The sequence below is a fragment of the Neobacillus sp. GCM10027624 genome, from assembly GCF_042675345.1.
GTDB lineage: Bacteria > Bacillota > Bacilli > Bacillales > Cytobacillaceae > Neobacillus > Neobacillus cucumis_D.
Window position 1 is genome coordinate 461,371 of the sequence record NZ_JBHTHD010000003.1, and the last position, 230,686, is coordinate 692,056.

Genomic DNA, 230,686 nt, shown 5'->3' on the forward strand with positions numbered 1-230,686 from the left:
TTCGTGAAATCGTGAAAGAGCAGATTCCAAGGCTCCAGGCTTTGGCTAAAGCTGTCAGCGAGCTCGATGTACTGCAGTGCTTTGCTCAGGTGAGTGAAGAACGCCGATATGTGAAACCGCAATTTTCGGATGAACGCCGTGTCGTGATTAAGGATGGCCGTCACCCGGTTGTCGAAAAAGTTCTTAACTCGCAGGAATATGTTCCGAATGACTGCTTCATGGATGGTGATCGCGATGTCTTACTTATCACTGGGCCAAACATGTCCGGTAAAAGTACGTACATGCGTCAGATTGCGTTAACGGCAATCCTTGCACAAATTGGCTGCTATGTACCTGCTGAAGCAGCTGTCCTACCGATTTTTGATCAGGTATTTACCCGCATCGGGGCAGCCGACGATTTAATTTCCGGACAGAGTACATTCATGGTCGAAATGCTTGAAGCGAGAAATGCGATTGTCAATGCAACACAAAACAGCTTGATCCTGTTTGATGAAATCGGCCGCGGAACTTCCACATATGATGGAATGGCGTTGGCCCAAGCGATTATTGAATACATTCATACACGAATTGGGGCGAAAACACTTTTTTCAACTCATTATCATGAATTAACAGTTTTAGAAGAAGAGCTATCGAAACTGAAGAACATCCACGTTAGTGCTATTGAGCATAATGGCAAGGTTGTTTTCCTTCATAAAATTAAAGAAGGACCTGCAGATAAAAGTTATGGGATTCATGTTGCCCAACTTGCGGAATTGCCGCCTGAATTGATTGATCGGGCAAATGAGATTTTGACGGCGTTAGAGCAGCCGGATATTCAGGCAATTCCAAGGAAAACTGAGGCTCCAGTAGTTCAGGCTGACCCGGTAAAAACTGAATCAGTGGTTGAACAACCCTCTCAGCTATCCTTTTTCGATGAACCTGCTGAGAAGAAGAAAACGGAACTATCTTCAAAAGAAAAACGTGTGTTAGATAAAATTAAAGAATTAGATTTATTGGATATAACACCGCTCCAGGCGATTAATTTGTTGTACGAGCTCCATAAAAAGTTGAAATAGGGGGTGACGTAAATGGGCAAGATTATTCAATTGGATGACATCCTGTCCAATAAAATTGCCGCGGGGGAAGTTGTTGAACGACCTGCATCTGTTGTAAAAGAGTTGGTGGAAAACGCGATTGATGCCGGCAGTACGGTAATTGAAATCGAGGTCGAAGAAGCAGGTCTTGCTAAGATCCGTATCACGGACAATGGCAACGGGATTGAAGAAGATGATGTGTTAATCGCATTTCAGCGCCATGCCACAAGTAAAATTAAGAGTGAAAGTGACCTTTTCCGTATCCGGACACTTGGATTCCGCGGTGAAGCCCTGCCAAGTATCGCATCTGTTTCAAGATTAGAGATGAAAACCTCAACAGGAGAAGGTGCTGGAAATCGAGTCATGATTGAAGGCGGAAAGGTCGAAGTGTTTGAAAAAGCATCAAGCCGCCGCGGTACCGATATCACGATTACGGATTTATTTTTCAACACGCCTGCCCGCTTGAAATATATGAAAACCATCCATACGGAGCTTGGGAATATTACAGACGTGGTGAATCGTTTGGCACTATCGCATCCAGAGGTGGCCTTTCGCTTAATTCATAATGAACGGAAATTGCTGCAAACGAACGGAAACGGTGATGTTCGTCAAGTTTTGGCGTCTATCTATGGTCTTGGGATTGCCAAACAACTGGTGCCAATCACGGGATCTTCTCTTGACTATAAGATTAGCGGGTTTGCTTCGATGCCGGAAGTAACGCGGGCATCACGAAACTATATTTCAACGATGATTAATGGTCGTTTTATTAAAAACTATCCATTGGCGAAAGCCATTCAGGAAGGCTATCATACATTGCTGCCGATTGGGCGCTTTCCGATTGTCCTTCTAAACATCGAGATGGATCCACTACTGGTTGATGTGAACGTGCACCCTTCGAAAATGGAGGTTAGGATTAGTAAGGAAGCGGAGTTAAATGAACTGGTGACATCGATCATCAAAGAGACATTTAAATCGAAGATTCTAATTCCTACTGCTTATACGGTTGCAAAAAAAGAAATGCCAAAGTCGGAGCAGACCTCATTGGTTTTGGATGAGGGAACAAGGGAAATACCAGCTGTGAAGGAAATTGAGCCACAGCCCGTTCCAGCCCCGGTGGTTCAAGAAACCCGACCTCGTCTGGAACCATCATTTTTTAATCCTCCGATTCAAAAAGAACCGGAAACCTGGGACTTTCCAGAATCGTTTAAAGAGTTTCATGAAGAACCTGTGGATCAGGAGATGGAAGAAGAGACGTTCACCGAACCGCCTGAGGCTGAAGAGCTAAACGAAAGCCGGGTACCGCGAATGTATCCAATTGGGCAAATGCATGGAACCTATATTTTTGCCCAAAATGAAAATGGCTTATATATTATTGATCAGCATGCGGCCCAGGAGCGGTTGAAGTATGAATACTTCCGAGAAAAGGTTGGACAGGTGGCTTCTGAATTGCAGGAAATGCTGGTTCCGTTAACCTTTGAATATTCCACAGATGACTTTTTAAAGATAAATGAAAACATCCATGAACTTGAAAATGTCGGTGTTTTTCTTGAAGAGTTTGGATTAAATAGTTTTATTGTCCGTTCTCACCCGCAATGGCTGCCAAAGGGTGAGGAAAAGGAAATCATTGAAGAGATGATTGAGCAGCTGCTTTCGATGAAAAAGGTGGATATAAAAAAATTGCGCGAGGAAGCGGCAATCATGATGAGCTGTAAGGCATCCATTAAAGCCAACCGGCATTTGCGCAATGATGAAATTCAGGCATTGCTTGATGATTTGAGGAAAGCATCGGACCCGTTTACGTGTCCGCATGGAAGACCGATCATTGTGCATTATTCCTCATATGATATGGAGAAGATGTTTAAACGGGTGATGTAAGAAGAGCCAGGCGTTTTCCTGGCTCTTTTTATATAAATGGGATTAAAAAATTTTAACTAGGAAGGTTATTGGAAAACGGATATCGAATATAATGAAAATTGGGCAAAAGAGAATTCAAGTTGGATATACGAGTTCGATTTGAGACGAATATAAACTACATAGATTGTCGGGGAAAGAGAAATGAAAACACAACTAAGAGCGGATTTAATGCTTCTTATGATTACATTTTTTTGGGGTGCATCTATTTTACTTACGAAGATTGCGCTCTATCATATGGAAGAATATAATTTAATCGCCTTGCGCTTTATGATTGCATTTCTTGTATCAGGGATTGTATTCTTTAAACACTTATTAAAAATAAACTTTCAAACGGTAAAATATGCATTTATATTAGCAGCTATTTTGTTTTTTGTTTATGTTTTTGCTACTTTCGGTACAAAGTATACATCCATTTCGAATGCAGGTTTTTTAATGAGTTTAACCGTCATTTTTATTCCGGTTATAATAACCCTATTTTTAAAACAAAAGCCTGAAAAAAAAGTTGTATGGGCGATCGCTTTATCACTATGTGGTATAGGGCTTTTAACATTAAATAATCAATTCAAAATAGCACACGGTGATTTATTATGTATCCTTTGTGCTTTATTTTATGCAGTGCATATTATTGTTACGGGAAAGATAGCAGGAAATGTTAATCCTATTTCTATAGGAGTCTTGCAGCTTGGTTTTGTTGGAGTTTTTAGTACCATTTTCTCCTTAATTATGGAAACGCCTAAATTGCCGGACAATCCGGAAGCATGGTTTTCCACTCTTGTCTTAAGTATTTTTTGTACAGGTATACCTTTTATTGTTCAAATCATTGCACAACAATATACTACCCCCACTCATGCTGGCCTTATTTTTACTTTAGAACCTGTTTTTTCTTCAGGATTTGCATTCATTTTTACTGGGGAAACTCTTTCAAACCAAGGTTACCTGGGTGCAATGCTATTATTAATCAGTGTGCTGATTGCCGAATTAGATTTTAAAAGTCTTTTAAAAGTAAATTATAGGAAAAATATTGAGTAAGTATGATGCAATAAGTCAGGCAGTTTACCTAGCTTTTTGCATGCGTTGAATATTTTACTCACTATTTGCAGTAAATTAAACAATCAGCGATACTTCATCTGAGGTATCGCTTTTTCAATCCATAATTCGGAAAAAATAAATGACACTTTTAATTCCTCTGATGTTAAAATATAGAAAAAAGTATTTTGGAGGTTTATATGTTTGCGGGGGATTTTATGTTTCAGTTTGGGCCTATTTTTATAGGAGTGATATTTGTCATCGTTATATCTACAATTTTGTTTACTATTGTAAAAGGAATAACACAGTGGAATAAAAATAATCATTCTCCAAAATTAAACGTAAATGCTCGAGTGGTTGCAAAAAGAACTGCAGTACGTGGGGGTGGAGAAACTAGGGCCCATAGTGATTATTTCGTAACATTTGAAGTTGAAAGTGGAGACCGAATGGAACTTGAGGTAAAAGATGATGACTTCGGAATGCTTGTTGAAGGAGATCAAGGCGAGTTAACGTTTCAGGGAACAAGATATCTTGGGTTTATTCGCTCTGCTAAAGTTAAAGAAGTACTGTAACAGACAAAGCTGCCTTGTGGTGGCTTTTCTTCTTGAAAAACAATTGAATTTTTGTTAACCATAATTTGGCATAAAAGAAAGGAAATCTTATAAAAAAAGGAGTGTATAATTTGGGATTCATTTTTGGATTAGGAATAGTATCGCTAATTTTTTTTGTAATAGTATCCATTTTATCGATAGAAAAACAGTTGCGGCAGCTTAATAGGACAAACGAAAGAATAGCTGATTTGTTAAAAGAAATCAAGAATGGCAAGGACACTGGAGTTCGAATATTACTATTGTACGGATTCGAAAATTTTTTCGTCGAACTAATAAGTATGTTGGCATAGGTGGGGAAATATGTTTAAATGAAGTTGAAATATTGAATTATTTTTAAGGGGGATGGAAATGCCACCAATTGTATCTGATGCCCACAAAGAGAACAGAAAGAAAGAAATCTTGAATAGTGCCTTCGTGTGTTTTGCCAAAAAAGGATTTCAAGAGGCAACCATTAATGATATTGTTGAACATTCAGGAATCAGTAAGGGAGCCATTTATAATTATTTTAAAAGCAAAGATGAAATTTATTTGGAATTGATGAGTAATCAAACTGTTCAAGTATATGAGAATAAGAAACTGGAATTATCGAAAAAAAAATCAGCGATTGAAAAATTAAATTTCTGGTTTGATGCTTACCTTGAAATGGATCCTTTTTTGGAAGAAAATAAAGCGTATTTCGCGATTCATATTGAGTTTAAGCTCCATGCATCAAGGAATCCGGAGTTAATGGAAGTTCTAAACGAGCGCCGCCATAAATATTTTGTTAGGGAAATTGCCGAGATTATTTCAGAGGGGCAGATGGCTGGTGAGATTAAGCAAAATGTTCAGCCTGAAGTATTTGCAGATTTATTTTGGTCCGTTATAGATGGAGTAGTTTCTCAAACGATTGTATACAAAGATTATCCATATCAACAGACAATAAACGAAGTGAAGGAAATGTATTTACAAAGAATCATGATTACATCATAAATTTCTTAAGGATCATAAGCCGTTGTCTTTATTGAGAAATAATGTTGAAATATTCCGAAGGTTTAATTAAAATAAACCTAACAGTCGGTTTTTATAAGGGAAGTTATTTTTTTTACAGTAAAATAAACCGTCTGGTCGTTTTAAATAATCTTTCCATTTTCTCTAAAAATCGTCTCTGACTAAAAGGGACTTAGGACCTGATGTCTTATGAAGGCTATTTTAGAAGTCCAGCAATAAGAAAAGGTGTTCATCGCCTTAATGAAGGCCGTTTTCAGAGGTTGATCAATGAGAAAAGGTGTTCATCGCCTTAATGAAGGCCGTTTTCAGAGGTTGATCAATGAGAAATGGTCTTCATCACCCTTATGAAACCCATTTTCCCCGTAACCCTTATGGATTTTGGTCTTCATGAGAAGTATAAGAAATATTCCTATCTATTATTGGAACCTTTTGTAAGTGAAATCATAAAATTAAAATAAACCGTCTGGTCGTTTTATTTTAAAACAAAGTAAATTTTCAAAGGAGGGAACTACAATGCCACCTTATGAATATCAGATTTTGCTTGAAACCAAGAAAAAGGAATTAGAAAGAAAAGCAGAGATTGCTTGGATCCATAGTAGTCATTATCCGCAAAACCAAAGAGGCATCATCCTAAAAGATAAAAACCTTGGAATCTTGATTAAAATGGTGAGGCTTCTAAAATGTTATATTTAATTGAAAAGAAGGCGTTTTGAACAACACTTGTTCAGAACACCTTCTTTTTTTAATCTCTAATCCTTGATAACCAAACCCATTAATGTTGCAAATTGAATCGCTTGGTGACTTGATACTTTACATCCTTTTAAATCGTTCATTGCCACTGTAAGTGTATTAAAATTAGAGGTACTGATATCGATTCCCTTAAGTGAAGTTTGATCAAAATTGGCTCCGTCAAGATTACATAATTTAAACTCGACACTTTTAAGTTTACAGTTAAAAAAGTCTGTGGTTTTTAAGGAAGAATCCTGAAAGCTTGCTTTTTCCAGCTTTGAATCTCCGAATGTTGTTAAGTTTAAGACGGAATTTTCAAATTGAACATTTCCAAAACGAGAGTCCGTAAAATCGATACCTAATAATTTACTATTTTTAAAGACGACTCTGTGAATAGAAGATTTGCTCAAATTGGCGTTCGATAAATCGCAGTTCTCGAAAACTACATCCGTTATATCGATATTTTGAAAATCGGTATGATTAAACCTGCTATTCTTAATCACCATATTAGAAAGACGCACCCTGCCAACCGTTTCATTTTCAAAAACGGAATCAACAATTTTACACATTTCTAATTCAGGGTCTTCTTCATAAAAAATATCCTGGAAATTCCTAGTAGGTAATTCATCTGAAATTTTTGGTAAATCAATCTTCATTTACAATGCCTCACTTATTCAATAATTTGTTAAATAAAAATATAAATTTTTCCAATAAAAAGTGGCATTGAACCGTCTACTCTATGAAAGGAGGCTTAAAATGGTTCATACGAATGTAAAACAATCGGAAATGCCCATTGATAACTTAGCAGAATTTAAACAATTATTCAATGCACATAAAAAGGTTGTTTTTGCAATGGCATTATCGATACTTAGAGACTTTGAAATGGCTGAAGATGTGCTTCAGGAAGTGTATATCAAACTTTTTCAGCATATGAAGCATCAAAGGATTTCAAATGTGAAAGCATGGCTGATTACAGTATCCAGGAATACAGCATTAGATCTGTATCGAAAGAAAAAACGTGAAATTACGGGATTTGATGGTGATTATTTCGAAAGGCTGCAATATATTTCGGACGATCCTATAGACAAAATGGTTTTATCGAAATACTTAGAATTGCTTAATCAAGAGGAGAGGCAAATTGTCATCCTAAAGGATATCTCGGGAATGAAGCATAGAGAAATTGCCAAAATCACAGAAATGCCGTTAGGAACAGTTCTTTGGAAATATAACGTGGCCATGAAAAAACTGCGAAAAGGAATAGAGTAGGGAGGAATGGTGTTGAAGAAGGAAAAAATGCTGAAGCACCTGGACAATGCAATAGAAAAGCAGGTACCGGATATTTGGGATGAAATACAGAATAAGGTACATAAGACAGAAAAACTAGGATATCAAGGAGATATTATAATGCAAAATAATGTCACGGCCAAAAACCAAAAAAGAAGTCTATATAAAAGAATATCTATTGCTGCTGCCATTTGCCTAATTACCGTCTCAACTTTAACTTTTACCCCCGCATTGGCAGCTATTCAACAGGCATTGGATAAAATATTTTCAAGTAAACATATTGATGATTCAGGTTTGAAAATGGCGATTAACGAGGGGCATGGACAAACGGTAAATCAAACATATTATGATAAAGAACATGATATAACTGTCCACTTTGAGAGTGTTTTAACAGATGATAAGGAGACAAAACTCTTATTGACTTATCAAAGTAAAAAAACAAATTTAAAGCATTATTATGTCGATATTTTTGAGGGGAAAAGTTCAATCAATTTGATTGTTGGAAATGCACCAAAGAAACGATTACATTCTGTTGGATGGGGCAGCAGGTATTATGATGCTAAGGAAAATAAAGTGGTTGAGGCCGAATCATTTGATTCAATAAAAGATTATGGAGGCCAAAACATTCGTTTGGAAATTGAAAATTTAACCATCTATGATGATCAAAAAACAGGGGAAGTAAAAACCACATGGCCGCTTGAGTTCAAGCTCAGCAAATCCGCTATTTCGACAAGGGAAACAGTAAATGTAGATAAAGAATTCATATTTGAAAACCAACATTACAGGATTAAGCAAGTTGAGTTTTCAGCGATGGAAACAAGAGTGGTTGTTACAGGTTCTGATACTAAACTTATCACGGAAAATGGAGAAAAATACCACGTAATGAGTAAATTGGAACATCAGTTCCTACATGCAAGGACATTTAATAAAAAATACGGCTATATCGTTGATAAGAAAAAATCGGGTGTGTTTTTAAGATCAGCTGGTAAAAGGGTGGATCCCATTTTTAGTAAGGGTGAGGTACAGGGAGCAGATGACGAATACATTATGTTTTTTGCTCCGGTTAAGGACCGCCAAAACTGTGTGCTTGAAGTTGGGGAGTATATTAAGATTCCATTGAATAAATAAGACCTTGGTTATAGTACAGGATTGGAAGAGCTTGGGATCACCAAGCTCTAGTTTTTTGCCGGCGGGGGTTCCTCCATCCAACCGTGTTTCATTAAAATTGTACCCCCATCTTTAGCAAAATCAAATGTATTGGCTATAATACTACCCATATTTAATAGTAAATCATTTCTAAAACTAAAAGCAGCTCCAATTGAATTACTGCCTAGTCCGAAAATCGATAGTAAATTAGTGTTATACATCATAAGTTTATCTGAAAAGGGAGATATGGTTGATTCAGTAGTTATACCGGCCCAAGTTGAAGGAGCAGGTATATCACTATCTAATAAAAGATTACTCATTTTCGAAATTACTTCTTTGGCTAGTTCCTTCCCACGTGTAAAGTATTTTTTCACATCCTGTTCTTTAGCTACTTGTTCAAATCCAATCATTAGCCGCATACCTGTAACATTCGTTTCCAATGATTGATAAACTAAACCAATTTCGACGGCATTAAGCGTCCGTTTTTTACGGAAAGGATTTAAGCCATTTGTATAATTGGTATCATTTACAAAGTCCACTTCTTTTGGCATCAGTACAATAGGGGGACGGGACAAAACACCTTTTTCTAATAGGTGTTTCGTTGTAACGGAATAAGTAAGTTGCATATCCGTTGTCAATTCCATATATAAATCACGAATATCTTCTCGATAGGACATCCCTTCGTGTAAGGTATAAAGTCCGGACAAAACTTTACTCAGCATTCGAACGTACATAATCATATAAGTATCATCAAATAATGGCGGAGCATTTAAATTTACATCGCTTTCGTTAAAGGCTGTTGGTATAACGGCTCCTTCGTTTTTAAAAATTTCTTTTATTTTTTGTTCATTTTTACTTTCTATTGCATATACCTTTTGCAAAATATCCTTTACTTCATTCTCATTCGTTTTTTCAATAAAATACTCGAGGACCCTCAGCATCATTGACTTTTCCCGATAAGCCTGCCATAAGTTCCCCAACTCTGAGGCGGTTATGGGTATACTACTATTCATCTTGCACCTCCAAATTTTTTTGCATAATCCTATTATTCCTTTAATTCCTTTTTTAAATTAATTATTATTATTTACAAAAACAGAGGGAATTTAAGAAGCGAAGGTAAAAAGGAAGGGTATAAAAGGGAGAGGGGTAAAAATTTATTAATGGTAAGAAATAGAGGTGATTCATATCCTAGCCATTATATTTTGGACAATAATAATTATCAGTTTTATCTTCAGCTATGTTGGGCTCGTATACCCGATTATTCCGTCCGTTTTACTGATTTGGGGAGGGGTCCTGCTGTATCAATTCGGGATTAATTCAAATGAACTTTCCTGGGTTTCGTGGACCATGCTTGTGCTCCTAACCATTTTGTTATTTTTAGCGGATTATTTGGCGAATCTTCACTTTGTGGACAAAGCGGGAGGCTCCAAATGGGGTATGCGGGCGGCAACAATCGGGTTAATTGTTGGCAGCTTTGTCGTCCCACCCTTTGGTGTCATTATAGTTCCTTTTGTGTTGGTATTGATTGCGGAACTGCTGCAAAAAAAAACGTTTCAAGGTTCGATAAAAGTGGCGTTTGCTACATTAATTGCTTTTTTAAGCGGAACCTTTGCAAAAGCTTTTATTCAGCTGATCATGATTGTAGTTTTTGTTTTGGATGCAATTTTTTAGGGGGTCTTTCCTTTGAAAACTGTCTTCTAATTTTCAAAGGAAAGTTCCATTACTTTTAAAAGCTAATGTTAAGCACTTAGAGGGAATTTCTCTTGCTTAGACTTTTGTGATAGCACTTTTTTTAAATAAGGGTAAATCCAACGGTCTAAACCAATCACACCTGCATTTAACCCAGCTACAAGAATGAACATACCGATTAGAGCCATCTGGGGATTTGTGCTAGTCGTGCCGGAAAACATATAAGCAAAATTCATTACAAGGCCCATAAGCATAGCAAAATTAGTAAATAATCCGAAGATTAAAGCGATACCCACTAAGAATTCTCCCCATGGAACTAAAACATTAAAAAGTTCAACATGTGGAATTGCAACATCTTGTAAAAAGTCCCCCCACCATGGTTGAACAGCTGGGTGCTCACCAGATGCCTGCTTTACTGCACCGTATAAAAAGCCACTTGCATCAAAATTGCCGCTGGATATTTTCCCCCAACCTGCATTTAGCCATTGCCATCCAAGGTATACTCGAAAAACGGTGAGAAGTAGCGAAGCATTGCGGTTTTTCCTTAAAAATTGGTTAACCATAATAAATCCTCCTTTGTATAACTGATAACAATTATCATTGATAACGATTATCATTATCAAATATTTTAAAACTTCAGTCAATAAAAAAGTGAAAAAAAAACCATAAATAGGTAGATTTGCTTAGTGGGTATAATAAAAAAGAATTATTTTCCTTTTTGGGCATTTACAATGTTAATGGTAACTTTTTTTGATATCTATATCGATGAAAAAAATCGTTGGTGGAATCTGTTTTATTCGGTAATATGTGATCCAAAATTGCTTGCTATTTTACTGACTTATTATAAATGGATATGTAAAATGGAAAATGATGCTATTAATGCGGTTCATCATTTAGTGAGTGTTCTCATGATAAATAGAGTAAAGTGAGATGATTATGTGATTAATGGAGTCATTTTTGATTTTGACGGACTAATAGTTGATACGGAGTCTGTCTGGTTCGAGGCATTCAAAGAGGTTCTTTTTGATAAGCATCATGTAGAGCTGGATTTATCAAAGTACTCATCTTCCATAGGAACAGGCAATGAGATATTATTTCAATATTTTCGTGAGTTAGTTGGGAAAGACGTAGATTGTGAGTTGCTTGATGAACTTGCACATGAATTGTACAACGAAAAAATGAAAAAACCAGCTCTTCGTGAGGGTGTAATCGAATATTTAAAGGAAGCTAAAAAGATGGGTTTGATCATTGGGTTAGCATCTAGCTCTTCTAGAGAGTGGGTTACCCAGTACCTCAAGCAATTAAAGATCATTGAGTATTTTGATATAATTAATACAAGAAACGAAGTAAAAAAAGTGAAGCCAGACCCGGAATTATATATCAATACCCTAAATGATTGCAGTTTAAACCCTTCAGAAACTATCGCATTTGAAGATTCATTAAATGGGTTAATCGCAGCAAAAGGAGCCGGCATCCACTGTGTAATTGTTCCGAATGATGTAACGAGGCATTTACCGTTTGAAAATCATGATTATATGCTCGATTCTATGAGCCAGGAAACGTTAAGTGGGATTACTAAAAAGTTTGTGTAAAAGGGTAGTTCAAACAACTTTTATTTTTATAATTAAATTGATATAACTCGTCAAATATATTGGAAAAAAGGAAAATAAAATGCTCAATGTGGAAAATATCACGATAATCCGGCAAATAAATCATCCAAACCGGCAAAAAAAATATGTACAAGTTAAAAAGGTCGAAACCGTCAACGATTTCGACCTTTTTAATTATTTATTTCGCTGCCGTTTGCAGCATTTTAATATATTTCAGTGATTTTCCAGTACCAATCGCAACAGATTCAAGTGGATTTGAAGCAAGTGAAACCGGAACAAAAATCTCCTTACTCAACCATTCTTCCATTCCATTCATTAAGGCGCCGCCACCTGTTAATATCACGCCTCGGTCAACGATATCACCGCTCAGCTCTGCAGGGCAGTCCTCAAGCGTTGCCCGAATTGCTTCTAAAATTTGTAATAATGACTCTTTCATGGCATTACGAATTTCATAGGATGACAGTTTCACTGTTTTTGGCAATCCAGTCACTAAATCGCGTCCGCGGACATCCATGAATTTTTCTTCATGATCAATCAGGGCATAGCCAATTTCCATTTTAATATTTTCAGCTGTTCTTTCCCCAATTAGAACATTATATACTTTTCGTACGTGTTGAATAATTTCTTCATCAAGACGGTCACCGCCAACTTTTATGGAGTGACAAGCCACAACGCCGCCAAAGGAGATAATAGCAACCTCGGTATTTCCACCGCCAATGTCTACGACAACATTTGCTACAGGTTCATCTACAGGTAGGCCTGCCCCAATTGCTGCCGCCACTGGTTCTTCGATTAGGCTTATTTTTTTAGCACCTGCATTGCGAACAGCATCATGAATCGCTCTTCGCTCAACACTGGTCGAACCAGAAGGGATGCAAACCACGACATTGGGTTTGCGGATGGAAAAACCGCCTATTTTAGCAGCTTTCTTCATAACTGCTTTTAGCATTTCGGTTGTCACATCATAGTCGGCAATGACTCCATCCTTTAACGGACGGATTGCAACAATTTTTTCTGGGGTTTTCCCAATCATTTGTTTTGCCTCGGTACCTACTGCCACGACTTGCTTCGTAGTGGTATCAATTGCCACCACTGAAGGTTCGTTTAGTGCAATTCCCTTGTTTTTCGTATATACCAATATATTAGCAGTTCCTAAATCAATTCCAATTTCTGAAGTAGATAACATGTTTTTTCACCTTTTTCTCTAGTATTCTTACAGAATAACCTACGAATAACCCTACCACGAATTTGGGGGTAATTTGTCGATTGTAAATGAAACGTTACTTATTTGTAATGTTAATGAACAGGCCAGCTTTTTTAGAAATAAATTTGTCATAAAAAATTCACTTTGAAATAATGCATAGAAAGGTTATTTTTTGATTATACTTATTTGATGTTCAACTGCTTTTTAAATATGTGTTACGATAGGAACGTGAAGGTGTGATCTTTCACTCAAAATGGAATAAGGGCAGTGTGAAAAGATTGGATTCAAAACAAAAGTTATTAGTCATTATTGGGCCGACGGCAGTTGGAAAAACGAAGCTTAGCATTGAAATGGCGAAAAGGTTTGACGGGGAAATCATCTCAGGTGACTCCATGCAGATTTATCGTGGAATGGATATTGGTACTGCAAAAATAAAGCCCGAAGAAATGGAAGGGATTCCACATCACCTTATTGACATTCGCGAGCCGGATGAAAGCTTTTCGGTTGCTGAATTTCAACAACTCGTTCGTGCCAAAATCAGTGAGATTGCAGAAAAAGGTAAGCTTCCCATCATTGTCGGGGGTACCGGACTTTACATACAGTCTGTTATTTATGATTACCAATTTTCCGATGCAGCTGCCGATGAGGAGTTCCGCCTGCAGCTGGAAGAAAGAGCGAAGAATGATGGTGTTGAGGTACTTCACCAGGAATTAACACGAATTGATCCGGAGAGTGCAGCGCAAATTCATCCGAACAATGTTAGGCGAGTTATTCGGGCACTCGAAATTTATCACTGTACCGGAAAAAAGATGAGTGATGTGCAAAGCGAACAACAGCCGGACCTCCTATATGAGACAGCGCTTATCGGATTATCAATGGACCGAGAGGAACTGTATAAGCGAATTAATATGCGTGTCGATTTAATGATAGAGGAAGGGCTTTTAACAGAAGTTATAAAACTCCATGACCAAGAACTAAGGGATTGCCAGTCCATCCAAGCCATTGGGTATAAGGAAATTTATGATTACCTTGATGAAAAAATCAGCCTCGAACAGGCGATTGAAAACCTCAAACAAAATTCACGCCGTTATGCAAAAAGACAGTTAACTTGGTTTCGGAACAAGATGAGTGTACAATGGTTTGATGTAACAGAAGTGCAGAATTTCCCGAAAAAATTAACGGAAATTTCACATTATGTTGAAGGAAAGCTACAAGTAAAATCGAATACATATTAGTAGAGATAAAAGAGGAGGATATACTAATGAAAACAACCATTAATATTCAGGATCAATTTTTAAACCAATGCCGGAAGGATAACACCCATGTAACCGTATTCCTATTGAACGGTTTCCAATTAAGGGGTCAAATCAAAGGCTTTGATAATTTTACAGTCCTGTTTGAGTCTGAAGGAAAGCAGCAATTGGTTTATAAGCATGCCATTTCAACCTTTGCTCCGCAAAGAAATGTTCAACTTGATTTGAATGCGGAATAAAATCCAATTATAAATTTGAGCCCAAATCTCTGGGCTCTTTTTTATTTTTCAAAATAAAATGTATAAAAACTGAATACACATAGATTGAGGGAATAGTGATTATTTTGAGAGCAGACTGTTTTTCAGATTGAGAGGTGAAAGCTTTGGATCAACAATTCCGAGAGAAAAGTAACGGTCAAATAAGAGTTGTCCTCAACACACAAAAGAAAAAAAACATTCCAAAAAAAATGCCTGACTTTCAAGTTGTTCCAAAGGAAATCCCCCCCGAGCATTCGGCTTTAATTGAAATAGAGGAAGAGCTTGGTGCTTTGGTTGGCATGGATGAAATGAAAAAAATGATAAAAGAAATCTATGCCTGGATTTATGTCAACAAAAAGCGGGAAGAAATGGGTTTAAAGGCAAAAAAACAAGCCCTTCATATGATGTTTAAAGGAAATCCCGGAACCGGTAAAACGACAGTGGCCAGATTGATTGGCAAACTTTTTCAAAAAATGAATGTTTTATCAAAGGGGCACTTAATTGAGGCAGAACGGGCTGACCTTGTCGGGGAATATATCGGTCATACTGCACAAAAAACACGCGACCTTGTGAAAAAAGCGCAGGGTGGTATTTTATTTATTGATGAAGCCTATTCCCTAGGGCGCGGCGGAGAAAAGGATTTTGGCAAAGAAGCGATTGACACGCTTGTTAAGCATATGGAGGATAAGCAGCATGAGTTTATTTTAATCCTTGCCGGCTATTCTCGGGAGATGGATTATTTTTTAACCTTAAACCCCGGTCTCCATTCGCGGTTTCCTCTTGTGATTGATTTTCCCGATTATAACATCGAGCAGTTGTTGGAAATTTCTAAACGAATGCTGGCTGAAAGAGAATATACTTTCAGTCATGAAGCCGAAAAAAAGGTAAAAGATCATTTAATTTGGGTTAAAGCGGTGTTGAGTCCGACTAGTTTTTCAAATGGCCGTTATGTGCGAAATATTATTGAAAAATCGATCCGGGCCCAAGCGATGAGGCTGCTAATGTTAAATTCATATGATCGGCATGAATTAATGACGTTGCGAAGCAATGATTTGATTTTTGAGGAAGATTAGAAAGAAAGACGGAGATTCAATCCCCGTCTTTTTCTTATGTACCGTTTAAATTATATAATCGAAATTTTTTTCTATATAAATAGAAAGAGTGATGACTTTTATAAATAAAAAAACCTTTCTCAAATATATGGGAAAGGTTTAATAATGTCCAATTCTTCGAATCGGCAGTTTCCAATCGAAGGTATAAGAACAGACTCGTAAAACGGTCACGATTGCAAATAAGGTATATAACTCCCATGGACTAGATGCAATCTTTAAGCCAATGATGATTCCAGCTAGAATCGCCCAAACGGCATATATCTCAGACCGTAGCACAATCGGTTTTCGTCCTGCTAATAAATCACGAATAATCCCACCACCGATTCCCGTTAAAACAGCAGCGACGATAATTGCACTTATGGGATGGTGCATGTTAGAAGCATAGATGGCTCCTTGAATGGCGAAAGCTGAAAGTCCAATCGCGTCAAATAAATTTCCCCATTTTTGCCATTGCTTCAGTAAATTTGCAGGAAACAAAAATACCGCTAATATAGCAATAATGGCTATTTGAAAAAGTAATCCCTGCTCCCATAAGGCCGATACAGGGACACCAATTAACAAGTTTCGAATCGCACCACCGCCAAAGGCTGTAACAATTCCTAAAATAAAAACTCCCAAAATATCATATTCTTCTTCCATTGCTACAATTGCTCCACTGACAGCAAAAGCAATTGTACCAATCATACTTAGCACTTCCCAAGTCATTTCTTCTCATTTCTCCCCAAAATTTCTTTTATCTAAAACATTATATAAAAATAATATATTAATATAAACAAATATGATTTTAACATTTAAAGGTGATAAATCAACTGATTTTTGGTGGAAATTAGAGAATTTTGGAATGATTTGATATGATGATGGAAGAACTTTTCGAAAGGAAGAATGCTGATGGAAAATACGGAGACAAAGGAAACCGTTGAAAAAGCAATTCTTGTTGGATGCCAAACACAAGAGATGGACGATTTGCGTTTTCAATATTCGATGGATGAATTGGCCTCCTTAACAGAGACAGCACAAGGTGAAGTCCTGATTTCGGTTGCTCAAAAACGTGAACGCATCCATCCAGCTACATACCTAGGCAAAGGGAAAGTCGAAGAATTAAAGGCATTAACGGAAGAACTTGATGCCGATCTAGTCATTTTTAATGATGAACTTTCCCCTAGCCAAAAGAGAAATTTAGCAGGGGAAATCAGTGCTCGGATTATTGATCGAACCCAGCTGATACTTGATATCTTTGCCCAAAGGGCACGTTCAAAGGAAGGAAAATTACAGGTAGAGCTCGCACAGCTCCAATATCTTTTACCGCGCCTAGCCGGACAGGGCACGGCTTTATCCCGTCTTGGTGCCGGAATTGGAACAAGAGGACCAGGGGAAACAAAGCTCGAGTCGGATCGGCGTCATATCCGCCGCAGGATTGATGATATTAAAGGACAGCTCTCTGTGATTGTCCAGCATCGAGACCGCTACAGAGAGAGACGAAAGAAAAATAAAACCTTTCAAGTCGCCATCGTCGGCTACACGAATGCTGGAAAATCAACTTTGTTTAATCGTCTATCCGAGGCAGAGTCCTATGAAGAAAATCAGTTGTTTGCAACCCTTGATCCGATGACTCGGAAGTTAATTTTACCAAGCGGGTTCCTTGCCTTAATTACCGATACAGTTGGTTTTATACAGGATCTTCCGACCACCCTGATTGCTGCCTTTCGCTCCACATTGGAAGAGGTGAAGGAAGCAGATCTGCTGCTTCATGTTGTCGATATGTCCAATCCTGATTATTTTCATCATGAAAAAACAGTTAATAAACTGCTTGAGGACTTAGAAGTTAAAGATATCCCGCAATTAACCGTCTATAATAAAAGGGATCAGAAGCACCCGGATTTTGTTCCGACTGCAAATACCCCATCTGTTTTTATTAGTGCATTTGACAAAGAGGATCGGAATGAGCTAAAAAGAAAAATGGAAAGTGTCGTTATTGAAGCGATGGTTCCATATCAAGTGGAAGTTCCATCGACTGAAGGAAAGCTGTTGTCTTTATTAAAAAATGAAACCGTATTGCGTGATCTCAGTTTTAATGAGGAAAGTCAGCTATATCAATGCCGGGGATATTCACTTAAGGACCACCAGATTACAGGACAATTAGAGAAATTTAAAGTGTAGAATAGGAGATACAAAATGTTTCAACAGTTGAAAAATGGGGAAAATCTTCAGCCGATTGTCAAGGAAGTAGAGAGACAAGTTGCTGAGGTACATAAAAGGATTGAAGAAAGAGCTGAGGTAAATCAGTTTCGAGTGTTGCAAAGTTATCAAAAACATAAGGTAAGTGATTCTCATTTCATCCCGACAACAGGGTACGGCTATGATGACATTGGCCGAGATACATTGGAATTAGTCTATGCAGATGTATTCGGGGGAGAGGCAGGTCTTGTCCGCCCGCAAATTATTTCCGGCACCCACGCGATTTCCATTGCATTATTTGGAGTACTCAGACCGGGTGATGAGCTTTTATATATGACCGGAAAACCATATGATACGCTTGAAGAAATTGTTGGGATTCGCGGGAACGGGGTCGGGTCGTTAAAGGAATTTGGGATTAGCTATGATAGTGTATCTTTAAGTAGCAGGGGTTCAATTGATTGGGATTCGGTTGCAGCTAAAATCAAGCCGAATACCAAGATGATTGGTATCCAACGTTCAAAGGGCTATGCAACCAGACCATCGTTTACGATTGCTGAAATCAAAGAAATGATTACATTTGTTAAAGAAATCAAAAGCGATGTTGTCGTGTTTGTGGACAATTGCTATGGTGAGTTTGTTGAAGAATTGGAGCCGTGTCATGTTGGGGCCGATCTAATGGCCGGGTCCCTGATCAAAAACCCTGGCGGCGGAATTGCCAAGACGGGCGGCTATATAGTTGGGAAAAAACAGTGGGTTGAGGCTTGTTCTTACCGGATGACTTCACCTGGTATTGGCGCAGAAGCCGGTGCTTCTCTTTACAGTCTTCAGGAAATGTATCAAGGGTTTTTCCTTGCTCCGCATGTGGTGGGGGAAGCTGTGAAGGGTGCTGTGTTTACTGCGGCTATGCTTGAAAAATTGGGGATGAATTCATCACCAAAATGGGATTCGGAGCGGACAGATCTGATTCAAGCGGTACAATTTGATGACCGCGATAAAATGGTGGCTTTCTGCCAGGCCATTCAATTTGCCTCGCCGATTAATTCACATGTCACTCCGTATCCTGCTTATATGCCTGGCTATGAGGACGATGTGATTATGGCGGCCGGAACCTTTGTTCAGGGAGCTAGCATTGAGCTGACGGCAGATGGTCCAATCCGGCCACCGTATGTGGCTTATGTTCAGGGCGGTCTCACCTATTCACATGTTAAAATAGCTGTTTGCCTGGCAGTGGATCGTTTGCTGGAAAAAGGATTAATTCAACTAAATTAGCTGAAACTATGAGGGTTGCTACTTGTGGCGGCCCTTTTTCGAGATTTTATAATCGGGCTAAGTGCCGGTGAAGGTGAAAACGTTGTTTGCGTGAGAACTTTGAGGTGTTCTAGGTGCCCGTGAAGGCGAAAAAACCGATTGAGCGGGAACTGACAAGGTAACATAGTGCCCGTGAAGGTGAAAAAATCGGTTGAGCGGGAACTATCAATGCCTTATAGTGCCCGTGAAGGCGAAAAAATCGGTTGAGCGGGAACTGACAAGGTAACATAGTGCCCGTGCAGGTGAAAAAATCAGTTGAGCGGGAACTAACAAGGTAACATAGTGCCCGTGAAGGCGAAAAAATCGGTTGAGCGGGAACTGACAGGGGCTTATAGTGCCCATGAAGGTGGAAAAATCGGTTGAGCGGGAACTGACAAGGTAACATAGTGCCCGTGAAGGCGAAAAAATCGGTTGAGCGGGACCTAACAAGGTAACATAGTGCCTGTGAAGGCGAAAAAATCGGTTGAGCGGGAACTAATAGATCACATAGTGCCCGTGAAGGCGAAAACACCGATTGAGCGGGAACTGACAAGGTAACATAGTGCCCGTGAAGGCGAAAAAATCGGTTGAGCGGGACCTAACAAGGTAACATAGTGCCTGTGAAGGCGAAAAAATCGGTTGAGCGGGAACTAATAGATCACATAGTGCCCGTGAAGGCGAAAACACCGATTGAGCGGGAACTGACAAGGTAACATAGTGCCCGTGAAGGCGAAAAAATCGGTTGAGCGGGAACTGATAAGATCGCATAGTGCCCGTGAAGGTGAAAAAATCGGTTGAGCGGGAACTGACAAGGTAACATAGTGCCCGTGAAGGTGAAAAAATCGGTTGAGCGGGAACTGACAAGGTAACATAGTGCCCGTGAAGGTGAAAAAATCGGTTGAGCGGGAACTAACAAGGTAACGTAGTGCCTGTGAAGGCGAAAAAACCGATTGAGTGGGAACAATCAGGGCCTCATAGTGCCTCCAAAGATGAAAAAATCCGTTGCCCGGGAACTAAAAAAACCTCTCAGAACATATGAACATAAAAAATTATATATAAATGGCACTATGTATATTTTAAAATAATACCGTTACATAATAATACCCATCATTGAAATCTAAAAATTTTCAAATAAAAAACCATGTTAGAAAATCTAACATATGATTGACATATTTTCTAACACCAAATATAATAACAATATGAATTACGAAAAGGGAGGCGAGGATAGGTGAGCGGAAAAGAAATTCGCCGTTCCATGCCACTGTTTCCCATCGGAACAGTCATGCAGCTAACGGAATTAACTGCAAGACAAATCCGATACTACGAAGAGCACGAATTAATTTCTCCAGCAAGAACGGATGGAAACAGGCGTTTATTTAGTTTAAATGACATTGACCGGCTTTTAGAAATCAAGGATTTAATTGATCAAGGGGTCAATATGGCTGGGATCAAACAGCTATTCCTTGTGAAAGAGCAACAAACCAATATTATTCAACAACAGGCTGAAAAATCCAAACGTGAGTTAACGGATGAACAGCTTAGAAAACTACTTCGCAATGAATTGTTGCACACGAACAAATTAAGCCGTCCAACTTTAAGACAGGGAGATATGTCACGCTTTTTCCATTAATCATTTAATTATTAATAGGGGGTAATAAAATGGCTAAGTATACTAAAGCAGATATTCAACGTTTGGCACAAGAAGAAAATGTTAAATTTATTCGTTTACAATTCACAGATATCCTTGGAACGATTAAAAACGTCGAGATTCCAATCAGCCAATTAGAAAAAGCATTAGATAACAAAATGATGTTTGATGGTTCTTCTATTGAAGGATTTGTACGGATTGAAGAATCTGATATGCGCCTTCATCCTGACCTTGATACTTGGGTTGTTTTCCCTTGGACTGCGGAAAAAGGTAAAGTTGCCCGCTTAATTTGTGATATCTATACTCCAGATGACAAACCTTTTGCCGGAGACCCACGTAATAACCTTAAACGTCTTCTAGCAGAGATGAAAGAACTTGGCTTCACAAACTTTAACCTAGGACCTGAGCCGGAATTCTTCCTATTTAAATTAGATCAAAAAGGTGAACCAACTCTTGAATTAAACGACCAAGGCGGCTACTTTGACTTAGCACCAACCGATTTAGGGGAAAACTGCCGTCGTGATATCGTTCTTGAGCTTGAAGAAATGGGATTTGAAATTGAAGCTTCTCACCATGAAGTAGCTCCTGGACAACACGAAATTGATTTTAAATATGCTGATGCTGTAACAGCTTGTGACCAAATTCAAACATTCAAACTTGTGGTAAAAACCATCGCACGCAAACATGGTTTACACGCAACATTTATGCCGAAACCATTATTCGGTGTGAATGGTTCAGGAATGCACTGCAACCTATCCCTATTTAAAGATGGCAAAAATGCATTCTTTGAGCCAACTGGTGATCTTGAACTAAGTGATACTGCACGTCAATTCATTGCTGGAATCTTGAAGCATGCTCCAAGCTTTACAGCTGTAACAAACCCAACAGTAAACTCTTATAAGCGTCTTGTACCTGGTTACGAAGCACCTTGTTATGTAGCATGGTCTGCACAAAACCGTTCACCATTAATTCGTATCCCGGCTTCACGTGGAATGAGCACACGTGTAGAAGTGCGCAGCGTTGACCCTGCAGCAAACCCATATCTTGCTTTAGCTGTTCTTTTGAAAGCAGGTTTAGATGGAATTAAAAATAATTTAACTCCTCCTGCGGCCGTGGACCGCAACATCTATGTAATGAGCAAAGAAGAAAGAATCGAAGAAGGCATCATCGATCTTCCTGCAACATTAGCACAAGCATTGGATCAGTTAAAAGCCAACGAAACTATGGTCGCTGCTCTTGGTGAACATATTTTCGAACATTTTGTTGAAGCGAAAGAAATCGAGTGGGATATGTTCCGTACAGTAGTTCACCCATGGGAAAGAGAACAATACATGTCTATGTATTAATACAAAATAACTCCTAAGCACATTGCTGCTTAGGAGTTTTATTATTATGCAAGTAAGCTTATGGGATTTAGGGGTTTGCATTTAATCTGAACCATTTTGCTTGAATTGCTTATAACCGGTCAGAACTAAATCACCACCAATCCCTGCGGTAATCGAGATGGTCATTTTCTCAACATAAGAATTAGGGGAAATATACAAAACAAGAAGCAGTGAAGCAAAGGCGCCAAGAAGCATTTCTTCTAAAAACCCAAGATAAATGAACTTTTTTGTCTTACGCGGCATGATGATTTTTCCATGCTTTCGAACATGTCCAAGAATTCCAACTACACCACCGATTATGAAAGAGAAAATAATGCCTTTTAACACAGTTTCTCAACCTCCTTAAGCCTAAATTTTTGACCTAAGGTAAATCTTGGTGTAATTCCATTATATTAAAATTGTAATCTATAAAAAATGGGTAAAAAATACTGAATTTTCAATATTTGTAAAATAAATATAGTGAAATCCCTATAAAAAAGAGTCAGCACATTATTTTGTACTGACTTTTTTTATTAATGTATATGTCGATAAACTCCAATCACTTTTCCCAAAATAGAGACATTCCTTAAAATGATTGGTTCCATTGCGGAATTTTCCGGCTGAAGGCGAATATAATCCTTTTCTTTAAAAAATCGTTTACAGGTTGCCTCATCTTCCTCGGTCATTGCGACAACAATATCACCGTTATTAGCGGTTGGCTGCTGTTTTACAATGACATAATCCCCATCAAGGATCCCTGCTTCAATCATACTTTCACCCATAATTTCCAACATAAATACGTGTTCATCAGATGGAGCAAGTCTTTCGGGAAGTGGAAAATATTCTTCAACATTTTCTATCGCTGTAATCGGAAGCCCGGCGGTTACCTTACCGACAACAGGAACATTGACAACGTTATTTCTTGGGATTTGAGCTGTTTCATCTACTTCTAAAATTTCGATTGCTCTTGGTTTAGTAGGGTCTCTTCTAATAAGCCCTTTACTTTCTAATCTAGCTAAATGACCGTGAACGGTAGAGCTGGAAGCAAGACCGACTGCTTCACCGATTTCCCGAACAGAGGGTGGATACCCTTTTTTCTTTACCTCGCCTTTAATGAAATCAAGAATATCCTGCTGCCGTTTAGAAATTTTAGCCATGGTAATTTCCACCTCGCCACTAGTAATTGTTACCTTAATTATAGCATGTTCGCCAGTTTTATACAAACATAAGTTCGAATATTATTGACAACAAACAGATGTTCGGATTATAATAAAATCAATTAAACGAACATATATTCTGTCGAGAGGTGTTTGTAATGAAAAAAATATGGACCAAATACTCATTTTCTATTATTCTAATTGGATTAAGCTGCCTATTTGCTTTTATACTTTCGATTGATTTTAGTTCATCCGCAAATGAACGCTATAAAAAAATAACTGTTTCCGAAGGAGATTCCCTTTGGAAAATTTCTAAGGAATACTCAAATGAGCATTCTCTTTCCAATAAGGAATTCGTAAATTGGGTTAAACTCCATAATAAAATAGAAGATGAAAACATTTATCCTGGTGAAGAGATTGTTATTCCCGTTAATAAGAAAACCTTATCTACTACAGAGTTAGCAAGTGCTGCTGAAGAATAGAAAGAGAGATTAAGTATGAAAGCAATTATTTATTGCCGAGTGAGTACAACAAAAGAGACACAGGAAACCTCACTTAAAAGGCAAGAGGAAGAACTCATCCAGCTCGCTAAACAGTATCAATTTGATGTTGTATCCATCATTAAAGAACAAGCAAGTGGTTATGAACTGGAAAGGGATGGGATTCTTCAACTGCTTCAAACAATTAAAGATGAACCGATCCAGGCCGTATTAATTCAGGATGAAACGAGATTGGGCAGAGGTAATGCAAAGATTGCTCTGTTGCATTGTATTTTAAAAGAAGATATAAAGCTTTTTTGTATATCACACAACGGAGAACTGCAGCTTTCTGAATCAGATTCAATGGTGTTACAAATTGTTGGGATGGTAGAGGAATACCAGCGCAAGCTCCATAACATCAAAATAAAGCGTGGTATGAAAAGGGCAGTCCAACAAGGATACAAACCTGAGAAAAACCTTAAGAATCTAGGAGAACACTCAGGCAGGGAAAAAATTGATGCACCTATTGAAGAGATTGTCAGGCTAAGAAAAAACAAATTGACCTTTGCTGAAATTGCCGCTACCTTAAGGGGATTTGGTTATAATATTTCAAAAGCAACCGTACATAGACGATATCAGGAATATATTCAAACAGAAGAAGATTAAACATTTACCTTGTCAGACGGAGCTTTTTCTAGTAAAATCAGTTGTCATGGATTTAGTATTTATGATAACTTGCTTCGAAAGGTGGGTTTAATTTGCTTTCAAAGGAAAAATTAGCGAGAATTAATGAATTAGCAAGAAAATCAAAATCAACTGGATTAACGGAGCTAGAAGCAAAAGAACAATCAAAATTAAGAAGTGAATATTTAGCTGCTTTCCGTTCTAATATGTTAGATACATTAACGAATACCAAAATTATCGATCCACTAGGTAATGATGTAACACCTGAAAAAATCAAAGCTAGAAAAAAGAATAACTTACATTAAAAAAGGGCAGGAATACATTTTTGTATTCCTCTTTTACATATTAAAGCGCTTTCTGTGGGAAAATAGAAAATGATAAGGCTTACAAAAACTAATTTTGATGCAATTAGTTGAATAAATCGGAACGGGACTATAATATTATTGGTGTACTTATAATCCTATTATTCAGGAAAGGATGTAATTTATGTTTGATATGATTGATGCTTTATCGGTAACGTCCATTCGCACACTTTCTATTGATGCGATTGAAAAAGCTAATTCAGGCCACCCTGGAATGCCAATGGGTGCTGCACCAATGACTTATACATTATGGACTCGCTTTATGAACCATAATCCCAAAAATCCTCAATGGTTTAATCGTGATCGTTTTGTATTATCTGCTGGACATGGTTCCGCGTTGTTATACAGCATGCTTCATTTGTCCGGTTACAATGTAACAATGGATGATTTAAAGCAATTTCGTCAATGGGGCAGTAAAACACCTGGCCACCCGGAATATGGTCACACTGAAGGGATAGAAGCAACGACAGGACCACTTGGCCAAGGTATTGCCATGGCAGTCGGAATGGCAATGGCAGAGCGCCATGTAGCAAGTGTTTATAACAAGGATAAATATGAACTTGTGAATCATTATACATACAGTATCTGTGGTGATGGTGATTTAATGGAGGGTGTGTCTGCAGAAGCTGCATCACTTGCAGGCCACTTAAAATTAGGCCGTTTAGTTGTTCTATATGATTCAAATGATATTTCTCTTGATGGAGATCTAGATAAATCATTCTCTGAGAGTGTTAAAGAACGTTTCCAAGCCTATGGATGGCAGTATATTCGTGTAGAAGATGGCAACAATCTTGAAGAAATTTCAAAAGCCCTAGAAGAAGCGAGAAGTGATTTAGATCGTCCAACCATGATTGAAGTGAAGACAGTCATTGGGTATGGTTCACCAAACCGCGCAGGAACTTCCGGTGTCCACGGTGCTCCATTAGGTGCGGCTGAATTAAAATTGACAAAAGAAGCTTATAAGTGGACCTTTGAAGAAGACTTCCATGTACCACAAGAAGTATATGAAAACTTCCAGAAGCTTATTGTTGAAAATGGAGAAAAGAAAGAAAAGGAATGGAATGACCTTTTTGAACAGTACAAAAAGGAATACCCTGAACTTGGTTCACAGCTTGAGAAAGCATTAAACCATGAGCTTCCAGAGGGTTGGGACAAAGATATTCCAGTTTACCAAGAGGGGAAAAGCCTTGCTAGCCGTGCATCTTCAAGTGAAGTGCTTAATGGTATTGCGAAAAATTTACCAATCTTAATTGGCGGCTCTGCAGACCTTGCTGGATCAAATAAAACTTTAATCAAAGGCTCTAATGACTTCATGCCTGATTCCTATGAAGGCCGTAATATCTGGTTTGGCGTTCGTGAATTTGCAATGGGAGCAGCAATGAACGGAATTGCGCTTCATGGCGGTGTTAAGGTATTCGGCGGAACATTCTTTGTTTTCTCGGACTACTTACGTCCATCCATTCGTCTAGCTGCTTTAATGGGATTACCAGTTACGTATGTATTTACCCATGACAGTATTGCGGTTGGGGAAGATGGTCCAACACATGAGCCAATTGAACAAATTGCCGCATTGCGAGCAATGCCGAATCTGTCCCTCATTCGCCCGGCAGATGGAAATGAAACAGCGGCTGCATGGAAGCTTGCTGTTGAGTCAACAAACAAGCCAACGGCTCTTGTATTGACTCGCCAAGATCTACCTACGATCAAAGGTACGGATGTAAATGCATATGAAGGTGTTTCAAAAGGGGCTTACGTTATTTCTGCTTCTGAAAAAGAAACTCCGGACGCATTGTTGCTAGCAACTGGTTCTGAAGTAGGACTAGCTGTGGAAGCGCAAAAAGCATTAGCAGGAGAAGGTGTGCAGGTTTCTGTAGTCAGCATGCCTTCTTGGGATCGCTTTGAAGCCCAATCAAAAGAATACAAAGATTCTGTTCTTCCTAAGAATGTGAAGAAACGTCTTGGAATTGAAGTGGGTGCTTCTTTAGGCTGGCATAAATATGTAGGAGACGAAGGAGATGTGCTAGCCATTGATAAATTTGGCGCCTCAGCTCCTGGTGAAAAAATTATGGAAGAATACGGCTTCACAGTAAATAATGTAGTAGCTCGTGTGAAAGCATTATTATAATAATATTTCCTTTGCAATGAGAGGACAGCTTATAATGGCTGTTCTCTTTTTTTATATTGATTAATCGCTTTTAAATCTTAGAATTTGTAGGGTTTTTATCATAAACATAAAAATCGACAAAAATAGTGAAAGTTTTTGCCGCCGAAAGACAAAAGTTTTGATTTTGTTTTTTTATAATAGAAAAAAGGGCTTTTGGCGAAGGAGAGATTGTGGTGAGAAACTATCGGCTATATTTAATAGAAGATGAATTTGCCGCCCATTACTTCGGAAGAGAGAGCATGTTTTTTCAGCTTTTTCGTGAACATGAAAGAGCATTCGGCGAGCTAAAATATATTACAGGAAAACAAATTACTTATATAACAAAAACGGTTGAGGTTTTAAAAATTCATAACCTTTTGCAGAAACAACTTGGAAAAATAAAGGGGTTTAAGGCGGAACATGGCACATATTCTATTGAAATGAATGGAAGACTAAGTATAGCAAAATTAGCCGTCTTCCAGGATTTCATATCAGTAGAGGCAACTGGCAGCTATGAGGCAGAAACAGTGTTTTTTGAAGTTCTTAGGAAATGTGAATCTTCGTTCTTAGCAATCGACTTGGAGCATGAGCGTTTTGGATGGTTAAAGCCGATTAAAGAAAGAAAATATGTATAATTAAAAACGGATATTGTATATTCCTAATAATTTTAGTACACTGTGTATGGTAGACAACATGAAGGAGGAAATTCAATGATGTACGTTCTAGTTGGTATACTGGCATTAGCTGCTGGTGTAGCACTAGGATTTTTCATTGCTCGTAAGTATATGATGAGCTATTTAAAGAAAAATCCGCCAATTAATGAACAAATGCTTAAAATGATGATGATGCAAATGGGTATGAAACCTTCACAAAAGAAGATCAACCAAATGATGAATGCTATGAATAAGCAGCAATCAAAATAAAGGACAAGCACTCGTGTAAATGGGTGCTTTTTTTCATAGGTAATTCCTTTATCACGATTTTACTTATATATTGTTCGGTAAAAAACAGATGTAAGTACGTTTAAAAAAACAAAAGGGAAATTTCTCTGGAATTAATATTGCAATTTTCAAAATCTTAACAATTCGCATAAATTACTTTTACAATTGTTTGGTAATCTTAAGGAAAGAACAATGTAGGAGTGATTATGATGGTTGCTAAATTGAAAAGAGAATGGCATAAATTCTGGTTCATCAGTTATAACACTCTTTTGGCTAAAAGTATCGAATTAGACAAAGTTGAAAAATATCTACAGAAATCAAAAAATCATGGTGACAAACTGATTCAACTCTTGTCACGATAAATTTTTAATCTTGTAGTCTAAAGAATGGAAAAAAGGTCAAAACATCACCTAAAGAAAAGGGTCGCAAAACTCAAAATAAAATTTGAATGAGCCCTAGTTGGCTCTTTTATTATAGGCAAGGTTAAAGCATTCAGGCTTATGGGTGCTTTTTTTCATGCTTTTCAAGTTAATTTCTAAATCTTTATTATTTTTCAAAAATTTGTTAAAATAATTATCCAACGAGTTAAACGTATAGATAGAGATTTCGGGGGAGTTTAGATGAAGGTCTTTTTGGATTTGGGCTGGTTTTTTAAACAGGAGAAAAAATCGTACGTAACAGGTACACTTCTCTTATTATTGGTGGCCTTGCTGCAATTGGTTCCGCCTAAGGTAATTGGGATTATTGCGGACCACATAAAGGAAGGAACAATGACAACTGGTATCTTGGTAGAGTGGATGGGTATTCTTGTTGTAGTTGCTCTGATGATGTATGTATTGCGATATTATTGGAGAATGATGATCTTTGGTTCATCCGTGAAGCTCTCTAAAATACTACGAAACAGGTTGTATCAGCATTTCACCAATATGTCCCCGGCATTTTATCAAAAGCGGCGGATTGGTGACCTGATGGCCCACGCGACCAATGACCTACAGGCCATCCAGCAAACAGCAGGTGCCGGTGTTCTTACCCTCGTCGATTCGCTGTCCACCGGCGGGTTCGTCATCTTAGCAATGGCATTTACAATCAGCTGGAAGCTTACGTTAATTTGCCTGATTCCAATGCCCTTTATGGCAATGTTAACCAGCTGGTTTGGCACGATGCTACACCGAACTTTTCACAAAGCACAGGAAGCATTTTCCTCCTTAAATGATAAAACACAGGAAAGCATTACCGGGATAAAGGTTATTAAGACCTTTGGTCAGGAAAAAGAAGATATTGAGGATTTTCGAAAACAATCCGAGGATGTTGTTCAAAAAAATATCATTGTTGCGAAAATAGATTCGCTTTATGATCCGACGATATCGATTATTGTGGGGATTTCCTTTTTCCTCTCGATTGTCTTCGGTGCAAAATATGTGATCAATGGGGAATTGACCATTGGGGAACTGATTTCATTTACCACCTATTTGGGACTCTTAATCTGGCCGATGCTCGCATTTGGCTGGTTGTTTAATATTGTTGAGCGTGGACGCGCTTCTTATGACCGTGTATCAGCACTTCTTGGTGAACCGATAGAAATCCGCGATTCTAAAGAAGCATTAGATGTAGTCCCAACAGGGGATATAAAATATGAAATTTTGGAGTTTACTTATCCAGATGAAATGGAAGCCAAGTTAAAGGGTATCTCTTTTGTATTAAATCAAGGGGAAACGCTGGGAATCGTTGGTAAAACAGGTGCAGGAAAAACGACGTTATTGAAACTGCTTATCCGTGAATTCGAAAATGATCGTGGGGGAATTTTATTTGGTGGAAAAAGTATTCAAACATACAAACTAGAAAAACTTCGCGAGGCAATCGGGTATGTTCCCCAGGATCATTTTCTCTTTTCAGCCACTGTGGCTGAAAATATTGCCTTTACCAATCCTGATGCTCCTCTCAACGAAATTGAAGCGGCTGCCGCATTAGCGAATATTCACGAGGATATTCTTCAATTTACGGATGGATATCAAACCGTTGTAGGGGAACGTGGCGTATCGCTTTCCGGCGGACAAAAACAACGGATTTCGATTGCCCGTGCGCTCCTGATGAATCCAGAAGTGTTGGTGCTGGATGATTCCTTGTCTGCTGTTGATGCAAAAACTGAGGAAGCAATACTGTCTTCCTTACGAGAGAACCGAGCAGGGAAAACCACCATCATTACTTCGCACCGGTTAAGCGCGATTCAACATGCCAATCTGATTCTTGTTTTAGATGAAGGAAAAATCATCGAAAGAGGAACACATGATGAGTTGATGGCGGGGAATGGATGGTATAAAGAAATGTATTTACACCAGCAGCTAGAGGAGTTGGTTGAGCATGGGGGACACTAAAATAGAAAAAGCGGCTCTTATGACTAAAACAACAGATAAAAATGTCTTGTCTCGGCTGCTCTCCTATACAAAACCACACAAAAAAGCACTGGGTTGGGCGTTCCTATTGCTTTTGCTCACCACGATAGGAGATATCGTCGGACCAATTCTCGTAAAAATATTTATCGATGATTATTTAACACCTGGGAAATTAACATTTAAGCCCTTACTGATATTAGGTTCGGTGTATATGGGAATCCAAATCATCAAAGCCATCTTGATGTTTTTTCAATTAGTTAAATTCCAAGAGATTGCCTTGAAAATCATCCAACAGTTGCGGATTGATGTGTTTTCTAAGGTTCAGGCCCTAGGGTTACGTTATTTTGATAAAACACCGGCGGGAAGTATTGTTTCAAGAGTGACCAATGATACCGAAGCGATAAAAGACATGTTTGTGACAGTACTGGCCACGTTTATTCAAAGTGGATTTTTGCTGATTGGAATTTTTATCGCGATGTTTATCTTAAATGTAAAGCTTGCTCTTCTTTGTGTGGTCATCATCCCAATTGTGTTGCTTGTCATGAACCTATACCGAAAATACAGCTCCCGTTTCTATACGGATATGCGCGAACGTTTAAGCCAATTGAATGCAAAGTTGAGTGAATCACTATCAGGAATGTCAATTATCCAAATGTTTCGTCAGGAAAAAAGACTCCGGAAAGAGTTTGCGGATATCAATGAACAGCATTATCTAGCAGGAATGAAAAACATCAAAGTTGATGGGCTTTTATTAAGACCGGCTATTGATCTGATTTATGTCTTTGGGTTAATCATCGTATTGAGTTATTTTGGAATTACTTCCTTCCAGCATACAGTTGAGATTGGTGTCCTATATGCGTTTATTAGTTACTTAGACCGTTTTTTTGAGCCAGTTAATCAAATGATGATGCGCCTGTCCTTGTACCAGCAGGCAATTGTTGCCGGGGGCCGTGTATTTAAATTGCTGGATGAAGAAGAGCTGGCACCTGCCCAGCAGGAAGAAAAGACACTAAACATTGAAGCTGGAAGAATTGAGTTTAAGCATTTAAGCTTTTCCTATGATGGAGAACGGGAAGTGTTAAAGGATATTTCCTTTACTGCAAACCCAGGGGAAACGGTTGCTCTTGTAGGGCATACCGGCAGCGGAAAAAGCTCGATTATTAATTTATTGATGCGTTTTTATGAATATGAGCGTGGTGATATTCTAATAGATGGCGTATCAATTCGTGAGTTTTCGAAAGAAGTATTAAGGGAAAAGCTGGGGCTTGTTTTGCAGGATCCGTTTTTGTTTTATGGGACCGTCAAGGATAATATCCGTTTGCATAATACGGAATTAACGGACGAACAAGTAGTGGAAGCTGCCAAGTTTGTTCAAGCTCATGGCTTTATTGAAAAACTGGATGATGGATATGAACATAAAGTTGTGGAGAGGGGTTCAACTTTTTCCAGTGGTCAAAGACAATTGATTGCATTCGCGCGAACGATTGCAGCGAACCCGAAAATACTTGTATTGGATGAAGCAACGGCTAATATTGATACGGAAACAGAAGAGGCGATTCAAACTACGCTAGCAAAAATGCGTAAAGGGAGGACAACGATTGCTATTGCACATCGCTTATCTACTATCCAGGATGCGGACCTTATCCTAGTCCTCCATCAAGGAGAAATTGTTGAGCGTGGAACCCATCAGGAGCTGCTATCTCAGGAAGGGCTGTATCATAAAATGTTCCTATTACAAAACGGATTGATGGAACGTTTTGAAAAAGCAGTTAATGAATAGGAAAAGCCCGGCAGCTTGCATGCCGGGCTCTCTTATTGACTCACCAATTGGTGAGATTTTTTTATAAAAGTTCGATTATATTCATTTAATAGATGATCAAGCTCCTGGCTGTAGCGTATAGCAACGGAGGAACTCAAGCCGTTGGTGATCGCGACTTGAATTAATTCAGCTCGCTTTTTTTCGATTAATGCGATTAGTTCTTGTTTGATCACGGCCGATGTCCTTTCCGGAAAACTCCTAAATTGTATGTTCGAAGAATGAATTATCTAAAACTATTAATTTGTTTTACTAGTATAACCTATTGTGGGAATAAATTCAAAGGGATTTGTAAAAAAATATCCATTATTGCAAGGGATATTATTGTAGCTATGGGAGTACTTTCTAATAGGGGAAAGAAATGAGCGATAGTCACAAAATATTCATGGTAATCATTATCTTTTAGGCAAAAGTTTTGTTAGAATGAAATAGGTATCGACTATATTGGGAGTGTTTATATGTCTGATGTAAATATTTTTCTAGCATTAGGTGCGGGATTTCTTAGCTTTATCTCACCTTGCTGTCTGCCTCTGTATCCGGCATTTTTATCGTATATTACTGGAATGTCAGTAGGGGAACTGAAAAGTGAAAATGCGATGCTTCAAAGGCGGAGTTTGCTACATACATTATTTTTCCTCATTGGTTTTTCGTGCATCTTTATTGCCATTGGATTCGGAACCTCCTATGTAGGAAGTTTTTTCCGGGAATATAAAGATCTTATTCGCCAGCTGGGCGGAATATTTATTATTTTCTTTGGTTTGATGATTGTGGGGATCTTAAGCCCAGAATTCTTGATGAAAGACCGTAAATTTGAATTTAAAAATCGTCCATCCGGTTATATTGGGTCCATATTAATTGGAATGGCCTTTGCAGCTGGCTGGACGCCATGTACCGGACCTATTCTTTCTTCTGTTATCCTTTTAGCAACATCAAACCCGGGTTCTGGTGTCTTATATATGACTGCGTATTCTCTTGGATTTGCGATTCCATTTTTCATTCTCTCCTTCTTTGTTGGACGGATGAAATGGATCAAGAAATATAGTCAAAAGATTGTAAAAATCGGAGGCTATCTCATGATTGTCATGGGGATTATTCTCTTCTTTGACTGGATGACAAAAATTATTACTGTTTTCCAAAGCTTATTTGGCGGCTTTAGTGGTTTTTAATGTAAAATGACTTGAAAATCCTGTAAATATTCTTTGTTTTCAAATATAATAGACTCATAAATGGATAATTTTTATTCGAGGATGCGCGTTTTGCATCCATAGTGGGGGAAGTGAATTGGCAAGAATATTGATAGTGGATGATAAAAGTTTAATGAGAAATACCTTAAAGGCGATTTTAAATAAAACAGACCACGTTGTTGTCGGGGAAGCAGAAAACGGAATGGAAGCGATCCAGCTTTTTAAAGAATTGAAACCTGATATGGTTACAATGGATATAACCATGCCGAAAATGAGCGGACTAGAAGCGATTAAAGTTATTCGCCGGGATTTTCCTGAGGCAAAGGTGATTATGTGTTCAGCAATGGGTCAGCAAAAAATTATTATGGAGGCCATTGAGGCAGGGGCAAAGGATTTTATTGTTAAACCATTCGACGATTGCCGCGTGATGGAAGCACTCAATCGGGCTTTAAAATAGACAACCATTTCAGGGGTTTTCCCGAAATGGTTTTTCATTTTCCAGTTTGTGGATGAATTACTTTGATTTTTTTAAAATGGGATTAAAATCTGATTAATAAGTTGCAAATATCTTTTTCTAACATAAATTTTTGATATATAATGAGTAAGAAAAATATGTAGATAAGGAATGAATATCCTATGAACACGGTTGTTATCTCTTCAATCGGTGCTGCATTTATGGCTATTATGGTCATGGTCGTCCGTCTTAAAGCGGCAAAAAAACCGACAAATGCAAGAAAAATTATATTACCGCCCTTTTTCATGGCGACAGGAGCTTTAATGTACGTGGTTCCTAAGTTTAGGCTGACTGGATGGGAAATCGTTGAGGCAGTCGTTGTAGGGGCTCTATTTTCCATTTTCCTAATTAAAACCTCGAAGTTCGAAATTCGAGATAACGATATTTATTTAAAACGTTCAAAAGCTTTTATTTTTATCTTAGTGGGCCTGTTGGTTATTAGGATTGCTTTAAAATCAGTACTAAGCTCAACTATTGATCCGTTCCAATTAAGCGGAATGTTCTTCCTGCTTGCATTTAGTATGCTTTTGCCATGGCGTATTGCCATGTATGTGGACTATAAGAAGCTTTATAGGGAGCTTCATTTGACTAAAAAGTAGTACGGTGAACACTGGTCCTTTTGGGGATCGGTGTTTTTTGTTTAAGGGATTCCTAAAAAGGGTGAGACAAAAACAAAAACCGTCCACGTTTCCGGACGGTTTAGAACAAATGCTCATAGGGAGCCACATCAATTCTATTTTCAAAAAGTTTTTTACGTAAAAATTTATGATCCCTTTTCGGAGTAGCCTGGATATAACCGCGAATTACTAATTCCTCGGTAATTTTTGGAGCATTTTCTTTTAAAGCAATTTCTCCAATTTTACCGGCAATTTTATGACGAGCCACATCACGGAACAATTCGGGAACTGGACTTACCAAATCTTCAAGAAGTACTTTCTCTTCGTCGCCCCAAAGGTGTCGGGATTCGTTTACATAGAATTCTTCCCAGTCCATTACGGACTTCCCGTCTTCTTTCGGCATCTTTTTCAAAAACTTACGGAACATAAAGAATCCGCCAATTCCAAACGAAGTAATCAGAAACACTACCCAAAATAATATAAACCATAAAAACCAACCATGAAGCATTTTCTTCACCTACAAAAAAACATTTTTTCATCTTATTATAGTCTGTTTGAAGGAAAGAAGACAAGTAAACCGGTAAAACTTTACGATTTGGTGAAAAGTATTGTAAGCAGGTTGGTTTTATTAGTATAATAATATTCGTCCTTACTTTACGGGGCTGAATGGGGTACTGGTGTCCTCCTCGGTCTTCAAAACCGCATGAGACCTGCGTGCCAGGTCTGGTGGGTTCGATTCCCACGCAGTCCCGCCAAAAGAGTTAATTGTTTCAAAGGTTTAAGCGTTTTTTGTGGGTGTTTTATCAACAGTTGAACCTTTTAAATAAGAGTGAAAAGTCAACAGTTTTTTTCTGGAAATTAAATAAATATCAAATCCACCAAACTCTCAATGGAAGGTGGATTTTCTTATGCAAACAGTTACGAAAATTCAAGGAAAAGGTTCAAAAGTAACCAGAATATAGATTCAAACAAACTGAACAATAGATGACTCTGATTGAAATGTTGAGCGATTTATGACCTTCTGACAAACTTAGGGTTTGTCAAAGCCTACAATTCAAGCCTGGTATGAACATTTTCATTATCTCAATGATTACCTGGGAGGGTGTCCTAATGAAGAAGTTTCGGCTGAATTGCTTCGAATTTATATTGTCTATATGCTTAATGACCAAGGTTTAAAACTAACTATTGTTAATGTGCGTCTTAGAACCAATCATGCTTTCTTATGACATTGTTATCAAGTAGGATGAAGATGAAATCCAATCCTTTACACCGGCTGAAATAAAAGTGTTACTAATCAAATTGATGATTCGGTTAATAGGATTTCTTGATAGAATAATGATTTAAATCAATATTCCTATATTCATATCGGGGCATAGATTACCTATCTTTTAACAAACGTGCTGTTTTGTGGAATAGTGCTTAATAAGGATATTTATGTTAAAGACAATAAGAAAGTGCACTCATCTAAAAAAATATATGACTGTTGGTATTATTATGAAATTTGTAACGGCTTTTCCTGCACCATACTAACCGATATGATATGATGAAGAAAATATACTCTTAATTACAATATAGGAGAAAGTCATGAAAACGAATGTAATCCAATTAATTCAAAATAAGGCACCAGAATTAACCGAATCACAACGTAAAGTAGCCGATTACATAATCAAAAATGCAATGGATGTTGCTTTTTTAACTGTTGATCAATTGGCTGGACTCGTAGGAACGAGTACTACTACGATTATGAGGATGGCTTTTAAATTAGGCTTTTCGGGTTATGCTGAATTTCAAAAGGAACTTCAAGAACTACTTAGAAATAGGGTAGACCCTCAAACAAGGTTGCAAGCAAATCTGAAGGAGATTAATGAAAGTGATTTATTAGTCCGTTGTGCAGAAAACCAAATAGAAAATATTCGTTCGACGATGGATCTCATCGATAGCCAAACTTTGAATAGGATGTTTGATATGATATGTTCTGCTAATCAGATTTATTGCTTAGGTGCCAGAACAAGTAAGCCAGTAGCTCAATTTTTAAATCATGGATTCAATCGATTGTTTGGTAACAGTCATTTGGCCAATGAAGATGAGTGGCCAGAAAAAGTAACTAATTTTTCATCATCAGATTTAGTGATAATTATTAGTTTTCCAAGATATTCTAGAAAAATGGTGAACATGGCGAGAATTGCAAAACAAAATAATGCGAAGGTTATTTCTATTACTGACGGATACTCATCTCCTTTAGTGAGTTTCACGGATTTATTACTTCCCTGCAGTTATCAAAGCGTTGCTTTTCACAATTCTATCATTGGACCAATGTTTATTGCTGATTATCTTATTAGTGCAATTGCAATAAATTACCCGGATAAAACAAAAGAACGCTTTAAGTCAATTGAACCAATCATTACCGATTTGGGCTATCACCATTTGGATTAAGGATGATTTTTTAACTAATCTATTGAAGATGATTGTGGTATCTTCGATTTTATTAATAAAAATACTTTGATGTTCAGGAGTAAGTTTAGGACGTTGTTATTTGTATAAGATTTTAGAAAAAAAACTAAAAGTAATTCTTAAATGAAAAGGCCGTACGTGTTTAGTTCACGTGTGGCTTTTTTTTATATTTTAAATTTAGCAAAGATGCTCCAAATATAAGAAAAAATGTTTACCATTTCTGAATTTTATTTTATTTAAAAAAATTTATTAACTGAAAAGGTTTACATAAAAATAAAACGATGATAATATTTAGGTGTAATAAATTTTACATTAAGTTTAGATGTAGTTATATTTACTACGTAAATCGATGTAATAGCAAATTACATTAGACAAGGTCTTTCACCATTTTAGTAATTGTCCTTACATTAGGTAGTGAAACTTTAATTAAAGTATAGAAAAAAAAACAGAAACTTCTGTAGTTAAATAGGGAGGATATTTCAAATGAGATTAGGATTTGTAGGTTTTGGAGAAGCTGCTTTCGAAATGGCAACTGGACTAAAAGTACATGGCTTGGAAAAAATTTCAGCATATGATCCGCTCTGGAATCACCCAGTGTATGGAAAACTTGTACATGAACGGGCTGAACAAGCACAAGTTAAACTCGAAAATTCGTTAGAATGTTTATTGAATTTGGAAGAAATAAATATCCTGATTGTCGCTGTTCCTGCAAATAAAGCGTATGAAGTAAGTGAGACCTTAAAGCCATATATAAAAAACAAACTTGTGTATATCGATGTATCTGCCTCAAGCCCAAATGTTAAGCGAAATATTAATGATAATATCAAGGAGAGAGGAGCATATTTCGTTGATGCAGCAATGATGGGTCCTTTGCCAGTTTATAAACATAAAGTACCTATTTTAGCGAGTGGTGAGGGAACGGACGCTTTTATTGATTTTATGTCCCCATATGGAATGAATATTACGAAAGTAAGTGAAAATCCGGGAGATGCATCTGCTGTAAAATTAATTCGAAGCATCTTTATGAAAGGCTTACCTGCTCTTTTGCTTGAAATGTTAGAAGCTGCGAGTGAGTTTAATGTGGAAGAACGAGTGATTAACTCTATAAGTGAAACCATGAATGCGAAAACATTTGAGGAAACTATGAATCGTTTGGTTACCGGAACTTCTATTCATGCATTAAGAAGATCGATTGAATTAGAAGGGACAATTGAGATGCTGGAATCCTCAAATTTGAGTTCCTTGGTGACTAGGGCAGCTAAAGATAAACTTAGATTGTTGGCGGAATTAAATTTAAAAGAAAAGTTCCAAGGAAAGACCCCAGAGAACTGGTTGGATGTAATCACTGCTTGTAAGGAGGAAGAAAGGATATCTTAAATAATAATAGTTTATAAATTTAATAGAATTTAAATTTGACTAGAGTGGATTTAAATTTTGAAGCGGTAGAACAATTAAACAAAATTTTGGTAAAAGATTTAAAAAGAGAGGAATGTAAAAGAATGAGTGTTGGAAATAGGGTATTTTTGAAGAGAGAGTTACCGGGGCAAAATATAATAGAAGGTTTTAAAACAATTCCAGCGGCGAATGTTGCAGATTGCATGGGAAGATTAAGTGCTTTAAGTTCAGAAATAAAACTAATGTCCAATCCTAACAATGGAATAATGGTTGGTGTAGCTCTGACAGTAAAAGCGCGTCCGGGAGACAACCTTTTATTGCACAAAGCTTTAAATATGGCTTCTGAAGGTGATGTTATTATTGTTTCGAATGAGGGTGACCGTACACAAGCTCTCATGGGAGAGATTATGGTTTCCTACGCAGAACACACGAAAAAAATTGCCGGATTAGTATTGGACGGACCGATTCGTGATATTAACGAGATTTCAAAAATGACTATACCAGTCTATGCAACGGGAACGACACCGGGAGGTCCTTATAAAGAAGGTCCGGGAGAAATTAATGTTCCGATTGCCTGTGGGGGTATTCATGTTAGTCCAGGCGATATTATACTAGGTGATTCTGACGGTGTTATTGTAATACCTAAAAATGATGCCAGTCAAATTTTAAAAGATGCACAGATTGTATCAGCCAATGACCATAAAAAATTGCAGGAAGCCATAGACGGATCTGCAAACCGGGACTGGGTAGATGAAACACTAATGAAGAAAAATTGTTCGATTATTGATGATCTATATAAATCTTAAGTAGTAAAGGAATTTTGTGTTTGAATATGTAGTGAAAATTACACTATTAATTTTAATTATCGTAAATATTACTATTAATACTAAAAGACCATAGCATAAAAGCGTTAAAAAGTTCTAACGCTTTTATGTTGTGAGGATTACAAATTTGAGACAGGATCGTGATTAGAACCAGAAATTTATTGAACTAGCCATTTCCCCCCTAGTCAATCAGTTCAAGAAACAGTGCAATTATCTAAAGTTCATTGGGAATCTACTAGAGGTGAGCACCGACGTTTTTTTACATTTTGAAACTTCTGAAAGATTTATGCATTGATCTATAAATTTATTGTAAAGTTAATGACGGGGGATCTAGTATTTACTGGAGATATATTTAAAACTGAAAGGCCAGTTGAAATCATGAAACGTATAAAATATTTAAAAGAATTTAAAATACAAGTTTGTAAAGAAGCTATTAACAAAGGTAATGCAGCAAATATTGCCCGTCACTATGAGCTTTGTCCAAAAATGGTGAACCGTTGGGTTAAAGAATATAAAGACGGAAACTATTATGCATAAACAAAAATGTTGAATACAGCCCTCTTTCAAGGAAAGAAGGAATACTGGGAAAATAAGCAGTTTCCGGTAAACTAAAAAAATCTACACTATAACTGACTTCTAATAAGTTCCCGGATAGATGTATTTTGAAATTGGTTGGATGTTATTGAAGCTTGTAAAGAAAAAAATATAGCAATCTAAATCTAATTGAGGGATTAAGGAATTAATCTTTTAACTAATATTAATTCCATCTTCTATCAAAAAAATTGGGCGTTTTTACCAAAGGGTTATGGAGAATAGAAGGGTACTTTTGTTACTAAGACTAATCAATAATTTAAATAAATGGAGATAGACGGATAGTATAAAATTGATAAAGTTTTTGCTTAAGGTGAAAATAACAATCATAATCGTTGTTTGCTTAAAAACTTTTACTCCTTTGACTGTGTTTATTAAATTTATTTTCTATATAGTAATAGAAGTCCGGCATGTAGTTTAGTTTTGCAAATGTAATAAAATTTCGGCTTGTTAGATTTTGTAAGCATTTACAAATTAGAGTGTGGTCATTTTTTCATTTCATGTCTTGAATGCTTCTTTGTGTTTACTATTGATATTCACCCTAGAAAGATTTTCTGCTGACAACTGAAATGTAATCTAATGAATTCAACGAAATATGGGGGAAATAAATAATGCTAGCAATTCTTGGATTTTTAATGATTGTAGTCTTCATGTATTTAATAATGAGTAAGCGTTTGTCAGCGTTCAATGCACTAACCATTGTTCCGGTCGTTTTTGCACTAATTGGCGGTTTTACCGATTTAGGACCAATGATGTTGTCGGGGCTCGAGAAAATTGCTCCAACTGCTATTATGATTATTTTTGCCATCCTTTACTTTGGTGTTTTGATAGATACAGGATTCTTTGATCCACTAGTATTGAAAATTTTAAAAATGGTGGGTGGTGACCCATTAAAAATTGTACTGGGTACGGCAGTTTTATCGCTGATCGTTGCTCTGGATGGTGACGGAACAATTACATATCTTATTGTAGTAACAGCATTTCTTCCTTTGTATGAACGATTAGGTATGAACAAACTTATTTTGGCCTGTATTCCCGCATTAGCAATGGGGATTATGAATTTGACACCGTGGGGGGGACCGGCTGTTCAAGCAACTGCTGCAGTAAATGTAGATATAATAGAAATGCTTATGCCAATCATTCCTTCTATGGTCGCAGGTGGGATATGGGTTCTGGGTGTTGCCTTTTTTCTCGGGCGGAGTGAGCGTAAGCGGATAGGGGTTGCTAATATTCACGGAGATTTTAACGAAGAAATTGCTGCTACCCTTGATATAGGGATGGATTCATCAATAAAGCGTCCTAAATTATTTTGGTTTAATCTAGTTTTAACAATCTTAATAATGTCAGCCTTAATTATGGGCCTCTTACCGCTACCAGCTTTATTCATGCTTGGATTTGCGATTGTTATGATTGTTAATTATCCAAACTTGCAAGACCAAAAGGACCGTTTGCACGCACATTCAGGTAACATATTAACTGTTGTCTCTATGATATTTGCAGCAGGTGTATTTTCCGGCATTATAGAAGGCACTGGAATCGTTAAGGCTATAGCAGATATTCTAATTGCAATTATTCCAGATTCTCTTGGACCTAGATTAACCGTGATTGTTGCACTTATAAGTATGCCATTTACATTTTTTATGGCGAATGCTCCCTTTTATTTCGGGATCATTCCAATCATGGCGGAAACAGCTGCTCACTTTGGAATTAAATCAATAGAAATAGGACAGGCTTCTCTATTGGGACAACCGTTACACTTGTTGAGCCCACTTCAAGGTTCTATTTATGTACTAGTAGGGCTTCTAGGTATTGATATAGGTGACCATATTCGTTTTTCGGCCAAGTTTGCGATAGGGACAGCATTAGTTATGACCATTGTCGGTGTTTTGTTCGGAGTGCTATCAATTTAATAATATAACACTATAAGCCGTGATCTCTCATATTTTTGAGTATCTATCCCTAATAATAGAAATTAGCAAAGAGAGGCATCTCTGATCCTTGTGTCATACAAATCAGCCAAAGTTTAGATGAGAAATTTACCATGATACAAAAAATGATTTTTGATTTTCGTTCTTTACAAAAAGGAGCATCCTCATATAAAGCTTTTAGAAGTAGTTGAATTTGTGAGCAGTACTTAGAATGCTGGAACAAAATTGATAATGTTTAACAAATTCAAAAAAGAGACACTAATATATCTATGAAATTTTTACTAGAAAATAGATTTTGTTTTACCTGAATCATCTATTAAGCTGCTATTCCAAAGAAGCGATGAATAGACATTGTCTAATTTTGGACAGACCTTACCTTCTTAGCAGGTTTGTCCTTTTTCATTATACGCATATATTATATGCCCTTAAAATCTAACGAGCCGTTGGAAAAGACTTGAATCCCAACATGGCATCAACACGATCATTTTTTAGGAGATCAAAGGCACTCGTTAAAATAACGTTTCTGTAGAATTACTCCTGGCCTGTCTTTTCTTGCATGGTAGATAAGCGATAAGGAGTAGATTGAGATGAAAAATAGGCATGATCGTTTTGCTGTATTTATTATTGTATGTTTGTTTATGATTACGATTGTAGGAAGTCGCCCCCTTATCCCGCTTTATGCAAGAGATTTAGGTGCCAGTCATGGAGAAATTGGGGTTATTGTTGCGCTGTTTTCTTTTTTACCTTTATTCTTTTCCATAAAAGCAGGGAAAATAATTGATGGTATCGGAGTCAGAAGCCCACTTATTCTAGGTATTCTATTTGGGAGTCTTTCAATGATTATTCTCGCGATATTCAACAATCTAATGGGTATTTACTTATCGCAAATCTTTTCTGGTCTTGCTCAGCTAATATTTGTTCTGGCGATACAGGCGTATGCGGGGCAATTTTCCAAAAGCAAGTTGAGAGAATACTTTATTTCTGTATTTAGTATTGCGGTTGCAGCTGGCAGCTTTGTTGGACCGCTGATTAGCGGAGGACTTTCAGAGGTTTTAAGCAATACTTACTCTTTCTTCATTTTGGGAATTATTGTTTTATTAGCTGTACCACTTTCCTTTCAATTAAAAAAATTGAAGAAGAAAAAAATAGAACCAGTTGAACAAGGGGAAAAAGAAGCGAATTCTTTTAAATTACTACGTATCGAAGATTTGCGCAAAGCAGTCATAGTTAGCTCACTTGTTTTACTGGCGAAAGATACCTATATCGCATTTTTCCCATTATTGGCAGTGGAAAAAGGGGTATCAACTCTTGTAATTAGTGTCATTATCTCATTGAATGCAGCTGCAGGTATTTTAATCCGAAGCATCTTACAATGGATGGTACGTCGTTTGAAGCGCAACGTTATAATTACAATATCAATCCTTGTAGCTGGGTTAATTTACATTTTAAATCCATTCGTTGATAGTGTGATAGGGCTTAGTATCCTTGCTTTTGTTCTTGGATTTTGTTCAGGTATAGGGCAGCCACTTTCCATTTTCACGACCATCAATTCATTGCCGCATGATCGTGTGGCGGAAGGTCTTGGCCTGCGTCTAATGTTTAATAAATTAACACAGATTCTTGCTCCGCTGTCGTTAGGGGCTGTTTCAAGTATTGCAGGAATGTCTGGTGTATTTTATGTGTGTGGTGCTATTATTCTGGCTGGTTCCCTCAATCCAAATAGCATTTTTTTTACTAAAAATAAATAGTAGTACTAGTTTCAGCTTTTAAACCAGACAATGAAATAAAAGAAGCTGTTAAACCCAAAAGTTTGCATTCAATAAAAGGCTCTAGGGAACATTCCTTTGGCCTTATTCAAATCTAGATATTAGGCCAAGGAGGCAGCCAAAGTTAAATTGGGTTTAGAATAATAAATTAATAATTATTTAAATTTTTCAAATTATTAAATTAAAAATCTTTTATTTCGAAAATTTATGTGCTACAATAAAAGAGTAATAATTATTACATTTTATGAATATTAAGTAAAAAATAATACGACTGGAGATGTTGCCTTGAGTTGAAGAAGATTATAATGCCTCTTATTGTGACCATATGATATTATGACTTTGAGGGAGTTACTTCAGCACCAGATAATCCAGTTTTTTTTGATGATATATTATCCTCAGGGCATCTTATAACATGATTACGGTACAAGGAGAAAGTTATGAAAACGAATGTAATCCAATTAATTCAAAATAAAGCACCGAAATTAACAGAAACTCAACGTAAAGTAGCGGATTATATCATCAAAAATGCAATGGATGTTGCTTTTTTAACTGTTGATCAATTGGCTGGACTTGTAGGAACAAGTACTACTACGATTATGAGGATGGCTTTTAAATTAGGCTTTTCGGGTTATGCTGAATTTCAAAAGGAACTTCAAGAACTACTAAGAAATAGGGTAGATCCTCAAACAAGGTTGCAAGCAAATCTGAAAGAAATTAATGAAAGCGATTTATTAGTCCATTGTGCAGAAAACCAAATAGAAAATATTCGTTCCACGATGGATCTCATCGATAGCCAAACTTTGAATAAGATGCTTGATATGATATGTTCTGCCAATCAGATTTATTGTTTAGGTGCCAGAACAAGTAAGCCAGTAGCTCAATTTTTAAATCACGGATTCAATCGATTGTTTGGTAACAGTCATTTGGCCATTGAAGATGATTGGCCAGAAAAAGTAACTAATTTTTCATCATCTGATTTAGTGATCATCATCAGTTTTCCAAGATATTCTAGCAGAATGATAAACATGGCGAGAATTGCAAAACAAAATAATGCGAAGATTATTTCTATTACTGACGGATACTCATCTCCTTTAGTGGGTTTCACTGATTTATTAATTTCTTGCAGCTACCAAAGCATTGCATTTCACAATTCTATCATTGGACCAATGTTTATTGCTGATTATCTTATTAGTGCAATAGCAATAAATTACCCGGATAAAACAAAAGAACGATTTAAGTCAATTGAACCAATTATTACCGATTTGGGCTATCACCATTTAGATTAAGGATGATATCTTTGAATCTATTAATAAACCAAATATTTAGATTGGAATCACAAAATATTCTAATTTTTGATTAATAGAAAAGGCCACACGCTGTTCAACTGGGGTTTATACACGGGCGGCCAATTCTGTATATTTTCAAATTAAAAAGAAAGCGCTTCATCACTAAGAGGGAGGTCGACAGCGACCTTTAAAACGTTGGTTGGGCCCAAGTATAAAAGTCGTTGCGCAACTTAGTTAGCCAGGCCTTTCCAATAAGAAAACCGATAGAAATTAATATTTTTTTGCCTATATATGTAATAAAAAATACGTTAAAAGTAAATATTGTAGTATTTATTACAACTATAAAACTAGTTAGATAAAAAATTTATAAAAGTAAAGAGGGGATGAAAGAGATGAAGAAAAAATGGTTAACAAGTCTTGCTGTAACCACCATGTTGGGTGCACTGATCACAGGTTGTGGACAACAGAGTACAGCTTCTAAGGCAGAAAGCAAGAATGGCATTGAAAACCAACTGGTTATTGCTGGTAATGGGGCGGAATTTGAAAATGTTATGAGAGACGATGTCTTCAAGCAGTTTCAAAAAAAATATCCGGAAGTAAAAATCAGTTATGTTTCTGGAGTTTCAGGGGACATTGTAGCCAAAGTGAGAGCACAAAAAGCTTCTCCTCAAATTGACTTTGCAATCGTAGATTCCAACTCCCAAGAGATTGGACGCAAAGAGGGGCTTTGGCAAAAAGTAGATAAAAAAGATGTACCTAATTTGGAAAAAGCTCAATTTGGTTCTAAAGCAAAAGATAACAGTGGAGTGCCTGTATTTTACTCGACTATGGGGATTTCTTATAACAAAGAGCTTGTGGATAGCAAAGGGTTACCAGTACCTACATCCTGGAATGACTTAACCAATCCAAAGGTAAAAGAAAATCTAGCACTTTCGGATATCAGCAATAATTTCGGACGAACCACCTTGCTCATGTTAGCTTACTCAAATGGGGGATCTGAGAAGAAAATTGAACCGGGTTTTGCAAAATACGCAGAGATTGCTTCTGGTTTACCTACATTTTTAAATAACACTGCACAAATTCAACAGGCGTTACAACAAAAAAGAGTGGCCTATACGGTATGGAATTCGAACCGAAGTTTAACCTTGGCTGATACTGGTGTTCCTATGGAATTTGTTATTCCAAAAGAAGGGACTATCCTTTCGACTCAATTTGCCAACTTGGTAAAAGGAGCACCTCATACTAAAGCGGCGAAAAAGTTTATTGATTTTCTTCTGACCGATGAAGTGCAGAAAACACTAGGAGAAAAATTATATCTGAACCCAGTAACAGATGTGAAATTATCGGCAGAAGCGTCCAAAAAAATTGACTACGATAAAAGTAAAGCGGTGAGTGTGGATACAGAATTGGTTAGTAACGAGTATGCCAAATGGGTAGAGAGATTCAACAAAGAGGTCGCAACCAAAGTCAATAAGTAAGGGGGACTACCAGTTGGAAAAAAAGTATGATGTTGAACTAAGACATATAAAGAAAAGCTTTAATGGAAACACGATTGTAAAGGATTTTAGTATACAGATCGAGAGGGGAGAATTTATCTCCTTTCTCGGGCCTTCGGGCTGTGGGAAAACCACCACACTCAATATGATTGCGGGCTTCTTGGAAGCGGATGAAGGGGAATTGTTGATCAAGGGAAGATTAATGAATGGAGTACCTACCTACAAAAGAGACTTGGGGATGGTCTTCCAAACCTACTCATTGTTCCCGCATATGACCGTGTTTGAAAATATAGCATATGGATTAAAATTGAGGAAACTTCCGAAAGATGAAATAGCCGTAAGAGTGAAAAAAGTTCTTGAACTGGTCAAACTACCTCAAGTGCAAACACGCTTTCCCAAACAGCTTTCAGGTGGTCAACGTCAACGTATCGCAATCGCCAGAGCGTTAGTAATGGAACCATCCATTCTGTTACTGGACGAACCGCTCAGTAACTTGGACGCGAAGCTTCGTGAGGAGTTAAGAGATGAATTGAAACGTCTACATAAGGAAATTGGGGTTACCACCATTTTTGTGACCCATGATCAGGAAGAGGCCTTGTCGCTATCCGACCGAATTGTTGTCTTGAGTCATGGAAACATTGAGCAAATCGGCTCCCCCTCTGATATCTATCACCGACCGGCTACGGAGTTTGTCCATACTTTTATTGGGAAAACGAACCGACTGGATGGTACTGTAAAGGCTTTGGATGGCAATGACCTTACCATTCAGACGGAGGATGGCCTGTCCATTAAGGCAAGGAGCAAGGAGAAGAAATTTGTCTCGGGCGAAAAGGTTTCAACGTATATGCGTCCAGAGACCATCCAATTGACAATGGATCCGGTCGGTAGCGTTGATGTAACTACTTTTAGTGGTATCGTCAAGCTTGTCACTTTTCTTGGCCCGATTACGGAATATCACATTTCTGTGGGAAAACACGAGCTGATTGTGCGAACGCAACAACCTCAGAGACATTTCGTTGAAGGGGCTCAAGTTTACGGCTTTTGTCATACAGAAGATATTATGGTTGTAGAGGAGAACTTCTAGTATGGCGAAAACTTCTTTACGAACAAGCTTAATTATTGGTCTCTTGTTGGCTCCTACAATGGTTGTTTTAATGGTATTTTTCTTAATTCCCATGTTGATGATGTTTTTTCATAGTTTTGAAGATAAAGACTTACACTTTACCTTGCAAAACTACTTCGTTTTCTTTAAGGATCTCTATTATTGGGATATCCTTTGGCGTTCAGTTAAAATCAGTGTTTGGACAGTTTTGGTAACGTTTGTTTTCGGCTATCCTGTAGCAATGTATATGGCGAAATCGGAAGGGAAAGTAAGAAGCCTCGTTACTTTGCTTGTACTTGTACCTCATTTGGTAAGTGTAGTCATCCGCAATTTTGGCTGGACAATCATATTAAATGAAAATGGTTTGATCAATAGTTTGCTAATGAATATGGGCATTATCCAAAAGCCTTTACGCCTGATGTATAACGAATTAGGTACTGTTATTGGTTTAGCAGACTCCTTTATTGTGTATATGATTTTAGCGATTGCGACTAGTCTTTATGCCATAGATCAATCCCTGTACAAAGCTGCTTCGATTATGGGTGCGAGACGTTTTACTTCTTTCTTTACGATTACATTTCCGTTAAGTTTGCCGGGGATTTTTTCTGGGATTGTCCTGGTATTTAGTTTATCCATGAGTGCATTTGTGACACCTGCTTTGTTGGGAGGAACTGCGGTAAAAGTGATGCCAACTCTGATCTATCAAGAAATTCTGATTACACAAAATTGGCCTTTTGGTACTGCTTTATCCTTTATTTTACTAGCCTTTACGCTTATCTTGGCGGGCACATTTACCAAACTTGTGGAAACACACCGTTATAAGGAGGTGTTCCAATCATGAGAACGATTCGCTTCTCTTGGCTTGGGGTTTTAACATTTATCGTTTTGTTTTTTGTAATCTCTCCTTTTATCGTTCTTATTCCTAGCTCGCTAACAGCAGCCCAATTCCTGTCGTTTCCTCCGCAGGGGGTGTCTTTTCAATGGTATGCGAAAATACTAGATCGCCCAGAATTTATAGATTCTTTTATATTCAGTGTAGAATTGGCTGTGGTAACTGCCATCGTGGCGACTATTATAGGTACATTGGCTGGCCTTTCCATAGCGAAGTATAAGTTTAGGGGAAAGAAGATTGTAAATACATTTTTACTTTCGCCATTAAGTGTTCCTTCATTAATCGTGGGAATTGCTGTATTGATTTATTTTACTAAGATTGGCATAGCGGGTTCTTTTCTAGGATTGCTTTTGGCGCATTTGCTGATTACTATTCCGTACGTCGTTCGTCTGGTTTTGACTGGAATGACAAGTTTTGATTATAGTCTTGAAAAAGCAGCAGCCATTGTAGGAGCAAAACCAATTAGAGTATTTTGGGATATTACCCTTCCGTTGATTAGACCTGCCGTTTTTTCTGGATTCATCTTTTCTTTTCTTAATTCGTTTGACAACGTTACACTGTCTTTGTTTTTAGTGTCACCGCAGCAGATGACACTTCCCCTGACGATATTCAGCTACATTCAGGAAAATGTAGATCCGTTAATATCGGCAATATCAACGGCAGTGATTCTATTAAGCTTAATTCCAGTTATTTTATTGGAAAAAGTATATGGCCTTCAGCGGTTGTTTGGGATGGAAACAAATTCACACTAGAGAAAGCAATAAGTATGAGTAGACCCAGCCAGTGCAGGTAACATTGATAATCACCAATCAGCATCAATTGTGGACATTACATTATATGACTTGGTCTTTGGTTTCCATATGACATAGCTTGGAACGAACACTTAATCAATTTTGCTAAAATCGAGCTAGCATAAGTCATAGTAATATATTTTACATTTAATTGTAATATTATTGGTTTTACTACGCATGGTTAATCAAGCCAGGAATGGATCGATTGAATGTGGAATCAGTTCTTGGGAAGTCGAACTCGCCAAACGGTTATATACATTTATGCTTGTAGTTGTGAAAACTTTGAAAAAACTCAATTAGTGAAACAATGAACGCGAAGACCTTTGAAGAAACTATGAATCTTTTGGTCAAGCTCCAAATGCGTTTGAAAAAGCTTATTACCAAAAAAATAGAGGTGCTTGATTTTACTAGATTACCTGTACAAATGGTGACGTATCGTGAGATAGGTCACCATTTGTACAGTCCACCGAGCGATAGCGCGGTAGTGTTTTTTTAAAAAAATAATCAATTTATATGTCCGTTTTCTTGACGTAGGTCCAATATTACACTCATTTGAAGTTGATTTGGCGGGGATTCTCCTGATTTTATAAACATCAACTAATTTGCAAATAGGGAGCTTGGTCTTCAAAACCGCATGAGACCTGCGTGCCAGGTCTGGTGGGTTCGATTCCCACGCAGTCCCGCCACTTTTGATGCTAATAATACATATTAAGCGCACGGTGATGAATTTTACTCGTGCGTTTTTTCTTTTGATATAAGAAACAAGACTTTTCAAGTAGTGACTAGGCACAAGTACATAAGTCAAATTTATAAACTACGGAACAATTTCAAAAACGGTCCCCTGATTAAAATCAGTCACCTTCATAGAGCCAAATACCCCTAAATATAGTCTGGTTTGATCTAAATTCGTTCCCAAACTAACATAATAAGCGGATTGAGGCCCAAAATTATAATCCGTTTCAATCACACTGAAATCATTTAGTTTGCCATCTGTTCTAACCCTGGTATAGGCTAAAACTCCTCTAACCGGTGGGCGAGATTCTTCATGCCTCGCAAGATCGGTAAACACAACGCTGCCCGTTAACCCGGGGATTTCATTCCCCATATAAGCTTGCACTCCTGTAAGCGAAGTTCCTCCAAACTTATCGGGCCTTTGGTCTTTATGATAATAACTAGTTAAAGGCGGAAGACGGCTCACTGAAGTGTTTACTGCTTCATGAAAATAAGCAATAGTTTTCTCATCCAAAGTAGGATTTTCGGAGCAGCCCCTTTTAATCGAAGTAGGAAAAGCACCTTCCCATCCTCGCCAGCCAAAGTTAATAAATCCTTCTTGGTTAGGTTCAGTGTTTCTTACAGAAGCTTGAACAAGCTGCGTAACGGGTATTGGTTTATAATGAACGAATGAAAAAATGGATTCTACTAAATCCTGTCCGACATTTCCCACAATTTTGATATACTGGTTATAAAACCTTTGGAATGAAATGCCTGTTATATTGCGAACTCCTTTGGCTATAACCGAAAGTGTTTCCTGAATAGGAACGGGAAGTTCATCAAAACGTGTGACTACAGGTGGATTATCGATAAAAGTATTCTTAACTACGTCAATTTCAATGATTTTTCCGGCTATTTCCAAAGTATCTTGGCTCAAATTAAACGGGTCATAGCCCGATCCGCCATCTCCGGTTGTTAAAACAAGTTTTCCTGTTTCAGGTGAAAAATTTAAGCTATTGACACCATTATGATTCATAAAGGGTCTTCTTAAGTTAAGCAATGTTCGTCGCTTTTGAGGGTAGCCATTCGACTGTAAAATCCATTCTTCCACTGTATCAATATGATCATATTGAGTTTCCCTATTTATCCATCTTTGGGTTAATGTTTTGGGATCACACGGGTCAGGACTAAAATGTTCAGAAAGAGCACCTGGACCTTGTGTCCCAGCTACTGAATAATGAAGATAAAATAAACCGTTCTTATAAAATTGGGAATGAAACGCCAGCCCCAGCAATCCACGTTCATCATAACCCCCGCCAGAGCCGCCTAGTTTTATGATTCGCGGGCGAATATCTAAATAAGTCCGTATAACTCCATTGTCTATGTAAAAGATCTCACCTACCTGGGTTGCAATAAATAATCTCTCAATTGAGTCACCGGGAAGTATTGTTGTTCTCAAAACAGTGGGTAAATTAATCTTACTAACAACGGGCCGTAAACGAACCTTAACTTTTATCACCTAACTTTCCACTCCTTCAATTGTTTTCTTTAATAAAAATATGAGCAGAACTGTTCTATTAGTACCAATTTGGGCCGGGACTGAAAAGGCATAATACCTGCTTAACCGCACGGGAATTTTTACCCGTGCGTTTTTTCATTTAATGAATAAATTCGCTCATTAGCGTGTGGAACTTTTATGTGGAACAAGATTTTTCGGGTGGTGCCAGGCACTGTTATTTTGTGGGTTCATTCATTATTTTTTAATTCATACTTTACAGATAGGAATTATAAGTTTATAATACAATTAATCTAATAAAAAAATTAAAACAGACCGAATTAAAGTTGTTGTATTCAAGAAAAGTTTTATGTAAAACTGAAGGAGTGTTTATGATGAGAAAAAACGATGATAAAAAGCGAAATAAACTTATCAATAAACTAATTTTTTTAAACGTATATAACAAAGAAGATCAACAGCTTTATAAGCTGCCACTAGCGAAATTAGAATATGAGTATAGGAAATTTAAATTACAAAACCATCCTCATGGTGAGTTTGGCTCAATTCAATGGGTTTAAAAATAGATCCGCTTGCAGACTGTATGGTGTTTCCGCACCTGCAGTCTTTTTTTATATACATTCAAGTTTACTAAGTTTAAATGACAAAATAATGTGGAATATTAAGTTATCGTAATCTAAAAAATTATCAACATATTTAGACAAATAGGAGAGAAGAATATATACTTATTATCAGGAAAAAGCATGAAAAGAGGAGAAATTATGGAAATAAAACGTCAGAATGTCGATTTTGGTAATTCGATCTTTCAAACCCTTGTGGATGGTTATTACTTTGAGATTCCTACCAATGTAGTAGAAATTACGAAGGAAAAGGCAGACGGCCACTACCCGACTACTTTTAATGATCCCCAATCCCTTCTTCAAAATATGCTCATTTCAACCACGATAGATGGTGTAGAGAAGTATTATCTGGTAGGCGATTCAGCGGAAAAACAGGTGTTAGGAAATATTCACATCAACAAGCTTCATGATAAAACAGAATCTGAGATTCCGTACGTAATGTTCCTGGCGTCAGTTGCCTATTACAATGTATTAAAAGGAAACGGCAAAGAAGATACTAGAGTAAACATTAATTATTTTTCAACCATGCTTCCAATTTGGTTACTTAAGAAAACGAACAAGTTCAGTGATATGCAAAATAAAATGGCAAGCCGATTTAAAGGGGAGCATCAGGTAGCGATTCTAACTCCAGGGTTAGACAGAGTTGTAACCATTCACGTTGAAACAAGCAAATGCCGGATTGAAAGTGAAGTTGCTCGTTGGGCCATTAAAAAAGACTTTGATTTACAGGATCGTGAGGAAGCAAATTCATTTAAAAACTATGAAACCCTAATTGTGGATCTAGGGGGAGGGACTGTTGATCTTGCTTTGCTCCAAGCAGGTCTTCAATCTCCTAAAAGCAGGGATTCATTGAACTGCTTCGCTGATATTTCATACTTAAAACACATCGAAAAATTGAGAAATGAAAAGTTACTAGAGTATTTTGAGGATGTTCGCTCGCTAGAAGAATTCATTATCAAAACAATAGAGAAAACAAAAATGGAGCAACGCGATGGTAATAGCGGGAAAAAAGTGGATCTTACAGAGCAAATCCATGAGTCATTAAGGGAGTACACGCAAATATTATTAACGAAAATTGAAAACACCTTCCCATCCCCTAAAGATAAGGTCTATAAATATGTTTATATAGGTGGAATAGCTGGAATCCTTAAACAATTCATTGAGGAATCAATTGATAAAAGGTATGGCGTCGAAATAAGAGAACAAAATCATCTATTCCTACCTGATCCAAGAAAACTTAATTTATATGGTCTAGAAATTTTAAGCAGGCATGAAACCAACGTAGTTTTCGCCTAAGAAGGGGAGAAGAACGTATGAGCAACAAAGATCATCTTCTGGCTGATAAGTCCGCATTCGGATTGTACAATATGGAGTCAAATCTAGGTGCACAGATGTTTGCACCATTTTACGCTCTATCAAACTTTTTTTTAACGGCTGCTAATCTCCAAACGGATGTGTTCAGATTAATGAATATAGAATCAGGAAGTAAAAACGAACCTGTAGAGTTGACTTTAAAAACATCGGAAATTTCTCCAAAGGTATATTCATTTCTTGAGCAAAAAGCACAGGCAAATGAATTGGAGGATTATATAACAAAGCTTGTTGAGCAGGATATGAAGAAAATTGAAAAAGAAGAGACAATCGATACTCTTCGTGAAGAGTTTTTAAGCAAGATCAACTCACTTAAACAAGAATTTGCCTCCCTTCTCGATGTTGATCATATTGGGGTGGGGTCCGTTCAAACAAACGAATTACGGGATTTTGTAACGAAACTCGGTGAGCAAAAATTAGATAAGGATCAATTCCAAACGTTGTTAAAATCCCTACGCAGCGAGTTATTAAGTGAGATTCACTTACTTAAAAATGAACTTAGTTCTCGTCCTGTCGATCCTGCTAATCCAAATACCACAAAGCCCGCTTTGGAACAGGCTAAAGAAGAGAATGATTTGAAAGAAGGTCAATTGGTCGAAAGTGATCAGGTTACAGGGACTATTGAAGAAGTAATAGATATGGATTTTTAAAAAATGAAGTAGCAGAGAGATGTTCTGCTACTTTTTTCGTTATTTTAAAAAGATTTCTTTCACAAATTCAAAAAACAATTATGAAATTAATTCACGTAGTTAGGCTAAATGAAAATAGAAAATATTTAGAAATATAGAAAAAATCCTTGTGAAAAAAATGAAGTCTTGCTAGAATAAAAAAAGTATCAGGAACAGGATTACTTTTTTTTGATTCAACTGGGACATTTTATGTCCTCTAGGGACATAAAATGTCCCGATGAATATTCATCTGGTTTTAAGTTCATTTACAATTTATTTTCAAGGAGGAATTTTTTTGGGGACAAACGTATTAAACTTATCATCTTACAAGTTTTATAGTAACGGAGAATGGAAAGAAAGCCTTTCGGGCGAAACCATTAACATCATGTCACCTTACCTTTCGGAAGTAATTGGAAAAGTGCAAGCAATCACAAAAGAAGAGGTGGATGAAGCGATTTATTCGGCTCATGAGGCTCAAAAATTATGGGCAGAGTTCTCACTTCAACAACGTGCAAGCTACTTATATAAATGGGCAGATGAATTAGTTAGCAGGCAAGAAGAAATCGCAGAAATGATTATGAAAGAAGTAGGCAAAAGCTTTAAAGATGCAAAAAGTGAAGTTACCCGCACAGCGGATTTTATCCGTTACACCATTGAAGAAGCCCTGCATATGCATGGAGAAAGCATGAGGGGCGAAAGTTTTCCAGGCGGGTCTAAAAATAAAATTGCCATTGTTGACCGCGTGCCATTAGGGGTAGTATTAGCGATTTCTCCCTTTAACTACCCGGTAAATCTAGCTGCAGCAAAAATAGCCCCGGCCTTAATGGCAGGAAACGCTGTTATTTTTAAACCTGCAACACAAGGTGCTATCAGCGGTACAAAAATGATTGAAGCCCTTGATGAAACAGGGTTACCAAATGGCCTTGTCAACCTTGTTACAGGCAAAGGTTCTGTGATTGGTGATTACTTAGTCGAACATAAGGGAATTAATATGATTTCATTTACGGGCGGGACCCAGACAGGTGTTAGATTAGCCAAGAAATCGGCGATGGTTCCCCTTGTCCTTGAGCTTGGTGGAAAAGATCCCGGCATCGTCTGTGAAGATGCCGATTTGAAAGAAGCAGCTAAACAAATTATCAGCGGTGCGTTCTCTTATTCCGGTCAACGCTGTACAGCGATTAAACGGGTGCTTGTAAATGAAAACGTAGCCGATGAGCTTGTGGGATTATTAAAAGAAGAAGTGGAAAGATTGACTGTGGGTTCTCCGGAAGATGGCTGTACCATTGTTCCTTTAATTGATAAGAAATCAGCCGATTTTATTCAAATTTTGATTGCTGATGCACTTGGTCATGGGGCTGAAGTAGTAATTGGAAACAAAAGGGAACGTAACTTGATTCATCCAACGCTACTTGATTATGTTACTGGAGAAATGCGTGTGGCATGGGAGGAACCGTTTGGACCTGTACTACCAATCATTCGCGTTTCATCTGATGAAGAGGCAATTAAACTTGCGAATGAATCTGAATATGGCCTCCAGGCAAGTATTTTTACAAAAGATGTGAACAAAGCGTTTGCGATTTCGAATAAAATGGAAGCCGGATCCGTCCAAATTAATGGCCGTACCGAGCGCGGCCCAGATCATTTTCCCTTTATCGGTATAAAAGGATCGGGAATAGGAGTTCAAGGAATTCGTAAGAGTATCGAATCGATGACACGGGAGAAAGTAACCGTTTTAAACCTTACAGAGTAGCCCAATTTTCATTTACCTTACATATTTTTTAAAGGAGTTAGATTTAACGATGGTAGAAAAACAATTTAAAATAATTGAAGCATCAGGAATTCATGCAAGACCGGCAACACTATTAGTTCAAACTGCAAGTAAATTTGATTCTGGAATTAATATGGAATACAAAGGAAAAAGTGTAAACTTAAAATCGATCATGGGTGTTATGTCTTTAGGCATAGGTCAAGGGGCAGAAATCAGCATTTCTGCAGATGGCAGTGATGAGGAAGAGGCATTAAGAAGCCTCGAAGAAATCTTAACAAAGAAAGGTTTGGCTGAATAATGAGCTTCTTACATGGAATTGCTGCCTCAAATGGGATTGCCATTGCAAAGGCCTACCGTCTCGTTGACCAAGATTTATCTTTTGAAAAGAAAACGATTGATCATACTGATGCAGAAGTAGAACGTTTCAATGCCGCAGTAAAGAAAGCAAATTCAGAGCTTGAAGCCATTCGCGATAGAGCCATAGTGGACCTTGGTGCAGATAAAGCAGCCATTTTTGAAGCGCATCTTCTTGTTTTGAATGATCCTGAATTAACGGGTCCGATTATAGATAAGATTCATACTGAGAAAGTAAATGCAGAGTCTGCCCTTAGCGAAACGGCAGATATGTTCATTATGATGTTTGAACAAATGGATAATGAATATATGAGAGAACGTGCTGCAGATATTCGTGACGTGACAAAACGTGTTCTCTCGCATTTATTAGGTGTTCAAATTGTTAATCCTGGTATGATTGCTGAAGAAGTGATCATTGTGGCGGAGGACTTAACGCCTTCTGATACAGCACAATTAAATCGACAATTTGTAAAAGGATTTACCACGAACATCGGGGGGCGTACATCGCATTCAGCGATTATGGCCCGTTCAATGGAAATCCCTGCTGTTGTTGGTACAAAAACAGCTACAGAGGAAATCAACCATGGCGATCTAGTGGTTGTGGATGGCTTAAAGGGTGAGGTTCACATTAACCCAACACCTGAAGTGGTGGAGCAGTTCCGTAAAATGGCTGAAGAATATGAAATTCAAAAAGCGGAATGGGCAAAGCTTGTCAACGAAAAAACAGTTTCTGCCGATGGCCATCACGTTGAATTAGCGGCTAACATTGGTACACCGAATGACTTAACAGGGGTTATGGCAAATGGCGGGGAAGGTGTCGGACTTTATCGGACTGAATTCCTATATATGGGCAGAGATCAACTTCCAACAGAAGAAGAACAGTTCGAAGCGTATAAGGCTGTATTAGAAGGAATGAGTGGAAAGCCAGTAGTGGTTCGGACACTTGATATCGGCGGAGATAAAGAACTTCCATATTTAGATCTACCCAAAGAAATGAATCCATTTTTAGGATTCCGTGCGATTCGTCTATGCCTGGAAGAACAAGATGTTTTTCGTACTCAGATTCGAGCCCTGCTCCGAGCCAGCATTTATGGAAACTTAAAGATCATGTTCCCGATGATTGCAACACTCGATGAATTCCGTTCTGCTAAAGCTATTTTGGAGGAAGAAAAGCAAAAGCTTGTTTCTCAAGGATTACAAATAGCTGGGCAGATTGAACTTGGTATTATGGTTGAAATTCCTTCAACTGCCATCTTAGCAGATCAATTCGCAAAAGAAGTGGATTTCTTTAGTATCGGAACGAATGATTTGATTCAATATACAATGGCAGCAGATAGGATGAACCAAAGGGTTGCCTATCTTTATCAGCCGTATAGCCCATCGATTTTACGATTAGTAAAAATGGTGATTGATGCAGCACATGCTGAAGGTAAATGGGCTGGAATGTGTGGAGAAATGGCAGGAGATGAAACGGCCATACCAGTACTTCTTGGCCTAGGCCTCGATGAATTTTCAATGAGCGCCACTTCTATTTTAAAAGCTCGTTCACTCATACGTAACTTGAAAAAATCGGAAATGGAAAAGCTTGCAGAAGAAGTTTTAACTATGCAAACAACCTCCCAGGTTATTGAAGCAGTAAAAAATATAACAAAATAAATACTTTTTTAGGGGGTGGTTTTCTTGAAATCAAATGAAGAAACCCTTAGGGATTTAAAAAAGGAATTGCTTCGGATCGGTTCAACGAGCCAAAGGGATTATGATTTGTTGAAGAAGAAAGGCCTGGTTTTAAGTACGACCATTTGTCGAAGATTAAAATTAAGCTGGCCTATGGTTGTTGAGAAAACAGGGGTTGTATCTTCAAAAAGGTAATTAAGATATACTTTTTACATTGAGTCGTTTTTTAATATTAAAAATATTGTTTAGCCTCCTTACTAAAGTGGAAATTCAATTAGTTAAGGAGGTTTTTTGTTTAATGATTTTTTTTAGTTCTATAAATGATTTCTAAACACATTTTGGTTAACTATGATTTTATTAAACTATCACGTTGACTGTATGGTTTTGATTGTGATATAGTTAACATAACGAAAAAGGGGTGAGTAAGTTGGGAAGTTGTATCGAATTGGTGAATTAGCACGTTTAATGGGTATTTCTAAAAGAACCATTGATTATTACACCCAAATAGGCTTACTGAACCCTGTGAGAACGGATTCGAATTACCGAATGTATGGAGAAGATTGTATTAAAATTTTGGAAATGGTTGAACATTATAAAACTCTTAATATGCCACTTGAGGAAATTAAATCTTCTATTAAAATGCTAAATTCCGATAATGGGATTGATAAAGTGAAAGTAGAAAAACATTGTGAACAAATTGCTATCCTTATGGGACATCTTAAAGAGGAAATAACAGTGATTGAGCCTATTCTTCAAAAATTAAATCAAACTGAAAAAGAAATGCTTGTAAATAAGCTTTCTTCACAGGGTGTTATACTGGCTCAAACATTGTTATTATTATTTGATTAAACGTTTTAGAATACTAGGAGGTGTATTCCTAACTTACTAGTAAGTTAGGAGATTATTGATAATTATTAATTTAATGATCATTGCAATTTTAATTGCATTTACGGCATTTTTCGTATCCTATGAATTTGCCATTGTGAAAGTCCGCAGTACACGAATTGATCAGCTTGTTGGCGAAGGAAACAAGAATGCAATTGCGGCCAAAAGAATTGTTTCGAATCTTGATGAATATTTATCCGCATGTCAGTTGGGTATTACCGTTACCGCATTAGGATTAGGTTGGTTAGGTGAACCTACAGTGGATCATATTCTACATCCTTTATTAGTAAACCTTAACTTGCCTGAATCCGTTTCAAGTATTGCATCCATTGTTATCGCATTTGCTGTAGTCACATTTATTCACGTCGTAGTAGGGGAACTTGCCCCTAAAACATTTGCGATACAAAAAGCAGAAACGGTTACATTACTTTTTGCGAGACCAATGATGCTTTTTTATAAAATTATGTATCCCTTTATAAAAGCATTAAATGGCTCAGCCCGTTTGATTACAGGCATCTTTGGATTGAAACCTGCTTCCGAACACGAAGCTGCTCACTCTGAGGAAGAGCTCCAAATCATTATTTCAGAAAGCTATAAAAGCGGGGAAATTAATCAGTCTGAATATAAATATGTGAATAATATTTTTGAATTTGATGATCGTATTGCAAAAGAAATAATGGTTCCCCGTACTGAAATTGTGGCGTTTGATAAATCACAATCATTAGAAGAATGTCTTAAAATTGTTACAGAGGAAAATTATACGAGATACCCAGTTATTGATGGAGAAAAGGATAACATCGTCGGAATGTTGAACATTAAAGAAGTCATGACTGAATTTATTAAAGGAAAGAGTTTAGGAACTACTGTTGAACATTATGTTCGTCCGGTCATCCAAGTAATTGAATCAATTCCAATCCACGATTTATTAGTTAAAATGCAAAAAGAACGTGTTCATATGGCAATTCTTTTAGACGAATATGGTGGTACCGCTGGTTTAGTGACGGTTGAGGATATTCTCGAAGAGATTGTTGGTGAGATACGGGATGAATTTGACGCAGATGAAGTACCGGAAATTAATAAAATTAATGAACATAAAACGATTGTGGATGGTAAAGTCCTTATTGAAGAAATAAATGATTTATTTGGTTTAGATATAGACGATGAGGATATTGATACCATTGGCGGATGGATTTTATCCCAAAAGATGGACGTGACTGAAGGTGAAATTATTTGTCATGGTCATCACGAATTTAAAGTCCTTGAAGTGGATGGTTACCATATCAAATCATTAGAAATAGTAAAGTCAGTAAAACAGGAAGTCCTTGTTTAATGCAGAATCCCTCTTATTTTAGAGGGATTTTTTTTGATTTAAATTTGTAAGATTAATTACATGGTAAAAAGGACATCGTTGACCTTTAACCCAGTTGATTGGAGCGGAAGGCACGAAGACTCCTGAGGGAGTACGGGGCAGGGGAGACCCCGCAGGAGCGTAAGCGACGAGGAGGCTCCCCGGAACGCCCGCGAACCGCTTGTGCCTGGAGCGGAAATCACCAGATAAATTTAACACATCAAAATAAAAAGAATTTATCTGAAAACTCGAATGTTAGTACAACTCCCTTAATATAGTTAAAATGAATAGCCATCTATTGTGTTTAATCGGTACAAGTTTTCTAAGTTTTTATAGGTGGTTCCACACCGTTCTCCCAATTCCAATCCAAAATACCGAAAAGCATATAGGCAGTTACTCAATTATTTTCTAAATGCCTTCCGCTTTTCTAATGATAAGGAGGAACTCAATGCTACATATAGTGGCCTGTATTAAGCAAGTACCTGACACGAAAATTATTAAAATGAATCCAAAAACCAACACCATGGACCGCAGGACGGCACCTGCCATCTTAAATCCTTATGACTCCCATGCGGTAGAAGAGGCAGTCCGACTAAAAGAGCGGTATGGTGGAACGGTATCTGTCCTAACGATGGGTCCGCCGCCAGCAGTGAAGGCGATTAAAAAATGTATTGAAATAGGGGCTGATGAAGGGTATTTGATCACGGACCGAAGATTTGCGGGAGCGGATACGTTAGCAACCAGTTATGCTCTTACGAAAGCCTTAGAAAAAATCTCAAAAACCAATCCTGTGGATCTCGTCATCTGTGGGAAAATGACCATTGATGGAGATACCGGTCAAGTCGGACCTGGAATTGCAAGGAGGCTCGATATTCCGCCGCTCACCTCAGTGAATAAAGTAGTGGAAATTAATAAAGACGAGGGGTATGCCGTTGTCCATCGTAAATTAGAGGACGGGTTTGAGGTAATTAAATCCACTTTACCTTGTTTGTTTTCTGTTGAAAAAACGATCAATGAAGTTCCGTATTCTTCGTTTCCAAACATGTTAAAAGCAGCGAAATATGAGCCAGTTATCTGGTCTGTTGATGATTTGGAGGGTGTGGATATTAAACAGCTTGGCTTGAAAGGATCTCCAACGATTGTATCAAAGGTATGGGCCCCGCCGCCGCCAGCAGGGGGAACGATGATTGAAGGCAATCCATTAGAACAAGTGGACCAATTGCTTTCCGTCATTCTTGAAAAGAAAGAATTGTTTACGGTCAAGGAGGGATAATGGATGGATTTTAAAGATTATTCAGGTGTTTGGGTATTTATCGAAGAAAAAGACGGGGCAATTGCTCCAGTTTCTCTTGAGCTACTAGGGGCAGGGAGGAAATTGGCCGATAAACGTGGATGTGAGCTGGCGGGTGTTATCATCGGGGAAAATATTAAATCTTTAACAAGGACGATTTTTGAATATGGAGCAGATACAGCCTATGTCTACGACCAGCCGATTTTTAAACATTACCGTACAGAATCCTTTATGAAGGCACTTCTTGCTTGTTCGAATAAATATAAACCTGAAATTATTCTATACGGCGCAACCTCAACCGGAAAAGACCTTGCGAGTGCAGTTGCTACCGACTTGCCAACCGGATTAACAGCGGATACGACCGAGTTGGATGTAGAAGAGGAATCCGGTTTACTCTTAGCCAGCCGCCCAGCCTTTGGGGGAAATATTATGGCGACGATTCTTTGTAAAAAATATCGCCCGCAAATGGCAACAGTCCGTGCCAAAGTCATGAAAGCGCTGGCGCCACAATTAGGCAGAACAGGTAAGATTATTGAAGAAACCATTTCCTTACAAGAAGAAGATATTCGGACAAAAGTATTAGAAATTGTGAAGGAAACCACAAAAAAGGTCCGAATCGACGAGGCCGATATTATCGTTGCCGGGGGAAAAGGGTTGGGAAGTGCAGAAGGGTTTCAGTTAGTTCACCATTTAGCCGAAACGCTTGGCGGAGCTGTCGGTGCCAGCCGGGATGTAGTGGAAGCGGGGTGGATTGCTCATCCTCACCAAGTTGGGCAGACCGGGGTAACGGTCACGCCAAAGATTTATTTTGCAATAGGAATCTCAGGAGCGATTCAACATGTCGTTGGGATGAAAAACTCCGGTTTGATCATTGCCATAAATAAAGATCCGGAAGCGCCTATTTTCCAATCTTGTCACTATGGAATTGTCGGTGATGCCTTTCAAATTGTACCAATATTAATTGAACAGTTTAAGAAAGCTTTATCAAGAGAGGAGGTAGAGAGCTATGCCGGAGAAGTTTGATTGTATAGTCGTCGGGGCAGGGCCCGCTGGGATCTCCTGTGCCCATGATTTAGCAAAAGGCGGTGCAAACGTCTTGCTTATTGAAAGAGGAGAGTACCCAGGTTCCAAAAATGTCATGGGGGGTGTCCTCTATCGAAAAATGATGGAGGATATTATCCCGGGGTTCTATAAGGAGGCTCCTATTGAACGACCAATCGTTGAGCAGCGATTTATGATGATGGATAAGGAGTCTGCTGTCACCTTTAGTTATAAAGGATTGGAGTGGGCCAAGGAACCCTACAATAACTTTACCGTATTACGAGCAAATTTTGATCAGTGGTTTGCCGAGAAGGCGGTCGAGCAAGGTGCAATTTTAGTATGCGAAACTGTCGTATTAGAATGTATTGTTGAAAATGGAAAGGTTGTCGGTGTCCGAACAGATCGTCCAGACGGAGATATTTATGCAGATGTCGTCGTTTTAGCAGACGGGGTGAACTCACTATTGGCTCAAAAGCTCGGGTTTCACAAGGAGCTTAAACCAGAAGAAACAGCCTTGGCCACGATGGAAATTTTGAAGCTTGATAAAAAGATCATTGAAGACCGTTTCAACCTAGAAGAAAATCAGGGTTGCACGATTGAATTATTTGGAGATGCCACAAAAGGAATTCTCGGCACAGGGTTTTTGTATACCAATAAAGATACATTAAGCATTGGTGTCGGGACACTTCTATCCGGGATGATTAAACATAAAATTAAACCATATGACTTACTTGAATATGTAAAAAACCATCCGATGATCCGCCCGTATATTCAAGGCAGCGAGCCGGCAGAGTATTTAGCTCACCTGATTCCAGAAGGCGGCTTTAATTCGATGGGGAAAATTGTCGGGAACGGCGTCATCGTCATCGGAGATGCTTCCCAGTTGGTCAATGCGATTCATCGGGAAGGATCGAATTTAGCGATGACCTCTGGCAGACTGGCAGCGGAAACGGTTCTTTTAGCAATGCAATCAGAAAACTTTTCTGAAGGTATGCTGAGCCACTATAAAGAAAAATTATTTGCAGGATTTGTCGGTCAGGACATGAAAAAATATAAAGATTCAACCCATCATTTTAATAAATTCCCGCAGTATTTTGAAGAGTATATTCCAATGATCAATAAAGCTGCAAGTCAAATGTTTACCGTTGATGGAACGTCCAAATGGGAGAAACAAAAGAAAGTCATAAGAGGGCTAGGATCTGCGAAAGAGAAGATGAAACTTGCACGCGATGTTTATAAAGCCTGGAAGGTGATGAAATAATGAGTGAACAGAAAAAATTTCAGTCTATCGAAGAAAAGCAATATCTCGTTCGCTTTAACGCTGATACTAAATCTCATCTTCATGTAAAAGATAATGATATTTGTTTAACGAAATGTCCCGATAAAATCTGTACGATTTTTTGTCCGGCAGAGGTTTATAAATGGGAAGATATCCGCATGCATGTTGGGTACGAAGGCTGTCATGAATGTGGCAGCTGCCGGATTGGCTGTCCTCATCAAAATATAAAATGGGAGTATCCGAAGGGCGGCCACGGTATAGTTTTCAGGTTAGGATAACACTAGATTCATATTTAAAGGGCTATCTATTTGGATAGTCCTTTCATTTGTTGAAGGATGAATAATTGGCTTGCCAGGTCAAATTTTGAATAGGTAGCACATTGTTAGCTATCACCTGTTTCAAAAATTGAGCATCCAAACCATTAAAATAGTTATTTTTAAATAGTTATATGGAGGGGTACAATGAATAAGAGTTATGACGTAATCATCACTGGAGCGAGGTGTGCAGGATCGACATTGGCCATCCAGCTTGCTGAATCGGGTTTTCAGGTACTGCTAGTGGACCGTGCCACCTTTCCAAGAGATACCTTGTCCACCAATACGTTCTTTAATAATACGACAGCGATTCTTAGAGAGATGGGGGTTTTGGATCAACTATTAGAAACAAATGTAACACCTGTCCAGACAATCAAATTTCAGTTCGAGGACACCGTGATTGAAGGTCCAATACCTGCTGTTGATGATGAGGATACTGCTTATTGTATTCGAAGAACCCATCTGGATCATATTCTGCTTAACCATGCAAAATCCAATAAAAATATTAAAGTGATCGAAGGATATCGAGTTACAGATGTAATCTATGATGGAGAAACAGTAATAGGTGTGAGAGGGGAAGATAGGTCTAAAATAGTACAAGAGTACCGAGCCCGTCTGGTGGTTGGTGCGGACGGAAGAAACTCTAAGATTCGAAAACTAGTAAAAAGTCAACTGAAAATTATCAGTCCATCCAGCATTGCTATTTATTTCGGATATTTCTCCGGGATTCATCATGATTCTGTTCCTAAATTTGAGGTATATAAAAGAAAAGATAAAATGGCGATTCTTTTTCCTACAAATGATCATTTATATGTAGTGGTTGCTAATTTTTCATTAGAAAATAAGACCTTACTTGAAAACTTTAAAGAGGATCCAGAAAGTAGTTTTCGTCAATTTATCGATAATCATTTTCCAAACACAACATTAAGTTATCGTCTAAAGGCTTCAAAATTGACAGAACCAATTAAAGGGTTGATTGGCTATGATAACTATTGGTACCAGGGAATGGGTGCTGGTTGGGCATTGGTTGGAGATTCCATTTGTTTTAAGGATCCGGCAATGGCTCAAGGTATCCATGATGCAATCCGTGGGGCACAAATCTTAGCAAATATCTTAATTAAAAATAATAATTGGCAAACAAATCAATGGGAAACAGTAGCGGGGGAGTACCAACAATCAATGGAAAAAGAATTTATGATTCGTTTTTATATGGGCTGTGAGCTTTCTAAGAATGAAATCATCACAGAACAACAAGATGCTATCAATAAAATTATTAGTACCCATCCATCCGCTATAGAGAAATTTTTAGGAATCTATAATTATGCCAACGAGCCTGTTGATTTTGAAAAAGAACTCCAAAGGATAATAGGAAATTTCTCTTAAATTTAACAGTATATAAAAATGTTGCCAGCAACTTTTCTTTTAATGCTTTAAATGTACAACTGTAATGGAAAAAAGCCTTTTAAATAAAGGAAATAGTGTTCCTAAAATAATGGCGGGGATATCAATAATTGACCATAGGACGTGATAAAGTTTGATATCCTTGCTCTTTCCAATGGTTGCCTGCCGTAAGCCGCTGTCAAAAATCCAAAACGCCCTGAGCACTGTGTAAAATGAGTATATTCCCAATAAAGCAATTTGCCACCATGTTAATTGAATAAATAGTGTGTTCATTTTCTCCATCTCCTTGACAAGTGAAGGTGTTTGTTAAAATTATAATCTACCTTTGTTTGTATTTGTGATTTTTACCAAAAAGTACATATATTGTTCAATAAGTTATGTCAACAAACAAAATAGGCTATTTGTATTTTGATTTTTACAGTTTTTACAAAAGCACTATTAAACTTGGGTGTTGATTTCCTCTCCAATCAACGTTTTTCAAAATCAACATTGTCCTTTAACATAGCCTTTACAAAAATAGCAGCATAGAAATAGGCATTGTTTAGTCTTTTTTATCCATTCACTTTTTTCATTTCCTTATATAGTATTAAGAAATAAATAGAATAAGAGGAAGGAGAATATTGTGAATACAGACCAAGCTTATGCCCTCTTAATGGATGCAGGCGTCAAAGAAGAAACCAGTATTGAAACGATTAGACGATGGTTACGGGAAAGAAGGATTTATTTCGAAGGAAAAGGAAATCGGAATAATGAATACATAATTGATAATATGGACCAAGCATTCTCCATGTTAACGGATGCTGGAGTTACTGAAAGCGACAGTGCACAAATTGTTGGGCGCTGGTTGAGTGAAGGAAAAATTAAAAACGTGAGGAATAGGAAGAAGGACACCGCTATTGAACCCAGTAAAGCAGTGACGAATCAATTTTTAAATAATCCTCAAGATCAATTGAAGATTATCCAGCAATTAAAAGAAAAAATTAATGCACAAAATGAACATATTAAAGGAATGGAGCAACTCCACAAAACTTCCATTTACACGTTAAAACAACAAAGAGATAAATTAAATAGAGAAGTTGCCATCCTCGAGAGTGAAAAAAGTGAACTGCAGAACGATAGCATGAATTTACTAAAAGAAAACAGGGATTTACGCAATGAAATTTTAAAATTAAAACAAGATCCCTCTTATGGAATGAAAAGAAACCCTGAGAGGAAACTAAGTACTCCACAACCGAGAACGAATCATTATCGCCAAAAATTAGGACTTGCCAAAACAGCAACCGAAAAAGAAATCGTAACTAGCTATAAAAATTTATTAAAAATAACCCATCCTGACCATGGAGGGAATGCTGCAACCTTTCATTATATTAAAACAGACTATGATCAATTTAGAAATAATAGTAAGGAATAATGTATCAGTATTTTATCGTACTCTGTGAGTGAATACTAAGGTGGTTGTGCCTTTTTTTGCTAAGTCGGGAATCCCGATTTAGCAAAAGAGGCTTTTTTAAAATTCATAATACCGGCGAAGCAAATAATAGATCCATTTACAATGCGGATGATTTCGAATATTTTCCACTAACCCCTTTACGATCGCTAAGCTGTATACTGGTTCTTGCAGCTCCTGTTTTAATAGCGTTAATGATTCTTTCTCAATCGATTCATCCATTTCACCGATTATCTGTTCAAGATTCTCGAGAATTTGTTCCTTTGTGACTTCCTCACTTAGAGGCTCAAGCATATGTAGAAATTCCCTAGAAACAAATGGAAGGGTCATATGATGAGCCAATAAGTTTGTTTTTTCCACTAATGATACCGAAAGTAACTGCAAATCTAATGGAACATTGTAAAAAACAAATAATTGTGAGTAGGTATTCATAAATCCTTTAATACAAAACATTAAATCATATTGTATTTCTTCCACTTCATCCCCATATAACCGTTCGATCATCGAAAGGATACTATTCCCCATTAATTTATCATAGTATTTCATTTTCATAATGAGTTCTTTATTAAGGGTTTGTGACTGCTCTTTCATAAAAACCTTTGCAAAATCCGAATGCTTCTGAAAATTATAGTAGATTGCATAATAAAAATCATATAATAGCTCTTCAACTTTCGAATTTATGACTAGGTAGTCAATATCAGAAATAATCTGCATCATAAATTGATCAATTAATGCGATAATTAATTCATCCTTTGATTTGAAAGAAAGGTAAAATGCCCCCTTGGATATGCCGCAATAATCAGTTATTTGTTGTACAGAAGTGGCCTCAAATCCTTGCTTTGCAAAAAGTTCTAAAGCCTTTTCCATAATTAGTTGTTTTTTAACCATTAAATCGCACTCCTATTACCTTTCGTTTGACAATTGACCGATTGGTCATTAGTATAAGGAATTGAGTTTGTTAAGTCAATTATGGGTAGGTGTAAAAGTGAAAGGGTTAGTTAATTTTGTTCTTCAAAATAAATTAGCGGTCTGGCTGCTCACGATTATCATTACGGTATCTGGTATTTATTCAGGCACAAGAATGAACATGGAGACCATTCCGAATATATCGATTCCTTACTTAATGGTGACGGATGTTTACCCGGGAGCGACTCCTAAGAATGTAATGGAAGATATATCGATGCCAATTGAAAAGGCAGTAGAAGGTCTTGATCACGTGAAGTCTGTGTATTCCAATTCCTATTCTAACATGGCTAGTATTCAGGTGGAGTACGAATATGGTATTGATATGGACGAAGCAAAACGGGAATTAAAATCTGCATTAGAGAATGTGAAATTGCCAGATGGGGCAAAAGAGCCGACAACATCTGCGATTAGCATGAATATGATGCCGGTTGTAGCCCTGAGTGTAAGTAGTTCCAAAGAGGATATTGTTGGATTGACGTCAACAGTTGAGGAAAGCTTACTTCCGAAAATCGAGAAAATCGAGGGTGTTGCGGATGCAACGATCACAGGTCAGCACATCGATGAAGTAGACTTAACATATAATAAATCCAAAATGGCTCAATTCGGTTTAACAGAAGATAAAGTCAAACAAATGATTCAGGCAAGTAATATGTCAGTTTCATTAGGACTTTATGAGTTTAAAGAAGGTGAACAAGCTGTTGCAATCGACGGTAAGTTCATGACGGTTAAAGAATTAAAGAATATGTTAATCCCAGTTACACCATCTGCCACCAATCGTTCGCCATTTGTGAAACTAAGTGACATAGCTTCAATTCATGTAGTGGGTAAAGTGCAGTCCATTTCACGTACAAATGGCAAAGAGGCAATTGCGATCCAAATTGTTAAAGGTCAACAAGCTAACACTGTAGATGTTGTGAACAAAGTGAAAAAGGTTATTAAAGATGAAAAAGCAAAAGTGGATGGACTTGCGATTGATGTGACCCTTGACCAAGGAAAACCTATCCAAGAGTCCATTACAACGATGATTGAAAAAGCAGTATTTGGTGGGTTGATTGCTGTATTAATCATCCTCCTCTTCTTGCGTGATTTTAAGTCAACGATTATTTCAATCGTATCGATTCCTGTTTCTATCTTTATGGCGTTAATGATTCTTCATTGGATGGATATTACGTTGAATATTATGACTCTTGGAGCGATTACCGTTGCGATCGGCCGTGTAATTGATGATTCCATCGTTGTAGTTGAAAACATTTACCGACGATTACATTTAAAAGAAGAGCAATTAAATGGACGGGCTCTGATTCGTGAGGCAACCATTGAAATGTTCAAACCAATCCTGTCATCAACCTTAGTAACGGTTGCAGTATTCGCACCGCTGATTTTCGTTGGTGGCATGGTCGGGGAGCTATTTGCACCATTTGCATTAACGATGGCGTTTTCGCTTGGGGCTTCATTACTTGTGGCCATTACAATCGTTCCTGCTTTATCTCACTTCTTATTTAAGAAAAAATTATATGGTGAAAAGACCGAAAAACACCATAAAGAAGTTGGTAACTTAGCAAAATGGTACAAAGGTTTTCTTAACAAGTCGCTTAATCATAAAGTGATTGCTTCTATCCTTGCGATCCTTTTATTAGCGGGAAGTTTGGCGTTAACCCCGCTAATCGGATTTAGCTTTATGGGGAGCCAAGAAGATAAAGTGATGTACTTAACGTATACTCCAAAAGCGGGCGAGCTTCGTGAAGATACCTTAGCAAACGTTAAAGCAGTTGAACAAAAAATGCAAAAACGTGATGATATTGATATCGTTCAAGTATCTGTTACAGAAGCTGGAGACACGTCAGCCGCAATGTTTGGCGGAGCAGGCGGCGGAGGTTTAATGTACCTCATCTTTGATCCGGATACGAAGAATTTCCCGAAAGTGAAAGAGGAAATTGAAAAGTATGTAGCGGGTATGAATCAATCAGGAAAATGGAAGAGTCAGAACTTCTCTTCGATGTCTGGTTCTAATGATGAGGTCAGCTATACCCTCTATAGTGAAGATTTAAATAAACTTTATAAGTCTGTTGATAAGGTAGAAAATGTTTTGAAAAAGAATAACGGCTTGAAAGATGTTACTTCAAGTGCGGAGGACCCTTTTGTTGAGTATACATTCCGTGTGGCGCAAGATGAATTGATAAAATACGGTTTAACCACCGGTCAGCTTGTTGGAATGCTAAGTCCGCAAAAAACGGAGAATGTATTAACAACGGTGGAGAAGGACGGTAACGCGTTAGATGTAATTGTTCAGCAGGAACAAAAGAAACAACCGAAATCAATTGAGGATATGTTAGATAAACAAATCCCAACAGCAATTGGTAAAAACGTTCCTCTTTCCGATCTTGTCAAAGTCAAAAAAGGAACAACCTTAAATACGCTTTCACGCAGTAAAGGTGAATACTACGCAACTGTTTCTGGAAAAGTGAAAGGCAAGGATATTTCTAAGGTAACCACTGAAGTCGGTAAAAAAGTGGATAAACTAGATTTACCAAAAGGGGTTACGGTTAGTGTTGCCGGTGTCCAGGCAGATATGTCTGATACATTTACGAAACTTGGTGCAGCTATGGCTGCTGCAATTGCCATCGTATATTTCATCCTTGTGGTAACCTTCCGTGAGGGTGTAGCACCATTTGCCATCCTGTTTTCGTTACCATTTGCCGTCATCGGTTCATTTGTAGGTTTATTCATCGCAGGAGAAACCATTTCTGTATCCGTTATGATGGGTCTGCTGATGTTAATCGGGATTGTTGTCACGAATGCGATCGTTTTGGTAGACCGGATTATCCATATGGAACGTGATGGATTGAGTATGCGTAATGCTGTTTTAGAAGCAGGAGCAACGCGTCTACGTCCAATCCTGATGACAGCTATTGCTACAGTTGGTGCGTTAATCCCATTAGCGCTTGGAGAAGGCGGCGGAGGTTTGATTTCCAAAGGACTTGCGATTACAGTAATTGGAGGTTTAACAAGTTCGACCTTATTAACCTTAGTGGTTGTACCAATTGTATATGAAGTCCTATCAAAATTATTTAAGAAAAACCGTAGAGAAATACAAGAAAATTAATGAAATCAGACTTATAAGGTGAAATCTTTAAAAGTAATTTATGGAGCTGCTCAAATAATTGGGCGGCTCCTTTTTTCATATTAGTCAATAAATAAAAAACTTATGGCTTTTCGTCAGATCCTATTTGATATACTAGAAATATAATACGCTTTCAACCATGGAGAACTGTATATGAAATTCCCCAACAGGAAAATGAAATTATTTACTCAGATGGTATTGCACATATCGATTGTTATCTGCGCTACTACGATATTAGCAGCTATTTTTTTTACGAAAATAATTAACGATCTTTCAACACAATATCTTGGTCACGAGGCAATGTCTGTAGCAAAATTAGCTGCACAAGATGATAGGATTATTCGTGCTTTTAAAAGCGAAAACCCGTCAAAGGAAATTCAACCGATTACGGAGAGGATGAGAAAGCAAACAGGAGCTAGTTATATCGTGATCGGAAACAAACAGGGAATCCGTTATTCCCACCCCAATCCAAAATATATCGGTAAATCAATGGGTACAAGCAATCAGCCTGTTTTTAAGCAGCACATTTCCGTTGTATATTTTGGTGAAGGAATCTCGGGTCCTGCAATCAAAGCTAAAACCCCTATTCTAAATGAAAAGGGGAAGATAATTGGTGTTTCCTCTGTCGGTTTCTTAATGGTGGATGTAAAAAAAAGAATTCTTACCTATAGAGAAGAAATTATTGTACTTGCTCTATTGCTACTCGTAATGGGAGTTGCAGCTTCTTTTTTTATTGCAAGGAGAATAAAACGGAAAATGTTTGGTCTCGAACCTGAGGAAATTTCTTATGTTTTTAAAGAAAAGGAAGCAATACTAGAGTCGATTCGGGATGGAATCATAGCGGTAGATAGTGATTTTCGTGTACTTTCTATGAATAAAAGAGCACGGGAATTGCTTACGGGAAATTTTCCGCTGCAGGATTCGATTATCCAAACCTCTCGTTTAAGAGAAATGATTCAAGAAGTTATTGAAACCAAAACAGGAAGATCTAATCAAAAGATCCTTTTGGGTGATCAAGTGTATGTTATCGATTTTTCAATCGTAACACAACTGAGCGAAATTGCAGGCGTCGTCCTAACAATTCGGACTGAAATTGAAATTGAGCAATTGTTTGATGAAGTTTCAAAAATTAAATCTTACTCCGAAAACATTAGGGCCCTCAATCACGAATTTCTCAACAAATTAAATACGATATATGGATTATTAAGTATTGAAGAATACGATAAGGCCAGGGATCTCATATCAAGTGAAGTGGAGGATCGCCAAGACACAATCGTATTTTTAATGACAGCTGTAAAGGATCCCTTCCTTGTAGCCTGTTTGCTAGGTAAAATAAATCGATCAAAAGAGTTAAAGGTAGACTTAAATATTGATCAAGAAAGTCTTCTTTCTGAGCTACCTGAATCAATGGATACGAAGCTGCTTGTATCCATTCTCGGTAATATTATTGATAATGCGATGGAAGCTGCAAAGGAAAAACACGAAATGGGGGCAACGGTAATAGTCTCTTTCACCGATATTGGCAGGGATCTTGTTTTTGATATTCAAGATAATGGATCCGGTATTCCAAACGAAAAGCAAAATACTATTTTTACAGAGGGGTATACCACCAAAGAAGGGAAAAATCGCGGCATTGGTCTAAGCATCGTTAAGAATTCCCTTGAGCAATTAAATGGTCAAGTATTTATCACGAACAGCCTTTTAGGAGGTTCTAAATTTACACTTGTGATTCCGAAAAGATAAAGGAGAATGTTCATGGCAGGAAACCCTATTCAGGTCTTGATTATTGAAGATGATCCAGTTGCTGCAAATATTTATAAAAAATTCACTGAAAAAATTGAGGGATTTGAGGTTTCTGCTATTGCAAATTCAGGGGAGGATGCGCTTGGCTATCTTCATACATTTAGACCCCATTTAATTTTGTTAGACATCTATCTGCCGGATATGAACGGTATCGACTTACTTCGAGTAATTAGAATGAAATTTAGGGGAATAGATATAATTCCCATCACCGCTGCAAATGACGCAGAAACCGTTACAGAGGCGATTCGTGGAGGTGTTTTTAGTTATTTAATTAAACCAATTGATATTAAGAAGTTCACGAATGAATTGACTAGATATAAGCTAACGATGGAGCAGCTTCAGATTAAAAAAACGATGGTTCAGAAAGAAATCGATGCCTTTTTCTCCTTAGCAGACCCTGCTACTCCTAAACTAAGGGAAGAAAAACAACTTCCTAAAGGCATCGATCGATTTACATTGTTGAGAGTCCGTGACAAGCTTCATTTTGAAAAAGGGAGTGTAAGTGCAGAGGAGTTAGCTGTCCTTCTTGGAATCACAGATTCCACTGCACGAAAATATTTAGAATATCTTTCATCTATTGATGAAATGAAAGTAGATATCCAGTATGGTTCGGTGGGTCGGCCAGAACGTAAATACAAATGGAAAAAGAAATGATGACCTGAGGATTGGTGAAAACCAATCTTTTTTTGTTTTCTTTTTGTATTTACATTAAATGTAAATTTTAAGTTTATTATTTTAATTCAACTAATTTAGATAATATTTTAATTTTTCTGCCTAAACTATACAGTTATCTTAATAGCTTCTTCAAACGACGGTTTGAAAGCGTTATCTAGCTTTATTTTAGGGAGATTTGAGAGCGCTCTCTTGCTCAAAGGTACAAATTATATATTTTACAATTTTAAAAGGGGTGCAGTTTATGACAGGTCATGATATTTCATTGCTCATTGTTGCAATATGTGGTATTTTGCTGCTGGTTTTCCTTATTGTTTCAAAATTACGGTTCCACCCTATGTTAGCATTATTGGTGGTTTCAATTGGTGTAGGGTTTGCATCAGGTCTTGATGCTGAAACCATTGTCACTTCAATTGAAGACGGTGCTGGTCATACATTGGGAGGGGTCGGACTGCAGGTCGCAATTGGTGCCATGATTGGAAAACTATTGGGGGATTCCGGTGCAACTGATCAAATCGCGTCCGTTATTTTAAAACGATCCACCAAGCGAACTTTACCATGGTTAATAGGTGCGGCAGCGTTTATTATTGGAATCCCCATGTTCTTCGAGGTAGGATTGATCATGATTTTACCACTTGTCTTCTCGGTCGCAGCCCAAGTGGAAAAGCAAGGGAATTTAAAAGGTTCAGCATTTATTTATATAGGCGTACCTGCTATAGCTGCTCTCGCAACCATGCATGGTATGGTACCACCGCATCCAGGTCCTCTTGTTGCGATTGAAGGGTTTAAATCAAATCTAGGGGTTACGATGATTTATGGGCTTATCTGTGCAATTCCAGCAGCGATCCTAGCGGGACCTGTATACGGTAAATTTATTGCACCACGGATGAACGTTCGTCCCGATCAACTTTTACTTGACCAATATACCGCAGCTTCCGTAGGGTCAGAGAAAACTTCAGTATCAAATGACGCCTCAAAATATATGGCAGCAACTGTAGAACACCGTCCGGTCTCAACTGTAACCTCATTTGTAGTTATTTTGTTGCCAATGGTTATCATGTTAAGTCGTACATTAGCTGAAACAGTGTTTAAGAATTCGGTTATGTTTAATAAAATCACTGAATTTATAGGAGAGCCCGTTATTGCTTTGCTTATTGGTTTAATCGTAGGGATCATTTTATTGGGATATAGACGCGGAGTAGATACAAAAAAACTTCGCGATTCATTTGGAGCGTGTCTTAAGCCTATTGCAAGCATCTTGTTAATTATCGCAGGGGGCGGTGCCTTTGCAAAGGTACTTGTTAATTCTCATGTAGGTGATGCAATTATCCATCTAACTTCGGGAATGAAACTCTCTGCCATTGCAATTGGCTGGCTTATTGCTGCTTTATTATCTGTCACAACAGGGTCTGCTACCGTGGGGATTGTTGGAGCTACAGGATTGTTGGCACCGCTAGTTGGGTCAGATCCTAGTATTAATAAGGAATTATTAGTAGTAGCCATTGGCGCAGGTTCCTTATTCTTTAACTACGCTAATCATGCAGGATTCTGGTTAGTAAAAGAATCTTTTGGAATGTCAATGGGAGAAACCTTTAAAACGATTACCATTATTCAATCAATCATAGGGCTGGTAGGATTGGTTATGGCACTGCTATTAAATTTACTGCCTCATTTCTAAGTAAAATATAACTCCTAGCTGAGATTAATTATCTGTATAAGAATTTTTCACTCTAGCAGCCAACTAAATTCTTCAAATATAAAGAAGCCTAGGTTTTCAAAGTTTAAAATCTAGGCTCTTTCAACTTTAAGGGCTTGTTAACACCAGCCACCATCATCACAATCCGTATACTTGGCATCTGGGCCTTCTGTTACGGTAACGTGCTGGTAAATTTTTTGCTGGTCCGCCTCAAAATGATGATCCAAATCGTATTGAAGATTTCCAGAAAGCTTTATTTTTCCAATACAAGTATTTTCTAAATATAATTCCATTTCACCGTTTTTAATTTTCCCAGTTACACTATCTGTCACATCTATTTTTTGTTGTTTCAAAGCCATCTTCTTTCAACTCCTACAGTATGATACAGCTAGTTTCCCCATTTTCTTCTAAAGTTTTATGGAATATAAAGGTAGAAATAAAAGCGAAATATTCAGGCATTTAATATTGACTTACGACCAGTTTTGAGTAACGATAGTAATACATTTAATATTAGCTTGGAGGATCACCTATGAACTTTGTTAGTACACGCGGAAATGTAAGTAAAATTGGTTTTATTGATACAGTCTTAATGGGGCTGGCAAATGACGGAGGGCTTTTAGTCCCAGAAAGAATCCCGCAAATTCCTGCTGAAAAACTGCAAGAAATGTCTAAGCTTACGTATCAGGAATTAGCTTATGAAATCTTTTCTTATTATGTAGAAGGGGAAATACCGGATAATGAGCTAAAGGAATTAATCGAGAAAAGCTATGCAACTTTTCGCCATCCGGAGGTAACACCTGTCCAAAAAGTGAAGGATCACATGTATGTGCTGGAATTGTTCCACGGTCCGACCTTTGCTTTCAAAGATATTGCGCTGCAATTCTTAGGAAATCTATATTCCTATGTCTCAAAGAAAACAGGTGAGACCATTCATATTCTAGGCGCTACATCGGGGGATACAGGTGCTTCCGCCATTGAAGGCGTAAGAGGAAAAGAAGGTATTCGCATTTGTATTTTGCATCCACATGGAAAAGTAAGTAAGGTACAAGAACTGCAAATGACGACCGTTCATGACGAAAGTGTTTTGAATCTTGCGATAAAAGGTACGTTCGATGATGGCCAAAGAATCATTAAGGAATTGTTTGCCGATGTTGAATTTAAAAATAAATATCATCTCCGTGCGATTAATTCGATTAACTTTGTCCGAATTCTAGCACAAACCGTTTATTATTTTTATGCATATTTCCAAGTGGCAAAAGAGACAAACGCAAAAAGTGTTAACTTCAGTGTTCCAACAGGGAACTTCGGAGATATATTTGCCGGGTATCTTGCAAAGAAAATGGGTCTTCCTGTTGGAAAGCTTATTGTTGCGACGAATGAGAATAATATTTTAGAAGGGTTTATCCATGAGGGAGTGTACAAGCCAGGTGAGTTCCAAAGCACTTTTAGCCCTTCTATGGATATCCAAGTTGCCAGTAATTTCGAACGTTATCTGTATTATTTGGTTGGTGAAAACCCAAGCAAAGTAATGGAGTTAATGGATCAATTTAAGACAGAAGGAAAAATTATTGTCGGTGGGGAACAACTCCAGCAGGTGCAAAAAGATTTTGCTGCACATGGAGTAGTAGGAGAAGAATGCTTGGATACGATTAAAAAGTATTTTGACGAAACCGATTATCTATTAGATCCACATACAGCTTGCGGGGTTGCTGCATTCGAAGTATGCAATGAACCAAATGAGGTTTGTGTCACTCTTGCAACTGCTCATCCAGCTAAATTTAATGAGTCAATCGAACGTTGTGGTATTAAGCAGACTTTCCCGGAACAAATAAGTCAATTGTTTAATAAACCGCAATATCTAGAGGTTATTGATGCGGACAATCAGATAATTGTTCGGGAGTTAGAGAAGCTATTTAGTTTTTCTACCAATTAGTAATAAATATCACTAATCAATGATGACGGGTTATCTGTCCAATATTTTTAAAAATTTTAATCTTGCCCCTTCCAATAAGGGGCTTTTTCATTATATATGCCTTTGTTTTCTTGACATATTCATGTCCATGTCGAAAATGCTGTTTGATTTGACAAAAAATTCTTAAAATTATATTGTCCTATACAAATAATAGTGTTAAAATCTGAATATTATAAATTTCTAGCGATAGAAAAATAGAAGACTACTTTATCAATTTTTCTAAAAGAAAGTACATATGTAGTCGAAGAAATTGGGGAGGAAGAAGATGAAGAAAAGTTTTGTCATCATCGTTTGTGGACTGCTATTATTGCTTTCCGCATGCGGAGCAGGAAGTAAGGAAACATCCGGGGAGAAAAAAGAAAAGGTTGTGAAAATTGGCATTACACAGCTTGTCGAGCATCCTTCTCTTGATGCTGCACGAGAAGGTTTTATCAAAGCACTAAAGGATGCCGGTTATGAAGAAGGAAAGAACTTGAAGCTTGATTACCAAAATGCCCAAGGGGACATGAATACCAATATGTCGATTGCTCAAAAATTGGTTGACGACAAGGATGATCTCATTTTGGCAATTGCTACTCCTAGTGCACAGGCGGTTGTAAAGTCAACGAAGAATATTCCAGTCTTATTTACCGCCATTACCGATCCGGTTGGGGCTCAACTGGTTCAAAGTCTTGATAAGCCGGGTGGTAACGTAACAGGAACCTCTGATACACACCCAGAAGCAATCAAGAATACGATTGATGCCATTAAAAAGTTTGTTCCAAATGCCAAGAAGGTGGGTATCATCTATAACAATGGTGAACCTAACTCAGTTGTCAATGTGAAAAATGCTAATGAAGCTATTAAGGCAGCAGGGCTTGAATCTGTTGAAGTGACGATTTCTACTAGTTCCGAAGTAAAGCAGGCAGCTGAATCCTTGGTGGGACGTGCAGATGTACTTTATATTCCAAAGGACAACACTGTCGTATCTGCTCTTGAATCTGTTATCAAGGTAGCGAATGCGAAAAAGATCCCAACCTTTGTAGGTGAAGGGGATTCCGTCAAACGAGGAACCTTTGCATCGTATGGTTTTGACTACCATGACCTTGGTTACACTACCGGGAAAATGGCTGTGGATATTCTAAAGGGTAAGAAACCAAGCGAAATTCCTGTTGGTTTCCCAGAAAACCTTCAGCTGATGATTAATAAAAAAGCGGCTGAGCAGGAAGGAATCAAATTAACAGATGATCTGTTAAAGGATGCTAAAATTGTAGGGGAATAGAAGCCTAAATTCTTAATCCTTTAATAAATAACAAAAAATACCACCTTAGCTCTTACAAGGTGGTATTTTTCGTTGCTGAGTTAACAGCTTGAAGTAATTTATTGATTAGGCTTCCTGCATCATCAGCCTCGATTGTTGTTAATTGAATGCGGCAAAACGGTCTCACTCTGCATTCTAAACACCTTCTAAAGCAGTCTACAATGCTCACATCTACATCATTTTGATAATAGGTGCGAAGATGGTCAATTACCTTGTCAATATCGGTTACTTTAATGTTTTGCTCACAAAACTTAGCAACTCTCATCCTGTTCTTTCCCCTTAACATATTGCTTCTAAATAAAAGGCCACCTTTCACATCAAATGAAATGTGGCCGTTTATTTAACTTTATTAACGTTAAACTCAGATTGAAGGAATGACTAATTTATGCAAAAACTGCTTTAGTCAGTAAAAATAGAACAGAAGGAGCAAGCAGACAGCCCAAACCAGTATAGAAAGTGGCAGTAACCGCACCATACGGTACTAGTTTTGGATCTGTGGCAGCCAAACCACCAGCAACTCCACTCGTTGTTCCCATGATCCCTCCATATACCATGGCTGTCCGCGGGTTGTTCAATCCAATATATTTCGCGATAAATGGAGTGCCAATCATCGTCAGGATGGATTTGACAAGACCTGCAGCAATACTTAAGGTAATCACGTCTGAGCTGGCACCAATTGCAGACCCTGTTACGGGTCCTACGATGTATGTAGCTGTACCTGCACCAATAGTGGTCAAACTAACGGCATCTCTGTATCCAAATGCGAGAGCGATGATTACGCCTACAACGAAAGACAGGATAACGCCAATAAAGAGGGATAAAACTCCATTGATACCAGCCTTTTTGATTTCACTAAAGTTGGCTCCGAAGGCAGTGGCAACAATCGCAAAGTCCCTAAGCATTCCGCCCCCCATCAGTCCGATTCCTGAGAAAAGACTAATATCTGCCAGTCCTTTTTCACCGCCTGAAACTACTCCGCCGATATAGGCGAGCACAAGTCCCAGTGTGATGGCAATGGCTGAACCATGGATGCGCCCCTTTGTTAATTTGTCAGAAATAAAATAAGATAGATACATCGTCAAACCGACAATGGCAAAAGCAACAATTAATCCATTATTTTGCAGAACATTACCTAATGTTTCGAACATGCTGCTCACCTCCGGCCATATCAGTTTCAAGTGTTGTATTTAGTGAGCCACCCCTGCTTAATAAAGGAACAATCGCCCAACTAATCAAAACGACGGAAACTCCAGCTACAATAGCCAAGACTCCACCATCTAGGGCCGCAACGACATTTTGCTGTGCTGACATGGCAATCACAATTGGAATATACATACCACTCCAAAAACCAAGTCCTTCTTGTGTCTGTTTGTTTAGCTTATCTTTCTTTTTCAGATACTCCACAAGTAGAATTAGCATCAGCATGGCGAAACCGACACCGCCTACATTTGCGTCAATTCCTAGGATTTGTCCTAGGAGATCTCCAAAAAACACTCCAGATAATAAGCAAATTGATAATAATGCGACCCCAAAAATAACCATGCAATTTCTCCTTTTCAATTTTTTCTTAAAATAAAAGGACAAGGTTGAAAATTGAATAGAAAATAAATTAATGTGTCTGAACTGGTAAGGATACGGAAATGAAGGGTAAGCGCTTGCAAAATAAGAATCAACAGTCGACTGTATTCTAAAACAAATAATAAAACGGGAGAAAAGGAAAAGTCAATTACTTTTTTAAATTTTCTAAAAATATTGAAATTTAAAAATAGAAGCGCTATAATAAAATCGACAGTCGACCAAATTAAATTTACAGAAGGAGACCTTGTCATGAAAACGAATAAATTCACTCAAAATGCATTATCCAATCATATTGCTGAACATATTACGGAACAGATTTTAAAGGGAGAATTAATTCCTGGGGAGAAACTGATCGAACATATTTATGCTGAAGAGTATGGAACGAGCCGTGCTCCCGTCAGAGAGGCAATCTACTTACTTTCCATAGAAGGTCTTGTGGAAAGAATCCCAAGAAAGGGTGCCGTCGTAAAGGAGTATACAGAGAATGAAATATACGACCTTCTTGAAATAAGGAATATGCTTGAAATGATGGCAATTGATCGTATCCAAAGAAATGGGGCCAGTTCAGCTGATTTGTTAAAAATGAATGATATTTTAGCAGATATGAAGGGTGTTACGGATGTTCATCAATACACACAATTAAATCACTCCTTCCATATGACACTTGTAGAGATGAGTAAGAGTGAGACGATTAAAACTATGTATTCACGTCTTGGATGGCCGCTTTTAAGGATACAGAGTATTTCTTTTACAAACGATGGTAGCATTGAAAAGTCAGTAAGAGAGCACGAAATGTTAATCAGTTTTTTAAGAGAAGGAAAAATTACGGATGCTGCCAATCTTCTGAAACGGCATAATGAGGATGTAATCTCCAATATGAAGAAAAAGCTAGGTTAAAAGAATCAGTGATTTAACTATAAAGGTGGTGAAAGTATGAGATTGTCATTTTTATTTCCCGGTCAAGGTTCGCAAAAGCCCGATATGCTGGATGAACTCCCTCGGCATCCAGCAGTTGAAGCGGCCTTGGTAGAGGCAAGTGAGATCCTTGATGAAAGTATTTACAATTTTGCCTCGAAGGAAGCTTTAGAATCGACTGTTTCTGTTCAAATTTGTCTGCTTGTTTCCTCTGTTGCCGTATTAAAAGCCTTTGAGTCGGAAGGAGTGTATCCAGATTTTGCGGCAGGTCATTCCGCGGGGGCTTTTAGTGCAGCTGTTGCATGTAAATCATTAGAATTTGCGGATGCATTAAGGTTAATTAAGCTGAGAGGGCAGCTAATGGAGAAGGCCTATCCTGAGGGATATGGAATGGGCGTCATTACAGGGTTTGATCAAATGAAAGTGAAAGAAATGGTTGAAATTTATTTTACAGAAAAGAATCCAATTTACACGGCAAATATTAATGCACCTGATCAAATCGCAATTTCAGGTTCAATTCTAGCTATCAACAAGGTTATCCACCACGCCAGGGATAGAGGGGCAAGAACTGCAGAACTTTTAAACGTCTCCATTCCTTCCCATTGCTCTTTAATGAACCCCGTCTCCCATGTATTATATGAGGAACTGTTAAAAGTTGAGTTTCGTCAACCCGTACTTCCATATTCATGTAACCGAACAGCGAGACTTTTAAGAACTTCTCATCAGATTAGAGAGGACCTTGCCTTTAACGTCTCCCATCCAGTCATGTGGCATAATATTTCTTCCATCCTTTGTGAAAATGGTTCAAGACTTTTTATTGAAATGCCTCCAGGAAATGTCTTAGCAGGTTTATCTAAAAAAGCGTTGCCGGGTGCCCGGTCTCTTTCCTTAGAGGAGAATGGATTTAGAAATTGTTTGTTTCTGGGTAAAAGGTTCTGTAATCAAAATAAGTAAGGTGAAAATCAAAATTGGAAAGGGGAAAGCAGGAATGCAGGCAATTAAAAAACGTTCTTGGAAAACTCGATTGGAAGCAAAGGAAAAAAGACTGGAGAAGATGAAAGCCATCACCTCAGGTAGGATTATTCCTACAAGTAAAATTGTTGAGGCGCTTGAAACCTTAATCCTGCCTGGTGACCGCGTAGTTTTGGAGGGCAATAACCAAAAGCAGGCATCCTTCCTATCTAAAGCCCTTGCTCAAGTAGACCCCAAGAAATTGTTTGATCTGCACATGATTATTTCAAGTATTTCCCGGCCGGAGCATCTAGAAATATTTGAATCCGGTATCGCAAAAAAAGTGGATTTTTCTTATGCTGGACCTCAAAGCCTTCGAATGGCACAAATGTTGGAAGACGGAAAGCTTACGATGGGCGAGATTCATACATATGTCGAGCTGTATGGAAGGCTGTTTATTGACTTGACCCCGTCAGTGGCACTAGTGGCAGCTGACAAAGCAGATGCAGCCGGTAATTTATACACAGGACCAAACACGGAGGAGACTCCGACATTAGTTGAGGCTGCGGCTTTTCGTGATGGAATTGTGATCGCCCAAGTGAATGAACTAGTGGATGAACTTCCACGGGTGGATATACCCGGGTCATGGATTGATTTTGTCGTAGTCGCTGATAATCCTTACCAGTTGGAGCCTCTTTTTACCCGGGACCCTCGTCATATTACAGATATTCAGGTTCTGCAAGCGATGATGATTCTCCGTGGCATCTATGAAAAGCATCAGGTGCAGTCATTAAATCATGGAGTAGGCTATAATACGGCAGCTGTTGAATTGCTGCTGCCTACTTATGGAGAAAAGCTTGGGCTTAAAGGGAAAATTTGCAAACATTGGGCTTTGAATCCGCATCCGACCTTAATCCCTGCGATTGAAAGCGGCTGGGTGGAAAGTGTTCATTGCTTCGGCGGCGAAGTTGGAATGGAAAAATATGTGGCCTCAAGACGGGATGTTTTTTTTACAGGCCGGGACGGCAGCTTGCGTTCAAACCGGACTTTATGCCAGCTGGCAGGACAATATGCTGTCGATCTGTTTATTGGTTCCAGTCTGCAAATTGATGCAGCTGGAAATTCCTCGACCGTTACCCGTGGAAGGCTTGCAGGCTTCGGCGGGGCGCCAAATATGGGGCATGATCCCGGGGGAAGAAGACATTCTTCCGATGCTTGGCTGGATATGAAGATAAGTGATGATCCGCTTGCACGTGGCAAAAAGCTGGTGGTACAGGTGGTGGAAACATTCCAAAATGGTAATAAACCTGTTTTTGTTGAATCCTTGGATGCTCTCGATGTGAAAAACGATGCTGGGCTCGCAACAGCACCTGTCATGATTTACGGTGAAGACGTCACCCATATTGTCACAGAAGAAGGGATTGCCTATTTATATAAGGCGAACAGCATGGAAGAACGCAGGCAAGCGATTGCAGCGATTGCAGGAGTTACCCCGATTGGGCTTGAAGCAGATGTCCGAAAAACAGATAAATTAAGAAGAGAAGGACTAATTGCCCTCCCTGAAGACCTTGGCATTAGAAGAACCGATGCAAAGCGCTCGCTGCTGGCAGCTAAAAATGTAGAAGAGCTGGTAGAATGGTCAGATGGATTATATGAACCTCCTGCTAAATTCCGAAGTTGGTAACTAGGTGTCTATAACAATGAAAACAATACAAACTTACACTAAGAATCTAGCGATTATGGCAGTACAAGCACTGATGGAGGAAGCAGAACTTACGCCAAAGCCGGGGCTCGTTGATCGAAATAACTCAGGTTCCCACCACGACATGACAATTGAATTAATGGTGAAATCAGCTAGGTCCTTAGAGCCGGCCTTTAGTGAGATTGCTCAAGTAAGTTGGGGAAGAACCCCTTCCCAGGAATTAAGGGAAGAAATCGCTGCTATCGGGCGCCAAGGGGAAATCGATATGTTTCACGCTACGGGAGGTATAAATACACACAAAGGGGCGATATGGGCATTAGGCCTGCTTGTTTCAAGTGCATCGTTGAACCCGGGAGAGTGCTCAATGGAACAGATTACTTTAAAGGCAGGGAAGCTAGCCCTCTTCCCGGACAGAAATCGGCCAAAACAAATGACAAATGGTACAAGAGTAATAGAAAAATATGGTGTGAAGGGAGCTCTTGGTGAAGCACAGCAAGGGTTCCCGCATATTAGAAATCTATCGTTGCCAATTCTTTATGATGCCCGGAGAAAAGGTATTAAAGAAGACCTGTGCAAGCTCAATGTATTAATTGCTCTAATGGCAAATCTTGATGACACTTGCATTTTACATCGGGGAGGGGAACAGGCATTGTCAAGAACAAAAAAACTTTCTGCTGCAATCCTTTTATCAGGTGGAGTTTGGACAAAGTCAGGGTGGAAATTTTTTCAAGAGCTTGATCAATTTCTGGTTGAGTGCAATGCTTCCCCGGGCGGAAGTGCCGATTTGCTTGCGGCTACATTATTCCTAGATGATCTTTATCGGAAAAATACGAGTTTATTTACAGCTCAAACCATTCTTGCTCATTAAAAAGGGAGGGTACCCATTTGGAAAAATTAATGTTTTGTTTTCCTGCGTCAAAAAATTTGGAATCATTCTCACATGTAGGTGTAGTTGGATCAGGGGATTTGGAAATTTTAATGGAACCTTCCGATGGAGGTTACGCAGAAATTCTTGTACGTACAGGAACTACGGGTTTTAGGGAAACATGGAGAGCTGTCTTGGAGAGGTTTTTTACGCAGCATGATGTTTCTGCAACGATTAAAATCAATGATTTCGGTGCAACCCCAGGCGTTGTTAGTTTAAGACTGTCACAGGCATTGGAGGTGGCGAGTTATGCAAAATAAGCTAAAAAATAGTTTTGTAGAATGCGGCGGACGTGAGCGGGCACGTGCTTTGCTAGGTGAAACTAGCTTCAGGGAAATACTGGGCCCATTTTCCGGCATTGAGTCACCCCATCTGGAACCTCAGGGGATTGTGCCACAAAGTGATGATGGGGTAGTGATCGCCAGGGGAGAACTTCGCGGCTTTTCGTTATTAGTTATTTCAATTGAAGGAAATTTTCAAGGAGGAGGAATTGGAGAGGTTTCTGGCGCGAAAATTGCCGGTTCATTAGAACTTGCTTTGGAGGATAATAAGGCGGGCAGAGCCGTGTACCCTGTAATGGTTTTTGATACGGGGGGAGTGCGGCTGCAGGAAGCAAACTACGGTCTTTTATCGATTGCAGAAATTGGGGCAGCCATCGTCGAGCTCAGAGAGTACGTACCAGTTATAGGAATTATCCCTGGGAAGATCGGGGCATTCGGGGGGATGTCCATTACTGCTGGATTATGCAGTACGATTATCATGACCCGTGAAGGAAGGCTCGGTCTAAACGGTCCAGAGGTAATTGAGCAAGAAGCAGGAGTTGAGGAATTTGATTCGATGGACCGCCAATTAATTTGGAGTACCATTGGCGGAATTCAAAGAGAAGCTTCTGGATTTGCTGATCTAGTTGTCGATGATGATATTGAAGCCTTTCAGCAGGCAATTCTTTCTGCTATGGCGAAAGGGACTCAAATGATGCCCAGAAGTGCACAGGTTGAAAGATATCTATCTTTTTTACAATCTGTTGATCCGGCAAATCCAATTAACCCGGAAGAAGCACGATTTCTATGGAAGCAATCCGAGCATGGTAAACCTTCTGAAATCAGCTATGGGAAAACCATTCAGGAAAATGGAAATTTAAGCAGGGGACATAAATGGTTTAATCTTTTAACAATGGGCACTTCAACTATCGGTAAAATTGATTCTGTTCTTTGCGCTGATTCCTATATTGGGGGCGCGCAGGCACGTTTTCTAGCAGTAGTCCCGGATCCATTCAGCCGTTTCCCGAGGGCGCGTAAGGGGGAAGTTGGACTTGAACAGGGATGGATGATAGCCAAACATATTCGTGATGCAATCGAGGAAGACCGCGGCCAGGAGAAGAGGGCAATTGTGGCAATTGTTGATGTACCAAGCCAGGCATATGGGTATCGGGAAGAATTGCTCGGAATCCATCAATCATGTGCTGCAGCGGTTGATGCTTATGCTTCTGCAAGGTTAGCGGGCCATCCGGTCATTGCCTTCATACCGGGAAAAGCGATTTCGGGAGCTTTTCTTTCCCACGGCATGCAAGCCAACCGATTGGTTGCTTTAGATGATGAAGGTGTAAATGTGCATGTCATGTCTAAACAATCAGCAGCTAGAATTACGCAGCGGACGATCGAAGAATTAGAGGATGCAACAAAAAAGGTACCGGCAATGGCATATGACATTTGTTCCTTCGAAAAACTAGGTGCCTTGTTTGCCCTTATGGATGGGATTAATGTGGATTCCCCAACAGATTCTGACCTTACTTCTGTCAAAGGAAAATTAGTTGAGGCCATTGAAGATATCAAAAAAAATCCAAGAAATCTAAGCAACAGACTTACCTCTTCGTTTGCTAAACATGGCGGTCGGTCAGCTTCCATACTTGTACGAAAAAGGCTGGCAGAGCAATGGTGATAGAAACACATGATTTACTGAAGATTTCGCATGACGATATTATCAGCCATTCTCCCATACCCCAATGGGCTGTTCAATCACTAAAGAAAGCCCCTTATGTTGTCGTTCGCAGAGTACATGCTCCGAAAGGGCAGGTGGCAATAGGTATTAGGGGGAAGGCAAGAAACGAGCGGTGTGGGGCATTTTTACCAGTGGATTGTGTGCTAAAACAGATAAAACCTGAACATCTAAAAGAAAGAAATCTGTGGAAAAAGAAACTATCCCCAGTTTTTTTGGCGATGGAGTTTGCGGAAGCCATTTTGGAGGGATACGGGCTTTCATGGGGACCTGGAGGAAGTGCCGGTTTTGAGCTTGCCAGCGGAGTAGAAACCGTTACTTCAAAAAGCGACTTAGACATAATCATTCGTGCACCGAAACCATTGCCTGTAAATAAAGCTTTAGAGATTGCAAAGGAATTTAAGAACTGCCCGGTAAGAGTGGACCTGCAAGTAGAAACCACTGAAGGGGGATTTTCGCTCTTGGAATATGCAAGAGATACCGGAACGGTTTTGTTAAAAACAATGTTTGGGCCCAAGCTGAGTAGCAACCCTTGGGCCGAAACTAAAATATTTTAGGTAAGGATAGGGGATCGCTGGGGTATAAACTTACAGGGACCCTCTTTTTGTTTATTAAAAAGGAAAAATCCTTTCCTTTAGAGTTAGTAATATCTTTATCATCAATGAAAAACATAAACCAGAAAGCTTTATTGATTTTCGCTTATTTAAAATAAACCTTATAATAGTGCAACGATTTTTAACTTCTTATTAAATGCAATTGCGGGCACACTAATTGTAGCTAATACATATGTGCAGGTGATTCACTGGATTTCTCCCGCACAGTCACTGAATAAACAAGTCGATAGTTTTCCATGGATAGGGCATCGATTCTGGGAGGTATTTAAATGAGAAAACAATTAATTGAAATGTTAGAAGGTCGTAAAGATGAAATCATTCAGATTCGACGATATTTACATGAAAACCCTGAGTTGTCTTTTAAAGAAGAAAAAACGGCTCAATATATTGCTGATTATTACAACGGCAAGGATGTTGAGGTACAAAGAAATGTAGGAAATGGATATGGAATCATCGTCACAATTAATGGTGGAAAGCCTGGAAAAACGATTGCGCTTCGTGCCGATTTTGATGCCCTTCCCATTTTGGAAGAAACAGAGCTTCCCTTTAAATCAAAGAATGAAGGGGTTATGCATGCCTGTGGTCATGATGGGCATACGGCCTATTTAATGATTCTTGCGGATTGCCTGATCCAATTAAAAGATCAAATACCTGGATCAATTAAAATCATCCATCAGCATGCAGAAGAAGTACCTCCTGGTGGAGCAAAAAGTATCGTAGACTCTGGTGTGCTGGATGATGTAGACAATATTTTTGGGATTCACTTACTTCCCATAGCTCCAGCGGGTCATATCGGCTATCACAGCGGTTTTTCGTTTGCCGGGAGATCTTATTTTAAACTTGGGATTCAAGGAGTCGGGGGGCACGGCTCTTCCCCGCATAGGGCAAACGATGCGATTGTTGCCGGCTCATATTTTGTTACAGCCGTACAAACGATTATAAGCCGGCGGTTAAATCCCTTTGACGCTGGTGTAATCACGATAGGTTCCTTTGATGGAAAGGGTACATTCAATGTCATTAAAGACCGTGTGGAACTTGAGGGGGATATCCGTTACATGACGGTGGAAACAAAGGGGATTATTGAAAAAGAAGTTCGCCGTATTGTTAGCGGAATTGAAGCGGAATTTGGTGTCCAATGTGAGTTAACCTACACTTCCGATTATCCGCCGCTTTATAATGATCCAGAGGTTACGGCAGCGGTAAAAGCAAGCCTGGAAAGTGCGAATGACCCGGATATAAAGGAAGTAGAAGAATATCCAATGATGTCACCATCTGATGACTTTGCTTATTATTTAGAAAAAATTCCTGGTTGTTATTTTTATATTGGTTGTACCCCAAAAGGAGTGGAAAAGCCATTTTTCAACCATCATCCAAAATTCGATATTGATGAGGATTCACTCATAGTAGCTGCGAAATCAGTAGGTTATGTTGTTTGTGGATACTATGGGTTAGAGTAACAAGACATACTCAATGTCGCGTTGGATATTTTTAAAAGGTAAAAAAGATAAGAAATATTTGAGAAAAATCTTATAATAATATAAAATCCAATTATATACAATATAATTGGAGACTCTAAAATGGAATATTTATCGCTAAAAGACCATGTGTATAACTATATCGTTGAGCAAATTAACAGTGGAAAATTGCTTCCCGGTAAAAAGGTAAATGAAAATCATATTTGCGAAATGCTGAAAGTCAGCAGGACACCGGTAAGAGAGGCCCTCATACAGCTTTCATCAGAGGGGTTGCTTGACAATGTTCCAAGAAAAGGGTTCGTCATAAAAAGCCTTACAAAACAAGAGGCGGAAGAAACATATTTCATCATCGGTGCATTGGATGGTCTGGCTGCTTCACTGGCGGTTCCGCTTTTAACGGAGAAGGACATAAAAGAGATGGAATTTTATATCCAAAGTATTGATCTTGCCATTAATACAGAGAATTACCGGATGTATGATAAGATGCAGCAAGCTTTTCATGGTGTTTATTTAAAAATCTGCCCCAACAAAAGCCTAGTAGATCTACTGCTACAATTAGAAAAGAAGTTTTTAATAAATTTAGGTGAAATTGGTCCAAAGGATCAACTAAAGGAAAGACTATCGCAAATAAATGATGAGCATAGGACGATGATGGAACTTTTTAAAAGCAAGGATTCTGCTGAATTAGCCAGATTCATGAAAGACGTACATTGGAATATTCATAAGGTCGAGAACCTGCAGCTATAGAATATGAACTGAGGTTAAGAAAACGATTTTGTCCAACAGCGACAAAATCGTTTTTTTATTGACTGTTAAATATAAAGTATATAATATAATATATACAGATAATAAAATATTCATTGAAAAAGACTGAATATTTTTGATTATATTTTAGCCTTTTTTAGTAATCCTTAGTTTGAACTTGAATAATGTAAAATCTTAGTTAAGGAACAACCATGGATTGCTAGACTTTTGCAAAAGTGAAAGCGTTTTAAGGAAAATAGCAAAAGATCATAAATCTAAGGGGAGAATGGAATATGGAAAAGAAAAATCTAGACTTGGCAATTCAACTTCGTCATGAACTTCATGCTCATCCGGAATTATCAAACCATGAAGTATGGACAAAGCAGCATTTAATTGATTTCCTCAAAGAAAACACGAAGCTTGAAATTGTAGACAGAGGCCGTTGGTTTTATGCCATCTATCATTCTAAGGTAGGGAGAAGAAACGTAGCTTTTCGCGCAGATTTTGATGCTCTTCCAATCGAGGAAACCATTGATCTCCCATATGGCTCTCAATTTCCAGGGATTTCACACAAATGTGGACATGACGGACACTCTGCAACTCTAGCAGGTTTTGCCCTTGAGATTGATCAATTGGGTTCCGATAATAACGTCTTCTTCCTGTTTCAGCATGCGGAGGAAACAGGGGACGGTGCTGCCGAGTGCGCTGTTTTCATCAAGGAAAATAACATTGATGAAATTTTTGCTTGGCATAATATGAGCGGCTTTAAACACAATACCGTTTTCGTTATTGATGGGACAGCACACTGTGCATCTAAAGGTATGACGATCCAAATGGAGGGTGTTCCATCTCATGCCAGCGAACCTGAAAAGGGAATCAATCCGTCCTTCGCTATTGCGAAGATAATTGATGCGATCCCTGGATTTGTTGACCCCGAAACCAATAAAGGAATTGTTCTCTGTACTGTTGTTCAGGTAGATATTGGTGCAAAAGCATTCGGTGTCAACGCCAGCAAGGGGGCGCTTCGAATGACGATTCGTGCACTCTATGAAGAAGAATTGGATAGATTACAGAAGAATTTGGAAGATATTGCGAAGGCCGAAGCAGAGAAGTATGGTCTGAAGGTACGCTTCGAATATCAGGATGAATTCCCGGAAACGGCAAACTACAAAGAAAGCTCTGACAAAATTCGTCAGGTCTGCAAAGAAAAAGGGATTCCAATGGAAGAGCTAACTGAGGCGTTCCGTGGTTCTGAAGATTTTGGCCATTATACAAAATTGACAAAAGGTTCTTACTGTTATATTGGAAATGGAGAGGATTATCCGAATCTGCACAGCTATGAGTATGACTTCAAAGATGATCTTATCGAAACCGGTGTAGAAGTATTTAAAGGATTAGCTGATCTGTAAAAACCTTATTTAATAGAAAACATGTTTTTACCTGTTTCAATATTTATTACGTATATATAATGGTTTATCGTCGAGCTGCCCATAAGGTGCAGCTTGTATTTGATTTATCAATCTAACCATTTTTAATTATTAGATATACAATAGATTAATAGGAGGAAATGAATTGGAAAAGAAAAATCTTGATTTAGCGGTTCGGCTCCGTCATGAACTTCATGCCCATCCGGAACTATCCAATCATGAAGTATGGACGAAACAGCATTTAATAGATTTCCTCAAAGCGAATACAAAACTTGAAATTGTGGACAGGGGCCGTTGGTTCTATGCCATTTATCATTCTAGTATAGGTAAAAGAAATATAGCGTTTCGTGCTGATTTCGATGCTCTTCCAATTGAGGAAACCATCGATCTTCCTTATGGATCCCAATTCCCAGGGGTATCACACAAATGCGGGCATGATGGTCACTCGGCAACTTTGGCGGGTTTCGCCCTTGAAATTGATCAGAAAGGCTCAGATAATAATATCTTCTTCTTATTCCAGCACGCAGAAGAAACAGGTGACGGTGCTGCTGAGTGTTCTGTATTTATCAAGGAAAACAATATTGATGAAATCTTTGGGTATCACAATATTAGCGGATTTAAACATAATATTGTCTATGTTATTGATGGAACAGCGCAGTATGCTTCAAAGGGTATGAACATCTATATGGAAGGAATACCTTCTCATGCAAGTGAACCGGAGAAAGGCATCAATCCTGCTTTCGCGATTGCGAAGATTATTGATGCAATTCCTAGATTCACAGATTCTAAGAATAATAAGGGTACTGTTCTATGTACGATTGTTCAGGTTGATATTGGCGCAAAAGCATTCGGTGTCAATGCCAGCAAGGGAGTATTGAGAATGACGATTCGTGCCTATTACGAGGAAGAGATGGACAGGCTTCAGAAGAATCTGGAAAATGTTGCGAAGAATGAGGCGGAAAAAGATGGCCTGAAGGTAAAATTTGAATATCAGGATGAATTCCCGGAAACTGTAAACAACAAAGAAAGTTCGGACAAGATTCGTCAGGTCTGCAAAGAAAAATGCATACCGATGGTTGAGTTGGAGAATGCAGTTCGTGCATCAGAGGATTTCGGCCATTACACGAAACTCATAAAAGGTTCCTATTGCTATATTGGAAACGGTGAAAACTATCCCAACCTGCACAGCTATGAGTATGACTTCAAAGATGATCTTATCGAAACAGGAGTGGAATTGTTCAAAGGACTTGCTGAACAGTAAAGGAAAGTTAAATTGGAAAGCTTGTAAAAATTAGGAAGTTAGCATGAAGAATGTTCATGCTAACTTTTTTAATGTCATAAAGAGAGAAGAATTCTTATCCTTAAATTCAGGTCTAAAAGTTTGTAATTTGAATATAAATCATATCATCGAATCTAGCAGACGATATAAAAAAAACTCGGACAACCTTTTACAATAAATGGAATGTGGATTCGGAGTTTTATACTCCTTTTAGATAGATAAAAAGAATAATAAAGTACATGGTAACCATATTGGGAGGGGATTCAATGAAAAAAGTGTTGAAAACGATTGCTGTTTGCGGTGCCATAACACTTGCGCTTGCAGGGTGTGGGAAAGCATCAACAACGACCAACAATTCAAGTGGTGATTCAAAAGAAAGAACACTAGTATTTGCGACAAGCGCGGACGGTGGGGCTTTTGCACACAAAGAGAATGGGAAATTTGCGGGCTTTGACATCGAAGTGGTAGAAGCGATTGCAAAAAAAGAAGGATATAAGATCCAGTGGAAGGATATGAAATTCGATGGAATCATTCCATCCTTAAAGACGAATCAGGTGGATGGGGCTGCTGCAGCCATTACGATTAAAGAAGAACGCAAGGCAGTTACTAATTTCACCGATCCTTATTTTGATAGTGGTCTGGTGCTAGTAGTTAAAGAGGGAAGTAATATAAACGGTCCAGCTGACTTAAAGGGAAAAAGCATTGTTGCTAAAAACGGAACCTCCGGATTGGAAAAGGCAAAAGAATTAGCGAAGCAATATGGTGCAAAGGTGAAGATTTTAGAGGATGAGCCGACACTCTACTTAGATGTTCAAAATGGACAATCCGATGCGTTAGTTAACGACTATCCATTTGTAACCGACAAAATGAAATCCGGTACAGCGAAAGGTCTAAAAATAGTTGGGGAGCGCTTAACAGGGGAACAATATGGGATCGCTATCGCAAAGGATGAGGAAAAGGTTTTAGAGGATTTTAATAAAGGATTGAAAGAAATAAAGGACGATGGAGAATACGATGCGTTGCATAAAAAGTACTTCGGAGAATAAGTGTTTTAGTGCTTCAGAAATACAACATAGAAATGAGAAGAACAAAAAGGCGCATGAGATGAATGCGCCTTTTTTCAAACATAGAAGAAAGAGGGGTTACGATGAGAGGAATTGAAATGGTCTGGCAGGACTTCCCTAACCTTTTAGTAGGGGCGGGGAAGACTCTTGAAATTGTCTGTATTTCATTACTTTTTGCGACAATCATCGGATTAATCTTTGGGATGTTTCGGATTAGTTCCAATCGGATTTTACAAAGCATCACCCGAGTGTATGTAAGTATTATTCGTGGTACACCCTTATATGTTCAAATTATTTTCGTCTATTTCGCCATCATGCCCATGATTGTCCCTGGAGGCCTATCTCCGATGGTTGTTGGAGCGATGACGATTTCTATCAATGCAGGTGCTTACCTTGCAGAAGTATTCCGTGCTGGCATTACATCAATTGATAAAGGACAAGAGGAAGCGAGCAGCGCCCTTGGGTTCACAAAACGTCAAACATTTTTTTATGTTATTTTACCGCAAGCAGTAAAACGAATGACTCCAGCCTTTATGAATCAGTTTAGTATAAGTTTAAAAGATACCTCTCTATTAGCCGTCATCGGAGTAGTTGAACTAACGTACAGTGCCCAAATTGGCTATGCGCAAAACTATGAAATATTTGCCTATCTTTTTACGATTGGATTAATGTACTGGGTATTGTACACCTCGATTAACTGGTTAACTGAGCTTGTGGAAAGGAAGGTGTCGAATTAATGCTGGAAATGAAAAAGATACATAAAACCTTTGGCTCCAATGATGTCTTAAAAGGAATTGATTTATTTATTCCGAAAGGACAAGTTGTTTGTTTAATCGGTGCGTCTGGTTCGGGAAAATCAACGCTGCTGCGTTGTATCAATCAGCTCGAACTTCCATCAAGTGGAGAGGTTTATTTTGAAGGAACCTGCGTAACAGAAAAAGGGCATGACATTACGGTTACGAGGCAGAAAATGGGGATGGTTTTTCAGCAGTTTAATTTATTTCCTCATAAAACGGTTTTAGAGAATATCACACTGGCACCTATTAAAATTAAAAAAATAACCAAAGATGAAGCAGAGAAGATTGCCATGAATTATCTAAAGAAAGTAGATTTGACTGAAAAAGCAAGTGAATATCCGAAAAGTTTATCAGGCGGACAACAGCAGCGGGTGGCCATCGCACGAGCCCTTGCGATGAATCCGAAGGTGATGTTGTTTGATGAACCAACCAGCGCTCTAGATCCGGAAACAGTTGGAGAAGTATTACAGGTTATGCGTACCTTGGCTAATGAGGGGATGACGATGATTATTGTCACGCATGAAATGGGGTTCGCAAGAGAAGTTGCTGATCGAATTTTATTTTTAGATAAAGGTGTGATTGTTGAAGATGGACCACCTAAAGAGATATTTGGCGGAGCAAAAAGTGAGCGACTTCGTTCATTTCTAGATAAGGTCCTTTAAGTAGGTATTGAATCTTCGCCCATCCTTATTCGAAATAAAGAAGAGAAAGAGTGAAAAAAATGAAAAAACCAATCATTGGCATTACGACATCCTATGTTAAGTATAATGACAACATGGAAGGTGTGTATATTCATCACGACTACCACCGGGCAGTGGAACGAGCCAGCGGGATCCCGATACTTCTTCCTGTTGTTAAAGATGAAGAAGCCATTAAACAATATGTTACGCTTTGCGACGGGATCATTTTTAGCGGCGGGGAAGATGTTGATCCACAATTTTATAGCAAGCCCCCACATGCAAAAATAGGTTTTTTTCGAACGGAGAGGGACGAATTCGAGATAAAGTTATTTGATTATTTTTCAAAAACAAAAAAGCCGATATTCGGGATTTGCAGGGGAATACAAATAATCAATGTTGCCTGTGGCGGAACACTTATACAAGATATTCCTTCTTTAATAGAAAAAGAAGTCCATCTTCATGAGCAGACCATCCCCCGACCGCTGCCATTCCACCATATAAAACTGGAAAAAAATAGCTTGATTTATGGAATTTGGGGATATCAAGATATACTTGTAAATTCACTTCATCATCAAGCGATAGAGGAATTAGGACAAGGCCTTGTCATTACAGCGCTAGCTAATGACGGAATGATTGAGGCGGTCGAAGGAAAGGATTATCCATATTTGGTCGCTGTTCAATGGCATCCCGAATCGATGTCAGAAAAACATCCGGAGATGCAGGAATTATTTAATCGATTAGTAGAAGTAAGCAAATACCATTTCAATAACGGTTTAGAAACCGTTGGGTAATTGGCTTGTCAGTATTAAATGATCATTTCAAGACATACAATCTTCTTAATTAAGGATTAGATTTTTAGATATTGAGGAGATGGTGAGATGAAATTCGAGATGCAAAAAGCGTTAATGTTGGCGGAAAATATCAATGATTTTATAAAATTCGTTCAAAAAAATTATGAAAATAAAGATAGAAGCCGTGTGGAGAAAGATAAAATCTATCAAATTAAACTGCTGATTGAGGATTTTAAGTTTCAAATCATTGCAGATGAGCTAATCAGAATCAATCAGTTTTCTTGGGATGAAAAGTATACGCTTTATCTGGTTGATGGATTTAATAAAGGAATCAGCATTATTGATGAATACGTAAAAAATAATTATCATGAGTTATTCATTTTTACGGCGAGACTTTATACATTAAAGAATCTTAGTCTGCCATTTAGTAATATAAAGGAGATGAGATAAATACTCATCTCCTTTATTCTTGACTTTGTAATACCGACCTCTTCAATTTGTTCTTTATTTTAGGGTATAATAAAATTTGTAATTAAAATAATTACATGTATAACAAAGATAAGGTAGGTGACTGGGATTGTCTATTAGTAGTCGATTTGCAGTTGGAATTCATATATTAACGCTTATTGAAATTAATAAAGAGGGAATCAGTTCATCAGAATTTCTAGCTGGAAGTGTGAATACAAACCCTGTCGTGATAAGAAAAATTATGGGGATGCTTAAAAAAGCCGGGTTAGTCGAAGTACACCCTGGTATTGCAGGAGCGAAACTAGCCAGGGATTTATCTGATATTACTTTACTTGATGTATATAAGGCAGTGAATGTTGTACAAGAGAATGAATTGTTTAGTGTCCACGAAGAACCAAATCCGGTTTGTCCTGTGGGAAGGAATATCCAAGATGCAATTGGCCCCTTATTTACCGCTGCTCAAGTAGCTATGGAGAAAACCTTGGAAAATGTGACTCTTGAAGATGTTGTGAAGGATATTGTTAATAAAGAAAAATTAAAGGACTAAGCAGATGATTAATGAATCTGCTTTTTTTATTTACACATTGAAAAATTCACTTAATCTGTCCTCCATTAAAAATCTACTTTATAGTCAAATAAAATATTAAGTCATAAAATCAACCCATTTTCAAAAGATAATAGTTAGGATGCTCTATGACATGAGGTGTTTTGAAATGGGCAAAATTTGGCACATTTATCGATCAGATTGGAAAAATATATTCAGCGTTCCTTCCGTTGCTTTGTTGGTAGTGGGACTTATGATCCTGCCTTCTATGTATGCATGGTTTAATATCAAGTCGATGTGGGATCCGTACGGGAATACATCGGGAATTCAAGTTGCCGTCGCCAATGAGGACGAAGGTGCTAGAATTCGTGGAAAGAATATTAATGTTGGAAATGAAACAGTAAATAATTTAAAAAAGAATCATAAACTGGGCTGGATGTTTGTGAGCACTAGTGAAGCTAAAAGGGGGGTAGTGGAAGGAGACTACTATGCCTATCTTATCCTTCCAAAGGAATTTTCAAAAAAAATTACAAGCATCATAACCGCGAATCCTGAAAAACCTGAGATTATTTTTGGGGTAAATGAAAAAATTAATGCCGTTGCACCGAAAATTGCTAGCTCAGGTGCATCAAGTGTGACAGCTCAAATTAGCCAGGCCTTTATTAAAACCGTTGGAGATGCGATTTTTTCAGGATTTTATAAGGCTGGAGTCGAACTTGAAAAAGATCTGCCCTCGATTCTAGATGTGGAAAAACAAATTTTTGCGTTGGAAAAGGCACTCCCGGTCATCGATCAAATGGGGAAAAAAGCAATTGAACTCGAGGGTAAACTTCCTGAGATTCACAGGAAAGGTCAACAAATTATTGAACTAGAGCAAAGAATACCAGAGCTTGACCGGGCAGGTGCCAGTATTTTAAAAGTCGAAGATAATTTACCGCTTGTAAAGAATGCAGGCGACAAGGTGCTCGCCCTCCAAGAAAAGCTTTCGGATATACAAAGAACATCTTCGATTGTAGCAGATGTAGTAGCAAACCTTACTGAAATCGAAACCAAAATAAAGGATGCAATAGATCAAGCGAAGGCTGCAAATGAAGCAGATACCAAGGGAAATCAGGAACAGTTGAATCAGGTATATGATGAACTAGTAAAAATTCATCATGACGTCCAAGCTGCCAGAGTTGAGTTTCAACAAAAAGTAGATAAAGGAGTAGGAGGAATTAACACAGCTTCTGTATTTGTAAAAAATGAGTTGCCGACGATTGAACAAAAAATCCATAAAGCTGCCAATTTTGTCCGGAATGATTTGCCAGGACTAGAGGCGGACATTCGAAAAGCAGCGGATCTTGTCAGGACTAAGCTTCCTGAAGTTGAAAGGGTGATTCACAAAGCAGCGGATTTGGCCAGAAATGATTTACCTGGATTTGAAGAAAAAGTTAGAACAGCTGCAGATAGAATTAGACAATTTAAAAATAGTGTTAATTTTTACGATTTGATTCAATTTTTAAAGCATGATCCGACGAAGGAGAGCAATTTTTTATCCAATCCAGTTTTGTTAAAAACAAAGCGGATTTTTCCGATCCCCAATTACGGTTCAGCAATGTCACCATTTTATACGATGCTTGCTTTGTGGGTAGGGGCTACGCTCCTTGTGGCTTCATTGAGAGTCGACGTAGAAAATTTGGACAATCGCTATAGGGACTATCAGCTTTATCTTGGTAGACTATTAACTTTTCTAACAATCGGTATATTTCAAGCGGCAATTGTTTCTTTAGGAGATTTGTTTATCATTCATACCTATGTGGTGGACAAAGGATGGTTTGTTTTGTTCAGCATCTTCATGAGCATGGTGTTTATCATTATTACCTACACATTGTGTTCCGTGTTTGGCAATATCGGGAAAGGATTAGCCATTATTCTTTTGGTCCTGCAAATTTCAAGTTCTGGCGCAACATTTCCCGTAAGTGTGACATCAACCTTTTTCCAAAAGCTAAATCCTTTCATGCCTTTCACTTACGGTGTTAGCATGTTGCGGGAAACAGTCGGTGGAATGATTAACAAGATTGTTGTCAAAGACTTTTTTGCCCTACTTGTTTTTGTTGGGATTAGTTTTCTGATTGCGTTTGTCTTAAAGAAACCATTAGGAACTCGAATCCAGAAAACAGCAGAAAAAGCGAAAGCTACTAGATTGGTTCCTTGATAATACTGATTGAATTACATGTAGATTTTAGTTAAAGCTGAGGCAAGCCGATTAAAATTTGATTTTAACCGAGTCTGCCTCTAGATGCATTTCACACCATTTGAGTGCTTGGTTGTTTTTTTATATATCGAAATAAATTAACAGCCAAATGAAGGTTAAGTACCTGTTTACTGTCCGTTAAATCAATCGAGAGTATTTCTTCAATCCTTTTTAAACGATAGCTTAAAGTATTGATGTGAACATGCAAGGTATCTGCCGTTCTTTTCACATTTTGGTTTCCCTCCAGATAGATATAAAGAGTTTTGAGAAGGTCTCCTTTTCGAGAGTTTTCATAGTCAATGAGGGGACCAAGCACCTCATTGATAAATTCCATCACTTCTTCTTCGGGATTTTGCAGTATAAACCTTTGAATCCCGAGATCTGAATAACTAAGAATTGAATTTTCCCAGTGAAAATGACGAATAAAGTTCAAACAATTCTCAGCTTCTTTGAGAGATTTATGGACATTCTGCAGCCCTTGTTTGACTCTACCTATTCCAAAAGCAACCTCAACCTCCCAATTTCTCGACATTATTTCCTGTTGAATCCACTTTACCTTTTCTTTTACCCGCGAAACAATGAAAGAATTGGCAGTATTTGAATGATCGGAAAGAAGCACCACGATTTGATGATGATGTGTTACTGTCATACCCTTTGTGTAAGGTCCGAGAAAAGCCTGGTTTGTAAGTTGAATCATTTTTCTAATTAGGCCTTCTTTAGGCTGATTCTTCTGGTTAGAATCTATTGAAAATTCAATAATGGTTGCAATATAGTTATCTCCTGGATTTAGGTCCAGGCTTTTTGCTCTTTGTAAAAGCGCCTCGTCCATATGCTCAGTAAAGAGCATTGTCACAAATTCGTCCTTTAAACGTTGTTGGGTCTCGAATACGGTCTGCTCTTTAAATACTTGTAAGGAAAGAACCGTGCAGGCATGTTCAAGAGCGGCCAAATCCATTTCGTCCAATTTTTTCGTTGATAGAATCATTAATAAACCAAGGAAATTCGGCTTCGAGCCAAGTGGTAAGCTGACCAACTGATACGGGACACCTACTATGTCAACTTCCTTAACGGAAAGGGAATTTTCAGTTGATTTCATCAATATAGCAGCTTGATGCTTAACAAACATTAGAATCTCGGTGGAAAGAACGGGATCATAGGAAGAAGTTATTTGGTCTCCTAATTCATCGAAAAGAAATGTGTTTTGGCCAATCCACCGGTGTATGTATTGTAATATAGAATGAAGGTCCTCTCCCTGAAGAACAAGATTCGCTAGGGTTCTATGCGTTTCAATGGAATACGAAAGGTTTTTGACAGTCTGCTCTTTTTCCTTGTAGAGACTGGATCTTTCTAATGCAACAGCTGCTTGATGGCAGATTGCTTCTAATAGATGAAGGTCTTCAGGCTTAAAGTTTAAAGACTGTTGGAAAGAATCTAACGTAAACACCCCAATGCATTCACCCTTCAAAAAAATCGGGGCAGAAATAACCGTTGAAAAGTGGAAATTTTCAGGTATCGATCTGCTTAATAACCCTGAATTTTTAAATGATAAAGTTGCTAAAGCTGTTTTAATTTCATTCTCGTTTTTATATATAACTGAATTTCTTTTTTCAAATGTTATCCCCGTCATCGATTCTCCAGGTTTAAGACGAATTTGTCGGAAAATTTTGGGGTAAAAAACACCCTGTGCGGATTGAGCAATTAAGCAATCTTGTTTTTTATTATATAACCATAATGAGCCGCCTTCCGCAGCTTCAACCACTGAAATGGTTTCACGCATTATTAATTCAATAATAGTTTCAATATCGAATGAGGTATTGAGGACATTCGAAATATGTATTAAGGACTGAAGCTGGCGATGCGTTAATGTATCTTCCATTTTGGTCCTCCCGAAAGATTAGTGTGTTTATTACTAGTATTAAAAATTGCTAATTCAGTAGTAACCAATGCTTATTCTAATAATTCTGCTAAAAAAATATCTCTATAGTAAAATTATAGAAGTAAATTGAAAGCGTTTCAATTCCTGTTTTTGTATAAAATCCACAAATTTTATCGAATCATTTTCATGAAGATTGACATAGTATTCTGAATTTTTTACGTTATAATTATTAGAAGATTAAGAAATATGTTAATGGTATTCATCAAGAAACCTTTTCAACAGGTTGCATCAAGATTTGGTTACTCTAATCAAAAAAATGAGAGGCTGGATGCAAAGATGAATTTTGACTTAACAGAAGAACAGGCGATGATACGAAAACTAATTCGTGATTTTGCAGAGGCGGAAGTAGCCCCGGGTGCAGATGAAAGAGACCGGACAGGAGAATTTCCAAAAGAAATTTTCAACAAGTTAGCGAAGTTAGGAATCATGGGGCTGCCTTTTCCTGAACAATATGGCGGTGGTGGCGCAGATACAGTTAGTTTTGCCATTGCAGTAGAAGAATTAAGCCGTGTATGCGGGTCAACGGGAATTACATATTCTGCCCATATTTCCTTAGGGGGGGCACCAATCCATTTATTTGGAACACATGAACAAAAGGAAAAGTACTTAACACCGCTTTGTACAGGAGAATATTTGGGTGCTTTTGGATTGACAGAGCCGAATGCAGGGTCTGATGCTGGGGGAACGCAAACAACGGCAACGTTAGAGGGAGATCAGTGGACAATTAATGGTTCCAAATGTTTTATTACGAATGCAAGCTTTGCTAAAAATCTTGCGATTACAGCCGTAACCGACCGCTCAAAAGGTACCAATGGAATTAGCGCCTTTATTGTATCGACTGAAGCTCCAGGATTTAGGGTCATTAACAATTATGAAAAAATGGGCCTTCACGCGTCGAATACAACAGAACTAATCCTTGAAAATGTAAGCGTATCCAAGGAGAATCTTTTAGGTGTGGAAGGCAATGGATTCAAGCAGTTTTTAGCTACACTTGATGGCGGAAGGATTGGCATTGGTGCAATGGCTGTTGGGATTGCTCAAGGCGCCTATGACAAAGCACTTCAATACGCAAAGGAAAGAAAACAATTTGGCCAAAGCATCTCGAAGTTTCAAGCGATTCAATTCAAACTGGCTGACATGGCAATGAACATTGAATTAGCTCGAAATATGGTTTATAAAGCCGCTTGGCTAAAGGATCAAGGCAAGAAATTTAAAAAGGAAGCCGCTATGGCGAAATTATTTGCTTCAGAAATCTGCATGCGGGTTTGTGATCAAGCAGTCCAAATCCATGGCGGATATGGGTATATGAAGGAATATCAGGTGGAACGTTTTTTCCGGGACGCAAAGCTTCTAGAAATTGGGGAGGGAACCTCCGAAGTACAAAGAATGGTTATTGCACGTGAAATTGGCTGCTAAAGAATGTATATAGCAAGCTGTGCTGAAGGACAATGTTGATTTTTGGAGCGGAAATCAACAGGATAAAAAAATAGATAAGGGAGCAATTTTACATGGATGTCAGTGGAATTTTACAAGTAGTTTCAAATAGTAAACTCGTTTATCCAGATGTAGAAAAAGTGCGTTCAACCTCTATTGGAAGCAGCGAAGCTTTTCGAGAACTTCTTAAACAATCCCAAGAAGACCCTGCTGCCTTTTGGGATCGTGCAGCCCGTGAACTTGTTTGGTATGAACCATGGAATGAAACTATTAGTGGACAACTTCCTGATTTTCGCTTTTTTGTCGGCGGTATTAGTAACCCGAGTGTAAATTTACTTGATCGGCATATAGAAAATGGGGCAGGAAACCGGACCGCTCTCATTTGGGAAGGCGAAAACGGGGACACCAGATTTTATACGTATAATATGCTTCTTGCTGAAGTAAATCGATTTGCCAATGTACTTAAATCATTTGGTGTAAAAAAAGGTGATTGCGTAGCTATTTATCTTCCAAATCTAGCCGAAGCCTTTATTGCCGTTTTAGCTTGTTTTCGTCTGGGTGCGATTTACAATACGATTTTCTCAGGTTATTCCGAAAAATCATTGACAGACAGACTTATCAGTTTTGAACCAAAAGTATTGGTCACTGCAGATGCAACGGAAAGACGGGGAAAAGTCATTCATTTAAAAGAAAAAGTCGATAATGTAGTGCCATCTATTTCTTCGATTGAGGCAGTCATTGTTGTAAATCGATTAGGTTCAGAGGTTCAAATGAAAGAAGGCCGGGATTACTGGTGGCATGAAGAGACAAAAGCCGCAAGTATCGTTTGTGAGCCTGAGAGAATTGAAGCGAACGAGAGCGGTATTGTGTTCTATACGAGTGGTACGACAGGTAAACCGAAAGGTGTTGTGCATTCCGGCATGGCATTTGTTACTCAAAATTACACATATGCCAAGTATCATATGGATCACCGTAATGACGATGTTTTCTGGTGTACCGCGGATATCGGCTGGTTAACGATGCATATTTGGGGAATTACCGGTGCTTTAGCGAATGGTGTAACAACTGTTGTCTATGAAGGAGCAGTTGATTATCCAACAAAGGACCGTTTTTATCAAATTATTGAAAAATACCGGGTGAATAAGTTATTTACTGCCCCAACAGCATTAAGAATGTTAAAGAGTATGGGAGAAAAGGCACTAGAAAAATTTGATTTATCCTGTCTTGATGTCATATCTCTAGTGGGTGAACCTTTCGATCCGGAAACATGGCACTGGACATATGAAATTTTAGGAAAGAAAAAGATATATATCAATAATACTTGGGGCCAAACGGAAACAGCAGGATGTCCAATTGCAGGGGCAGCCTGGCTGACGCCAATGAAACCGGGATCCTCAGGTACTCAATTTTTAGGCGCAGTTTTGGATGTTGTGGATGAAGAAGGCAATCCAGTAGGACCTTGTAAGTTAGGAAATCTTATAATTAGAAAACCATTTCCTATGCTGTGCCGGACACTTTGGAAAGAACCGGAGCGCTATTTCGGTTCCTATTTTAGCCAGGTGGAAGGCAGTTATTATGCCAGCGATCTTGCATTGATCGATGATGATGGACATATATGGGTAGTTGGCCGTTCAGATGATGCGTTTAATGTTGCTGGACACCGTTTAAGTACAATGGAGATGGAAAGCGCTGTCCTAGAATGTCAGGGTGTCGCTGAAACCGCCATTATTGGAATTCCTGATGAAATAAAAGGAGAAGTTCCGCTCGTATTTGTCCGTCTGGCTGATGGCTTCAATGGAACAGATGAATTAAAACAACAAATAAATGATCAGATCGTAAAACAAATTGGTAAAATTGCTGCTCCAAAATCAATTGTTTTTACAGATATGTTGCCAAAAACAGTCAGCGGCAAAATTATGCGCCGCTTATTAAAGGAGATTGTTGTATCAGGTAGTGTTCATGGCGACATTACAGGACTAGAAGATCCGGCGTCCGTTGCACAAATACAAAAAATAGTTGCTGATAAATCAACAGTTAAATAGTCATTAATTAGAACCAGTCATTTTCATGTAAATGATTGGTAATGACTGGTTCTAATATTCTAGATTAGTAGCTAAAGATAATCGTATAGTATGTTGCAAAATGAATGATTAGTTTTTACATATCTCCTTAACGATGTTAGAAAGGGTGGAAAGGTATGTTCAAAAAAATATTAATTGCCAACCGCGGTGAAATTGCCGGACGTGTGATCAGAACGTGTAAAGCATTGGGAATCCAAACGGTTGCGGTTTACTCGGAAGCGGATAAGGACGCTCTTCATGTGAAGGCTGCGGATGAGGCTTACTTACTCGGTCCAGCAAAGGTCTCCGAAAGTTATCTCAATATCGATAAAATCATTGAAATCGCGAATACGTCAGGGGCAGAGGGTATTCACCCTGGATACGGACTGCTTTCAGAGAATGCTGAATTTGCCCGCAGATGTGAGGAGGAAGGTCTTGTTTTTATTGGACCGTCTCCGGAGGTTATCTCCAAAATGGGCAGTAAAATTGAAGCTAGAAAGCTAATGGAGCTGACGGGAGTTCCGGTTGTGCCGGGAATTACATCGCCCCTAGCCGATGTCGAAGAAGCGGTGGAAACGGCAAAGAGAATCGGTTATCCGGTGATGTTAAAGGCTTCAGCTGGCGGCGGAGGCATTGGTATGCAGATTGTCCGCAGCGAGGATGAAACTAGAAAAGCATTTGAAAGCAATCAGAAACGGGCTGTTAGTTTTTTTGGCAACGGAGAAATGTTTATTGAAAAATATGTAGAAAATCCCCGGCATATTGAAATTCAAATTCTTGCTGATGGAGAGGGGAACACCGTTTATTTATGGGAACGGGAATGTTCCATTCAACGGCGTCATCAGAAAGTCGTTGAAGAAGCACCATCTCCATTTTTAGATGAAGAGACTCGCAGGAGGATGGGGGAAGCTGCTGTGAAGGCGGCCAAATCAATCGGCTATAAAAATGCCGGAACAATTGAATTTTTAGTGGATGAGAATAAAAACTTTTACTTTTTAGAAGTAAATACGAGACTGCAGGTGGAACATCCCGTGACGGAAGAAATAACGGGGATAGATTTAGTTGCCGAGCAGCTTCAGATTGCATGGGGAGACACATTAATCTTTAAACAATCGGAGATCAAGCGTAATGGGCATGCAATTGAAGTCCGAATCTATGCGGAGGATCCGAAAACCTTCTTCCCGTCTCCAGGGAAAATTACCAAATTTGTGTTACCGGCAGGTCCTGGCATCCGTCATGAATTGGGAGTGAGCGAGCAGTCGGTCGTGACCCCATTTTATGATCCAATGATTGCTAAACTTGTTGTGAAGGGCAAGGATCGCAATGAGGCGATTGTAATCTTGAGGGATGCTCTATCCCGCTATGTGGTGGAAGGGATTAAAACTAATATCCCGATGCTTCAAAAAGTAGTGGGGCACGATTCTTTCGTTTCCGGTGATACGACCACAAATTTTGTTGAAAAGTATCTGCAGGATAATAAAAAAACAGTCACGAAATAACACAAGGAGGGTTAATCAATGAATAAAATTGTTGCAGTGATGGCAGGAAACGTATGGAAGGTATTAGTTCAACCGGGTGATAAGGTTGAGGAAGGTCAGGATGTGATCATTTTGGAATCTATGAAGATGGAGATTCCGATTACGGCTGAAGTTAGTGGCACGGTTAAGGAAGTAAAAGTAAATGAAGGCGACTTTGTGAATGAAGAAGATCTTTTAATCGAAATGGAATAAACCTTCAAGGGAGATGTGAGCATGAACTGGCCCACAAATGTAACCATTAAGGAAGTTGGACCAAGAGATGGGCTGCAAAACGAGAAGTCCTTTCTTTCCACGGAGGATAAAATTAACTGGATTAATCAATTGTCCCGAACAGGCCTTCAATCTATTGAAATTACCTCATTTGTTAATCCAAAGTGGATACCGGCATTGGCCGATTCATTGGAAGTAGCAAAAGGTATTGAGCGCATGCCAGGTGTCACGTATACGGCTCTCGTCCCAAATCGGCGTGGGCTGGAGAAGGCCTTAGAAGGAAATATAGATGAAATGGCTGTGTTTATGTCAGCCAGTGAAACACACAATCAAAAAAATATTAACAAATCAATCGCAGGTACCTTTCCTGTTTTGGAAGAGGTCGTAAAGGAAGCTTTGTCGGCAGGAAAAACAGTCCGCGGCTATGTTTCAACTGTTTTTGGCTGCCCCTATGAAGGCGAGGTCTCGATTGATAACGTAATTCGGGTGTCAGAGCACTTATTTGAGATGGGCATTCAAGAACTGTCACTCGGAGATACCATTGGCGTAGCAAATCCTAAGCAAGTTCAAGAGGTGTTAACTGTCCTTTTAAAACGCTTCCCAATTGAAAAATTAGCACTGCACTTTCATGATACACATGGTACAGCCGCAGCGAATATTTTAGCGGCATTAGACATGGGGATTACCACCTATGACGCTTCTACGGGTGGATTAGGCGGCTGTCCCTATGCACCAGGTGCTTCAGGTAATGTGGCGACGGAAGATGTTTTGTACATGCTGGGCAATATGGGCATTGATACAGGCGTCAACTTAGAAAAACTATTGGGAGCAGGACGCTTTATTCAAGAAAAAATCGGAAGAAGTTTACCTAGCCGAAATCTTCAAGCATGCATGAACAATGAAAGAGGTGAGTGATTTGGATCAGGTTGTAGAGGTTTCAACGCGTGAAGATGGAGTTGTTGTCATTACCTTAAATCGTCCAAATGCAGCAAATGCACTTTCAACCAAGCTTCTCGAAGAACTTAAAAATATAATCGACACTTGTAAATTTGCCCCGTCTGTTCGTTGTTTAGTCGTTACAGGAGCCGGCGAAAAAGCATTCTGTGCTGGTGCTGATTTGAAAGAACGAGCGGGTATGGATGCGCAGACCGTAAAGAAAACCGTTTCCTTGATTCGGGAGTGCGTAAACAGCTTGGAAACATTACCACAACCGGTGATAGCAGCTGTAAATGGGGCGGCTTTTGGCGGGGGAACGGAATTAGCCTTGGCCTGTGATATTCGTGTTGCTTCAGAAACAGCAAAATTCGGCCTGACTGAGACTTCACTCGGAATTATCCCTGGTGCAGGCGGTACACAACGCCTTCCAAGGCTCGTAGGAAAAGGAAGGGCAAAAGAGCTTATTTTTACGGCTAGACGTATTGATGCACAAGAAGCAAAGGAAATTGGCTTGGTTGAGTTTGTAGAAAATCCGGAATCATTGTTAGACAAGGCATTGGAAATCGCAGCTCAAATTGTTAAGAATGGCCCAATCGCTGTTCGGCAGGCTAAATTTTCCATTGATAAAGGTTACGATGTGGAATTAGCGACAGGGCTTGCCATCGAACAAAATGCCTATGAGGTCACAATCCCAACAAAGGATCGTTTGGAAGGACTTCAGGCTTTTAAAGAAAAGCGGAAACCTGTCTACAAAGGGGAGTAACATGAGAGGGAGGATCACTTCATGACCACAGAAGTTCATTCAGAGAATCTTACATTACAAGAACGCCTTGAAAAGATTTACAAAGGCGGTGCCGCGAAATACCATGAAAAAAATAGCGAGCAGGGAAAACTCTTTGTTCGTGACCGCTTAAAGCTATTGTTTGATCAAGATTTTGTCTTGGAGGATGCAGCATTTGCCAATTGTATGGCAGAGGATCTTCCTGCAGATGGTGTCGTAACAGCGATTGGAAAAATAAACGGACAGACCGTTTGTGTTATGGCGAATGATTCTACAATCAAGGCCGGCTCCTGGGGGGCACGGACGGTTGAAAAAATAATTCGGATTCAAGAGACAGCCGAAAAACTGAGAGTTCCATTAATTTATCTCGTTGATTCCGCAGGAGCACGGATTACCGATCAGGTAGAAATGTTTCCAGGACGCCGCGGAGCAGGCCGAATTTTCTATAATCAGGTGAAATTATCCGGGAAAATTCCACAGGTCTGTGTGCTGTTTGGACCATCTGCAGCAGGCGGTGCGTATATCCCGGCATTTTGTGACATCGTGATTATGGTAGATAAAAATGCTTCCATGTATCTAGGGTCGCCACGGATGGCGGAAATGGTCATCGGAGAAAAAGTAACACTAGAGGAAATGGGCGGTGCGCGGATGCACTGTTCGATTTCAGGCTGCGGCGATGTTTTGGCGAAAACCGAAGAGGACGCGCTTGAAATGGCGAGAAAATACCTTTCTTATTTTCCCGCTAACTTCTCAGAAAAGCCGCCGAGCAAAGAGACGTTACCGCCAAAATCATTTGAAAAAACAATCGAAGACCTGATTCCAACAAACCAAAACTCACCTTTTAATATGTATGATTTAATCGACCGCATCATTGATGAAGGATCTTTTTTTGAAATTAAGAAGCTTTTTGCTGCCGAATTAATCACCGGCCTATCCCGTATGAATGGAAAACCAATCGGTATTATTGCCAATCAGCCGCGGGTGAAAGGTGGAGTATTGTTCCACGATACGGCCGATAAAGCAGCTAAATTTATTAATCTATGTGATGCATTCCATATCCCGATTCTTTTCCTTGTAGATGTCCCAGGTTTTATGATTGGGACAAAGGTGGAGCGCGCAGGCATCATTCGCCATGGTGCAAAAATGATTTCTGCGATGGCGGAAGCGACGGTGCCAAAGATTTCTGTCATAGTCCGTAAAGCCTACGGTGCGGGTCTTTATGCAATGGCAGGTCCTGCATTTGAACCGGATTGCTGCCTTGCTTTGCCAACGGCCCAAATTGCCGTAATGGGACCAGAGGCTGCAGTAAATGCTGTCTACTCCAATAAAATTGAACAATTGCAAGATTCTGAGAAGGCTGCCTTTATTCAGCAAAAACGTGAGGAATATAAAGAGGACATTGATATTTACCGTCTCGCTTCTGAGATGATCATTGACGGCATAATCCCAGGAAACTCTTTACGAAAGGAACTGGTTAATCGTTTTGAAGCGTATTCTTCAAAGTATACTCAATTCTCTGAACGAAAACATGCAGTCTATCCAGTATAAATTTTAATAGAAATCTATTTTAAAAGGAGGCTATTTCTTTGAATAAGGGTAAAATCGTAGACTCTTTTACACAAGCGGTCCAAGATATTCCGGATGGAGCGACCATAATTGTTGGAGGCTTCGGATTATGTGGAATTCCCGAAAAAGCCATCATGGCTTTACGGGATAAAGGTACAAAGGATTTAACCATAGTCAGCAATAATTGTGGCGTCGATGATTGGGGACTAGGTCTTTTACTAGCTAACAAGCAAATTAAGAAAATGATTTCCTCCTACGTGGGTGAAAACAAGATTTTTGAACAGCAGTTTTTAAGCGGGGAACTGGAGGTAGAGCTCGTTCCACAAGGGACATTAGCTGAAAGAATCCGTGCAGGCGGTGCAGGAATTCCTGCTTTTTATACTGCGACAGGCGTAGGAACAGCGATAGCAGAAGGGAAGGAACATAAGGTTTTTAACGGTAAAACTTTTATCTTAGAAGAGGGAATCGTTGGGGATTTTGCTCTTGTAAAGGCATGGAAAGCAGACCCGCTAGGCAATCTAATCTATCAAAAAACAGCACGTAACTTTAATCCGCTTGCGGCAATGGCAGGAAAGGTCACGATTGCAGAGGTAGAGGAGATCAAGGAAGCCGGTGAGTTAAACCCGGATGAAATTCATACACCTGGAATTTATGTACAACGGTTGCTGCTTGGTGAAAACTATGAAAAAAGGATTGAAAGGCGGACAGTTGTCCACGTTTAGTTCAATAAAAGGAAGGAGGATATTCTATGAGTATTGCACGGTCGTTAATAGTGAAAAGGGCTGTTCAGGAGATTCAAGACGGAATGAATGTTAATCTTGGTATTGGAATACCTACTTTGATTGCCAATGAAATTCCAAGTAATTATAATGTTTTGCTTCAATCAGAAAATGGGTTATTAGGGATCGGAGCCTATCCTTTCGAGGGCAATGAAGATCCTGACCTAATTAACGCTGGTAAGGAAACTGTAACTGCTGTTAAAGGAGCCTCTTTTTTTGATAGTGCTGAATCCTTTGCAATGATTCGAGGCGGACACATCGATCTCGCCATCCTGGGAGGTATGGAAGTTTCAGAACAAGGAGATTTAGCTAACTGGATGATTCCAGGAAAGATGATTAAAGGTATGGGCGGCGCCATGGACTTAGTAAATGGGGCAAAACGGGTTGTGGTCGTTATGGAACATGTTAATAAAAACGGGGAATCTAAAATTAAAAAAGCCTGTACTCTTCCATTAACAGGAAAACAAGTGGTACACCGTTTAATTACCGATTTGGCTGTATTTGATTTTACACCGGAAGGAATGGTTCTTGTCGAAACACAGCCTGGCATTACAGTAGAAGACGTTGACAAAAACACAGAAGCTGCTTTCAATGTAAGTCAGGAATTTATGATTAAATAAGTAGAAAGGGTCAGTTACCCGCCAGTTTAAAGCAAAACTTGGAGGAGGAGACTGACCCTATGTAATCATTCATAATGAAATCCCTTGTTCATTTCCAGGTATGGTATAAACAAGGGATTAAGTACATAGATCATTCATTCGATGTACCTGCCATTTCTAATGGTTTTTATACGAAGACTTTTGTCTCTTCTTCAAGAATATCTTTCTCGACAATCTCCCACCAATTTTCCGAACATGTTAATTGTGAATCCGTTACTACTTCAGTCGCTAACTGATTTACATCAACTTTTCTCATACTTTTCGATTCTTCAGTCGGATCAAAGTTGCAACAAATTTGATAAATATCATCAAAATCAGCCATTGACATGATTAAGGACCTCCTTTCCTAATAGGTTAGGGCTAAGAAAAGCTTAACCCTTTACTTTATTTATAGTCCCATTTGATTAAAAATAGAAGGAAAGTTAGTGACAGATTTTTGAATTTTTCAAAAAATAGCTTCTTAAAAATAAAAAACGAGACTCCTTATCGGTAGTCTCGTTTTTTATTTTTAGATTAAATATTTTCGACGATAGTGGCTACGCCTTGGCCGCCGCCAACACAAAGTGTTGCTAAACCATAGCGGTTTTCTCTTTTCTTCATTTCATGAATTAAAGAAACAAGGATTCTTGCTCCGCTGGCACCGATTGGGTGACCAAGGGCAATTGCTCCGCCATTTACATTTAATTTTTCTTTGTTAAATTGAAGCTCACGGTCTACTGCGATTGACTGAGCAGCAAATGCTTCGTTTGCTTCAATTAAATCGATCTCTTCTAATGAAATAGTTGCTTTTTCAAGCGCTTTTTTGACAGCTGGTACAGGACCAATCCCCATAATACTTGGGTCCACGCCAGCAGTTGCATTGGCTTTAATTGATACCAATGGCTTAAGACCTAATTCTTCCGCCTTTTTACGGCTCATTACAACGAATGCTGCTGCACCATCATTAATTCCTGATGCATTACCCGCAGTAACCGTACCATCTTTTTTGAAGGCCGGGCGAAGTTTTCCTAAGCTTTCTGCAGTTGTTCCAAATCGAGGGAACTCATCTTGACTAAAGATTGTTACTTGACCTTTACGTCCAGGAATTTCTACAGGAACAATTTCATCGGCAAAACGGTTGGATTCAATGGCTGCCTGTGCTTTTTGTTGGCTTGCAGCTGAAAATTCATCTTGTTCTTGACGAGAGATTTCATATTTCTCAGCAAGGTTTTCTGCAGTGATTCCCATATGGTAGTTATTTTCAGCACACCATAAGCCGTCAGCAATCATACTGTCGACAACTTTCTGATCGCCCATTTTAAATCCATCGCGTCCGCCTTTTAAAAGGTAAGGAGCCTGACTCATGTTTTCCATTCCGCCTGCAACAACAATTTCAGCATCTCCTGCAAGGATAGCTTGTGTTGCCAAGTGAACAGCTTTTAATCCTGATCCGCAGACTTTATTAATAGTTGTTGCTGGTGCTTCTTGCGGTACTCCTGCTGCAAGGGAAGCTTGTCTCGCCGGATTTTGGCCAGCTCCTGCTTGTAATACATTCCCCATGATCACTTCATCAACATCATTTGGAGTAATTCCAGCTTTTTGGATGGCTTCTTTGATTACAGTCGCACCTAATTGAGTGGCTGGGACGTTTTTTAAGCCCCCAAGAAAACTTCCAATTGCTGTTCTTACTGCACTTACAATTACAACTTCATTGATTGCCATTTTATTTCCTCCCTAAAAAATTTATGTATTATCAATTCCCCCTTAAAATAATACAGTAAAAATACCACAATTTTTTGAATTATTATTCGACAAATTTAGCGTTTTTTAATAAATGAAGATTCATTCATTTTGTTTAGGGGTGGAGGTAAAGCAACTCTTTATTGAAATGGAACAAGAATTTTGTTAAAAAATGAGCATAACAGAATAATAGGGAACTTTGTTAAAAAATGTCGAAAGATATTGGGGTTTTTCAAAAAAAAGAAGGAGAAACATTTAATTGTTTCTCCAGAATTAATTAACTCTATGGAAAAGAATATCGGATTTGCTAATATTTATTTATATTACTAATCCGCCATCAACACTTAAAATGGTTCCATTAATGTAACCTGCCTGATCAGAGGCTAAAAACAAATAGGCTGCAGCAATATCTTCGGGTTTTCCAATTTTTCTAAGAGGGGTTTTTTCCTTCATGAAGTTAAGAACCTTGTCTGGTACCGCTGCTGTCATGCCGGTTTCAATAAAACCAGGAGCAACCGCATTTACTCGAATTCCCTTAGGACCGAACTCCTTTGCCCAGCTCTTTGTTAAGCCAATTACTCCGGCTTTTGTGGCTGCATAGTTTGTTTGACCGATATTGCCGTATAACCCCACTACTGAGGATGCGTTCAGGATGACTCCGGACCCCTGGGTAAGCATAATTGGGGCAACGGCCTTTGTACACTTAAAAACCCCAGTTAAATTCACACTTATAACTTTTTCCCAATCGGTTTCTTTCATTTTTGTAAGAAAACCATCCATCGTTATCCCGGCATTATTAATTAACACATCAATTCGCCCGTGCTTTGCGACTGTAGATTGAACCATATCCTGAATCTGAGAACTGTCTGTTACATCAACTTTAAAAAAGGTAACATTCTCAGACTGAAGTTCTTCAAGTGCTTCCCTGCCGGAAGATTCATTGTAATCACAGATGACAACACTTGCTCCATCTTGAAGAAATTGCCTTGCTGTTTCTTTCCCTATACCCTGTGCGCCCCCAGTAATTAAAACAACTTTCCCAGTAAATTTCAAAATTTCCCCACCTCTAGTTAAAATTTCATTTGCTAACAAACTGTTGTTTTTCTAAAAGGTCATGTCAAATAAGGGTTATTTAAAAATACAGGAATTGCAACCGTGGCAAGCCAACACAATTTTCAATATTCATACTATTCCCAAAATCAATAAAAAAGAACAGAGGAAATTCCTCTGTTCTACTATTTCTACTTAAAAAGGGCAAAAGCAGCTTTTGAATTTGTTTCAAAAATATCAAAAAGTACTTTTTGGGATGCTTTAATTTGTTCTGTAATTTCATCACGAACTTTTTGTTGTTGAGAAATTCCATTTTTAACAGTTTCTTGGAAACGTTCTTGAGATTGATTAATCAATTTTAAACTTTCTTTGTATGGAGTTTCGATTAATTGTAATGTGCGGTTTGAAACTTCATCCAATTGAGTATTCCATTGTTCATAAACTTGACCTGCTGAAGGACCAAAGTTCTTTTGCAAGTTTAGCTTTGCATTTTCTCTTAGTTCATTAAATAATTTCTTTTGTTCTTCTTGAATAAGAGTAACATCGTCTGTCATTTTTTCTAGAGTTGATTTTTGTTTTTCAAGGGATTGCAAAAATAATTCTTCCAATTCCTTTTGTGCATTGGTCACTCTGTCCAAACTATTTACCCATGTGTTAAAAAGTGATTCTCCAATACGAACTTGTTCTTGTTCTTGTTTTTTTACATTTTGTGCCATGTAAAAACCCTCCCATTTTATAATCATTGCAGCTAAATGACTGCAGTGTTAACAATTTTAGATTTAAAATATTATTTATCTTCTGTTTCTTCTTGTTGTTGTTTGCGTGATGGGGGAAGAAACATATCCATGTAAATACTAAAAAAGCGATTGATCATGGATTGATATTGCTCAAGTGTAGTAAAACAGGTCTTCAAATAATCTTCACCGGTTTTTGTAATAGAATAAATCCGTTTTGCTGGACCTTCAGTTGTTGTATCCCATTCAGAATAAACTAATTGATCTTTTTCAAGCTGCCTTAAAGTCCGATATACATTGCCTTGGTCAATAGTAGCAAATCCGAACTGTGCCAGCTCTTGAATTAACTTGTAACCATGTAAATTCACATTTTGTAAACTTAACAGCAGAAATGGAACCATTAAGTTTTTCGGCATTGTATTCATCGTGCGCTCTTGATGCGAAGCAGTTGTGTCTTTAGCAGATTCATTTTGATGGATGGTCAAATCATATCACTCCAAAAAATATAATCTATACGTGTAATTTACACCTATAGATTCACTTTGTCAAACATTTCTATATGTGTAATTTACACTTAGTTGAAAAGTTTCTTAAAATATTAAAATGAATAAAGATTCATGTAGGATTTTGTCGAAAAAAGCAGTAATATTTTGCGATTATTTCTAATATTTTATCTTCATTTCTTGCGAAGTAACTAGTATGATTAATATGTCCAAAACGAAAAAGGAGGAGAAATCATGAGTTCTGAAACCAATATTTATGAAATGTGGAAAGATTTTTATTCAAAGTCCAGTAGTTTTTTTGACGATAAGGTGAAAGAGGATTTTCCGTCTAAAGGAATGGGACAAATTTTAGAAATGAATCTTATGTTTAAAAAGATGATAGATGAGAGTACAGAAAAATATTTGGAATTTGTAAATGTTCCTTCACGTACTGATCTTGCAAATCTATCTACATTAATTGTGAATGTGGATGCAAAAGTTGATAATTTAGAAGAATTATTGGAAGATGCGTCAGACAAAACGATTGACCCAGCAAGTTATCAACGCGATTTAGCCGCAATTAAAAAAGATATGAAAAATCTTGATAATAAGCTTAATCAAATTCTTGCAGTGCTTAAATTACCGGAAACTTCAAAATAATCCGGTAGTACATAAATAACGAGAAACACTGTGAAATCTCAAACTAATTTACATCAGGAGGAAAAGAAAATGACAGAACTAAAAAATAAAGTAGCAATCGTAACAGGTGGAAGCAGAGGAATTGGAGCAGCAATTTCATTGGAATTAGCAAAACAAGGTGTGAAAATCGTTCTTAACTACGTGAGCCGTCCAGAATTAGCCGAAAAAATGGTTGCAGAAATCCAGGAATTTGGCGGAGAAGCTTTTGCCGTTCAAGCTGATGTTTCCAACAGCGATGATGCAGCGCGCCTAGTTCAAACAGCGGTAGAGCACTTTGGTAAATTAGATATTCTTGTAAATAATGCAGGAATTACACGTGATAGTACGTTTAAAAAGCTTAGCGAAGAAGACTGGAGAAAAGTCATCGATGTGAACTTAAACAGTGTTTTCAATACTACTTCGCCTGCTCTTCAGCACTTGCTTGAATCAGATGGTGGCCGCATTATTAATATTTCATCCATTATTGGTCAGGCTGGCGGATTCGGTCAAACCAACTATGCAGCAGCTAAAGCAGGTTTGATTGGTTACACGAAATCACTTGCTCTTGAATTAGCGAAATCAAATGTAACGGTAAATGCAATTTGCCCAGGATTTATCGGTACTGAAATGGTTCAAGCAATTCCTGAGAAAGTTCTTGATGGGATTGTGGCTAAAATCCCACAAAAACGTTTAGGGACTCCTCAAGAAATTGGCCGTGGTGTTGTATTCCTATGTAAAGACGGTGCCTATATTACTGGACAACAATTAAATATTAACGGCGGACTTTACATGTAATTGTCATGAAAAGTTTGATTTAAAGATATATTTTAAAGACAGAATAAATGATGTAAGGAGTGAGCAATCATTAGCATTTTAGTTACAAAAGAATGGGAAGAGTATGCCAAAATGGTTCCTGAGGAATATAAGCAGGTAATGAACCGTGTTAAAAGGGCTACTGAAGTGTTAACAACTGAGGCCGAACCTGAAGTGGGTCCAACGCCAAAGGAAGTGATTTGGACAAAGAATAAGACAAAGCTTTATCGTTTTATTTCTGATCATCCGAAAAAACATAAAGTTCCACTTCTTATGGTGTATGCCCTTATCAATAAGCCGTATATTTTGGATTTAACGAAGGGCGGCAGTTTAGTTGAATATTTAGTGAATCAAGGTTTTGATGTGTACATGATTGATTGGGGAACATTTGGTTATGAAGATCGCAATATGAAATTGGATGATTTCATTATGGATTATATACCGCGTGCTGTTAAAAAGGTCATGAGAACTTCAAAAGTGGATGAAGTCTCCATCTTAGGATATTGTATGGGTGGTACCATGACATCTATTTTTGCGGCCTTGCATCCTGAATTGCCAATCCGTAACCTTGTATTTATGACCAGCCCGTTTGACTTTGCAGATTCTGGTCTTTACGGTGCAATGCTTGATGAGCGATATTTCGATATTGATAAAGTAGTAGATACTCTAGGAGTAATTCCTCCTGAGATGATTGATTTTGGAAACAAAATGATTAAGCCAATGGCAAACATTTATGGACCTTTTATTAGTCTTGTTGATCGTTCAGATAATGACAGATTTGTAAAAAGCTTTAAGCTACTGCAAAAATGGCTGAATGATGGCATTCCGTTCCCTGGTGAGGCCTATCGCCAGTGGATTAGAGACTTCTATCAGAAGAACAGACTGATTAATGGCGAACTTGTTGTCCGCGGCCGTAAAGTCGACCTAAAGAATATTAAAGCGAATGTTCTAAACCTAGCAGGTAAGAGCGACCTTATTGCTCAACCACATATGGTAGAGGCATTAATGGGAAAAATATCAAGTAAGGATAAAGAATACAAGAATCTGCCTGTTGGTCATACGTCCATTACATTTGGCAGTCAAGCTACGAAAATTACTTATCCTACTATCGGCGGATGGCTTGCGGAACGTTCAAACTAAACAATGAAATGAATGATTAGGGAGTGTTCCATTTAAGGAGCACTCTTTTTTATATGAAAAAACAATATATATGTATTAGTAATCATATTATATTTGTTTTTTTCTGACAATTCAAGTAGATTATGAAAGGGTTTTCAAAAAAATAATAGGCAGAAAAGAATGAAGAGGGAGAATAAAGGTTATACAATTCTCCCCATTTTTAAATGAAAGTGTTGAAATTTCTAAAAATCTAGCAAAATACATAAACTCTGTGGAAAAATTATTTCCATTATGACTGCGCAATGGAATTTGGGGTAATGCATCGGAATGAGACCGGTGATGATAAAACGATGGAAGTATTCACATTTCCGTAAGGAGTTAGGCGATCAATTAGATTACTCAGATGGTCCATCCCTGTCACTGCAGCCTTAAGTAAATAACTGACAGATCCGGTTAAACGGTGACACTCAATGATATCAGGGTCGTCCCTAAGCAAATTTTCAAAATCTGAATAGGAAAGGATCTTCATTTCGCTGACTTGTATGAAAACGATTACATCTCTGCCGACGGCTTTTGGACAAACCCGTGCACTGAATCCCTCAATAATTTCCCGCTCTTGCAGCCGCTTTAGACGCTCGGTAATACTTGGACGGCTAAGAGATAATTTCTTTGATAATTCACTTAAGGTTATTCGTCCATCCATTTGAAGAAGTTCAAGAAGACGAATGTCTAATGGATCCATTGAATGTTCTCCTTTCAAAATGTAGATAAATATCAAAAAATTTATGCAAATAGAAAACTAACCATCTGAATCTTATGCGATTTGTTATGTTTTCCGATTACATTATACCTTATTATTTAATAGAAACATAATCTTTGTAATTATTAAATAAGTAAAACTTCAGTATTGATAACATCGATTCAAAATATGTAAACGTTGTCAAATGAGGGGATGTATCGAAATGTTTTAACCATTGAGAAAGACTTTGATTTTTCTCTTTTTTTAGAAACAATTTCTACTATAATCACAGTGATAATGGGGGTAAAACAATGAACACAATCCAACCATCTTTAGAAACAAACGCAACAGTAATTGATAAAATGCATGAGCATCAGCAAGTTGTTTTTTGTAATGATCCGACGACAGGGTTAAAAGCGATTATCGCTATCCATAATACAACCCTTGGCCCTGCTTTAGGAGGCTGCCGGATGCGGCCATATCGAACGATGGATGAGGCATTGGAGGATGTACTTCGCTTATCTAAAGGGATGACCTATAAATGCGCTGCCGCAGATGTGGACTTCGGAGGTGGAAAAGCAGTTATCATAGGAGATCCAGCAAGGGATAAAACCCCTGCACTATTTAGGGCTTTTGGGCAGTTTGTTGATTCTTTAAACGGCCGTTTTTATACAGGGACAGATATGGGAACTTCAATGGATGATTTTATCCATGCTGCAAAAGAGACTAATTGCATCGTAGGAATTCCAGAAGCATATGGAGGCGGCGGCGATTCATCTATTCCAACTGCACTTGGAGTAATTTACGGTTTAAAAGCATCCAGTAAAGTCGTTTTTGGTACAGATAATCTTTCCCATAAAAAATATATCATCCAAGGGCTTGGGAAGGTAGGTTACAAAGTAGCTGAGCAATTGCTAGAATCTGGTGCCGATTTATATGTAAGCGATATCAATGAAGAAGCAGTCACGGCCATTCAAAAACATGCAAAACAATTAGGAGGCAATGCCGTTCGTGTAACCGGAGACGAAGTGTATTCAGTTGATGCGGATGTATTTGTTCCATGTGCTTTCGGCGGAATTATAAATGATGAAACGATAGATCTTTTAAAGGTTAAGGCAGTCGTAGGATCGGCGAACAATCAGCTTCTATTGGAAAATCACGGAGAAGCACTAAAACGAAAAGGGATTTTATATGCTCCAGACTACATTGTAAATTCCGGTGGGTTAATTCAAGTAGCAGATGAACTTTACGGCTACAATCAAGAGCGTGTGCTAGCCAAAACAAGCTCCATTTACACGTCTTTATTGGAAGTTTACAAGCAGGCAGAGCTGGATAATATCACAACGATTCAAGCTGCAAACCGGTTCTGTGAAAAACGAATGGAAGACCGACAAAGGCAAAATAGCTTCTTCTCACATACAAAACGCCCTAAATGGGATATTTGCAAATAAAAATTCTCCTAATGAGGTGATTAGATGTCAATGTCAATTGAATTTCCAATCTTTCAAATTGTCGATGAAAGTGGGCAATTAATAAATGAACAGTATAAAGACCAATTAACAGAAGACCTTGTCAAACAATTCTACTATCATATGGTTCGCATCCGAACTTTTGATCGAAAAGCCATCAGTTTGCAGCGTCAAGGGAGACTTGGAACATATGCCCCATTTGAAGGGCAGGAAGCTTCTCAAGTTGGAAGTGCTCTGGCGCTTGGCAAAGAGGACTGGGTATTCCCTACCTACCGTGATCACGGTGCTACCTTAACATTCGGTGCTAGTATGGCTCGTACGTTATTATATTGGAACGGTCGAGTGGAAGGTTGTGTACCGGAAGAAGGTAAAAAGATTTTCCCACCTGCCGTACCCATTGCCACACAAATCCCACATGCAGCGGGAGCGGCAATGGCAGAAAAAAGAAAGGGAACGAAGAATGCAGCAATAGCTTATTTTGGAGACGGAGCCACTTCAGAGGGTGATTTCCATGAAGGATTGAACTTTGCCAGTGTATTTCAAGCACCCGTAATCTTCTTTAATCAAAATAACGGATTTGCCATTTCCGTTCCGATCGAAAAACAAATGAATTCCAAAACCATTGCCCAAAAGGCACTTGCTTATGATATGCCAGGTGTGCGTGTGGATGGAAACGATATATTTGCTGTCTATTTCCAGACAAAAGAGTACATAGAACGTGCACGTAATGGAGGAGGACCGACTTTAATTGAAGCGATCACATGGAGGTACGGTGCCCATACCACTGCGGACGATCCAAGGAAATACCGAAATCAATCAGAAAGCGATACCATTAGGGAAAAGCGGGATCCTCTTCTTCGTGTCGAGCGCTTCATGAAGGTAAACGGTTTTTGGGATGATGAATGGGCGCTGAAAGTTAAAGAGGAAACGGAAAGCGAAGTAGAGCAAGCAGTAAAAGATATGGAAAGTTTTCCAAAACCAAAGATCAATGATTTATTTGATAATGTGTTTGAAAAGCCAACTTGGACGATTGCAAAACAAAAAGAACAGTATCTTCAATTAATTGGAGGGGAAGTGTGATGGTGATGACTTTAGAGAGACCGTTAGAACAAACTGCTGTAAAAACGAATCAGCTGACACTTGTTCAAGCGGTTACAGATGGATTGCGCATAATGTTAAAAGAGGATGAAAATGTCCTTTTACTTGGCGAAGATATTGGAAAAAACGGAGGGGTATTCCGCGCTACTGAGGGCTTGCAGGAGGAATTCGGGGAAGATCGTGTAATGGATACGCCGCTAAGTGAAGCGGGCATTATTGGTACTTCTATCGGAATGGCAATCAATGGATTCAAACCTGTAGCGGAAATGCAGTTCCTAGGGTTTATCTATCCTGCGTTTGAGCAGATCATGACACATGTATCACGGATTCGGATGCGAACTATGGGGAGTTATTCGGTTCCGATGGTGATTCGGGCGCCATATGGTGCAGGCATCCGTGCTCCTGAGGTGCATTCAGACAGTATGGAAGCATTGTTTGCGCATATGCCTGGAATAAAAGTTGTTTGTCCTTCCTCGGCATACGATGCAAAGGGGCTGCTGATTGCTGCCATCGAAGACCCGGATCCTGTCTTATTTTTAGAGTCGATGAGAATCTACCGTTCAGAGCGGGAAGAGGTTCCAGAAGGAAAATACATCGTTGAAATCGGTAAAGGGAAAAAGCTTAAAGAGGGGAAAGACGTAACGGTTATCGCATGGGGAGCAATGGTGCCGGTAGCTATGAAAGCAGTAGAACAGGCAGAAAAACAAGGGATCACCTGTGATGTGATTGATTTGCGAACCCTTTATCCTATTGATAAAGACATAATTGCAGAGTCTGTTCAAAAAACAGGCCGTGCCGTAATTGTTCATGAAGCCCATCAAACAGGCGGCGTGGGGAATGATATTGTTTCCATTATTAACGATACATCGTTTCTCTATATGAAATCTCCGGTTGAACGTGTTACAGGTTTTGATGTGCCAGTTCCACTTTTTGCGCTTGAGGAACATTATTTACCAACACCTAAGCGGGTGGTAAACGGAATCGAAAAAGTTATGTATTTTTAGGAGGGGAAAACATTGGTTGAAGTAAAACTTCATGATATTGGGGAAGGAATGACAGAGGGAGAGATTATTCACTATTTTGTTAAGGTTGGCGATAGAGTAAAAGTTGATCAGCCTCTGGTAGAGGTACAAACAGATAAAATGGTGGCTGAGCTTCCATCTCCTGCATCAGGAAAAGTAAAAGAAATTGTGGTCGATTATGGAACCACTGTATCTGTTGGTACAACACTTCTTGTGCTGGAAGCAGAGGAGACAAAAGAAGCAGAAGAATTGATGGAAATGAAACTTGAAGAAACAGCACCCCTAGCAAAGGATATACCTACAACACAACCACAGCCAACAAAGCAAGCTAAGGGAAAAGAAGAAAAACAATTTATCATTGCGGCCCCATACACTAGGAAAATTGCTCGCGAGTTTCAAGTAGATATTAACGAAATTTCAGGCACAGGAATAAACGGACGGATCACAGTAGAAGATATATACAATTTTGTTAAAAAACGCGACTTGATTCAGTCTTCCAAGGAAATGAAAGCGATTTCCGCAGAACCGAAAGAACAAATAACAGAGCCAATCATAGAGAATCGTGGACGAGAAGTCCGAAATGAAAAGGAAACAATAGGTGAAGAGATTCCTTTTAGAGGCCGCAGGAAGCAGATAGCAAAGAAAATGACCCAATCTCTTTATACCATTCCACATGTGACACATTTTGAAGAGGCAGATTTAACGGAACTGCTTGGTTATAGAAAGAATTTAAAAGAAATGGGGATCCATGTTTCGGCAGTTGCTTTCTTTATTAAAGCCATTGCCGTAGCATTAAAACAATTCCCAGTATTCAATGCAAAACTTGATGAAGAAAACGAAGTGATTCGATTAGAAAAAGAATATAACATTGGAATTGCTACAGATACGGAAGATGGTTTAATTGTGCCAGTCATCCATCATGCAGATCAATTAACGGTCCGTCAAATTCATGACAAACTAAAAGAATTGACAAAAAAAGCACAAGAAAATCAGCTGACACCAGCGGATTTGAAAGGCGGAACCTTTACCATCAGTAATGTTGGTCCATTAGGAAGTATCGGGGCAACACCGATTATTAATTATCCGGAAACGGGGTTAATTGCCTTTCATAGAACGAAAAAAATGCCGGTTGTCGTGGAGAATGATGAAATTGCGATTCGTTCAATCATGACGATGTCGATGGCGTTTGACCACCGCGTGGCTGACGGTGCTACGGCCGTGGCCTTTACAAATCGTTTTAAGCAATTAATTGAAAATCCAAAGCTATGGCCAATTGAATTAACATAAAAACCTAGAAATCTAAAAATACGAAACGTCAATAACGTGGTATGATAGAAAGCATGGATTGAATCGTTTGATCGAGTGAAGGAGGAGTATGTTTGAAATCTGCATCACTGCAAAAAAAGTTATTGCCACGCCATATTAGTTTAATGGCAATGGGAGGAGCAATCGGGACCGGGATTTTTAAAGGGAGCGCGGAAACGGTATCAATAGCGGGACCGGGAGTAATCTTTACCTATGTGTTCGCAGGTCTGTTGCTGCTTGTTGTGATGGGAGCTATAGCAGAAATGGCAATCGTCTATCCAAATACAAATATGAAAGGTTTTGTTCGGAAAGCCTTTGGTAAGCGTGCCTCTTTCGTAATTGGCTGGATGTATTGTTTTATGTGGCTGGCTGTGTGTGTCATTGAAATTGTTGTGGCCGGCAGTTTCTTACAATATTGGCTTCCCTCTGTTCCACTTTGGGAATTAAGTTTAGGCTGTGCTGCATTGGTTATTGGTATTAACATGATGAATGTGAAAAATTATGGAGAGTTTGAATTTTGGTTTGCCGGCATTAAAATCACCATGATTATCGTATTTATCATTTTGGGAGCCTGTATTCTATTTGGACTCATTCCAAGTAATCAATCGAACTATCTGCAAAATTTTACCGAGCATGGCGGATTTTTTCCAAAAGGATGGATGTCCATCTTTTCAGCGCTGTTAATTGTGATGTTTTCGTATGGCGGTTCAGAACTGATCGGGTTAACGGTTACTGAAGTAAAAGATGCGGATCGTATATTACCCAAGGTGATTAAGAGTTTTATTTGGCGCATTATATTGTTTTATACACTTCCGATACTAGTTATTTGTGGTTTAATTCCTTGGGATAAAATAAGTGATCAATCAAGTCCATTTGTCCAGGTATTGTCGATGACGGGTCTTCAGGGTTCCGCGCATCTGATGAACTTTATTTTAATTACCGCAGTATTATCTGCAGCGAACTCAGGAATTTATGGATGTACGCGAATGCTGCATTCTTTAGCGGTAGAAGGGGAAGCACCGAAGTCCTTTTCTTATGTAACAAAAAAAGGTGTGCCATTATACAGCTTAATGCTAAGTGCCGTGGTTTTAATCGGCGGTTCGATGATTGCTTATGTTGCTCAGGATCAAGTATTTATGTTATTAATGGCAGTTCCGGGATTTGTCGTATCATTAGTATGGATCAGCATTTGTTTGGCACAATTAAAACTTCGTAAAACCTATCCGAAGAATCCGAGCTTTAAATTGTGGGGTTTCCCGTATATCACAGCGATTACCGTTGTAATTTTAAGCATTATATCCGTGATATTTGTGTTTAACGTGCAAAACCGCGTCAGTATTATTACTAGTCTCGTTGTTTTGGCAGTGTTAGTTGCGATCTCATTTTTAAAATTTAAAAACTTGGAAGACCAGGATACTAAGATTAAAGAAGAGAATGTCGTATAAGATAGAACAATAATTATTTTTATGTATTACAGGGGCGGTTTATCTCGTCCCCTTTTTTTATTTAAGGTACTTAACCGCTGTTGCAGCATATATTTCAGCAGATTCAACCAAGTTCTGAACTGAAACACGCTCATCAAAACCGTGAAGTGTATTTAGAATACCAGGTCCGTATAGGACTGTGTCAATTCCATTTCTACGGAAATGACGGGCATCGCTGGAAGCAAGTAGCAATTTGCTGAAGATTGGCTTTTCATTTCCAAGGACTCGTCGAATCCCTTTTTCTAATGCCCGTACGATAGGACGATTCTCCAAGGTCCAGTTTGGGTTTAATAGGGACCCCATTGACTCCACAATCGAGCCTGGTGCAACTTGTTCAACAAGATTTCTGGCCGTATATAGTACAAACTCAGGCTTCATACCGAATGGGACTCGTGTATCTACCTCAATCACGCATTTTTCGGCTACGACATTTACCTTGGTCCCGCCCATGATAATACCCGGATTGTAAGATGGGCGATAAAGCAGCTGTGCAAGTGAGGGATTTTCTGACTCCTGAGAAAAGAACCACTCGCTTTTTCTTAAAAGAGGCACAAGCTCTGCCGGTGGAGTTGCCTTTAAATCCCATAACCTGGCCAGTGCCTCAACCACTAATGCTCCTCTTCTAACAGCGGAGATTCCTGAAATCGGCTGTTGGCTACCATGCCCGGGCTGACCCGGAATTGTCACTCTAAACCATAAGCTTGCTTTTTCTCCAACATCCGGGTTGCGAGGGTACGATGGCTCGCCAATTAGACAGGCATTCCCCTGAATCGTTCCTTGGTCGATGAATTTCGCAGCAGCATAGCCGCCAGTTTCTTCATCTGGCACAACTACAACACCTAGTTTCCCCCTAAGATTAAGCTTTTGGGCTAGTTCTTGTATTATTCCTGCTACAAAGACTAGGGCTGCCAGCCCGGCTTTCATATCGGAGGCCCCTCGACCTAATAACATACCTGCTTGAACTTCCCCTGAAAACGGGTCAAAGGACCAATGTGATCGGTCTCCCGCTGGAACGACATCTGAATGTCCGCAAAAAAGGAGCTTTTGTCCTGTGGCACCGGTTAAAGAAGCATCTCCGACAACCGTAACAAGCCCACTCTCTTGGTGGATGTATTCTGAAATCGTGAACCCTTTTGCCTTTAAATACTCGCTAATATGCTGTCCAGCTTCTCGTGAATATTTTGTAAACTCAGGGGATGGATTCTCTGATGGAATACGAATAAGGGCAGACGCGAGATCGATTAATTCCTGCTGTCTTTCTCTGACTAGTTGGAGAATCATGTTGCCGCTCATATGCTAAGCCTCCCATTAAAACACTTATAATTTACACTATGCTATTCGCTGGAGTTGGGTTGTATGCATAGGGGGAAAAAGGGTTATTGAAAAGGGCTTTATTTTCTAGGTATTCGCCGTTTCACATCAAAAACGCCATACATATTAATAGGATATTCAACTAAAAAGGAGCGATGCTCAGTGTATCCTTATGGAAATTATTCAATACAACAAATTCAGTACGACTATAATCCATATGTACAACAGAATCCATATGTACAACAGAATAAATATGACCATGATCGACAACTTCCGCAAATATCGCAGTTGCTTCAATTACCCCAATGGCAGCAGCTGGAACGCAGATTGAATCAACTAGAAAGGCAAAATGATCGGCAGGATCGTGAAATTGATCAGCTTCAACGCCGACTTCAACGGGTAAACCAGCGGCTTCGGGTGGTAGAAAACAGGTTACATGTACCATTTACTTCACATGATGAATTTTAAGGAAAAGCAAAGGAACTGGGGAAATTCCCAGTTCCTTTATTGAAGTTAGTTGAAGAGTTTTTACTGAAGGCTAAAACTAGCGAGGCCCCCCAAGAAATGACCTTCATAAAGTCGATGAAGACCAAAACTAGCGAGGAACCGCAAAGAAATGACCTTCATAAGGTTGATGAAGGCCAAAACTAGCGAGGCCCCCCAAAGAAATGACCTTCATAAGGTCGATGATGGCCAAAACTAGCGAGGCCCCCAAAAGAAATGACCTTCATAAGGTCGATGTAAGCCAAAACTAGCGTAGCCCCCAAGAAACGGCCTTCGGATGCTAGCAAAAACAAATCAAAATAAAGCCCTAATCCTCATTTCCAACAAAAGCCTGACTTTTACGATATACCATTGCTTCCATTGTAGCAATTAGCTCCTTGCCACTATAAACACGAATAGTATACCAGCCAAGTTTATGATTTTTCTTAATTTCCTCAGCAGTTGCTGTGAGTGTTTCCCCTAATTTTCCTGCAGAAATGAAGTTTACATTGGTTGTCACACCCACTGCTGTTTTTCCATATGAGTTACTGGCTGCGGCAAATACATAATCAGCAAGAGAAAAAATAACTCCTCCATGAACAGTTCCGTGGGCATTTAACATTTTTTCGTCTGGGGTTAATTCAGCGGCTGCTGTACCAAGTCCAAGTTTTGTCAGTTTCATGCCAAGGAATCGGCCATAAGGTTCATTTTTCATTAGGTCTACAATCTGTTCATAATGTTTTTCGTGAATCGCTTTTTCTTCGAGATGAGTAGTCATAGAATCCTCCCTATATTTAATTAGTTAATGAAACGTTTTTAAAACGTTTGGTGTTATAGATGAAATATATCATTTTGATAGAGTAGTATCAATTTAAAAATGAACAAAATGGGAATAATTTTCAGAGGAAAAAGTGATTTTTTTCGCCAAAAATGCTGTTTTTTAACGGATTTAAGGGATGAAATAAATATTTTTACATAAAATTAAAATTTTCAGTTATTAATATTGACACGGTGTTAATATGGTATTAATCTATAACTATGTTACATTAATTTTAATTGCCGTATAAATTGTGTTATCTAAAAATTTGATGATGATGAAAGTAAGGGGGATTATAGTATGTACAATCCGGAAGTTGAAACAATGAGTCGTTCGGAAATGAAAGCGTTACAATTCCTTCGACTTAAACAAACCATAAAAAGGGTTTATGAAAATGTACCTTTTTATAAAGAAAAATTTGATGAATTAGGAATCACACCAGATGATATCCAATCACTAGAAGATGTAAGATTGCTTCCTTTTACGAAGAAAAAAGATTTACGTGATCAATATCCATTTGGATTGTTTGCCGTCCCGATGGAAGAAGTAAATCGAATCCATGGTTCATCAGGAACAAGCGGTAAACCGACAGTCGTAGGATATACCAAAAATGATATTAGCAATTGGGCTTCGATCGTAGCACGCGCTATCGTAACAGCGGGGGGAAGAAAGTCAGATATTTTTCACAACGCTTACGGGTATGGACTATTTACAGGAGGACTTGGCCTTCATCATGGTGCCGAAGAGCTGGGAGTGGCAGTAGTTCCTATTTCTGGTGGGAATACTGAAAGACAAATAACTGTTATTGAGGATTTTAAACCAAGAGGAATTTGTGGAACCCCTTCTTATATTTTAAATATTGTAGAACAAATGGAACATATGGGATTAGATCCGCGTGAAACTAGCTTGGAATATGGAATTTTTGGTGCTGAACCATGGACAGAGGAAATGCGTACAACACTTGAGAATAAGTTGGATATTAAAGCAATTGATATTTACGGTTTAAGTGAAGTGATGGGGCCGGGTGTAGCGATTGAGTGTTATGAAGCGCAAAATGGTCTGCATATTGCGGATGATCATTTCTTAGTGGAAGTTTTAAATCCTGAAACATTAGAACCAGTCGAAGATGGTCAAGATGGAGAACTTGTGTTTACCAGCTTGACAAAGGAAGCGCTGCCAATTATTCGTTACCGAACAGGAGACATTGCTTCGATTACTCATGAAAAATGTAAATGCGGAAGAACGCATACGCGTATGTCCCGTTTAAAAGGACGGACGGATGACATGCTGATTATCCGCGGCGTAAATGTTTTCCCTTCAGAGATTGAACGTGTACTTTTACAAATTGAAGGACTTTTCCCAAATTACCAAATTCACTTGATTAAAAAGGGAAGTTTGGACAGTGTGGAACTTCATGTGGAAATTGAAAAGCATCTTTATCAAGAAGTCGGTGAAGACTTAGGACATACAGCCATTCAAGCATTAAAACGTACAATCCAGCATCAAATGAAATCAACTTGTTTAGTAACAATGGATACGATTATTAATAAACCTGGAAGCCTTCCTCGATCCGATGGGAAAGCGAAGAGGATTGTAGATAAAAGGAATGCAACTCCCGTAACCAATTAAGTTGATATATAGTAAATTTGTAATCGCTTAATCTATGCTTGCATCTTCTTTATATCCAGGGATTGCAAGCGTAGGTTAATTCGAAAGTTATTCACTATTAAAATAGTAGAATTTTCTTGATTTTTATATAACATTAAAATATAATAACGTTAAATAAACGTTATATAATGAAAGGTGGTATAAACGTGAGCATCCTTGAAAAAGATTTAAATGAACAAGCACAATTAGAAAAATTTATTGCTCGAATTGAAGCGGGCGACAAAATTGAAGCAGATGACTGGATGCCGGAAGAATACCGGATTGCATTAATAAAATTAATTTCACAGCACGGAATCAGTGAAATTATGGGCGCACTGCCTGAAAAGGAATGGGTGCCAAAAGCACCATCACTTAGAAGAAAATTGGGAATCATGGCCAAGGTTCAGGATGAAATGGGACATGGACAGCTCCTTCTTCGTGTAGCAGAGGATTTATTAAAGCCTTATGGAAAAGATCGCGGCGATTTAATGCAGGACCTCTTTAATGGAGATTTAAAGTTTCATAATGTGTTCCATATGGCAACAAAAACATGGGCTGATGCCGGAATGATTGGCTGGCTTGTTGATGGTGCTGCGATTATCACGCAAACAAACATGCTTGGTGCTTCTTACGGTCCATATGCACGAGCATTGCAGCGGATTTGCGCAGAGGAAGTGTTCCACGCACAGCATGGGGAAGCGATTATCATGGCACTTGCAGAAGGAACAGACGAACAAAAACAAATGATTCAAGAAGCATTAAATGACTGGTGGGAAGCGCTTCTTATGTTCTTCGGACCAGCAAGCAGTTCAACGACAGGTACAAGTAAGCAGGATGTAACGATTAAGTATAAAATTCGTACAAGTACAAACGAAGAATTACGACAAAGCTTCTTTACTAAGTACATTCCGCGAATTTTATCATTAGGCTTAACGATTCCGGATCCAACTCTTCATTTTGACGAAGAGCAGCAGCTTTGGGTTTACCAGCAGCCTGATTGGAATAAATTTAAGCAAATTATTAAAAATAATGGTCCACGCTCACAAGCACGTTTGAACTTGCGGAGAGTTTCTTATGAAAACAACGCATGGGTACGCGATGCTCTAAGTGCGGCAGTAAACTAAGGAAAGGGGAAGGGAAAAATGGAGCAAAAGAAAACATTTTATCAGGAATTTGAAGTCTTCAGTAAGCGGACACCTTCTTCACCCTTTCAGCACCAATTTAGTTTGTTAGCGCCAAATGCTGAAATGGCGATGGTAATGGCTCAAGAAAACTTTATGCGACGCGACCCAGTGGCAGATATTTGGGTCGTGAACCGTGAACATATCCGTGGAATGTCAAAGGAAGAAAAGCTTACATTACAACGATTAGATAATAAAGATTACCGTACAACGAAGGGCTACGGTTACTTAAAGAAAAAATGGCGTCATTATGAACAACAAATGTTGGATGAAAAAGAAATTCTTTCATGGGCAGGAGGGGACAAGAAATGACAGAACAAAATGTAACCATCACTCCTGAACTAAAGGAATCAGTGGTAAATTTATTATTTCAACTTGCAGACGACGACTTCTTTTATTCGTATCGTGGTTCTGAATGGCTTGGGCTTGCACCCCATATTGAAGAGGATGTTGCTTCTTCCTCTATAAGTCAAGACAGCATGGGGCATGCTGCGATGTTCTATCAATTATTAGAAGAAATCGGAATCGGGAACGCAGATGCACTCGCCCATTTGCGACCTGCTAATGAAAGAAAGAATAGTATTTTAGTAGAAAAACCAAATGGCGAAGGCTATTACATGGAGGTTCCGAAATATGATTGGGCCTACGCTGTAGTTCGTAATTATTTCTACACAGCAGCAAAGAAAGTGAAAATTGATTCTTTGAAAAATAGTTCCTATGAGCCGCTGGCCAAAGTTGCTATTAAAGTAAATATGGAATTGTACTATCATTTGCTTCACTGGAAAACATGGTTTGTTCAACTTCTAAATTCTACAGAGGAAGCGAAGCAAAGAATGGAAGCCGCAATTGAACAAGTCATCAATGATTTTGGCGATGTCTTTTCACTTGGTGGGGATGGAGAAAAAATCGTTGAATTAGGTTTAATTGAAAAAAGCGATGTGCTAATCCAACGCTGGAAACAACAATTGGCTCCAGTCCTTCAGTCTGTAGGCTTAACGATTCCAGATATTCCGGCTAACTCAGAAAGAAACGGCCGTAACTTAGAACATACAGAAGATTTAGTGTCAGCAATCGAGACACTTTCAGAGGTTTATCGTTTAGATACAGCTGCATCATGGTAATGTAAACATAGAAAAGAGGTGTGATCATGCAAATGTCTATAAAATCACTGGAAAAGCAGGTATTAGATGTATTAAATGATGTTAAAGATCCTGAAATCGATACAGTGAGTATTATTGACCTGGGTATGGTAGAGGAAGTAATGGCAGAAAACGGAGTGGTTGAGATAAAAATCCTGCCGACCTTTTTAGGATGTCCGGCCCTTAGCATTATCCAAAAGAATATAGAAAATGCCGTGAAGGCCATTGAGGATGTAGAGAAGGTTAAGGTGGAATTTATCAACCATCCGCCATGGACGTCAGATCGGATATCTGAAAAAGGCAGAAATGGGCTTAAAGCATTCGGAATTGCTCCTCCACCTCGTTTAATGGACAGTGATGGATCGTGGCATGTTGATTGCCCGTTTTGCGGTTCTACCTATGTGACCATGGATAACATCTTTGGGCCGACAGCTTGCAGAAGTATTTTATACTGTAAAAATTGTAAAAACCCATTTGAAGCAATGAAACCGATCTCAACTTTAATGTGAATAAATGAATGTGAGGAGAATAGACCATGGCAAAACTAATTGCTCTCTACAAACAACCCGAAGATAAGGCTGCATTTGATGAACATTATAATAATGTGCACGTACCGATTACGGAAAAAATTCCAGGACTGCGCGAAATCAAAGTAACAAGATTTACCGGAACGCCAATGGGCGGAGAGCCTCCTTATTATTTAATGTGTGAAATGCGTTATGACAGCCATGAGGATTTACAAAAAGGCTTACGTTCGGAAGAAGGAAAGGCTTCAGGAAAAGACTTAATGAAATTTGCTGGTAAGCTGGTTACTTTGGTAATCGGGGAAGACGATTAATGAAAGCGTATAAATTTATTGAAGCAACACAAAAAGAAGGGGTAGCGCTTATTGAGCTAAATAGACCAGCTCAATATAATGCCTTGAATCGAACAATGGTACACGAAATTGTTGATGCGATGGAAACTTTCGACGGGGATGAGAAAGTTCAGGTTATCGTGATTACGGGGAAAGGACGGGCGTTTTCAGCAGGTGCAGATATTGATGAAATGGCAGGGGATGATCCAGTTCGACTGGAGCTATTAAATCAATTTGCCGAGTGGGACCGTCTATCCTTAATCAAAAAGCCCATCATTGGTGCGGTAAAAGGCTTTGTTTTTGGCGGGGGATTTGAGTTGGCACTGAGCTGTGATTTATTAATTGCAGCCAGCGGTACGGAATTTTCATTCCCGGAAGTGAACCTTGGGGTTATGCCGGGAGCGGGTGGCACCCAGCGCTTAACAAAAATTGTCGGCAGAACGAAAGCGTTGGAATGGTTATGGAACGGCACTCGAATTTCAACAGAAAGTGCCCTTCAGCACGGATTAATTAATCGAGTTGTCTATCCTGAGTTATTAATGGAAGAAACGATGAAAACAGCTAGATTTATTGCAAACCAAGCACCGCTTTCAATTCGTTTCATTAAAGATGCGGTCAATAAAGCGGTGGATTATTCTCTTTATGAAGGAATGCAATATGAAAGGAAAAATTTCTATTTATTATTTGCTTCCGAAGATCAAAAAGAAGGTATGAACGCTTTTATTGAAAAGCGGAAGCCGGAATTTAAAGGGAGATAGCCATATGTACGAAACGATTTTGTATTCTGTTGAAAACGGTGTGGCCTGGATTACATTAAATCGGCCTACTACTTTAAATGCGTTCGTGGCTCAAATGAATAGAGAAATTACGAAAGCCATTAAAACAGCTTCTACAGCTGAAGAGGTCCGCTGCATCGTGATTACCGGTGAAGGACGTGGTTTTTGCTCCGGTCAAGACCTGTCAGAAGTAGATGAAAATATGGATCATGGGCAGGTATTAAGGGAGAAATACGGGCCGATGATCAAGCAAATTTATCAATGTGAGAAACCGATTATAGCGGCTGTCAACGGGATTGCTGCCGGTGCAGGTTTTAGCCTTGCACTAGCCTGTGATTTTCGTATTCTTTCAGAACGCGCAAGCTTCCTAAATGCTTTTATTCACATTGGTTTAATTCCGGATTCAGGTAATAGTTACTTCCTTACTAGATTAGTAGGAGAAGCAAAAGCATTGGAAATTTCAATTTTAGGTGAAAAAATCCCTGCGGACCAAGCGCTTGCATTGGGGCTGGCGACTAAGGTGGTATCTACTGATAACTGGGATACTGAAGTCACCCAATTTGCAGAGCGAATTGCGGCATTACCAACAAAAGCAATTGGATTAATCAAACGCACAATTAAATCAGCAGGTGAAAAATCCTTTACTGATTACTTAGAAGAAGAGGCACAGGCACAAAGAATTGCCGGCCTAACGAAAGATGCCCGTGAAGGCGTGCAGGCATTTATGGAAAAAAGAAAACCAACCTTTATCGGCAAATAAGAGGAGGATCAACTCATGACAACACAAGTAACTGAAGCTGTTTCATTAAAAAGAGATTATTATCATCTTATCATTAATGGTGAAAAAGTAGAAAGCTCCAATGGAAAAACGATTAAAACTTATAATCCTGCAACTGGTGAGCTTCTTGCCGAAGTAGCAAAAGCTTCAAAAGAAGACACAGAAAAAGCAGTACAGGCTGCCCGTGAGGCTTTTGATCATGGAAAATGGCGTAAATATCCGATTAACCGCCGTTCACAAGTTTTGAACAAAATTGCTGCAATTATGCGTTCCCGTTTTAATGAGATTGTAGAATTAGAGATTTTAGACACTGGTAAATCATTGGCTGCAGCTCAAGGTCAAGTTTCACAAGCCATTGAAGACTTTGAATTTTACGCTGCTGCCATTGTTGGTCATCGAGGTGTTGTGAACAATATGCCTGGTCAATTTCATAATTTTACAGAAAAAGAGCCTGTTGGAGTATGTGCGCAAATCATTCCTTGGAACTATCCATTAATGATGGCTGCATGGAAAATCGCTCCAGCTATTGCAGTTGGCTGTTCTGTTATCGTAAAACCAGCAAGCTTAACCCCGCTTACGGCGATTATTTTAGGTGAAATCTGTTTAGAGGCTGGCGTTCCTGCAGGGGTTGTAAACATTGTTCCAGGATCAGGTTCAGAGGTTGGTAACTACCTTGTTGAACATCCAAAAGTAAATAAAGTGGCTTTCACCGGTTCTACTCCAATCGGAAAAGATATTATGGGGAAAGCATCTGAAACATTAAAGCGTGTCACTCTAGAATTAGGCGGAAAGTCTCCTAATCTCGTGTTTGAAGATGCGGATATCGATGCTGCAGTAGATGGATCCTTATTCGGTATTTTCTATAACTCAGGACAATCCTGTGAAGCTCGTTCACGTCTATATGTACATGAAGACATTTATGATGAATTCATCACTAAATTTGTTGAAAAAACAAAGAAACTCGTTCTTGCTAATCCATTTGATAAAGGAACCCATATGGGAGCGATTATCGACCAAGGGCAACTTGATGTTATCGATGGCTATGTAAAATCAGCAATTGAAGAAGGCGCAGAAATTTTAGCAGGTGGAAAGCCTGCTGTTGTAGAAGGATATGAAGGTGGTTTCTGGTATGAGCCGACTGTCATTGCAAATGTTAACCACGACATGACTGTTGTAAAGGAAGAAATCTTTGGACCTGTTGTAGTAGTTATGAAATTTAAGGATGAAAAAGAAGCAATTAAACTTGCAAACGACACAGAATTCGGATTAGGCTCAGCAGTTTGGTCAAAAGATGGCGCGCGCGCAACTCGTGTGGCAAAGCAAATTGAAGCAGGAATCGTGATGGTAAACTGCCCATTCTCGGCATTCCCTGGTACACCATTTGGAGGATATAAGCAATCTGGTTTTGGCCGTGAGCTTTGCATTGAAACACTTGATCTTTATACCGAAACAAAGAGCATAATTTCTTACTTTGGAAGTCGTCCATTAAATCCACTAGGTGTTTAATATCCTACTTGTACGAATGAGACTTCATGGTTTCATTCGTACTTCTTTAATCTGGAAAAGGAGAGATTAGTCATGAAAAACATCGTTGTTGTTGGTTCTGGTGTTATGGGTAGAGGAATTGCCTATGTTTCTGCACTTGGTGGATTTTCCGTTACATTAGTGGATGTGAATGAAAATGCGCTTAAAAGTGCCGAAGGTGAATTAAATTCCATTTTTGCAAAAGGACGCGAAAGAGGAAAAATTTCTTCTGAACAGGAACAACTTGGAAAAGCGAATCTATCCTATGAGAGTGATTTACCAAAGGCCTGTTCCTTCGCAGATCTTATTATTGAAGCCGTACCTGAAAAAGCGGAAATCAAAAAACAGGTTTTTGAAACAATGGAGGAGTTTGCTCCAAAACATTGTCTTTTTGCAACAAATACTTCTACGATGAGCCCAACCGAAATTGCTTCATATGGGAAACGGGCAGAACAGACCATTGCCATGCACTTTTTTAATCCGGTTCATAAAATGCCGTTGGTTGAAATCGTCCGCGGTCTTGAAACAAGTGATGAAACAGCAGAGACGATTAAAAAAGTGGCTGAACAAATGGGAAAAGAAACAGTTGTTATCAATGAATTCCCTGGTTTTGTCACAAGTCGGATCAGCTGCCTTGTTGGTAATGAAGCTTTTTATATGCTTCAAGAAGGTCTTGGCACCCCGGAAGACATTGATAAAGCAATCAAACTTGGTTTGAATTACCCAATGGGCCCATTTGAATTAGTTGACCTTGTTGGATTGGATGCCCGTTTAAATAACTTGAGATACTTACATGAAAAATTAGGTGAAAAATATCGTCCAGCACCATTGCTCGAACAATATGTAGCCGCAGGCCGACTTGGCCGCAAAACGGGCAAAGGTGTTTATGATTATACGAAAAAAGAAGAGTTGGTGAAAAAATGAAAGAGGTTGTAATTGTCGATGCGGTTAGAACGCCGATTGGAAAGTATAAAGGAGCATTAAAAAGTGTCCGTCCTGATGATTTAGGCGCAATCGTAATTAAGGCTCTTCTTGAAAGAAATCCTAATCTTCCTCCGGAACAAATTGAAGACGTCATTTTTGGTAATGCCAACCAAGCAGGGGAAGACAATCGAAATGTTGCAAGGATGTCGGCATTGCTAGCCGGGCTTCCGATTACTGTAGGAGGAACAACGATTAACCGCCTTTGCGGTTCCGGTTTGGATGCGGTAATCTATGCGGCAAGATCCATCGCAGTCGGTGAAGGAGATATCTATATTGCCGGTGGAACAGAGAGCATGACACGTGCACCTTATGTCATGGCCAAGCCTGAGGTTGACTATCCAAGAGGTTCCATGGAACTTCAGGATACGACAATTGGCTGGCGCTTTACGAATAAAAAATTAGAAGCGATGTACGGGGCAGAATCCATGCCGCAAACAGCTGAAAATGTAGCACAGCGCTGTTCGATTACAAGAGAAGAACAAGATGAATTTGCACTTCGGAGCCAGCAAAGAGCTAAAGCGGCCATGGATAACGAACGTTTTGCGAATGAAATTGTGCCCGTCACCTTTAAGGACCGAAAAGGAAACGAGGTAGTGGTAACCAAGGACGAGCATCCACGCCCGGATAGCTCCTTGGAAAAGTTATCAAAGCTAAAGCCGATTTTTGAAGGCGGTACGGTCACAGCAGGAAATGCATCCGGTGTAAATGACGGGGCGTCTGCCGTATTATTAATGAGTGCTGAAAAAGCGAAGGAACTTGGATTAAAGCCGCTTGCAAAATATGTAGTGGGTGCAGTTGCGGGTCTTGAACCTTCTGTAATGGGATTAGGACCAATCTATGCTTCCAGAAAAGCCCTCACAAGAGCGAATCTATCGATCGACGAGATCGGGTTAGTTGAATTAAATGAAGCCTTTGCCTCCCAGTCCATCGAATGCATGAGACAATTGGAGCTTGATGCGGATAAAGTAAATGTTAATGGCGGTGCCATTGCTTTTGGCCATCCGCTTGGTGCAAGTGGTGCCCGGATTTTAACCACCCTAGTCCACGAAATGAAAAAACAAAAGGTTCAATATGGACTTGCAACCATGTGTATCGGTGTCGGTCAGGGAATTGCCGCTATTATTGAAAGCATTGAAAATTAAAAGTTTAAGCCCTTATATAGTCTGACTAGTAAGGGCTATTTTGTCTAATAAAGGAGCGAAATTAAATTATGGAAAACGTAATATTTAAAATAGAAAATCATATCGGTTATGTAACAGTGAATCGTCCTGACGTTTTAAATTGTTTTAACTATCCAACACTATCCGAGCTTCAAGAAGTAGTTAATTCTATTTCTCTAAATCCAGATGTTCACGTGGTCATTTTTACCGGTGCTGGTGAAAAGGCCTTTAGTGCGGGCGCAGATTTAAAGGAAAGAAAAACCTTATCTGAAACAGAGGTAAGAAGGAATGTAAAAGCAATACGCGATGTGTTTAACAGTATTTCATTGCTCCCACAGCCTACAATTGCTGCTGTTAATGGCTATGCCCTTGGAGGAGGGTTCGAATGGCTGCTATCCTGCGATTTTGCGCTTGCTGCAGAAGGAATTTCGTTGGGATTAACAGAAACAAGCTGGGCGATTATCCCAGGAGCAGGTGGAACCCAGAGATTGCCACGATTAGTTGGCGAAACAAAGGCAAAAGAATTAATTTTTACGGCAAAGAAATTGTCTGCCCAAGAAGCACTAGAATTGGGTATTGTCCTAGAGGTAGTTTCTCGAAACGAATTAATGTCTGCTTGTGAGGAATTTGCCGCAAAAATCATGAAAAATGGGCCAGTTGCGATCCGTCAGGCAAAATATGCAATTACCCGAGGCCTTAACACCGATTTACAAACAGGGCTTGAAATTGAGGCAAAAGCTTATGAGCTAACGATTCCGACAGAGGATCGTCTTGAAGCTTTAAATGCCTTCAGTGAAAAAAGAGTCCCACGTTTTTCAGGGAAATAGCTTGCTTTTTTTAGAAAAATATTTAAAAATATTAACGGTCGTATAAATAATGTGATAGAAAAAGAAATGGGGGGTGAAATGAATGGGTGAAAATACACGCTCCATGATTTTTACAATATACGGTGATTATATTCATCACTATGGGAATAAAATTTGGATAGGTAGTCTAATTGGACTATTAAAGGAATTCGGACATAATGAGCAGGCGGTTCGGGTAGCCGTTTCCCGTATGTTGAAACAAGGGTGGATCCAATCTGAAAAGATTGAGAATCGCAGCTATTATTTTCTAACAAAACAGGGTATAGACCGGATTGAAGAAGCAGGAAATCGTATCTTCAAGCTCCATCCAAGTGAATGGGATGGAAAATGGCGCGTTCTCATGTATACTATTCCCGAAGAAAAAAGACAGATTCGGGATGAACTTCGTCAGGAGTTACTATGGAGTGGCTTTGGCAGCTTTTCAAACGCCTGCTGGATTTCTCCGAATAACTTGGAAAAAGAAGTGAAGCTCCTTATTGAAAAATACGATATCAGCGAATATGTCGACTTTTTCGTCTCTGAATATATCGGTCCAAGAGACAATAAAACTCTAGTTGAAAAAAGCTGGCCGTTAGAAGACGTGGTAGAGAAATATGAAGAATTTATTATCACGTACAGCAAGCAGTTTTTTGCCAATCAAGAGATTATTAGTCGCGGCGAAATGACAGATGCCCAATGTTTTGTTGAACGGACAAAGCTTGTCCATGAATATCGCAAATTTTTGTTTATCGATCCGGGACTTCCAAAAGAACTATTGCCGGAAAATTGGAATGGAAACCTTGCTGCAACATTATTTAACCAATATTATCAACTTCTTGCAGAACCGGCCAGCCGTTTTTTTGAAAGTATTTTTAAGGAACATAATGATTTATGTAAAAAAGACGACTCCTATGATGCCAAACACCATCCGTATATGATTTAGTGACCAGCAAAGCAGCTTTTTGCCTATTGATTAGGAAGAGCTGCTTTGTTGTAAATTGAATTGTGCATTTTTTTAAGAGAGGGGAATTTGTGTGAAATCTGTCAATGAATTGCTTTCGATAAAATATCCAATTATCCAGGGGGGGATGGGGAATATCAGTAATGCCCAGCTGACTGCGGCTGTTTCAAATGCTGGCGGACTTGGAACGATTGGAAGCGGAACGATGACCCCAGAGCAGGTTGAATCGATTATTCTGGAAACGAAGGAAATGACAGATCAGCCTTTTGCAATCAATATACCTATCAATGTTAGTCCTTATACGGAGGAAATGATCCAACTGGTCATGAAACACAAGATACCTGTTGTTTCATTATCTGCCGGCAATCCAGCGCCTTATATTGCCCGTTTGCATGAACATAATATAAAGGTGATTGTGATTGTTGCTGCCGTCAAACATGCACAAAAGGCAGAAGAGGCTGGTGCCGATGTTTTGGTGGCGGAAGGTTTTGAAGCAGCCGGAATTAATTCCAATCTAGAATTGACCACGTTTACGCTCATCCCGCAAATTTGCAAACATGTTTCCGTACCCGTTTTAGCTGCAGGGGGAATTGGCGATGGACACGGTTTAGCTGCCGCATTCATGCTTGGGGCATCAGGAGTGCAGATGGGGACACGCTTGATTGCAACAAAGGATGCACCTTTTCATTCTACATATAAAAATAGATTGATTGAGGCAACAGACCAGGAAACGGTGATTTTGGGCCGTTCGGTTGGCCAAGTACGGAGAGTACTAAAATCAGGATATGCAAAACAGATTATTGATTTAGAGCGTCAAGGTTTGTCAGAAGAACAATATCGTAAGATGACATCGGAAGATTTCCATCTGAATGGTGCAATACGAGGGGACGGCGAAAATGGCTTCATGAACAGTGGACAAATTGCTGGGCTTATTGAGGATGTTCCAAGTGTTAAGGAATTATTAGATGGAATGATAAGTGAGGCACGAGCAGTCATGGAGGAGCGCTTGCGACTTTTTACCATGTAAATAGCCTTGAGAGGAGTTTGGGGGATGGGAAAAATAAACAAAGAATTCAATCTTATGAAGGTTGTTACGGATGGGGCTACACCTCCTCCATGTGATCTGACCTTGCAGATTGAAGTAACCTCTGCGGATGATGGGGTCGCAAGGGGGATTTGGAAAGTCGATGATCAGTTTATGAACGGACTTGGTGTGGCGATGGGCGGCTTTGTTTCATCTGCGGCGGACATCATAATGGCCTATGCGATTGCATCTAAGTTAACGGGTGGACAAAGCTTTACTTCTATCGATTTACATACGACCTTTCATAGACCCATTTTAAAGGGAGAGGTTCTGGTTGAGGCAAGGGTTGAAAGATTGGGAAGGAAGGTTGCCTACGTTGTCTCAGATTTATTTCAAAATGAAAAGAAATCAGCAAGTGTTGTTTCTTCAGTGATGATTATTGGTGAGTGATGTAAGCTATCGGGAACTAGTCCCGATAGCTTTTTAATTTAGTATTTCTAGCAACATAGGAATTTTGTCTATTAAGTTCCATTAAATAAGCAATAAAAAAGCAGCTTGGTACTATTTTAGGCTGTTTTTTTATTTTTTTAATTTATTGTTTCTACGTCACGATTATTTTCATTTCAAGAAATATAAAAAAATGTAACTTCCGTTTAAAAAGGAAAGGAATTGGAGAATTTTATGAAGTGTGGTTATTTTTAACAAAAATAAAAGAACGTACTTTTTAAAGGAGGTCGCTCGAATGTTATTAGTTCCTCGTGAGATAGATAAACTCATGATTGTTGTCGCAGCAGATCTTGCGAAAAGAAGAAGAGAAAGAGGATTGAAATTAAATTATCCTGAAGCCGTAGCAATGATTACCTATGAAGTATTAGAAGGCGCAAGGGACGGTCGAACAGTGGCTGAATTAATGGAATATGGAGCTACTATATTAAAAAGAGAAGATGTGATGGAAGGAATTCCGGATATCATTGACGATATACAAGTAGAAGCTACTTTTCCCGATGGAACAAAATTAGTAACCGTACATGACCCAATTCGCTAAGAATCAGCAGGAGGAATAAGCAAATGGAAATGGAACCAGGTCAGTTGTTTTTAAAAGAAGAACCGATTATTTGTAATGAGGGAAGAGATCTTTTCAGGATAAAAGTAACGAATACCGGAGATCGGCCAGTCCAAATAGGTTCACACTTTCATTTTTATGAGGTGAATGAATCCCTAAAATTTAATAGGGAGGAAGCCTTTGGAAAGCGCTTAAATGTCCCAGCCGGTGCAGCGGTTCGCTTCGAACCAGGTGATGAAAAGGAAGTAGAATTGGTGAGTTTTGCCGGAGAGCGGAAAGTTTATGGCTTTAACAATAAAACTGATGGATCTGTTGAAAGTGGGTGTGATAAATGAGTTTTGAAATGCCTCGTAAACAGTATGCGCAAATGTACGGACCCACTACCGGTGATTCGATTCGACTGGCGGATACAGATTTGATTATTCAAATTGAAAAGGATTATACGACCTATGGCGAGGAAGTGGTTTTTGGGGGAGGAAAAGTGATCCGTGACGGAATGGGTCAGCATCCTCTCGTAACTCGAGGGGATGGCGTTCCAGACCTAGTGATTACGAATGCCGTGATTTTAGATTATACCGGAATATATAAAGCTGATATTGCCATTCGTGATGGGAAAATAGCTGGAATCGGAAAAGCAGGTAATCCATTGGTCATGAACGGTGTTGATATTATCATCGGTGCTTCTACTGAGATCATTGCGGGTGAAGGAATGATTGTAACAGCCGGTGGAATTGACACGCATGTGCATTTTATCAACCCGGCACAAGTAGAGGTGGCACTTACGGCCGGACTGACCACTTTAATTGGAGGGGGCACGGGTCCTTCTGCGGGTTCAAGAGCTACAACGGTCACTCCTGGAGAGTGGAATATTCATAGGATGCTCGAAGCGGTCGAAGGGCTCCCGATTAATGTAGGATTGACAGGGAAAGGACAGGCTGCAACAGAAGAACCATTAGCTGAGCAAGTTCGGGCGGGTGTCATCGGGCTTAAAGTTCATGAAGACTGGGGTGCCACTGCTTCAGCCATTGATCATGCATTAAGAGTAGCAGACAAATATGACGTTCAAGTTGCGTTACACGCGGACACCTTGAATGAAGGCGGATTCGTTGAAAATACGATGGCTGCTATTAAAGACCGTGTAATTCATATGTATCATACCGAAGGGGCTGGAGGAGGGCATGCACCCGATTTAATCAAATCAGCTAGTTTTATGAATGTTCTCCCTTCATCTACTAACCCAACACTTCCATATACGGTAAACACCATTGATGAACATCTGGATATGTTAATGGTTTGTCACCATTTAAATCCATCTGTACCCGAGGATATTGCTTTTGCTGATTCAAGGATTCGAAAAGAAACCATTGCTGCAGAAGATATACTGCAAGATATGGGGATTTTTAGTATGACAAGTTCAGATGCACAGGCGATGGGGCGTGTTGGAGAAGTTGTTATCAGAACATGGCAGGTTGCAGATAAAATGAAAAAACAAAGGGGCTTTTTAGAAGGTGATCGTGAGCTTTCAGATAATAACCGTGCAAAACGTTATATTGCAAAATATACGATTAATCCTGCGATTACCCATGGAATTTCTGATTATGTAGGTTCCATTGAAGTAGGAAAGATTGCAGACTTGGTGATCTGGTCACCGGCGTTTTTTGGCGTAAAACCTGAACTGGTTCTTAAGAGTGGATTAATTGTTCATGGAATGATGGGCGATGCAAATGCATCAATCCCAACGCCACAGCCAGTGATTAGCCGTCCAATGTATGCTTCGATTGGAAAAGCACTATCCAAAAGCTCGATTACGTTTGTATCCCAGGCAGCCTACGAAGGCAAAGTTCATGAAAAGCTCGGTCTGGAAAAAGTGATCCTTCCTGTAAAAGGGATTCGGAAATTGACGAAAAAAGACATGAAACTTAATTCGGAAACACCTGAGTTGTCAGTTGATCCACAAACATATGAGGTAAGAGTCAACGGCGAACTTATTACATGTGATCCGGTTGATAAGGTACCGATGGGACAACGATATTTCTTATTTTGAGGTGAAAGCATGTTAATTGAAAGAGTAGAAACCAATATTGAGGAAATGGAAAAGGAAGAGATTATCAGCCGACATATTGAAAAAGTTTACCTGGAAAGTGCACACCTAGTAAAACGAATTCAAAGGGTTACAACCGATCATGGCAGGGAAATCGGCATCCGTTTAAAAGATCCACGTGACCTTATTGCTGGCGATGTCTTATATATAGATGAAAAAAATATGATTGTCGTTGATGTGGTAGCCGATGATTTATTGGTGATTAGCCCGCGCAGCTTAAAAGAAATGGGGACAATCGCTCATCAACTGGGCAATCGCCATCTTCCTGCCCAATTTGAAAATGACGAAATGATGGTTCAATATGATTACCTTGTAGAGGAACTTCTACAAGAGCTTGTGATTCCTTATAAACGAGAAGAGAGAAAGGTAAAGCAGGCATTTCGCCATATTGGTCATAGTCATGGAGCATAAGTTCCTATCACTATTTCAGCTTTGTGATTCAAACTTTCCAACTGGTGCCTTTAGTCATTCATACGGTCTTGAAAGCTATATTCAAGAAAATGCTGTTCATAATTCGGAAACATTTTCAGAGTGGCTTCGGGTCTATATCAATGAGCAGCTCATCTATTCAGATGGACTGGCAAGTCATCTTATTTTTCAGGCGTTGGAAAAAGAAGATTTTCAAAAAATCTGGAGGCTTGATCGGTTATTGGCCGTGCAAAATTTACCTCGTGAAATGAGGGAGGGCACGCAACGAATGGGTGAACGAATGCTGAATCTTGTCCAGTCCCTATATGAGATACCGATTTTATCGCTTTACAGAAAAAGGATTGAAGCAAAACAATCTTTCGGTCACCCATCTATTGTGTTTACAATGGTTGCACAACATGCGGGTGTGCCAAAATCAACGGTTGTATTATTTTATTTGTATTCGGTTGTATCAGGGATTGTCCAAAATGCTGTGCGCGGAATCCCATTGGGGCAAACGGCAGGGCAAATCATTCTTCGTGACATCCAAATCGTTTTGGCCGAGGCAGTCCAAACGATTGAACAGTTGGATGAAGAAGAATTTGGAATCGTCTCGCCGGGGCTTGAGTTGTCACAAATGAGGCATGAACGAGTGAATATAAGAATTTTTATGTCATAGCTCAGTGTATTTTTTCGGAATGCAGATAAAATGCTTAGCAACGCAAATAAAGGTTGCTTTTTCGCAGATAAGTGACCCGCATTCGCAGAGAAAATCCAATTTTGCGCTGATAAATTTAAATGAGAAAGGAAGAGGTTAAATGGATCCAATTAAAATTGGAGTGGGTGGCCCTGTTGGTGCGGGAAAAACCATGTTAGTTGAGAAATTGACGCGCCATTTGAAGGATGAAATAAGTATGGCAGTTGTCACTAACGATATTTATACAAAAGAGGATGCAAAATTTTTAATGCATAATGGAGTTCTTCCGGCTGATCGTATTATTGGTGTGGAGACAGGAGGATGTCCACATACGGCAATTCGTGAGGATGCTTCAATGAATTTTGCAGCGATCAATGAATTAAAAGAAAAACACCCTGATGTAGAGCTAATTTTTGTTGAAAGCGGCGGCGATAATTTAGCTGCAACATTTAGCCCGGAATTGGTTGATTTCTCCATTTACATTATTGATGTGGCACAGGGAGAGAAAATTCCAAGAAAAGGCGGTCAGGGGATGATTAAATCTGATCTATTTATTATTAATAAAACAGATTTAGCCCCTCATGTTGGCGCAAGTCTTGATGTCATGGAGTCTGATACAAAGGTGTTTCGCGGAGACAAACCATTTGCATTTACCAATTTAAAAGATAATTCCGGGTTGGATAATGTCATTGATTGGCTAAAGCAAAATGCATTATTAAAAGGATTGGCATGAGATGGAAGATTGGACAGGCGTTCTCCATTTAAATGCTGAAGATAGAAGGGGAAAAACGATTTCGAAAAATGTATATTTCCAGGGTGCGTTTAAAGTAATGCGCCCTGTTTATCATGATGAATCAGGCCAGCCTTGTTATTATTTATTGAACCCTGGCGGCGGTTATTTAGATGGGGATCGTTATAAAATGAAAATCTCCCTAGAGAAAAATGCACGCGTAACCATGACAACCCAGTCAGCGACCAAGGTATATAAAACTCCTAAAAACCACGCTTACCAAGAAGCAGAGTTCTTACTTGAGGCAGGCAGTTACCTTGAATATATCCCAGATCCATTGATTGCCTACCAACATGCGAAATACAAACAAAAAAACGTGATTCGGATGGATAAAACAGCCACACTTCTCTATTCAGACATCATTACACCTGGTTGGTCTCCAGAGGGAGAGCAATTTAGTTACGAAACCATTCAATTATTAAATGAAATCTATATGGATGACGAATTAGTTGTATATGATCATATAAAATTAAATCCAGGCCAACAGAATTTAAGGGGCCTTGGATTTATGGAGGGATTTTCTCATTTGGGTTCGATGATTGTAATTGGAGAGCAATCGAATAGTGTTTTACTCGATCAGTTATATTCTGTGATTGAAATGAATACAAATGATTATAAAGTTGGACTATCCTCACTTCCAGTTCCGGGCTTTACTATTCGCGTGTTAGCAAATTCGACTCAAGTGATTGAAAAAATGTTCTCGGAATTTCATCAAATCATCAGTCAGGAATGGTTTAATAAAAAACCATGTTTTCTTAGAAAATACTAAGGTTTTAATCCGGCAATTCGAAAAGATTGCCGGATTTTTATAGAGAAATAAGAAAATGGGGAGGAAACAAAATGGGTGTTACTTTATTTTCTGTTTTAGCGTTAGGTTTTATTTTAGGCATCAGGCATGCATTGGAACCCGATCATGTCATTGCAGTTTCAACGATTGCAAGTCAAAGTAAAAAGCTTTGGCAGGCCTCTCTGGCCGGTGTTTTTTGGGGAATTGGACATACAGCCACACTTTTTATTATAGGTATCATCCTAATTGTCATGAAAAATGATATTCCTGAGAAATGGTCACTGACATTGGAATTCTTAGTTGGAATCATGCTTGTTTATTTAGGAATCGCTGCAATGTTATCGATTCGAAAAAATCGAAAACATTCTCATCATCATGATGAAGTACATATTTTTGTGAAAAAGCCTACTTATTTTAAATCATTATTTATCGGATTTGTTCACGGACTTGCCGGTAGTGCTGCCATGGTTCTCCTCACCATGAGTACCGTTCATTCTGTATGGCAGGGGGCGCTGTATATTTTAGTATTTGGATTAGGAACCGTGATCGGAATGTTAATTTTTACAACCGTTATTGGGATTCCTTTTGTTTTAAGCATGAAAAAAATGGTTGCTGGAAGAGGACTAATTTTGGCAACAGGCGCTTTAAGTACTGTTTTTGGCTTTTACTATATGTATAATCTAGGTGTAAATGATGGCTTGTTTAAACTTTGGATATAATCAAGGATACAAGATCTTTTTCTGGGGAAACTTTAATAGTAAAAAAAGGAGGAAGATGCAGGTATGTTTGAAAATTTTGAGGTAAATCAGCTATTCGAAGGGCAGGCACATGAACAACCTCATTTTTCATTGAATATCCAAGGACATGATTATAAGGGGATGGTTCAAGATGGTAAAATCCACTGGTACCATCCACATCCGAAACAAAAGGTCGAAGAAGAATATTTAAGTTCCGTTGAATCACAGGTTTTTGATTTAATGAGTGAACATATAGAATCATAAAGGAAAGCTTCCCGTCATTTTGCCGGGATGCTTTCTTCGATTTTAAAATAAAGGAAGAACTTTTCTTGCACATAGGAATAGCCAAGTACAGAATACAAAAGGCATGGTCAATGCAGGAAGACCGTATGGCAAAAGCCATGTGACAATACTTGCTGTAATCGGAACGGTTAAACAAGCAGCGATAATTCCATATAGTAATCCATTCCGCTCATTGTCCTTAAAAACGATGGATACAGCAATAATAGTTAAGATGGCATTGTATCCATAGAGTCCCAGAAAAATCAAATGGTGCTCACCACCGAGTAGATAAGAAGTGATTAGGGAAGCTAGGTTCCCGATTATGGCATAAAGTCCTAATTTCCATCCAGCCCAAAATACCGCAATAAAAAGCAGGATACCAGAAAAGGAATTATCTAGGAAAAAAATTTGCCCAATTCCGTTCATAGCGCCGTCAAGCCAATTTGTCTCTCCTTTAATATCTAGAGTCCAATTGGATAGAGATTGCGGTGTGAGATCAGGGCTGATTTTAAAAGTAACTAATCGATATGTAGTAAGGAGCCAAAACCAGGTTAGGACAATAAATGGAAAGGTTAGGGGTGGGATCCCAGTTGGCTTCATGATATAAATCATGGCTGCTGTAAATAAAGCGGCGATAGCAGAACCAGCTAAAGCAATCAACCACCTGTCATCCCCGCTTAAAAATAAGAAAAGGGCCATTCCTGTCAGGACGGAGTTATATCCATACAACCCTTGGCTGACACTGGCCTGATCGGCCCCTCCCGTTTTTCCAATAACCGTGCCAATTAAGCTTGAGAAGAGGGCGATGATTCCTAAGGAATAGGATGCAATGGTGATCGCAGCTAAAATAATAAACCCAGAAACCGCGTTTTCAATCAATATTACCTGAGAGATTCCTTTTAACGAAGATATTATCAACCATTTCAATGTTTCCTTGTTAAAAAAATCATTTGAGTTATGTTGAATGTTCACCACGTCCTTTTAGGGGGGAAATAAAAAAAGTCCCGAACAATCACCTTAGGTGAATTCGAATCTTTAATAAATTTTCCCTCTAATTAGAAAAAGTATTCGAATAGTCTTTGGGATAAAAAATATAAAAAGCTTGTAGACGTATCTAGAAACTAGATTTGTCTACAAGCCAAACGAAAGCTATTATTTCATTGCATTAAAACTTACAGCTAATTTTGCTCCAACAACGGCATTGTTTTTAACAAGAGCGATGTTTGCATCTAAACTTTTTCCTTCGGTTAATTCTTTTACTTTCCCAAGCATGAAAGGTGTTACATCTTTACCGGAAATATGTTTTTCTTCAGCTTCTTTTAATGCTGTTTCGATTACACTATTAATCGTTTTTTCATCCATGGCATATTCTTCAGGAATTGGGTTGGCAATAACAGCCCCGCCTTTAAGATTCAAATCCCATTTTACTTTTAACGTAGAGGCAATGGTTTCTACATCATCTGCACGTAAGTTTAGAGGGAATTCACTTGTACGGGTATAGAACGCAGGTAGAACATCAGTTTGATAACCAATCACCGGTACACCTTTTGTTTCAAGATATTCCATTGTCAGGCCTAAATCTAGAATCGACTTAGCACCGGCGCAAATAACGGCAACGTTTGTTTGTCCAAGTTCTTCCAAGTCAGCCGAGATATCCATTGTTGTTTCGGCTCCACGGTGGACACCGCCAATACCGCCGGTAACAAAGATATTGATTCCCGCTGCTTCAGCACAAATCATCGTGGCAGCGACGGTTGTTGCTCCTAGTTTTTTTGTGGCAATTAAATATGCTAAATCACGTCTTGAAGCTTTTGCTACATCAGAGCTTTTACCGAACATTTCTAGCTCTTCATCGGATAAGCCAATTTTAATTTTTCCATCTACGATTGCAATGGTTGCCGGTACGGCACCATTATCACGGACAATTTGTTCCACTTCACGTGCAGTTTGAACATTTTGCGGATAAGGCATACCGTGTGAGATAATAGTTGATTCCAAAGCAACAACTGGTTTTCCTTGTTCCTTAGCAGCACGCACTTCTTCAGATAATTCAATATATTGTTTCATGATAATTCCTCCATGTCTTTTAATAGTTTTTCAGCTGATAAATCCTGACGGACCGTATAAGGGGTTTGCAGTGTTTTGGCAGCATTCATATTACCGGCTTTAGCAATCTCTGGTAAGGATTTTCCCTCTAACCAGGTATAAATGACAGCGGAAGAGAATGCATCACCAGCTCCTGTAACATCGATAATTTCCTCAAGTTCAATAGAAGGAACATGGAAAATCCCTTCATCCTTATTTCCAATCATCGATCCTTTTTTGCCATTGGTAATAATCACATTGGATATACCAAGTGATAACCAATTTTCTAAAGCCAGTCTCCAGTCTACTTCATTTTTGATTTCAGTATGAAAGTAAGTTTCCGATTCATCACGATTTGTGATTAACCATGATACACCTTCTAAATCTTCTGGTAATCGATTCATCTTTGGAGATGAAACGGGAATTAAAACAATCGGAATATCATGGCTTTTTGCAAAATGACACAAAAATCGAATCGTTTCCTTGGGACAATTTAAATCGGCCACGATACATTTTGCTTGGCTTAAAGAAACATCGTGTTTAAGAAGTAATTCAGGTGTGATCGCTTCGTATACTTCCATATTTGCTAACGCAATAATTAATTCTCCGTTAGAGTCTAGGACAGCAGTGTAAGAACCAGTAGATTTTTCGGGAAATTGGGTCACGGTTTCCAAGTTCATGTATAAAGATGATGCTTCCTCAATAAAAGACCAATCATTATCATCACCGCTTGTAGAGATAAGATCCACATCCATTCCAAGCCGTCCCAGGTTTTCTGCAATATTCCTTGCTACCCCGCCTGCATTATGAGTGGCGTAAATTGGATTGGATGTACCTAACTGGGCTTTTTCTTTCACATGGAATTTCCGGTCAATATTCGCACCGCCGATACAAATCACGTGTTGTGATTCACTTAAAATATAGGCTCTCCCTAAAATTTTGCCTTTTTTGGTTAAACCAGAAATCATATTTGCAACGGAGGGTCTGGATAATCCTAAGATCTCCGCAAGTTCTTGTTGTGAAACGTAGGGATTCTTTCTAATTAGATCCAAAATTAATTGTTCTTTCTCATTCATTTTTTCAGGCACAAAACTCACCTCGTTCATAGACAGTACGGTTATTTTGGACTAAAGGTTTTTAATTCTTTTTGAGTTTCAGGAACATTTATTTTACCGGCTTTTATTTTTTTTACCCATTCTTTTACAGCTGCATCAATATTTGTTTTGTTAGAAGCTTTTTCATTGATTGGTGCTAAGCCTACACCATCTTCAGTTAAACCGTATAACGTAACTTTGCCGCCAGGGAACTTTCCATCTTTGGCTTTCTGGGATAGATCTTGGACTGCTACATCAACGCGCTTAAGAGCGGATGTAAGAACGACATCCGGTCCCATATCTGCTTGGTCACGGTCAACCCCTATTACCCAAATTTGTTTGTTAGGGTCTTTTTTCTTTAAATCATTGGCTTCTTTGAATACACCAACACCAGTGGCTCCTGCAGCGTGAAAAATTACATCTGCGCCTGTAGAATACATTTTAGCAGCGATGGCTTGTCCAACCTCAGCTTTGTCAAAAGCACCTGCATATTGAACATCGACTTTTACTGTAGGATTTGCAGCCTTTACTCCAGCTAAGTAACCAGTTTCAAATCGTTCTGTCACAGGGATTTTCATCCCTCCAATAAATCCAATATGGTTAGATTTTGTCGAAAGAGCAGCTGCTATACCCGCAAGGAATCCTGCCTCTTGCTCTTTAAAAAGAATACTAGCAACGTTTGGCTGTTTAACCTCAGCATCAACGATGGCAAATTCAGTATTTTTTTGCTGCTTCGCAATTTCTTCTACGGCATTTGGCATTAAGAAACCTATCCCATATACTAGGTCATACCCTTGGCGAACAAGTGTATTTAGGTTTGTTGTATAATCGGCATCTGATTGGGATTGAAGGTAATCATAGCCGCCTTTACCTTTTGTCAGACCATTTTTTTTACCAAAGTTTTCAAGTCCTTCCCATGAAGACTGATTAAAGGATTTATCATCGACACCACCGATATCAGTAACCATTGCTACAGAGAAGGTTTTTCCTTTCGCAGTTGCGTTCTCGTTACTTTTTCCACACGCCCCTAATAGTGTACCCGCAGCCAGTACAAGTGATAAGGCCATTCCAATTTTACGCTTTTTCAAAGTATGTGCCTCCCTATGATGTTGTAAGGTTTAAACATTTGTTTAATTGTTAAACTTATGTTTGTATTATACTTCGGATTTATTGCTTGGTCAACAGCATCCTTTCTGGATATAATTTCTTTAAATACCTAGTTGAAAAGAGGATATATAGATGGAAAAAGATTTATTGGGGAAGCGTATAGCAATAGCTGGATCAAGGAAGATCGAAGAAATCAGTACACTTATAATAAAACAAGGAGGTATCCCGGTACTTCGGCCGTTGCAAGGAACGGTCCTCTTATCTGAGAATGAAGTAGAGTCGGATTTACAAAGGTTTATTCGTGATGGAGCGGATTGGGTGATTTTTACAACAGGAATGGGCACAACCACTCTATATGAATTGGCTAAAAAATTGGATGTTGAAAAGGAGTTTTTACATACCATCCGTCAAGCCAAAGCTGCATCAAGAGGATATAAAACCTTATCAGCATTAAAAGAACTTGGGGTTAAACCCGTTGCCGTTGACGAGGATGGGACGACAAAGGGATTAATTCAATCCCTGGAAAGCTTTGATTTCTCGGGAAAAAAGGTCATGCTCCAGCTCCATGGTGAAAAGGCACCGGCATTGACTAAGTTTCTTGAGGATAGAGGGGCAACAGTGTCCAAACTGCTTCCTTATCAACATATTGCACCTGAGATTGAAACCCTAGTGACGATTTGCGATGAACTAATATCAAATAAGTTAAATGCTGTATGTTTTACAACGGCAAACCAAGTTCGTTCCCTATTTGATTTTGCAAAAGAAAAAGGCTATGGCAAGGAGATTTTGGCTGCTTTTCATGGCTCAGCGCTTGCAGTTTCAGTTGGAAAGGTAACGGCAGAGGCTTTAAGAGAAGAAGGAATAAATCGAGTAATTACACCTGAAAAGGAAAGAATGGGTGCGATGGTGGTTGAGTTGTCGCGTTATTACCGTACCGTAGAAAAGCAATAATCGATCCTTAAATAGATAGTGGATCAAACGATTTTTATTGAGGTGCCATTATTAATAATCCTATATCTCCCGCATAAGTTTTAAAAAAGAGTTTTTCAACAAGGGGGGAGTTGATGTTTAAATTTTTTTCTTTTAAAAAAAAACAGGCAGAAAAACAGCCATCCCCCCATATGCCTCATATTCTCACAAAGCTAGATCGAATTATTGAACTCCTTGAAAAACAACAACAGGAGAAAATAAAGGAAGAAAGACAAGAAAAACAAGGTGGTAATATCCACCTTGAACATGTACAAATTGATCATCTAGAGAACATTAATTTTCAACTAGAGAAAATCGAGATTGACGAATTAAGTGGGAAATTATTGATTGGAAATAATATTAGCGGTTCAGAGGAGTTGACCAAATCCATTATTCAAAAAATAGAGAAAGAAAATGAAGAGGAAGCACTGGCAGAAGCTGCTTCCGATGATGAACAAAAAGTGATGAAAACGTCAAAAGGCTATCGTTTTAAATATAAATTCTGATTACTCCCAATTGGTATTGGCGATTTTGATATCTTGATCATCTATTATTGCATCAATCATATCCGGGTCATTATTGATACTTAAATTTTTAGTAATATGATTCATATTTCCATACGTATTACCGTGTGAGACATTTTGTTTTTGATTAGCATCTATTCCATTTATCTGACCTTTCCCAACGAGCAGGGAGGAATTATTGAGCATCGTTGTCACATTAACAGAATCAAGGTTAATATTCGATTCGTTTTCATTACCAGGAGTCTCAAATGAAAAATTGATATCCCGGTCATCGATCGGCGTATCAATAAAATCCGGGTCATTCAAAATAGAGATATTATGCAAGAGAATATTACATTCCCCGCTAACATCACCAAAAACTTTATTTTGCTTCCCATGCGCATTCCAGCCAACCGCCGTATTTTTTTCAGCGATAAAGATTCCTGCCTGCCGCTCCATGGTTTGGACATTAATATTCCCTGTAAATTGAAATTGTGAAGATTTTAACATTTTCTCACCACATTTTTTCATTTCTGCTTTACAGTATGAACTGGATGTAAATAATGTGATAAATGCCCACTTTTTTTAATGGTGGTTTGTGTCATCTCCTCAGTAACGGAATAGGCTGATAAAAATGGAAAAAGGGGATTAGCGGATGAATATTCGTTTTGACCATGTAACTATAGCAAGTATGAAAAATTCTGCTGGTGTATTTTTAGGGGAAAAGAATATGATTAAAAAATTTCGAAGCGATCAGACTGTTACTGAAGTAATTGGAACGTTGTCAGGTAAAGAAAATTTAATGATGGACAATTTATGGGTAAACAACAAAGAGAAGGGGGAGGCTGATTAAACGATGGGTTCCTCTTTTTTATCTCCATCTGTTCATATCGGAACCATCAAAATCGGGAGTATTGGTGAGGCGTCATGTTTTAGTATCGGAAATAATTTTATCGAAGATTTTAAAAGCAATAAAAAACATAGCCAAGGGTTAGGAAACATCCACGGGGACCGAAATAATTTATCTCATTCAAGCGCTTCGTTAACTACTATGCAAGCGGACCAGAATAAAAACAAGCCTAGTGATAAAATGGATAAAGCTCCAACTGATAAAGCGGAAAAAAACCTTTCATGAAAGGTTTTTTTCTTTTGAAATTTATATATTTGTACCAAAATTTGGTTTTATATCCTGGTCAAAGATTACTCCATCAATTCCATCCAAGTTATCCAAATTATTCGCGACATTTAGTGTAAGGACATTAAAAAAGCCAAAGGTACTACCAAAACCTTGATTAAATTTCCTGTTGGAATCCATCCCTGTAATAATGGATTCGCCGATTGATACATTGGCGTTTTGTTGGGGAGTGTTAACATTTAATACTCCTAAATTAATGACTGAAGGCATTCAAATTTCCTCCATTCCTCGGTACTATTATTTATTATATGATTTATCCCTTTTTATGTTCAGTAAATAACGAAATTGTGTTCATAAAAAACAAAATCTACGAAACATCAATAAGTATAAATAACTTTTCAAAAAGGAAAACTCCCCAAAATACCGCTATAATGTAGAATAGAATTCGCATTTTTGTTAGGGGGGATCCTGCCTGAACACAATAAAAATATCACTGCAGACGAAAATCTTTGGGCTGGTACTGTCACTGGGATTATTATTAATCGTGCTGCTGACGGCTTTTTACAGCTACATGGAAAGTAAACAAATCGAAGAAAACCGGGGCAGAATGGCACTGGAAATTTCAAAAACGGTATCCTTTATACCGACTATTATCGAGGCTTTTCAATCAAAAAATCCATCGCAAACCATTGAGCCGCTAGCTGAAAAAATTCGCAAACAGACCGGTGCTGAATTTGTTGTAATAGGAAATAAAAAGGGAAACCGATATTCTCACCCGCTAAAATCGAAGCTCGGGAAAAAAATGAGGGGCGGAGATAACGAAAGAGCCCTTCAAAAGGGAGAATATTATGTATCCACGGCAAAGGGGTCACTTGGTCCATCTATCAGGGGAAAGTCACCTATATTTAATCAAAAAGGTGAAATCATTGGGATTGTTTCTGTAGGATTTTTGCTAGAGGATATCCATCAGCAAATCATGAAAAACGTGATCAAGGTACTGTATGTCGCAGTTTTCGCTCTCATCATCTCGTTAATTGCCAGCATTTTACTAGGGCGGAATATTCGTAAGGATACAATGGGGCTTGAACCCTATGAAATTGCCTGGCTTTATAAAGAAAAAAACGCAGTATTGCATGCGGTGAAAGAAGGGATTTTGGCAATCAATCAAAAGGGGTTCATCACGATGATGAATCAACCGGCCAAAAAACTCCTAAATATTCATGGTTCAGTAAGACTTATGAAGGTGGATGGACTATTTCCTTCAGACTATTTATATGAAGTTTTAGAAACAGGAACACCTCAAATTGATAAAGAAATGGTCTGGAAGGACCGAACAGTGATTGTAAACTGCACACCCCTTTTCAATCAACATGAAATAACTGGAGTAGTTGCATCGTTTCGGGATAAAACTGAAATTGAGCAAATGTTAAACACGATATCGGAGGTTAAAAGTTATTCTGAAGACCTTCGTGCGCAGACTCATGAATTTACCAATAAATTATACGTGCTACTTGGCCTGCTTCAGCTGGGGGAATATCAACAGGCGATTGAAATGATTCAATTGGAAACACAGGCACTGCAATTTCAAAATTCTGTTGTTTTTAACCAGATTAAAGATACAAAAATCCAGGCTATTCTCTTAGGAAAGCTGGGAAAAGCATCGGAAAAGAAGATTCAGTTTGAAATTGCTTCTGATAGTTATTTGGAAAACTTACCGCCCCATATAAAACTTTCCAACCTCATTGTTATCCTTGGAAATTTATTCGATAATGCCTTTGAGGCCGTATATGGGTTAGAATTTCCTACCGTTAAATTTTTCGCAACGGATATTGGTAGTGACATTATCTTTGAAATTTCAGATAATGGGAAGGGAATTAAAGAAAATGAAATACCGCTTCTCTTTCAAAAGGGTTATACCACGAAAGAAGGGACCGAGTCGAGAGGATTTGGTCTATCAAATGCAGAAAAGGCTGTAATAGAAATGGGTGGAATGATTGAGGTGCAAAGCAGTCCAGGGAGTGGAACTGTTTTTACTGTGTATCTTCCTAAAGGAAACGAGAGGGGGAGAAGACTTGAATAAGATCAAGGTAGTGATTACGGAAGACGATTTTCGAATTGCAGATATTCACGAGAAATTTTTACAGAAATTCAAGGAAATTGAAGTAGTTGGTAAAGCCTTGAACGGGGATCAAACCTTGCAAATACTAAAAAAAGAACAGCCTGATTTACTACTTTTAGACGTGTACATGCCGGACATGCTTGGAGCTGAACTCCTGCCTATCATTCGTGAGAGCTTCCCTAAGATGGGGATTATCATGATTACAGCTGCAACTGATAAAGTTTTCCTTGAAAAAGCTTTAAGTTATGGAGTAGAGAATTATTTAATTAAACCGGTTAACCGGGAACGATTTGATGAGGTAATTTTGGAATATATTCAAAAACACTCCCTGTTAATGTCCAAACAGGAGGTGAATCAAAATTATGTAGACCTTTTATTTGGAAAAGGAAAACAGGAGAGGACAGGAAAAAGTGCCGGATTGCCTAAAGGAATTGACGATATTACGCTTGGAAAAGTGAAAGCAGTTATTCGTTCCAAAAATGAAGGACTATCTGCAGAAGAAGTCGGACAGGAAATCGGTGCATCAAGGATCACGGCTCGCCGCTATTTAGAATATTTATCCGCTATCAAAGAGGTGAAGGCAGAAGTGGTTTATGGAATTGTAGGAAGACCGGAAAGGAAATATTATCCAGTTTGAGGGGGATTGCCGAAAAGCAGTCCTTTATTTTTTTTAGAATCTCAAACTGGAAAAGTCCTCCTCTCGTGAACAATATGTACAAAATACAAATTAATTTACGATATTAACATTATTTTGGAAACGTTTTCACTATATAAAATTTTGATTATTATTAATTTACAAACAAAAGGGGTGAAGACAATGTTAGCAACTTTAGGATTTTTAATGATTATTATTTTCATGGTTTTAATTATGACAAAACGTCTTTCAGCCATGATTGCCCTCATGGTCGTTCCAGTAGCCTTTGCTTTAATCGGCGGGTTCGGCAAGGATATGGGGCCAATGGCATTAGAAGGGATCAAGAGTGTGGCACCAACAGGAATTATGATTTTATTTGCCATTCTCTTCTTCGGAATTATGATTGATGCAGGAGTATTCGATCCGATTATTCAAAAAATCTTAAAAGTAGTAAAAGGTGACCCAGTAAAAATAGCAATAGGTACAGCTGTACTTGCACTATTAATCTCCCTTGATGGAGATGGAACAACCACTTATATGATTACCATTTCCGCGATGCTCCCATTGTACAAACGAATTGGGATGAAGCCATTAGTCTTAGCGGGGATTGCAGTATCAGCTTCCGGAGTAATGAACCTGCTTCCATGGGGAGGTCCTACTGCCAGGGTTATGACGGCATTACATCTTGAAATGGGAGATGTATTTACTCCAGTCATTCCAAGTATGATTGGTGGAGTGTTGTTTGTATTGTTTATGGCATATTGCCTTGGAAGAAAAGAGCGTAAACGGATAGGAGTATTGGAAATTGATTATAGCACAATGGCGCAAATGGCAGCTACAACTGAGGATGCTTACCTCAAACGTCCAAAATTAATTCTAGTAAACTACCTTCTTACGATTGTACTTTTATATGCTTTAATTCAAGAAGTCCTTCCGACTACTGTTCTGTTTATGATTGGTTTTGCAATTGCAATCACAATTAATTATCCGAATTTAAAAGAACAAAAAGAACGAATCATGCACTATGCTGATAATGCATTATCTGTAGTTTCAATGGTTTTTGCAGCTGGTATTTTTACAGGAATTCTTACAGGAACGAAAATGGTCGATGCCATGGCAAGTAGCATGATTTCTCATATTCCTGATGCACTTGGTTCACACTTTGCGCTAATTACAGCCATTATTAGTGCACCATTTACCTTCTTTATGTCAAATGATGCCTTTTACTACGGAGTATTGCCTTTATTGGCAAAAGCAGCAAGCGGATTTGGAATTGACCCGGCGATGATTGGACGAGCCTCATTATTAGGATTACCAGTCCATCTTTTAAGTCCGCTCGTTCCTTCTACTTATTTACTAGTAGGGATGGTTGGTGCGGATTTCGGAGACTTGCAGCGATCCTTCTTAAAATGGGCTTGCGGTTCAACGGTTGTCATGATTTTAGTTGCTCTCCTTTTAACAATTATACCATTATAAATGTTTCTCATAAGAGCTCCTTTATAGGGGCTTTTTGGATTTTTAAATAGGAGTATATTATGTATATATTATTTCAAATCTTATTAAATGTTGTTTTGCCAGTATTCATCTTAATTGGAGCTGGTGTATTTCTGCACCGAAAATTTCATTTTGATATGAATACCTTATCTAAATTAAACACTTATTTTTTAATGCCCGCTGTAAGCTTTACAAATATTTATCAAAATAATGTGGGCGGAGAAACATTGCTGCATATTCTTGGATTCTTAAGTTTACAAGCAGTTAGTTTGATGATGATTAGTTCATTCATTGGTAAAGTGGCAAAATTTGATAACGGTTTATCATCCACTTTTAAAAACAGTATAAAGTAAAAGCAATCAAAGAATTTTTGAAAAATCCGGTGATCTATGCTTTTTTATTAGGTCTTCTGCTCCATACGTTTCGTATAAAAATTCTTGAATTTTTATGGTCGCCTGTTAAAAATACATCTAATGCTTTTATTGCAGTAGCGCTTATAACACTTGGGGCACAAAGTGCCTACTTGAAATTTAGCCGGTTCTCGCAGCCGCTAGTCCTAAGTTTGCTTGGCCGCCTAGTCCTTTCTCCAGTTATTGCATTCCTCATTATTATTATTTTAAAGTTGGACGGCACTACAGCGCAGGCTTTATTTATCGCTAGCTCTTTTCCTACATCAAGAAACAGCGCACTTTTCGCCTTAGAATATGGAAATCATCCGGAATATGCAGCACAGGTGGTCTTGATGTCTACGGTATTTAGCATGCTTACCGTCACGACAGTGGTGTATTTATCTTCGATTTTATTTTAGTTTGGTGAGGACCGTTCAAAAAAAGAACGGTCTTTTCTACTGGGTTTTATGAGACTATTTTAATTTTTTAAGTAAAATTTGATCGATTGTTGTTGAAACCCAAAGAAGTATTAAATTTCCTGTCTAAAAAATATAAAAATAGTGACAATCTGACTCGAAAATTGATTATAATTAATACAAAGTTATTATTTTTGTGATTTTTGTAAATTGGCCTGCAACAAAGGAGGTTTTTCATATGAACATAAGGCAAAAGAAATATAATTTTTTTCAACGAATCGGACGTGCGTTTAGGTTGAATTTTTTAAAACTGTTTCGTTCTCCTGGCGGGGCCAAAAAAGTGTCATTAGGTTTTGCGATTGGCTTTGGTTTGGAAATGTTGGTGATATCATCTGCTTCACTTATCTATATATTATTTATCCCGATTGTCCGTCTGGCCAAAGGATCCTTTCCTGCTGCAATCATTGGAAATGTTATTGGCAAACTAACCTTTCTGCCTGTGATCCTGTTACCTTTTGCAAAAAAACTCGGGAAAGCGGTCTTTCCATTGAAGGTTCAGATTGGACAAAGTACACCATTTTCATTTGAAAAACTGCTGCATGGCGATTTTAGTGTCATTATTAGTATCCTCCACGGGGGAGTCCATGTTTTAATTGGAATGACCATTTTTGGTATCGTTCTTGGGATTGTCTCTTACTTCATAGTCTACTATTTGTATGAAAAGCAAAAAACGAAACGACTAACAAGAATTCGTGATAAACAGGCACTTCGGAAAAATAGCTTGAATAAAAATTTAGTATGATTTATGAATTAACGGTCATCCATTCCTTCATATGGTGACCGTTTTTTTGACTTCTTGAATCTATTTAGTTTTCATATGGGTTAACGTATAATGAAAGAGTGATAGTTATGAATTTTCTTGATAATTTAATTTTTCGTCATGCGGAGGTCCATTAGATGCTGGTTAATACCTTTAAAAATGAAGTAGACCAACTAAAATACGAGGTAATTGGGTGGAGGAGATATCTCCATCAAAACCCTGAATTATCGTTTCGGGAGGAAAAAACGGCACAATTTGTGTATGAAACACTCGAATCCTTTGAGGACTTGGAGCTTTCCCGCCCGACAAAGACAAGTGTGATGGCTCGCCTCATCGGTTCACAGCCTGGTAAGGTCCTTGCAATCCGAGCTGATATGGATGCCTTGCCGATTCAAGAAGAAAACACGTTTGAATTTGCATCTAGTACTCCCGGGGTGATGCACGCCTGCGGGCATGATGGACACACGGCGATTTTACTTGGGACTGCAAAGATACTTTCTGGAATGAAGGACCGCATCCAAGGGGAGGTTCGTTTCCTCTTTCAGCATGGGGAAGAAATGTTTCCGGGCGGCGCCGAGGAAATGGTGGATGCAGGGATAATGGAGGGTGTTGACCTCGTAATAGGAACCCATCTTTGGTCGCCGATTGAAGTAGGCAAGGTTGGGATTGTTTATGGTAAAATGCAGGCTGCGCCAGATACCTTTGATATTACAATAAAAGGGGCCGGTGGACATGCCGCTGAGCCGCATCATACTGTTGATGCGATTGCAATTGCTACACAAGTAGTTGGCAACTTGCAGCATATTGTTTCTAGAAACACAGATCCACTCGATAATCTTGTTGTTTCGGTTACGAAAATCATGGGGGGAACCGCTCATAATGTGATTCCGAATACTGTAGAAATCGGCGGGACGGTCCGCAGCTTTGATGCTAAACTGCGTGAATCCATCCCGCCTCTAATGGAACGAATCATAAAGGGGATTACTCAGGCACACGGTGCTGACTATGATTTTTCCTACAATTACGGCTACCGCCCTGTTGTAAATGATGAAGCTGTTACAAGGGGAATAGAGGAAACTGTTCTTGAGCTGTTCGGGGAAGAGGCTTTAGCGTCAATTAAACCGGATATGGGCGGAGAAGATTTTTCCGCTTTCCAGCAAAAAGCACCCGGAGCGTTTTTCTATATAGGGGCAGGGAATGCTGAAAAAGGAATTGTCCATCCCCATCACCATCCACGTTTTACGATCGATGAAGAATCATTGGAAATGGCGGTTAACATCTTTGTTCATGCCGCATTTAAATTTTTGAATTAAACAAAGGGTCTTCCCCAAGCTAGTGGGGAGACCCTTTTTAATATCCGCGTTTTCGATCCACTATTCCGTTTAAGGTTTCCCCATTTAAATATTTTCCTACATTATCCACAAAAAATTGAGTCACACCTTCAATAGTGCTGGGTCCAGACAAATGCGAAGTGACATAGACATTTGGTATCGAATAAAAACGATGATCCTTTGGCAGTGGCTCTGTTTCAAAAACGTCAAGAATAGCAGCTTTCAGGTGCCCCTCCTCAAGAACGGATTGTAAATCATTTTCATCGATCAGTGCACCTCTGCCCACATTTACAAGACAGCTATCAGGCTTCATTGCGAAAAGGATCTCACGATTTATAACATGGTAGGTTTTTTCTGTTAAAGGAAGCGCAAGGACAAGGTAATCAAGATTTTTAACAAAATCCTTCCATTGGTTTGCAGTAAAGTGTTGGTCCACGATTTCGGCATTCCTCCCGCTAAAACTTAATCCGTGTACTTTCATGTCAAATACTTTAGCTTTACGGACGGTTTCAGCCCCGATCGATCCCAATCCGGCTACTCCGATGGTTTTTCCGGCAAGGGAGTCAGAAATAAAGGAATCCCAGTTTCGTTCTGTTTGTGCTTGTCTCATTCGCGGAATGTCCTTAACAATGTGGAGAAGAAAGGCAAAAACATATTCAGAAATATATGTGCCAAACTGGTCGACAATTCTGGTAAGGAGGATGTCATCAGTGATAGATGGATCGGCCACTAAATCATTCACCCCTGCGCCTATTGATTGAAACCAACGGACAGATAAGGCATTTGGTGTACGGAGGAGTTCGGTAGGGAACTTCCAGCCTAAGATAATCTCTGTACCGGGTAAAAACCTTTCTGCTTCCTCGTAAGTTGCTGCTGCCTTCACAGCTTTAAAACCAAATTCACGTACGCGGTTCGCATATTCTTCAGCGTGGTGGGGGTCAAATACTAATATATTTGGCTGTGACGAATTCATATAAATCACTCCTATACAAGCTATCTAATGAGACATTTGCCATAATCAATATAATTAAGTTAACAATAGATGTAGTAAGAATTCAAGATTAAAAAGTATCAGAAGTTGCTATATTATTTAAAAGGAAATTTGTCTATCAAACTCTATCATAGGAATGTTCCCTGGTCTTTTATCCTTAATTTTCACCCCCTAATATTTCGGGAATGAAAATAAAACCACTCTGTGTTATGATGGCAATATCAAACCGATCGGATGTAAGGTGGATTCCATCTTTGTCATTCAAAGGAAGTAGTGGGAGTGCGATTAAAATGGAAACCTGGAAACGGAATTTATGGGTGCTTTGGATTGGCTGTTTCTTTACATCAGCCAGCTTTTCGATGGTCATCCCTTTTTTGCCCCTTTTTCTACTGCAAATAGGCGTTCATCAACATACAGAAATGTGGTCAGGGCTGCTTTTTAGTTCTGCATTCTTTGCCGGCGCAATCGCTTCGCCTTTCTGGGGAAGGGTAGCGGATCGATACGGAAGAAAGCCAATGATTATTCGAGCAGGATTTGTTCTTTTTGTCATTTATACATTAATGGCCTTCGTAACGAATCCTTATGAGATCTTAGCATTAAGAATAATGCAGGGATTATTGAGCGGATTTATTCCCGGCTCTATCGCATTAATTGGGACCAATACTCCAAATGAAAAAATTGGGTATGCCCTTTCTTTAATCTCTACCGCTACTGCTTCAGGAGGGATTCTTGGACCATTACTCGGAGGTGGAATTGCTCATCTCTTCGGAAATCGCTTAGCTTTTGCTAGCGCCGGAATCTTCGTCTTTATTGCGACTTTCCTTATTATTTTCTGGGTGAAAGAAGAAAACTTTACTCCAAGTAAAGAGAAGGGATCCGTTAAAAATGATTTCAAGGTGGCATGGACCAATCGGACGTTAATGATGGTTCTCACCTTAACCGTTGTTACAAGCTGTTCGGTCATGACGATTGAACCGGTTCTCCCATTATATATTGTGAAATTAGGGAGCTCTTCTGAAGATGCTTCATTACTAGCAGGTATCGTATTCTCGCTTCCGGGGATTGCCAGTGCCCTGTTTGCTCCCTATTGGGGAAGATGGGCGGACAAAGTTGGCTTCCAAAAAGTGCTTGTCATAGGACTGCTCGGGGGTGGAGTTGGAACATTGGCGCAAATCCTTTTCGGAGAAATTTGGGGATTTTCAGTCATCCGTTTTGTTTATGGTGTGTTTTTCTGTGCAGTCTTTCCAGCGTTAAATGGGCTTGTCGTAAAATCAACACCAGACGATTTCAGGGGAAGAGCCTTTGGATTAAACCAAACCGCCAATCAAATTGGCGGGATGATTGGTCCAATGATTGGCGGTTTTATTGGTGGGATTTTTCCCGTTCAAATTGTATTTGTTGTTACAGGCCTATTACTATTAACAGCTATGGGTATGGCTTATAGAAAAGGAAATATGTTAAACAGACCAATAAAGAAAAATGCATGGGCAGGAAAATAAATGAGTTAAAACGTCACAAAAGAAGTGGCGTTTTTTTTGGTCACATTTATATGAAAGCGCATACATTGATAACAAGGGGGTGATTATATGTTATATCCGTATGGAAATGATTATATAAAATATTTAAACGATGAGGGATCTTACGGTATGACCTATGATCAATGGAAGGACAAGAATTCGAAAATGGATTCAGGGAAATATAATCAAATGGGAGACAATAAAAATATCGTAAATAAATATTCAAATTTGAGATAATAGCGCCGTGATGGTGCTTTTTTTCTTAATGGGAAAGATTGTGTTACGATTTGACAATTTTAAAAAAAAGAGTATAGTAATTACTCGTTAGTAGTTACCTAAGGTAACTGTTTTTACGGTACGAGGAGGATTTGAAATGCAAGGTTTTTTTCAAGAGTATTTATCTGTTTATCGACCACTTATAAGCAAACTAAATGAGTTACTGGGGAAATTTGAATTATCCTACTCCTTATGGCAGGTTATTTGGTACGTTAAAAAAAACGGGCAATCGTCACTTGTTGATATTTCCAATTATTACAATGTTGAAAAGCCTACGATCACAAGGGCTGTTAAGCGTTTAGAGGAGAAGCTCATTTTAAAAGTCATCCCTGGGAAAGATAAGCGTGAGAAAGTGGTCCAGCTGACAGAATTAGGGGAAGATCTTTACCAGACTATAAGACAGAAAATAACCGAGCTCGAGTACAGTGTCATGAGCGGGATTCCGAAAGAGGAACAAAACGCCGCATTTCAATTACTCCCAAAGTTTAGAAAAAACATTCTTAAAGAAGGTAGAAAAGATGAATAAACCAAAATTATGGACAAAGGATTTTTTAATTGTCTCAGCAGCAAACTTTTTCCTTTACTTTACGTTTTATTTATTAATGGTAACCATCACCATATTTGCTTCAGAGAAATTTCATGCATCTCCAAGTCAAGCAGGGCTTGCTTCAGGAATATTTGTAGTAGGCACACTGATTGCACGCTTATTCTCAGGAAGATCAATCGACCGTGTCGGCTGGAAAAAGATGTTATACATTGGCTTTATCTTATTCTTACTTACCACATTATTATATTTTGCAGTAAACAGTCTTACTTTTCTTCTTGTGAATCGTTTCTTGAATGGTGCCGCAATGGGGGTTGCTTCCACAGCAACGGGAACGATCGTTGCGAAAATTATTCCAAATGCAAGACGCGGTGAAGGCACTGGTTATTATGCATTAAGTGTAACGCTTGCTGCAGCGATTGGGCCTTTCTTAGGGATGTTCCTTATGCAGCATTCAAGTTTTAATATGAATTTTATTGTTTGTCTTATTTTTTTAGTCATGAGTTTTGTTGCGATATTCTTTTTAAATGTTCCAAAAATCGAACTATCGCAGGAACAATTGGCCAAAATGAAGGGGTTTTCGTTTCATCATTTCTTTGAAGTAAAAGCCATACCGATTTCGATTATCGGTGCATTGGTGGGATTTGGGTACTCAAGTATCCTTACATTCTTAACTTCCTATGCAAAAGAAATCAATTTAGTAGATGTTGGAAGTTTCTTCTTTATTGTTTACGCTGTTTTCACTCTGATTTCAAGACCATTTACCGGCAAATGGTTTGATCAAAAAGGCGAAAACTTTGTGATGTATCCATCCTTTTTATTCTTCGCTGTTGCTTTAATTTTGCTTAGCCAAGTTCATCAAGGGATCATGCTTTTAGTTGTTGGTGCCTTAGTCGGTCTTGGATATGCAACATTCTCGTCAAGTGCCCAAGCGATTTCCATCAAAGTATCGCCAAAAAATCGGATGGGGCTGGCAACTTCGACTTTTTTCATTTTTGTTGATGGCGGAGTTGGAATTGGGCCTTTCATTCTTGGCTTTTTCGTTCCTTTAATTGGCTACCGGGGTCTGTATTTTAGTGTCGGTATCGTTGTTTTTGCTTGTATCTTCTTATATTATTTCTTACATGGCAGAAAAAGTCGTCAGAGAAGAAGTGAACTTGTTGAGTTACATTAATAAACGTAGAAGGAGTGGGTGGCAGGCCTGCTCTATTTTTTTATATAATAGAATGAAAAGGTGAAAAGGATCGATATCGATGAAATTTGTATTGGCACCTGATTCCTTTAAGGAAAGTATCACGGCAAAAAATGCTGCCCTTGCTATGAAAGAGGGGATTCTTAAGGTTTTTCCTGATGCTGAGTGCATGATTGTTCCGATGGCGGATGGAGGTGAGGGAACAGTGGATTCCCTTGTCAGCTATAAAAATGGGAAACTGCTCAAAGTGGAAGTGACCGGGCCGCTCGGCCGGAAAGTGACCGCCGGTTATGGATTATTAGGTGATGGAAAAACTGCAGTCATTGAAATGGCCAGTGCCAGCGGTATTCATTTAGTGGGTTTGGAGGAGCGGAATCCATTACATACAACGAGCTATGGTACCGGTGAACTCATTAGACATGCACTCGATCAAGGGGTTACGCGAATTTTATTAGGGATTGGCGGAAGTGCAACAAATGATGGCGGAATCGGAATGCTTCAAGCCCTTGGTGCATCCTTTAAAGATGTAAAAGGTGAAGAGCTCCCGTTCGGCGGTGGGGGATTAGAGGATCTTCAGTTAATTGATTTAAGCGGATTAGATCAGCGCATTAAAAACGTAAAAATTGATGTAGCCTGTGATGTGAACAATCCATTGACAGGTGAGCTGGGTGCATCCTATATCTTTGGACCGCAAAAAGGAGCTAGTCCAGAAATGGTCACCTATTTGGATCAAAATCTGAAGCACTATGCAGAAAAGATTAAAGAGCAATTTGGGATAGATATTGACTGCGTTGAAGGGGCTGGTGCTGCGGGTGGACTTGGGGCAGGTTTACTGGCCTTTCTTCAGGCCGAGTTAAAAAAAGGTGTAGACCTTGTGATCGAATATACCGGGCTTGAGGAAGAGATAAAGGATGCTGATTTTGTTTTTACCGGCGAAGGTAGTATTGATGGTCAGACCCTGTTTGGGAAGACTCCATATGGTGTCGCTGACACTGCAAAAAAATATGAAGTCCCGGTTATTGCTTTTGCCGGAAAAATAGGTGATGGGGCCGATGTGCTATATGAGCATGGATTTACCTCCATTGTAGGAATTTTAAAGGGAGTAACAAGCCTGGAAAAAGCCTTAGAATCCGGTTACGAAAATTTGGCTCATGCAGCAGAGACTGTTTGTAGAATTTTAGCTATTAGCAAAAAGTAAAATATGCTGAAACCCTGTTCGAAACAGGGTCTTTTTTTGTTGCGTGCCCAGCAAGCAGTTAATTCCTAATTGGTGAAAGTCCAATTTGAGTATGTGCTAAGACGCTCAGTAGTTGACAGGCAACTTGTGGAGAAATTAAATAACCTTTCATTATCCCTTCATTGCTCCGATTAAAATAAAACAAACCCCCAGGAATATCCATGCAATTTTATAAAGCGAAATGTTTCCAACCATTCCTAAAACGCCAATGGTGGTGGTAAGAATTAAGATAATGGGTCCCACAAGTGCAAGAGAACTATTCACCATTAAGGCTTTTTCAACGGAGTTAAATTTGATCATTAAAATGGCGGCAAATATTTCGATGCTGCCTGAAAGAACTCTTAATAATGCCATTCCTAATACGGCTTTTTCAAGAAAAATAAACATTTTTGCCTCCCGAAGAAAAAATATATCTAAAAAAGTATATGTCGTATTCTTCAAAAGAAGGACAGGTCAAAAAAATGTTTTTAAGCTCAAAAGAAAAACGGCTGGTTGCAGCCGTGTTTTTAAATCAACTTAAATCCACTAAATAAGATAATCAATGCCATGACCGTCCGTAATGGTTTCGCAGGGAATTTTGAGGATAAGGTGCTCCCTAAAAGAACTCCTGGGATGGAACCAAGCAAAAGATTAAACATCAATGAATAATCGACATTCCCGATCCCTGCATGCATTAAGCCAGCGGCAGTGACCAATAAAAAAGCGTGAGCAATATCCGTTCCAACTAATTCAGAAGGAGTCATTTTATACAAATAAAGCATCGCCAAGGCAAATAATGAGCCCGACCCAATCGAAGTTAGCCCGACAATAAAACCAAGTATTGCTCCGATTGCAATGGTCAAAGCACGTTTTTCCTCCAAGGGTTTTATTTGAAAGGGATTCCATTCGAATTTTTCCTTGATAAAGGTTTTAATCAGGGTGGTCAATGCAACCAATATTAACACATAACCCAAAGCATGTTTAATAACAAGTTCTTGATTATGAAAAAAGGCATCGAAAAGATGAAGAGTCCCTACAGCAATGATTGTACTTGGAATACTGCCAATGGCGAGATACTTCACAAGCCTAAGGTTAATCGTCTTTTGCCGCCAATGCTGAACAGATCCGAAAAATTTCGTTATGGAATTATAGGCAAGGTCCGTTCCAACTGCAATTGCTGGATTGAAACCTAATAAAACCAGGACAGGTGTGAGTAATGCAGCACCGCCTACCCCTGTAAGCCCGACTAAAATGCCAATAAAAAGCCCCATCACTATAATGCCGATACTCATAAGGCAAACACTCCAAATTATTTAAATCTATTATTTATCCCTAAATTATGAAGTGGATAAATGCCTTGTTACAAACCTTTGTTGTTAAAAATAAAAAGGGGCTTAATCTAGTATGAACCAGGTTAAGCCCCATAAGTAAATAGGTTTATTTTTGTTCTTCCTCGTTTAACTTAATTTTTTTACAACCAACATACAAGCATGAGAAAATATCTAAACCATGCTTTGCTTTTACCAATCCTTTTAAATAAGGAGTAACTAAATCCTTAAAGTCAGCGGCAACTCCTTCTTCCTCCAAGATTCCATATACATAGAGCTTTTTTTCGTCAAAGAGAAAGGCTACATTTCCAACGGCTTTATTTGCGGAATCAACCACATTTAATACTTGAAATTGCGGAGTAATTACTTCAGGTGAAAAATAAATTTGCAATTAAATCTCATCCCTTTTTTAATCGTCTAGCTCCAGCGCCCTTCGAAGGTACTTTCGCTTTAAGTAAATTGTAATTTTTCAAACAATGTGTCGCTTTCCTTTGATGGTTCTTTCTTCGCTACATGAATTAACACCATGCAAAGAAATGCACAGATTAAGGTTAATCCAGCGGTAATCAGAAACATTCCTGTACGGGACCAAGCCATTAACGTACCAAAGATCGGTGGGCCAATTGCAACACCTAAAAATCTAACGGAACCATATAAGGATGTGACAAAGCCTCTCCGATCAGTCGGAACCGCCCCAGTTATAAAACTGTTAATACAAGGGAGTACTAGTCCTGTTCCGATACTGCTGATCACTAAAACAGCAAAGAATGGAATTAGTTTTTTAAAAAAAATCAGCGATGCGAAAGAAGAAGTCATTAACAAAAGTCCTAAGATAATCAGCGTTTTCATTAATTTCATTTTTTTTCCGATTTTACTGCCTGTTATGTAAGAAGTTGTCGTCATGAATAAAAGTGGAATCGCAAGAATTCCTCCTTTTAAGACACCATCGATGTGATGATCTTTTTCAAGAATATCGGAAATGTAAAATAAAATTCCAAATAAAGTGAATAAGCACACTGCTCCAGTTAAATAAGCAGCAAACAGCCAGCGTCCCTCTGTTTTAAATACAGAAATAAGCCCTTTTACATATTTGCCAAGAGAAGGAGGCTCTTTCTCCTTTTTCTTTTCTTTAATAAAAAATATGGTCAAAAGGACAGAAATGAAACAAAAAACCGGAAAGGCAAAAAATGCTGCGTACCAAAAGAGAAGAGCTAAGAGAGAACCAATTATTGGACTAATGACCTTTCCCAAACCATTCGAGGCCTCTACTAATCCAAGCACTTTGCTTTGTTCGCTGCCTTTAAACAAATCCCCTGTTAAGGCCATTGCAATTGGAGCAGTTCCGGCTGCACCAATTCCCTGCATGATTCTTCCTGCCATAATCCAGAGATAAGCATTTGAAAACCAAGCTGCGGCTGCGCCCGCAAGTAACCCTCCACTTCCATATAAAATAAGTGCAGGTATAATGATTGCTTTTCGTGAAAAACGATCTGATAAATAGCCAAGCACAGGAATAGAGATGGCCGCAGCAATTGAAAAAGCAGAAATAATTAAACTAACTTTAAATTGTGAAATATCGAGAACTGACTTCATTTTTGGAAGAATTGGAATCAACATCGAATTACCCAAAACCAGGATTAGCGGGATTGAACCTATTGCAAATATTGTCATGCCTTTATGTTTTTTTTTAGGCAATGGATGTACACCCCTAACTATTAGATTGAAGCTTTTTTTATTGTTTGAAAGGAGACGTATGTTTATTCAGGTGGCAAATGCCTATATTTCGAGGAAATCAGCCCATTATTTACACATTCACCCAATTAGTGAATAATCTATCCTAGAAAAAAAGAGGAGGCGTTTTCCCTATGGATTTTCTATCCTTGCCAAAAAGGACATCCGGTAATCGAACTTTTGGTTTGACGTCGGTTGTCGATTTTGGAACCCCACTGGGAGAATTAAAAAATATTTTAGCTGATTACAGCCATATTATCGATATCGCAAAACTAGGGATTGGTTCAGCTTATGTAACGCCTAATATAAATAAGAAGGTTCAGCTTTATCAGGAATACAATGTAAAGCCCTATTGCGGGGGAACATTATTTGAAAAAAGTTACTTTCAAAATAAAATTCCTGAATATCTTTCGTACTTACGCAATCTGGGAATTGAATGGATTGAGGTATCGAATGGTACCTTAGAGATTCCGCTTCGGGAACGCCTCCAAATCATCTCTGAATTGAAGGATGAATTTCAAGTAATTGCAGAGGTGGGGTCAAAGGATGCAGATAAGGAAATGCCAATTTCCGAATGGAGAGAGGAAATCAATCTTTTACTAAATGCTGGCTGCAAATATGTTATTACGGAGGGAAGAGATTCAGGGACCTCTGGTATTTATGAAAAATGTGGAACGATTAAAACTGACTTAATTCAAGAATTACTTCAAGATATCGATCCGAACAAGATCATTTTTGAAGCACCTTCTTCAAAGCACCAAATGTATTTTATTAAGGAAATTGGACCAAATGTTAACTTGGGAAATGTAAAAATTATCGATGTGTTAATCCTCGAGGCACAACGCCTTGGCTTAAGGAGTGAAACGTTTTATTTGGAGGATATTGAATGCAACTTACTTTAATCAGACATTTGCCAACTGAATGGAATAAAAAAACATGGCTTCAGGGAAGAAAAGATATTGAAATTTCGCAGCTAACCAAGGACTTTCAAATAGGTATTACTGAAAATCGATTGCTTTTAAAAAAACTTGCACCCTTTGATCTCGTTTTGGCGAGTACGCTGAAACGGACACATCAAACTGCACAGCTTTATGGTTATGTTCCTGAGGTGGAGGGATTGCTCGATGAACTAGATTTCGGTCCATTTGAAGGATTACCAAAGGATAAATTGGTGGACCACAATAACCGTGCATGGATTGAAAAACCCAGTGAACTCATTTTAGGCGAAAGTTTAAAAAGCTTTGAAGAACGGATTGTTCTTTTTCTAGATAAATATCATGATTTTCACAATATTTTAGTGTTTGGTCATGGATCATGGATTCGTGCTCTACTTTCCTATAAAAACCATGGTCATATCAATGAAATGAATAAAATTACTGTAAAAAATAATTCCTGTATAACGTTATCATTTAATGATAACGAAAAGGAGGGGTGAAAAATGACTGACATACTAACATATGAAAATTGGGATGAAAATAGGCTTGATACATTTTTAGATTCTCAGCCAGATTATTTTGACGTATTAAAGTGGGCCTATCAAGAATATGGGAATGAAATCGTTTATGCCTGTAGTTTTGGAGCGGAAGGCATTGTGTTAATTGACTTAATTTCTAAGGTGAATAAAACAGCGAAAATTATTTTCCTCGATACTGGACTTCATTTTCCGGAAACCTATGAATTAATTGATAAAATAAAAAAACGCTACCCTTCCTTGGATATCAACATGGTGAAACCAAAGCTATCATTAAAAGAACAAGCAAAAGAACATGGAGAAGCGCTTTGGACTCATAATCCCAACCTTTGCTGCCACATACGAAAAGTACTCCAACTAAAAGAATTGTTAAAAGATGTAACAGCATGGATTTCTGGACTAAGACGAGAACAATCTCCTACAAGAAGCCAAACTCAGTACATTAATAAGGATGAAAAGTTTAAAAATATCAAGATTTGCCCCCTTATCCATTGGACGTGGGAAGATGTTTTAACCTATATCCAGCTTAACAACCTTCCATATAATCCTCTACATGATCAAGGCTATCCGAGTATTGGCTGTTTCCCATGTACTCAGCCTGTATCGGACGATAGTGATTCACGATCCGGGCGCTGGACAGGGACTTCGAAAACAGAATGCGGACTTCATCCATCGTAGGAGTGTTAGGATGGAAACGCAAACAGTGATTCGCAAATAAATGGTTATAATTCACAAATAAACTGTTATGATTCGCCGATAAATCTTCCAAATGCGCAAATAACTGTGAAAGAGCTAGGGAGGGAAAATAAGTGGTTGTAAGTATACCGCATGGCGGTAAATTGGTAAATCGTATCGATCTGAACACTCCAATCGATTTATCCAATCATAGTGTAGAACTAGATAAAATGGCTTTAAGTGATCTGGAGCTAATTGCAAATGGAGCCTACAGTCCGCTCGAGGGTTTTATGGTAAAAGCCGACTATGACTCTGTCGTCCAAAATATGAGGCTCTCAAATGGACTTCCTTGGTCGCTACCGATTACACTGGCGATTGACCGATTAAAAGCAATGGAATTGAATATTGGAGAAACCATTAATTTAATTCATCAAGGCACTGTCTATGGTGTGATGGAGGTAATGGAAATCTATCTACCTGATAAAAGAGTAGAAGCAGAGATGGTTTACCGAACAATTGAGAATGTTCATCCGGGGGTTAAAAAACTTCTTGAGCGGCCAGAAGTATATATTGGAGGTCCAATCATACTTATAAAAAGACCTAAAAAAATTGAGTTTGAGGATTACTTTCTAGACCCGATTGACACAAGACAAACGTTTCAACAATTGGGCTGGAAAACCGTCGTTGGATTTCAAACACGAAATCCTGTTCACCGGGCCCATGAATATATTCAAAAATCTGCACTAGAAACCGTTGATGGTCTTTTCTTAAATCCGTTAGTAGGCGAAACGAAGTCAGATGACATACCGGGAGAAATCCGGATGAAAAGCTATCAGGTATTACTAGAAAATTATTATCCGAAAGACAGAGTCTTTTTATCTGTTTTCCCGGCAGCTATGCGATATGCTGGCCCAAGGGAAGCGATTTTTCATGCTATCGTCCGGAAAAATTTTGGCTGTACTCACTTTATTGTTGGCAGAGACCATGCAGGGGTAGGCAATTATTATGGAACGTATGATTCCCAAAAAATATTCAGCCATTTTTCAGAAGATGAACTAGGAATCAAGCCCCTCTTTTTCGAACATAGTTTTTATTGTAGAAGATGCGAAAACATGGCATCTGAAAAAACATGCCCCCATGACCGGGAGCACCGAGTAATATTATCCGGAACAATGGTTAGAGGAATGTTAAAAAACGGGGAACAGCCGCCAAAAGAGTTTAGCCGGCCTGAAGTTGTACAAATCTTAATCCAAGGTATGAATCAGGTCTATACAGAAAAATAAAGGGTGTAGGGGAATGGAGAGAAATATTATTTGGCATGATTCGGCTGTTACAAAATCAGACCGGCATCATTTGAATGGCCATAAAAGTTGCGTGCTTTGGTTTACCGGATTATCAGGTGCCGGAAAATCAACATTGGCAAATGCGGTTGATTATGCCTTGTTTCAACATGGGATTAAAAGTTATGTATTGGATGGTGACAATGTCCGTCATGGTTTGAATCGGGATTTAAGCTTTCGTGAAGAGGATCGAAAGGAAAATATTCGCAGAGTCGGGGAAGTCTCGAAGCTTTTTGTTGAAAGCGGCCATATCGTATCCTCTGCATTTATTTCTCCCTTTCGCCGTGATCGGGAGCTTGTCCGCAGCATGTTTGAGAACGGGGAGTTTATCGAAATTTTTTTAAAATGTCCAATTCAAGTCTGTGAGAATCGGGATCCAAAAGGATTGTACAAAAAGGCAAGAATAGGTGAAATTCCTGATTTTACTGGAATTTCTTCACCTTATGAAAGTCCCGAACATCCAGAAATCCTAATTGAAACGGATCGATATACGATCGAAGAATCAGTATACAAAATTCTATTTGTTTTAAAAGAGAGGAAGATCCTTTAACACGGGATCTTCTTATTTTTTTCGCCAATTAGCTGCGAAAATAGTTATTTTTTGCAGCTTTAACGTATAAATATAGTCGATAATATTCGTTGAGAAAAATTGACAAATAATTGCATAAATCACGATTTTATAATCAATTACAAGGGCTGTTAAAATAAAAATTACCAGGTTAATCCCCATCATCACTTTTCCCGGGCTCCATTTCTTGTAATTGGCAATCATTAGTGCCGGGATAACCATTCCCCCGCTTGATGCTCCTGCCCGGATAAGCAGTCCAACACCAATTCCAAAAAAAATACTTCCTGCTGCCAGATCAAAAACAATATTGATATGGGGAAGTAAAAATTTAGTCGTTAGGATTCCGACAGTTGTTGAAGTGGTTGCAACAGCTAGGATGGTCCGTAAAGTCCAGGTATAACCGAAATAGTTTAAAGCAAATAGTAAAAAAACAATATTAGCAAGCCATAAGGAAAAACCAAGCGATAAATGAAACCAGTGATTCATCAAAATGGCCAGGCCTGCTGCACCGCCGGAGGGGATGGAGTGTGGAAATAAAAACAGGGACATAGACATTCCCTGAAGGGTGGCTCCAACTAATAAACAAAAAAAGGTTAGGAGTTTTTTTTTCATGGTTGTTGATGATTATCTTCAATATGTAAAGTAATTGCTGCCACTTTCAATTCCCCCCATAACTGCTTTCCTTGTCTATTTTATGAGGTTTAGAAATAGATTATGAAGTAAACTTTTATAGATATTTTCCAATTAACCTAAAGCATTTTTAAGCAGAGGGATGCAAACTCTATTCATAAAGACTCATTCAAATAAATCATAATGAAAGGAATTGAGTAGATGTCTCCATCCGAATCATTTCAACCCGGGCAAATTGTCTATGTAATCATTCGAAACCCTCACGCTCAGGATGTGGCCAATGTCCAAGAAGCTGCTGTTGTCCAAAATCCCGAATCACCTGAGAATCTATCGCTTTTTCTATATGATACCTATTATCCTTTAACAAATGAGGTGGCCGCCTATCATACCGCAGACGAGGCGGAAATGGCTTACCGTGAAGCCTTCGGATTTTCAGAAGAAACGGAGACTTATTTTGGTTAAGCCCTTTGTTCCCCAACTCGTCTACGTGGAACCTGGTGCACTTGAATACCCGCTTGGGAAACAATTAATGGCAAAATTTGAGGATATGGGAATCGAAATCAGACAGACCACATCACATAATCAAATTCGAAACTTACCCGGGGACAACGATTTTCAAAGGTACCGAATGGCCAAATCGACCTTAGTAGTCGGGGTTCGTAAAACCTTAAAGTTCGATACATCGAAGCCTTCTGCCGAATACGCGATTCCATTTGTAACGGGGTGTATGGGTCATTGCCATTATTGTTATCTGCAAACGACGATGGGAAGTAAACCGTATATCCGTACTTATGTAAATTTGGAGGACATTTTTGAGGCAGCGGAAAATTATATGAAGGAACGGGCACCCGAACAAACCCGATTCGAAGCATCTTGTACATCTGATATCGTTGGGGTAGACCATTTAACCCATACTTTAAAGAAAGCGATTGAATTTTTTGGAGAATCGGAATATGGGAAACTTCGCTTTGTGACCAAATTTGCCCATGTTGATCATCTCCTCGATGCTAAGCATAACGGCCGGACCCGCTTCCGCTTTAGTATAAATGATGACTATATCATTAAAAATTTTGAACCGGGTACCTCGAGATTACCGGAGAGAATTGAGGCAGCGAAAAAGATAGCAGGGGCGGATTATCCATTGGGTTTTATCATTGCCCCAATTTATTTGCATGAAGGATGGAAAGAGGGCTATAAAGAAATGCTCGAAAAACTCGAAGCAGAGCTGCCGGACAAAGCCAAAAAGGATTTAACCTTTGAAATGATTCAGCATCGGTTTACAAAGCCGGCTAAGAATGTCATCCAAAAAAACTATCCGATGACAAAATTGGAGCTCGATGAATCCAAACGTAAATGGAAATGGGGCCGGTACGGGATTGGCAAGTATGTTTATACCAATGAAGAGCAAGAGGATATTAAGGATACGCTTGGCAGCTATATTAACACTTATTTTCCCGAGGCAAAAATTGAATACTTTACGTGATGAAGGAATCCTGAAGGGTTCCTTTTTCACGATGTTTAGAAGTTGACGAAACCAATTAAATATGTTATTAAATTAATGTGTTAGCACTCCTAATGATAGAGTGCTAAAATAATGATATAATCTAAAATATTCCCCTTGGAAGGAGCAATTTTGATGGAAACCAAACAGTTTCAGGCTGAATCGAAAAGATTATTGGACATGATGATTCATTCCATCTATACACAAAAGGAAATCTTTTTAAGAGAGTTAATTTCTAATTCCAGTGATGCGATTGATAAAATCTACTATAAAGCATTAACAGATGAGAACTTAACGTTTGATAAGGACCGCTACTACATAAAAGTAGCCGCTGATAAAGAGAACAGGCTGCTCAAAATCACAGACACAGGTATTGGAATGACAGCGGAAGAGCTTGAGAATAATCTTGGAACGATTGCCAAAAGCGGTTCATTAGCTTTTAAAACAGAAAATGAATCAAAGGATGGCCATGATATCATCGGACAATTTGGTGTTGGATTTTATGCTGCTTTTATGGTTGCTGATGTTGTTACAGTGATCAGTAAGGCATTAGGCAGCGACCAAGCGTATAAATGGGAATCAAAAGGTGCGGAAGGATACACCATCGTCCCAGTTGAAAAAGATGAAGTTGGGACTGAAATTATTTTAAAAATTAAAGAAAATAGCGAAGATGAAAATTACGATGAATTTTTAGAAGAATACCGCCTAAAAACCATCATTAAGAAGTATTCAGACTTTATCCGCTATCCGATTAAAATGGATGTAACCTCAAGAAAACTTAAAGAGGGCAGTGAAGATGATTACGAGGATAATGTAGAAGAACAAGTCATCAACAGTATGGTTCCAATTTGGCGGAAGAATAAAAGCCAGTTAACGGATGAAGATTATCAGAATTTTTATTCTGAAAAACATTACGGCTTTGACAAACCGCTTAAACATATCCATATCAGTGTAGACGGGGCTGTAAGATATAATGCAATTTTATATATTCCGGAGAAAACCCCATTTGATTTTTACTCACCGGAATATGAAAAGGGCTTAGAACTATACTCAAATGGCGTGTTAATCATGAACAAATGTGCTGATTTGCTTCCGGACTATTTCAGTTTTGTTAAAGGAATGGTGGACTCTGAGGATTTATCGCTTAACATTTCCAGAGAAATGCTTCAGCACGATCGCCAGCTTAAGCTAATTGCAAAAAATATAAATAAGAAAATTAAGAGTGAGCTGCAAAGCTTATTAAAGAATGAACGTGAAAATTATGAAGAATTCTATAAGTCCTTTGGCAGACAATTAAAATTTGGTGTGTATAGTGATTACGGCATGCACAAAGAAGAATTGCAGGATTTATTATTATTCTACTCTTCTAGAGAGAAGAAAATGGTGACCTTAGATGAGTATGTATTAAGAATGCCTGAGGATCAAAAATATATTTATTATGCATCCGGTGAAACCATTGATAGAATTGATAAACTGCCACAAACAGAATTAGTTGCAGATAAGGGCTATGAAATTCTCTACTTCACTGATGATATTGATGAATTTGCCATCAAGATGTTAATGGCTTACAAGGAGAAAGAATTCAAATCCGTTTCTAGTGGTGATTTAGGAATTGAATCTGATGAGGATAAAAATAACACCGAATCAGAGGAAAAGGAAAATAAAGAGCTATTTGAAGCGATGAAAAAAATCTTAGCTGACAAGGTGAAAGATGTTCGGATATCAAAACGGTTGAAGAGCCATCCTGTTTGTATCACAAGCGACGGGGAAATCACCTTGGAAATGGAAAAAATTCTAAAATCGATGCCTGGTAACCAAAATGTAAAGGCTGACAGAATTTTAGAAATCAATGTTCATCATGAGGTATTTACTTCACTCAAAGAAGCTTTTGAAAAGGATCAAGAGAAACTATCGCTATATACCAATCTTTTGTACAATCAAGCATTGCTCATTGAAGGGCTGCAGGTTCCTGATCCTGTAGAATTTACAAATGATATTTGCAAAATTATGGTATAAATAGAGAAGAGCTGTCATGATGGCAGCTCTTTTTTTAGCATTCTTACACTTCCTGTTGCATGATAGTGAAAATAATTAAAGATCTCCAGTTGATAGCCTGTACCATTTGGAACCGTAAACGTATAGTTAATACCTTCCTCACCGGAGTCCCCGTAGAAAGTTACACTATCAAAATATTCAATTGAAGTGCCTAACTTGGTGATTTTAACAATTGAATACTTAATGGGTGAGTACTCATCGTGAGTGATTTGAATTCCATGAATCGTAATGGTTTCATTATGGACGGCAAACTTTGAACTGAAGAAAAACGGAACAGCTATCCCGAGCCCCCATTTTAATCCCCCATCTTCTTCCTTGTCCTTTTTAAATCCCCCCTTGAAAAGCTTGTATAATCTGCGAAAGTACGACCCTTCCTCTCCCATTGGTCTCTCTCCCTGATTGAAATTAAAGCTATTATATTATTTGCATCCAATAAGAGAAAAGGAACGGCATTCTCCCAAGCACGTCCAAAATTTTTCCATCCTGCCTATTTTTAGACAAGTCGCTTCCATTCAATTGGAACAAGCATATCATGTAGTGCAAAAACCATTTGAATCGGAGCGTTTTAACTATTCAATGAAAAGAGGCTGACAGTATTTATGGAGGGAGATAAATGTTTACAATCGAACAAATACAGGTAAGCCATTTTTTGTTCGCAATGGGCTGCCTGCTGGCGTTAGCGCATATTCTTGGCTACCTTTGTGAGCGGATCTATATTCCGAGGGTAATTGGGGAAGTTGGAGCGGGAATTATCCTTGGACCTAGTTTATTAGGCTATTTTTACCCTCAAGCATATCAATGGCTGTTCCACGGATTTCCATTGGAGGATCAATTATTCGGGCTCATTTATCAAATCGGTTTAATTCTTTTGATGTTCGTGTCAGGATTAAAATTTCATACTGAATTTGAGAAGGATGATTTAAAAATTACCTCTGCTATTACGATCGGGTCTAGTGTCCTTCCGTTTATTATTGGATGGGTGGTTACAAGTTTTATTGACTTAAATAAATTTGTCGGCACAGCTAATGATTTGCTGGCCCTTAAATTAGTCGTTTGTATTTCGATTGCAGTCACTTCAATCCCTGTTATTTCTAAAATTTTTATCGACCTAGGAATCATGAAAACAAGATTTGCAAAACTTGTTGTTATTATTGCCGGTCTGCACGATATCCTGCTTTGGGTAGTATTGGGTGTAGCGACAAATCTTGTTGCCCATCATAGTAACCAATTATCCTATAGTGATGTTCTTTTAAGTATTGGAACGACTTGTTTGTTCTTATTGGGAATTCTCTTTGTGTTAAGAGTCCTTTTTAAACATTTAACCATGAATGACCGAAACATATTTTTCCGGTCTTCAAACCTCGGTTATGTTTTAGTCATTCTGTTTATCGCTTGTGTACTGGCTTATTTTTTTCACGTCGAAACCATCTTCGGGGCCTTGCTGGTCGGGATTGCGGCAAAGCTTTATCTTCCGGGGACGGTCTCTGAGAAGATCGAAGAAGGTGTTTCTAATTTATCCTTTTCTTGGTTTGTGCCTGTTTATTTTGCAACAGTGGGGCTTCAATTGGATTTAGCCAAGTCGTTTGATATTTATTTCTTTATCGAATACTTATTAATTGCTACCTTTATTCAAATGACGATTGTTTACTTTACCTGTCGATTAATTAAGCTTAATTCTCTGACAAGCTTAAACTTTGGCTTCGCAATGAATGCAAGGGGAGGCCCAGGAATTGTTTTATCGACAGTAGCTTTCATGTCAGGGATTATCAATCAGGAGTTTTTTGCAATACTAGTTATGCTTGCCCTTGTTACTTCCTGGATGACAGGAACTTGGCTTAGATTTGTAATTAAAAACAAATGGGATTTAATGTGACAAATGAATAAATTTCATACTCTTACACAAGATATAAAAAACTAAAGGAGTGTGAGAGTATGAAAAAAATAGTTCTCTTACTGGTTTTACTATTCCCAATCAGTTTTGGCAGCTTTCAGTTTGTCCATGCGAAAGAAACGGGGTATCTGCAAGCCCAAAATAAGGTGATCTCTGAAAAAGAAGCAGGGGATATTGCTTTAACAAAAGTAAAAGGTGAAATTGTTAAGGTTGTCCTTGAAGAGGATGATGGAAGATCCGTTTACGAGGTAAAAATTAAAAGTGCAGGCATTTTTTATGAAGTTGAAATCGATGCGAAGACAGGTAAAGTTTTAGAGGTAGAAAAAGAGGGGTCTTCTAACGGTGATGATGATCGTCATGGTGACGATGACCACGGTCATGACCACGATGACGATGGACCTGGTGACGACGATCAGGGAGAAGACTAATAGAAATTTTAAAAAAGCTGCACGTCATAATTGATGTGCCGTTTTTTATATTGAGAAAATTACTTATAGGAGAAAATTAATGATTAAAAAATACGTAATTCTTATATTTTTTCTCTTTAGCTTTTTAGCACCAGGGTATCATTCCTACGCTGAAACAAAAAAGGTAGAAAAGAATAAAGAAATGGAAAAGGTTGTACCGGGTCCTAAAAAAGAGAAGCTTAAGGAAATAGAAGAAAATAACGATTCGGATAAGGAAACAGAAGAAAAGGGCGATTCGGAAAAGGAATCTGATGGTGAAAAAAAAGATAGTGAAAAATGGGATTCGGATTTAACCTGCACCAAGGATATAAAATATACTTTGGCACAAAAGCAGAGTCTCGACCAAATCTATCACCGTATTTATATGGATTATATCAGTTTGATTGAAACATATGCCTGGGCAGGTGCCCTAACCCAAGATGAAAAAACTCTACGTTATAACATGTTAAGAAACTACATACTTACCTTTCAAAAAAGAAACTACAAGTGGTGCAGTGAATTCGAGGAAGATGAATGGGAAGAAGAATGGTTTAACAGTGATAATGATTAAGAAACATTTAAGGTACAATTCAAAATAGGGATGGACCTTAAATAGAGCAACTTTTTTGACATGATGACCTTTTTTTACGTAAGCTTAATGAGTTGTAACATACAAGTATTTAGTTGACGGGGAGGAAATAACTGTGAAAGTAGTAGCAATCGTTGGAAGTATTCGGAAGGAATCGTATAATCTTAAATTGGCGAAATATGTACAAAGAACCTATAAGGACAGCTTTGACCTTGAAATTTTAAATATTCGTGACCTTCCTCATTATGATCAGGATATCGAATTAAACCCGCCTCAGGTGGTATCTGACTTTAAGAAGAGAGTAGCCGCGGCAGATGCCGTTCTTTGGGTTACTCCGGAATATAATTATTCGATTCCTGGGGTATTAAAGAATGCAATGGATTGGTTATCCCGGGTGGATAAAGTAATGATTGGTAAACCATCATGGATCATGGGTGCAACAATGGGGACGCTCGGAACTGTTCGTGCTCAGAACCATTTGCGTGATATTCTCTTCTGCCCGGGTATTGGTTCACTACTAATCCCAGGAAATGAAGTCTATGTTGCCCAGGTTCAAGAAAAAATGGATCAAGAAGGGAACCTTACCCACGAACCAACCATTAAATTTTTGGATCAGGTGGTAAATAACTTTATTCAGTGGTTTAACCAACAAAAACAGCTTTGTTCCACAAAATAATTTTAAAAAACAACACCGTTGAAGCGGTGTTGTTTTTTATTTGATTATTTTTTCAAAATAATGGAAAATGAATAATTTGTCCTATTTTTGATTCTGACCCATATACATATAGAGGGCTTGTTTTTTATATAAAAAAAGGGGAGGGTCAACATTGAAGTTAAAGAAATCTTTAGCGTTATTGTTAACAGGAGGGTTGGCGGCAAGTTTATTTTTAGCAGGCTGTAGCTCAAAGTCAGGTGACGACGGAAAAAGTAGTTCAAATTTAATCAAAATTGCCACACAAACACCACTTTCGGGTGGAAGTGCGACCATTGGGGAAGCTATTAAGCTGGGTGCCCAGCTTAAATTGGACGAAGAAAAAGCAAAGTTTAAAGAATTAGGCTATAATCTGCAGCTAGTTCCTTATGATGACCAAGGAGATCCGAAAAAAGGGGTGGCGAATGCCCAATTAATTGGTGCCGATAAATCAATTTTAGCAGTTGTCGGTCACTTTAACTCAGGGGTTGCGATTCCATCATCTGAGGTCTATGAAAAATATGCGATTCCTATGGTATCACCTGCCAATTCTGCAGTTGAAGTAACTAGCAGAGGATTAAAAACGGTCAACAGAATTGTAGCCCGTGACGATTTCCAAGGGCCAGCTGGTGCGGAATATGCAGTGAATACCTTACATGCGAAGAAAATCTTTATTGTTCAAGATAAAACAGCTTACGGAACAGGTCTTGCTGAAGCCTTCAAGAAAGCTGCAGAAGAAAAAGGCGCACAAATTCTTGGCTTTGAAGGAATTACCGTTGGTGAAAAAGATTTTAATGGAGTCCTTAACCAAATTGTCTCCAAAAAACCGGACCTCGTTTATTTTGGTGGTATCTATGCTGAAGGCGGTTTGTTAATCAAACAAGCACGTGAAAAAGGCATTAATGTTCCATTCATGGGCGGGGATGGACTGGATGCGTCCACACTTGTTGAAATTGCCGGTGACGCGATTAAAAATACCTATATTACTTCACTTGCTGGGGATTCAACGAAATCACCAGAAGGTCAAAAGTTTATCGAAACCTATAAAGCCAAATTTAATAAAAACACAGAGTCCTATTCCGTATATGGTTATGACACGATGGGCGTTGTTTTAAAGGGAATTGAGGATGCGATTAAATCCAATAACAACAAAATGCCTACTCGTGAGCAAGTAAGAGATGCAGTCCGTGGTGTCCAGGATTACCAAGGTGTGTTAACGAAGGTTAGCTTTGATGATATCGGGGACAACAAATATGCAAAAGTGTTTATTTATAGCTTTAAAGAAGCGAAATATCCGGCAGAATTTGTTGGTGAAGTGAGTAAATAAGGGGAACAGATTGAAAAGGGTACACTTTAGGAGGAGAGTGCCCTTTTTTCTTCTATATTTTGGGACAAGGAGGTTTACTATGCTGAATGAAATAGTCCAGACAATTCCGCAGGTGCTGATTGATGGACTTACATTAGGGGCAGTCTATGCTGTTATTGCATTAGGGTACACAATGGTTTATGGAATATTGGAATTAATTAATTTTGCACACGGGGAAATTTTCATGTCCGGTGCTTTCATGGGAACAGCCATTCTGCTTGTGTTAACGGGAATGGGCTGGGTCTCAGCCGTACCGGCCATTGTTATGTTAATTACGGCACTTCTTTTAACAGCTCTGTTAACGGGATTACTAGGAATGGGAATTGAACGAGTAGCCTACCGGCCACTTAGAAATGCGCCACGGCTAATTCCGTTGATCACAGCAATCGGGATTTCCTTTTTATTGCAAGATATTGTGAGATTCATAGCTGAATTAAAAAAGGGAAACTATATTGTAACGGGTCCAAGTATGTTTACCCACCAGCTATCGATTAAGGCTTCATCGATTAGTTCCATGTTTAACGATGCGAATATTAAAACTTCTTTTGTAATTGTCCTTGTCACGGCCGTGATCATGATGATTGGACTTGACTTATTTGTCAATCGTACAAAATGGGGTATGGCGATGAGGGCAGTGGCACAAGACCGTGAAACCGCTTCGTTAATGACGATTAACGTAAACAAAGTGATTTCGATGACCTTTTTTATCGGGTCTGCACTTGGTGGGGCAACTGGCGTCTTATTTGCTGTGCAATACGGGACGATTGACCCTTATATTGGTTTTATCCTCGGTTTAAAAGCATTTACTGCCGCTGTTTTAGGTGGTATTGGAAATATCCGCGGTGCGATGCTCGGTGGTTTATTGCTGGGGGTACTAGAAATGTTTGCATCTGCCAATTTAACGCTGCTCTCCGGTGGTGTCTTCGGGGCGGAATATAAGGATGTTTTTGCGTTTATCATTTTAATCATCGTATTACTGTTTAAACCGGAAGGCCTATTAGGCAAGCCGGTCACTGAGAAAGTGTAGGTGAGAAGATGAAAACTTTATGGAACAACTATAAAAATAATAAAATTTTCCAGGGAATCTTTCTTCTCATTTACATTGGCGTCACATCTTTAAGTTTATTTTTAGCCCAGAAGTCAGTCATTGCATTCTTACTGCTGCTAACCTCCCTATTACTCTTATATTTTACGAATTTTAAGAATCTCACGAAATGGTTGATTGCAGGGGTTGTATTGGTATTTCTCCTCCCATTCACCGCTAGTAATGGGGATGCGTATCAATCCTATATGGAAGTTGCCACACTGGTTGGAATCTATATTTCCATGGCTCTTGGATTAAATATTGTCGTTGGAATGGCAGGACTTCTAGATTTAGGGTTTATCGCCTTTTTCGCGGTTGGAGCTTATACGTATGGGATTTTTGCCACTGCACAGGCTAACAATTTTATGCCATTTGGGCATTTCCCGCTTTCGGGGGAAAGCTTTTGGTTCTTTATTATCATTGGCTGTTTAGTCGCGGCATTGTTTGGGGTGCTGCTCGGGATCCCGGTTCTTCGCGTAAAAGGGGATTATTTAGCGATTGTTACCCTTGGGTTTGGAGAGATTATCAGAATTATTTTTAATAACCTGGATCGCCCGGTTAATATTACAAACGGTGCCATGGGCCTTGCCTCTGTTACCCCGCCGCGTCTGTTTGGAATTGATTTTCTCTATCCAAGCCAATTTTATTATGTGGTTCTCGTCATTTTGTTGTTTACGATTTTTACCGTTCGCCGTTTCGAACACTCAAAAATTGGCCGTTCTTGGAAGGCGGTTAGGGAAAATGAAATTGCCGCACAGGCGATGGGGGTTCCGTTAGTTCGGACGAAACTGATGGCGTTTGCGATTGGAGCTTCTTTTTCAGGGATGATGGGGGTTGTTTTTGCCGCAAAACAAGCCTTTGTTGATCCGACCAGCTTTACACTGCTTGAGTCGATTACGATTTTAGTTATGGTTATTTTAGGTGGGATGGGAAGTGTTCCAGGGGTAATTCTAGGTGCAGCAGTAATGACCATTCTGAACCTTCAAGTATTAACAGAAGTGACGAATTGGCTGAATCAGTTAAGTTCGACGGGGGTCATTTCGATCCCAGATGCTCTTTCCCCTTCAAAAATGCAGCGGATGATTTTCGGTTTACTGTTAATCCTCTTTGCATTATATCGACCCAAAGGGCTATTGCCCGCTAAAAATCGTAAATATAATGAAAAAGAATTACGTGATGGAAGCAAGGAAACAAAAACTGCGATCACCCCTGATCCATCACAGCTTGAAAAAGCTCAGGAGGTGTAAGGAATGTCCATTTTAGAAGTGAAAAACTTAACGAAAACCTTTGGAGGTCTAACTGCGAACAATGATGTATCGATGGCTGTTGAGAAAAATTCGATTACGGCAGTTATTGGTCCGAACGGTGCCGGAAAAACAACTTTTTTCAATATGATTACGGGCGTTTACCAGCCAACATCTGGTTCCATTTTACTGGAGAATGAATCATTAGTTGGATTAAGGCCACATGAGGTGTGTAAAAAGGGAATTGCCCGGACCTTTCAAAATATCCGCTTATTTAATGAGATGGCTGTCCTTGAAAATGTTTTGGTTGGAATGCATACGCATTTAAGGGCAGGCCTCCTTGGGATCTTATTTAATCTTCCCGGGATACGCAAGGAAGAGAAGGTTTCCGAAATAAAGGCCTATCAATTATTGGAATATGTAGGGCTGGCAGATTTGCTAAATGAAAAAGCCTGCAATTTAAGCTACGGGGCGCAAAGAAGATTGGAAATTGCAAGGGCTCTTGCTGCAGGTCCAAAGGTCCTTTTATTAGATGAACCGGCAGCAGGGATGAATCCAAAGGAAACTAAGGAACTAACCCAGCTGATTAAAAAAATGAGAGATGAATTTAATCTCACCATCATTTTAATCGAGCATGACATGAAGCTTGTAATGGAAATCTCTGAGCATATCGTGGTGCTCGATCACGGGGAAAAAATTGCAGAAGGAAAGCCGGAGGACATTCGGAAAAATCCAAAGGTTATCGAGGCCTACCTTGGGTCAGGTGCCGTTCATGCCGGATAGGGGGAAAGAGATGCTTCAATTAAATAATGTTGAGACCTTTTATGGCGGGATACAGGCTCTAAAAGGGATTGATGTTTCAGTAAATAAGGGGGAAATCGTCACCCTGATTGGCAGTAATGGGGCTGGTAAATCAACAACCTTAAAATCCATCAGCGGACTGGCGAAAGTAAAGACAGGAAGTATTGTGTACAATGGAACGGATATTTCGAATAAACCCGCTCATGAAACAACTTTGTTGGGGATTGCTCATGTTCCAGAAGGCAGAAGAATCTTTCCAAGACTTTCTGTAAAGGAAAACCTGTTAATGGGGGCATTCTCCGTTAAAAACAAAAAGGTGATTGAGCAAAGAATGGAGAAGGTGTTTCATTATTTTCCGAAACTAAAAGACCGGCTCGAGCAAAAGGGAGGAACCATGAGCGGTGGTGAACAGCAAATGCTTGCCATTGGCAGAGCTTTAATGATGAAACCCGATTTACTCATGCTTGACGAGCCCTCCATGGGTCTTGCCCCCATCATCGTCGAACAAATCTTCGAAATCATCAAAGAACTCAACGAAGAAGGCATCACCATCTTGCTCGTCGAACAAAACGCCTACCAAGCCCTGCAAGTCGCCCACCGGGGCTACGTCATCCAAACCGGCGAAATCAAACTCCAAGGAAACGGCTATGACCTAATCACAAATGAAGAAGTGAGAGAGGCATACTTAGCTTAAAGATAAATCGACATAATTCGGGCGGTGCCTGTCACCGCCCGAATTATGTCGATTATTTATTTTGAAAATTGTTGACTTTCATTATATTTTTACTTTAGTTCGCTATTATTTTACCACTTTACCAAACTAAAATATCGTAGTATAATTTTTCACGTAATCAATTAGCTGAGGTGATTAAGTATGATGATAACAATTAAATTTGAATGCCATTCGATGAACTACCACCATCGTTATCATCATCATTCTTGTTGATTGTTAACTCTATGACCACTAATGAAACTGCATAATAAATTTGAGAGTAAACTTACAAGAGAGGAATTACCATCATGGAAAATAAAAAATGGGGATTATGGATATTAACAACCTTTGTTGTTGGGAATATGGTTGGCGGGGGCATTTTCATGCTTCCTAGCAATATGGCGCAAGTGGCTAGCCCTTTTGGCTCAATGGCCGCTTGGGGAATCACGGGTTTAGGCGTATTATTTATCGCACTTGTTTTTGGGAATTTGTCTACTAGAAAACCAGAATTGAAAGCAGGTCCGCAAAGCTATGCGCAAGCGATGTTCTCATCACCGAAGGCGGGACGCATTGCGGGTTATAGCATGGCATGGGGATATTGGGCAGCAAACTGGGCAGCAACTGCCTCAGTCATCATTACATTTGCGGGGTACTTATCTACATTCTTCCCGATTATGCAAAGTTCAAAAGTACTTTTTACTGCAGGATCTTTCTCACTGGAATTGGGTAAATTCATTAACTTCATGGTTTGTACGGTTATGCTATGGGGCATTCAAGCGATTTTATCCAAAAGCTTCAATGACGGCGGTAAATTGAACTTTATCGCAACTGCTGCAAAAATAATCGGGTTCGCCTTATTCATTGTCATGACTTTGTTTATTTTTGACGCTGGAAACATTGGTAATGGGAAGGAGTTCATTGATAAAGCAGGCAAGTCCGTTTTATTTGGCAGCCAAATCAATTCTGCCGCGATTTTAACCCTTTGGGCTTTTATTGGAATTGAGTCAGCGGTGATGTTATCAAATCGGGCAAAGTCGCAGAGAGATGTAAAAATGGCAACCATTATTGGTTTAATTATTTCGCTTGTAATCTATATTGGAATCACACTTTTAACGATGGGTGCACTGCCTGTAGAAGCGTTAAAAACTTCACAAAAACCGCTAGTAGACGCACTAGGACAAGTAGTTGGTTCCGGCGGCGGAAAAATCATGGCCTTGCTTGCTCTTGTTTCACTATTTGGGTCAACTGTCGGCTGGATTGTCGTCAGCTCTGAAGTCCCATATCAGGCGGCAAAAGATCAATTATTCCCAGCGTTTTTCGCGAAAACGAATCGGAAAGGCAGTCCAATTAATTCATTAACCTTAACAAATATAATGACACAAATCTTTTTGTTCTCAACGATTTCCGGTACGATTTCTGAAGCCTATAATTTTGTCATTGTCGTCGCAACTCTAGCCTATTTGATTCCGTATTTGGTATCGGCGCTCTATCAATTAAAATTGGTCCTTACCGGTGAAACCTATGACACGATTAAGGGTTCAAGGGTGAGGGATGGTGTGATCACTGTTTTAGCCTTGGTTTATTCACTCTGGGTAATTAAAACAGGTACAGCGGACATGAAAACATTCTTTTTAGGAATTGGATTATTTGTAGCGGGTTTGGTTTTATATCCGTTTGTGATGAAGAAGCGGAATGTGATGGAAAAAGTAAAGGAAACAAAAGCAGCTTAATAATAGATTTCAAAGCAGGATGCCTATTGGGGGCATCCTGTTTTTTTATTAATAGTAGATAAATTTATAGAAAATTTGTAAAATTAAAAAATATTATTGACGAAGGTTTTCGCTATCGATATGATTATAATAGGAAAATATCCATAAGTGTTCCATAAATAAGAAAGGAGGGGATTGGATGTAGAAAGAACCCACCAGTAAATTTACTTCACTTCGTTGGATTCATTTAATAATAAGGGGCTGATATTACTTGAAAATTGAAAACCATTTCATTGACTTTATTCCTGAAGAGGAAAGGCATGGAAGTGTCCGAAATCTATTTTCAATCTGGTTCAGTGCGAATATGCATATTCTCACGATTGTCACCGGGGCTCTTGCAATTGTATTTGGACTAAATCTCTTTTGGGCAGTGGTTTCAATTCTACTAGGAAACCTAATCGGGGCTATCTTTATGGCCACACACTCCGTTCAGGGACCCAATCTTGGAATCCCGCAAATGATCCAGAGCAGGGCCCAATTCGGTATTATCGGGGCAATCATCCCGCTTTTAATTGTCGTCGTCATGTATATTGGATTTTTTGCAAGTAATGCTGTTGTCAGTGCACAGGCGCTATCAAGTGCTTCTTCAATTCCAATCAATATTGGAATTTCTCTTATTTGTATTACAGGGTTTATGATCGCCCTTTATGGATATGATTTAATTCACAAAATTGTTAAGTATTTGACCATTGCCTTCACCGTCGTATTTTTCTTTGTAACGATTGCAGCCTTTGGTCTAGACCTTCCGGCTGGAAGTTGGTCACCAAGTGAATTTAAGCTTGCACCATTTTTATTAGGTGTGAGTGTTTTTGCTGCATGGCAATTGTTATACGCGCCCTATGTTGCGGATTATTCCAGATATCTTCCTTCTAAAACATCTTCATCAAAAACATTTTTCTACACTTATACCGGAACCGTAATCGGTACGGTTTGGATGATGGTTTTGGGGGCTGTATTAGCTACTGCGATACCAAAATTTTTAGATAATCCCGGGAAAGAAGTCTCCCATCTTTTAGGACCTATTTTTGTTCCGATTATTTATGCGATTATCATTATCGGACTTGCCGCTATCAATGGACTAAATCTATATGGAGCGTTTATGTCCATTACCACCATCATAGAAACCTTCACAAAATTAAAGGGTACCATTCAAACAAGATTTTGGCTGATGCTAAGCTGCTTAATTTTATGCGGCGGGCTTGCCATTTGGGGAAATGGGGACTTTCTAAATAATTTCACAAACTTAATTCTTTTCCTTTCCTACTTCATGTTCCCATGGACGGCCATTAATTTAATTGATTATTATTTTTTGAAGAAAGGCCATTATAATGTTACAGCTCTCTTTGATTTAAATGGCCAATATGGAAAAATTAACTGGATTGCCGTTGGAACTTATATTATTACAATCCTATTGGAAATTCCATTTATCAACAGCTCTTTTTTTGTTGGCCCGCTTGTTGATAATTTAGGTGGAACCGACCTGGCATGGATTGTCGGGCTATTTGTACCAGTCCTTTTGTATTATTATCCTATGAAAAAATTAAAATCAAAATCTGTTTCGAACGAGCTTGATGCAAATGAACAATTGACAACTCGCATTTAATATAGCCTATTTTATAAAGGAGTTAAAAGACAAATGATACACGCAGATATAATTATATCAAGCAATTCTGTATTTACAGGCTTGGCAGATAAGCCGGAACCTGCATCCATTGCAATCAGGGATAATAAAATTATCGGCATTGGCTCAATGAATGAAATGCAGCCACTTATAAATGAAAATACGGAAATCTATCAATTTGAAGATGAATTGGTCATGCCGGGTTTTCATGATTTTCATCTTCATTTAATGATGGCCGGGCTGCAATTGGTTAGTGTCGACCTCACTTCAGTTCGTTCTGAGGAGGAAGCAGCTAAAAAAGTATCTGAGTTTGCTCAGGAGAATCCTGATGAAGAATGGATTATTGGGATGCAGTGGGATTCAAGTTATTGGGGTCCACAGCAAATGCCGACCCGACACTCACTTGATCAAATGATCCCGGACCACCCTGTGTTTTTATTACATGCGGAGGGGCATTTTGCCTGGCTCAACAGCAAGGCACTTGAGGTATTACAAATTAATGAGTATACACCGGATCCCGAATTCGGCTCCTATGAAAAAGAGAATGGTAAATTAACGGGGATTTTATATGAAAATGCTGTAACTACCGCTTCCGAAAAGGCATTAAATTTTTCAAAAGAAAAAAAATCCCGGATTCTAGAAAGGTTTATGGAGGAGGCGGCTAAATATGGGATTACGTCCGTAAATGATATGTTTGCGCCATTTGATGAAGTTCTTCGGGATTATCAGCTATTAAAGGAAATGGATTTGAATGATCGTTTATCGGTACGAATCCATTTGACCCCGGAAATAAAGGAAGATATAACCTTTGCACAAAAAATGGGAGTAGAGTTAAACTCCGGCAAATTAAAATATTCCGGTTTAAAAGGATTCCTTGATGGGGTAATAACTGGGTACACTGCTTTGTTGTTAAAACCATATGAAGATAAACCGGGTTTTTGCGGTGAACCTGCAATGCCGCCTGAAAGGGTAATCAATTGGGTTGTGAATGCGGATCGGCAGGGGCATCGGATTCGTTTTCATGCTGTCGGGGATGGAGCTATCAGGCTTGCGCTTGATGCATTTGAAGAGGCACAAAAAATAAATGGGAAACGTGATGCGCGGCATACAATTGAACATATCGATATTATCGACCCAAATGACATTCCTCGGTTTAAAAAACTAGGTGTGATCGCTTCCTTTCAGCCGGACTTAATTGCGATTGTAGAAAGGGGAGTATACGAAAAACTTGTTGGTAAACAACGATTAGAATATGTTTACCCGATTCAAACCTTCCAACAGTCAGGAGCTCAAATTGCTTTTGGAACGGATACACCGATTGCTCGTTCCCTCAATCCTTTAACGCAAATCTATTCAGCGGTGACTAGAATGGATAGCAGCGGTGTGACGGTATGGAATTCTAACGATTGTATCTCCTTATCGGAAGCATTGAAAGCCTATACAATTGGACCGGCCTACGGTAGTTTCAGAGAGCATGAACTTGGGACATTAGAAGTGGGAAAGCTTGCTGATCTAACCATAATAGATCGCAATATTTTTGAAAAACCAATTGGAGAATTATTGGAGACAAAAGTTAAAATGACGATTGTCGATGGGAGGGTAGTCAGCAAAGAGATGAAATCTTCGACTACCAGCACCGTTTAATACTATAAACAAGGACCTTCCGAATGGAAGGTCCTTCGTTATTCACTATTCACATAATAAATTTTTCTAGGTCTGCCCTTTGATGTAGGTGCCTCTTCTCCGATGATTTCCGCAATTCCCTGTTCGACCAACCCGTTAAGGATCCTTCGGGCATTTCTCGGTGTCATCTTCAGCCAATCTGCGATATTCGCAGCAGTAATCGAGTTTGTCCCTAAACGTTTTTGTACAGATATAATCTTATTGAACGTAGTAATGGTGATTCCGCTATCTTTCAGTTTATCGCTCATTTCCTTGTTATCCGTTCGATAGCTGTATGTAATATTTTCCCCTTCTATTAAAGGTCCTTCGATGGTTCCGTTTGTATCTACTAAAAAGGCTGAGAAGGTGCCATAATTTTGGGCATGATTTAAGGCTAATCTGGCATTCTCCTCTGCGGCAAGTGCAGAATCCCCATAGCCAATGCCGATATTCGCAGGTAAATCGGTTATTAAAGCCAATTCCTCCAGTAGGGAAGGTATTTGTTGCCGTGAATCATGTAAAGAACCTCTCGTTGAAAAAATCATAAACGTACCCACACCAATCGACATAAACGATCCTGAAATGGATTCGGAAAAATTTAAAACGGCTGACTGTAATTCCAAGTTCAAGCGATGAAGATCATAGGACACAGTGTGGAAATCGGATTTTTTCTCCATTCTTTGTATTTGGATCAGTAGCGAAGCAATTTGTGACTGTTTAAAATGCAGCATCTCCCACTGCTGAATCGCCTTCTTCAAGGTTTCGCGAATATTGCTCCTAGTCGGCGTCACACGATAGGCAGGGATGCCTTGAGAACGGAGAGTCTCATAGATTGAGTATAGGCAGGTTACACATAAGTTAACTTTTCCATTATTAAATAATTTTTGATGAAAGGCCAAAAGATCCTCGTGAGGAGTGTCGTGTAAGTATTCGTGAACATAAACCTGATTGCTTGATATTCCTAAATCACGGTAGGTTTCATTCACATCACGTTCAGTCAGCATATCAATACTTACCCGTTCAAGACTTGCCCCGTCCTTATAACCGATTTCAACGAGGGTTTTGGTTAAACTCGCTCCATCCAACCCCAGGAAAAAAAACGGCTGATTCGTTCCGCTTCTTTGCGCAGCCTTATAAAGACCGGGTCCTGCAAAAATCCATAAATCCGTCCGATGTTGATTTTGCTGTAAGATATTTGTTGCTTCTTCCATATTTTGATAGGTAAAAGGAATTGCCTCAATTTGGTTACTGTATTCAGCTGCAATGTCGCAGATTAATTGGACAAAATCACTTGGTCCTACAATACCGGCTCTAGGTTTCAAAAAAGTCACCACCAATTCATGAACTAAATATATTTTCCAAGTAGTTACATTATAGCAATTCAGCACACCATTCGTAACTATTAATCATTTTTGCAAGAATATCCCCAAAAAACGAAAAGAATTTTTTGAAAATTCAATTGACAATCATTTCTAATATTTGTATAGTGTTAATAAGGGAATACATTGGGAATATTTCCATAAATGATTGAAGGAGGAAAATGGATTGAAGGGAAACGAACTTTTGCCTTTAGTAGATAAAGAGAGATTTAGAAATGTCATTGGTCATTTTGCCAGCGGGGTGTCCATTATTACCGTTAACCATAATGGAGTGGATTTTGGAATTACGGCAAGCGCGGTTAGCTCACTAGCGTTAGAACCTCCGATGCTGCTCGTTTGTGTCAACAAAAGCACAGGAACTTGTCACGCAATTTCAGACGAAGGATCCTTTACTGTAAATATTCTTGCCGAAAATCAAAAGGAATTGGCCTTAAAATTTGCTAGAGCAAATACGGACAAATTCAATGGTGTTTCCTTTAATTATGGAGAGCTTGAAAATCCCATTTTAACTAACACGCTTGCGCAGCTAGAATGCAGGGTTGTCGAAGAAGTAACAGGGGGAACTCATTCCGTATTTCTTGCGGAGGTTCTGAAAGCGCATGCCGAAGAAGGTGAGCCGCTCGTCTATTTTCGAGGAAAATTCGGTCAATTTTTGGAAACATAATAATAATCTATTAAATTTATGAAAATATGGAGGAGGATTTTAGATGGCGTTAATGACAGGGAAGCAATACCGGGATTCATTAAATGACGGAAGGGAAGTTTATATCGATGGGGAAAAGGTCAAAAATGTCGCTGAACACCCCGCATTTAAACCAATCGTGGATGTTAAAGCCAGGATGTATGATCTTAATCATGAGGTAAAATATGCTGACAAAGTAAAAACCGTATTGCCGGATGGAGAGGAAATCTGCAGGGGCTACAAAACACCTGAAACGAAAGAAGACTTGGCAGCGATTCGTACGTATGTCGAAACGGTCTTAGATGATCTTGGCGGTGTAGTTTACCGGGTGGGGGATGAGACAATTGGAGAAATGTGGTCCTTATATGATGCTCAAGATAAGTTAAATGAAATCGACCCTGCTTATGCAAGAAATATTAAGTACCATGTGGACCGGGTGGCAAGGGAGGACTTGTTCCATGTATCGGCCAATACCGATCCAAAGGGTGACCGCAGTAAGTTGTTCAGCGGTAAAGATGGAGGAACATTGCTCCATGTGGTGGAAGAAAACGACAGAGGAATTGTTGTAAAGGGAGCAAAATTTGAAACCGCTGCAGCATATGCTCACCAAGCCTTTGTTAAACCAACAATCTTAGATTGGGAAGCCGGGCAGGAGGCAATGGCACCATTTGCGTGTGGATTTATCTGCGACATGGGGTCACCAGGACTAAAACATATCTGCCGTTCTTCACTTGGGACAGGGAAAAATCCAGCAGATTATCCTGTATCTACTAAATTTGAAGAGATTGATACATTACTAATCTTTGATAATGTCCTGATCCCATGGGAAAATGTGTTGTTCCACCGTTCCTTACAATCGGCTGCCTACATTCGCTCCACCTTACATCGCTATTCTGCCTTTAACTACACCCTTAGGGTTTTACGGAGAGCAGATTATTTACTAGGTGCAGCTCTATTGAATGTCGAACAAACTGGGTTGACAAAGCTTCAGGCAGTAAAGGAAAAAATCGCTCAATTAATTACGTATCGTGAAGGAATTAATGCACATCTAACAGCAGCCGTTGCCAATGCGGAACGCAGCCCTGGCGGTTTGATGATGCCGAATCAATCCTTGCTGTATACAGGAAGAATTTTTGCCCTGACGAATTTCCCGGCAATGGCTCACTTGACGAGAGAGTTAGTTGGTGGACAGCTGGCTGTCACACCTGATACGACTACAATGTCGGATCCGGCAATTATTGATTATATCGATCGTTATTATTCAGTAGGAGAATGGTCAGCAGAGGATCGTGGGAAATTACTTTATTTTGCTCGGGATTTGCTCAATTCTTCTTACGCAGGCCATAAGGTGACATTTGAGTTATTTGCTCAAAGTCCGCCATTTGCCCAATATATGGCTGCTTACAGTAGCTTTGATGCAGAGCCAATGCGTGAATTGGTACGAAAAGCAGCGAATCTTAATCCAAAAACATCACTTACCGTTTAAGAATAATGGAAGGGAGCGGTACAATTGCAAACATTTTTTGATGGAGCTTTACAGCTTTCGGCATCGGTACTCACCATTGGGGCGCTCGATGGAGTGCATAAAGGACATCAAGCATTAATTAAAACCGCAAAGGGGAGGGCAATTGAGTTAGGGGTTCCATTAGTTGTGTACACATTTGACCCGCCGCCAAGGGTTTATTTTAAAAATGCGATGCTGCTCTCCTCTCTGTCTGAGAAATTGTTGAAGCTTCAATCTCTTGGAGTAGACCTTTGTATCATTGCTCCCTTCAATGAACACTACATGACAAAGGAAGTAAGTTCGTTTATTGAGGAAATTGGCGAACTTAATCCAGTGGAAATTTGGGAAGGACCTGATTTTCATTTTGCAAAAAATCGTGAAGGAAATATTTCTACTTTACAGAAATATTTTTCCGTAAAGATCACAGAGTCACTGCGCTGTCCATCGGGAGAAATTATTTCCTCGACCAGAATACGCAGTCTTATAAAAGAAAATAAGCGGGTTCAGGCTGAACAACTTTTGGGCTGGAACCATGCCGCGTCGTTTTAATGGAGAATCACTATATTTTGATTAAATAAAAAGGAGAAGTGGAAAATGACACACGAAAGATTTCGAAAATTTGAAACGAATAATTTTTATCCAACTAGCTTTGGAGAAGAGTCCCATCACGTAGCTAATGAATTTTGTATGGTAGTGCGTGCCGGCAATCATATTTATATGAGGGGCCAGACTGGTTTTGACTTAGAAGGGAATTTCCATGGCATTGATAATGTAATTGAACAAACAGAAAATGCATGCCGCTGCATTAAAAAGCTTTTAGAAGAAGCAGGGGGGGAAATGACAGATATTTGTAAAATTACTACTTATTTAACGGATCGTTCCTATCGCAAGGATGCTTATAGTGTAATTGCGAAGCATTTTAAAGGGGTTTACCCTGTCAGCACAGGTCTTGTTGTGAACGGACTTGCGCTTCCGGAAATGCTGGTAGAGATTGATGTCGAAGCAGTTATCAGTGATGAGGGATAAAGATTATTGTTAAAAAATCATGGTGCAGCAGTAATTAGGCAAGGTTTTAGCTCTGCTGCCCATTCTTAAAGAGGAGGAAGAGGTTTGACGTTTTCTGTAGCAGGCCGCTGTTCAAAAACCGGTGCCCTTGGTGCGATTGTGACATCCAGCAGTCCAGCAGTCGGTGCACGATGCCCTTGGATAAAATCAAATATAGGCATTGTTCTCACCCAAAATGTAACCGATCCTAGATTAGCAGATGTCGGATTTTCAACAATAGAAAATGGATATAATGCTGAGTCTGCCATTAGGACGATGATAGCAGCGTCTGATTTTCCTGAGTACCGGCAATTAGCCGTAGTAGATGCGAAAGGTCAAGCAGCGGTATTTACTGGGGAAAAAGCACTTGGCGTCCATGGGGATTATTTCACAGATAATGTTGCTTGTATTGGAAATCTATTAAGTGATCCAACTATTCCGGAAGCAATGGGCAGATATTTTAATCAACATGGTGGGCAGTCTTTGGAAGAGAGATTGATCTCAACGATTGAAGTTGGTTTTGAAATGGGTGGAGAATTAGATCAAGAACATTCAATCGCATTATTAATCTACCATCCTGATACTCCGTTTGCCTATATTGACCTCCGGGTTGATTATAGTGAAGATCCTTTTGGTGACTTAAAGAAGCTTTGGGAGATTTACGGTCCGCAGGCTGAAAGCTATAAGGTAAGAGCGATTCGGCCTGACGATGCCCCATCCTATGGGGTAAAGGGGGATGAGTAATTTTTATCTATTTTGTATAAGAGTAGGGAAGTGACAAATCCATGCAAATTCATCTCGAAAGATTACTTGCTGATATCGAAACCTATGGAAAGTTTGGTGCAAATCAATATGGTGGTATAACAAGGCCAAGTTTTTCAAAGGAAGATCAAGAAGTTCGGAATCGATTCATTCAAGAACTTCTTGATTTGGGCTTAACCGTAACAATTGATGGTGCAGCAAATATTTGGGGGAAATGGGAAGGGAACGGGAGAAAAAAAGGAAGTATTGTCATCGGATCCCACTTAGATTCAGTGCCAAATGGCGGAAAATATGATGGTCCACTGGGAACGCTTGTTGCAAAAGAAATTGTACGAACCTTGATTGAAAATGGGATCCGTTTGGACCATGATCTTGAGATTGTATCTTTTACTGCCGAAGAATCCAATGATTTTCACTTATCAACATTTGGAAGCCGTGCATTTGCTGGTAAATTATCGGCTGTGGAATTGGAGCATGTTATAGATTCAAAGGGAAATCACCTTAAATATGAGCTGGTTAAGGTTGGAGGAGATCTGGAAAGGTTTCCGCAAATGAAGGAATTGGCAGAGGAAAAAAAGGCCTTTATTGAACTTCATATTGAGCAGGGGCAGCGGCTTGAACACCAAAATATTTCAGCTGCGGTGATTGATAAGGTTGTAGGGATGTATCGCAGTAAGGTTACTGTTACCGGAGAGACAAATCATTCGGGTACAACGATGATGCAACACCGAAGGGATGCCCTGGCGGCGGCAGCAGAAATGGTTCTTGAAGTAGAATTTCTTTGTAATAAAGATGAAACAGATCTAGTTGGTACTGTCGGTAGAATGCAAGTATTTCCTAATGCAACGAATATTGTCCCCGGTGAAGTTGTTTTTACCTTTGAAATTAGAGGAGAATCTATAGAAAAGATTGATGAAATGGTCCGCAAGATCCAAGAAGAATGGAAGGAAATTGCCAAGAGAAGGCAGGTTCAACTCCAGGAAGATATTTTTTTAAAGCAAGCTCCGATTACTTTGGATTCAGAGGTGGTTCGAATCCTTCAAAAAACCGCACAAGAAATGAGTGAGCCCTTTTTGACATTGGCAAGTATGGCTGTTCATGATGCCGCACAAATGGCAACGGTTACAAAATCGGCGATGATTTTTGTCAAAAGTATCGGTGGGAAAAGTCATTGTCCAGCGGAGTATAGTGTTCCCAAGGATATCGAGAGGGCTGGAAATCTTATGTTGAAAGGAATTTTGAATTTGGACCGAGAACTTATTTAGTTGGCATAGTTGTTAATTTGAATTTGAATAGGTCTATAGGATGACTTTACCATTCGTTAAGGAGAGTGATGGAATGAAACATGAAAAAGCCGTAAATGAATTACCTTCCGTATGGATGGCGCTCATCCCGATTGTTTTTATGGGAGCCTCCCTTGCACTGGGAATTGGTGTGTACAGTGCTGATCCGCATGTACCTCTTTTGTTGAGTACTGTGGTCGCGGTAATGGTTGCCTTGAAGTTGGGACATTCTTGGAAATCCATTGAAGAGGATATTTCAAAAACAATTGCTGTATCCATTAAAGCCTTGCTTATCTTAGTGATCATCGGAGCATTTATTGGCGCTTGGATGGCTGCTGGAATTGTTCCTTCAATGATTTATTACGGGATTGGCATTCTATCGCCCACCTACTTCTTAGTTTCAGCCTGTATAATCTCTGTGTTAGTAAGTATGGCTGGGAATGCTTGGTTCGCCGCCGGGACGATTGGCGTTGCCTTAATGGGGATTGGCCAAGGATTAGGTATTCCGTTACCAATGGTAGCAGGAGCGGTTGTTTCTGGAGTGTATTTTGGGGATAAAATGAGTCCTTTATCAGACGTAACCAATTTTACTTCAGCGGTAGTAGGAGTAGACCTCTTTGAACATATTCGGAACCTCATGAACACCACTGTTCCTACACTGATCATTTCACTTTTGTTATATACATTGTTGGGGCTTAAATTTCATGGGGAGCATGCAGATTTGTCCATGGCGGCAAATGTTCAAAATATCTTATCGGAACATTTTACCATTTCTCCATGGCTATTATCGCCTCTAATCTTTATCTTTTTAATTTTCGCATTAAAGATTCCTGCAATCCCAGGTTTATCCGTCGGTGTGATCATCGGAGCCATCATTGCTATATTTGTTCAAGATATTTCTTTGGGTGATATGCTTTCCATCATGAATAACGGTTTTTCCACTGAGACAGGAAACAATGTTACGGACGAACTGCTGAATCAAGGCGGGATTCAAAGTATGATGTATACGGTTTCATTGATCCTTATTGCTTTATCTTTTGGCGCAACGCTTGAAAAGGCAAGGGTTCTAGAAGCCATCTTAGGCGGAATGCTTAGAAAGATTAAAAGGACAGGAAGCCTAATTGGGGCAACAGCTGCGACGTGCATTACATCCAATATTGTTGGCTGCGACCAGTTTATGTCTGTCGTGATTCCGGGTCGGATGTATTTAAATGAATATAAGAAACGAGGTTTCCACCCGAAATTGCTCGGACGGACTTTAGAAGATTGCGGGACTGTAACTGCCTGTCTTCTTCCTTGGACAACATGCGGGATCTTTATGTTCTCTGTCCTGAAAGTTTCAGCCTTAGACTATGCACCATATGCCTTTTTCTGCTACATCAGCACCCTAGTCGCCATCACCTATGGCTACCTCAACATAAGAATCAACCGCCAGCCAGCCGAAGAACAAAAAATCACCATCGATAAAACAGAAAACTCAACCGTTACCACCTAACTTTTTTTGGTGACATTTTTGGTGACAGGCACCATTCGTGGACAAATCGCCATTTTTGTCCGTATGGGGTGGACATTTATTGGAATAAATTTATTGACAATTATCTAAATATTTCGTACATTTTATATATGGAAAAATTCCTTAATAGTTCCGTAAGTTGTTAGCTCCATATTTAAATTGGTAATAGATTTTAAGAGTTTGATACCTAGATGAGCAGCTAATGTAAAAACCTAATAGATGAATTAATTAATTTTAGGAGGTAAGTACCCATGGTAAGTCCACAAATAGTTTCTCAAATTGAAAAGTTAATTGAAGCAGATAAGCGGCATTATTTACACCCAACAACAGTGCCGAGCTTGTTCCAAAAGAATGGTCCGAAAATCATTTTCCAGGAAGGAAAAGGGATCCGTGTTACCGATATTAAGGGAGACACCTATATCGATGGTGTATCGATGCTTTGGAATGTCAATTTAGGACATGGAAATCAGGAGCTTGCACAAGCTGCCTATGATCAAATGAGCTCCATTGCATACAGCTCGTCTTTTTATGGTTATACAAACCCAAATGCGGTTCGCTTAGCAGAAAAAGTAGTTTCCCTCGCTCCTGGAGATCTATCAGCCGTTTTCTTTACATCCGGAGGCTCCGAATCAAACGATACAGCCTTTAAGCTGGCGAGATTCTATTGGAATTTAAAAGGACGTCCTAATAAGAAGAAAATTATCTCAATTACCCGCAGCTACCATGGTGCAACGGTTTCAGCAGGTACTGCAACCGGAATAGATGCCTTCCACAATTTTGCCGGTTCAAGGGATATTGACATTATCAATGCGAGGGGCCATGTAACCAATTGCGAATTGGGCGATAAGACCGATCCGAATTATGTAGGCTGTATTCGTGACACCATCGAAAAACTTGGTTCTGAAAACATTGCAGCCGTCATTCTTGAACCAATTCAAGGGGCAGGCGGGGTTCATGTTTCACCGGATGGTTATTTAAAAGCGGTAAAAGACTTATGCCAAGCGAATGATATTTTATTAATCGCTGATGAAGTTATTTGTGGCTTTGGCCGTACCGGTAAGTGGTTCGGTATGGATAACTGGAATGTTGTTCCGGATATTATGAGTGTCGCAAAAGGGATTACAAGCGGCTATGCCCAATTAGGCGGAGTTTTGGTGAATCAAGAAATTCGGGACACCATTGTGGAATATGATCAAATTTTAGGGCACGGATTTACATATAGCGGACATCCGACTGCCTGTGCTGTAGCTTTGAAAAATATCGAAATTTTTGAACGCGACAACCTTCTTGAAAATGTAAACAATATGGAGACTGTACTGAAAAAGGGATTTGCATATCTGGCAGATAAGCATCAGCATTTCACTAAATCAAGAGCAGTTGGCCTTCTTGCTGGTTTTGACCTGCAGGCTGACCGTGACAGCGATACACCTTTCGAACAATCAATCCGCGCTGCAGCTTTTGTGGTTGAACATTGTTTTAACAATAAATTAATTCTGCGGGCTGCTGATTTTGAGGAAGGAAAAAATATTGTTGCGATTGCACCTCCGCTCATTATTAATAAGGAAGAAGTAGAAGAGATAATCAGTATTGTAGATGATGCTCTAACTGCTTTTGAAAGAACACTTTAATTTTAAGAACAATAACAGGTCAGCTGATAGCCATGGAAGTGGGCTTCCTGACCTGTTTATTTACATAGATTAGGAGGAATTTAAGTGCCAAATCAACTATTAAAAATAAGCAGTAAAGTCACTGAGTTTTTAAAAGGGATAAAAAGACTATATATAAATGGTGAATTTGTAGAATCCTTTTCTTCTAAAAAATTTGAAACCTATAATCCTGCCACGGGAGAGGTTTTAGCAACTGTCTATGAAGCGGGTAGAGAAGATATTAATCTTGCAGTCAAAGCGGCCAAGACCGCTTTTGAACTGGGACCCTGGTCGAAAATGTCAGCCGCGGAAAGGGCAAGATTAATTTATAAATTGGCGGATTTGATAGAGGAACACCAAGAAGAATTGGCCCAAATAGATACAATTGACAATGGGAAACCGATTCATGAAACGCGAGCAGTCGACCTTCCAGGGACGATTGAGCAGTTTCGATATTTTGCGGGTTGGGCGACAAAGGTAATGGGACAAACCATCCCTGTTTCCGGTCCATTTTTAAACTATACTCGTCATGAACCGGTTGGAGTGGTAGGGCAGATTATTCCTTGGAACTATCCCATCAATATGGTCTCTTGGAAAGTGGCTCCTGCTTTAGCTGCCGGATGTACGATCGTATTAAAGCCAGCTGAACAGACGCCACTATCAGCCCTTTATTTTGCAGAGCTTGTTGAAAAAGCTGGTTTCCCACCAGGTGTCATCAATATTGTCCCAGGATTCGGTGCGATTGCCGGGAACGCGATTGTCGAGCATCCAGATGTTAATAAAATTTCGTTTACAGGTTCAACGGCGATTGGAAAGCAAATTATGAAAAAAGCAGCTGATACGATGAAGCGGTTGACACTTGAACTTGGTGGAAAGTCCCCTAATATTATCCTCCCGGATGCTGACCTTTCTAAAGCAATACCTGGTGTGTTTAACGGGATTATGTTTAATCAAGGAGAAGTCTGCAGTGCGGGTTCACGCGTATATGTTCATCGGAATCAGTTTGATGAAGTGGTAACCGGAATGGTTGAATTGGCGAAAAAGGTTAAGCTTGGGAACGGGTTGGAGGAAGAAACGTCAATGGGGCCGCTCGTATCAAAAAGGCAGCAGGAACGAGTTTTTGAATATATTAATACAGGTATTCAAGAAGGGGCAAAAGTGGTGTCAGGTGGCGGAAAATCTGATATAGGGTATTTTATTGAGCCAACCATCTTTGTAAATGTTGAAGAAAACATGACGATTGCCAAAGAAGAAATCTTTGGTCCAGTTGTCGTCGTCATGGCTTACGATACGGTTAAAGAAGTCATTGAACGAGCGAATAATTCACCATATGGATTAGGTGCAGGCGTCTGGACAGAAAACGTTAAAACGGCACACAAAATCGCGGGCCAACTAAAATCAGGCAGCGTTTGGATCAACTGCTACGACGCCATCGACCCCGCCTCCCCATTTGGAGGGTACAAACAATCCGGATTCGGCCGGGACCTAAGCGCCTACGCACTAGAAAGCTACACAGAAATCAAAAGCGTCTGGGTCAACTTGGAGTAGATTAATAACATTCGACAAAAATCGGGTGGTGCCTGGCACCACCCGATTTTTGTCGAACGATCATTTTGGGGCTACCATCATTGCATGGCTCCCTAATGCTTTGTAGCTGGAGAAAAACTTTTTGCTGTCGTATTTGACATGTCCTTTTAGGGGGTTCATGACATATACATATTTATCGTCGTATCCATTAAGGACAACGGCATGCAGGTTCACGGGGGCATGGAAATATTTTTTGGTTCCGCTCAGATACCAGCCGTATTTAATTTTAGGTTTACTTAAATCTAATGTGACCCAAATGACTACAGGGACGCCTTTATCCAATTGATCAAGCATCACATCTTTTTTTCGGCCGCTTAAATCTTTTGCTATGTATTTTCCCTTTACTTTCTTTAAATAAATGTTCGAAGCTTTAACAATCGGTGGCGCATAAGAAAAAAAGCCATGTCGGGATCTTGGGTTCCCGGCAAAATACTTGTAGGGATCAGGACCATAACGTTTTCCGTTTTTGAAATAAAAAGGCTTTTTGGGCAAATATTGATCTGACATTTTCGTTTTCGAGACATTGTAATGGTAATAATTTAATACAGCTGTAAGGGAAGAAATTTCACAGCCATTCGGTAATTGGGGTTTTTGCCTAAGAGATTTTACAGGAATATATACCTTTTTAACATAAAAGCGCCCATTTGATAAATACTTATATTTTTTTATGTAAGAAAATACCCGATTGGTCTGCCTGATGTCACTATTGGCTGTTTTCACTTCAATTAAAAACTCTTTACTGCTAACTTTAAAGGGCAGTATGGCCTTTAATTGTTTCAGTATATATTTAGAGCCAATGGGCAGAGGTTTTGATACAGCTTTTCCCTGATTATTGGTTGATAAGACTTGAACTACCTTTTTCGTGTTAACATCAAACAGCTGGTATTGAGTATTTTTAATCGGTTTCTTTGTACCCTCGTCTGTATTGATAATTGTGATCGTTCCTTCAGTCACTACATTTGGTTGATTAGGGTCTGCCTCTGCATAAACTCGGTCAAATGAGAAACACATCATGACCGGAAAAATCAAAAAGAAAAATAGAATCTTCGTTATACGTTTTATCATTAAAAAATACCTCACTACTAGTTTAAAGTGTTGAATTATTCCTTCGCTCTCCTAATTATTCCATATTTATCTTGTAAACTCAAAAACTTCATTTCTACATATATTGTTTTTTTAAAATCCTTCATATTTTTATCCATTGAGGCATTACCTAAAAAAAGGGGGTGCTAACATTGAAAAAACAACCAGGGAACCTTCCGCCCTTTGTAAATGTCCAATCCCGAATCGACGGTTATTCGAGAACGAAAAAATTAGTCTTAGGCTCTATCCTTGCGGCTTTTGCCACCATTTTTCAATCGGCCGGTATTTTTGTCGGGATTGGATATGCTTTTAGTATTTTAGCCACTATGCCCATCGTTCTTTCCGCAATGATTTCAATTCATCTTGGCATAATGTCGTATTTCTTAACCATCTTGCTGCTTCTCATTCTTCAGCCCAGTGAATTATTCGTTTTTCCATTCACCACAGGTCTTTTAGGATTGTCATTAGGAATAGCCTTCAGATGGTGGGAAAATTGGATTGCTATTACCTTTTTTGGCGGAGTCTCATTAGCCGCTGGGATCCTATTTCTACTATATATCGTTAAATTTCCTGTTTTAGGTCCTTCTGTTTCCCATACAATCTATATTCCAGTGGTTTTCTTGATCTTGTTGTTTTCCTTGTTCTACAGCATGATTTGGATGGGGGTGAGCAAAAAGATTTTTGAACTCCTGTTTAAAACCAGGAATAAAAGAACAGGTCTTTAAAAAAGGGGGAATGCAAATGTCTCGCTTACTAGAATTTCGAACCATCTTTCAATCCATTAAACAGGCATGGGAGATGAAAAAAAAGACTGCCATTGTCATGCTAATTGGTGTCAATGGGTCTGCTTACCGGCTTCCGGGTACAAAAATGATGATGACAACCGATGGAGAAATGAACGGTACGATAAGCGGTGGATGCTTGGAAAACGATCTTTTTGCCTATGCTGAACGAGCTTTGAAAGAAAATACTGCACTAATCAAGAATTATGATTTAAGTGAAAAAGAAATATGGACTTTAGGAATTGGCTGCAAAGGTTCATTAGAAATTCTTATTCTTCCGGTTCAGGAGGAGGACCTATTTTGGAAGACGACGGAGCAGTTCCTCCAAAAGAATAAAGAATTTTCTTTTATCCTTGAGGTTCCAACGGGTGTAAAGGCGATAATAGCAAAAAATGGTGAAATGGTTGAAACGAAGGGTTCACTGCCTCATAAAGTCTATGAACAGGCATTAACAAGTATGAAATCACAGAGACGTGCTGAAATTATGGAAGTGGGAGGCCGACGCTTTGTCATCGATATCATTCGTTCAAGTCAACGGCTTATCATTGCTGGTGCCGGTAAAGATGCAATTCCGGTTGCAGACCTGGCAGCAAAAACCGGTTTTACAGTTACTGTATTAGACCCACGCAGCGAATTTAATAACAAACGCTATTTTCCAAATGTTGTACATATTACCGAAGATCCCGAATCCCTTAATCCGGCGGATGTCAGTGACGCCTGGTGGGTCATTATGAATCATTTGCAAGTTCGAGATGAAGCCGTACTCCTGCTCGCATTAAAAAGTAATCCAAAATATATCGGTGTTTTGGGTCCCGTATCAAGGACGAAGGAGATGCTTGAAAACTTAGGTGAAAATCTGCCCGTTTTGGACAAAATTCATGCCCCGGTAGGTTTAGATATTGGAGCTGAAACAATGGAGGAAGTTGCAGTTAGTATCGTTTCTGAACTTATGATGGTGCGGTCAATGAAATCTGGTACATCATTGCAAGGAAAAATGAAGATTCATGCCTAAAATAGGAGCCATTATTTTGGCTGCAGGAATGTCCAGTAGAATGGGGAACCCCAAGCTATTGCTGCCTTTAAAGGGAAAACCGCTTTTTCGGTACTCGATTGAACTTACTAAAAGGCAACAGCTTCATCCAGTCGTATTTATTGGAGGGGAATATCTGGAAGCTTTTCAAACAAGTGCAGCAGATTTAGATGGAATAGAATATATCAAAAATAATAATTACATGCAGGGGATGTCTACTTCTCTAAAATTAGGAATTGAAAAAATTAAGGGTCGAGTGGATGCCGCATTTATTTTTTTAGCCGATCAACCCCTTGTTCCGGATTTAGTTGTTCAATCATTAATTCAAGATTATAAAAAGGAAAGGCAAAAAGGAATCAGGATTGTCAGGCCTCAATATAATGAGTATCTTGGTCATCCTATCTTAATTGGCAGCAGTTTATTTTCAGAATTTCTCGATTTAAAGGGCGATCAAGGTGGAAAAGAAATTATCCAAAAATATAATGTCTATACAAAGATTCAGGTTTTTGAGTCATCATTTTGGGGGATGGATATTGATACGGCTAAGGATTATAAAAAAGCAATTTCTATCAGTAATGAAATTTAAAATGACGCTCCAACATTTTTCCGTTTTGAAAAATGAATTCTATTTACCTACATTGTCTTAAAATAATTTGTTAGACGTAAACCTGTTTAAACGCAGGTTTTTTCTTTTGCCTCTCAAAAGAGAATTTAATAAAAAACAGTAGTCTGAGATTTGTTTTATATATAAAACGGAGTTTGTGTCTACAAATAAATTTTATAATCGACGGTTTTAAATGTCAATGAGGAATTCTGAAAAATACAAAGATTACATAGTTATTCATCAAATAATTAATAATTTAAGAGTTTTGTATATAAAACATAATTTATTATTTAAAACTATTTTCTTAAAATCTATTGACTAAATATTAAAAAAATTATAAAGTCCTATTATTAAAACTATGTTTTTTAATGTCAACATAGTGGAAAGGGGGTAAAAGAGACTTTTCCGGTAAGTTAAATTTTGCAACGACCATAGGGAGGTAAAAAATGTTCACGAATAACAAAAGATGGATTTATGTAGCAGTTCCTATTTTTTTCTTTTGGTTTTTTGGACAAATTGACAAACTAGGAATCTCAATCATTCAAACGGACCCTGGATTTCTAAAAGATTTAGGATTGACTGGTGCGGATCATAATGCAAAAATTGGCTTCCTAACATTTATTTTTACGGTTTCCTATGCAATATCGAATATTTTTTGGGGGTTTGTCATTGATAAACTCGGAGCACGAAAAACAGCATTTATTGGGATTACCATTTGGACTATCACGATGATCATGGGGGGTCTGGCAGATTCATATGGAACCTTTATGACGAGCCGAATTTTACTCGGAATAGGGGAAGGGATTATGATTCCTGTCTGTGGAAAGCTTATTTCCAATTGGTTTAACAGGAAAGAAATCGGTAGAGCACAGGCTTCTTGGATCAGCGGTAACTATCTTGGCCCTGCAATTGGCGCCTTAGCACTATCTGCGATTATCGCTAGTTTACATTGGCATGCTGCATTTTTCTTTCTCGCTTTCTGTAATCTATTAATCAATATTCCATTGTTTATATTCCTCACACGTGAAACACCAGAACAGCATCCTGGAATAAGTGCGAAAGAGCTTAAGATGATTCGCGAAAATGATTCAGCTGAAAATGAAACAGTAAAACAAGGTTTTACACAAGACTTTCGTTATTGGGTAGTTTTCGTTGGAAACCTTATGGCATCTTTTATCTTCTATGGAATTAGCATCTGGCTCCCAACCTACTTAATTCAAGCAAAGCATTTTGAACGAGAAACAATGGCGGGAATTACATCCTTTGCCTTCATCTTCGCATTAGGGTTTGTACTCATATCCGGTTTTCTTTCAGATAAAACAAAACGTCCCAATTTACTTGCAGTCATCTGGTTTGGTTTATGCGCAAGTTTCTTATGGATTGCAGCATCATCTAACAGCGCTTTATTAGCAGGTGTTTGCATGGCTCTGGCAATTGGAACCTTGGGTGGTATTTTCCACGTAACCAATATGCTGACTGTAAAATATTCAACCCCTAAAACAGCAGGAAGAGCTGCCGGTTTAATGGGCTTCACAAATATCCTAGGCGGTTTCTCCAGCTACATAATGGGCTGGATGCGTGACCTAGCCCATGGTGATTTCTTACCATCCATCATCATGTTAATCGTCGTCGCCCTAATCGGAATGGTCGTCTACATGCTCTCCTTAAGAAAAGAATCAATAGAAGTAGCCGAATTAAAAACGAATCAACTCATCCTTTAACAATTCGACAAAAATCGGGTGGTGCCTGGCACCACCCGATTTTTGTTGAAAAACCTTTTTATGAATCTATGAAACATCTGAAAATTCTGTTGACTTATTTGAAAGATGTTTTATTATTAGAAATATAAAACACTGTTTTACCAATGAAACAATATGAACAAGGAGGAGGAAAAAATGGCATTTGTACAGGTGGATGATTTAACTATTCATTATGAAATAGAAGGTAATGGTAAGCCTTTAATCATTTTACACGGGATGGGGAACAATTCACAATCGTGGAAAAAACAACTGAAAGGGTTATCCGAGCAATATACAGTGATTGCATGGGATGCACCCGGATATGGGAAAAGTTCAGATCCGAAAGAGGAATTGATGGAATTTAAGGAATTTGCGAATATTTTAAAGGGATTTATTGAGAAACTTGGGCATGAATCCGTCACACTTCTTGGTCACTCAATGGGATCGGCGATTGCGCTTGATTTTTGTTACCGCTTTCCGGACTTAGTAGACGCATTAATTATTTCAGATGCAACAAGAGGGGCAGCAGCGTTAACGAAAGAAGAAAATGAAAGCAAATTAAAAAATCGTTTGAAGAACATCGAATCATTAACACCGGAAGAAATTGCAAAACTACGGGTAAAAAGCCTGCTTTCACCGGAACCGAGTCCTGAAGTGTTAAATGAAGTGGAAAGAATCTATTCACAAATACGGCCAATGGGTTTTCGCTCTGTCGCTTATTCCCTGTATCATTTAAATAATATGGACATACTATCCTCCATCCGTGTTCCAACCCTTGTTATTTGCGGGGAATTGGACAAAGTCACACCAGTAAAAGAGTCACAGGTAATTCATGAAAAGCTTCAATATTCGAAATTTGTGATTATCCCAGGGACAGGGCATTTATGTTATCAAGAGGCGCCAGAGACCTTTAATACCATTATCCTGGACTTTATGAACTCTTTAATAAAGCAAACAGAAGTCCCGTTCAATCATTAAAATATTTCAATGGACATCTATCTATTTCTGTGGGAAATTTGATAAAATTGTAAAACAAGCATGTTATTAACAATGAGATGGTGAAAGTTTATGGCAAAAGAAGAAAAAGAACGTTATAATGCCAATGCCTTAGTAAGGGGATTGGAAATATTAAAGCTTTTTAACGAGGAGCGCCCAACTTTATCCTTGGTGGAAATTGCGAAAGAACTGGATGTAAGCCGCACCGTTCCATTTCGACTATTGTATACGCTTCAATCACTTGGATATCTTCATCAAGATGAAAATACGAAGCGCTATAGTTTAACTCCAAAGGTGTTAGAATTAGGCTTCTCCTTTTTGAGCACACTCAAACTTCCTGAAATTGCCCAGCCTTATATGGAAAAATTAAGGGATGAAACCGGAGCATCCTGCCATTTATCAATTTTGGATGGCAATGAAGTCGTTTATGTTGGCAGTGCACCTGCGAGAGGGGTTTCTGCCGTTACAGTTAATGTAGGACTAAGACTTCCTGCGCATGCTGTTGCAAATGGTAAAGTTCAGCTAGCCTATCAGCCGCAAGAACATTTAAATCAAATCTTATATGGATCAAACTTAAAACCTTTCACGGAGAGAACGCAAACAGATTTTGTTGATTTTCAAGAGGAGTTAGCGTTGATTCGCGAGCAGGGCTATGCATTGACAAAAGGAGAATTGCATCATGGAATCCAATCTGTAGCTGCTCCAATATTCGACCGCAGTGGTAAAGTGATGGCTGCGATTAATGTGGTAGCAACAGAGACGATTTTTCACAGCGAATTTATTGAGAAAGTGGCATTGCCAAAGGTACTTGAAATTTCCCAAATTCTATCCGGATTCATGGGTTTTCATTCATAAAAAAGTAAAAGCTTGCGGATATCGCAAGCTTTTTTTATATCTATTTGTTTTATATACAAAACTAATTTTAATTTACAACACAAAAATAGTGTTTTTTGTTGACATAATTTTCGTAAAATTTTAAAATAAGAATATAAGCAAAACGGTGTTTTGTATTTAAAACATCAACTTGCGAAGTTTTAAAAAAAGGAGGAATATTAGTTCATTTTTATACAAATTATTGTAAAATAATAAAAAGAGTTTTTGGAAGCGCGTACATTCTTCTACGGTAAAACAAAAGGGGTGTTTTCATGTTGAACGGTAACAAAAGGTGGATTTATATAGGAGTACCGATTTTCTTCTTTTGGTTTTTTGGTCAAATTGATAAATTAGGTATCTCGATTATTCAAACGGATCAGGTTTTCTTGAATGATCTTGGATTAACGGGTGCCGATAAAATGGCGAAAATCGGTATGATTACCTTTGTTTTTACGATTTCTTATGCTTTATCGAATGTTTTTTGGGGGTTTATCATCGACCGGCTGGGGGCAAGGAAAACCGGGATTCTTGGTCTAATCGTCTGGGTAATTACGATGGTTATTGGTGGATTATCGACTTCTTATGAAATGTTTATTGTCAGCCGGATCATATTGGGGATCGGTGAGGGGATGATGATTCCGATATGTGGAAAGTTCATTTCGAACTGGTTTAATCAGCGTGAACTAGGGAAAGCCCAATCTACTTGGCTTGCCGGAAACTATTTGGGTCCTGCCTGCGGTGCTGTGATTATCACCACTGTCATTGCAACTCTCCATTGGCAGGCTGCGTTTTTCTTTCTTGCCGGTTTTAACCTATTCATTGTTCTACCAATGTTTATTTTCCTTACTCGGGATACTCCGGAAGAACATCCAAGACTTGATAAAAGTGAATTAGCTTATATCCGTCATACAGATTCATCCGTTAACACGAAAAAACAAAACTTTGCTCAAGATTTCCGTTATTGGATTGTGTGGTTCGGAATGTTAGTAGCATCCTTCTTATTCTTCGGTATTAGTGTTTGGCTTCCAACCTATTTAGTTGGAGCGAAAGGTTTTTCAAAAGAAGCCATGACCGGAATTACCTCTTTATCTTGGCTCTTTGCCCTAGGTTTTGTCATTCTTTGTGGAATTCTATCTGATAAAACAAAGCGTCCAAGCTTACTTGCAACCATTTTATTTGTATTAACTGTATTATTTTTAACGATTGCCATTTTGACTCGACAACCTGTCATAGCAGGTGTCTGTATGGGCTTAGCAATGGGAGCTCAAGGCGGTGTCTTCCATTTAAGTAATTTATTTATTGTCAAATTTTCAACTCCTGAAACGGCAGGACGTGCAGCGGGTTTAATGGGCTTCACGAACATTCTCGGCGGCTTTTCAAGCTATATCATGGGTTGGATGGTGGATCTATCTCATGGAGATTTTGGCCCATCAATTTTGATGTTAATCATTACTGCATCACTTGGAATTGTTGCATACCTATTTACATTGAAAAGAGAAGCAGAGGAACTAAAAATTGAAAAATTATCCCGCAAACAAGTAACGGCATAAAATCCCCGAATTTTATGCTTTGTGTTACCTATATAAAACATATTTTTGTATTTAAAAATTTCTCAATATTTATAATTGACAATTATAGTGTTGGGATTTAATATTAAATTATAGAGAAAACAATGTTTCAAATATAAAACATAAATAAGGAGTGTTATAAAAATGTCTTCTGAAAAATTTGATTTAGCTGGATTCGAAAAAAAATATGTTGCTAGACTAAAAGATCGTACTCTAGATTGGAACGTTTTAAAGTTCCAAGAAGAAATTGATCCATCTTACAAGAGAGCGCAAATGAGATACATCGGACGAGGTGCCACAGCTAACAATGATGCAAATGTAATCGAGGCTGAACACTTTACATTAAGCACAATGGTTCTACCCGCAGGATGCCAAGGTCCGCTTCACTTGCATGATGATGTTGAAGAAGTATTCTTTGTAATCAAAGGAAGTATCACTGCACTTATTCAAGAAGAAGGCGCCGATGAAGTTCATGAAATCGTTTTAAATGAAAGGGATTGCATCAGCTCACCTCCTGGGGTATACCGCGGACTTCGAAATGACAGCGATGAAGAAGCATTGATGCTTGTTATGCTGGGTGCTGTTAAGCCAAATCTTCCGACGTATCCACAAGGAAGTGCGTTAGAGGAACTTCGAATCAAGCGTGCAAAGGAAAGAGAAGCAATTATTAACGCAAAATAATGAAAAATGGGCAGTTGTTTCAAAGCTTAAACATACTCCCTGATTGATAGAATTCGTTCGACAGGGATGGTCCTCTTTATTAACATGCGGGATCATCCTTGTCTACTTTATAAACATATAGAATAGGGAAAAGCAGAGGAATAGTGGAGGTGGCATCATGTTAGGAATCACACATTTAAGGCATATAGGATTAATTACACCGGTACTTAAGGAACAGGCCGATTTTTATGAAAAAATCTGGGGTCTCGATAAAGTAGCACAGGATGAGAATACGGTTTATTTTCGCGGGGCCGGCCCTGAAAATCATATATTAAGTCTTCACTCAGGTGAAAAAAGAGGACTCCATCATATTGCTTTTGGGATGGTTGATAAGAACGCGGTGGACCAAGCGGCAGAGACGCTAGCTTCAAAAGGTGTTAGGATTGTTGCGGAACCGGGATATTTGGATGAAGAAGGTAAAGGTTATGGGCTGCGTTTTCTTGACCCGGAGAATCGTTGTATTGAATTATCCGCGTGGGTAGAAATTCATACCTCGATTTGGAATAAGAAAAATGTTGACCCGGTAAAACTGAACCATGTCGTTATGAACACGAAAGATCTTGATATGATTACAGCATTTTATACAGATGTATTAGGGTTTAAGGTTACCGACTGGAGTGAGCACCAAATGTCCTTCCTTCGCTGTAACAGAAAACATCATTCGATTGCCTTTAACCAAGATCAACATGCCTCTGTAAATCATATCGCCTATGAAGTCGATACTGTGGATGAGGTTATGAGAGGGATTGCGAATGTAAGAAAAGCGGGTTTCCAAGAACTTTGGGGTCCTGGCCGTCATGGTCCTGGAGATAATATTTTTTGCTACTTCCAAGACCCAGGAAAGTTTGTAATGGAATATACCTGCTATTTGGAAACAATTGAAGATGAATCAGAATGGAGAGCACGCGTCTGGAAACGTGTTCCACACCTAATGGATCAATGGGGTATTGCTGGCCCTCCAAAACCGGAAGCGCGGAAAGCGATGGCAGGCATTCCTGATCCAGGCTGGGCAGTTGTAAAGACGCTAGTTTAAAGGTTTTAGCAAAAGGGGTGTCATGATGGATTTAGGACTAAAAGATAAGGTAGCAGTAATAATGGGCGGCACATCTGGGGTTGGTTTAAAAACAGCAGAAATGTTTTTACAAGAAGGTGCCAAAGTAGCCGTATGCGGCAGAAATGCAGAGCGGAAAGAAAAAGCATATGATCATCTGTTAAAATTTGGGTCGGCAGAATCCATTTATTCCGCTACCTGTGACGTAACAAATAAAGAAGATGTTAATCATTTTATCGAAGGTACAGCCTCCTTTTTTGGTGGTATCGATATCCTCGTAAATGCAGCAGGCCAAAGCGTCATGGGACATTTCTTCGATGTCACTGATGAGCAATGGGAGCAGCAAATTCAATTAAAATATTTTGCTATCATTTATGCCGTAAAGGCTGTTCATCCATATTTAGTGAATCGAGGCGGTGGCAGAATCATCAATATCAATGCCACCTTAGCGAAAGAACCAGAAAGACATATGATTGCGACTGCGGCAACACGAGCGGGCCTTTTAAATTTAAGTAAAACCTTATCGCAGGAGCTGGCTTCAGATAATATTTTAGTCAATTCAGTGAGTCTTGGTTTAATTCGAACGGATCAATGGGAGCGAAGAAGAATGAAAAATGCTCCTGATATGAAAGCTGAAGACTATTATGCAGACTTAGCAAAAAAGAGAAATATCCCGTTAGGTAGAGTAGGGGAAGCAGAAGAAGTAGCGAGTGTGATTTTATTTCTAGCTTCCAGCAAAGCAAGTTATGTAGCGGGTTCAACAATTGAAACAGCTGGAGCGCTGGGGAAAGCGCTTTAATATTAGATAAAGGCGGAATAAATGATGAGTGAGCAAAAGCAAATGGAATTTACTACAGCAGATGCGGTCGTAAAAGAACTTGTACGTGCTGGTGTGGAGGTAGCGTTTGGAATTGTCAGCATTCACAATATGCCAATCTACGATGCGATTCTTCGAGAGGGCAGTATTCACTTAGTATGTTCCCGCGGTGAAAGCGGTGCAGCCAATATGGCAGATGGATATGCGAGGGCATCAGGAAAATTGGGAGTGGTAATTACTAGTACCGGAACAGGAGCAGGAAATGCTGCGGGTTCTTTAATTGAAGCATGGGCAGCTGGAGTTCCTGTTCTTCATTTGACAGGTGAGGTAGCATCTCCTTATCTAGGAACAGGAAGAGGCTACATCCATGAATGTAAAGATCAATTGTCAATGATGGAAGGAGCTTCTAAGAAGGCCCTTCGCCTCAGAAGACCTGAGCAGGCAGCCGCGGTTGTCAGACAAGCCATCCAGGAAGCGTTTGCTTATCCATCTGGCCCGGTAACACTTGAAATTCCGATTGATTTTCAATCTGCCATTATACCTAATCATTCAATGGAAGAAATTAAAACAATTGCTTCTGCTAATCAAACGATTCCGTCCGTTCCCGAAGAGGTCGTAACGAAAATAAAGAATGCTCGACGACCGGTTATTTGGGCAGGCGGAGGTGTAATTACATCAGGTGCATCTAAAGAAGTTCAAGAGTTAGCTGAAAAAATTGGTGCAGCAGTGGTTACAAGTCAATCAGGGAAAGGAAGTATCCCAGAAGATCATCCTCAATGTATCGGCCATTTTGCAGCATATGAGTTGACTAAAAATTTAATAAAAGACGCTGATTTATTAATTAGTGTCGGTGTGCGGTTTAGAGGAAACGAAACCTCGAACTGGAAGGTCGCCGTTCCAGCAGAACATATTTCCATAGATGCGGACTTTCATGCAGTGAATCGAAACTATGAAGCTACTTATAGTTTAGTAGGGGATGCCAAGCATATCCTTCAGGCATTAAATCAGGGAGTAGCTAAAACTGCAGTTAATCCAGATCCAGCATTTTTAGACGAGGTGCAGTCTGTACGAGAGGAATTACGTTCCCAGTTAAGAGCAACACTTGGACCATACGAACAAATCCTTGACGGAATGCGTAAAGTGATGCCTAAAAACACTATTTTAGTCCGGGATGTCACCGTACAGGCCAATGTTTGGGGAAGCCGATTATTTGAAATTTATGAACCAAGAACATCGATTCACGCTTCAGGCGGTGGAATTGGGCAAGGTCTGCCAACTGCCATCGGTGCGCAAATGGCCGATAAAAATTGCCCTGTTGTACTTATGGCTGGGGATGGCGGTTTTATGGTCAATGTTGGAGAAATGGCAACTGCTGCTCAGGAAAAACTGCCAATGATCGTTGTTCTATTTGATGATGCCGGATATGGTGTCTTGAGAAATATTCAAAGTAATGCTTATGGCCGTCAGGTTGCAGTGGATTTAATGAGTCCTGACTTTGTGTTATTAGCTCAATCAATGGGATTTGATGCTGCACGAATTGGCTCTCCCGCAGAATTTGTATCGGAGCTTGAGAAGGCGGTAAACACCAAAAACCCTACGATGATTGTTGTCGATATGGAAGCGGTTGGCCCAATGGCAAAACCATTTGGAGGACCTCCAGGCGCAGCAGAAGCTTTTAAACCGAAAAAGTTGTAAGGAGGAATTGAAGTGATATCTACACACCCATATGTATCAGGCAAATATCTTATTGGCGGCAAATGGTTTCAAGCGGAAAAAACGGCTGATGTCATCAATCCGGCCAATATTAATGAAGTAGTCGGTTCCGTTGCTATGTGTTCGAAAAATGAGGTGGATTTAGCTGTAGAAACCGCTGCTAAGGCATATGAAAGCTGGTCTCAAAGTGAAATTGAGGATCGGGCACATCGCATGAAAATGGCGGCAGAAGAAATCAAAACAATCGTAGAAGAGAATGTTTCACTTCTTGTTCGGGAAAATGGAAAGGCATTAGTGGAAGCGAAAAAAGATTTACTCCGCTGTTCAGATATTATGATTCAAGGTGCTGAAGAATTATTAGAATGGTGGAAACCTGAAAGCTTACCTGGGAATCAGAAGGTACAGATTCGCAAGCGTCCGCGGGGAGTGGCAGCCATCATTTCACCTTGGAATTCGCCTATGATTCTTACGTTCAAACGCGTGATTCCAGCTGTATTAACAGGAAACTCAGTGGTTGTGAAGCCAGCGACGAGCTGTCCTTTGACGATCATGATTTTCTTAAAAGTAGTCGCATCATATTTCCCAGATGGTGTGATTAATGTAGTAACAGGCTCAGGCGCTGTGATTGGAGATGCGCTTTGCACTGACCCTAGAGTTCGTACCATCGCTTTTGTTGGAAGTACAGAGACGGGTAAAGAAATTATCCGCGCTGCTTCTGGGACAGTTAAGAAACTTTATATGGAACTTGGCGGTAATGATGCTGCGATTGTTCTACCTGATGCTAATTTGGATGAAGCAGCCATTAAGCGCCTTCGTTTCGGAGTTTTACGTGCTGCGGGGCAGGTTTGCTCAGCGATTAAAAGAATCTATGTACACGAATCCAGATACGATGAAGTAGTTGAAAAATTAAAGAAAGAATTCAGCCATATCCGAGTTGGAAATGGAATTCAACCAGATGTTGAAATGGGTCCTTTAAATAATAAATCGCAATATGACTATGTAAAAGGTTTAATTAAACGCGCAGAAGACTCTGGTGCAAATGTTATTACCGGTGGGATTCAGTTAGATCCGGAATCCTGGGAACAAGGCTATTATATTTTACCTACTATTATTACCGGTGTAGATCAGCAAAGTGAAATTGTCCGTGCCGAACAATTTGGTCCAGTGATTCCAATTCTATCTTTCTCTGATGTGGATGAAGCAGTTCGACTTGCGAACGATAGTGAATTTGGTTTAAGAGCATCTGTTTGGACAGAGGACGCGGCGCTGGCAGCGACAATGGCAGACCGTTTAGAGGCAGGAGCAGTTTTCCATAATAACCACACCATCTTCCAAGATCTTCATTTAGATTTCCCTGGCCTTAAAGAAAGCGGATTATCCCGTGAAGTAAGACATTGCGGCTTGGAATATTTCGCAGACTCATATGGATTTGCGAACTAATAGGGGGAATATTAAATGAGAATTGGGTTAATTGGAGGAGGAAACATTGGAAAGTTCCTCCTCCAGAGCATCAATATTGAGGGGCTTCTGCCAAACTCACAAATTGTTGGACTTTATACAAGGAATGAAATATCCGCAAAGCAATTGGCTGAACAATACAGCACGGAACACTTTTCAACGATGCAATCACTTATTCAATCAAATGTTGATGTAGTTATCGAAGCAGCAACCGTCCAAGTCGCAAAAGACATTGCTGCACCTGCTCTTAAAAGTGGGAAAGACATAGTATTAAGCAGTGTAGGAGCACTTGCTGATGTAGATTTTTATCAGAGCCTTGAAAAAATATGCCATCAAAAAGGCACAAAAATTTATTTACCTTCCGGTGCGATAGGCGGATTGGATGTTCTTAAAGCAGCAAAATCGATAGGGGAACTTGAATCTGTTTCCATTATTACGAGAAAACCACCCCGAGCATTGCCGGGGGCACCAATAGACCGTGAACATGTAATGTTCGAAGGTTCAGCTGCAGATGCAATTGAATTATTCCCGAAAAATATTAATGTTTCCATTATCTTATCTTTAGCCGGTCTGGGACCGAAGCATACTAGCGTCAAAATTATCTCTGATCCTGGAGTAGAAAAAAATAATCATATAATAGAAGCAACTGGATCCTTCGGGAAGTTATCCTTACAAGTGGAAAACAACCCGATGCCAAATAATCCAAAAACCAGCTATCTAGCTGCATTAAGTGTCCTATCATCATTGAAAAATAAAGATGCCTCTATTCTAGTTGGATAAATGCTAAACTAATAACAGGGGATGTTCTTTTAATATAATAAAACTAATCGGGTAACCCATATATGAACGAAAGTCTAATACTTAGGGGGAATAAGCAGATGTTAAAAACCAACGTGAATTTAGAAGAAATGTCAAAAAAAGAAGCAATCGAATACTTAAAAGAATCTGTACAACCCGAAATTGGAGCAATTCCTGCTTATCTATTAGGAGATCCCACTGTTTATGATATAGAACATAAAAAAGTCTTTTTAAAAACTTGGTTGTTCGTTGGTCATGAATCAGAAATTCCGAAAAAAAATGATTTCATTACAAGAGATGTAGCCGGTTATTCCGTTATTATTTCAAGAGGCGCTGATGGGGAGATCCGTGGCCTTTATAATATGTGTACACACCGCGGGATGAAGCTTTGCCGTGCCGACGCCGGAAATAAAACAATGTTTACCTGTCCGTATCATGGTTTTAATTTTAAAAATAATGGCGATTGTGTCGGCGTTCCGTTGCAAAAAGATATTTACGGTGAGGATCTAGATAAATCGCGTCTTGGACTTTATAAAATTAGAATTGAATCCTATAAAGGACTTATGTTTGGAACATGGAATGAAGAAGCTGAACCTTTGGAAGAATTTTTAGGCCAGTTTAAATGGTATGTGGATATTTTGGCGGGTCGGGCAGAAATGGAAGTATTAGGGCCGCCGCAAAGATTCATCATTCATTCTAACTGGAAAATTGGAGCAGATAACTTTGTTGGTGATTCCTACCACACGATGGTTACACATGGATCCATTGCAAAATTAGGAATGGTTCCAAGCGCGACTTATTCTAAAAAGGGTTACCAAATTTATACTGAACATGGGCATGGTTTAAACCTTGGTACTCCGAATCCAGATTTTGCTTTTCCTGAGGAATTGAGAGAAGAGTATCAGTCCAATTTGACGAAAGAGCAATATGAAGTTTTATGTGATCTAAAAAATATGATTGGGAATATTTTTCCAAATCTTTCATTCTTAATTTCTCATACGAAGGTAAAAGGTCAGTTAATTTCAAATACATCTGTTCGACTTTGGAGACCAGTTGGTGTTGATAAGATGGAGGTTATTACCTGGTTCTTGGTAGAGAAGAACGCTTCAGAGGATTGGAAAAGACGCTCCCGTGAGTCCTTTGTTTTAACCTTCAGCCCATCTGGAATTTTTGAACAGGATGATACAGAGGTATTCACGGATATAACTGCAGCAGCATCAGGAGCTATGCCGCTCGTAAAACAACTTACTTTTAACTATACCATGGGCTTGCACAGAAAGCCTGTTGAAGATTTTACTGGTCCAGGTGTTGCTTTTGATGACAAGTTTACAGAGGCGAATCAAAGGAACTTCTATCGTTATTGGTTGGATTTGATGACGAAGTAGTCCATCATGTTTGAATTATTTGGCAGGTTTTTAATGGAAGGGATTTCATTGATTGGGGGAATCAAGAATGAGTATGGAAAAAATGCTGGCGACCTATGAATTTGAACAATGGTTATACCGTGAAGCAAAGTTTCTTGATGATATTGATTTTGATGGATGGTTTAATTTACTTCACCCGAATATCGCTTATCAAATGCCGGTGAGGGTCAACAAAGAAGGGATAGAACGTCCTGATTATTCTTTAAATATGTTTGCTTTTGATGATGACTACGAATTATTGAAAATTCGAGTAGACCGTTTAAAAACTGATTATGCATGGGCTGAAATCCCGCCATCGCGTACAAGGAGATCTGTTAATAATGTACAACTGCTTGAATTTACTCCAAATGAAAAAGCGGTTGTAAACAGCTATTTAACCATCTACCGAAGCCGCAGTACGGATATCCATCATGATCTTATTTCAGGGGAACGTCACGATGAATTCACATACATTGATGGGGAGTGGAAGCTTTCTAAAAGAGAATTCATTATTGATCAAACAACAATAAACACGAGAAATCTTGCAATTTTCGTATAGCAGCTTATTCACGTACAATAGACAACCAGGGAGGTAATGTTCAATGGCGATGGCTTTAAAAGATAAAGTAGTTTTGATTACAGGTGGAGCTTCAGGAATAGGAGAAGCTGTCACACGCCGTTTTATACAAGAAGGAGCAAAAGTGGGCATTATCGGCCGTTCTAAAGAAAAGTTAGTGAAAATGAACGAAGAATTTGGTGAAAATATTCTTACTATTCAGGGAGATGTTAGCAAATACGAGGACAATGAGCAAGCCGTTCAAGCTACTGTTGAGAAATTTGGCAAGTTGGATGTTTTTATTGCTAACGCAGGCGTCTTCGATGGATTTGCTAAATTTGCTGATGTGACTCCTGAGGCGCTTTCCGAAGCGTATGATTTCCTTCTCAATATTAATGTAAAAGGTTCATTTTTCGGCGTTAAAGCAGCTCTTGAAGAATTGCAAAAAACAAATGGCAATATTATTTTTTCCGTGTCAGGTGCAAGTTTCTATCCTGATGGCGGCGGCGTTTGGTATACAGCAAGCAAGCATGCTCAAGTCGGACTAATGCGCCAGCTTGCGTTCGAACTCGCACCAAATATTCGGGTAAATGCGGTAGCCCCAGGAGGCACACTTACAGAACTCACGGTTATTCCACCACTGCATCCATTTGTTAAAATTGTCGATAATGAGACAAAAGCGAAAAGTATTAAAAAGCGAAACCCACTTCAACTCGCGCAGATGCCAGAAGATCATGTTGGGGCCTATGTTTTGCTTGCTTCTGATCAGGCTCGTGCCATTACTGGGGAAGTGATTTCAAGCGACGGGGGATTGTCCGTCCGTGGTCTTGGTTGATTTGTAAAGAGGGAGGGGTTTTAATGAACGAACCGCTGACTGCAAAACAGCCATTGGCTGGAAATAATGTCATCAATCAACTTGCCTTTGTTGTCAATGATATTGAACAGACATCGGAGGCATTTGCAAAACTTTTGGGTATACCAAAGCCAAAATGGTTTTTAACAGGAGACCGCGAAGTTTCAAAGGTAGTTTTTCGTGGAGAGCCTACCGATTCGCGCAGTAAGCTGGTCTTTATGAATACCCCGACTGTCCAATTTGAATTAATCGAACCAGATAAAGAACCAGGGACGATGCGTGAATTTCTAGATACCGTGGGCGAAGGGATTCATCATATTGCCTTTGACGTAGATTCCATTCAAGATATGCTGCCAATTTTTGAGGAAAATGGTTATTCTCTACTGCAGAGCGGTGAATTTACCTCTAGTGACGGACGATACGTTTATGTGAATACATTGAAGGATCATAAGACTTTAGTTGAATTGCTTGAAAGTGCTGAACCAAGGGATACAACTCCAAGAACGGAGGTATTTACTCCTCCGCTCCTTGGCACGAATAAAGTAGAGCAGCTGGCGATTGTCGTGAATGATTTAGATGCTGCTGCTGATGCGTATTGTAAATTGTTAGGTGTGGAAAAACCTGCTGTGATCAAATCTGGTCCCAGCGAACTTACCCAGGTTGTTTTTGAAGGGGTGCCAACAGAGGGAAAATCCAAGTATATGTTTATTAATACTCCGCTCATTCAACTCGAAATAATTGAACCAGGCGATTCCCCAAGCACGTGGAAAAAACATCTTGATACATATGGGGAATGTGTCCACCATATTTCATTTGTGGTAGAGGATATGGATGGAAAAATAAAAATGCTGGAGGAAATGGGCTATCCTGTCATCCAAAGGGGAAACTTTTGGAATGGCAAAGGGCGATATGCCTATATGGATACTACTTCGACATTTAAAGTAATCATTGAATTACTTGAAAGATATTGAATAAATAAGACTTAACCAGCCTCGTGCTGGTTTTTTAGTGTCGTAAATATGAACTAAGGTTCATTTTTTCGCAGAAAATATGATATAATAAAGATAGATATATTTTCTAATGAATAGGTAACATAAAAATATAAATATAAAGGGTGATGACATGACCGAAGGGATCAATACGATTCAACACCGTAAGTATCCATTAAGTAAAATCATTAGCAGAGCGATAGCCATTACTATTGGAGCTATAATTATGGCGACCGGACTGGAAATATTTTTAGTACCGAACCATGTTATTGATGGGGGAATTACCGGGATTTCGATTATGCTGTCACATATAGCAGGCTGGCAGCTTGGAATTTTTCTTTTCCTTTTTAATTTGCCCTTCGTTTATTTAGGATTTAAGCATCTAGGTAAATCTTTCGCGTTTTCAACTATATATGGGATTTTCGTATTATCTATTTTTACCTCTCTTTTTCACCCCGTTCCTGCCTTTACAAATGATATTCTTCTTGCAACTGTTTTTGGCGGGATTATCGCTGGTATAGGCGTTGGAATCGTAATTCGAAATGGCGGTGCTTTAGATGGAACTGAAATTCTGGCAATCGTCATTCATAAAAAGGTTCCCTTTTCCGTTGGGGAAATCATCATGTTTATTAATATATTTATTTTAGGTACCTCAGGATTTGTATTTGGCTGGGACCGAGCTATGTACTCCCTATTAGCTTATGTTCTAGCCACGAAAGCTATTGATACAGTGGTAGCCGGAATGGAAGGATCGAAATCTGTTTGGATCATCAGCGAAAAAGCACAAGCCATTGGACAGGCAGTTACTGAACGTTTAGGTCGCGGAGTTACCTATTTTGAAGGGAAAGGTGCTTTTTCTGGCGACAATAAAAAGGTTATTTTTAGTATTATTACAAGACTTGAGGAATCAAAGTTAAAAATGTTGGTTGAAGATATTGATCCTTCCGCATTTTTAGCGATTGCGGATGTATCCGATGTTCGAGGCCGCTTTAAGAAGAAAAAAATCCATTAAAAAGGATCTGCCCAAACAGGGTAGACCCTCCAATCAAATCAATGACCGACTTCAGCGTTATCGACATGTTTGATATGATTATGGTTAAGTGCAATAAAGATAACTGATATTAAAACAAATGCTGCACCAACATAAAACGGTGTACTCGGGTTATACCATTCCGCCAATTTTCCGGCGAAATAGGGAGCAATTGCTCCACCAATAAAACGTAAGAAACTGTATGCAGCAGATGCAGTAGAACGCTCAACAGGAGCAGAATTCATCACGGCAGTTGTAATGAGCGTGTTGTTATTTCCTAATAATGCTCCGGCAAAAATAACTGCTGCAATAACCACCCATTGTGTAGATGTCCAGATTCCCATGATAGCTAACACAACTGCGAATATGGTTAACATGAAACACATGGATTTAACGGTTCCAAATCGTCTTTGAAGAATTGGAGCCATAAAGACGGAAGTAACGGCAAGTAAAATTCCCCAGCCAAGGAAAACAAAGCCGATTCCGTGTTCATCGAGCCCCATAACGAATGGAGCAAACGCAAGCAGCGTAAAGAAACCAAAGTTGTATAAAGCAGCTGCAATACCAAAAACTAATAAAGAACGATGTTTTAATGCCTTAAAAGGATCTTTTAGAGATGTTTTAGCTTGAGAAATATTTTTTGGTTTAGTATTTGGCATTAAGGCAATAAGACCGATAAATGCAATAACCATTAAAGAAGCTACACCTAAAAATGGGCCTCTCCAAGACATACCGCCAAGCCAGCCGCCAAGTAGTGGACCAACGGAAATTCCAAGCCCAATTGCTGCTTCGTATAAAATAATCGCCTTTGCAGTACCGCTGTTTGATAGTGAGACAATCGCTGCCAAGGCAGTAGCAACGAATAAGGCATTTCCAAGACCCCAGCCACCGCGCAATCCAACTAGTGCCCAAATATTATTTGATAACCCGCCTAGGGCTGAAAATACGGCAATGATAACGATTCCGGAGAGAAGTGTCCATTTGATGCCGAGTCGTGAAGAAATCATTCCGGTGATCAACATGGCCACTGCCATGACAGCATTGTAGCTTGTGAATAGAAGGGTAGTTTGACTTGGTGTTGCATGGAGTTTTTCACTTATGGTAACAAGAATTGGGTCAACAAGGCCTAACCCCATGAAGGCAATAATACAGGCAAAAAAAACAGCCCATACTGCTCTTGGTTGACTTAGTAAACCTGCCTTAGCTTCTACATTCGAGGCCGATTTTGTCGGCGAAGAAGCAACAGATTCTGGTGATGATGACATATACATTTCCCCTTTGTTTGTATTTAATTTTATGAAGATTAAAGAAGGCCTTTAAATGAATTTCGAATAACATCCCCGCGGCTAATAATCCCAACTAAAACTCCGTTTCGTTCAACTGGAACTTTTTTAATTTGTTTTTTTCCTAAAACAGCCGCAATATTCTCCATTTCCTCATCCCAAGAAACCTTATAAACCTTCTTTTTGGCAATTTCCATTACGTTTAACGCCAAGATTCTTCGTTCTCTTTCCTCGAAGTCCTCATTATCCCCTTTAATGACGAATGCATAATAGAAAGAGTCAACGATTCGGTCATCATGTTTTCCAATAAATCTTAGAATATCCCCGTCACTGATATAACCAACAATTTCATTCCTGTCATTTACAATTGGAAGACCGCTGATTCCAAATTCAATAAATTTCTCAATCACAGACCGGACTGTGTCTGTATCCTTTACTTTGTGTACTTGACTAATCATGATATCGTGAGCTTGCATCTAATCCCTCCCTTGTACATAGCTTTCCATGTTAAAAAAGTTGTATAATAAAAGTATATATTTGTATTATACAACTATTTTCATTCCTGTCAATAGTGTATTCTGATCGATGGAGAATATTTACAGGTTCAGTTCGACTATAGATAATTGATTCCAAAAAAATTTTCAGTGTGGTACGATGTTGATAAAGAATTGATAAAGCGAGGTGGATATATATGGGGGATCATTCAGTGGAAACCATAGATCTTGAGCTGGCAATCCTAATCCGCCGAGTGACTTCGGCAAATAGAAAAATTGGGCATCTTGATCGCTCCGCCTATCTTTTATTACATCGGATTATTTCAAAAGGACCAGCAGGAGCAAAGGTCCTTGCGGATGAATTCCAGTTGGATATTTCTACGGTAAGCAGGCAGACGGCTGCCCTTGAACAAAAAGGATATGTATACCGAATACCTGACCCATTGGATGGCAGGGCTTACACCCTTCAGATAACGGAATTAGGGAAAAAGGAATTTTTTGATCATCAGGAAGCACGAATTGAAAGAATCAATGAAGTTTTAGAGGAATGGTCGGACGAAGAACGAGAATTATTTGGACAGCTTTTAAGAAAATACAATCGTTCCTCAAGAAAATAAACCAAACAGTGCATTGTTTGGTTTTTTATTTTTCTTCTTATTTAATAGGGAAGTTTTTAAAGCTCTTCAAAAGCTTCCTACCAGGATTGCACTAATGCAGCAAATTGATTAATCGTAGTTGAGTTGGAAATCCGCACTCGTCTCATGAGAAGCATTTCATCCGGCTCACCTGATTCAATAAATTTTCCTGGCTTAGTAGTTGTTCCATAATGATAATATTTTTTCGTTTCTTCGACAACTGCGGCATCAACATGGCCGAATGGATAGGCAATGGCTATTACAGGTTTTCCGGTCACCTGTTCAATTATTTCCTTTGAGCCCCCAAGCTCTTCTTCAAAATTCGTCACCTTGGGCAGGTCTGCATGTGACATCGTGTGAGACTGGATGGAGAAAATACCTGAATCCACCATTTCTTTTATATTAGCAGAAGAGAGCCGAGTAGTATTTTTATCAATCGACCCAGCAATAACATAATCGGTCGCAACCGGATGGAAGGTGTCATCCTGTAATTTTTGCAGGATCCATAAAGCATTTAAATTGTTTTTCATTCCGTCATCAAAGGTAATAAGAACTGGCTTATTTACTTTATTGACCTCACCCCAGCGTTCAAAAGTCAGGAAGGTATAGCCGTGATCCTTTAAATAGCGCATCTGCTCTTCAAAATTAGCGGGAGAAACAAATAATTCCCGTAGTCCGACACCATTATAATGATCAATGGCATGATACATCAAAATCGGGACATGCTGTTGGAAGGTTAAAGTAGATTTTGCAATAAGCTTTTCAAGACCATCCCCTTGAACGGCATAGACTGCCACTTGGTACTCGCCACGTTTTCCTGAAAATTCATTTGTATCAAACAGAAATGAAAAATCACTAGCAGCCTCAGCTGAAGAGAAGGTTTTCATATCTTGCGGGCCGTCTGCTGTCCGCCAAATATGGTAACGAATTTTTTGAACATTTTCCTTAAAATCTTCTGTTGTAATGACTGCATTAGTGGATTCAAAAGTAATGGGACTTATAGAAATAGTGGCTTTCGGTTGAAAAATAGGCCGATTGTCCACTTCCGGATAAGAATCATCTTGGATCATTGACCGCGCTTTCGAAGAATATCCAATCTGTTTATTTTCTTTGCTCATTTTAGCATTAGCCTCTTTTAAGCCGCAGCTAGTAAGAATTGTAGTGGAAATCAGTGCGAAGACGACTAATTTGTTCATGTAATTCATCCTTGTAATATAGTAATCTCGGTGATAATCATATCATTTTGCTAGTAGGAGGGTTATATCGAATAATCGGTTTTTATAGGCAAAAAGATCCAGTTCCATCGATGGGGGAGCTGGACCCTTTTTTTACCCTTTCCCTTCATTAATGGTCCGAAAGATTTGTGTATACATACTTCCTTGAACAACATTTTCTAAAAAGAACTCACTGATTAATTTTAAGTAATCCTCATCGTCAAACATTTTTTTGTTCTGTAATTCCATTTCTGCCAGCCCCTCATAAGTGGAAAAAAAGGAATACGTATGATCTTTGCCCGAAATTGGTGTTAAGATTTCTACTTTATGATTATAATTTTCGTTCCGAAACTTTTTAATTTCCTTTAAATTTTCGATGGCTTCTTTAAATTTGTCCTGTTTTATTTCAAACGTTTGGTAAACAAACACAGACATTGTTTAACCCCCTAGAAAATGATCAACAGACATATGTTTAACGTTTCCAAAACCCTTTTTAATATGCGGTAGAAAAATTTTGTATTTTCATTTGTGACATGGTAAACAATACACCTAATCTAATAGAAAATCATAGAAGGATTGATTGTTCACTATCTTCCTGGGAAAAATTCAGGAAAACACTTTAATAGGACGGTGAAAATATATTGGATACTTACTTATTGTTGATGACAGTCATCTCGATTCTCATTGTTGTGATCGGAGTATCGGTATTTAAATGGCATGCATTTATTAGCTTACTTGTAGCCAGTATGTTTTTAGCACTAGTAGCTGGAGTGCCTCTTGATAAAATTGTTGCGGCTTATGAGACAGGGGTTGGCGGTGTATTAGGACACTTAATTGGCATTCTTGCCTTAGGAACCATACTGGGTAAAATGATGGCCGACACAGGTGCAGGGACACAAATAGCAGAATTTTTTATTCGAGCATTTGGAGTTAAGAACCTGCCATGGGCGATGTTACTATCTGGTTTTATTATCGGTATTCCCGTATTTTTTGAAGTAGGAATCTTAATTTTATTACCATTGGTCATTTCCGTTTGGAAAACATCCAAGCAAAATATTTTACTAATCGCACTGCCGTGTATTACAGGTTTATCTATTGTTCACGGCCTTGTGCCGCCGCACCCAGGGGCATTAGCAGCCATTAGTATTTATAAAGCCAATCTTGGAAAAGTCTTAATCTATTCCCTCGTTGTTGCGATAATACCGGCAATCCTCGCAGGCCCGGTATTTGCAAAATGGGTTCATAAACGGGTGATTCCAGAAGGAGAGCCTGAATTAATTAAAATTGAAACCAGGTCCACTTCTTTACCTGGAACAGGGATATCCTTTTTTATTATTCTTCTGCCGGTTATTTTGATGGTTTTATCGGCTGTAGCACCTTATATGGGTTTAACGCCAGGATTAATGAAATTTTTTACCTTTATCGGTAGTCCGATTATTGCGCTCCTCATTTCCGTTTTTGTGGCTTATTATTTTCTCGGGATGCGCAAGGGAATGGACCGTGGCTTGATTAAGAAATTGACCGAAGAATGCTTGCTCCCAATTGGGTCGATTGCGCTCATTATTGGTGCGGGTGGGGGATTTAAAGGAATTTTAATTGAGAGTGGGGTAGGGGATACCATTGCAAAAATGGCAAATAATTTATCCCTGTCTCCATTGGTACTTGCTTTCATCATCGCGGGTTTAATCCGAATTGCTACGGGGTCTGCAACCGTCGCACTCACCACGGCAGCCGGAATTGTATCACCTGTCATTCAGAATATGTCTGGGGTTAACCTTGAATTGCTGGTTATTGTGACAGGTGCAGGTTCCTTAATGTTTTCACATGTGAACGATGCCGGCTTCTGGATGGTAAAAGAGTATTTAGGATTAAGTGTGGTAGAAACCTTTAAAACGTGGACCGTATTAGAAACGATTCTTTCTTTTGTAGCGTTTGCTGTAGCAATGATACTAGATACATTCCTTTAGGTAGTTTTCACAAATAAAGGAAAATAAAATAATTTCGGCAAAATAACCCTTCGAGATTCTATCGAAGGGTTTGATTTTTAATGATTATCTCGTTTCTTCCCAATCTGTATACGTACCGCTGCCCTGACAGCCTGGGCATTCAAAGGAATTGAAATAAGCAAATTCATTATAGGGATAAACGGTGTAGCCTCTGCCTTGGCAATCAGGACATTTGCCTTGGTCTTTCATATTGGAGACAAAATTTTGATATTTATTTTCTCTCCATTGATTATAGGAGTTGAGTAATCCCATTTCCATCACCTCAGTTTTTCATTAGTATGAGTAAAAAATGGAATATTTATGCTCGTATATTTCCTTTAAAAACAGAATCCGTTAGAATAATTAGATTCCATTGCAGAGAATTTTACTTAATTGCTATAATGAGTCATGTCTTGAAAGTAATACTCTTAATATAGTTTATGTATGATCAATCAAGATTGTGAAATAAAATTCGACAAAATTCGGGTGGTGCCAGGCACTATGAAAACTATTCTTAGTCTAGCTAAATTATTTGAAGAAAAAAATATCTCTTATCAATTTGTTGGTCCAACTTCCTTGGCAATACAGGGAATTCAGATGGAAAGTTCGAAATCGATTTTTATTGATGTCCAATGGGATGCGCTTGCACAGGTATATGATTTGTTCTTAGATGATTTGCCTTCTGAGATTAAAAAAGATGTTAAGAGTGCTTCGTTCACGTTTGGTTACAATGAAAATATGGTACATATTCATTGCGAATATAATACAACTATCCGAACCAACCCTTACCGTATTGCGGTAGACATAGAGGAAGTAATGGTTTGGTGTTTATCATTTTATACATACCTGTATAACCCCAAAGCTAATCCGGTGCTAGCTGAGAAGGTTCATTCTTATCTCTTAAATAATCAAAAACAAATGACAGAAGCCAATCAAAGGGCATGGAATCAGAATAATTACGAAGCATTAATCAATCGCTATGGAGAGCCTGCCAATGCTGCGCTAAAAATAAAAGAGAATCCGGATTGGCGTCTCCACCCATTTTTAAAATATATGGGGGATCTAAAAGAAAAAAAAGTCCTTCATTTAATGGGATCGAACGGGGTTAAGGGGGTGGCCCTTTCCTTATTGGGGGCAAATGTAACGATTGTTGATTTTTCTGCGGAAAATGAACGTTTTGCTAAAGAAGTTGCACGAGAAGCAGGGGTTTCACTAGAATATGTTGTCTCGGATATTTTAAACCTTCCAGATATGATTCAAAATGAAGCGTATGACATGGTATTACTGGAATTAGGGGTATTACATTATTTTATTGATTTACATCCGTTATTTTCAACTATTTATTCCAAGCTTTCTAAAGGTGGAATCTTTATTCTTCATGAATTTCATCCCATCTCCACAAAGCTCATTACTTCAAGCGGGAAAAAACATAAAGTGACGGGGAATTATTTTGATCCGTCATTAGAAGAAGTCAATGTCGCTTTTTCGAAGCATATGGGTTCCGAACACCAGTCGGAGCTTTCGAAGTCATTACAGCGAAAATGGACGATGGGGGAAGTGGTAACCGCTGTAGGGCAAAACGGCCTTCAAATACTGGTGTTAGAAGAAGAACCTAATCATAAAATCCATGATATCGGCTTACCGAAAACGTATACTTTGGTAGCAGGAAAATCTTAAAACAAAAAGGCAGTGTGCAATAAAATTTTGCACACCGCCTTATTTTTATTCGATTTTCAGTTTCTTCATCCGATACTGCAGACTTTGGCGGCTTAGCCCAAGTAATTTTGCTGTTCTGGAGATATTATCATCATTCTTTTTCAAAACATGTTCAATATAAGACTTTTCAAATAACTCCATCTGTTCCTTCAATGGAACAGCAACGTCCTCATTGCGGTTAATAAAGGTTTCAACCGAAGAAATCGGAATCATCCGCTCTTTCAGTTGCATTTTATTCCGATATTGATAAGGAAGATGTGTATAGCGGATCAATTCTTCATCCAACATATTATTCATGGCTGCTTCAATCACATGCTCAAGCTCACGAACATTCCCAAACCAGTCATAT

Annotated in this window: 232 protein-coding genes, 1 tRNA gene and 1 pseudogene (2 of these 234 running past the window's edge); 187 read left to right on the forward strand and 47 right to left on the reverse strand. The window is 38.9% G+C overall.

Going from position 1 to position 230,686, the window contains the following annotated elements; genetic code table 11:
* The 6 genes from mutS to ACFQZ9_RS07225 all read left to right on the forward strand — a co-directional run.
* Positions 1-1,055: the 3' portion of a DNA mismatch repair protein MutS gene (gene mutS, locus ACFQZ9_RS07200; protein WP_498942934.1), read on the forward strand. 1,570 nt of this gene lie to the left of the window's left edge; the window shows 1,055 of its 2,625 coding nt (coding positions 1,571-2,625); its start codon lies beyond the left edge, outside the window; it ends in the stop codon at positions 1,053-1,055.
* 12 nt (positions 1,056-1,067) lie between these two features.
* Positions 1,068-2,948, forward strand: coding sequence for a DNA mismatch repair endonuclease MutL (gene mutL / locus ACFQZ9_RS07205; RefSeq protein ID WP_498942935.1), 1,881 nt, complete (start codon positions 1,068-1,070; stop codon positions 2,946-2,948).
* A 180-nt stretch (positions 2,949-3,128) separates the two neighbouring features.
* Positions 3,129-4,016, forward strand: coding sequence for a DMT family transporter (locus ACFQZ9_RS07210; RefSeq protein ID WP_498942937.1), 888 nt, complete (start codon positions 3,129-3,131; stop codon positions 4,014-4,016).
* A 197-nt stretch (positions 4,017-4,213) separates the two neighbouring features.
* On the forward strand, positions 4,214-4,585 hold the full coding sequence (locus tag ACFQZ9_RS07215; protein WP_198311331.1) for a DUF2500 domain-containing protein: 372 nt from the start codon (positions 4,214-4,216) through the stop codon (positions 4,583-4,585).
* Between the two features lie 387 nt (positions 4,586-4,972).
* Positions 4,973-5,593 (forward strand): TetR/AcrR family transcriptional regulator, encoded by a 621-nt coding sequence (locus ACFQZ9_RS07220; protein ID WP_498942938.1) that lies wholly within the window; start codon positions 4,973-4,975, stop codon positions 5,591-5,593.
* 531 nt (positions 5,594-6,124) lie between these two features.
* Positions 6,125-6,304: a hypothetical protein gene (locus ACFQZ9_RS07225; RefSeq protein ID WP_498942940.1), complete on the forward strand. Its 180-nt coding sequence runs from the start codon at positions 6,125-6,127 to the stop codon at positions 6,302-6,304.
* A 56-nt stretch (positions 6,305-6,360) separates the two neighbouring features.
* On the opposite strand, the gene ACFQZ9_RS07230 is transcribed toward ACFQZ9_RS07225, so the two are convergent.
* Positions 6,361-6,996 (reverse strand): pentapeptide repeat-containing protein, encoded by a 636-nt coding sequence (locus tag ACFQZ9_RS07230; RefSeq protein ID WP_498942941.1) that lies wholly within the window; start codon positions 6,994-6,996, stop codon positions 6,361-6,363.
* A gap of 100 nt (positions 6,997-7,096) precedes the next feature.
* Here ACFQZ9_RS07230 and ACFQZ9_RS07235 point away from each other — a divergent pair, with 100 nt between their 5' ends.
* Positions 7,097-7,606, forward strand: a complete 510-nt coding sequence (locus tag ACFQZ9_RS07235) for an RNA polymerase sigma factor (RefSeq protein ID WP_498942942.1) — start codon at positions 7,097-7,099, stop codon at positions 7,604-7,606.
* Between the two features lie 12 nt (positions 7,607-7,618).
* Positions 7,619-8,752, forward strand: coding sequence for a DUF4179 domain-containing protein (locus ACFQZ9_RS07240; protein ID WP_498942944.1), 1,134 nt, complete (start codon positions 7,619-7,621; stop codon positions 8,750-8,752).
* 47 nt (positions 8,753-8,799) lie between these two features.
* On the opposite strand, the gene ACFQZ9_RS07245 is transcribed toward ACFQZ9_RS07240, so the two are convergent.
* On the reverse strand, positions 8,800-9,783 hold the full coding sequence (locus ACFQZ9_RS07245; RefSeq protein WP_498942946.1) for a YvdQ family spore coat protein: 984 nt from the start codon (positions 9,781-9,783) through the stop codon (positions 8,800-8,802).
* A 163-nt stretch (positions 9,784-9,946) separates the two neighbouring features.
* Here ACFQZ9_RS07245 and ACFQZ9_RS07250 point away from each other — a divergent pair, with 163 nt between their 5' ends.
* On the forward strand, positions 9,947-10,441 hold the full coding sequence (locus ACFQZ9_RS07250) for a DUF456 domain-containing protein (RefSeq protein WP_498942948.1): 495 nt from the start codon (positions 9,947-9,949) through the stop codon (positions 10,439-10,441).
* A gap of 68 nt (positions 10,442-10,509) precedes the next feature.
* Here ACFQZ9_RS07250 and ACFQZ9_RS07255 read toward each other — a convergent pair whose 3' ends face one another.
* The gene (locus ACFQZ9_RS07255) at positions 10,510-11,022 is read right to left on the reverse strand and encodes a DoxX family protein (RefSeq protein ID WP_498942950.1); all 513 of its coding nucleotides are present in this window, start codon (positions 11,020-11,022) and stop codon (positions 10,510-10,512) included.
* A 375-nt stretch (positions 11,023-11,397) separates the two neighbouring features.
* Here ACFQZ9_RS07255 and ACFQZ9_RS07260 point away from each other — a divergent pair, with 375 nt between their 5' ends.
* On the forward strand, positions 11,398-12,051 hold the full coding sequence (locus tag ACFQZ9_RS07260; RefSeq protein WP_498942952.1) for an HAD family hydrolase: 654 nt from the start codon (positions 11,398-11,400) through the stop codon (positions 12,049-12,051).
* 196 nt (positions 12,052-12,247) lie between these two features.
* Here the strand turns inward: ACFQZ9_RS07260 and mreBH are convergent, their stop codons facing one another.
* Complete coding sequence (gene mreBH / locus ACFQZ9_RS07265; RefSeq protein ID WP_498942954.1) at positions 12,248-13,255, reverse strand: rod-share determining protein MreBH; 1,008 nt, start codon at positions 13,253-13,255, stop codon at positions 12,248-12,250.
* 296 nt (positions 13,256-13,551) lie between these two features.
* Between mreBH and miaA the strand changes: the two genes are divergently transcribed.
* The 3 genes from miaA to spoVK all read left to right on the forward strand — a co-directional run bounded on the left by miaA (position 13,552) and on the right by spoVK (position 15,856).
* Positions 13,552-14,508 (forward strand): tRNA (adenosine(37)-N6)-dimethylallyltransferase, encoded by a 957-nt coding sequence (gene miaA, locus ACFQZ9_RS07270; RefSeq protein WP_498942956.1) that lies wholly within the window; start codon positions 13,552-13,554, stop codon positions 14,506-14,508.
* A gap of 26 nt (positions 14,509-14,534) precedes the next feature.
* Positions 14,535-14,765, forward strand: coding sequence for an RNA chaperone Hfq (hfq, locus tag ACFQZ9_RS07275; RefSeq protein ID WP_026574980.1), 231 nt, complete (start codon positions 14,535-14,537; stop codon positions 14,763-14,765).
* Positions 14,766-14,908: 143 nt separating this feature from the next.
* A complete protein-coding gene (gene spoVK / locus ACFQZ9_RS07280; RefSeq protein ID WP_026574981.1) occupies positions 14,909-15,856 on the forward strand; it encodes a stage V sporulation protein K in 948 nt (315 codons plus the stop codon).
* Between the two features lie 138 nt (positions 15,857-15,994).
* On the opposite strand, the gene ACFQZ9_RS07285 is transcribed toward spoVK, so the two are convergent.
* Positions 15,995-16,600, reverse strand: a complete 606-nt coding sequence (locus tag ACFQZ9_RS07285) for a trimeric intracellular cation channel family protein (protein WP_498942958.1) — start codon at positions 16,598-16,600, stop codon at positions 15,995-15,997.
* Between the two features lie 183 nt (positions 16,601-16,783).
* Between ACFQZ9_RS07285 and hflX the strand changes: the two genes are divergently transcribed.
* The 4 genes from hflX (at position 16,784) to glnA (ending at position 22,351) form a co-directional block, all read left to right on the forward strand.
* Positions 16,784-18,052, forward strand: coding sequence for an HflX GTPase family protein (gene hflX / locus ACFQZ9_RS07290; protein ID WP_498942960.1), 1,269 nt, complete (start codon positions 16,784-16,786; stop codon positions 18,050-18,052).
* A gap of 15 nt (positions 18,053-18,067) precedes the next feature.
* Entirely contained in the window at positions 18,068-19,339 is a 1,272-nt protein-coding gene (locus tag ACFQZ9_RS07295; RefSeq protein WP_498942962.1) for a methionine gamma-lyase family protein, read from the forward strand.
* Positions 19,340-20,585: 1,246 nt separating this feature from the next.
* Complete coding sequence (locus ACFQZ9_RS07300) at positions 20,586-20,987, forward strand: MerR family transcriptional regulator (protein ID WP_286179881.1); 402 nt, start codon at positions 20,586-20,588, stop codon at positions 20,985-20,987.
* Between the two features lie 29 nt (positions 20,988-21,016).
* The gene (glnA, locus tag ACFQZ9_RS07305) at positions 21,017-22,351 is read left to right on the forward strand and encodes a glutamine synthetase family protein (RefSeq protein WP_498942964.1); all 1,335 of its coding nucleotides are present in this window, start codon (positions 21,017-21,019) and stop codon (positions 22,349-22,351) included.
* An 81-nt stretch (positions 22,352-22,432) separates the two neighbouring features.
* Here glnA and ACFQZ9_RS07310 read toward each other — a convergent pair whose 3' ends face one another.
* Both ACFQZ9_RS07310 and lexA read right to left on the reverse strand, forming a co-directional pair.
* The gene (locus ACFQZ9_RS07310) at positions 22,433-22,717 is read right to left on the reverse strand and encodes a DUF4257 domain-containing protein (protein WP_498942966.1); all 285 of its coding nucleotides are present in this window, start codon (positions 22,715-22,717) and stop codon (positions 22,433-22,435) included.
* Positions 22,718-22,902: 185 nt separating this feature from the next.
* Complete coding sequence (lexA, locus tag ACFQZ9_RS07315; protein ID WP_026574987.1) at positions 22,903-23,526, reverse strand: transcriptional repressor LexA; 624 nt, start codon at positions 23,524-23,526, stop codon at positions 22,903-22,905.
* A 158-nt stretch (positions 23,527-23,684) separates the two neighbouring features.
* Between lexA and yneA the strand changes: the two genes are divergently transcribed.
* From yneA to ACFQZ9_RS07355, 8 genes are all read left to right on the forward strand, one after another.
* Positions 23,685-24,008 carry a cell division suppressor protein YneA gene (gene yneA / locus ACFQZ9_RS07320; RefSeq protein ID WP_498942968.1) on the forward strand — a complete coding sequence of 108 codons (324 nt, stop codon included), beginning with the start codon at positions 23,685-23,687 and terminating at the stop codon, positions 24,006-24,008.
* Positions 24,009-24,023: 15 nt separating this feature from the next.
* Positions 24,024-24,671: a recombinase family protein gene (locus ACFQZ9_RS07325; protein WP_498942969.1), complete on the forward strand. Its 648-nt coding sequence runs from the start codon at positions 24,024-24,026 to the stop codon at positions 24,669-24,671.
* 92 nt (positions 24,672-24,763) lie between these two features.
* Positions 24,764-24,994: a DUF896 domain-containing protein gene (locus ACFQZ9_RS07330; protein WP_026574990.1), complete on the forward strand. Its 231-nt coding sequence runs from the start codon at positions 24,764-24,766 to the stop codon at positions 24,992-24,994.
* 181 nt (positions 24,995-25,175) lie between these two features.
* The gene (gene tkt / locus ACFQZ9_RS07335) at positions 25,176-27,176 is read left to right on the forward strand and encodes a transketolase family protein (protein WP_498942972.1); all 2,001 of its coding nucleotides are present in this window, start codon (positions 25,176-25,178) and stop codon (positions 27,174-27,176) included.
* A 212-nt stretch (positions 27,177-27,388) separates the two neighbouring features.
* A complete protein-coding gene (gene sirA / locus ACFQZ9_RS07340; RefSeq protein ID WP_026574992.1) occupies positions 27,389-27,829 on the forward strand; it encodes a sporulation inhibitor of replication protein SirA in 441 nt (146 codons plus the stop codon).
* Positions 27,830-27,904: 75 nt separating this feature from the next.
* Positions 27,905-28,117 carry a YneF family protein gene (locus ACFQZ9_RS07345; RefSeq protein WP_026574993.1) on the forward strand — a complete coding sequence of 71 codons (213 nt, stop codon included), beginning with the start codon at positions 27,905-27,907 and terminating at the stop codon, positions 28,115-28,117.
* Positions 28,118-28,755: 638 nt separating this feature from the next.
* Entirely contained in the window at positions 28,756-30,507 is a 1,752-nt protein-coding gene (locus ACFQZ9_RS07350; RefSeq protein WP_498942974.1) for an ABC transporter transmembrane domain-containing protein, read from the forward strand.
* Positions 30,494-32,305, forward strand: a complete 1,812-nt coding sequence (locus tag ACFQZ9_RS07355) for an ABC transporter ATP-binding protein (RefSeq protein ID WP_498942976.1) — start codon at positions 30,494-30,496, stop codon at positions 32,303-32,305. The genes ACFQZ9_RS07350 and ACFQZ9_RS07355 overlap by 14 nt, the downstream gene beginning before the upstream one ends.
* Before the next feature lie 32 nt (positions 32,306-32,337).
* On the opposite strand, the gene ACFQZ9_RS07360 is transcribed toward ACFQZ9_RS07355, so the two are convergent.
* Positions 32,338-32,517 carry an aspartyl-phosphate phosphatase Spo0E family protein gene (locus ACFQZ9_RS07360; protein ID WP_498942978.1) on the reverse strand — a complete coding sequence of 60 codons (180 nt, stop codon included), beginning with the start codon at positions 32,515-32,517 and terminating at the stop codon, positions 32,338-32,340.
* A 282-nt stretch (positions 32,518-32,799) separates the two neighbouring features.
* Here ACFQZ9_RS07360 and ACFQZ9_RS07365 point away from each other — a divergent pair, with 282 nt between their 5' ends.
* The 3 genes from ACFQZ9_RS07365 (at position 32,800) to ACFQZ9_RS07375 (ending at position 34,638) form a co-directional block, all read left to right on the forward strand.
* Positions 32,800-33,507 carry a cytochrome c biogenesis CcdA family protein gene (locus tag ACFQZ9_RS07365; RefSeq protein ID WP_198309595.1) on the forward strand — a complete coding sequence of 236 codons (708 nt, stop codon included), beginning with the start codon at positions 32,800-32,802 and terminating at the stop codon, positions 33,505-33,507.
* Positions 33,508-33,622: 115 nt separating this feature from the next.
* Positions 33,623-33,982, forward strand: a complete 360-nt coding sequence (locus ACFQZ9_RS07370; RefSeq protein WP_133332342.1) for a response regulator — start codon at positions 33,623-33,625, stop codon at positions 33,980-33,982.
* A gap of 179 nt (positions 33,983-34,161) precedes the next feature.
* The gene (locus ACFQZ9_RS07375; RefSeq protein ID WP_498942981.1) at positions 34,162-34,638 is read left to right on the forward strand and encodes a CcdC family protein; all 477 of its coding nucleotides are present in this window, start codon (positions 34,162-34,164) and stop codon (positions 34,636-34,638) included.
* Between the two features lie 100 nt (positions 34,639-34,738).
* On the opposite strand, the gene ACFQZ9_RS07380 is transcribed toward ACFQZ9_RS07375, so the two are convergent.
* Entirely contained in the window at positions 34,739-35,164 is a 426-nt protein-coding gene (locus ACFQZ9_RS07380; RefSeq protein ID WP_198309596.1) for a DUF2621 domain-containing protein, read from the reverse strand.
* A gap of 150 nt (positions 35,165-35,314) precedes the next feature.
* Between ACFQZ9_RS07380 and ACFQZ9_RS07385 the strand changes: the two genes are divergently transcribed.
* The 12 genes from ACFQZ9_RS07385 to ACFQZ9_RS07440 all read left to right on the forward strand — a co-directional run bounded on the left by ACFQZ9_RS07385 (position 35,315) and on the right by ACFQZ9_RS07440 (position 49,139).
* Positions 35,315-35,411, forward strand: a tRNA-Sec gene (locus ACFQZ9_RS07385).
* Between the two features lie 829 nt (positions 35,412-36,240).
* Positions 36,241-37,089, forward strand: a complete 849-nt coding sequence (locus tag ACFQZ9_RS07390; protein ID WP_498942983.1) for a MurR/RpiR family transcriptional regulator — start codon at positions 36,241-36,243, stop codon at positions 37,087-37,089.
* Between the two features lie 501 nt (positions 37,090-37,590).
* Positions 37,591-38,484, forward strand: a complete 894-nt coding sequence (locus tag ACFQZ9_RS07395) for an NAD(P)-dependent oxidoreductase (RefSeq protein WP_498942985.1) — start codon at positions 37,591-37,593, stop codon at positions 38,482-38,484.
* 122 nt (positions 38,485-38,606) lie between these two features.
* Complete coding sequence (locus ACFQZ9_RS07400) at positions 38,607-39,308, forward strand: RraA family protein (RefSeq protein ID WP_498942987.1); 702 nt, start codon at positions 38,607-38,609, stop codon at positions 39,306-39,308.
* A gap of 309 nt (positions 39,309-39,617) precedes the next feature.
* A complete protein-coding gene (locus tag ACFQZ9_RS07405; protein ID WP_498942989.1) occupies positions 39,618-39,863 on the forward strand; it encodes a transposase in 246 nt (81 codons plus the stop codon).
* A 665-nt stretch (positions 39,864-40,528) separates the two neighbouring features.
* Positions 40,529-41,827 (forward strand): CitMHS family transporter, encoded by a 1,299-nt coding sequence (locus tag ACFQZ9_RS07410; protein ID WP_498942990.1) that lies wholly within the window; start codon positions 40,529-40,531, stop codon positions 41,825-41,827.
* Between the two features lie 605 nt (positions 41,828-42,432).
* A complete protein-coding gene (locus tag ACFQZ9_RS07415; protein WP_498942991.1) occupies positions 42,433-43,593 on the forward strand; it encodes an MFS transporter in 1,161 nt (386 codons plus the stop codon).
* Between the two features lie 455 nt (positions 43,594-44,048).
* Positions 44,049-44,897 (forward strand): MurR/RpiR family transcriptional regulator, encoded by an 849-nt coding sequence (locus ACFQZ9_RS07420; protein ID WP_498942993.1) that lies wholly within the window; start codon positions 44,049-44,051, stop codon positions 44,895-44,897.
* Between the two features lie 392 nt (positions 44,898-45,289).
* Positions 45,290-46,375, forward strand: a complete 1,086-nt coding sequence (locus ACFQZ9_RS07425) for an ABC transporter substrate-binding protein (RefSeq protein ID WP_498942994.1) — start codon at positions 45,290-45,292, stop codon at positions 46,373-46,375.
* Positions 46,376-46,388: 13 nt separating this feature from the next.
* Complete coding sequence (locus ACFQZ9_RS07430; RefSeq protein ID WP_498942996.1) at positions 46,389-47,477, forward strand: ABC transporter ATP-binding protein; 1,089 nt, start codon at positions 46,389-46,391, stop codon at positions 47,475-47,477.
* Position 47,478: 1 nt separating this feature from the next.
* Positions 47,479-48,336 (forward strand): ABC transporter permease, encoded by an 858-nt coding sequence (locus ACFQZ9_RS07435; protein ID WP_327832846.1) that lies wholly within the window; start codon positions 47,479-47,481, stop codon positions 48,334-48,336.
* Positions 48,333-49,139 (forward strand): ABC transporter permease, encoded by an 807-nt coding sequence (locus ACFQZ9_RS07440; protein ID WP_498942997.1) that lies wholly within the window; start codon positions 48,333-48,335, stop codon positions 49,137-49,139. Before ACFQZ9_RS07435 ends, ACFQZ9_RS07440 begins: the two co-directional genes overlap by 4 nt.
* 853 nt (positions 49,140-49,992) lie before the next feature.
* Here the strand turns inward: ACFQZ9_RS07440 and ACFQZ9_RS07445 are convergent.
* The gene (locus ACFQZ9_RS07445) at positions 49,993-51,408 is read right to left on the reverse strand and encodes a PQQ-dependent sugar dehydrogenase (RefSeq protein ID WP_498942998.1); all 1,416 of its coding nucleotides are present in this window, start codon (positions 51,406-51,408) and stop codon (positions 49,993-49,995) included.
* A 371-nt stretch (positions 51,409-51,779) separates the two neighbouring features.
* Here ACFQZ9_RS07445 and ACFQZ9_RS07450 point away from each other — a divergent pair, with 371 nt between their 5' ends.
* The 14 genes from ACFQZ9_RS07450 to ACFQZ9_RS07515 all read left to right on the forward strand — a co-directional run bounded on the left by ACFQZ9_RS07450 (position 51,780) and on the right by ACFQZ9_RS07515 (position 65,398).
* Positions 51,780-51,962 (forward strand): Fur-regulated basic protein FbpA, encoded by a 183-nt coding sequence (locus ACFQZ9_RS07450; RefSeq protein ID WP_198309612.1) that lies wholly within the window; start codon positions 51,780-51,782, stop codon positions 51,960-51,962.
* A 201-nt stretch (positions 51,963-52,163) separates the two neighbouring features.
* On the forward strand, positions 52,164-53,318 hold the full coding sequence (locus ACFQZ9_RS07455) for a ParM/StbA family protein (protein WP_498943000.1): 1,155 nt from the start codon (positions 52,164-52,166) through the stop codon (positions 53,316-53,318).
* A gap of 17 nt (positions 53,319-53,335) precedes the next feature.
* Positions 53,336-54,043: a hypothetical protein gene (locus ACFQZ9_RS07460; protein WP_498943002.1), complete on the forward strand. Its 708-nt coding sequence runs from the start codon at positions 53,336-53,338 to the stop codon at positions 54,041-54,043.
* Positions 54,044-54,356: 313 nt separating this feature from the next.
* Positions 54,357-55,811, forward strand: coding sequence for an NADP-dependent glyceraldehyde-3-phosphate dehydrogenase (locus tag ACFQZ9_RS07465; RefSeq protein ID WP_498943003.1), 1,455 nt, complete (start codon positions 54,357-54,359; stop codon positions 55,809-55,811).
* Between the two features lie 49 nt (positions 55,812-55,860).
* Positions 55,861-56,127 carry an HPr family phosphocarrier protein gene (locus tag ACFQZ9_RS07470; RefSeq protein ID WP_498943005.1) on the forward strand — a complete coding sequence of 89 codons (267 nt, stop codon included), beginning with the start codon at positions 55,861-55,863 and terminating at the stop codon, positions 56,125-56,127.
* Positions 56,127-57,839, forward strand: coding sequence for a phosphoenolpyruvate--protein phosphotransferase (gene ptsP, locus ACFQZ9_RS07475; RefSeq protein WP_498943007.1), 1,713 nt, complete (start codon positions 56,127-56,129; stop codon positions 57,837-57,839). The genes ACFQZ9_RS07470 and ptsP overlap by 1 nt, the downstream gene beginning before the upstream one ends.
* A 24-nt stretch (positions 57,840-57,863) precedes the next feature.
* Positions 57,864-58,052: a hypothetical protein gene (locus tag ACFQZ9_RS07480; protein WP_198309617.1), complete on the forward strand. Its 189-nt coding sequence runs from the start codon at positions 57,864-57,866 to the stop codon at positions 58,050-58,052.
* Positions 58,053-58,292: 240 nt separating this feature from the next.
* Complete coding sequence (locus tag ACFQZ9_RS07485; RefSeq protein ID WP_498943009.1) at positions 58,293-58,706, forward strand: MerR family transcriptional regulator; 414 nt, start codon at positions 58,293-58,295, stop codon at positions 58,704-58,706.
* A gap of 55 nt (positions 58,707-58,761) precedes the next feature.
* Complete coding sequence (locus ACFQZ9_RS07490) at positions 58,762-60,072, forward strand: hemolysin family protein (RefSeq protein ID WP_198309619.1); 1,311 nt, start codon at positions 58,762-58,764, stop codon at positions 60,070-60,072.
* Positions 60,073-60,538: 466 nt separating this feature from the next.
* Positions 60,539-61,363 (forward strand): electron transfer flavoprotein subunit beta/FixA family protein, encoded by an 825-nt coding sequence (locus ACFQZ9_RS07495; protein WP_498943011.1) that lies wholly within the window; start codon positions 60,539-60,541, stop codon positions 61,361-61,363.
* Positions 61,364-61,366: 3 nt separating this feature from the next.
* Positions 61,367-62,404, forward strand: coding sequence for an electron transfer flavoprotein subunit alpha/FixB family protein (locus ACFQZ9_RS07500; protein ID WP_198309621.1), 1,038 nt, complete (start codon positions 61,367-61,369; stop codon positions 62,402-62,404).
* Positions 62,388-63,683 (forward strand): FAD-dependent oxidoreductase, encoded by a 1,296-nt coding sequence (locus tag ACFQZ9_RS07505; protein ID WP_498943012.1) that lies wholly within the window; start codon positions 62,388-62,390, stop codon positions 63,681-63,683. Before ACFQZ9_RS07500 ends, ACFQZ9_RS07505 begins: the two co-directional genes overlap by 17 nt.
* On the forward strand, positions 63,683-63,979 hold the full coding sequence (locus tag ACFQZ9_RS07510; protein WP_208025302.1) for a ferredoxin family protein: 297 nt from the start codon (positions 63,683-63,685) through the stop codon (positions 63,977-63,979). Before ACFQZ9_RS07505 ends, ACFQZ9_RS07510 begins: the two co-directional genes overlap by 1 nt.
* Before the next feature lie 183 nt (positions 63,980-64,162).
* Positions 64,163-65,398, forward strand: a complete 1,236-nt coding sequence (locus ACFQZ9_RS07515; RefSeq protein ID WP_498943015.1) for an NAD(P)/FAD-dependent oxidoreductase — start codon at positions 64,163-64,165, stop codon at positions 65,396-65,398.
* 39 nt (positions 65,399-65,437) lie between these two features.
* Here ACFQZ9_RS07515 and ACFQZ9_RS07520 read toward each other — a convergent pair whose 3' ends face one another.
* Positions 65,438-65,689 carry a hypothetical protein gene (locus tag ACFQZ9_RS07520; RefSeq protein WP_198309624.1) on the reverse strand — a complete coding sequence of 84 codons (252 nt, stop codon included), beginning with the start codon at positions 65,687-65,689 and terminating at the stop codon, positions 65,438-65,440.
* Between the two features lie 349 nt (positions 65,690-66,038).
* Between ACFQZ9_RS07520 and ACFQZ9_RS07525 the strand changes: the two genes are divergently transcribed.
* Positions 66,039-66,827: a hypothetical protein gene (locus tag ACFQZ9_RS07525; protein ID WP_498943016.1), complete on the forward strand. Its 789-nt coding sequence runs from the start codon at positions 66,039-66,041 to the stop codon at positions 66,825-66,827.
* A 96-nt stretch (positions 66,828-66,923) separates the two neighbouring features.
* Here ACFQZ9_RS07525 and ACFQZ9_RS07530 read toward each other — a convergent pair whose 3' ends face one another.
* Complete coding sequence (locus tag ACFQZ9_RS07530) at positions 66,924-67,751, reverse strand: TetR/AcrR family transcriptional regulator (RefSeq protein WP_498943018.1); 828 nt, start codon at positions 67,749-67,751, stop codon at positions 66,924-66,926.
* Between the two features lie 97 nt (positions 67,752-67,848).
* Between ACFQZ9_RS07530 and ACFQZ9_RS07535 the strand changes: the two genes are divergently transcribed.
* The 4 genes from ACFQZ9_RS07535 to ACFQZ9_RS07550 all read left to right on the forward strand — a co-directional run bounded on the left by ACFQZ9_RS07535 (position 67,849) and on the right by ACFQZ9_RS07550 (position 75,103).
* Positions 67,849-70,932 (forward strand): efflux RND transporter permease subunit, encoded by a 3,084-nt coding sequence (locus ACFQZ9_RS07535; protein WP_498943020.1) that lies wholly within the window; start codon positions 67,849-67,851, stop codon positions 70,930-70,932.
* Positions 70,933-71,103: 171 nt separating this feature from the next.
* Positions 71,104-72,693 carry a sensor histidine kinase gene (locus tag ACFQZ9_RS07540; protein ID WP_498943022.1) on the forward strand — a complete coding sequence of 530 codons (1,590 nt, stop codon included), beginning with the start codon at positions 71,104-71,106 and terminating at the stop codon, positions 72,691-72,693.
* Positions 72,694-72,705: 12 nt separating this feature from the next.
* Positions 72,706-73,407 carry a response regulator gene (locus ACFQZ9_RS07545; RefSeq protein WP_498943024.1) on the forward strand — a complete coding sequence of 234 codons (702 nt, stop codon included), beginning with the start codon at positions 72,706-72,708 and terminating at the stop codon, positions 73,405-73,407.
* A gap of 262 nt (positions 73,408-73,669) precedes the next feature.
* Positions 73,670-75,103 (forward strand): GntT/GntP/DsdX family permease, encoded by a 1,434-nt coding sequence (locus ACFQZ9_RS07550; RefSeq protein WP_498943026.1) that lies wholly within the window; start codon positions 73,670-73,672, stop codon positions 75,101-75,103.
* A gap of 137 nt (positions 75,104-75,240) precedes the next feature.
* Here the strand turns inward: ACFQZ9_RS07550 and ACFQZ9_RS07555 are convergent, their stop codons facing one another.
* On the reverse strand, positions 75,241-75,480 hold the full coding sequence (locus ACFQZ9_RS07555) for a YusG family protein (RefSeq protein WP_198309631.1): 240 nt from the start codon (positions 75,478-75,480) through the stop codon (positions 75,241-75,243).
* Between the two features lie 170 nt (positions 75,481-75,650).
* Between ACFQZ9_RS07555 and thrC the strand changes: the two genes are divergently transcribed.
* Complete coding sequence (gene thrC, locus ACFQZ9_RS07560; RefSeq protein ID WP_498943028.1) at positions 75,651-77,054, forward strand: threonine synthase; 1,404 nt, start codon at positions 75,651-75,653, stop codon at positions 77,052-77,054.
* A gap of 304 nt (positions 77,055-77,358) precedes the next feature.
* A complete protein-coding gene (locus tag ACFQZ9_RS07565; RefSeq protein WP_498943029.1) occupies positions 77,359-78,354 on the forward strand; it encodes an ABC transporter substrate-binding protein in 996 nt (331 codons plus the stop codon).
* A gap of 52 nt (positions 78,355-78,406) precedes the next feature.
* Here the strand turns inward: ACFQZ9_RS07565 and ACFQZ9_RS07570 are convergent, their stop codons facing one another.
* From ACFQZ9_RS07570 to madL, 3 genes are all read right to left on the reverse strand, one after another.
* Positions 78,407-78,658, reverse strand: coding sequence for a YuzB family protein (locus tag ACFQZ9_RS07570; RefSeq protein ID WP_498943031.1), 252 nt, complete (start codon positions 78,656-78,658; stop codon positions 78,407-78,409).
* A gap of 118 nt (positions 78,659-78,776) precedes the next feature.
* Positions 78,777-79,541: a malonate transporter subunit MadM gene (gene madM, locus ACFQZ9_RS07575; protein ID WP_198309635.1), complete on the reverse strand. Its 765-nt coding sequence runs from the start codon at positions 79,539-79,541 to the stop codon at positions 78,777-78,779.
* Complete coding sequence (madL, locus tag ACFQZ9_RS07580; protein WP_198309636.1) at positions 79,522-79,935, reverse strand: malonate transporter subunit MadL; 414 nt, start codon at positions 79,933-79,935, stop codon at positions 79,522-79,524. Before madL ends, madM begins: the two co-directional genes overlap by 20 nt.
* A gap of 285 nt (positions 79,936-80,220) precedes the next feature.
* On the opposite strand from madL, the gene ACFQZ9_RS07585 reads away from it, so the two are divergent.
* From ACFQZ9_RS07585 to ACFQZ9_RS07675, 19 genes and pseudogenes are all read left to right on the forward strand, one after another.
* Complete coding sequence (locus ACFQZ9_RS07585; RefSeq protein WP_198309637.1) at positions 80,221-80,868, forward strand: GntR family transcriptional regulator; 648 nt, start codon at positions 80,221-80,223, stop codon at positions 80,866-80,868.
* Positions 80,869-80,904: 36 nt separating this feature from the next.
* The gene (locus ACFQZ9_RS07590; protein WP_498943033.1) at positions 80,905-81,840 is read left to right on the forward strand and encodes an ACP S-malonyltransferase; all 936 of its coding nucleotides are present in this window, start codon (positions 80,905-80,907) and stop codon (positions 81,838-81,840) included.
* Between the two features lie 34 nt (positions 81,841-81,874).
* Positions 81,875-83,521: a malonate decarboxylase subunit alpha gene (gene mdcA / locus ACFQZ9_RS07595; RefSeq protein ID WP_498943034.1), complete on the forward strand. Its 1,647-nt coding sequence runs from the start codon at positions 81,875-81,877 to the stop codon at positions 83,519-83,521.
* A gap of 16 nt (positions 83,522-83,537) precedes the next feature.
* The gene (locus ACFQZ9_RS07600; protein WP_498943035.1) at positions 83,538-84,407 is read left to right on the forward strand and encodes a triphosphoribosyl-dephospho-CoA synthase; all 870 of its coding nucleotides are present in this window, start codon (positions 83,538-83,540) and stop codon (positions 84,405-84,407) included.
* A gap of 17 nt (positions 84,408-84,424) precedes the next feature.
* Positions 84,425-84,724 (forward strand): malonate decarboxylase subunit delta, encoded by a 300-nt coding sequence (locus ACFQZ9_RS07605; RefSeq protein WP_198309640.1) that lies wholly within the window; start codon positions 84,425-84,427, stop codon positions 84,722-84,724.
* Positions 84,714-86,402 carry a malonate decarboxylase subunit beta gene (gene mdcD, locus ACFQZ9_RS07610; protein WP_498943037.1) on the forward strand — a complete coding sequence of 563 codons (1,689 nt, stop codon included), beginning with the start codon at positions 84,714-84,716 and terminating at the stop codon, positions 86,400-86,402. The genes ACFQZ9_RS07605 and mdcD overlap by 11 nt, the downstream gene beginning before the upstream one ends.
* Complete coding sequence (locus tag ACFQZ9_RS07615) at positions 86,396-87,016, forward strand: phosphoribosyl-dephospho-CoA transferase (protein ID WP_498943038.1); 621 nt, start codon at positions 86,396-86,398, stop codon at positions 87,014-87,016. The genes mdcD and ACFQZ9_RS07615 overlap by 7 nt, the downstream gene beginning before the upstream one ends.
* A 91-nt stretch (positions 87,017-87,107) precedes the next feature.
* Positions 87,108-87,253 (forward strand): annotated as a pseudogene (locus ACFQZ9_RS07620) (MFS transporter); the annotation flags it as partial.
* 89 nt (positions 87,254-87,342) lie between these two features.
* Positions 87,343-88,530 carry a M20 family metallopeptidase gene (locus ACFQZ9_RS07625; protein ID WP_498943040.1) on the forward strand — a complete coding sequence of 396 codons (1,188 nt, stop codon included), beginning with the start codon at positions 87,343-87,345 and terminating at the stop codon, positions 88,528-88,530.
* A gap of 120 nt (positions 88,531-88,650) precedes the next feature.
* Positions 88,651-89,295 carry a GntR family transcriptional regulator gene (locus ACFQZ9_RS07630; protein ID WP_198309644.1) on the forward strand — a complete coding sequence of 215 codons (645 nt, stop codon included), beginning with the start codon at positions 88,651-88,653 and terminating at the stop codon, positions 89,293-89,295.
* Positions 89,296-89,585: 290 nt separating this feature from the next.
* Positions 89,586-90,701, forward strand: a complete 1,116-nt coding sequence (locus tag ACFQZ9_RS07635) for a M20 metallopeptidase family protein (RefSeq protein ID WP_498943042.1) — start codon at positions 89,586-89,588, stop codon at positions 90,699-90,701.
* Between the two features lie 163 nt (positions 90,702-90,864).
* A complete protein-coding gene (locus ACFQZ9_RS07640) occupies positions 90,865-91,980 on the forward strand; it encodes a M20 metallopeptidase family protein (RefSeq protein WP_498943044.1) in 1,116 nt (371 codons plus the stop codon).
* A 284-nt stretch (positions 91,981-92,264) separates the two neighbouring features.
* Positions 92,265-93,044 (forward strand): type 2 periplasmic-binding domain-containing protein, encoded by a 780-nt coding sequence (locus ACFQZ9_RS07645; protein ID WP_498943045.1) that lies wholly within the window; start codon positions 92,265-92,267, stop codon positions 93,042-93,044.
* 101 nt (positions 93,045-93,145) lie between these two features.
* Positions 93,146-93,799, forward strand: a complete 654-nt coding sequence (locus tag ACFQZ9_RS07650; protein ID WP_198309647.1) for an amino acid ABC transporter permease — start codon at positions 93,146-93,148, stop codon at positions 93,797-93,799.
* Positions 93,799-94,521 carry an amino acid ABC transporter ATP-binding protein gene (locus tag ACFQZ9_RS07655; protein WP_498943047.1) on the forward strand — a complete coding sequence of 241 codons (723 nt, stop codon included), beginning with the start codon at positions 93,799-93,801 and terminating at the stop codon, positions 94,519-94,521. The genes ACFQZ9_RS07650 and ACFQZ9_RS07655 overlap by 1 nt, the downstream gene beginning before the upstream one ends.
* 59 nt (positions 94,522-94,580) lie before the next feature.
* Positions 94,581-95,330, forward strand: coding sequence for a gamma-glutamyl-gamma-aminobutyrate hydrolase family protein (locus tag ACFQZ9_RS07660; protein ID WP_498943049.1), 750 nt, complete (start codon positions 94,581-94,583; stop codon positions 95,328-95,330).
* A gap of 87 nt (positions 95,331-95,417) precedes the next feature.
* The gene (locus ACFQZ9_RS07665; protein ID WP_498943050.1) at positions 95,418-95,780 is read left to right on the forward strand and encodes a hypothetical protein; all 363 of its coding nucleotides are present in this window, start codon (positions 95,418-95,420) and stop codon (positions 95,778-95,780) included.
* A gap of 127 nt (positions 95,781-95,907) precedes the next feature.
* A complete protein-coding gene (locus tag ACFQZ9_RS07670; protein WP_198309651.1) occupies positions 95,908-96,345 on the forward strand; it encodes an Rrf2 family transcriptional regulator in 438 nt (145 codons plus the stop codon).
* A gap of 166 nt (positions 96,346-96,511) precedes the next feature.
* The gene (locus tag ACFQZ9_RS07675; RefSeq protein WP_498943052.1) at positions 96,512-98,539 is read left to right on the forward strand and encodes a YhgE/Pip domain-containing protein; all 2,028 of its coding nucleotides are present in this window, start codon (positions 96,512-96,514) and stop codon (positions 98,537-98,539) included.
* Between the two features lie 91 nt (positions 98,540-98,630).
* Here ACFQZ9_RS07675 and ACFQZ9_RS07680 read toward each other — a convergent pair whose 3' ends face one another.
* Positions 98,631-100,454: a helix-turn-helix domain-containing protein gene (locus ACFQZ9_RS07680; protein ID WP_498943054.1), complete on the reverse strand. Its 1,824-nt coding sequence runs from the start codon at positions 100,452-100,454 to the stop codon at positions 98,631-98,633.
* Positions 100,455-100,790: 336 nt separating this feature from the next.
* Here ACFQZ9_RS07680 and ACFQZ9_RS07685 point away from each other — a divergent pair, with 336 nt between their 5' ends.
* The 9 genes from ACFQZ9_RS07685 (at position 100,791) to ACFQZ9_RS07725 (ending at position 110,438) form a co-directional block, all read left to right on the forward strand.
* Positions 100,791-101,930, forward strand: a complete 1,140-nt coding sequence (locus tag ACFQZ9_RS07685) for an acyl-CoA dehydrogenase (RefSeq protein WP_498943600.1) — start codon at positions 100,791-100,793, stop codon at positions 101,928-101,930.
* A 92-nt stretch (positions 101,931-102,022) separates the two neighbouring features.
* Positions 102,023-103,990, forward strand: a complete 1,968-nt coding sequence (locus ACFQZ9_RS07690) for an acyl-CoA synthetase family protein (RefSeq protein WP_498943056.1) — start codon at positions 102,023-102,025, stop codon at positions 103,988-103,990.
* Positions 103,991-104,145: 155 nt separating this feature from the next.
* Entirely contained in the window at positions 104,146-105,507 is a 1,362-nt protein-coding gene (gene accC / locus ACFQZ9_RS07695) for an acetyl-CoA carboxylase biotin carboxylase subunit (RefSeq protein WP_498943057.1), read from the forward strand.
* Positions 105,508-105,525: 18 nt separating this feature from the next.
* Positions 105,526-105,738 (forward strand): acetyl-CoA carboxylase biotin carboxyl carrier protein subunit, encoded by a 213-nt coding sequence (locus tag ACFQZ9_RS07700; RefSeq protein WP_198309656.1) that lies wholly within the window; start codon positions 105,526-105,528, stop codon positions 105,736-105,738.
* Positions 105,739-105,759: 21 nt separating this feature from the next.
* Positions 105,760-106,671 carry a hydroxymethylglutaryl-CoA lyase gene (locus tag ACFQZ9_RS07705; protein WP_498943060.1) on the forward strand — a complete coding sequence of 304 codons (912 nt, stop codon included), beginning with the start codon at positions 105,760-105,762 and terminating at the stop codon, positions 106,669-106,671.
* Position 106,672: 1 nt separating this feature from the next.
* Positions 106,673-107,455: a Clp protease/crotonase-like domain-containing protein gene (locus ACFQZ9_RS07710; RefSeq protein WP_498943061.1), complete on the forward strand. Its 783-nt coding sequence runs from the start codon at positions 106,673-106,675 to the stop codon at positions 107,453-107,455.
* Between the two features lie 21 nt (positions 107,456-107,476).
* Positions 107,477-109,021, forward strand: coding sequence for an acyl-CoA carboxylase subunit beta (locus ACFQZ9_RS07715; RefSeq protein WP_498943063.1), 1,545 nt, complete (start codon positions 107,477-107,479; stop codon positions 109,019-109,021).
* 38 nt (positions 109,022-109,059) lie between these two features.
* Entirely contained in the window at positions 109,060-109,761 is a 702-nt protein-coding gene (locus ACFQZ9_RS07720) for a CoA transferase subunit A (RefSeq protein WP_198309660.1), read from the forward strand.
* Positions 109,762-109,787: 26 nt separating this feature from the next.
* A complete protein-coding gene (locus ACFQZ9_RS07725) occupies positions 109,788-110,438 on the forward strand; it encodes a sugar phosphate isomerase family (protein WP_498943065.1) in 651 nt (216 codons plus the stop codon).
* A 166-nt stretch (positions 110,439-110,604) separates the two neighbouring features.
* Here the strand turns inward: ACFQZ9_RS07725 and ACFQZ9_RS07730 are convergent, their stop codons facing one another.
* From ACFQZ9_RS07730 to phaQ, 5 genes are all read right to left on the reverse strand, one after another.
* Complete coding sequence (locus ACFQZ9_RS07730) at positions 110,605-110,805, reverse strand: hypothetical protein (protein WP_498943067.1); 201 nt, start codon at positions 110,803-110,805, stop codon at positions 110,605-110,607.
* Between the two features lie 185 nt (positions 110,806-110,990).
* Positions 110,991-112,178 carry an acetyl-CoA C-acetyltransferase gene (locus ACFQZ9_RS07735; RefSeq protein ID WP_498943069.1) on the reverse strand — a complete coding sequence of 396 codons (1,188 nt, stop codon included), beginning with the start codon at positions 112,176-112,178 and terminating at the stop codon, positions 110,991-110,993.
* 336 nt (positions 112,179-112,514) lie between these two features.
* Complete coding sequence (fabG, locus tag ACFQZ9_RS07740; protein WP_498943071.1) at positions 112,515-113,249, reverse strand: beta-ketoacyl-ACP reductase; 735 nt, start codon at positions 113,247-113,249, stop codon at positions 112,515-112,517.
* Positions 113,250-113,437: 188 nt separating this feature from the next.
* Entirely contained in the window at positions 113,438-113,962 is a 525-nt protein-coding gene (gene phaP / locus ACFQZ9_RS07745; protein ID WP_026575054.1) for a polyhydroxyalkanoic acid inclusion protein PhaP, read from the reverse strand.
* A gap of 71 nt (positions 113,963-114,033) precedes the next feature.
* The gene (gene phaQ / locus ACFQZ9_RS07750) at positions 114,034-114,459 is read right to left on the reverse strand and encodes a helix-turn-helix domain-containing protein (protein WP_498943601.1); all 426 of its coding nucleotides are present in this window, start codon (positions 114,457-114,459) and stop codon (positions 114,034-114,036) included.
* Positions 114,460-114,717: 258 nt separating this feature from the next.
* Between phaQ and ACFQZ9_RS07755 the strand changes: the two genes are divergently transcribed.
* The 3 genes from ACFQZ9_RS07755 to phaC all read left to right on the forward strand — a co-directional run bounded on the left by ACFQZ9_RS07755 (position 114,718) and on the right by phaC (position 117,093).
* Positions 114,718-115,122: a hypothetical protein gene (locus tag ACFQZ9_RS07755; RefSeq protein WP_498943074.1), complete on the forward strand. Its 405-nt coding sequence runs from the start codon at positions 114,718-114,720 to the stop codon at positions 115,120-115,122.
* 69 nt (positions 115,123-115,191) lie between these two features.
* The gene (phbB, locus tag ACFQZ9_RS07760) at positions 115,192-115,935 is read left to right on the forward strand and encodes an acetoacetyl-CoA reductase (protein ID WP_198309663.1); all 744 of its coding nucleotides are present in this window, start codon (positions 115,192-115,194) and stop codon (positions 115,933-115,935) included.
* Positions 115,936-116,004: 69 nt separating this feature from the next.
* Positions 116,005-117,093 carry a class III poly(R)-hydroxyalkanoic acid synthase subunit PhaC gene (phaC, locus tag ACFQZ9_RS07765; RefSeq protein ID WP_026575058.1) on the forward strand — a complete coding sequence of 363 codons (1,089 nt, stop codon included), beginning with the start codon at positions 116,005-116,007 and terminating at the stop codon, positions 117,091-117,093.
* A gap of 268 nt (positions 117,094-117,361) precedes the next feature.
* Here the strand turns inward: phaC and ACFQZ9_RS07770 are convergent, their stop codons facing one another.
* The gene (locus ACFQZ9_RS07770; RefSeq protein WP_026575059.1) at positions 117,362-117,814 is read right to left on the reverse strand and encodes an Lrp/AsnC family transcriptional regulator; all 453 of its coding nucleotides are present in this window, start codon (positions 117,812-117,814) and stop codon (positions 117,362-117,364) included.
* A gap of 308 nt (positions 117,815-118,122) precedes the next feature.
* On the opposite strand from ACFQZ9_RS07770, the gene ACFQZ9_RS07775 reads away from it, so the two are divergent.
* The 5 genes from ACFQZ9_RS07775 to ACFQZ9_RS07795 all read left to right on the forward strand — a co-directional run bounded on the left by ACFQZ9_RS07775 (position 118,123) and on the right by ACFQZ9_RS07795 (position 124,150).
* Entirely contained in the window at positions 118,123-119,262 is a 1,140-nt protein-coding gene (locus ACFQZ9_RS07775; RefSeq protein ID WP_498943076.1) for a Leu/Phe/Val dehydrogenase, read from the forward strand.
* A gap of 30 nt (positions 119,263-119,292) precedes the next feature.
* Entirely contained in the window at positions 119,293-120,360 is a 1,068-nt protein-coding gene (gene pdhA, locus ACFQZ9_RS07780; protein ID WP_498943602.1) for a thiamine pyrophosphate-dependent dehydrogenase E1 component subunit alpha, read from the forward strand.
* A 5-nt stretch (positions 120,361-120,365) separates the two neighbouring features.
* A complete protein-coding gene (locus tag ACFQZ9_RS07785) occupies positions 120,366-121,382 on the forward strand; it encodes an alpha-ketoacid dehydrogenase subunit beta (RefSeq protein WP_498943603.1) in 1,017 nt (338 codons plus the stop codon).
* Between the two features lie 12 nt (positions 121,383-121,394).
* Complete coding sequence (locus tag ACFQZ9_RS07790) at positions 121,395-122,687, forward strand: dihydrolipoamide acetyltransferase family protein (protein ID WP_498943078.1); 1,293 nt, start codon at positions 121,395-121,397, stop codon at positions 122,685-122,687.
* Positions 122,688-122,830: 143 nt separating this feature from the next.
* Entirely contained in the window at positions 122,831-124,150 is a 1,320-nt protein-coding gene (locus ACFQZ9_RS07795) for an amino acid permease (protein WP_498943604.1), read from the forward strand.
* Positions 124,151-124,207: 57 nt separating this feature from the next.
* On the opposite strand, the gene ACFQZ9_RS07800 is transcribed toward ACFQZ9_RS07795, so the two are convergent.
* The 3 genes from ACFQZ9_RS07800 to ACFQZ9_RS07810 all read right to left on the reverse strand — a co-directional run bounded on the left by ACFQZ9_RS07800 (position 124,208) and on the right by ACFQZ9_RS07810 (position 126,761).
* Positions 124,208-125,482, reverse strand: a complete 1,275-nt coding sequence (locus ACFQZ9_RS07800) for a M20 family metallopeptidase (protein ID WP_498943080.1) — start codon at positions 125,480-125,482, stop codon at positions 124,208-124,210.
* Between the two features lie 160 nt (positions 125,483-125,642).
* Positions 125,643-125,945 carry a hypothetical protein gene (locus ACFQZ9_RS07805; RefSeq protein ID WP_498943082.1) on the reverse strand — a complete coding sequence of 101 codons (303 nt, stop codon included), beginning with the start codon at positions 125,943-125,945 and terminating at the stop codon, positions 125,643-125,645.
* A gap of 366 nt (positions 125,946-126,311) precedes the next feature.
* A complete protein-coding gene (locus tag ACFQZ9_RS07810) occupies positions 126,312-126,761 on the reverse strand; it encodes a PaaI family thioesterase (protein ID WP_498943083.1) in 450 nt (149 codons plus the stop codon).
* Positions 126,762-127,100: 339 nt separating this feature from the next.
* Between ACFQZ9_RS07810 and paaK the strand changes: the two genes are divergently transcribed.
* From paaK to ACFQZ9_RS07930, 24 genes are all read left to right on the forward strand, one after another.
* On the forward strand, positions 127,101-128,429 hold the full coding sequence (gene paaK / locus ACFQZ9_RS07815; RefSeq protein ID WP_198309671.1) for a phenylacetate--CoA ligase PaaK: 1,329 nt from the start codon (positions 127,101-127,103) through the stop codon (positions 128,427-128,429).
* Between the two features lie 185 nt (positions 128,430-128,614).
* Positions 128,615-129,571 (forward strand): 1,2-phenylacetyl-CoA epoxidase subunit PaaA, encoded by a 957-nt coding sequence (gene paaA / locus ACFQZ9_RS07820; protein ID WP_498943085.1) that lies wholly within the window; start codon positions 128,615-128,617, stop codon positions 129,569-129,571.
* Between the two features lie 18 nt (positions 129,572-129,589).
* Positions 129,590-129,940, forward strand: coding sequence for a 1,2-phenylacetyl-CoA epoxidase subunit PaaB (gene paaB / locus ACFQZ9_RS07825; RefSeq protein WP_198309673.1), 351 nt, complete (start codon positions 129,590-129,592; stop codon positions 129,938-129,940).
* On the forward strand, positions 129,937-130,749 hold the full coding sequence (gene paaC / locus ACFQZ9_RS07830; RefSeq protein WP_198309674.1) for a 1,2-phenylacetyl-CoA epoxidase subunit PaaC: 813 nt from the start codon (positions 129,937-129,939) through the stop codon (positions 130,747-130,749). Before paaB ends, paaC begins: the two co-directional genes overlap by 4 nt.
* Positions 130,750-130,775: 26 nt before the next feature.
* Positions 130,776-131,276, forward strand: coding sequence for a 1,2-phenylacetyl-CoA epoxidase subunit PaaD (paaD, locus tag ACFQZ9_RS07835; RefSeq protein WP_198309675.1), 501 nt, complete (start codon positions 130,776-130,778; stop codon positions 131,274-131,276).
* 26 nt (positions 131,277-131,302) lie between these two features.
* Positions 131,303-131,605 carry an EthD family reductase gene (locus ACFQZ9_RS07840; protein WP_198309676.1) on the forward strand — a complete coding sequence of 101 codons (303 nt, stop codon included), beginning with the start codon at positions 131,303-131,305 and terminating at the stop codon, positions 131,603-131,605.
* Positions 131,605-132,381, forward strand: coding sequence for an enoyl-CoA hydratase/isomerase family protein (locus tag ACFQZ9_RS07845; RefSeq protein WP_498943087.1), 777 nt, complete (start codon positions 131,605-131,607; stop codon positions 132,379-132,381). Before ACFQZ9_RS07840 ends, ACFQZ9_RS07845 begins: the two co-directional genes overlap by 1 nt.
* A gap of 4 nt (positions 132,382-132,385) precedes the next feature.
* Positions 132,386-133,159, forward strand: coding sequence for an enoyl-CoA hydratase-related protein (locus ACFQZ9_RS07850; RefSeq protein WP_198309678.1), 774 nt, complete (start codon positions 132,386-132,388; stop codon positions 133,157-133,159).
* 15 nt (positions 133,160-133,174) lie between these two features.
* Entirely contained in the window at positions 133,175-134,683 is a 1,509-nt protein-coding gene (locus ACFQZ9_RS07855) for an aldehyde dehydrogenase family protein (RefSeq protein WP_198309679.1), read from the forward strand.
* A 72-nt stretch (positions 134,684-134,755) separates the two neighbouring features.
* The gene (locus ACFQZ9_RS07860; protein WP_498943089.1) at positions 134,756-135,625 is read left to right on the forward strand and encodes a 3-hydroxyacyl-CoA dehydrogenase; all 870 of its coding nucleotides are present in this window, start codon (positions 134,756-134,758) and stop codon (positions 135,623-135,625) included.
* The gene (locus ACFQZ9_RS07865) at positions 135,622-136,827 is read left to right on the forward strand and encodes a thiolase family protein (RefSeq protein WP_498943091.1); all 1,206 of its coding nucleotides are present in this window, start codon (positions 135,622-135,624) and stop codon (positions 136,825-136,827) included. Before ACFQZ9_RS07860 ends, ACFQZ9_RS07865 begins: the two co-directional genes overlap by 4 nt.
* A gap of 68 nt (positions 136,828-136,895) precedes the next feature.
* Positions 136,896-137,672, forward strand: coding sequence for a Clp protease/crotonase-like domain-containing protein (locus tag ACFQZ9_RS07870; RefSeq protein WP_498943093.1), 777 nt, complete (start codon positions 136,896-136,898; stop codon positions 137,670-137,672).
* 82 nt (positions 137,673-137,754) lie between these two features.
* Positions 137,755-138,633 carry a phenylacetic acid degradation operon negative regulatory protein PaaX gene (gene paaX, locus ACFQZ9_RS07875; protein WP_198309683.1) on the forward strand — a complete coding sequence of 293 codons (879 nt, stop codon included), beginning with the start codon at positions 137,755-137,757 and terminating at the stop codon, positions 138,631-138,633.
* Positions 138,634-138,724: 91 nt separating this feature from the next.
* Entirely contained in the window at positions 138,725-139,678 is a 954-nt protein-coding gene (locus ACFQZ9_RS07880) for an NAD(P)H-dependent flavin oxidoreductase (RefSeq protein WP_498943095.1), read from the forward strand.
* A gap of 24 nt (positions 139,679-139,702) precedes the next feature.
* On the forward strand, positions 139,703-140,125 hold the full coding sequence (locus tag ACFQZ9_RS07885; RefSeq protein ID WP_498943097.1) for a PaaI family thioesterase: 423 nt from the start codon (positions 139,703-139,705) through the stop codon (positions 140,123-140,125).
* A gap of 292 nt (positions 140,126-140,417) precedes the next feature.
* On the forward strand, positions 140,418-140,720 hold the full coding sequence (locus tag ACFQZ9_RS07890; RefSeq protein WP_498943099.1) for an urease subunit gamma: 303 nt from the start codon (positions 140,418-140,420) through the stop codon (positions 140,718-140,720).
* 29 nt (positions 140,721-140,749) lie between these two features.
* Positions 140,750-141,073 (forward strand): urease subunit beta, encoded by a 324-nt coding sequence (ureB, locus tag ACFQZ9_RS07895; protein ID WP_498943605.1) that lies wholly within the window; start codon positions 140,750-140,752, stop codon positions 141,071-141,073.
* The gene (gene ureC, locus ACFQZ9_RS07900) at positions 141,070-142,782 is read left to right on the forward strand and encodes an urease subunit alpha (protein ID WP_498943101.1); all 1,713 of its coding nucleotides are present in this window, start codon (positions 141,070-141,072) and stop codon (positions 142,780-142,782) included. The genes ureB and ureC overlap by 4 nt, the downstream gene beginning before the upstream one ends.
* A gap of 9 nt (positions 142,783-142,791) precedes the next feature.
* On the forward strand, positions 142,792-143,250 hold the full coding sequence (gene ureE / locus ACFQZ9_RS07905) for an urease accessory protein UreE (protein WP_498943103.1): 459 nt from the start codon (positions 142,792-142,794) through the stop codon (positions 143,248-143,250).
* Positions 143,240-143,926: an urease accessory protein UreF gene (locus tag ACFQZ9_RS07910; protein ID WP_498943104.1), complete on the forward strand. Its 687-nt coding sequence runs from the start codon at positions 143,240-143,242 to the stop codon at positions 143,924-143,926. Before ureE ends, ACFQZ9_RS07910 begins: the two co-directional genes overlap by 11 nt.
* 139 nt (positions 143,927-144,065) lie before the next feature.
* Positions 144,066-144,677: an urease accessory protein UreG gene (gene ureG / locus ACFQZ9_RS07915; RefSeq protein WP_498943106.1), complete on the forward strand. Its 612-nt coding sequence runs from the start codon at positions 144,066-144,068 to the stop codon at positions 144,675-144,677.
* Position 144,678: 1 nt separating this feature from the next.
* Positions 144,679-145,503: an urease accessory protein UreD gene (locus tag ACFQZ9_RS07920; protein ID WP_498943108.1), complete on the forward strand. Its 825-nt coding sequence runs from the start codon at positions 144,679-144,681 to the stop codon at positions 145,501-145,503.
* A gap of 71 nt (positions 145,504-145,574) precedes the next feature.
* On the forward strand, positions 145,575-146,240 hold the full coding sequence (locus ACFQZ9_RS07925) for a sulfite exporter TauE/SafE family protein (RefSeq protein WP_498943110.1): 666 nt from the start codon (positions 145,575-145,577) through the stop codon (positions 146,238-146,240).
* Positions 146,241-146,303: 63 nt separating this feature from the next.
* The gene (locus ACFQZ9_RS07930) at positions 146,304-146,522 is read left to right on the forward strand and encodes a DUF5342 family protein (protein WP_498943112.1); all 219 of its coding nucleotides are present in this window, start codon (positions 146,304-146,306) and stop codon (positions 146,520-146,522) included.
* Positions 146,523-146,564: 42 nt separating this feature from the next.
* Here the strand turns inward: ACFQZ9_RS07930 and ACFQZ9_RS07935 are convergent, their stop codons facing one another.
* The 4 genes from ACFQZ9_RS07935 to ACFQZ9_RS07950 form a co-directional block, all read right to left on the reverse strand.
* Positions 146,565-147,512 (reverse strand): urea transporter, encoded by a 948-nt coding sequence (locus ACFQZ9_RS07935; RefSeq protein WP_498943114.1) that lies wholly within the window; start codon positions 147,510-147,512, stop codon positions 146,565-146,567.
* Between the two features lie 180 nt (positions 147,513-147,692).
* Positions 147,693-148,607: a pseudouridine-5'-phosphate glycosidase gene (locus ACFQZ9_RS07940; protein WP_498943116.1), complete on the reverse strand. Its 915-nt coding sequence runs from the start codon at positions 148,605-148,607 to the stop codon at positions 147,693-147,695.
* Positions 148,604-149,731 (reverse strand): carbohydrate kinase, encoded by a 1,128-nt coding sequence (locus ACFQZ9_RS07945; RefSeq protein WP_498943118.1) that lies wholly within the window; start codon positions 149,729-149,731, stop codon positions 148,604-148,606. The genes ACFQZ9_RS07940 and ACFQZ9_RS07945 overlap by 4 nt, the downstream gene beginning before the upstream one ends.
* A gap of 11 nt (positions 149,732-149,742) precedes the next feature.
* Positions 149,743-150,807 (reverse strand): BMP family lipoprotein, encoded by a 1,065-nt coding sequence (locus tag ACFQZ9_RS07950; RefSeq protein ID WP_498943119.1) that lies wholly within the window; start codon positions 150,805-150,807, stop codon positions 149,743-149,745.
* Positions 150,808-150,958: 151 nt separating this feature from the next.
* Here ACFQZ9_RS07950 and ACFQZ9_RS07955 point away from each other — a divergent pair, with 151 nt between their 5' ends.
* Together ACFQZ9_RS07955 and ACFQZ9_RS07960 are read left to right on the forward strand one after the other, a co-directional pair.
* Positions 150,959-151,777 carry a uroporphyrinogen-III synthase gene (locus tag ACFQZ9_RS07955; RefSeq protein WP_498943121.1) on the forward strand — a complete coding sequence of 273 codons (819 nt, stop codon included), beginning with the start codon at positions 150,959-150,961 and terminating at the stop codon, positions 151,775-151,777.
* 113 nt (positions 151,778-151,890) lie between these two features.
* Positions 151,891-152,301, forward strand: coding sequence for a hypothetical protein (locus ACFQZ9_RS07960; protein WP_498943123.1), 411 nt, complete (start codon positions 151,891-151,893; stop codon positions 152,299-152,301).
* On the opposite strand, the gene ACFQZ9_RS07965 is transcribed toward ACFQZ9_RS07960, so the two are convergent.
* On the reverse strand, positions 152,302-152,808 hold the full coding sequence (locus tag ACFQZ9_RS07965) for a hypothetical protein (RefSeq protein ID WP_198309690.1): 507 nt from the start codon (positions 152,806-152,808) through the stop codon (positions 152,302-152,304).
* A gap of 145 nt (positions 152,809-152,953) precedes the next feature.
* On the opposite strand from ACFQZ9_RS07965, the gene ACFQZ9_RS07970 reads away from it, so the two are divergent.
* Both ACFQZ9_RS07970 and ACFQZ9_RS07975 read left to right on the forward strand, forming a co-directional pair.
* Positions 152,954-153,151 (forward strand): hypothetical protein, encoded by a 198-nt coding sequence (locus ACFQZ9_RS07970; RefSeq protein WP_133333698.1) that lies wholly within the window; start codon positions 152,954-152,956, stop codon positions 153,149-153,151.
* Between the two features lie 3 nt (positions 153,152-153,154).
* Positions 153,155-153,433, forward strand: a complete 279-nt coding sequence (locus ACFQZ9_RS07975; RefSeq protein ID WP_198309691.1) for a hypothetical protein — start codon at positions 153,155-153,157, stop codon at positions 153,431-153,433.
* A 21-nt stretch (positions 153,434-153,454) separates the two neighbouring features.
* Here ACFQZ9_RS07975 and ACFQZ9_RS07980 read toward each other — a convergent pair whose 3' ends face one another.
* Positions 153,455-153,703: a hypothetical protein gene (locus tag ACFQZ9_RS07980; RefSeq protein ID WP_327837362.1), complete on the reverse strand. Its 249-nt coding sequence runs from the start codon at positions 153,701-153,703 to the stop codon at positions 153,455-153,457.
* Positions 153,704-153,905: 202 nt separating this feature from the next.
* Between ACFQZ9_RS07980 and ACFQZ9_RS07985 the strand changes: the two genes are divergently transcribed.
* The 7 genes from ACFQZ9_RS07985 (at position 153,906) to ACFQZ9_RS08015 (ending at position 160,618) form a co-directional block, all read left to right on the forward strand.
* Positions 153,906-155,513 carry a sensor histidine kinase gene (locus ACFQZ9_RS07985; protein ID WP_498943606.1) on the forward strand — a complete coding sequence of 536 codons (1,608 nt, stop codon included), beginning with the start codon at positions 153,906-153,908 and terminating at the stop codon, positions 155,511-155,513.
* Positions 155,506-156,189, forward strand: a complete 684-nt coding sequence (locus ACFQZ9_RS07990) for a response regulator (protein ID WP_198309692.1) — start codon at positions 155,506-155,508, stop codon at positions 156,187-156,189. Before ACFQZ9_RS07985 ends, ACFQZ9_RS07990 begins: the two co-directional genes overlap by 8 nt.
* 180 nt (positions 156,190-156,369) lie before the next feature.
* Positions 156,370-157,662: a CitMHS family transporter gene (locus ACFQZ9_RS07995; protein WP_498943125.1), complete on the forward strand. Its 1,293-nt coding sequence runs from the start codon at positions 156,370-156,372 to the stop codon at positions 157,660-157,662.
* A gap of 59 nt (positions 157,663-157,721) precedes the next feature.
* Positions 157,722-158,033 carry a hypothetical protein gene (locus ACFQZ9_RS08000; RefSeq protein WP_498943127.1) on the forward strand — a complete coding sequence of 104 codons (312 nt, stop codon included), beginning with the start codon at positions 157,722-157,724 and terminating at the stop codon, positions 158,031-158,033.
* 17 nt (positions 158,034-158,050) lie between these two features.
* Positions 158,051-158,488 carry an AEC family transporter gene (locus ACFQZ9_RS08005; RefSeq protein ID WP_498943129.1) on the forward strand — a complete coding sequence of 146 codons (438 nt, stop codon included), beginning with the start codon at positions 158,051-158,053 and terminating at the stop codon, positions 158,486-158,488.
* Between the two features lie 235 nt (positions 158,489-158,723).
* On the forward strand, positions 158,724-159,287 hold the full coding sequence (locus ACFQZ9_RS08010; protein WP_498943131.1) for a DUF2062 domain-containing protein: 564 nt from the start codon (positions 158,724-158,726) through the stop codon (positions 159,285-159,287).
* Between the two features lie 155 nt (positions 159,288-159,442).
* Complete coding sequence (locus ACFQZ9_RS08015) at positions 159,443-160,618, forward strand: M20 family metallopeptidase (protein ID WP_498943132.1); 1,176 nt, start codon at positions 159,443-159,445, stop codon at positions 160,616-160,618.
* A 37-nt stretch (positions 160,619-160,655) separates the two neighbouring features.
* Here ACFQZ9_RS08015 and ACFQZ9_RS08020 read toward each other — a convergent pair whose 3' ends face one another.
* Positions 160,656-161,609 (reverse strand): D-2-hydroxyacid dehydrogenase, encoded by a 954-nt coding sequence (locus ACFQZ9_RS08020; RefSeq protein WP_498943134.1) that lies wholly within the window; start codon positions 161,607-161,609, stop codon positions 160,656-160,658.
* A gap of 308 nt (positions 161,610-161,917) precedes the next feature.
* Here ACFQZ9_RS08020 and ACFQZ9_RS08025 point away from each other — a divergent pair, with 308 nt between their 5' ends.
* The 5 genes from ACFQZ9_RS08025 (at position 161,918) to ACFQZ9_RS08045 (ending at position 166,354) form a co-directional block, all read left to right on the forward strand.
* Positions 161,918-163,126: an MFS transporter gene (locus ACFQZ9_RS08025; RefSeq protein ID WP_498943135.1), complete on the forward strand. Its 1,209-nt coding sequence runs from the start codon at positions 161,918-161,920 to the stop codon at positions 163,124-163,126.
* A gap of 87 nt (positions 163,127-163,213) precedes the next feature.
* Positions 163,214-163,381: a hypothetical protein gene (locus ACFQZ9_RS08030; RefSeq protein ID WP_498943137.1), complete on the forward strand. Its 168-nt coding sequence runs from the start codon at positions 163,214-163,216 to the stop codon at positions 163,379-163,381.
* A 136-nt stretch (positions 163,382-163,517) separates the two neighbouring features.
* Positions 163,518-163,946 (forward strand): MarR family winged helix-turn-helix transcriptional regulator, encoded by a 429-nt coding sequence (locus tag ACFQZ9_RS08035; RefSeq protein ID WP_498943139.1) that lies wholly within the window; start codon positions 163,518-163,520, stop codon positions 163,944-163,946.
* Positions 163,939-165,138 (forward strand): MFS transporter, encoded by a 1,200-nt coding sequence (locus ACFQZ9_RS08040; RefSeq protein WP_198309700.1) that lies wholly within the window; start codon positions 163,939-163,941, stop codon positions 165,136-165,138. The genes ACFQZ9_RS08035 and ACFQZ9_RS08040 overlap by 8 nt, the downstream gene beginning before the upstream one ends.
* Positions 165,139-165,217: 79 nt before the next feature.
* Positions 165,218-166,354, forward strand: a complete 1,137-nt coding sequence (locus ACFQZ9_RS08045; RefSeq protein WP_198309701.1) for a glycerate kinase — start codon at positions 165,218-165,220, stop codon at positions 166,352-166,354.
* Positions 166,355-166,504: 150 nt separating this feature from the next.
* Here ACFQZ9_RS08045 and ACFQZ9_RS08050 read toward each other — a convergent pair whose 3' ends face one another.
* The 4 genes from ACFQZ9_RS08050 to ACFQZ9_RS08065 form a co-directional block, all read right to left on the reverse strand.
* A complete protein-coding gene (locus tag ACFQZ9_RS08050; RefSeq protein ID WP_133333689.1) occupies positions 166,505-166,780 on the reverse strand; it encodes a YqhV family protein in 276 nt (91 codons plus the stop codon).
* Positions 166,781-166,899: 119 nt separating this feature from the next.
* Complete coding sequence (locus ACFQZ9_RS08055) at positions 166,900-167,664, reverse strand: sulfite exporter TauE/SafE family protein (RefSeq protein WP_198309702.1); 765 nt, start codon at positions 167,662-167,664, stop codon at positions 166,900-166,902.
* Positions 167,665-167,809: 145 nt separating this feature from the next.
* A complete protein-coding gene (locus ACFQZ9_RS08060) occupies positions 167,810-168,091 on the reverse strand; it encodes a hypothetical protein (protein ID WP_026575107.1) in 282 nt (93 codons plus the stop codon).
* A gap of 59 nt (positions 168,092-168,150) precedes the next feature.
* Positions 168,151-169,371: an MFS transporter gene (locus tag ACFQZ9_RS08065; RefSeq protein ID WP_498943607.1), complete on the reverse strand. Its 1,221-nt coding sequence runs from the start codon at positions 169,369-169,371 to the stop codon at positions 168,151-168,153.
* A gap of 194 nt (positions 169,372-169,565) precedes the next feature.
* On the opposite strand from ACFQZ9_RS08065, the gene ACFQZ9_RS08070 reads away from it, so the two are divergent.
* The 5 genes from ACFQZ9_RS08070 to cysC all read left to right on the forward strand — a co-directional run bounded on the left by ACFQZ9_RS08070 (position 169,566) and on the right by cysC (position 173,467).
* Complete coding sequence (locus ACFQZ9_RS08070) at positions 169,566-170,333, forward strand: phosphosulfolactate synthase (protein WP_498943142.1); 768 nt, start codon at positions 169,566-169,568, stop codon at positions 170,331-170,333.
* Complete coding sequence (locus ACFQZ9_RS08075; RefSeq protein WP_498943144.1) at positions 170,318-170,866, forward strand: histidine phosphatase family protein; 549 nt, start codon at positions 170,318-170,320, stop codon at positions 170,864-170,866. The genes ACFQZ9_RS08070 and ACFQZ9_RS08075 overlap by 16 nt, the downstream gene beginning before the upstream one ends.
* Positions 170,867-170,869: 3 nt before the next feature.
* Positions 170,870-171,580, forward strand: coding sequence for a phosphoadenylyl-sulfate reductase (locus ACFQZ9_RS08080; protein WP_498943145.1), 711 nt, complete (start codon positions 170,870-170,872; stop codon positions 171,578-171,580).
* 131 nt (positions 171,581-171,711) lie between these two features.
* Positions 171,712-172,860 (forward strand): sulfate adenylyltransferase, encoded by a 1,149-nt coding sequence (sat, locus tag ACFQZ9_RS08085; protein ID WP_498943147.1) that lies wholly within the window; start codon positions 171,712-171,714, stop codon positions 172,858-172,860.
* Between the two features lie 13 nt (positions 172,861-172,873).
* On the forward strand, positions 172,874-173,467 hold the full coding sequence (gene cysC / locus ACFQZ9_RS08090) for a nucleoside/nucleotide kinase family protein (protein ID WP_498943149.1): 594 nt from the start codon (positions 172,874-172,876) through the stop codon (positions 173,465-173,467).
* A 12-nt stretch (positions 173,468-173,479) separates the two neighbouring features.
* Here the strand turns inward: cysC and ACFQZ9_RS08095 are convergent, their stop codons facing one another.
* Complete coding sequence (locus ACFQZ9_RS08095) at positions 173,480-174,097, reverse strand: YitT family protein (protein ID WP_198309709.1); 618 nt, start codon at positions 174,095-174,097, stop codon at positions 173,480-173,482.
* Between the two features lie 219 nt (positions 174,098-174,316).
* On the opposite strand from ACFQZ9_RS08095, the gene ACFQZ9_RS08100 reads away from it, so the two are divergent.
* The 3 genes from ACFQZ9_RS08100 (at position 174,317) to htpG (ending at position 177,632) form a co-directional block, all read left to right on the forward strand.
* A complete protein-coding gene (locus tag ACFQZ9_RS08100; protein WP_498943151.1) occupies positions 174,317-174,577 on the forward strand; it encodes a transcriptional regulator SplA domain-containing protein in 261 nt (86 codons plus the stop codon).
* Positions 174,570-175,598 (forward strand): spore photoproduct lyase, encoded by a 1,029-nt coding sequence (gene splB, locus ACFQZ9_RS08105; RefSeq protein WP_498943153.1) that lies wholly within the window; start codon positions 174,570-174,572, stop codon positions 175,596-175,598. Before ACFQZ9_RS08100 ends, splB begins: the two co-directional genes overlap by 8 nt.
* 153 nt (positions 175,599-175,751) lie before the next feature.
* On the forward strand, positions 175,752-177,632 hold the full coding sequence (gene htpG / locus ACFQZ9_RS08110) for an Hsp90 family chaperone protein (protein WP_498943155.1): 1,881 nt from the start codon (positions 175,752-175,754) through the stop codon (positions 177,630-177,632).
* 14 nt (positions 177,633-177,646) lie between these two features.
* Here the strand turns inward: htpG and ACFQZ9_RS08115 are convergent, their stop codons facing one another.
* A complete protein-coding gene (locus ACFQZ9_RS08115; protein WP_498943157.1) occupies positions 177,647-178,054 on the reverse strand; it encodes a hypothetical protein in 408 nt (135 codons plus the stop codon).
* A gap of 230 nt (positions 178,055-178,284) precedes the next feature.
* Here ACFQZ9_RS08115 and ACFQZ9_RS08120 point away from each other — a divergent pair, with 230 nt between their 5' ends.
* The 12 genes from ACFQZ9_RS08120 to ACFQZ9_RS08175 all read left to right on the forward strand — a co-directional run bounded on the left by ACFQZ9_RS08120 (position 178,285) and on the right by ACFQZ9_RS08175 (position 191,529).
* Positions 178,285-179,544, forward strand: coding sequence for a cation:proton antiporter (locus tag ACFQZ9_RS08120; protein ID WP_498943159.1), 1,260 nt, complete (start codon positions 178,285-178,287; stop codon positions 179,542-179,544).
* A 59-nt stretch (positions 179,545-179,603) separates the two neighbouring features.
* Positions 179,604-179,990 carry a PepSY domain-containing protein gene (locus tag ACFQZ9_RS08125; protein WP_498943161.1) on the forward strand — a complete coding sequence of 129 codons (387 nt, stop codon included), beginning with the start codon at positions 179,604-179,606 and terminating at the stop codon, positions 179,988-179,990.
* A gap of 79 nt (positions 179,991-180,069) precedes the next feature.
* The gene (locus tag ACFQZ9_RS08130) at positions 180,070-180,579 is read left to right on the forward strand and encodes a DUF2680 domain-containing protein (protein WP_498943162.1); all 510 of its coding nucleotides are present in this window, start codon (positions 180,070-180,072) and stop codon (positions 180,577-180,579) included.
* Between the two features lie 133 nt (positions 180,580-180,712).
* Positions 180,713-181,273, forward strand: a complete 561-nt coding sequence (locus ACFQZ9_RS08135) for an NADPH-dependent FMN reductase (RefSeq protein WP_498943164.1) — start codon at positions 180,713-180,715, stop codon at positions 181,271-181,273.
* A 151-nt stretch (positions 181,274-181,424) separates the two neighbouring features.
* Positions 181,425-182,615 (forward strand): branched-chain amino acid ABC transporter substrate-binding protein, encoded by a 1,191-nt coding sequence (locus tag ACFQZ9_RS08140; RefSeq protein ID WP_429745207.1) that lies wholly within the window; start codon positions 181,425-181,427, stop codon positions 182,613-182,615.
* A gap of 79 nt (positions 182,616-182,694) precedes the next feature.
* On the forward strand, positions 182,695-183,681 hold the full coding sequence (locus ACFQZ9_RS08145; RefSeq protein ID WP_198309719.1) for a branched-chain amino acid ABC transporter permease: 987 nt from the start codon (positions 182,695-182,697) through the stop codon (positions 183,679-183,681).
* 8 nt (positions 183,682-183,689) lie between these two features.
* On the forward strand, positions 183,690-184,985 hold the full coding sequence (locus tag ACFQZ9_RS08150) for a branched-chain amino acid ABC transporter permease (RefSeq protein ID WP_198309720.1): 1,296 nt from the start codon (positions 183,690-183,692) through the stop codon (positions 184,983-184,985).
* Between the two features lie 3 nt (positions 184,986-184,988).
* Entirely contained in the window at positions 184,989-185,765 is a 777-nt protein-coding gene (locus ACFQZ9_RS08155) for an ABC transporter ATP-binding protein (RefSeq protein WP_498943167.1), read from the forward strand.
* Between the two features lie 10 nt (positions 185,766-185,775).
* On the forward strand, positions 185,776-186,477 hold the full coding sequence (locus ACFQZ9_RS08160; protein WP_198309722.1) for an ABC transporter ATP-binding protein: 702 nt from the start codon (positions 185,776-185,778) through the stop codon (positions 186,475-186,477).
* Between the two features lie 326 nt (positions 186,478-186,803).
* Positions 186,804-188,225 carry an amino acid permease gene (locus tag ACFQZ9_RS08165; RefSeq protein ID WP_498943169.1) on the forward strand — a complete coding sequence of 474 codons (1,422 nt, stop codon included), beginning with the start codon at positions 186,804-186,806 and terminating at the stop codon, positions 188,223-188,225.
* Positions 188,226-188,475: 250 nt separating this feature from the next.
* Complete coding sequence (locus tag ACFQZ9_RS08170; RefSeq protein WP_498943171.1) at positions 188,476-189,867, forward strand: purine-cytosine permease family protein; 1,392 nt, start codon at positions 188,476-188,478, stop codon at positions 189,865-189,867.
* A gap of 33 nt (positions 189,868-189,900) precedes the next feature.
* Positions 189,901-191,529 carry an amidohydrolase gene (locus tag ACFQZ9_RS08175; protein WP_498943172.1) on the forward strand — a complete coding sequence of 543 codons (1,629 nt, stop codon included), beginning with the start codon at positions 189,901-189,903 and terminating at the stop codon, positions 191,527-191,529.
* A gap of 38 nt (positions 191,530-191,567) precedes the next feature.
* On the opposite strand, the gene ACFQZ9_RS08180 is transcribed toward ACFQZ9_RS08175, so the two are convergent.
* Positions 191,568-192,869, reverse strand: a complete 1,302-nt coding sequence (locus tag ACFQZ9_RS08180) for a helix-turn-helix domain-containing protein (RefSeq protein ID WP_498943174.1) — start codon at positions 192,867-192,869, stop codon at positions 191,568-191,570.
* Between the two features lie 223 nt (positions 192,870-193,092).
* Between ACFQZ9_RS08180 and ACFQZ9_RS08185 the strand changes: the two genes are divergently transcribed.
* The 9 genes from ACFQZ9_RS08185 (at position 193,093) to ACFQZ9_RS08225 (ending at position 202,908) form a co-directional block, all read left to right on the forward strand.
* Entirely contained in the window at positions 193,093-193,590 is a 498-nt protein-coding gene (locus ACFQZ9_RS08185; protein WP_498943176.1) for a flavin reductase family protein, read from the forward strand.
* Between the two features lie 43 nt (positions 193,591-193,633).
* A complete protein-coding gene (locus ACFQZ9_RS08190; protein WP_498943177.1) occupies positions 193,634-195,094 on the forward strand; it encodes a 4-hydroxyphenylacetate 3-hydroxylase family protein in 1,461 nt (486 codons plus the stop codon).
* Positions 195,095-195,118: 24 nt separating this feature from the next.
* Complete coding sequence (locus ACFQZ9_RS08195; RefSeq protein WP_498943179.1) at positions 195,119-195,661, forward strand: FAD synthetase family protein; 543 nt, start codon at positions 195,119-195,121, stop codon at positions 195,659-195,661.
* 45 nt (positions 195,662-195,706) lie between these two features.
* The gene (locus ACFQZ9_RS08200) at positions 195,707-196,138 is read left to right on the forward strand and encodes a RidA family protein (RefSeq protein ID WP_133333661.1); all 432 of its coding nucleotides are present in this window, start codon (positions 195,707-195,709) and stop codon (positions 196,136-196,138) included.
* Positions 196,139-196,222: 84 nt separating this feature from the next.
* On the forward strand, positions 196,223-196,900 hold the full coding sequence (locus tag ACFQZ9_RS08205; RefSeq protein WP_498943181.1) for a DUF1028 domain-containing protein: 678 nt from the start codon (positions 196,223-196,225) through the stop codon (positions 196,898-196,900).
* 41 nt (positions 196,901-196,941) lie between these two features.
* Positions 196,942-198,183 (forward strand): Zn-dependent hydrolase, encoded by a 1,242-nt coding sequence (locus ACFQZ9_RS08210; protein ID WP_498943183.1) that lies wholly within the window; start codon positions 196,942-196,944, stop codon positions 198,181-198,183.
* Positions 198,184-198,256: 73 nt separating this feature from the next.
* The gene (gene nhaC / locus ACFQZ9_RS08215; RefSeq protein WP_498943185.1) at positions 198,257-199,696 is read left to right on the forward strand and encodes a Na+/H+ antiporter NhaC; all 1,440 of its coding nucleotides are present in this window, start codon (positions 198,257-198,259) and stop codon (positions 199,694-199,696) included.
* A gap of 269 nt (positions 199,697-199,965) precedes the next feature.
* On the forward strand, positions 199,966-201,342 hold the full coding sequence (locus ACFQZ9_RS08220) for an aminotransferase family protein (RefSeq protein ID WP_498943187.1): 1,377 nt from the start codon (positions 199,966-199,968) through the stop codon (positions 201,340-201,342).
* Between the two features lie 84 nt (positions 201,343-201,426).
* Positions 201,427-202,908, forward strand: a complete 1,482-nt coding sequence (locus tag ACFQZ9_RS08225) for an aldehyde dehydrogenase family protein (RefSeq protein ID WP_498943188.1) — start codon at positions 201,427-201,429, stop codon at positions 202,906-202,908.
* 60 nt (positions 202,909-202,968) lie between these two features.
* Here the strand turns inward: ACFQZ9_RS08225 and ACFQZ9_RS08230 are convergent, their stop codons facing one another.
* Positions 202,969-204,012: a C39 family peptidase gene (locus ACFQZ9_RS08230; protein ID WP_498943190.1), complete on the reverse strand. Its 1,044-nt coding sequence runs from the start codon at positions 204,010-204,012 to the stop codon at positions 202,969-202,971.
* Positions 204,013-204,182: 170 nt separating this feature from the next.
* Here ACFQZ9_RS08230 and ACFQZ9_RS08235 point away from each other — a divergent pair, with 170 nt between their 5' ends.
* The 18 genes from ACFQZ9_RS08235 (at position 204,183) to ACFQZ9_RS08320 (ending at position 222,992) form a co-directional block, all read left to right on the forward strand.
* On the forward strand, positions 204,183-204,755 hold the full coding sequence (locus ACFQZ9_RS08235) for a hypothetical protein (RefSeq protein ID WP_498943192.1): 573 nt from the start codon (positions 204,183-204,185) through the stop codon (positions 204,753-204,755).
* A 16-nt stretch (positions 204,756-204,771) separates the two neighbouring features.
* Positions 204,772-205,824 carry an XdhC family protein gene (locus ACFQZ9_RS08240; RefSeq protein WP_498943194.1) on the forward strand — a complete coding sequence of 351 codons (1,053 nt, stop codon included), beginning with the start codon at positions 204,772-204,774 and terminating at the stop codon, positions 205,822-205,824.
* Complete coding sequence (locus ACFQZ9_RS08245; protein WP_498943196.1) at positions 205,817-206,428, forward strand: nucleotidyltransferase family protein; 612 nt, start codon at positions 205,817-205,819, stop codon at positions 206,426-206,428. Before ACFQZ9_RS08240 ends, ACFQZ9_RS08245 begins: the two co-directional genes overlap by 8 nt.
* A gap of 464 nt (positions 206,429-206,892) precedes the next feature.
* Complete coding sequence (locus tag ACFQZ9_RS08250; RefSeq protein WP_498943198.1) at positions 206,893-208,167, forward strand: MFS transporter; 1,275 nt, start codon at positions 206,893-206,895, stop codon at positions 208,165-208,167.
* 174 nt (positions 208,168-208,341) lie between these two features.
* Positions 208,342-209,163: an alpha/beta fold hydrolase gene (locus ACFQZ9_RS08255; protein ID WP_498943200.1), complete on the forward strand. Its 822-nt coding sequence runs from the start codon at positions 208,342-208,344 to the stop codon at positions 209,161-209,163.
* A gap of 90 nt (positions 209,164-209,253) precedes the next feature.
* A complete protein-coding gene (locus ACFQZ9_RS08260) occupies positions 209,254-210,036 on the forward strand; it encodes an IclR family transcriptional regulator (RefSeq protein WP_498943202.1) in 783 nt (260 codons plus the stop codon).
* 290 nt (positions 210,037-210,326) lie between these two features.
* On the forward strand, positions 210,327-211,604 hold the full coding sequence (locus ACFQZ9_RS08265; protein WP_498943204.1) for an MFS transporter: 1,278 nt from the start codon (positions 210,327-210,329) through the stop codon (positions 211,602-211,604).
* A 162-nt stretch (positions 211,605-211,766) separates the two neighbouring features.
* Positions 211,767-212,303 (forward strand): cupin domain-containing protein, encoded by a 537-nt coding sequence (locus ACFQZ9_RS08270; protein ID WP_498943206.1) that lies wholly within the window; start codon positions 211,767-211,769, stop codon positions 212,301-212,303.
* A gap of 157 nt (positions 212,304-212,460) precedes the next feature.
* Positions 212,461-213,375, forward strand: coding sequence for a VOC family protein (locus ACFQZ9_RS08275; protein WP_498943208.1), 915 nt, complete (start codon positions 212,461-212,463; stop codon positions 213,373-213,375).
* A gap of 25 nt (positions 213,376-213,400) precedes the next feature.
* Positions 213,401-214,192: an SDR family oxidoreductase gene (locus ACFQZ9_RS08280; protein WP_198309746.1), complete on the forward strand. Its 792-nt coding sequence runs from the start codon at positions 213,401-213,403 to the stop codon at positions 214,190-214,192.
* Between the two features lie 24 nt (positions 214,193-214,216).
* Complete coding sequence (locus ACFQZ9_RS08285; protein WP_498943209.1) at positions 214,217-215,905, forward strand: thiamine pyrophosphate-binding protein; 1,689 nt, start codon at positions 214,217-214,219, stop codon at positions 215,903-215,905.
* Between the two features lie 12 nt (positions 215,906-215,917).
* Positions 215,918-217,363, forward strand: a complete 1,446-nt coding sequence (locus ACFQZ9_RS08290) for an aldehyde dehydrogenase family protein (protein WP_498943211.1) — start codon at positions 215,918-215,920, stop codon at positions 217,361-217,363.
* Positions 217,364-217,378: 15 nt separating this feature from the next.
* Positions 217,379-218,161: an aspartate dehydrogenase gene (gene nadX, locus ACFQZ9_RS08295; protein ID WP_498943212.1), complete on the forward strand. Its 783-nt coding sequence runs from the start codon at positions 217,379-217,381 to the stop codon at positions 218,159-218,161.
* Positions 218,162-218,259: 98 nt separating this feature from the next.
* On the forward strand, positions 218,260-219,564 hold the full coding sequence (locus ACFQZ9_RS08300; protein WP_498943214.1) for an aromatic ring-hydroxylating dioxygenase subunit alpha: 1,305 nt from the start codon (positions 218,260-218,262) through the stop codon (positions 219,562-219,564).
* Between the two features lie 67 nt (positions 219,565-219,631).
* Positions 219,632-220,141 (forward strand): aromatic-ring-hydroxylating dioxygenase subunit beta, encoded by a 510-nt coding sequence (locus ACFQZ9_RS08305; RefSeq protein WP_498943216.1) that lies wholly within the window; start codon positions 219,632-219,634, stop codon positions 220,139-220,141.
* A gap of 43 nt (positions 220,142-220,184) precedes the next feature.
* Positions 220,185-220,973 carry an SDR family NAD(P)-dependent oxidoreductase gene (locus tag ACFQZ9_RS08310; protein ID WP_498943217.1) on the forward strand — a complete coding sequence of 263 codons (789 nt, stop codon included), beginning with the start codon at positions 220,185-220,187 and terminating at the stop codon, positions 220,971-220,973.
* 23 nt (positions 220,974-220,996) lie between these two features.
* Entirely contained in the window at positions 220,997-221,962 is a 966-nt protein-coding gene (locus tag ACFQZ9_RS08315) for a VOC family protein (RefSeq protein WP_498943218.1), read from the forward strand.
* Positions 221,963-222,113: 151 nt separating this feature from the next.
* Entirely contained in the window at positions 222,114-222,992 is an 879-nt protein-coding gene (locus ACFQZ9_RS08320) for a YitT family protein (protein WP_498943219.1), read from the forward strand.
* Positions 222,993-223,030: 38 nt separating this feature from the next.
* Here ACFQZ9_RS08320 and ACFQZ9_RS08325 read toward each other — a convergent pair whose 3' ends face one another.
* Both ACFQZ9_RS08325 and ACFQZ9_RS08330 read right to left on the reverse strand, forming a co-directional pair.
* The gene (locus tag ACFQZ9_RS08325) at positions 223,031-224,275 is read right to left on the reverse strand and encodes an MFS transporter (protein ID WP_498943221.1); all 1,245 of its coding nucleotides are present in this window, start codon (positions 224,273-224,275) and stop codon (positions 223,031-223,033) included.
* Positions 224,276-224,313: 38 nt separating this feature from the next.
* Positions 224,314-224,769 carry a CBS domain-containing protein gene (locus tag ACFQZ9_RS08330; RefSeq protein WP_498943223.1) on the reverse strand — a complete coding sequence of 152 codons (456 nt, stop codon included), beginning with the start codon at positions 224,767-224,769 and terminating at the stop codon, positions 224,314-224,316.
* Between the two features lie 230 nt (positions 224,770-224,999).
* On the opposite strand from ACFQZ9_RS08330, the gene ACFQZ9_RS08335 reads away from it, so the two are divergent.
* A complete protein-coding gene (locus tag ACFQZ9_RS08335) occupies positions 225,000-225,404 on the forward strand; it encodes a MarR family winged helix-turn-helix transcriptional regulator (RefSeq protein ID WP_498943225.1) in 405 nt (134 codons plus the stop codon).
* Between the two features lie 77 nt (positions 225,405-225,481).
* Here ACFQZ9_RS08335 and ACFQZ9_RS08340 read toward each other — a convergent pair whose 3' ends face one another.
* Positions 225,482-226,618 (reverse strand): polysaccharide deacetylase family protein, encoded by a 1,137-nt coding sequence (locus ACFQZ9_RS08340; protein ID WP_498943227.1) that lies wholly within the window; start codon positions 226,616-226,618, stop codon positions 225,482-225,484.
* Between the two features lie 132 nt (positions 226,619-226,750).
* Positions 226,751-227,071, reverse strand: coding sequence for a hypothetical protein (locus ACFQZ9_RS08345; protein WP_498943229.1), 321 nt, complete (start codon positions 227,069-227,071; stop codon positions 226,751-226,753).
* Positions 227,072-227,277: 206 nt separating this feature from the next.
* Between ACFQZ9_RS08345 and ACFQZ9_RS08350 the strand changes: the two genes are divergently transcribed.
* Positions 227,278-228,603, forward strand: a complete 1,326-nt coding sequence (locus tag ACFQZ9_RS08350; protein WP_498943231.1) for a GntP family permease — start codon at positions 227,278-227,280, stop codon at positions 228,601-228,603.
* A gap of 84 nt (positions 228,604-228,687) precedes the next feature.
* Here the strand turns inward: ACFQZ9_RS08350 and ACFQZ9_RS08355 are convergent, their stop codons facing one another.
* Positions 228,688-228,894, reverse strand: coding sequence for a DnaJ-like cysteine-rich domain-containing protein (locus tag ACFQZ9_RS08355; RefSeq protein WP_026575151.1), 207 nt, complete (start codon positions 228,892-228,894; stop codon positions 228,688-228,690).
* Positions 228,895-229,122: 228 nt separating this feature from the next.
* Between ACFQZ9_RS08355 and ACFQZ9_RS08360 the strand changes: the two genes are divergently transcribed.
* The gene (locus tag ACFQZ9_RS08360; protein WP_498943233.1) at positions 229,123-230,298 is read left to right on the forward strand and encodes a class I SAM-dependent methyltransferase; all 1,176 of its coding nucleotides are present in this window, start codon (positions 229,123-229,125) and stop codon (positions 230,296-230,298) included.
* Between the two features lie 45 nt (positions 230,299-230,343).
* Here ACFQZ9_RS08360 and ACFQZ9_RS08365 read toward each other — a convergent pair whose 3' ends face one another.
* Positions 230,344-230,686: the final stretch of a sigma-54 interaction domain-containing protein gene (locus ACFQZ9_RS08365; RefSeq protein WP_498943235.1), read on the reverse strand. 1,067 nt of this gene lie beyond the right edge of the window; only the last 343 of its 1,410 coding nucleotides appear in the window; its start codon lies beyond the right edge, outside the window; its stop codon occupies positions 230,344-230,346.

Excerpts from the sequence above, each read along its gene's own strand:
- mutL (WP_498942935.1), top strand. The coding sequence starts at position 1,068 with ATGGGCAAGATTATTCAATTGGATGACATCCTGTCCAATAAAATTGCC.
- ACFQZ9_RS07210 (WP_498942937.1), top strand. The coding sequence starts at position 3,129 with ATGAAAACACAACTAAGAGCGGATTTAATGCTTCTTATGATTACATTT.
- ACFQZ9_RS07215 (WP_198311331.1), top strand. The coding sequence starts at position 4,214 with ATGTTTGCGGGGGATTTTATGTTTCAGTTTGGGCCTATTTTTATAGGA.
- ACFQZ9_RS07220 (WP_498942938.1), top strand. The coding sequence starts at position 4,973 with ATGCCACCAATTGTATCTGATGCCCACAAAGAGAACAGAAAGAAAGAA.
- ACFQZ9_RS07225 (WP_498942940.1), top strand. The coding sequence starts at position 6,125 with ATGCCACCTTATGAATATCAGATTTTGCTTGAAACCAAGAAAAAGGAA.
- ACFQZ9_RS07230 (WP_498942941.1), bottom strand. The coding sequence starts at position 6,996 with ATGAAGATTGATTTACCAAAAATTTCAGATGAATTACCTACTAGGAAT.
- ACFQZ9_RS07235 (WP_498942942.1), top strand. The coding sequence starts at position 7,097 with ATGGTTCATACGAATGTAAAACAATCGGAAATGCCCATTGATAACTTA.
- ACFQZ9_RS07245 (WP_498942946.1), bottom strand. The coding sequence starts at position 9,783 with ATGAATAGTAGTATACCCATAACCGCCTCAGAGTTGGGGAACTTATGG.
- ACFQZ9_RS07255 (WP_498942950.1), bottom strand. The coding sequence starts at position 11,022 with ATGGTTAACCAATTTTTAAGGAAAAACCGCAATGCTTCGCTACTTCTC.
- mreBH (WP_498942954.1), bottom strand. The coding sequence starts at position 13,255 with ATGTTATCTACTTCAGAAATTGGAATTGATTTAGGAACTGCTAATATA.
- hfq (WP_026574980.1), top strand. The coding sequence starts at position 14,535 with ATGAAAACAACCATTAATATTCAGGATCAATTTTTAAACCAATGCCGG.
- ACFQZ9_RS07285 (WP_498942958.1), bottom strand. The coding sequence starts at position 16,600 with ATGACTTGGGAAGTGCTAAGTATGATTGGTACAATTGCTTTTGCTGTC.
- hflX (WP_498942960.1), top strand. The coding sequence starts at position 16,784 with ATGGAAAATACGGAGACAAAGGAAACCGTTGAAAAAGCAATTCTTGTT.
- ACFQZ9_RS07295 (WP_498942962.1), top strand. The coding sequence starts at position 18,068 with ATGTTTCAACAGTTGAAAAATGGGGAAAATCTTCAGCCGATTGTCAAG.
- glnA (WP_498942964.1), top strand. The coding sequence starts at position 21,017 with ATGGCTAAGTATACTAAAGCAGATATTCAACGTTTGGCACAAGAAGAA.
- lexA (WP_026574987.1), bottom strand. The coding sequence starts at position 23,526 with ATGGCTAAAATTTCTAAACGGCAGCAGGATATTCTTGATTTCATTAAA.
- yneA (WP_498942968.1), top strand. The coding sequence starts at position 23,685 with ATGAAAAAAATATGGACCAAATACTCATTTTCTATTATTCTAATTGGA.
- ACFQZ9_RS07325 (WP_498942969.1), top strand. The coding sequence starts at position 24,024 with ATGAAAGCAATTATTTATTGCCGAGTGAGTACAACAAAAGAGACACAG.
- tkt (WP_498942972.1), top strand. The coding sequence starts at position 25,176 with ATGTTTGATATGATTGATGCTTTATCGGTAACGTCCATTCGCACACTT.
- ACFQZ9_RS07345 (WP_026574993.1), top strand. The coding sequence starts at position 27,905 with ATGATGTACGTTCTAGTTGGTATACTGGCATTAGCTGCTGGTGTAGCA.
- ACFQZ9_RS07350 (WP_498942974.1), top strand. The coding sequence starts at position 28,756 with ATGAAGGTCTTTTTGGATTTGGGCTGGTTTTTTAAACAGGAGAAAAAA.
- ACFQZ9_RS07355 (WP_498942976.1), top strand. The coding sequence starts at position 30,494 with ATGGGGGACACTAAAATAGAAAAAGCGGCTCTTATGACTAAAACAACA.
- ACFQZ9_RS07365 (WP_198309595.1), top strand. The coding sequence starts at position 32,800 with ATGTCTGATGTAAATATTTTTCTAGCATTAGGTGCGGGATTTCTTAGC.
- ACFQZ9_RS07375 (WP_498942981.1), top strand. The coding sequence starts at position 34,162 with ATGAACACGGTTGTTATCTCTTCAATCGGTGCTGCATTTATGGCTATT.
- ACFQZ9_RS07380 (WP_198309596.1), bottom strand. The coding sequence starts at position 35,164 with ATGCTTCATGGTTGGTTTTTATGGTTTATATTATTTTGGGTAGTGTTT.
- ACFQZ9_RS07390 (WP_498942983.1), top strand. The coding sequence starts at position 36,241 with ATGAAAACGAATGTAATCCAATTAATTCAAAATAAGGCACCAGAATTA.
- ACFQZ9_RS07395 (WP_498942985.1), top strand. The coding sequence starts at position 37,591 with ATGAGATTAGGATTTGTAGGTTTTGGAGAAGCTGCTTTCGAAATGGCA.
- ACFQZ9_RS07400 (WP_498942987.1), top strand. The coding sequence starts at position 38,607 with ATGAGTGTTGGAAATAGGGTATTTTTGAAGAGAGAGTTACCGGGGCAA.
- ACFQZ9_RS07410 (WP_498942990.1), top strand. The coding sequence starts at position 40,529 with ATGCTAGCAATTCTTGGATTTTTAATGATTGTAGTCTTCATGTATTTA.
- ACFQZ9_RS07415 (WP_498942991.1), top strand. The coding sequence starts at position 42,433 with ATGAAAAATAGGCATGATCGTTTTGCTGTATTTATTATTGTATGTTTG.
- ACFQZ9_RS07420 (WP_498942993.1), top strand. The coding sequence starts at position 44,049 with ATGAAAACGAATGTAATCCAATTAATTCAAAATAAAGCACCGAAATTA.
- ACFQZ9_RS07425 (WP_498942994.1), top strand. The coding sequence starts at position 45,290 with ATGAAGAAAAAATGGTTAACAAGTCTTGCTGTAACCACCATGTTGGGT.
- ACFQZ9_RS07435 (WP_327832846.1), top strand. The coding sequence starts at position 47,479 with ATGGCGAAAACTTCTTTACGAACAAGCTTAATTATTGGTCTCTTGTTG.
- ACFQZ9_RS07440 (WP_498942997.1), top strand. The coding sequence starts at position 48,333 with ATGAGAACGATTCGCTTCTCTTGGCTTGGGGTTTTAACATTTATCGTT.
- ACFQZ9_RS07450 (WP_198309612.1), top strand. The coding sequence starts at position 51,780 with ATGAGAAAAAACGATGATAAAAAGCGAAATAAACTTATCAATAAACTA.
- ACFQZ9_RS07455 (WP_498943000.1), top strand. The coding sequence starts at position 52,164 with ATGGAAATAAAACGTCAGAATGTCGATTTTGGTAATTCGATCTTTCAA.
- ACFQZ9_RS07460 (WP_498943002.1), top strand. The coding sequence starts at position 53,336 with ATGAGCAACAAAGATCATCTTCTGGCTGATAAGTCCGCATTCGGATTG.
- ACFQZ9_RS07470 (WP_498943005.1), top strand. The coding sequence starts at position 55,861 with ATGGTAGAAAAACAATTTAAAATAATTGAAGCATCAGGAATTCATGCA.
- ptsP (WP_498943007.1), top strand. The coding sequence starts at position 56,127 with ATGAGCTTCTTACATGGAATTGCTGCCTCAAATGGGATTGCCATTGCA.
- ACFQZ9_RS07495 (WP_498943011.1), top strand. The coding sequence starts at position 60,539 with ATGCTACATATAGTGGCCTGTATTAAGCAAGTACCTGACACGAAAATT.
- ACFQZ9_RS07500 (WP_198309621.1), top strand. The coding sequence starts at position 61,367 with ATGGATTTTAAAGATTATTCAGGTGTTTGGGTATTTATCGAAGAAAAA.
- ACFQZ9_RS07505 (WP_498943012.1), top strand. The coding sequence starts at position 62,388 with ATGCCGGAGAAGTTTGATTGTATAGTCGTCGGGGCAGGGCCCGCTGGG.
- ACFQZ9_RS07510 (WP_208025302.1), top strand. The coding sequence starts at position 63,683 with ATGAGTGAACAGAAAAAATTTCAGTCTATCGAAGAAAAGCAATATCTC.
- ACFQZ9_RS07515 (WP_498943015.1), top strand. The coding sequence starts at position 64,163 with ATGAATAAGAGTTATGACGTAATCATCACTGGAGCGAGGTGTGCAGGA.
- ACFQZ9_RS07520 (WP_198309624.1), bottom strand. The coding sequence starts at position 65,689 with ATGAACACACTATTTATTCAATTAACATGGTGGCAAATTGCTTTATTG.
- ACFQZ9_RS07530 (WP_498943018.1), bottom strand. The coding sequence starts at position 67,751 with ATGGTTAAAAAACAACTAATTATGGAAAAGGCTTTAGAACTTTTTGCA.
- ACFQZ9_RS07540 (WP_498943022.1), top strand. The coding sequence starts at position 71,104 with ATGAAATTCCCCAACAGGAAAATGAAATTATTTACTCAGATGGTATTG.
- ACFQZ9_RS07545 (WP_498943024.1), top strand. The coding sequence starts at position 72,706 with ATGGCAGGAAACCCTATTCAGGTCTTGATTATTGAAGATGATCCAGTT.
- ACFQZ9_RS07550 (WP_498943026.1), top strand. The coding sequence starts at position 73,670 with ATGACAGGTCATGATATTTCATTGCTCATTGTTGCAATATGTGGTATT.
- ACFQZ9_RS07555 (WP_198309631.1), bottom strand. The coding sequence starts at position 75,480 with ATGGCTTTGAAACAACAAAAAATAGATGTGACAGATAGTGTAACTGGG.
- thrC (WP_498943028.1), top strand. The coding sequence starts at position 75,651 with ATGAACTTTGTTAGTACACGCGGAAATGTAAGTAAAATTGGTTTTATT.
- ACFQZ9_RS07565 (WP_498943029.1), top strand. The coding sequence starts at position 77,359 with ATGAAGAAAAGTTTTGTCATCATCGTTTGTGGACTGCTATTATTGCTT.
- ACFQZ9_RS07570 (WP_498943031.1), bottom strand. The coding sequence starts at position 78,658 with ATGAGAGTTGCTAAGTTTTGTGAGCAAAACATTAAAGTAACCGATATT.
- madM (WP_198309635.1), bottom strand. The coding sequence starts at position 79,541 with ATGTTCGAAACATTAGGTAATGTTCTGCAAAATAATGGATTAATTGTT.
- madL (WP_198309636.1), bottom strand. The coding sequence starts at position 79,935 with ATGGTTATTTTTGGGGTCGCATTATTATCAATTTGCTTATTATCTGGA.
- ACFQZ9_RS07585 (WP_198309637.1), top strand. The coding sequence starts at position 80,221 with ATGAAAACGAATAAATTCACTCAAAATGCATTATCCAATCATATTGCT.
- ACFQZ9_RS07590 (WP_498943033.1), top strand. The coding sequence starts at position 80,905 with ATGAGATTGTCATTTTTATTTCCCGGTCAAGGTTCGCAAAAGCCCGAT.
- mdcA (WP_498943034.1), top strand. The coding sequence starts at position 81,875 with ATGCAGGCAATTAAAAAACGTTCTTGGAAAACTCGATTGGAAGCAAAG.
- ACFQZ9_RS07600 (WP_498943035.1), top strand. The coding sequence starts at position 83,538 with ATGAAAACAATACAAACTTACACTAAGAATCTAGCGATTATGGCAGTA.
- mdcD (WP_498943037.1), top strand. The coding sequence starts at position 84,714 with ATGCAAAATAAGCTAAAAAATAGTTTTGTAGAATGCGGCGGACGTGAG.
- ACFQZ9_RS07615 (WP_498943038.1), top strand. The coding sequence starts at position 86,396 with ATGGTGATAGAAACACATGATTTACTGAAGATTTCGCATGACGATATT.
- ACFQZ9_RS07625 (WP_498943040.1), top strand. The coding sequence starts at position 87,343 with ATGAGAAAACAATTAATTGAAATGTTAGAAGGTCGTAAAGATGAAATC.
- ACFQZ9_RS07630 (WP_198309644.1), top strand. The coding sequence starts at position 88,651 with ATGGAATATTTATCGCTAAAAGACCATGTGTATAACTATATCGTTGAG.
- ACFQZ9_RS07635 (WP_498943042.1), top strand. The coding sequence starts at position 89,586 with ATGGAAAAGAAAAATCTAGACTTGGCAATTCAACTTCGTCATGAACTT.
- ACFQZ9_RS07645 (WP_498943045.1), top strand. The coding sequence starts at position 92,265 with ATGAAAAAAGTGTTGAAAACGATTGCTGTTTGCGGTGCCATAACACTT.
- ACFQZ9_RS07650 (WP_198309647.1), top strand. The coding sequence starts at position 93,146 with ATGAGAGGAATTGAAATGGTCTGGCAGGACTTCCCTAACCTTTTAGTA.
- ACFQZ9_RS07655 (WP_498943047.1), top strand. The coding sequence starts at position 93,799 with ATGCTGGAAATGAAAAAGATACATAAAACCTTTGGCTCCAATGATGTC.
- ACFQZ9_RS07660 (WP_498943049.1), top strand. The coding sequence starts at position 94,581 with ATGAAAAAACCAATCATTGGCATTACGACATCCTATGTTAAGTATAAT.
- ACFQZ9_RS07665 (WP_498943050.1), top strand. The coding sequence starts at position 95,418 with ATGAAATTCGAGATGCAAAAAGCGTTAATGTTGGCGGAAAATATCAAT.
- ACFQZ9_RS07675 (WP_498943052.1), top strand. The coding sequence starts at position 96,512 with ATGGGCAAAATTTGGCACATTTATCGATCAGATTGGAAAAATATATTC.
- ACFQZ9_RS07680 (WP_498943054.1), bottom strand. The coding sequence starts at position 100,454 with ATGGAAGATACATTAACGCATCGCCAGCTTCAGTCCTTAATACATATT.
- ACFQZ9_RS07685 (WP_498943600.1), top strand. The coding sequence starts at position 100,791 with ATGAATTTTGACTTAACAGAAGAACAGGCGATGATACGAAAACTAATT.
- ACFQZ9_RS07690 (WP_498943056.1), top strand. The coding sequence starts at position 102,023 with ATGGATGTCAGTGGAATTTTACAAGTAGTTTCAAATAGTAAACTCGTT.
- accC (WP_498943057.1), top strand. The coding sequence starts at position 104,146 with ATGTTCAAAAAAATATTAATTGCCAACCGCGGTGAAATTGCCGGACGT.
- ACFQZ9_RS07700 (WP_198309656.1), top strand. The coding sequence starts at position 105,526 with ATGAATAAAATTGTTGCAGTGATGGCAGGAAACGTATGGAAGGTATTA.
- ACFQZ9_RS07705 (WP_498943060.1), top strand. The coding sequence starts at position 105,760 with ATGAACTGGCCCACAAATGTAACCATTAAGGAAGTTGGACCAAGAGAT.
- ACFQZ9_RS07715 (WP_498943063.1), top strand. The coding sequence starts at position 107,477 with ATGACCACAGAAGTTCATTCAGAGAATCTTACATTACAAGAACGCCTT.
- ACFQZ9_RS07725 (WP_498943065.1), top strand. The coding sequence starts at position 109,788 with ATGAGTATTGCACGGTCGTTAATAGTGAAAAGGGCTGTTCAGGAGATT.
- ACFQZ9_RS07730 (WP_498943067.1), bottom strand. The coding sequence starts at position 110,805 with ATGTCAATGGCTGATTTTGATGATATTTATCAAATTTGTTGCAACTTT.
- ACFQZ9_RS07735 (WP_498943069.1), bottom strand. The coding sequence starts at position 112,178 with ATGGCAATCAATGAAGTTGTAATTGTAAGTGCAGTAAGAACAGCAATT.
- phaP (WP_026575054.1), bottom strand. The coding sequence starts at position 113,962 with ATGGCACAAAATGTAAAAAAACAAGAACAAGAACAAGTTCGTATTGGA.
- ACFQZ9_RS07755 (WP_498943074.1), top strand. The coding sequence starts at position 114,718 with ATGAGTTCTGAAACCAATATTTATGAAATGTGGAAAGATTTTTATTCA.
- phbB (WP_198309663.1), top strand. The coding sequence starts at position 115,192 with ATGACAGAACTAAAAAATAAAGTAGCAATCGTAACAGGTGGAAGCAGA.
- ACFQZ9_RS07770 (WP_026575059.1), bottom strand. The coding sequence starts at position 117,814 with ATGGATCCATTAGACATTCGTCTTCTTGAACTTCTTCAAATGGATGGA.
- ACFQZ9_RS07775 (WP_498943076.1), top strand. The coding sequence starts at position 118,123 with ATGAACACAATCCAACCATCTTTAGAAACAAACGCAACAGTAATTGAT.
- pdhA (WP_498943602.1), top strand. The coding sequence starts at position 119,293 with ATGTCAATTGAATTTCCAATCTTTCAAATTGTCGATGAAAGTGGGCAA.
- ACFQZ9_RS07785 (WP_498943603.1), top strand. The coding sequence starts at position 120,366 with ATGACTTTAGAGAGACCGTTAGAACAAACTGCTGTAAAAACGAATCAG.
- ACFQZ9_RS07795 (WP_498943604.1), top strand. The coding sequence starts at position 122,831 with ATGGCAATGGGAGGAGCAATCGGGACCGGGATTTTTAAAGGGAGCGCG.
- ACFQZ9_RS07800 (WP_498943080.1), bottom strand. The coding sequence starts at position 125,482 with ATGAGCGGCAACATGATTCTCCAACTAGTCAGAGAAAGACAGCAGGAA.
- ACFQZ9_RS07805 (WP_498943082.1), bottom strand. The coding sequence starts at position 125,945 with ATGGTACATGTAACCTGTTTTCTACCACCCGAAGCCGCTGGTTTACCC.
- ACFQZ9_RS07810 (WP_498943083.1), bottom strand. The coding sequence starts at position 126,761 with ATGACTACTCATCTCGAAGAAAAAGCGATTCACGAAAAACATTATGAA.
- paaK (WP_198309671.1), top strand. The coding sequence starts at position 127,101 with ATGTACAATCCGGAAGTTGAAACAATGAGTCGTTCGGAAATGAAAGCG.
- paaB (WP_198309673.1), top strand. The coding sequence starts at position 129,590 with ATGGAGCAAAAGAAAACATTTTATCAGGAATTTGAAGTCTTCAGTAAG.
- paaC (WP_198309674.1), top strand. The coding sequence starts at position 129,937 with ATGACAGAACAAAATGTAACCATCACTCCTGAACTAAAGGAATCAGTG.
- paaD (WP_198309675.1), top strand. The coding sequence starts at position 130,776 with ATGCAAATGTCTATAAAATCACTGGAAAAGCAGGTATTAGATGTATTA.
- ACFQZ9_RS07840 (WP_198309676.1), top strand. The coding sequence starts at position 131,303 with ATGGCAAAACTAATTGCTCTCTACAAACAACCCGAAGATAAGGCTGCA.
- ACFQZ9_RS07845 (WP_498943087.1), top strand. The coding sequence starts at position 131,605 with ATGAAAGCGTATAAATTTATTGAAGCAACACAAAAAGAAGGGGTAGCG.
- ACFQZ9_RS07850 (WP_198309678.1), top strand. The coding sequence starts at position 132,386 with ATGTACGAAACGATTTTGTATTCTGTTGAAAACGGTGTGGCCTGGATT.
- ACFQZ9_RS07855 (WP_198309679.1), top strand. The coding sequence starts at position 133,175 with ATGACAACACAAGTAACTGAAGCTGTTTCATTAAAAAGAGATTATTAT.
- ACFQZ9_RS07860 (WP_498943089.1), top strand. The coding sequence starts at position 134,756 with ATGAAAAACATCGTTGTTGTTGGTTCTGGTGTTATGGGTAGAGGAATT.
- ACFQZ9_RS07865 (WP_498943091.1), top strand. The coding sequence starts at position 135,622 with ATGAAAGAGGTTGTAATTGTCGATGCGGTTAGAACGCCGATTGGAAAG.
- ACFQZ9_RS07870 (WP_498943093.1), top strand. The coding sequence starts at position 136,896 with ATGGAAAACGTAATATTTAAAATAGAAAATCATATCGGTTATGTAACA.
- paaX (WP_198309683.1), top strand. The coding sequence starts at position 137,755 with ATGGGTGAAAATACACGCTCCATGATTTTTACAATATACGGTGATTAT.
- ACFQZ9_RS07885 (WP_498943097.1), top strand. The coding sequence starts at position 139,703 with ATGGGAAAAATAAACAAAGAATTCAATCTTATGAAGGTTGTTACGGAT.
- ACFQZ9_RS07890 (WP_498943099.1), top strand. The coding sequence starts at position 140,418 with ATGTTATTAGTTCCTCGTGAGATAGATAAACTCATGATTGTTGTCGCA.
- ureB (WP_498943605.1), top strand. The coding sequence starts at position 140,750 with ATGGAACCAGGTCAGTTGTTTTTAAAAGAAGAACCGATTATTTGTAAT.
- ureC (WP_498943101.1), top strand. The coding sequence starts at position 141,070 with ATGAGTTTTGAAATGCCTCGTAAACAGTATGCGCAAATGTACGGACCC.
- ureE (WP_498943103.1), top strand. The coding sequence starts at position 142,792 with ATGTTAATTGAAAGAGTAGAAACCAATATTGAGGAAATGGAAAAGGAA.
- ACFQZ9_RS07910 (WP_498943104.1), top strand. The coding sequence starts at position 143,240 with ATGGAGCATAAGTTCCTATCACTATTTCAGCTTTGTGATTCAAACTTT.
- ureG (WP_498943106.1), top strand. The coding sequence starts at position 144,066 with ATGGATCCAATTAAAATTGGAGTGGGTGGCCCTGTTGGTGCGGGAAAA.
- ACFQZ9_RS07920 (WP_498943108.1), top strand. The coding sequence starts at position 144,679 with ATGGAAGATTGGACAGGCGTTCTCCATTTAAATGCTGAAGATAGAAGG.
- ACFQZ9_RS07925 (WP_498943110.1), top strand. The coding sequence starts at position 145,575 with ATGGGTGTTACTTTATTTTCTGTTTTAGCGTTAGGTTTTATTTTAGGC.
- ACFQZ9_RS07930 (WP_498943112.1), top strand. The coding sequence starts at position 146,304 with ATGTTTGAAAATTTTGAGGTAAATCAGCTATTCGAAGGGCAGGCACAT.
- ACFQZ9_RS07940 (WP_498943116.1), bottom strand. The coding sequence starts at position 148,607 with ATGAAACAATATATTGAATTATCTGAAGAAGTGCGTGCTGCTAAGGAA.
- ACFQZ9_RS07945 (WP_498943118.1), bottom strand. The coding sequence starts at position 149,731 with ATGAACGAGGTGAGTTTTGTGCCTGAAAAAATGAATGAGAAAGAACAA.
- ACFQZ9_RS07955 (WP_498943121.1), top strand. The coding sequence starts at position 150,959 with ATGGAAAAAGATTTATTGGGGAAGCGTATAGCAATAGCTGGATCAAGG.
- ACFQZ9_RS07960 (WP_498943123.1), top strand. The coding sequence starts at position 151,891 with ATGTTTAAATTTTTTTCTTTTAAAAAAAAACAGGCAGAAAAACAGCCA.
- ACFQZ9_RS07965 (WP_198309690.1), bottom strand. The coding sequence starts at position 152,808 with ATGTTAAAATCTTCACAATTTCAATTTACAGGGAATATTAATGTCCAA.
- ACFQZ9_RS07970 (WP_133333698.1), top strand. The coding sequence starts at position 152,954 with ATGAATATTCGTTTTGACCATGTAACTATAGCAAGTATGAAAAATTCT.
- ACFQZ9_RS07975 (WP_198309691.1), top strand. The coding sequence starts at position 153,155 with ATGGGTTCCTCTTTTTTATCTCCATCTGTTCATATCGGAACCATCAAA.
- ACFQZ9_RS07980 (WP_327837362.1), bottom strand. The coding sequence starts at position 153,703 with ATGCCTTCAGTCATTAATTTAGGAGTATTAAATGTTAACACTCCCCAA.
- ACFQZ9_RS07995 (WP_498943125.1), top strand. The coding sequence starts at position 156,370 with ATGTTAGCAACTTTAGGATTTTTAATGATTATTATTTTCATGGTTTTA.
- ACFQZ9_RS08000 (WP_498943127.1), top strand. The coding sequence starts at position 157,722 with ATGTATATATTATTTCAAATCTTATTAAATGTTGTTTTGCCAGTATTC.
- ACFQZ9_RS08010 (WP_498943131.1), top strand. The coding sequence starts at position 158,724 with ATGAACATAAGGCAAAAGAAATATAATTTTTTTCAACGAATCGGACGT.
- ACFQZ9_RS08015 (WP_498943132.1), top strand. The coding sequence starts at position 159,443 with ATGCTGGTTAATACCTTTAAAAATGAAGTAGACCAACTAAAATACGAG.
- ACFQZ9_RS08020 (WP_498943134.1), bottom strand. The coding sequence starts at position 161,609 with ATGAATTCGTCACAGCCAAATATATTAGTATTTGACCCCCACCACGCT.
- ACFQZ9_RS08025 (WP_498943135.1), top strand. The coding sequence starts at position 161,918 with ATGGAAACCTGGAAACGGAATTTATGGGTGCTTTGGATTGGCTGTTTC.
- ACFQZ9_RS08030 (WP_498943137.1), top strand. The coding sequence starts at position 163,214 with ATGTTATATCCGTATGGAAATGATTATATAAAATATTTAAACGATGAG.
- ACFQZ9_RS08035 (WP_498943139.1), top strand. The coding sequence starts at position 163,518 with ATGCAAGGTTTTTTTCAAGAGTATTTATCTGTTTATCGACCACTTATA.
- ACFQZ9_RS08040 (WP_198309700.1), top strand. The coding sequence starts at position 163,939 with ATGAATAAACCAAAATTATGGACAAAGGATTTTTTAATTGTCTCAGCA.
- ACFQZ9_RS08045 (WP_198309701.1), top strand. The coding sequence starts at position 165,218 with ATGAAATTTGTATTGGCACCTGATTCCTTTAAGGAAAGTATCACGGCA.
- ACFQZ9_RS08050 (WP_133333689.1), bottom strand. The coding sequence starts at position 166,780 with ATGTTTATTTTTCTTGAAAAAGCCGTATTAGGAATGGCATTATTAAGA.
- ACFQZ9_RS08055 (WP_198309702.1), bottom strand. The coding sequence starts at position 167,664 with ATGAGTATCGGCATTATAGTGATGGGGCTTTTTATTGGCATTTTAGTC.
- ACFQZ9_RS08065 (WP_498943607.1), bottom strand. The coding sequence starts at position 169,371 with ATGACAATATTTGCAATAGGTTCAATCCCGCTAATCCTGGTTTTGGGT.
- ACFQZ9_RS08070 (WP_498943142.1), top strand. The coding sequence starts at position 169,566 with ATGGATTTTCTATCCTTGCCAAAAAGGACATCCGGTAATCGAACTTTT.
- ACFQZ9_RS08075 (WP_498943144.1), top strand. The coding sequence starts at position 170,318 with ATGCAACTTACTTTAATCAGACATTTGCCAACTGAATGGAATAAAAAA.
- ACFQZ9_RS08080 (WP_498943145.1), top strand. The coding sequence starts at position 170,870 with ATGACTGACATACTAACATATGAAAATTGGGATGAAAATAGGCTTGAT.
- cysC (WP_498943149.1), top strand. The coding sequence starts at position 172,874 with ATGGAGAGAAATATTATTTGGCATGATTCGGCTGTTACAAAATCAGAC.
- ACFQZ9_RS08095 (WP_198309709.1), bottom strand. The coding sequence starts at position 174,097 with ATGAAAAAAAAACTCCTAACCTTTTTTTGTTTATTAGTTGGAGCCACC.
- ACFQZ9_RS08100 (WP_498943151.1), top strand. The coding sequence starts at position 174,317 with ATGTCTCCATCCGAATCATTTCAACCCGGGCAAATTGTCTATGTAATC.
- htpG (WP_498943155.1), top strand. The coding sequence starts at position 175,752 with ATGGAAACCAAACAGTTTCAGGCTGAATCGAAAAGATTATTGGACATG.
- ACFQZ9_RS08115 (WP_498943157.1), bottom strand. The coding sequence starts at position 178,054 with ATGGGAGAGGAAGGGTCGTACTTTCGCAGATTATACAAGCTTTTCAAG.
- ACFQZ9_RS08120 (WP_498943159.1), top strand. The coding sequence starts at position 178,285 with ATGTTTACAATCGAACAAATACAGGTAAGCCATTTTTTGTTCGCAATG.
- ACFQZ9_RS08125 (WP_498943161.1), top strand. The coding sequence starts at position 179,604 with ATGAAAAAAATAGTTCTCTTACTGGTTTTACTATTCCCAATCAGTTTT.
- ACFQZ9_RS08130 (WP_498943162.1), top strand. The coding sequence starts at position 180,070 with ATGATTAAAAAATACGTAATTCTTATATTTTTTCTCTTTAGCTTTTTA.
- ACFQZ9_RS08145 (WP_198309719.1), top strand. The coding sequence starts at position 182,695 with ATGCTGAATGAAATAGTCCAGACAATTCCGCAGGTGCTGATTGATGGA.
- ACFQZ9_RS08150 (WP_198309720.1), top strand. The coding sequence starts at position 183,690 with ATGAAAACTTTATGGAACAACTATAAAAATAATAAAATTTTCCAGGGA.
- ACFQZ9_RS08155 (WP_498943167.1), top strand. The coding sequence starts at position 184,989 with ATGTCCATTTTAGAAGTGAAAAACTTAACGAAAACCTTTGGAGGTCTA.
- ACFQZ9_RS08160 (WP_198309722.1), top strand. The coding sequence starts at position 185,776 with ATGCTTCAATTAAATAATGTTGAGACCTTTTATGGCGGGATACAGGCT.
- ACFQZ9_RS08165 (WP_498943169.1), top strand. The coding sequence starts at position 186,804 with ATGGAAAATAAAAAATGGGGATTATGGATATTAACAACCTTTGTTGTT.
- ACFQZ9_RS08175 (WP_498943172.1), top strand. The coding sequence starts at position 189,901 with ATGATACACGCAGATATAATTATATCAAGCAATTCTGTATTTACAGGC.
- ACFQZ9_RS08190 (WP_498943177.1), top strand. The coding sequence starts at position 193,634 with ATGGCGTTAATGACAGGGAAGCAATACCGGGATTCATTAAATGACGGA.
- ACFQZ9_RS08200 (WP_133333661.1), top strand. The coding sequence starts at position 195,707 with ATGACACACGAAAGATTTCGAAAATTTGAAACGAATAATTTTTATCCA.
- ACFQZ9_RS08210 (WP_498943183.1), top strand. The coding sequence starts at position 196,942 with ATGCAAATTCATCTCGAAAGATTACTTGCTGATATCGAAACCTATGGA.
- nhaC (WP_498943185.1), top strand. The coding sequence starts at position 198,257 with ATGAAACATGAAAAAGCCGTAAATGAATTACCTTCCGTATGGATGGCG.
- ACFQZ9_RS08220 (WP_498943187.1), top strand. The coding sequence starts at position 199,966 with ATGGTAAGTCCACAAATAGTTTCTCAAATTGAAAAGTTAATTGAAGCA.
- ACFQZ9_RS08230 (WP_498943190.1), bottom strand. The coding sequence starts at position 204,012 with ATGATAAAACGTATAACGAAGATTCTATTTTTCTTTTTGATTTTTCCG.
- ACFQZ9_RS08240 (WP_498943194.1), top strand. The coding sequence starts at position 204,772 with ATGTCTCGCTTACTAGAATTTCGAACCATCTTTCAATCCATTAAACAG.
- ACFQZ9_RS08245 (WP_498943196.1), top strand. The coding sequence starts at position 205,817 with ATGCCTAAAATAGGAGCCATTATTTTGGCTGCAGGAATGTCCAGTAGA.
- ACFQZ9_RS08250 (WP_498943198.1), top strand. The coding sequence starts at position 206,893 with ATGTTCACGAATAACAAAAGATGGATTTATGTAGCAGTTCCTATTTTT.
- ACFQZ9_RS08255 (WP_498943200.1), top strand. The coding sequence starts at position 208,342 with ATGGCATTTGTACAGGTGGATGATTTAACTATTCATTATGAAATAGAA.
- ACFQZ9_RS08260 (WP_498943202.1), top strand. The coding sequence starts at position 209,254 with ATGGCAAAAGAAGAAAAAGAACGTTATAATGCCAATGCCTTAGTAAGG.
- ACFQZ9_RS08265 (WP_498943204.1), top strand. The coding sequence starts at position 210,327 with ATGTTGAACGGTAACAAAAGGTGGATTTATATAGGAGTACCGATTTTC.
- ACFQZ9_RS08270 (WP_498943206.1), top strand. The coding sequence starts at position 211,767 with ATGTCTTCTGAAAAATTTGATTTAGCTGGATTCGAAAAAAAATATGTT.
- ACFQZ9_RS08275 (WP_498943208.1), top strand. The coding sequence starts at position 212,461 with ATGTTAGGAATCACACATTTAAGGCATATAGGATTAATTACACCGGTA.
- ACFQZ9_RS08280 (WP_198309746.1), top strand. The coding sequence starts at position 213,401 with ATGGATTTAGGACTAAAAGATAAGGTAGCAGTAATAATGGGCGGCACA.
- ACFQZ9_RS08285 (WP_498943209.1), top strand. The coding sequence starts at position 214,217 with ATGAGTGAGCAAAAGCAAATGGAATTTACTACAGCAGATGCGGTCGTA.
- nadX (WP_498943212.1), top strand. The coding sequence starts at position 217,379 with ATGAGAATTGGGTTAATTGGAGGAGGAAACATTGGAAAGTTCCTCCTC.
- ACFQZ9_RS08300 (WP_498943214.1), top strand. The coding sequence starts at position 218,260 with ATGTTAAAAACCAACGTGAATTTAGAAGAAATGTCAAAAAAAGAAGCA.
- ACFQZ9_RS08305 (WP_498943216.1), top strand. The coding sequence starts at position 219,632 with ATGAGTATGGAAAAAATGCTGGCGACCTATGAATTTGAACAATGGTTA.
- ACFQZ9_RS08310 (WP_498943217.1), top strand. The coding sequence starts at position 220,185 with ATGGCGATGGCTTTAAAAGATAAAGTAGTTTTGATTACAGGTGGAGCT.
- ACFQZ9_RS08315 (WP_498943218.1), top strand. The coding sequence starts at position 220,997 with ATGAACGAACCGCTGACTGCAAAACAGCCATTGGCTGGAAATAATGTC.
- ACFQZ9_RS08320 (WP_498943219.1), top strand. The coding sequence starts at position 222,114 with ATGACCGAAGGGATCAATACGATTCAACACCGTAAGTATCCATTAAGT.
- ACFQZ9_RS08325 (WP_498943221.1), bottom strand. The coding sequence starts at position 224,275 with ATGTCATCATCACCAGAATCTGTTGCTTCTTCGCCGACAAAATCGGCC.
- ACFQZ9_RS08330 (WP_498943223.1), bottom strand. The coding sequence starts at position 224,769 with ATGCAAGCTCACGATATCATGATTAGTCAAGTACACAAAGTAAAGGAT.
- ACFQZ9_RS08340 (WP_498943227.1), bottom strand. The coding sequence starts at position 226,618 with ATGAACAAATTAGTCGTCTTCGCACTGATTTCCACTACAATTCTTACT.
- ACFQZ9_RS08345 (WP_498943229.1), bottom strand. The coding sequence starts at position 227,071 with ATGTCTGTGTTTGTTTACCAAACGTTTGAAATAAAACAGGACAAATTT.
- ACFQZ9_RS08355 (WP_026575151.1), bottom strand. The coding sequence starts at position 228,894 with ATGGGATTACTCAACTCCTATAATCAATGGAGAGAAAATAAATATCAA.
- ACFQZ9_RS08360 (WP_498943233.1), top strand. The coding sequence starts at position 229,123 with ATGAAAACTATTCTTAGTCTAGCTAAATTATTTGAAGAAAAAAATATC.